207 protein-coding genes and 1 tRNA gene (2 of these 208 only partly in view) are annotated in these 230686 nt (G+C 62.1%); 127 read left to right on the forward strand and 81 right to left on the reverse strand.

What is annotated here, in order from left to right:
* A protein-coding gene (locus Q8L25_RS06175) for a glutathione S-transferase family protein (protein ID WP_308924031.1) crosses the window boundary here: on the forward strand, nt 1-150 show its end. The gene continues 501 nt to the left of window position 1, outside the view; only the last 150 of its 651 coding nucleotides appear in the window; its start codon lies off the left edge, out of view; it ends in the stop codon at nt 148-150.
* 189 nt (nt 151-339) lie between these two features.
* Nucleotides 340-504, forward strand: coding sequence for a hypothetical protein (locus Q8L25_RS06180; RefSeq protein ID WP_308924032.1), 165 nt, complete (start codon nt 340-342; stop codon nt 502-504).
* Here the strand turns inward: Q8L25_RS06180 and Q8L25_RS06185 are convergent.
* From Q8L25_RS06185 to Q8L25_RS06195, 3 genes are all read right to left on the reverse strand, one after another.
* Nucleotides 498-1346: an HDOD domain-containing protein gene (locus tag Q8L25_RS06185; RefSeq protein ID WP_308924033.1), complete on the reverse strand. Its 849-nt coding sequence runs from the start codon at nt 1344-1346 to the stop codon at nt 498-500. The genes Q8L25_RS06180 and Q8L25_RS06185 overlap by 7 nt on opposite strands.
* Before the next feature lie 152 nt (nt 1347-1498).
* Nucleotides 1499-1783, reverse strand: coding sequence for a hypothetical protein (locus Q8L25_RS06190; RefSeq protein WP_308924034.1), 285 nt, complete (start codon nt 1781-1783; stop codon nt 1499-1501).
* 43 nt (nt 1784-1826) lie between these two features.
* Nucleotides 1827-2216: a MarR family transcriptional regulator gene (locus Q8L25_RS06195; protein ID WP_308924035.1), complete on the reverse strand. Its 390-nt coding sequence runs from the start codon at nt 2214-2216 to the stop codon at nt 1827-1829.
* Between the two features lie 142 nt (nt 2217-2358).
* Here Q8L25_RS06195 and Q8L25_RS06200 point away from each other — a divergent pair, with 142 nt between their 5' ends.
* From Q8L25_RS06200 to Q8L25_RS06245, 10 genes are all read left to right on the forward strand, one after another.
* On the forward strand, nt 2359-3303 hold the full coding sequence (locus Q8L25_RS06200) for a helix-turn-helix domain-containing protein (RefSeq protein WP_308924036.1): 945 nt from the start codon (nt 2359-2361) through the stop codon (nt 3301-3303).
* 153 nt (nt 3304-3456) lie between these two features.
* Nucleotides 3457-4698, forward strand: a complete 1242-nt coding sequence (gene astC / locus Q8L25_RS06205; RefSeq protein ID WP_308924037.1) for an acetylornithine/succinylornithine family transaminase — start codon at nt 3457-3459, stop codon at nt 4696-4698.
* 87 nt (nt 4699-4785) lie between these two features.
* On the forward strand, nt 4786-5817 hold the full coding sequence (locus Q8L25_RS06210; protein ID WP_308924038.1) for an arginine N-succinyltransferase: 1032 nt from the start codon (nt 4786-4788) through the stop codon (nt 5815-5817).
* Nucleotides 5818-5829: 12 nt separating this feature from the next.
* Nucleotides 5830-6882, forward strand: coding sequence for an arginine N-succinyltransferase (gene astA, locus Q8L25_RS06215; protein ID WP_308924039.1), 1053 nt, complete (start codon nt 5830-5832; stop codon nt 6880-6882).
* Nucleotides 6875-8365: a succinylglutamate-semialdehyde dehydrogenase gene (gene astD / locus Q8L25_RS06220; RefSeq protein WP_308924040.1), complete on the forward strand. Its 1491-nt coding sequence runs from the start codon at nt 6875-6877 to the stop codon at nt 8363-8365. The genes astA and astD overlap by 8 nt, the downstream gene beginning before the upstream one ends.
* 9 nt (nt 8366-8374) lie before the next feature.
* A complete protein-coding gene (gene astB / locus Q8L25_RS06225) occupies nt 8375-9715 on the forward strand; it encodes an N-succinylarginine dihydrolase (RefSeq protein WP_308924041.1) in 1341 nt (446 codons plus the stop codon).
* Between the two features lie 128 nt (nt 9716-9843).
* Complete coding sequence (locus Q8L25_RS06230; protein ID WP_308924042.1) at nt 9844-14541, forward strand: NAD-glutamate dehydrogenase domain-containing protein; 4698 nt, start codon at nt 9844-9846, stop codon at nt 14539-14541.
* Nucleotides 14541-15548, forward strand: a complete 1008-nt coding sequence (locus tag Q8L25_RS06235; RefSeq protein ID WP_308924043.1) for a succinylglutamate desuccinylase — start codon at nt 14541-14543, stop codon at nt 15546-15548. Before Q8L25_RS06230 ends, Q8L25_RS06235 begins: the two co-directional genes overlap by 1 nt.
* 150 nt (nt 15549-15698) lie before the next feature.
* Entirely contained in the window at nt 15699-16655 is a 957-nt protein-coding gene (locus Q8L25_RS06240) for a DUF2167 domain-containing protein (RefSeq protein ID WP_308924044.1), read from the forward strand.
* 70 nt (nt 16656-16725) lie between these two features.
* Nucleotides 16726-17235, forward strand: a complete 510-nt coding sequence (locus Q8L25_RS06245) for a DUF1993 domain-containing protein (RefSeq protein WP_308924045.1) — start codon at nt 16726-16728, stop codon at nt 17233-17235.
* Between the two features lie 6 nt (nt 17236-17241).
* Here the strand turns inward: Q8L25_RS06245 and Q8L25_RS06250 are convergent, their stop codons facing one another.
* Nucleotides 17242-17793: a glycine zipper 2TM domain-containing protein gene (locus Q8L25_RS06250; protein ID WP_308924046.1), complete on the reverse strand. Its 552-nt coding sequence runs from the start codon at nt 17791-17793 to the stop codon at nt 17242-17244.
* A 160-nt stretch (nt 17794-17953) separates the two neighbouring features.
* Between Q8L25_RS06250 and Q8L25_RS06255 the strand changes: the two genes are divergently transcribed.
* From Q8L25_RS06255 to Q8L25_RS06280, 6 genes are all read left to right on the forward strand, one after another.
* Nucleotides 17954-19066: an NADH:flavin oxidoreductase/NADH oxidase gene (locus Q8L25_RS06255; protein ID WP_308924047.1), complete on the forward strand. Its 1113-nt coding sequence runs from the start codon at nt 17954-17956 to the stop codon at nt 19064-19066.
* A gap of 152 nt (nt 19067-19218) precedes the next feature.
* Complete coding sequence (locus tag Q8L25_RS06260) at nt 19219-20817, forward strand: ABC-F family ATP-binding cassette domain-containing protein (protein ID WP_308924048.1); 1599 nt, start codon at nt 19219-19221, stop codon at nt 20815-20817.
* Nucleotides 20818-20971: 154 nt separating this feature from the next.
* Complete coding sequence (locus Q8L25_RS06265; RefSeq protein WP_308924049.1) at nt 20972-21433, forward strand: RidA family protein; 462 nt, start codon at nt 20972-20974, stop codon at nt 21431-21433.
* Between the two features lie 61 nt (nt 21434-21494).
* Nucleotides 21495-22928, forward strand: coding sequence for an amino acid permease (locus Q8L25_RS06270; RefSeq protein WP_308924050.1), 1434 nt, complete (start codon nt 21495-21497; stop codon nt 22926-22928).
* A gap of 235 nt (nt 22929-23163) precedes the next feature.
* Nucleotides 23164-24636, forward strand: coding sequence for an amino acid permease (locus Q8L25_RS06275; protein ID WP_308924051.1), 1473 nt, complete (start codon nt 23164-23166; stop codon nt 24634-24636).
* 70 nt (nt 24637-24706) lie between these two features.
* A complete protein-coding gene (locus Q8L25_RS06280) occupies nt 24707-26665 on the forward strand; it encodes a S9 family peptidase (RefSeq protein WP_308924052.1) in 1959 nt (652 codons plus the stop codon).
* Between the two features lie 57 nt (nt 26666-26722).
* Here Q8L25_RS06280 and Q8L25_RS06285 read toward each other — a convergent pair whose 3' ends face one another.
* From Q8L25_RS06285 to Q8L25_RS06295, 3 genes are all read right to left on the reverse strand, one after another.
* Nucleotides 26723-28672, reverse strand: a complete 1950-nt coding sequence (locus tag Q8L25_RS06285; RefSeq protein ID WP_308924053.1) for a phosphatase PAP2 family protein — start codon at nt 28670-28672, stop codon at nt 26723-26725.
* 87 nt (nt 28673-28759) lie between these two features.
* Entirely contained in the window at nt 28760-30916 is a 2157-nt protein-coding gene (locus Q8L25_RS06290) for an FUSC family membrane protein (protein ID WP_308924054.1), read from the reverse strand.
* 91 nt (nt 30917-31007) lie between these two features.
* The gene (locus tag Q8L25_RS06295; protein ID WP_308924055.1) at nt 31008-32696 is read right to left on the reverse strand and encodes a M14 family zinc carboxypeptidase; all 1689 of its coding nucleotides are present in this window, start codon (nt 32694-32696) and stop codon (nt 31008-31010) included.
* 156 nt (nt 32697-32852) lie between these two features.
* Between Q8L25_RS06295 and Q8L25_RS06300 the strand changes: the two genes are divergently transcribed.
* Nucleotides 32853-33308 carry a hypothetical protein gene (locus Q8L25_RS06300; protein WP_308924056.1) on the forward strand — a complete coding sequence of 152 codons (456 nt, stop codon included), beginning with the start codon at nt 32853-32855 and terminating at the stop codon, nt 33306-33308.
* Nucleotides 33309-33392: 84 nt separating this feature from the next.
* Here Q8L25_RS06300 and Q8L25_RS06305 read toward each other — a convergent pair whose 3' ends face one another.
* Nucleotides 33393-35546: a S46 family peptidase gene (locus tag Q8L25_RS06305; protein ID WP_308924057.1), complete on the reverse strand. Its 2154-nt coding sequence runs from the start codon at nt 35544-35546 to the stop codon at nt 33393-33395.
* Nucleotides 35547-35796: 250 nt separating this feature from the next.
* The gene (locus tag Q8L25_RS06310) at nt 35797-36066 is read right to left on the reverse strand and encodes a GlsB/YeaQ/YmgE family stress response membrane protein (RefSeq protein ID WP_065307147.1); all 270 of its coding nucleotides are present in this window, start codon (nt 36064-36066) and stop codon (nt 35797-35799) included.
* A gap of 542 nt (nt 36067-36608) precedes the next feature.
* Between Q8L25_RS06310 and Q8L25_RS06315 the strand changes: the two genes are divergently transcribed.
* The 21 genes from Q8L25_RS06315 (at nt 36609) to Q8L25_RS06415 (ending at nt 61585) form a co-directional block, all read left to right on the forward strand.
* A complete protein-coding gene (locus Q8L25_RS06315; protein ID WP_308924058.1) occupies nt 36609-38585 on the forward strand; it encodes a nucleoside-diphosphate sugar epimerase/dehydratase in 1977 nt (658 codons plus the stop codon).
* Between the two features lie 286 nt (nt 38586-38871).
* The gene (locus tag Q8L25_RS06320; RefSeq protein ID WP_308924059.1) at nt 38872-41274 is read left to right on the forward strand and encodes an SLBB domain-containing protein; all 2403 of its coding nucleotides are present in this window, start codon (nt 38872-38874) and stop codon (nt 41272-41274) included.
* Between the two features lie 6 nt (nt 41275-41280).
* Nucleotides 41281-42507 carry a Wzz/FepE/Etk N-terminal domain-containing protein gene (locus tag Q8L25_RS06325; protein ID WP_308924060.1) on the forward strand — a complete coding sequence of 409 codons (1227 nt, stop codon included), beginning with the start codon at nt 41281-41283 and terminating at the stop codon, nt 42505-42507.
* A 168-nt stretch (nt 42508-42675) separates the two neighbouring features.
* Nucleotides 42676-43971, forward strand: a complete 1296-nt coding sequence (gene tviB, locus Q8L25_RS06330; protein WP_065307076.1) for a Vi polysaccharide biosynthesis UDP-N-acetylglucosamine C-6 dehydrogenase TviB — start codon at nt 42676-42678, stop codon at nt 43969-43971.
* Nucleotides 43972-43984: 13 nt separating this feature from the next.
* Entirely contained in the window at nt 43985-45043 is a 1059-nt protein-coding gene (locus Q8L25_RS06335; RefSeq protein ID WP_308924061.1) for a Gfo/Idh/MocA family oxidoreductase, read from the forward strand.
* Between the two features lie 13 nt (nt 45044-45056).
* Nucleotides 45057-45641: an acyltransferase gene (locus tag Q8L25_RS06340; RefSeq protein ID WP_065307074.1), complete on the forward strand. Its 585-nt coding sequence runs from the start codon at nt 45057-45059 to the stop codon at nt 45639-45641.
* Complete coding sequence (locus tag Q8L25_RS06345) at nt 45641-46738, forward strand: DegT/DnrJ/EryC1/StrS family aminotransferase (protein WP_308925664.1); 1098 nt, start codon at nt 45641-45643, stop codon at nt 46736-46738. Before Q8L25_RS06340 ends, Q8L25_RS06345 begins: the two co-directional genes overlap by 1 nt.
* Nucleotides 46731-47819 (forward strand): non-hydrolyzing UDP-N-acetylglucosamine 2-epimerase, encoded by a 1089-nt coding sequence (wecB, locus tag Q8L25_RS06350; protein WP_281218425.1) that lies wholly within the window; start codon nt 46731-46733, stop codon nt 47817-47819. The genes Q8L25_RS06345 and wecB (Q8L25_RS06350) overlap by 8 nt, the downstream gene beginning before the upstream one ends.
* 54 nt (nt 47820-47873) lie before the next feature.
* The gene (locus Q8L25_RS06355; RefSeq protein ID WP_308924062.1) at nt 47874-49136 is read left to right on the forward strand and encodes an oligosaccharide flippase family protein; all 1263 of its coding nucleotides are present in this window, start codon (nt 47874-47876) and stop codon (nt 49134-49136) included.
* Nucleotides 49129-50460 (forward strand): hypothetical protein, encoded by a 1332-nt coding sequence (locus Q8L25_RS06360; RefSeq protein ID WP_150127708.1) that lies wholly within the window; start codon nt 49129-49131, stop codon nt 50458-50460. Before Q8L25_RS06355 ends, Q8L25_RS06360 begins: the two co-directional genes overlap by 8 nt.
* Nucleotides 50461-50472: 12 nt before the next feature.
* Nucleotides 50473-51684 carry a glycosyltransferase family 4 protein gene (locus Q8L25_RS06365; protein ID WP_308924063.1) on the forward strand — a complete coding sequence of 404 codons (1212 nt, stop codon included), beginning with the start codon at nt 50473-50475 and terminating at the stop codon, nt 51682-51684.
* Nucleotides 51685-51696: 12 nt separating this feature from the next.
* Complete coding sequence (locus Q8L25_RS06370; protein ID WP_217270541.1) at nt 51697-52872, forward strand: glycosyltransferase; 1176 nt, start codon at nt 51697-51699, stop codon at nt 52870-52872.
* A gap of 106 nt (nt 52873-52978) precedes the next feature.
* Entirely contained in the window at nt 52979-54124 is a 1146-nt protein-coding gene (locus Q8L25_RS06375) for an N-acetyl sugar amidotransferase (RefSeq protein WP_065307068.1), read from the forward strand.
* Nucleotides 54121-54735, forward strand: a complete 615-nt coding sequence (gene hisH, locus Q8L25_RS06380) for an imidazole glycerol phosphate synthase subunit HisH (RefSeq protein ID WP_308924064.1) — start codon at nt 54121-54123, stop codon at nt 54733-54735. Before Q8L25_RS06375 ends, hisH begins: the two co-directional genes overlap by 4 nt.
* A 34-nt stretch (nt 54736-54769) precedes the next feature.
* Nucleotides 54770-55540, forward strand: coding sequence for an AglZ/HisF2 family acetamidino modification protein (locus Q8L25_RS06385; protein WP_245714288.1), 771 nt, complete (start codon nt 54770-54772; stop codon nt 55538-55540).
* An 8-nt stretch (nt 55541-55548) separates the two neighbouring features.
* Nucleotides 55549-56583: a polysaccharide biosynthesis protein gene (locus tag Q8L25_RS06390; RefSeq protein WP_065307065.1), complete on the forward strand. Its 1035-nt coding sequence runs from the start codon at nt 55549-55551 to the stop codon at nt 56581-56583.
* A 51-nt stretch (nt 56584-56634) separates the two neighbouring features.
* The gene (locus Q8L25_RS06395; protein WP_374694237.1) at nt 56635-57696 is read left to right on the forward strand and encodes an NAD-dependent epimerase/dehydratase family protein; all 1062 of its coding nucleotides are present in this window, start codon (nt 56635-56637) and stop codon (nt 57694-57696) included.
* Nucleotides 57693-58823: a non-hydrolyzing UDP-N-acetylglucosamine 2-epimerase gene (gene wecB / locus Q8L25_RS06400; RefSeq protein ID WP_065307063.1), complete on the forward strand. Its 1131-nt coding sequence runs from the start codon at nt 57693-57695 to the stop codon at nt 58821-58823. Before Q8L25_RS06395 ends, wecB (Q8L25_RS06400) begins: the two co-directional genes overlap by 4 nt.
* A gap of 10 nt (nt 58824-58833) precedes the next feature.
* Entirely contained in the window at nt 58834-60084 is a 1251-nt protein-coding gene (locus Q8L25_RS06405) for a glycosyltransferase family 4 protein (protein WP_308924066.1), read from the forward strand.
* Entirely contained in the window at nt 60081-61028 is a 948-nt protein-coding gene (locus Q8L25_RS06410; RefSeq protein WP_308924067.1) for an SDR family oxidoreductase, read from the forward strand. Before Q8L25_RS06405 ends, Q8L25_RS06410 begins: the two co-directional genes overlap by 4 nt.
* Complete coding sequence (locus Q8L25_RS06415; protein WP_065307060.1) at nt 61025-61585, forward strand: sugar transferase; 561 nt, start codon at nt 61025-61027, stop codon at nt 61583-61585. Before Q8L25_RS06410 ends, Q8L25_RS06415 begins: the two co-directional genes overlap by 4 nt.
* 75 nt (nt 61586-61660) lie before the next feature.
* Here the strand turns inward: Q8L25_RS06415 and Q8L25_RS06420 are convergent, their stop codons facing one another.
* The 4 genes from Q8L25_RS06420 to purB form a co-directional block, all read right to left on the reverse strand.
* Nucleotides 61661-62236, reverse strand: a complete 576-nt coding sequence (locus Q8L25_RS06420) for a YceI family protein (protein ID WP_065307059.1) — start codon at nt 62234-62236, stop codon at nt 61661-61663.
* Between the two features lie 133 nt (nt 62237-62369).
* Nucleotides 62370-62924: a YceI family protein gene (locus Q8L25_RS06425; protein ID WP_308924068.1), complete on the reverse strand. Its 555-nt coding sequence runs from the start codon at nt 62922-62924 to the stop codon at nt 62370-62372.
* A gap of 47 nt (nt 62925-62971) precedes the next feature.
* Nucleotides 62972-63496, reverse strand: coding sequence for a cytochrome b (locus tag Q8L25_RS06430; RefSeq protein WP_308924069.1), 525 nt, complete (start codon nt 63494-63496; stop codon nt 62972-62974).
* A 192-nt stretch (nt 63497-63688) separates the two neighbouring features.
* Nucleotides 63689-65068, reverse strand: coding sequence for an adenylosuccinate lyase (purB, locus tag Q8L25_RS06435; RefSeq protein WP_308924070.1), 1380 nt, complete (start codon nt 65066-65068; stop codon nt 63689-63691).
* Between the two features lie 264 nt (nt 65069-65332).
* On the opposite strand from purB, the gene Q8L25_RS06440 reads away from it, so the two are divergent.
* A complete protein-coding gene (locus tag Q8L25_RS06440) occupies nt 65333-65950 on the forward strand; it encodes a glutathione S-transferase N-terminal domain-containing protein (RefSeq protein ID WP_308924071.1) in 618 nt (205 codons plus the stop codon).
* A 166-nt stretch (nt 65951-66116) separates the two neighbouring features.
* Here Q8L25_RS06440 and bfr read toward each other — a convergent pair whose 3' ends face one another.
* The gene (gene bfr / locus Q8L25_RS06445) at nt 66117-66593 is read right to left on the reverse strand and encodes a bacterioferritin (RefSeq protein WP_065307050.1); all 477 of its coding nucleotides are present in this window, start codon (nt 66591-66593) and stop codon (nt 66117-66119) included.
* 388 nt (nt 66594-66981) lie between these two features.
* On the opposite strand from bfr, the gene Q8L25_RS06450 reads away from it, so the two are divergent.
* On the forward strand, nt 66982-67662 hold the full coding sequence (locus Q8L25_RS06450; RefSeq protein WP_308924072.1) for a Fe2+-dependent dioxygenase: 681 nt from the start codon (nt 66982-66984) through the stop codon (nt 67660-67662).
* Nucleotides 67663-68159: 497 nt separating this feature from the next.
* Here the strand turns inward: Q8L25_RS06450 and Q8L25_RS06455 are convergent, their stop codons facing one another.
* Both Q8L25_RS06455 and Q8L25_RS06460 read right to left on the reverse strand, forming a co-directional pair.
* The gene (locus Q8L25_RS06455; RefSeq protein WP_308924073.1) at nt 68160-68861 is read right to left on the reverse strand and encodes an energy transducer TonB; all 702 of its coding nucleotides are present in this window, start codon (nt 68859-68861) and stop codon (nt 68160-68162) included.
* A 21-nt stretch (nt 68862-68882) separates the two neighbouring features.
* Nucleotides 68883-69119 (reverse strand): (2Fe-2S)-binding protein, encoded by a 237-nt coding sequence (locus Q8L25_RS06460; RefSeq protein ID WP_308924074.1) that lies wholly within the window; start codon nt 69117-69119, stop codon nt 68883-68885.
* A gap of 373 nt (nt 69120-69492) precedes the next feature.
* On the opposite strand from Q8L25_RS06460, the gene Q8L25_RS06465 reads away from it, so the two are divergent.
* From Q8L25_RS06465 to Q8L25_RS06480, 4 genes are read left to right on the forward strand one after another with little or no spacing between them, the layout of a single operon-like run.
* Nucleotides 69493-69768 (forward strand): FeoA family protein, encoded by a 276-nt coding sequence (locus Q8L25_RS06465; protein ID WP_308924075.1) that lies wholly within the window; start codon nt 69493-69495, stop codon nt 69766-69768.
* 11 nt (nt 69769-69779) lie between these two features.
* On the forward strand, nt 69780-71681 hold the full coding sequence (locus Q8L25_RS06470) for a ferrous iron transporter B (protein ID WP_308924076.1): 1902 nt from the start codon (nt 69780-69782) through the stop codon (nt 71679-71681).
* A 10-nt stretch (nt 71682-71691) separates the two neighbouring features.
* The gene (locus Q8L25_RS06475; RefSeq protein ID WP_308924077.1) at nt 71692-71964 is read left to right on the forward strand and encodes a hypothetical protein; all 273 of its coding nucleotides are present in this window, start codon (nt 71692-71694) and stop codon (nt 71962-71964) included.
* 51 nt (nt 71965-72015) lie between these two features.
* Nucleotides 72016-72177 carry a hypothetical protein gene (locus tag Q8L25_RS06480; protein ID WP_308924078.1) on the forward strand — a complete coding sequence of 54 codons (162 nt, stop codon included), beginning with the start codon at nt 72016-72018 and terminating at the stop codon, nt 72175-72177.
* A 27-nt stretch (nt 72178-72204) separates the two neighbouring features.
* On the opposite strand, the gene Q8L25_RS06485 is transcribed toward Q8L25_RS06480, so the two are convergent.
* Nucleotides 72205-73125, reverse strand: a complete 921-nt coding sequence (locus Q8L25_RS06485) for an AraC family transcriptional regulator (RefSeq protein ID WP_308924079.1) — start codon at nt 73123-73125, stop codon at nt 72205-72207.
* A gap of 114 nt (nt 73126-73239) precedes the next feature.
* Here Q8L25_RS06485 and Q8L25_RS06490 point away from each other — a divergent pair, with 114 nt between their 5' ends.
* Complete coding sequence (locus Q8L25_RS06490; RefSeq protein ID WP_374694292.1) at nt 73240-74220, forward strand: oxidoreductase; 981 nt, start codon at nt 73240-73242, stop codon at nt 74218-74220.
* Here Q8L25_RS06490 and nagZ read toward each other — a convergent pair whose 3' ends face one another.
* From nagZ to Q8L25_RS06510, 4 genes are all read right to left on the reverse strand, one after another.
* On the reverse strand, nt 74221-75750 hold the full coding sequence (nagZ, locus tag Q8L25_RS06495; protein ID WP_308924081.1) for a beta-N-acetylhexosaminidase: 1530 nt from the start codon (nt 75748-75750) through the stop codon (nt 74221-74223).
* A gap of 109 nt (nt 75751-75859) precedes the next feature.
* Nucleotides 75860-77470, reverse strand: a complete 1611-nt coding sequence (locus tag Q8L25_RS06500) for an FMN-binding glutamate synthase family protein (protein WP_308924082.1) — start codon at nt 77468-77470, stop codon at nt 75860-75862.
* 87 nt (nt 77471-77557) lie between these two features.
* Nucleotides 77558-78544 (reverse strand): M48 family metallopeptidase, encoded by a 987-nt coding sequence (locus tag Q8L25_RS06505; RefSeq protein ID WP_308924083.1) that lies wholly within the window; start codon nt 78542-78544, stop codon nt 77558-77560.
* 4 nt (nt 78545-78548) lie between these two features.
* Nucleotides 78549-79601 carry a YjgN family protein gene (locus tag Q8L25_RS06510; protein WP_308924084.1) on the reverse strand — a complete coding sequence of 351 codons (1053 nt, stop codon included), beginning with the start codon at nt 79599-79601 and terminating at the stop codon, nt 78549-78551.
* Between the two features lie 164 nt (nt 79602-79765).
* On the opposite strand from Q8L25_RS06510, the gene Q8L25_RS06515 reads away from it, so the two are divergent.
* Genes Q8L25_RS06515 through Q8L25_RS06525 form a run of 3 tightly spaced genes read left to right on the forward strand, consistent with a single transcriptional unit; the run spans nt 79766 to nt 81716 of the window.
* Nucleotides 79766-80437: a glutathione S-transferase gene (locus tag Q8L25_RS06515; protein ID WP_308924085.1), complete on the forward strand. Its 672-nt coding sequence runs from the start codon at nt 79766-79768 to the stop codon at nt 80435-80437.
* Between the two features lie 60 nt (nt 80438-80497).
* Complete coding sequence (locus tag Q8L25_RS06520; protein ID WP_308924086.1) at nt 80498-81271, forward strand: 5'-3' exonuclease; 774 nt, start codon at nt 80498-80500, stop codon at nt 81269-81271.
* Between the two features lie 40 nt (nt 81272-81311).
* Nucleotides 81312-81716, forward strand: a complete 405-nt coding sequence (locus Q8L25_RS06525; RefSeq protein WP_308925665.1) for a response regulator — start codon at nt 81312-81314, stop codon at nt 81714-81716.
* 138 nt (nt 81717-81854) lie between these two features.
* Here the strand turns inward: Q8L25_RS06525 and mnmA are convergent, their stop codons facing one another.
* Nucleotides 81855-82970, reverse strand: coding sequence for a tRNA 2-thiouridine(34) synthase MnmA (gene mnmA, locus Q8L25_RS06530; protein ID WP_308924087.1), 1116 nt, complete (start codon nt 82968-82970; stop codon nt 81855-81857).
* 27 nt (nt 82971-82997) lie between these two features.
* Nucleotides 82998-83477 carry an NUDIX hydrolase gene (locus Q8L25_RS06535; protein WP_094442262.1) on the reverse strand — a complete coding sequence of 160 codons (480 nt, stop codon included), beginning with the start codon at nt 83475-83477 and terminating at the stop codon, nt 82998-83000.
* 398 nt (nt 83478-83875) lie between these two features.
* Here Q8L25_RS06535 and Q8L25_RS06540 point away from each other — a divergent pair, with 398 nt between their 5' ends.
* The 3 genes from Q8L25_RS06540 to Q8L25_RS06550 are packed head-to-tail and all read left to right on the forward strand — an operon-like array spanning nt 83876 to nt 86803.
* Nucleotides 83876-84988 (forward strand): Re/Si-specific NAD(P)(+) transhydrogenase subunit alpha, encoded by a 1113-nt coding sequence (locus Q8L25_RS06540; RefSeq protein ID WP_308924088.1) that lies wholly within the window; start codon nt 83876-83878, stop codon nt 84986-84988.
* Nucleotides 84989-85025: 37 nt separating this feature from the next.
* Entirely contained in the window at nt 85026-85340 is a 315-nt protein-coding gene (locus Q8L25_RS06545; RefSeq protein ID WP_308924089.1) for an NAD(P) transhydrogenase subunit alpha, read from the forward strand.
* Between the two features lie 8 nt (nt 85341-85348).
* A complete protein-coding gene (locus Q8L25_RS06550; RefSeq protein ID WP_308925666.1) occupies nt 85349-86803 on the forward strand; it encodes an NAD(P)(+) transhydrogenase (Re/Si-specific) subunit beta in 1455 nt (484 codons plus the stop codon).
* A 5-nt stretch (nt 86804-86808) separates the two neighbouring features.
* Here Q8L25_RS06550 and Q8L25_RS06555 read toward each other — a convergent pair whose 3' ends face one another.
* The 5 genes from Q8L25_RS06555 to Q8L25_RS06575 all read right to left on the reverse strand — a co-directional run bounded on the left by Q8L25_RS06555 (nt 86809) and on the right by Q8L25_RS06575 (nt 92141).
* Entirely contained in the window at nt 86809-87753 is a 945-nt protein-coding gene (locus tag Q8L25_RS06555) for a sensor domain-containing diguanylate cyclase (protein ID WP_308924090.1), read from the reverse strand.
* A gap of 95 nt (nt 87754-87848) precedes the next feature.
* The gene (locus Q8L25_RS06560) at nt 87849-88991 is read right to left on the reverse strand and encodes an FAD-dependent monooxygenase (protein ID WP_308924091.1); all 1143 of its coding nucleotides are present in this window, start codon (nt 88989-88991) and stop codon (nt 87849-87851) included.
* Between the two features lie 9 nt (nt 88992-89000).
* Nucleotides 89001-90323: an aminopeptidase P N-terminal domain-containing protein gene (locus Q8L25_RS06565; RefSeq protein ID WP_308925667.1), complete on the reverse strand. Its 1323-nt coding sequence runs from the start codon at nt 90321-90323 to the stop codon at nt 89001-89003.
* Nucleotides 90323-91042, reverse strand: a complete 720-nt coding sequence (murU, locus tag Q8L25_RS06570; RefSeq protein ID WP_308924092.1) for an N-acetylmuramate alpha-1-phosphate uridylyltransferase MurU — start codon at nt 91040-91042, stop codon at nt 90323-90325. Before murU ends, Q8L25_RS06565 begins: the two co-directional genes overlap by 1 nt.
* A 31-nt stretch (nt 91043-91073) precedes the next feature.
* Nucleotides 91074-92141, reverse strand: a complete 1068-nt coding sequence (locus Q8L25_RS06575; protein WP_308924093.1) for a phosphotransferase — start codon at nt 92139-92141, stop codon at nt 91074-91076.
* A 1142-nt stretch (nt 92142-93283) separates the two neighbouring features.
* Here Q8L25_RS06575 and ltrA point away from each other — a divergent pair.
* From ltrA to rsmA, 5 genes are all read left to right on the forward strand, one after another.
* A complete protein-coding gene (gene ltrA / locus Q8L25_RS06580; protein ID WP_070220576.1) occupies nt 93284-94984 on the forward strand; it encodes a group II intron reverse transcriptase/maturase in 1701 nt (566 codons plus the stop codon).
* A 136-nt stretch (nt 94985-95120) separates the two neighbouring features.
* Nucleotides 95121-97403, forward strand: coding sequence for an LPS-assembly protein LptD (locus Q8L25_RS06585; protein WP_308924094.1), 2283 nt, complete (start codon nt 95121-95123; stop codon nt 97401-97403).
* A 103-nt stretch (nt 97404-97506) separates the two neighbouring features.
* On the forward strand, nt 97507-98901 hold the full coding sequence (locus Q8L25_RS06590; RefSeq protein WP_308924095.1) for a peptidylprolyl isomerase: 1395 nt from the start codon (nt 97507-97509) through the stop codon (nt 98899-98901).
* Nucleotides 98901-99947 carry a 4-hydroxythreonine-4-phosphate dehydrogenase PdxA gene (gene pdxA, locus Q8L25_RS06595; RefSeq protein WP_308924096.1) on the forward strand — a complete coding sequence of 349 codons (1047 nt, stop codon included), beginning with the start codon at nt 98901-98903 and terminating at the stop codon, nt 99945-99947. Before Q8L25_RS06590 ends, pdxA begins: the two co-directional genes overlap by 1 nt.
* Nucleotides 99948-100054: 107 nt before the next feature.
* Nucleotides 100055-100834 (forward strand): 16S rRNA (adenine(1518)-N(6)/adenine(1519)-N(6))-dimethyltransferase RsmA, encoded by a 780-nt coding sequence (rsmA, locus tag Q8L25_RS06600; RefSeq protein ID WP_308924097.1) that lies wholly within the window; start codon nt 100055-100057, stop codon nt 100832-100834.
* A 256-nt stretch (nt 100835-101090) separates the two neighbouring features.
* Here rsmA and Q8L25_RS06605 read toward each other — a convergent pair whose 3' ends face one another.
* Nucleotides 101091-102008: a LysR family transcriptional regulator gene (locus Q8L25_RS06605; RefSeq protein ID WP_308924098.1), complete on the reverse strand. Its 918-nt coding sequence runs from the start codon at nt 102006-102008 to the stop codon at nt 101091-101093.
* A gap of 231 nt (nt 102009-102239) precedes the next feature.
* On the opposite strand from Q8L25_RS06605, the gene Q8L25_RS06610 reads away from it, so the two are divergent.
* From Q8L25_RS06610 to Q8L25_RS06640, 7 genes are read left to right on the forward strand one after another with little or no spacing between them, the layout of a single operon-like run.
* Complete coding sequence (locus tag Q8L25_RS06610) at nt 102240-103355, forward strand: porin (protein WP_308924099.1); 1116 nt, start codon at nt 102240-102242, stop codon at nt 103353-103355.
* Between the two features lie 58 nt (nt 103356-103413).
* On the forward strand, nt 103414-104436 hold the full coding sequence (locus Q8L25_RS06615; RefSeq protein WP_308924100.1) for an ABC transporter substrate-binding protein: 1023 nt from the start codon (nt 103414-103416) through the stop codon (nt 104434-104436).
* 36 nt (nt 104437-104472) lie between these two features.
* Nucleotides 104473-105312 carry an ABC transporter permease gene (locus Q8L25_RS06620; protein ID WP_308924101.1) on the forward strand — a complete coding sequence of 280 codons (840 nt, stop codon included), beginning with the start codon at nt 104473-104475 and terminating at the stop codon, nt 105310-105312.
* Nucleotides 105309-106088 carry an ABC transporter permease gene (locus tag Q8L25_RS06625; RefSeq protein WP_308924102.1) on the forward strand — a complete coding sequence of 260 codons (780 nt, stop codon included), beginning with the start codon at nt 105309-105311 and terminating at the stop codon, nt 106086-106088. The genes Q8L25_RS06620 and Q8L25_RS06625 overlap by 4 nt, the downstream gene beginning before the upstream one ends.
* Nucleotides 106089-106099: 11 nt before the next feature.
* Nucleotides 106100-107131 carry an ABC transporter ATP-binding protein gene (locus Q8L25_RS06630; protein WP_308924103.1) on the forward strand — a complete coding sequence of 344 codons (1032 nt, stop codon included), beginning with the start codon at nt 106100-106102 and terminating at the stop codon, nt 107129-107131.
* Between the two features lie 11 nt (nt 107132-107142).
* Entirely contained in the window at nt 107143-108087 is a 945-nt protein-coding gene (locus Q8L25_RS06635) for a nucleoside hydrolase (protein ID WP_308924104.1), read from the forward strand.
* Between the two features lie 40 nt (nt 108088-108127).
* On the forward strand, nt 108128-109183 hold the full coding sequence (locus Q8L25_RS06640) for an adenosine deaminase (RefSeq protein WP_308924105.1): 1056 nt from the start codon (nt 108128-108130) through the stop codon (nt 109181-109183).
* On the opposite strand, the gene Q8L25_RS06645 is transcribed toward Q8L25_RS06640, so the two are convergent.
* Nucleotides 109184-110575: a short-chain fatty acyl-CoA regulator family protein gene (locus tag Q8L25_RS06645; protein WP_308924106.1), complete on the reverse strand. Its 1392-nt coding sequence runs from the start codon at nt 110573-110575 to the stop codon at nt 109184-109186. It lies immediately after the preceding gene.
* Nucleotides 110576-110721: 146 nt separating this feature from the next.
* Here Q8L25_RS06645 and Q8L25_RS06650 point away from each other — a divergent pair, with 146 nt between their 5' ends.
* Genes Q8L25_RS06650 through mmsB form a run of 5 tightly spaced genes read left to right on the forward strand, consistent with a single transcriptional unit; the run spans nt 110722 to nt 116216 of the window.
* A complete protein-coding gene (locus tag Q8L25_RS06650) occupies nt 110722-112230 on the forward strand; it encodes a CoA-acylating methylmalonate-semialdehyde dehydrogenase (RefSeq protein WP_308924107.1) in 1509 nt (502 codons plus the stop codon).
* A gap of 9 nt (nt 112231-112239) precedes the next feature.
* Entirely contained in the window at nt 112240-113400 is a 1161-nt protein-coding gene (locus tag Q8L25_RS06655) for an acyl-CoA dehydrogenase family protein (protein WP_308924108.1), read from the forward strand.
* Complete coding sequence (locus Q8L25_RS06660; protein WP_308924109.1) at nt 113397-114182, forward strand: enoyl-CoA hydratase; 786 nt, start codon at nt 113397-113399, stop codon at nt 114180-114182. The genes Q8L25_RS06655 and Q8L25_RS06660 overlap by 4 nt, the downstream gene beginning before the upstream one ends.
* Nucleotides 114175-115290, forward strand: coding sequence for an enoyl-CoA hydratase/isomerase family protein (locus Q8L25_RS06665; protein WP_308924110.1), 1116 nt, complete (start codon nt 114175-114177; stop codon nt 115288-115290). Before Q8L25_RS06660 ends, Q8L25_RS06665 begins: the two co-directional genes overlap by 8 nt.
* 20 nt (nt 115291-115310) lie before the next feature.
* Nucleotides 115311-116216: a 3-hydroxyisobutyrate dehydrogenase gene (gene mmsB / locus Q8L25_RS06670; RefSeq protein WP_308924111.1), complete on the forward strand. Its 906-nt coding sequence runs from the start codon at nt 115311-115313 to the stop codon at nt 116214-116216.
* Between the two features lie 162 nt (nt 116217-116378).
* On the opposite strand, the gene Q8L25_RS06675 is transcribed toward mmsB, so the two are convergent.
* Both Q8L25_RS06675 and Q8L25_RS06680 read right to left on the reverse strand, forming a co-directional pair.
* A complete protein-coding gene (locus tag Q8L25_RS06675) occupies nt 116379-116984 on the reverse strand; it encodes a hypothetical protein (protein ID WP_308924112.1) in 606 nt (201 codons plus the stop codon).
* Between the two features lie 36 nt (nt 116985-117020).
* Nucleotides 117021-117623, reverse strand: a complete 603-nt coding sequence (locus Q8L25_RS06680) for a hypothetical protein (protein ID WP_308924113.1) — start codon at nt 117621-117623, stop codon at nt 117021-117023.
* 234 nt (nt 117624-117857) lie between these two features.
* Here Q8L25_RS06680 and Q8L25_RS06685 point away from each other — a divergent pair, with 234 nt between their 5' ends.
* Both Q8L25_RS06685 and hrcA read left to right on the forward strand, forming a co-directional pair.
* Nucleotides 117858-118583, forward strand: coding sequence for an HAD family hydrolase (locus Q8L25_RS06685; RefSeq protein ID WP_308924114.1), 726 nt, complete (start codon nt 117858-117860; stop codon nt 118581-118583).
* A gap of 97 nt (nt 118584-118680) precedes the next feature.
* Nucleotides 118681-119697 carry a heat-inducible transcriptional repressor HrcA gene (gene hrcA, locus Q8L25_RS06690; protein WP_308924115.1) on the forward strand — a complete coding sequence of 339 codons (1017 nt, stop codon included), beginning with the start codon at nt 118681-118683 and terminating at the stop codon, nt 119695-119697.
* Nucleotides 119698-119715: 18 nt separating this feature from the next.
* On the opposite strand, the gene fur is transcribed toward hrcA, so the two are convergent.
* Nucleotides 119716-120147 (reverse strand): ferric iron uptake transcriptional regulator, encoded by a 432-nt coding sequence (fur, locus tag Q8L25_RS06695; RefSeq protein WP_308924116.1) that lies wholly within the window; start codon nt 120145-120147, stop codon nt 119716-119718.
* Nucleotides 120148-120270: 123 nt separating this feature from the next.
* On the opposite strand from fur, the gene bamE reads away from it, so the two are divergent.
* The 3 genes from bamE to Q8L25_RS06710 are packed head-to-tail and all read left to right on the forward strand — an operon-like array spanning nt 120271 to nt 122129.
* A complete protein-coding gene (gene bamE / locus Q8L25_RS06700) occupies nt 120271-120966 on the forward strand; it encodes an outer membrane protein assembly factor BamE (protein ID WP_308924117.1) in 696 nt (231 codons plus the stop codon).
* An 18-nt stretch (nt 120967-120984) separates the two neighbouring features.
* A complete protein-coding gene (gene dapB / locus Q8L25_RS06705) occupies nt 120985-121794 on the forward strand; it encodes a 4-hydroxy-tetrahydrodipicolinate reductase (protein ID WP_308924118.1) in 810 nt (269 codons plus the stop codon).
* A gap of 8 nt (nt 121795-121802) precedes the next feature.
* Nucleotides 121803-122129 carry a barstar family protein gene (locus Q8L25_RS06710; RefSeq protein ID WP_308924119.1) on the forward strand — a complete coding sequence of 109 codons (327 nt, stop codon included), beginning with the start codon at nt 121803-121805 and terminating at the stop codon, nt 122127-122129.
* Between the two features lie 37 nt (nt 122130-122166).
* Here Q8L25_RS06710 and Q8L25_RS06715 read toward each other — a convergent pair whose 3' ends face one another.
* Together Q8L25_RS06715 and Q8L25_RS06720 are read right to left on the reverse strand one after the other, a co-directional pair.
* Nucleotides 122167-123414, reverse strand: coding sequence for a CaiB/BaiF CoA-transferase family protein (locus Q8L25_RS06715; protein WP_308924120.1), 1248 nt, complete (start codon nt 123412-123414; stop codon nt 122167-122169).
* Nucleotides 123414-124595, reverse strand: a complete 1182-nt coding sequence (locus Q8L25_RS06720; protein ID WP_308924121.1) for an acyl-CoA dehydrogenase — start codon at nt 124593-124595, stop codon at nt 123414-123416. Before Q8L25_RS06720 ends, Q8L25_RS06715 begins: the two co-directional genes overlap by 1 nt.
* Before the next feature lie 158 nt (nt 124596-124753).
* Between Q8L25_RS06720 and Q8L25_RS06725 the strand changes: the two genes are divergently transcribed.
* The gene (locus tag Q8L25_RS06725) at nt 124754-125644 is read left to right on the forward strand and encodes a LysR substrate-binding domain-containing protein (RefSeq protein ID WP_308924122.1); all 891 of its coding nucleotides are present in this window, start codon (nt 124754-124756) and stop codon (nt 125642-125644) included.
* On the opposite strand, the gene Q8L25_RS06730 is transcribed toward Q8L25_RS06725, so the two are convergent.
* Both Q8L25_RS06730 and Q8L25_RS06735 read right to left on the reverse strand, forming a co-directional pair.
* Entirely contained in the window at nt 125641-126006 is a 366-nt protein-coding gene (locus tag Q8L25_RS06730; protein ID WP_308924123.1) for a VOC family protein, read from the reverse strand. The genes Q8L25_RS06725 and Q8L25_RS06730 overlap by 4 nt on opposite strands.
* A gap of 76 nt (nt 126007-126082) precedes the next feature.
* Nucleotides 126083-126856, reverse strand: coding sequence for a DUF6597 domain-containing transcriptional factor (locus Q8L25_RS06735; RefSeq protein WP_308924124.1), 774 nt, complete (start codon nt 126854-126856; stop codon nt 126083-126085).
* Between the two features lie 144 nt (nt 126857-127000).
* Here Q8L25_RS06735 and leuS point away from each other — a divergent pair, with 144 nt between their 5' ends.
* The 10 genes from leuS (at nt 127001) to Q8L25_RS06785 (ending at nt 140543) form a co-directional block, all read left to right on the forward strand.
* Entirely contained in the window at nt 127001-129640 is a 2640-nt protein-coding gene (leuS, locus tag Q8L25_RS06740) for a leucine--tRNA ligase (RefSeq protein WP_308924125.1), read from the forward strand.
* 4 nt (nt 129641-129644) lie between these two features.
* Entirely contained in the window at nt 129645-130256 is a 612-nt protein-coding gene (gene lptE / locus Q8L25_RS06745; RefSeq protein WP_308924126.1) for an LPS assembly lipoprotein LptE, read from the forward strand.
* A 9-nt stretch (nt 130257-130265) separates the two neighbouring features.
* On the forward strand, nt 130266-131282 hold the full coding sequence (gene holA, locus Q8L25_RS06750) for a DNA polymerase III subunit delta (protein WP_308924127.1): 1017 nt from the start codon (nt 130266-130268) through the stop codon (nt 131280-131282).
* A 27-nt stretch (nt 131283-131309) separates the two neighbouring features.
* A complete protein-coding gene (locus Q8L25_RS06755; protein WP_308924128.1) occupies nt 131310-132575 on the forward strand; it encodes a glutamate-5-semialdehyde dehydrogenase in 1266 nt (421 codons plus the stop codon).
* A gap of 89 nt (nt 132576-132664) precedes the next feature.
* Entirely contained in the window at nt 132665-133111 is a 447-nt protein-coding gene (locus Q8L25_RS06760; RefSeq protein ID WP_308924129.1) for a CopD family protein, read from the forward strand.
* Between the two features lie 11 nt (nt 133112-133122).
* A complete protein-coding gene (locus Q8L25_RS06765) occupies nt 133123-133737 on the forward strand; it encodes a 2-hydroxychromene-2-carboxylate isomerase (RefSeq protein WP_308925668.1) in 615 nt (204 codons plus the stop codon).
* Nucleotides 133738-133870: 133 nt separating this feature from the next.
* On the forward strand, nt 133871-135040 hold the full coding sequence (locus Q8L25_RS06770) for a class I SAM-dependent RNA methyltransferase (RefSeq protein WP_308925669.1): 1170 nt from the start codon (nt 133871-133873) through the stop codon (nt 135038-135040).
* A 55-nt stretch (nt 135041-135095) separates the two neighbouring features.
* Complete coding sequence (locus tag Q8L25_RS06775) at nt 135096-136391, forward strand: multidrug effflux MFS transporter (protein WP_308924130.1); 1296 nt, start codon at nt 135096-135098, stop codon at nt 136389-136391.
* Between the two features lie 155 nt (nt 136392-136546).
* Nucleotides 136547-137251 carry a DUF4197 domain-containing protein gene (locus Q8L25_RS06780; protein ID WP_308924131.1) on the forward strand — a complete coding sequence of 235 codons (705 nt, stop codon included), beginning with the start codon at nt 136547-136549 and terminating at the stop codon, nt 137249-137251.
* A 400-nt stretch (nt 137252-137651) separates the two neighbouring features.
* Nucleotides 137652-140543: a YjbH domain-containing protein gene (locus Q8L25_RS06785; RefSeq protein WP_374694239.1), complete on the forward strand. Its 2892-nt coding sequence runs from the start codon at nt 137652-137654 to the stop codon at nt 140541-140543.
* Nucleotides 140544-140643: 100 nt separating this feature from the next.
* On the opposite strand, the gene Q8L25_RS06790 is transcribed toward Q8L25_RS06785, so the two are convergent.
* Entirely contained in the window at nt 140644-141000 is a 357-nt protein-coding gene (locus tag Q8L25_RS06790) for a diacylglycerol kinase (protein ID WP_308924133.1), read from the reverse strand.
* Between the two features lie 275 nt (nt 141001-141275).
* A complete protein-coding gene (locus Q8L25_RS06795) occupies nt 141276-141539 on the reverse strand; it encodes a hypothetical protein (RefSeq protein ID WP_308924134.1) in 264 nt (87 codons plus the stop codon).
* A gap of 306 nt (nt 141540-141845) precedes the next feature.
* On the opposite strand from Q8L25_RS06795, the gene Q8L25_RS06800 reads away from it, so the two are divergent.
* From Q8L25_RS06800 to galE, 3 genes are all read left to right on the forward strand, one after another.
* Nucleotides 141846-141919, forward strand: a tRNA-Gly gene (locus tag Q8L25_RS06800).
* Nucleotides 141920-142010: 91 nt separating this feature from the next.
* Nucleotides 142011-142691, forward strand: a complete 681-nt coding sequence (trmB, locus tag Q8L25_RS06805; protein ID WP_308925670.1) for a tRNA (guanosine(46)-N7)-methyltransferase TrmB — start codon at nt 142011-142013, stop codon at nt 142689-142691.
* A gap of 78 nt (nt 142692-142769) precedes the next feature.
* Nucleotides 142770-143789, forward strand: a complete 1020-nt coding sequence (gene galE, locus Q8L25_RS06810) for a UDP-glucose 4-epimerase GalE (RefSeq protein ID WP_308924135.1) — start codon at nt 142770-142772, stop codon at nt 143787-143789.
* Nucleotides 143790-143816: 27 nt separating this feature from the next.
* Here galE and rfbC read toward each other — a convergent pair whose 3' ends face one another.
* The 5 genes from rfbC to Q8L25_RS06835 all read right to left on the reverse strand — a co-directional run bounded on the left by rfbC (nt 143817) and on the right by Q8L25_RS06835 (nt 149166).
* Nucleotides 143817-144362 carry a dTDP-4-dehydrorhamnose 3,5-epimerase gene (gene rfbC, locus Q8L25_RS06815; protein ID WP_308924136.1) on the reverse strand — a complete coding sequence of 182 codons (546 nt, stop codon included), beginning with the start codon at nt 144360-144362 and terminating at the stop codon, nt 143817-143819.
* Nucleotides 144363-144403: 41 nt separating this feature from the next.
* Nucleotides 144404-145297, reverse strand: a complete 894-nt coding sequence (rfbA, locus tag Q8L25_RS06820) for a glucose-1-phosphate thymidylyltransferase RfbA (RefSeq protein WP_308924137.1) — start codon at nt 145295-145297, stop codon at nt 144404-144406.
* Complete coding sequence (gene rfbB / locus Q8L25_RS06825; protein WP_308924138.1) at nt 145297-146376, reverse strand: dTDP-glucose 4,6-dehydratase; 1080 nt, start codon at nt 146374-146376, stop codon at nt 145297-145299. The genes rfbA and rfbB overlap by 1 nt, the downstream gene beginning before the upstream one ends.
* 383 nt (nt 146377-146759) lie before the next feature.
* Nucleotides 146760-148046 (reverse strand): Glu/Leu/Phe/Val dehydrogenase, encoded by a 1287-nt coding sequence (locus tag Q8L25_RS06830; RefSeq protein ID WP_308924139.1) that lies wholly within the window; start codon nt 148044-148046, stop codon nt 146760-146762.
* Nucleotides 148047-148194: 148 nt separating this feature from the next.
* A complete protein-coding gene (locus tag Q8L25_RS06835; protein WP_308924140.1) occupies nt 148195-149166 on the reverse strand; it encodes a LysR family transcriptional regulator in 972 nt (323 codons plus the stop codon).
* Nucleotides 149167-149337: 171 nt separating this feature from the next.
* Here Q8L25_RS06835 and Q8L25_RS06840 point away from each other — a divergent pair, with 171 nt between their 5' ends.
* A complete protein-coding gene (locus tag Q8L25_RS06840; RefSeq protein ID WP_308924141.1) occupies nt 149338-152097 on the forward strand; it encodes a pitrilysin family protein in 2760 nt (919 codons plus the stop codon).
* A 43-nt stretch (nt 152098-152140) separates the two neighbouring features.
* Here the strand turns inward: Q8L25_RS06840 and recQ are convergent, their stop codons facing one another.
* The 4 genes from recQ to Q8L25_RS06860 form a co-directional block, all read right to left on the reverse strand.
* On the reverse strand, nt 152141-153964 hold the full coding sequence (recQ, locus tag Q8L25_RS06845; protein ID WP_308924142.1) for a DNA helicase RecQ: 1824 nt from the start codon (nt 153962-153964) through the stop codon (nt 152141-152143).
* Between the two features lie 6 nt (nt 153965-153970).
* On the reverse strand, nt 153971-154816 hold the full coding sequence (locus Q8L25_RS06850) for an undecaprenyl-diphosphate phosphatase (RefSeq protein WP_308924143.1): 846 nt from the start codon (nt 154814-154816) through the stop codon (nt 153971-153973).
* Nucleotides 154817-154978: 162 nt separating this feature from the next.
* Nucleotides 154979-156139: an MFS transporter gene (locus Q8L25_RS06855; protein ID WP_308924144.1), complete on the reverse strand. Its 1161-nt coding sequence runs from the start codon at nt 156137-156139 to the stop codon at nt 154979-154981.
* Between the two features lie 34 nt (nt 156140-156173).
* The gene (locus Q8L25_RS06860; RefSeq protein ID WP_308924145.1) at nt 156174-156947 is read right to left on the reverse strand and encodes a DeoR/GlpR family DNA-binding transcription regulator; all 774 of its coding nucleotides are present in this window, start codon (nt 156945-156947) and stop codon (nt 156174-156176) included.
* A 167-nt stretch (nt 156948-157114) separates the two neighbouring features.
* On the opposite strand from Q8L25_RS06860, the gene Q8L25_RS06865 reads away from it, so the two are divergent.
* The gene (locus tag Q8L25_RS06865; RefSeq protein ID WP_308924146.1) at nt 157115-157330 is read left to right on the forward strand and encodes a hypothetical protein; all 216 of its coding nucleotides are present in this window, start codon (nt 157115-157117) and stop codon (nt 157328-157330) included.
* A gap of 22 nt (nt 157331-157352) precedes the next feature.
* On the opposite strand, the gene Q8L25_RS06870 is transcribed toward Q8L25_RS06865, so the two are convergent.
* From Q8L25_RS06870 to Q8L25_RS06900, 7 genes are all read right to left on the reverse strand, one after another.
* Nucleotides 157353-157562 (reverse strand): Fe-S-cluster oxidoreductase, encoded by a 210-nt coding sequence (locus tag Q8L25_RS06870; protein WP_308925671.1) that lies wholly within the window; start codon nt 157560-157562, stop codon nt 157353-157355.
* 146 nt (nt 157563-157708) lie between these two features.
* A complete protein-coding gene (locus Q8L25_RS06875; RefSeq protein WP_308924147.1) occupies nt 157709-158581 on the reverse strand; it encodes a head GIN domain-containing protein in 873 nt (290 codons plus the stop codon).
* A 145-nt stretch (nt 158582-158726) separates the two neighbouring features.
* Nucleotides 158727-160232 (reverse strand): DASS family sodium-coupled anion symporter, encoded by a 1506-nt coding sequence (locus tag Q8L25_RS06880; RefSeq protein ID WP_308924148.1) that lies wholly within the window; start codon nt 160230-160232, stop codon nt 158727-158729.
* Nucleotides 160233-160383: 151 nt separating this feature from the next.
* Entirely contained in the window at nt 160384-161463 is a 1080-nt protein-coding gene (locus tag Q8L25_RS06885; protein ID WP_308924149.1) for a porin, read from the reverse strand.
* Nucleotides 161464-161535: 72 nt separating this feature from the next.
* On the reverse strand, nt 161536-163095 hold the full coding sequence (locus Q8L25_RS06890) for an aldehyde dehydrogenase (NADP(+)) (RefSeq protein ID WP_308925672.1): 1560 nt from the start codon (nt 163093-163095) through the stop codon (nt 161536-161538).
* Nucleotides 163096-163219: 124 nt separating this feature from the next.
* On the reverse strand, nt 163220-164134 hold the full coding sequence (gene kdgD / locus Q8L25_RS06895; RefSeq protein WP_308924150.1) for a 5-dehydro-4-deoxyglucarate dehydratase: 915 nt from the start codon (nt 164132-164134) through the stop codon (nt 163220-163222).
* A 168-nt stretch (nt 164135-164302) separates the two neighbouring features.
* Complete coding sequence (locus Q8L25_RS06900) at nt 164303-165049, reverse strand: FadR/GntR family transcriptional regulator (RefSeq protein ID WP_308924151.1); 747 nt, start codon at nt 165047-165049, stop codon at nt 164303-164305.
* A gap of 200 nt (nt 165050-165249) precedes the next feature.
* On the opposite strand from Q8L25_RS06900, the gene Q8L25_RS06905 reads away from it, so the two are divergent.
* On the forward strand, nt 165250-166659 hold the full coding sequence (locus Q8L25_RS06905; protein ID WP_308924152.1) for an MFS transporter: 1410 nt from the start codon (nt 165250-165252) through the stop codon (nt 166657-166659).
* The gene (gene garD, locus Q8L25_RS06910) at nt 166656-168218 is read left to right on the forward strand and encodes a galactarate dehydratase (protein WP_374694240.1); all 1563 of its coding nucleotides are present in this window, start codon (nt 166656-166658) and stop codon (nt 168216-168218) included. Before Q8L25_RS06905 ends, garD begins: the two co-directional genes overlap by 4 nt.
* A 9-nt stretch (nt 168219-168227) precedes the next feature.
* On the opposite strand, the gene Q8L25_RS06915 is transcribed toward garD, so the two are convergent.
* The gene (locus Q8L25_RS06915) at nt 168228-168686 is read right to left on the reverse strand and encodes a nuclear transport factor 2 family protein (protein ID WP_308924153.1); all 459 of its coding nucleotides are present in this window, start codon (nt 168684-168686) and stop codon (nt 168228-168230) included.
* A gap of 172 nt (nt 168687-168858) precedes the next feature.
* On the opposite strand from Q8L25_RS06915, the gene Q8L25_RS06920 reads away from it, so the two are divergent.
* The 4 genes from Q8L25_RS06920 (at nt 168859) to Q8L25_RS06935 (ending at nt 172149) form a co-directional block, all read left to right on the forward strand.
* On the forward strand, nt 168859-169509 hold the full coding sequence (locus Q8L25_RS06920) for a TetR/AcrR family transcriptional regulator (RefSeq protein ID WP_308924154.1): 651 nt from the start codon (nt 168859-168861) through the stop codon (nt 169507-169509).
* 165 nt (nt 169510-169674) lie between these two features.
* Nucleotides 169675-170325: a protein-L-isoaspartate O-methyltransferase gene (locus tag Q8L25_RS06925; protein WP_308924155.1), complete on the forward strand. Its 651-nt coding sequence runs from the start codon at nt 169675-169677 to the stop codon at nt 170323-170325.
* Nucleotides 170326-170340: 15 nt separating this feature from the next.
* On the forward strand, nt 170341-170664 hold the full coding sequence (locus Q8L25_RS06930) for a rhodanese-like domain-containing protein (protein WP_308924156.1): 324 nt from the start codon (nt 170341-170343) through the stop codon (nt 170662-170664).
* 144 nt (nt 170665-170808) lie between these two features.
* Nucleotides 170809-172149, forward strand: a complete 1341-nt coding sequence (locus Q8L25_RS06935; protein ID WP_308924157.1) for a TolC family outer membrane protein — start codon at nt 170809-170811, stop codon at nt 172147-172149.
* A gap of 50 nt (nt 172150-172199) precedes the next feature.
* On the opposite strand, the gene Q8L25_RS06940 is transcribed toward Q8L25_RS06935, so the two are convergent.
* Nucleotides 172200-172667 (reverse strand): DMT family transporter, encoded by a 468-nt coding sequence (locus Q8L25_RS06940; protein ID WP_308924158.1) that lies wholly within the window; start codon nt 172665-172667, stop codon nt 172200-172202.
* Nucleotides 172668-172750: 83 nt separating this feature from the next.
* Between Q8L25_RS06940 and Q8L25_RS06945 the strand changes: the two genes are divergently transcribed.
* Complete coding sequence (locus Q8L25_RS06945) at nt 172751-173665, forward strand: LysR substrate-binding domain-containing protein (RefSeq protein ID WP_308924159.1); 915 nt, start codon at nt 172751-172753, stop codon at nt 173663-173665.
* A 14-nt stretch (nt 173666-173679) separates the two neighbouring features.
* On the opposite strand, the gene gloA is transcribed toward Q8L25_RS06945, so the two are convergent.
* The 4 genes from gloA to Q8L25_RS06965 form a co-directional block, all read right to left on the reverse strand.
* Nucleotides 173680-174087 carry a lactoylglutathione lyase gene (gloA, locus tag Q8L25_RS06950; RefSeq protein WP_308924160.1) on the reverse strand — a complete coding sequence of 136 codons (408 nt, stop codon included), beginning with the start codon at nt 174085-174087 and terminating at the stop codon, nt 173680-173682.
* 125 nt (nt 174088-174212) lie between these two features.
* A complete protein-coding gene (locus tag Q8L25_RS06955) occupies nt 174213-174635 on the reverse strand; it encodes an OsmC family protein (RefSeq protein WP_308924161.1) in 423 nt (140 codons plus the stop codon).
* 103 nt (nt 174636-174738) lie between these two features.
* A complete protein-coding gene (locus tag Q8L25_RS06960) occupies nt 174739-176067 on the reverse strand; it encodes a sorbosone dehydrogenase family protein (protein ID WP_308924162.1) in 1329 nt (442 codons plus the stop codon).
* A 14-nt stretch (nt 176068-176081) separates the two neighbouring features.
* On the reverse strand, nt 176082-176354 hold the full coding sequence (locus Q8L25_RS06965) for a hypothetical protein (RefSeq protein ID WP_308924163.1): 273 nt from the start codon (nt 176352-176354) through the stop codon (nt 176082-176084).
* A gap of 353 nt (nt 176355-176707) precedes the next feature.
* Between Q8L25_RS06965 and Q8L25_RS06970 the strand changes: the two genes are divergently transcribed.
* The 7 genes from Q8L25_RS06970 (at nt 176708) to can (ending at nt 185596) form a co-directional block, all read left to right on the forward strand.
* Complete coding sequence (locus Q8L25_RS06970) at nt 176708-177595, forward strand: NAD kinase (protein WP_308925674.1); 888 nt, start codon at nt 176708-176710, stop codon at nt 177593-177595.
* A 61-nt stretch (nt 177596-177656) separates the two neighbouring features.
* The gene (recN, locus tag Q8L25_RS06975; protein WP_308924164.1) at nt 177657-179324 is read left to right on the forward strand and encodes a DNA repair protein RecN; all 1668 of its coding nucleotides are present in this window, start codon (nt 177657-177659) and stop codon (nt 179322-179324) included.
* 240 nt (nt 179325-179564) lie between these two features.
* Complete coding sequence (gene hemH, locus Q8L25_RS06980) at nt 179565-180674, forward strand: ferrochelatase (RefSeq protein ID WP_308924165.1); 1110 nt, start codon at nt 179565-179567, stop codon at nt 180672-180674.
* Nucleotides 180675-180994: 320 nt separating this feature from the next.
* A complete protein-coding gene (gene grpE, locus Q8L25_RS06985; protein ID WP_308924166.1) occupies nt 180995-181531 on the forward strand; it encodes a nucleotide exchange factor GrpE in 537 nt (178 codons plus the stop codon).
* Nucleotides 181532-181622: 91 nt separating this feature from the next.
* Nucleotides 181623-183569, forward strand: coding sequence for a molecular chaperone DnaK (gene dnaK / locus Q8L25_RS06990; RefSeq protein WP_308924167.1), 1947 nt, complete (start codon nt 181623-181625; stop codon nt 183567-183569).
* A gap of 161 nt (nt 183570-183730) precedes the next feature.
* Nucleotides 183731-184864 carry a molecular chaperone DnaJ gene (gene dnaJ / locus Q8L25_RS06995; RefSeq protein WP_308924168.1) on the forward strand — a complete coding sequence of 378 codons (1134 nt, stop codon included), beginning with the start codon at nt 183731-183733 and terminating at the stop codon, nt 184862-184864.
* A gap of 60 nt (nt 184865-184924) precedes the next feature.
* Nucleotides 184925-185596: a carbonate dehydratase gene (gene can, locus Q8L25_RS07000; RefSeq protein ID WP_308924169.1), complete on the forward strand. Its 672-nt coding sequence runs from the start codon at nt 184925-184927 to the stop codon at nt 185594-185596.
* Between the two features lie 69 nt (nt 185597-185665).
* Here the strand turns inward: can and Q8L25_RS07005 are convergent, their stop codons facing one another.
* From Q8L25_RS07005 to argP, 3 genes are all read right to left on the reverse strand, one after another.
* Complete coding sequence (locus Q8L25_RS07005) at nt 185666-185959, reverse strand: type II toxin-antitoxin system RelE/ParE family toxin (protein WP_308924170.1); 294 nt, start codon at nt 185957-185959, stop codon at nt 185666-185668.
* On the reverse strand, nt 185959-186228 hold the full coding sequence (locus Q8L25_RS07010) for a type II toxin-antitoxin system ParD family antitoxin (RefSeq protein WP_308924171.1): 270 nt from the start codon (nt 186226-186228) through the stop codon (nt 185959-185961). The genes Q8L25_RS07005 and Q8L25_RS07010 overlap by 1 nt, the downstream gene beginning before the upstream one ends.
* An 82-nt stretch (nt 186229-186310) precedes the next feature.
* Complete coding sequence (gene argP / locus Q8L25_RS07015; protein WP_308924172.1) at nt 186311-187198, reverse strand: HTH-type transcriptional regulator ArgP; 888 nt, start codon at nt 187196-187198, stop codon at nt 186311-186313.
* A gap of 121 nt (nt 187199-187319) precedes the next feature.
* On the opposite strand from argP, the gene Q8L25_RS07020 reads away from it, so the two are divergent.
* Nucleotides 187320-187943, forward strand: a complete 624-nt coding sequence (locus tag Q8L25_RS07020; protein ID WP_308924173.1) for a trimeric intracellular cation channel family protein — start codon at nt 187320-187322, stop codon at nt 187941-187943.
* 67 nt (nt 187944-188010) lie between these two features.
* On the opposite strand, the gene gabD is transcribed toward Q8L25_RS07020, so the two are convergent.
* Entirely contained in the window at nt 188011-189477 is a 1467-nt protein-coding gene (gene gabD / locus Q8L25_RS07025; RefSeq protein ID WP_308924174.1) for an NADP-dependent succinate-semialdehyde dehydrogenase, read from the reverse strand.
* Between the two features lie 185 nt (nt 189478-189662).
* Here gabD and Q8L25_RS07030 point away from each other — a divergent pair, with 185 nt between their 5' ends.
* From Q8L25_RS07030 to Q8L25_RS07040, 3 genes are read left to right on the forward strand one after another with little or no spacing between them, the layout of a single operon-like run.
* Nucleotides 189663-191552, forward strand: a complete 1890-nt coding sequence (locus tag Q8L25_RS07030; RefSeq protein WP_308924175.1) for a beta-propeller domain-containing protein — start codon at nt 189663-189665, stop codon at nt 191550-191552.
* Between the two features lie 46 nt (nt 191553-191598).
* The gene (locus Q8L25_RS07035) at nt 191599-192171 is read left to right on the forward strand and encodes a sigma-70 family RNA polymerase sigma factor (protein ID WP_308924176.1); all 573 of its coding nucleotides are present in this window, start codon (nt 191599-191601) and stop codon (nt 192169-192171) included.
* Nucleotides 192168-192797, forward strand: a complete 630-nt coding sequence (locus tag Q8L25_RS07040) for a hypothetical protein (RefSeq protein WP_308924177.1) — start codon at nt 192168-192170, stop codon at nt 192795-192797. Before Q8L25_RS07035 ends, Q8L25_RS07040 begins: the two co-directional genes overlap by 4 nt.
* 3 nt (nt 192798-192800) lie before the next feature.
* Here the strand turns inward: Q8L25_RS07040 and Q8L25_RS07045 are convergent, their stop codons facing one another.
* On the reverse strand, nt 192801-193952 hold the full coding sequence (locus Q8L25_RS07045) for an MFS transporter (RefSeq protein WP_308924178.1): 1152 nt from the start codon (nt 193950-193952) through the stop codon (nt 192801-192803).
* Nucleotides 193953-194169: 217 nt separating this feature from the next.
* Here Q8L25_RS07045 and Q8L25_RS07050 point away from each other — a divergent pair, with 217 nt between their 5' ends.
* From Q8L25_RS07050 to Q8L25_RS07090, 9 genes are all read left to right on the forward strand, one after another.
* Nucleotides 194170-194937, forward strand: a complete 768-nt coding sequence (locus tag Q8L25_RS07050) for a gamma-glutamyl-gamma-aminobutyrate hydrolase family protein (protein ID WP_308924179.1) — start codon at nt 194170-194172, stop codon at nt 194935-194937.
* A gap of 63 nt (nt 194938-195000) precedes the next feature.
* Complete coding sequence (locus Q8L25_RS07055) at nt 195001-196371, forward strand: glutamine synthetase family protein (protein ID WP_308924180.1); 1371 nt, start codon at nt 195001-195003, stop codon at nt 196369-196371.
* A gap of 12 nt (nt 196372-196383) precedes the next feature.
* Entirely contained in the window at nt 196384-197844 is a 1461-nt protein-coding gene (locus Q8L25_RS07060) for an aspartate aminotransferase family protein (protein ID WP_308924181.1), read from the forward strand.
* A gap of 132 nt (nt 197845-197976) precedes the next feature.
* Nucleotides 197977-199125, forward strand: a complete 1149-nt coding sequence (locus Q8L25_RS07065) for a polyamine ABC transporter ATP-binding protein (RefSeq protein ID WP_308924182.1) — start codon at nt 197977-197979, stop codon at nt 199123-199125.
* A gap of 7 nt (nt 199126-199132) precedes the next feature.
* Nucleotides 199133-200062 (forward strand): ABC transporter permease subunit, encoded by a 930-nt coding sequence (locus Q8L25_RS07070; RefSeq protein ID WP_308924183.1) that lies wholly within the window; start codon nt 199133-199135, stop codon nt 200060-200062.
* Nucleotides 200059-200910, forward strand: a complete 852-nt coding sequence (locus tag Q8L25_RS07075; protein WP_308924184.1) for an ABC transporter permease subunit — start codon at nt 200059-200061, stop codon at nt 200908-200910. The genes Q8L25_RS07070 and Q8L25_RS07075 overlap by 4 nt, the downstream gene beginning before the upstream one ends.
* 154 nt (nt 200911-201064) lie before the next feature.
* Nucleotides 201065-202543, forward strand: a complete 1479-nt coding sequence (locus Q8L25_RS07080) for an aldehyde dehydrogenase (RefSeq protein ID WP_308924185.1) — start codon at nt 201065-201067, stop codon at nt 202541-202543.
* A 176-nt stretch (nt 202544-202719) separates the two neighbouring features.
* Nucleotides 202720-204012, forward strand: coding sequence for a HipA domain-containing protein (locus Q8L25_RS07085; RefSeq protein WP_308924186.1), 1293 nt, complete (start codon nt 202720-202722; stop codon nt 204010-204012).
* A gap of 1 nt (nt 204013) precedes the next feature.
* Nucleotides 204014-204346, forward strand: coding sequence for a helix-turn-helix domain-containing protein (locus Q8L25_RS07090; RefSeq protein ID WP_308924187.1), 333 nt, complete (start codon nt 204014-204016; stop codon nt 204344-204346).
* A gap of 6 nt (nt 204347-204352) precedes the next feature.
* Here Q8L25_RS07090 and panB read toward each other — a convergent pair whose 3' ends face one another.
* The 6 genes from panB to Q8L25_RS07120 all read right to left on the reverse strand — a co-directional run bounded on the left by panB (nt 204353) and on the right by Q8L25_RS07120 (nt 209808).
* The gene (panB, locus tag Q8L25_RS07095) at nt 204353-205234 is read right to left on the reverse strand and encodes a 3-methyl-2-oxobutanoate hydroxymethyltransferase (protein ID WP_308924188.1); all 882 of its coding nucleotides are present in this window, start codon (nt 205232-205234) and stop codon (nt 204353-204355) included.
* A gap of 98 nt (nt 205235-205332) precedes the next feature.
* Complete coding sequence (gene folK / locus Q8L25_RS07100; protein WP_308924189.1) at nt 205333-205812, reverse strand: 2-amino-4-hydroxy-6-hydroxymethyldihydropteridine diphosphokinase; 480 nt, start codon at nt 205810-205812, stop codon at nt 205333-205335.
* Nucleotides 205813-205816: 4 nt separating this feature from the next.
* A complete protein-coding gene (pcnB, locus tag Q8L25_RS07105; RefSeq protein ID WP_308924190.1) occupies nt 205817-207184 on the reverse strand; it encodes a polynucleotide adenylyltransferase PcnB in 1368 nt (455 codons plus the stop codon).
* A complete protein-coding gene (locus Q8L25_RS07110) occupies nt 207177-207848 on the reverse strand; it encodes an HAD family hydrolase (RefSeq protein ID WP_308925675.1) in 672 nt (223 codons plus the stop codon). Before Q8L25_RS07110 ends, pcnB begins: the two co-directional genes overlap by 8 nt.
* Entirely contained in the window at nt 207848-208516 is a 669-nt protein-coding gene (gene hda / locus Q8L25_RS07115; RefSeq protein ID WP_071075314.1) for a DnaA regulatory inactivator Hda, read from the reverse strand. Before hda ends, Q8L25_RS07110 begins: the two co-directional genes overlap by 1 nt.
* Nucleotides 208517-208725: 209 nt before the next feature.
* Nucleotides 208726-209808: an AI-2E family transporter gene (locus Q8L25_RS07120; RefSeq protein ID WP_308924191.1), complete on the reverse strand. Its 1083-nt coding sequence runs from the start codon at nt 209806-209808 to the stop codon at nt 208726-208728.
* A 201-nt stretch (nt 209809-210009) separates the two neighbouring features.
* Here Q8L25_RS07120 and purM point away from each other — a divergent pair, with 201 nt between their 5' ends.
* Nucleotides 210010-211053: a phosphoribosylformylglycinamidine cyclo-ligase gene (gene purM / locus Q8L25_RS07125; protein WP_308924192.1), complete on the forward strand. Its 1044-nt coding sequence runs from the start codon at nt 210010-210012 to the stop codon at nt 211051-211053.
* A gap of 130 nt (nt 211054-211183) precedes the next feature.
* Nucleotides 211184-212398 carry an ectonucleotide pyrophosphatase/phosphodiesterase gene (locus tag Q8L25_RS07130; RefSeq protein ID WP_308924193.1) on the forward strand — a complete coding sequence of 405 codons (1215 nt, stop codon included), beginning with the start codon at nt 211184-211186 and terminating at the stop codon, nt 212396-212398.
* A gap of 11 nt (nt 212399-212409) precedes the next feature.
* Here Q8L25_RS07130 and Q8L25_RS07135 read toward each other — a convergent pair whose 3' ends face one another.
* From Q8L25_RS07135 to Q8L25_RS07170, 8 genes are all read right to left on the reverse strand, one after another.
* Nucleotides 212410-213636 carry a 6-phosphofructokinase gene (locus Q8L25_RS07135; protein ID WP_308924194.1) on the reverse strand — a complete coding sequence of 409 codons (1227 nt, stop codon included), beginning with the start codon at nt 213634-213636 and terminating at the stop codon, nt 212410-212412.
* Nucleotides 213637-213669: 33 nt separating this feature from the next.
* Nucleotides 213670-215646 (reverse strand): alpha/beta fold hydrolase, encoded by a 1977-nt coding sequence (locus Q8L25_RS07140; protein ID WP_308924195.1) that lies wholly within the window; start codon nt 215644-215646, stop codon nt 213670-213672.
* A 41-nt stretch (nt 215647-215687) separates the two neighbouring features.
* Nucleotides 215688-217775: a prolyl oligopeptidase family serine peptidase gene (locus Q8L25_RS07145; protein ID WP_308924196.1), complete on the reverse strand. Its 2088-nt coding sequence runs from the start codon at nt 217773-217775 to the stop codon at nt 215688-215690.
* Between the two features lie 8 nt (nt 217776-217783).
* Nucleotides 217784-218428 carry a hypothetical protein gene (locus Q8L25_RS07150; protein ID WP_308924197.1) on the reverse strand — a complete coding sequence of 215 codons (645 nt, stop codon included), beginning with the start codon at nt 218426-218428 and terminating at the stop codon, nt 217784-217786.
* A gap of 99 nt (nt 218429-218527) precedes the next feature.
* Nucleotides 218528-220576: a sodium:solute symporter family protein gene (locus tag Q8L25_RS07155; RefSeq protein ID WP_308924198.1), complete on the reverse strand. Its 2049-nt coding sequence runs from the start codon at nt 220574-220576 to the stop codon at nt 218528-218530.
* Entirely contained in the window at nt 220573-220860 is a 288-nt protein-coding gene (locus Q8L25_RS07160; RefSeq protein WP_308924199.1) for a DUF4212 domain-containing protein, read from the reverse strand. The genes Q8L25_RS07155 and Q8L25_RS07160 overlap by 4 nt, the downstream gene beginning before the upstream one ends.
* Nucleotides 220853-222388: a sensor histidine kinase N-terminal domain-containing protein gene (locus Q8L25_RS07165; protein ID WP_374694241.1), complete on the reverse strand. Its 1536-nt coding sequence runs from the start codon at nt 222386-222388 to the stop codon at nt 220853-220855. The genes Q8L25_RS07160 and Q8L25_RS07165 overlap by 8 nt, the downstream gene beginning before the upstream one ends.
* Nucleotides 222385-223092 (reverse strand): response regulator transcription factor, encoded by a 708-nt coding sequence (locus Q8L25_RS07170; protein ID WP_308924200.1) that lies wholly within the window; start codon nt 223090-223092, stop codon nt 222385-222387. Before Q8L25_RS07170 ends, Q8L25_RS07165 begins: the two co-directional genes overlap by 4 nt.
* A 206-nt stretch (nt 223093-223298) precedes the next feature.
* On the opposite strand from Q8L25_RS07170, the gene recA reads away from it, so the two are divergent.
* From recA to Q8L25_RS07205, 7 genes are all read left to right on the forward strand, one after another.
* Nucleotides 223299-224405 (forward strand): recombinase RecA, encoded by a 1107-nt coding sequence (gene recA, locus Q8L25_RS07175; protein WP_308924201.1) that lies wholly within the window; start codon nt 223299-223301, stop codon nt 224403-224405.
* A gap of 120 nt (nt 224406-224525) precedes the next feature.
* Entirely contained in the window at nt 224526-224984 is a 459-nt protein-coding gene (recX, locus tag Q8L25_RS07180) for a recombination regulator RecX (RefSeq protein ID WP_308924202.1), read from the forward strand.
* 94 nt (nt 224985-225078) lie between these two features.
* Complete coding sequence (locus tag Q8L25_RS07185; RefSeq protein ID WP_308924203.1) at nt 225079-226617, forward strand: class I SAM-dependent methyltransferase; 1539 nt, start codon at nt 225079-225081, stop codon at nt 226615-226617.
* Between the two features lie 287 nt (nt 226618-226904).
* The gene (locus Q8L25_RS07190; protein ID WP_308924204.1) at nt 226905-227465 is read left to right on the forward strand and encodes a DUF2889 domain-containing protein; all 561 of its coding nucleotides are present in this window, start codon (nt 226905-226907) and stop codon (nt 227463-227465) included.
* A 76-nt stretch (nt 227466-227541) separates the two neighbouring features.
* On the forward strand, nt 227542-228711 hold the full coding sequence (gene sucC / locus Q8L25_RS07195; RefSeq protein WP_308924205.1) for an ADP-forming succinate--CoA ligase subunit beta: 1170 nt from the start codon (nt 227542-227544) through the stop codon (nt 228709-228711).
* A gap of 13 nt (nt 228712-228724) precedes the next feature.
* Nucleotides 228725-229606, forward strand: a complete 882-nt coding sequence (sucD, locus tag Q8L25_RS07200) for a succinate--CoA ligase subunit alpha (RefSeq protein ID WP_308924206.1) — start codon at nt 228725-228727, stop codon at nt 229604-229606.
* A 214-nt stretch (nt 229607-229820) separates the two neighbouring features.
* Nucleotides 229821-230285 (forward strand): pilin, encoded by a 465-nt coding sequence (locus Q8L25_RS07205; protein ID WP_308924207.1) that lies wholly within the window; start codon nt 229821-229823, stop codon nt 230283-230285.
* An 11-nt stretch (nt 230286-230296) separates the two neighbouring features.
* Here Q8L25_RS07205 and Q8L25_RS07210 read toward each other — a convergent pair whose 3' ends face one another.
* On the reverse strand, nt 230297-230686 hold the 3' portion of the coding sequence (locus Q8L25_RS07210) for a flagellar brake protein (protein ID WP_308924208.1). The gene runs 333 nt beyond the window's last position; only the last 390 of its 723 coding nucleotides appear in the window; the start codon falls outside the window, past its right edge; the stop codon is at nt 230297-230299.

Consider the following 230686-nt stretch of genomic DNA (forward strand, 5'->3'; position numbering starts at 1 on the left):
AGCCTGAGCCTGGCCGATTTCGCCCTGGCCGCACCGATGATGTACAGCGAAAAGGTCGCGTTGCCGCTGGCGCAGTATGAACATCTGCAAGCCTGGTTTGCCCGCGTGCAACAGCTGCGGGCCTGGCAGGAGACCAATCCCCTGTGGTAACACGATAGTGTGGCCTTACGTTAGCCAGCGCACGGAGCGCGCCTGCAGGCGGACATAAGATGGAACTGTCTCTTTCAGGACATCCCTAGCTTTGGACTTTACCCGCTTTCGAGCGGGTTTTTTTTGGTCACTTGAAAAGTTGCCAAGTGCCTGCATCTGGGCAACATACGCTGATCGACAAGGACCGCCATGTTCATGCCACGCCACCCCAAGCCGCTGCTCAGTACCCGCGCGATTGCCACCATGGTGGTGCAGCAGCGGCAGCGCACGCCCGCGGTGGACAAGCATGTACTGATTGTCGAAACCGCCCGGCCGGTACCGGCGCCCGTGGCGCCGGTCAAGAAAGATCAGTGAACCAGCACGTGCAGCAGCGACTGCACTTCCTCGTCGGCGTCGGCCAGGATGCTCGACAAGGTCGCGTCGTCGCCGATCAGGCAGTCGATGCTGCGCGCGGCGCGGGCGTTGCGCACGGCAATCGCCGCCGGGCTTTCGTTCAACGGTGACGAGACGGGGGACAGGTCGTTGGCCAGCAGCAGGGTGTCGCCCAGCGATTCAGGGGGAATCGCGCGCATGCCTTCCCACAGCGACGCGATGGCGTTCATCACCGCCTCCGGTACCTTCAGCTTGGACAGCACGCCGTGGCCGATCGCCTGCTCGCCATGTTCGACCCATTCCTGCGGTTCGCCATCGAGCAGGCCAGGGAACTCGGCCGCGCGCGACAGCAGATAAAAGCCGCCCACTTCATGCATGATGCCGGAAAACAGCGCCGTATCGGCATCGACCTTGGTCACGCGGCGCGCGATCACCTGCGACAGCGCCGCCACATGGGCCGTATGCTCCCATAGCTGCGCGGCCTTGGCCTGCAGCACCGGGTCGGTGATCGTGCTGCCCAGCTGGCGCACGATCAGCGCGGCCACCACCGATTGCAAGGTGCGCACGCCCAGGCGCTGCACCGCATTGCGCACGCTTGTGATTTCGATGCCGGAACGGTTGAAGGCGGCCGAATTGGCGATCGCCACCGTGCGCGCGGCCAGCAGCGGGTCGGCCTGCACCAGCTTGGCGGCCGCTTCGATATGGCAATCGGGATCGGCCAGCGCCTGCTGCAGCTTGAGCGAAGCGTCCACATTGGCGGGGAAAGTCAGCTCGCCACGGCCAGCAAGTGCGGCGATACTTTTAAAGGCGTCGAGTCTGTTCATCGAAAAAATTATACTCGCAATATTTCTTTGCGGAACTTTTTCAACTTGATTTTTTCGCAAATAAAGCAAGTTGGTGCAAGCAACTGCCTGGTAAACGAAAAATGGGCATGCCGCAATCCATGCGCCATGCCCATCGGTGCAAATTTTACGGTTTACAACACTTCACTGAAGATCGCGTCGCAACCTTCCACCAGCTCATCGCTGTCTTCCAGTTCATCCGTCAGCCCCAGGTCGAACAACTCCTCGACCGCGTTCATGAAGCTGTTGTGCTTGGTGGCGCCGATCAGGCGGTAGATTTCGCCGTCTTCGTTGCGCACGCCGATGATCAGTTTTTCCTGGCGCACCAGTTCCGGCGTGCTGGCGTTGAGCAGCAGGTTACCGATGATGTGTTTGTCGAAATGGGCAGGTTTTTTGCCGTCGAGCAGGGAGGTTTTCAACTTGGTTTCCTTTGATATTGTTAGATGCTTGCTTGATGAGTTTTCAGCTGTGGCCGTTTGCAATGGCCTGTTTCAGTCCCGCCAGGGTCGTTTCCAGGCGGCTGAAATCGTCTTCGGTATAGCCTTCAAACAAGTGTTGCCCTTGCCGGGTGAGCTTGGGAAACACCTCATGAAACACTTGCTCGCCTTCTGTGCTCAGGCGCACGAAATAGGAGCGCTTGTCGCGCGTGCAGCGTTCGCGCTTGACCAGTCCTTTTTGCTCCAGCCGTTCGATCACGCCCGTCAGCGTACCCTTGGTGATCAGGGTTTTCTGGCCCAGTTCCTTGTAGGACATGCCGCAGGTATTGCCCAGCGTGGCGATGATGTCGAACTGCGCATGCGTCAGGCCGTACTGGCGCACGAAGTCGCTCGAAAAGCGTTCGAAGCCTTGCATGCATTCGGCCAGCAGCCGGATACTTTTTAAATATCGTTCACCCATAGGGCGTGATTATATCCTTCTGTCCGGCTTTTTTCCGGCACCCCCGAACTCCGGTATCATGTGCGCACTCCAGCCCTCGACCCGACTCCGCCTGCCGATGTCCTTTGCCAATCTCTCCCGTATCGGCCTCGATAAACCGCTGCGCTTGCTGCTGATCCATGCGGGCGACGCCGAATCGATTACCTGGGCCGGCCTGGTACAGCCGCTGCGCCTGTGCGCGCGTGCGTTGGGGCCTGATTCGCTGCAACTCGAGATCCGCACGCCCGAACAGGTGGCGGCCCAGGGCGGCCACTGGCATGTGGCCCTGCTGGTGGCCGACGAGACCGAAGAGCCGCTGGCCCCTGAATTGTGCCGTGCGGTGATCGAGCGCTGCCGCTCGGCGCCGTTCTGGGGCGGGGTGGGCGCGGCCGTGCTGTGGCTGGCCGACGCCGGCGTGATGGACGGCGTGCGCATCGCCCTGCCCTGGGCCTTGTATGCCGATGCGGAGGCCAAGGCCGAGCGCGCCATCCTGACGCCGCATCTGTTCGATATCGACGGTCCCCACATCACCTGCTGCGGCGGTGCCGCCAGCATCGATTTTTCGCTGACCCTGATCGAGACGATTTTCGGCGCCGACGCCCAGGCATTGATAAAAGAAGCGCTGTGCGTGGACAAGGTGCGCGGCAAGGAGGAGCGCCAGCGGGTGGCCCTGCAGGCGCGCTTCGGCGTGCTGCAGCCGAAATTGTCGGAAGCGGTGACCTTGATGGAAACCAATATCGAGGAGCCGCTGTCGACCGACGACATCGCCAGCCTGGTGGGCCTGTCGCGGCGCCAGCTGGAACGGCTGTTCAAGCAATACCTGGGCAGCCTGCCGTCGCGCTACTACCTGGAGCTGCGATTGCAACGATCACGGCAACTATTGCTTGATACACACTATTCCATTGTGCAAGTAGGGCTGATGTGCGGCTTTTCGTCCGGCTCGCACTTTTCCACCGCGTTTGGCACGCTGTTCGGCAACACTCCCCGCGAAGAGCGCCAAAGGAAACTGATGCCGCCAGGCTAGACTCCATCAGGGTTGCCACGGGATTTACATGTGATGAATTGTGAAAAACCTTGTCGCAGATTCAAAAGAGTTTTAGCATCCCGCTTTTTATAATGCAGTACACGCGCAGCTGTCGTAGCTGCGGGAGTACCTAACATATTGATGGGGAATGCTATGAATGCCAAGCTTGATTCGACCGTAACGGCTCGTCCAGTCACCCGCGAAACCTATGATCAGGTTCTCGTTCCCACTTACGCTCCCGCCGCCATGGTGCCCGTGCGCGGCGCCGGCCTCGATCTGTGGGACCAGTCCGGCAAGCATTACCTCGATTTCACCTCCGGCATCGCCGTCAACAGCCTGGGCCACTGCCATCCGGCGCTGGTCGAAGTGCTGACCAAGCAGATCAACACCCTGTGGCACCTGGGCAATGGCTACACCAACGAGCCGGTGCTGCGCCTGGCGCAAGCGCTGACCGAAGCAACGTTTGCCGACCGCGCCTTCTTCTGCAACTCGGGCGCGGAAGCCAATGAAGCGGCGCTGAAACTGGCGCGCAAATACGCGCATACGAAATTCGGCGCGCACAAGTCGCGCATCATCTCGTGCTTCAGCTCCTTCCATGGCCGCACCCTGTTCACCGTCTCGGTCGGTGGCCAGTCCAAGTACACGGAAGGCTTCGAGCCGCTGCCGCCATCGATCGACCATATCGCCTACAACGATATCGAAGCGGCGCGCGCCGCCATCGGTGACGATGTGTGCGCGGTGATCGTCGAGCCGGTGCAAGGCGAAGGCGGCGTGGTGCCGGGCAATCCTGAATTCCTCAAGGAACTGCGCGCCCTGTGCGACAAGACCGGCGCCCTGCTGATTTTCGACGAAGTGCAGTGCGGCATGGGCCGTACCGGTGCCCTGTTCGCCTACATGGGCTATGGCGTGACGCCTGACATCCTGACGGCCGCCAAGGCGCTGGGCAATGGCTATCCGATCGGCGCCATGCTGACCACCGAAGAGCTGGCGCAAACCCTGGCTGTCGGCACCCACGGCACCACCTACGGCGGCAACCCGCTGGCCACCACCGTCGCGTTGAAAGTGCTGGAAACCATCAACACGCCGGCCTTCCTGGCGCGCGTGAAGGAAGCCAGCGTCAACACCATCGCCATGCTCGAAGGCCTGATCAACGACTACCCGCAAGTGTTCTCGGTGGTGCGCGGCAGCGGCTTGTTGCTGGGCCTGGTCGTCAGCGATGCCTGGAAAGGCCGCGCGAAAGACATCCAGAAGGCGGCCGAGGCGCAAGGCCTGATGGTACTGATCGCCGGCATGGACGTGGTGCGCCTGGCGCCGGCGCTGATCGTATCGGATGAGCAGATTGCCGAGGCGGGTCGCTTGTTGCGCGCCGGCATCGACGGCCTGCTCAAGGCATAAGCCGGCAAGACACCGCAGCATCACTTCACCGGCCCGCCGCCTTTGCCGCGGGCCGGCCTGGTTTTACCCTGTGTTCAAGGAGTCTCCATGTATGTTGTCCGTCCGGTAGCCATCGCGGATATCGCGGCCCTCGAAGCACTGGCCGCGGTCACCATGCCGGGTGTCCATACCCTGCCGAAGACACGCGAGAAAATCGCCGCTTCCGTCGAGCGCTCCATCGCCTCATTTGCCGCCCACGTCGACATCCCCAGCGAAGAATCGTATCTGTTCGTGCTCGAATCGCTGCTTGATAACAGCATCTTCGGCACGGCCGCCATCTTCGCTTCGGCCGGCTCGAACGGCACCTATTTTTCCTTTCGCAACGACGTCATCCAGCAAGTCTCGCGTGACCTGAACATCAGCCACAGCGTGCATGCGCTGACCCTGTGTTCCGAGCTGACGGCGTACTCGCAGTTATCCGGCTTCTATGTGCGCAACATGGAGCAGGCGGGCCTGGAAGCGGCGCTGCTGTCGCGCGCGCGGCTGCTGTTTGCCGTCCTGGCGCCGCACCGTTTCGGCGACCGTTTCTTCGTGCCGCTGGCCGGCATCACCGATGGCAACGGCCAGTCGCCGTTCTGGGATGCGCTGGGCCGCAAGTTCTTCCAGATGGATTTTCTCGATGCCGAAAAGGTCATCGGCGGCGCCCGCAACCGCACCCTGATCGTCGAACTGATGCCGCACTACCCGGTCTATGTGCCGCTGCTGCCCGGCGACGCGCAGGCGGCCATGGGCCAGATCCATCCGAGCGGCGAACTGGCTTTCAATTTGCTGACGGAAGAGGGTTTTGAAGCCGACGACTATATCGATATTTTCGATGGCGGTCCGATCCTGCAGGCGCACAAGAATTCGCTGCGCTCGTTTACCGGGTCGCTGACCCGCCGCGTGACGGCCGGCATCACGCCCAGCCGCACCGGCCTGAAAGTCAATTATGCGATCGCCTCCGGCGCCGAGCGCAATTTCCGCGCCGTCACGTTTGCCTGCGATGCGCTGGAAGCGCAGGACACGGTGGGCCTGCCTGCCGACCTGCTCGACGCGCTGGCGGTGTCCGCCGGCGACAGCGTCATCTGCGTGCGCATCTAACCGAGGAATCCTATGCTAGTAGTTCGCGCCATCAACGCTTCCGACCTGGACGCCCTGTACGGCCTGGCCAGCCAGGTCGGCACCGGCATGACCACTTTAAAACCCGACATGACCATGCTGGGCGACCGGCTGGCGATTGCCTGCGCCTCGTTTGCCGAAACCATCCCGCCCGAGAAGCGCGACTACATGTTCGTCATGGAGGATACCGATTCGGGCCGCCTGGCCGGCGTGTGCGCCATCAAGGGCGCGGTCGGCCTGGAAGAGCCGTTTTACAATTACCGCATCGGCACCCTGGTCCATTCCAGCCGCGAACTCGATGTGTTTACGCGCATGGAAACGCTGTATCTGTCGAACGACCTGACGGGCAGCACCGAACTGTGTTCGCTGTTCCTGCACCCCGATTACCGCAGCGGCAACAACGGCAAGCTGCTGTCGAAAAGCCGTTTTCTGTTCATCGCCCAATTCCCCCACCTGTTCACGGAAAAGCTGATCGCCGAGATGCGCGGCTACCAGGCCCAGGACGGCAGTTCGCCGTTCTACGAAGGCCTGGGCCGCCACTTCTTCAAGATGGATTTCCACCATGTCGATGACCTGACCAGCCTCGGCAAAAAATCATTCATCGCCGAGCTGATGCCGCGCCAGCCGATGTACGTGGCCTACCTGCCCGACGAAGCGCAGGAAGTGATCGGCAAGGTCCACCTGAGCACGGCGCCGGCGCGCCGGCTGCTGGAACAGGAAGGCCTGCACTTCGAGGGCTATGTCGATATTTTCGACGCCGGTCCGGTGCTGCAGGCGCGCGTGTCGGAACTGCGCGCCATGCGCGACAGCCTGCCGGCCGTGCTCGACGCGCAGGCCAGTGCGGACAACTGCGCATTGCCGGCCGATGCCGAGCCTTACCTGGTGTCGAACACCGACCTGAAGGATTTCCGCATGATCGTCACCGACGCCATGCCGCAAGGCGGCAAGCTGGCATTGCACGACGATGAATTGCATCTGCTGCGCTGCCGGCACGGCGACACCGTGCGCACGCTGTCACTCAACCCGAGGAAGCATACCCATGTCTGAACAATTCAATCCAGCATCCGCCCCATCGAACTTCATCAACGGCGCCTGGCTGCCCGGCAGCGGCGCCGAACTGGTGACCATCGACCCGTCCAACGGCCGCCAGACCTGGGCCAGCCTGGCCGCGACCGAGGCGGATGTGGAACAGGCCTGCCTGGCCGCCCGCGCCGCCTTCGATGCCTGGGCCGACACGCCCGTCGACGAGCGCATCGCCGCCTGCGTGCGCTTTCGCGACCTGCTGAAAACCAATGCCGAAGAACTGGCCCTGCTGATCTCGGAGGAAGTGGGCAAACCCTTGTGGGAGTCGCGCACGGAAGTGGCCACCATGGCCAACAAGATCGATATCTCGGTGCAGTCGTACAACGCACGTACCGGCATCACGCAAAGCACCATTGCCGACGGCGACGCCGTGCTGCGCCACCGTCCGCACGGCGTGTTCGGCGTGTTCGGTCCGTACAATTTTCCGGGCCACCTGCCGAACGGCCATATCGTGCCGGCCCTGATCGCCGGGAACACGATCGTCTTCAAGCCCAGCGAATATGCGCCGCGCACGGCCGTGAAAACCGTGCAGCTGTGGCAGCAGGCCGGCTTGCCCGATGGCGTGCTCAATCTGGTCAACGGCGCGCGCGATACCGGTGTGGCGCTGGGCGCCAACGCCCTGCTCGACGGCGTGCTGTTTACGGGGTCGTGCCAGACCGGCGTCTCGCTGCACCGCCAGTTCGGCGGCCAGCCCGGCAAGATGCTGGCGCTGGAAATGGGCGGCAACAATGCGCTGGTGGTATGGGATGTGCAGGACGTGGACGCCGCCGTGCACCACGCGATCTTTTCCGCATTTGTCTCGGCCGGCCAGCGCTGCACCTGCGCGCGCCGGCTGGTGGTGCAGGACAACGCTGCCGGTGCCGCTTTCGTGGCGCGCCTGGTGGAAGTGGCGGGCAAGCTGGGCCTGGGCGCCTCGAACGCCCAGCCCGAGCCGTTCATGGGCCCTGTCGTCTCCGCCGCCGTGGCAAAACGCCTGGTGCAGGCGCAGGCCGACATGGTGGCCAAGGGTGGCGTGACCTTGCTGCAGATGCGCCAGCTGAACCCGGAGGCAGGCTTTGTCACGGCCGGCATCGTCGACGTCACCGACGCCGTTGGCATCCCGGACGAAGAGTGGTTCGGCCCCTTGCTGCAGGTGATCCGCGTCAGCGATTTCGACGCGGCCCTGAAGGTGGCCAACGCCACCGAGTTTGGTCTCGCGGCGGCGCTGCTGTCCGACGACGACAATCTGTGGAAGAAATTCCAGACGCGCGCGCGCGCCGGCATCATCAACTGGAACCGCCCGACCACGGGCGCGGCCAGCACGGCGCCGTTCGGCGGCATCGGCAAGTCGGGCAATCATCGGCCGAGCGCCTATTACGCGGCCGATTACTGCGCCTATCCGGTCGCCTCGATCGAAAACGCGACCTTGTCCCTGCCGGCCAAGCTGTCGCCCGGTTTGCATTTCTAAGGAGTGACCATGCACGGCACGCGCGAATACAATTTTGACGGCCTGGTGGGCCCCTCGCACAACTATGCGGGGCTCTCGTTCGGCAATGTCGCCTCGTTCAGCAACGTCAAAAGCGCCTCGAACCCGAAGCAGGCCGCCTTGCAGGGCCTGGCCAAGATGCGCGCGCTGGCCGCGCGCGGTTTTGCGCAAGCGCTGTTGCCGCCGCAGGACCGGCCCAACTTCCGCTTGCTGCGCTCGATAGGGTTCACCGGCAGCGACGCCGAGGTGCTGGCGCGCGCGTACAAGGAGTCGCCGGTGATCCTGGCCTGCGCCTATTCCGCCTCGCCCATGTGGACGGCGAATGCCGCCACCGTCAGTCCGTCGGCCGATACCGCTGACGGGCGCGTGCACTTTACGGCCGCCAACCTGAACAACAAGCTGCACCGCGCCTTCGAGCATGGTCAGTCGGCGCGCAGCCTGCGCGCCATCTTCGGCGATGAAAAACACTTTGCCGTGCATGATGCGCTGCCGTCGACGCCGGCGTTTGGCGACGAGGGCGCGGCCAACCACACGCGCCTGGGCGCCTCGCACGGCGCGCCGTCGGTGGAGCTGTTCGTATATGGCCGGGTGGAGTTCGATCCTTCCGCCCCATCGCCGAAGCGCTACCCCGCGCGCCAGACGCTGGAAGCGTCGCAAGCCGTGGCGCGACTGCATGGCCTGGACGCGAAACGCACGGTCTACGTGCAGCAGAATCCGGACGTGATCGACCAGGGCGTGTTCCACAACGACGTGATCGCGGTCGGCAACGGCAATGTGCTGTTCTACCACGAGCAGGCATTTGCCGATGAAGAAGGCAGCCTGTCGCAGCTGCGCCGCGCATTGGCGGACGCCGGCGCGCAACTGGCGGCGGTGCGCGTCGACACGGGCCAGGTGCCGATCGCCGACGCGGTGACCAGCTACCTGTTCAACAGCCAGCTGCTGACCAAGGAAGACGGCAGGATGGCGCTGGTGATCCCGCAGGAATGCCAGGAAAACAAGGCCGTCTCGCGCTACCTGGAAGGCCTGGTGGCCAGTGAGGCGCCGATCGACGAGCTGATACATTTCGACCTGCGCCAGAGCATGCGCAATGGCGGCGGGCCGGCCTGCCTGCGCTTGCGCGTGGCCTTGACTGCATCGGAGGCGCGCGCCATGCACCAGGGTGTGATCATGACGGAAGCGCTGTACCATAGGCTGGTGGCCTGGGTGGAAAAGCACTACCGCGACCATCTTGAGCCGTCCGACCTGGCCGACCCGCAGCTGGCGCTGGAAGTGCATGCCGCGCTTGAAGAACTGACGGTCATCCTCAACTTACCGGGATTGTACGATTTGTAGGAACCGCACTATTGGCAATACCCAATGACAGAATTGGACGGGCCAACCCCGCCCTTTGACAGCACGGCCGGCCAGCCACAAGCCCGCATGGCCGCGCTGCACACACACTACCGACATGGAGATGCAAGATGAACCACACGCCACAAGATTTGCGCACGCAAACGCTGCAACTGGTGCAGGCCAGCGCGGCCAGCAAGCCCGTCACCGAACTGGTACAAGCCTGGCTCGATTCGCTCGACGCGGAAGACCTGGCCGATATCGCGCCCGATAGCCTGGCGCCGGTCCTCGTCGACGGCTTCACGCAGGCGGCCACCCGCAGCGGCGACGGCTGCCAGATCGCCACCCTGCGCTACGCCGATGGCCGTGGCGGCATGGCGAGCGCCTTGCTGATCCTGAACCAGGACATGCCCTACCTGGTCGACTCCATCGTGATGGCCATGCGCCGCCAGCACCTGGCCGTGCGCGGCGTGATGAATACCGTGCTGCCGGTGCGCCGCGCCGGTGACGGCAGCGTGGAAGCGGTGCGCCAGCCGGGCGACCCGCTCGAGTCCTATGTGCTGGTGCTGCTGGACGAAGAACTGTCGCCGGACGCGCAAGCCGCGCTGGTGGCCGCGATCGAACTGGTGGCGCGCGACGCTGCCGTGGTGCGCCGCGACAGCGCCGCCATGGACGAACGCCTGTCGGCGGTGGCCGCCACCACCCAGGGCGAAGAAGGCCCGGAAGTGGCCGCCTTCCTGGAATGGGCGCGCAGCGGTGGTTTTGAAGTCTTCGGTTATGGCTACTATCGCGTCAAGCCCGGCGTGCGCGAACTGGAACGCGACCTGCCGAGCCGCATCGGCGTGCTGCAGGACACCACGCATCCCATTTACGACACCAGCCTGGCGAATATTCCCGGCGACTTCGACACCCTGGCCAAGCGTGAATCGGCCCTGTCCATCGTCAAGGCCGACGTGGCGGGCACCTTGCACCGCGACCAGCAGTTAGATTTCATCGGCGTGCGCGACACCGACGCGCAAGGCGCCATCCTCGGCGAACATTGTTTTGTCGGCCTGTTTACACGCGCCGGCAATTCCACCCCGCTGGCGGCGCTGCCGTTTGCGCGCGGCCGCGTGGCCAAGGTCCTGAGCCTGGCCGGCGTGCGCCAGCAAGGCTTCCGCGCCGAGAAATTCCGTGAAATCCTCGAGTCCTTGCCGCGCACCGAAGCGCTGGAAGCGGACCTGGACTGGCTGGTGCAAGTGTGCGGCGCCGTCGTCTCGCTGTACAAGCAGCCGCGCACCAAGGTCTTCGCGCGCCGCGACGTGTATGCGCGCCATCTGAACGTGCTGGTCTACCTGCCGCGCGAGCGCTACAGCGCCAGCGTGGCCAGCGCCCTGGCCAAAGCCCTGAAGACCAGTTCCGGCGCCACCCATGTCAGCATGCAGACGCTGGTGGCCGACGGCCCGCTGGCGCGCGTCTACCTGATCGCCCATGCGGCGCGTTATCCGCTCGACCTGGAAACCGATATCGAGCAGCCGCTCCTGGGCGTGCTCGATGGCTGGCACAACGGCTTTGCGGCCGTCGCCGACGCCGTGCCCGATGTCGCCTTGCGGGCCAGCCTGCGCAAGCTGTGCGCCACCCTGCCGCTCGACTACGTGGCCGCCACCGCGCCGGCCGTCGCCTACCGCGACCTCGACACCATCCTGCGCAATACCGATGCGGCCAATGTGGCCGTGCGCATCGAGTCCGGCCCTGTCACCACCATCCGCCTGTATTCGGCCAACCGCGTGCCGTCGCTGTCGACCATCCTGCCGGCGCTGCATAACGCCGGCGTGGCGATCGACCGCGAGCAGGCCTATTCGATCTTCTCGCCGGAAGGCACGCGCTATTTCGTCACCAGCCTGACGGTCGACGCCGACAGCGCCGCCAAACTGGCGCAGCCGGACGTGGCGCAGGTGGCCGAAGAACTGTTCGCGGCCCTGTTCAACGACACGGCCGAAGACGGCCGCCTCAATGGCCTGGTGATCGAAGGCGGGCTGTCGACGCGCGAAGTGCAACTGGTGCGCGCCTATACCAGCTACTGGCGCCAGACCGGCAGCCGCTTCTCGGTGCGCTATATCGCCGAAAGCCTGCGCCGCCAGCCGGCCCTGGTCAAAGCCCTGGTCGACGCCTTCCTGCAGCGCTTCGACCCATCGCTGTCCGATGAACAGCACGCCGCCGCATTGGAAACCATCGTCGGCATCAAGGCGGGACTGGCGTCGGTCAACCATGCCGATACCGAGGAAATTCTGGCCGCGCTGGCCGACCTGATGGCGGCCACCCTGCGCACCAGCTACTTCCAGAACAATCAACAGGGCGACAAGATCATCTTCAAGTTCGACACCAGCAGCCTGGCGCTGGTGCCGGAACCGCGCCCGTACCGCGAAATCTTTGTCTTCTCGCGCCGCTTCGAAGGCGTGCACCTGCGCGGCGGCCCGGTCGCCCGTGGCGGCCTGCGCTGGTCCGACCGCATGGAAGACTACCGCACCGAAGTACTGGGCCTGGTGAAAGCGCAGATGGTGAAGAATGCCGTCATCGTGCCGGCCGGCGCCAAGGGCGGGTTTGTCTGCAAGCAGATGCCGAAAGACGCCGTGCGCGAAACCATCGCGGCCGAAGGCGAAGCCGTCTACCGCCTGTTCATCGCCAGCCTGCTGGAAGTGACGGACAACCGCTCGCTGGGCAATATCGTGCCGCCGGTCGATACCGTCTGCTTCGACGAAGCCGATCCTTACCTGGTGGTGGCCGCCGACAAGGGCACGGCCACGTTCTCGGACATCGCCAACGGCATCGCCGTGCAGCGCGGTTTCTGGCTCGGCGACGCGTTTGCCTCGGGCGGTTCGAACGGCTACGACCACAAGAAACTGGGCATCACCGCCAAGGGCGCGTTCGAAGCCGTGAAGCGCCATTTCTATGAAATGGACCACGACCTGAACACCACCCCGATCACCATGGTCGGCGTGGGCGACATGTCGGGCGACGTGTTCGGCAACGGCGTGCTGCTGTCGCGCCAGCTGAAACTGGTGGCGGCCTTTGATCACCGCCATATCTTCCTCGACCCGACGCCGGACGTCGCCGTCTCGTTTGAAGAGCGCGCCCGCATGTTCGCGCTGCCACGCTCGTCGTGGGAAGACTACAGCAAGGAGCTGATCTCCGAGGGCGGCGGCGTGTACCCGCGCAGCGCCCGCAGCATCGAGCTGTCGCCGCAGATCCGTGCCGCGCTCGATATCGCGGAAACGTCCTTGCCGCCGGAAGAACTGATGCACCGCATCCTGAAGTCGCCCGTCGACCTGTTCTATAACGGCGGCATCGGCACCTATATCAAGGCCTCGACCGAAACCCATGCGCAGGTCAAAGACCGCGCCAATGACAATATCCGCGTCAACGGCAATGAGCTGCGCGTGAAAGTGGTGGCCGAGGGCGGCAACCTTGGCGCCACCCAGGCCGGCCGTATCGAATTCGCGCTGGCCGGTGGCCGCATCTTTACCGATGCGATTGACAATTCCGCCGGCGTCGACTGCTCGGACCATGAAGTGAATGTGAAGATCTGGCTGGACGTGGAAGTCAATGCCGGCAAGCTGACGGAAGCGGAGCGCAACCGCGAGCTGTATGCGATGACGGACGATGTCGAACGCCTGGTCCTGCGCGACAACACGCAGCAGACGCATTTGCTGGTGCGCGAATTGCAGGCGCAAAGCGAGGGTGCGGTGCAGGATGGTTACGCCGCCCTGATCGCCAGCCTGGAAGAAGAGGGCGCCCTGTCGCGCGACCTGGAGCAGCTGCCGACGGTGGCCGAACTGGCGCGCCGCAAGCAGGACGGCCGTGGCCTCACCACGCCGGAGCTGGCGGTGGTGATCGCGAATGTAAAAAACCGCTACAAGCGCATCCTGGCCGCCCTGCCATTGACGGACGAGAGCTGGGCCGAGCCGGTCCTGAAACCGTATTTCCCGTCGCTGCTGGTGGAAACCCGTTCCGCGCTCGACCATCCGCTGGCCAACGCCATCCTGGCCACCGTGCTGGCCAATGAAGTGGTCAACCGCTGCGGCCCGCTGATGCTGCGCGAACTGGCAAGCGAACATGGCGTGGATGAAGCGGCCGTGATCCTGGCCTGGGGCCAGGCCCTGGTGGCCCTGAACCTGGCGCCGGTGTTCGACGCGCTCGATGCGGACGCCTTGACGATTCCGCGCGAAGTGTCGATCAAGGTCGATGCACAAACGCGCGCGCTGCAAAAAACCATGATCGCTGGCGTGCTGTCGGTGCCGGGCGAGCAATTGCGCGGCGCCGGCCTGGCCGAGCTGACCGGTTTGTTCGGCGCGCAATCGAAGCGCGAGCTGCTGCAAGCGGTCGGCATCAAGTCGGAAGCGGCGCTGGTGCCCGGCTTGACGCCGGCCTTTGTGCAGGCCTGGGATGCGGTCGATGCGCTGGACGTGGTGGCGGGCTTCCTGTTCCCGGCCCTGTCGGTGCCGCGCCCTGCGGCGATGGACCTGGCGGCGTTCCTGCAAGTGGGCCTGGCCCTGCGCAGCCAGGCCGGCATCGATACGCTCGAGCGCGGCCTGAAGCTGGCGGCGCAAGGCAAGTCGCAGGAACAGTTGCGCAGCTATGCGCAGCAAGCCCTGCGCCGTACGCAACAGCGCTTGCTGACGCAGGTGCTGGCGCGCGCCGAGCAAGGTGAAGGCAATGCCGTCGATGCGGTGACGAGCGCGCTGGGCCTGTCGGCCTATGTGGCGGCGACGGAACTGGAACAAGCCATGCTGGACGTCTGGACTTTGTCCGAGACGGTCAACAAGGGCGTGCCGGCGGAAGCGGCGGCCTGATGACGGCGGACGCGACACAATCTGGCGGCTTGCCGCCAGCCGTGCAGGCGCTGGCGCAGGCGGACTTCGGCGCTGTTGCGCAGCTGTTCGCCGATGCCGGCTTTGCCGTGGCGCTGCCGGCGCCCGGCATGCTGCAGGTGAAGTCCCATTCTGCGGACCTCAATCGCCCCAGCGTGGTGCTGTCGGTCGGCGTGCATGGCGACGAGACGGGGCCGATCGAAGTGCTGGCCCATCTGCTCGACGCGCTGTCGCGCGATGCGCACTCCTTGGCGGTCGACCTGCTGGTGTGTGTCGGCAATGTCGACGCCATCCGCGCCGGCAAGCGCTTTATCGATGCGGACCTGAACCGCATGTTCCGTCCCGTGCGCGGCAGTCTGGCGCAAGCGGCGGAAAGCGCGCGCGCCGATGACATGATCGCGGCAACCAGCGCGTTCTTCGGCGATGCGGGGCCAGTGCGCTGGCATCTGGACCTGCATACCGCGATCCGCCCGTCCGTCTACCCGACGTTCGCCATCGTGCCGGACCTGGTGGAAGAGGGCGCCAAGGCGGCGCTGATAGCCTGGCTGGGCCAGGCGGCGATCGGCGCCATCATCATGAATCCGCAATCGGCCGGCACCTACAGCTATTACTCGGCCGAGCATTGCGGCGCGGCCGCCAGCACGGTGGAACTGGGTCGCGTGGGCACCCTGGGCCAGAATGATTTATCGCTGTTCGACGACGTGGCGCAGGCGCTCGATGGCCTGTTGCGCGGCTTGCCGCAGCAAGCCGTCAAGGCGGCGCCGCATGTGTTCAAGGTGGCGCAGGAAATCATCAAGCACAGCGATGAATTCCGCATGGCGTTTGACCGCGGCACGCACAATTTCACGTCGCTGCCGCAGCATGCCGTGATCGCCAGCGATGGCGACACGGTCTACACGGTACAACATGCGGAAGAGCTGGTGGTGTTTCCGAATCCCGATGTGCGCGTGGGACTGCGGGCCGGGCTGATGGTGGTGCGCGTGGCCTGATTGTTTACTGATGCACAAGTCTATGGCGCCAGCGCGGGGTTACCTGCCTGGCGCCATTTTTGTTATTTCATTCCGCACGGCAATAATTATCCATCGAGCAATTATTTCATTTAGAATAACTGCTTCTCCCTCATCATCCCTGGATATCGTATGTTGAAACAGCTGCTGGCCGTTGTGTGCCTGTCTTTTGCCGGCCTGATGGCCAGCGCCCATGCCGCCGACAAGCCGGCCGCGCCGGAGATGACGGCGGAACAGTTCCTGGCGCAGTTGAAATTCCAGCGCGGCAAGATCACCTTGCCTGGTGGTATCGCCACCCTCGATTTGCCCGCCAATTTCCGCTATCTGTCGCCGGCCGACGCCGAGCGCGTGCTGGTTGACGCCTGGGGCAATCCACCGGGTTTCGAGTCGCTGGGCATGATCGTGCCGGCCGCCACCAGCGTGCTCGAGCGCGATAGCTGGGGCGTGATCGTCACCTATGAAAAGGACGGCCATATCAAGGACGACGATGCGGACAGCATCAAGTACGACGAACTGCTGAAAGACATGCAGGCATCCGTCCTGGAAGGCAACAAGCAGCGCAAGGAACAGGGTTATCCCGCCATCCATTTGATGGGCTGGGCGGAAAAACCCAGCTACGCCAAGGACAGCCATAAACTGTACTGGGCCAAGGACCTGATGGCCGATGGCGGCGCACATTCGCTCAACTACAACGTGCGCGTGCTGGGCCGAGAAGGCGTGCTGAACCTGAACGCCATCGCCGGCATGGACCAGATCGACACGATTAAACAGGAGATGCGGCAAGTGACGGCGTTTACCGAATTTACGCCCGGTAACCGCTATGCCGACTTCGACAGCAAGACCGACAAGGTGGCCGAATATGGCCTGGCGGCGCTGGTGGCCGGTGGCGTGGCGAGCAAGCTGGGCCTGTTCGGCAAGCTGATCGCGCTGCTGCTGGCTTTCAAGAAAGTGCTGCTGGTGGTGCTGTTCGGCGGTGCCACGGCGATCTGGAAATTTTTCACGGGCCGGCGCAAGCAGCCTCAACCGATACCGGTGGCCGACAGCCAGCCGCTGCATGCGGCCGACGGCAAGGTTAACCTGGACAAGTAGCGTGCCGCGTGCGCACGGCTTCGGCCGGCCTCGGCTACACTGGCTGATCGCCAACACTCAGGAGTGAAGAATGTCCGTATCCATGTACCAGGCCACCGTCCCCGTCTTCGTGCGCGGCTTGCGCGTCGTTTCAAACCTGCTGGAAAAAGCGCAGGCCCATGTCGAGCAGGGCGGCATCGTGCCGGAAATTCTACTGGGTGCGCGGCTGGCGCCCGACATGCTGGACCTGACGGCGCAGGTGCAGCGGGTCAGCGATACGGCCAAGCTGTCGGTCCAGCGCCTGAGCGCGATTCCCGCGCCCAAATTCGAGGACAATGAAACGTCGTTCGAGCAGCTGCAGCAGCGCATCGCCGACACCATCGCCTATGTCGAAGGCGTGAATGCCGGCCAGATGGCGGGCAGCGCCCAGCGCGAAGTGGTGCTGAACTGGACCGACGAGGGCACGAAGTTTGCCGGTGACGATTATCTGCTCAGCTTTGCGCTGCCGAACTTCTATTTTCACGTTTCGATGGTGCACGCCATCCTGCGCAACAACGGCGTCACCATCGGCAAGCTCGACTATCTCGGTCCTTACGACTGATTTTTATTAACGCTGCGGCTGCTGCACCTGGTTCTGCACCGCATTGCCCAGGAAGCCGCCGCCGATCACGCCGGCCACCGTCGCCAGCGCCTTGCCGCGGCCACCGCCCACCTGGTTGCCGATCAGGCCGCCAATTACGGCGCCGGTGCCGATGCCCACATAGTTGGGCTGGGCGGGCGCCTGTGCCTGTACTGGCTGCTGGCGTACCGGTTCGCGGTAGGCGTAATCGTCGTCGCGGCTGGCTGGGCGCGCTTGCGCCACGCGGTGGACCACGCGTTTGTGCACGACCGGTGCTGGCGCTGCTTGGGCTACCACGGGTGCGGCCACTGGCGCTGCAACCGGGGCCAGCGCTTGCGGCGCCACTGGCGTGGCCAGCGGGGCTGCCAGGTTAGTGGCCGCCAGCTCTGCCGGCACGGCCGGCGCATTGTTGGCGCGCGAGTTCGGCAAGATGCCGGCAATCGATGCCGCGCCGACCAGGCACAGTACCGTGGCGGAAATGGCGGCGCCGGCCATCAAGGGGTGGATGCGGGCGGTGGTGCTGGTGGCGGTGCTGTTCATGCTGGTCTCCTGAAAAACAATGTCTGGGTTGACGATGTGTCCAGAGTACCGGTGCTCCTCGCGGCAGGATAGACGTTGCGCTGTATCAAACGTAAGCAGGTGTAATCCACCGTTTTTCTGATCGCGGTACCATCTGTGCTTCATCAAGCCGGAGTCATCCATGAGCCAGTTATTCACGCCTTACCAGTTGGGCCCCCTGTCCCTGGTCAACCGCATCGCCATCGCCCCCATGTGCCAGTACTCGGCCGAGAACGGCAACGCCACCGACTGGCACATGATCCACCTGGGCCATCTGGCGCTGTCGGGCGCGGGCGTGCTGATGACGGAGGCGACCGCTGTCTCGCCGGAGGGGCGCATTTCGGCCGAGGACCTGGGCCTGTGGTCGGATGCCAACCAGCAAGCGCTGGGCAAGGTGGTGCAGGCGATACGCCGCCATGCATCGATGCCGCTAATCGTGCAGCTGGGCCACGCGGGGCGCAAGGCGTCGAGCCGCGCGCCGTGGCAGGGCGGCAACTGCGTGCACTTGTCGGAAGGCGGCTGGCAGACGGTGGCGCCGTCGGCGCTGGCCCATGCACCCGGTGAAACGGTGCCGATCGCGCTCGATGAGGTCGGTTTGCTGCAAGTAAAAGCCGCGTTTGTCGCCGCCGCCAAGCGGGTCCATGCGCTCGGCATCGAAGGCATCGAACTGCATGGCGCGCATGGCTATCTGCTGCATCAGTTTTTGTCGCCGCTGGCCAACCAGCGCACGGACGCGTATGGCGGCAGCCTGGAAAACCGCATGCGCTTTCCGCTGGAAGTGTACGAGGCCGTGCGCGCTGCCGTGCCCGCCAGCGTGGCGGTCGGCATGCGCATCTCCGCCACCGACTGGGTCGAGGGCGGCTGGGAGATCGAGCAAAGCGTGCGGTTTGCCCATGCACTCAAGCGCCTCGGTGCCGACTTTATCCACGTGTCCAGCGGTGGCGTGTCGCCGCAGCAGCAGATTCCCCTCAGCCCCGGCTACCAGGTGGGCTTTGCCGAACGCATCAAGGCAGAAACCGGCATGCCGACCATCAGTGTCGGCCTGATCACCGAGGCGCAGCAGGCCGAAGACATTATCGCCGGCGGCCAGTCCGACATGGTGGCGCTGGCGCGCGCCATGCTGTTCGATCCGCGCTGGCCCTGGCATGCGGCGGCCAAACTGGGCGCCCAGGTGCAGGCCCCGCCGCAGTACTGGCGCTCGCAGCCGCGCGAGTATAAAAACCTGTTTGGCGACACGACGCAAGGCCAGCGTTAGAGGAGCAATCCCGCATCCTCTGCTACACTGGCCGCTCTTTACCTCATTCTCCAGGACATTCGACATGCGCCATTGATACTGCCGTGCTTGTGCACGGCCCAGCCCATCCCGCCACCGCGCGGGTTCGCCAGCCTTGTACAAGGAGTATCCGCATGCCTGCATTACTGCAACTCGACCATCTTTCCCATGTGCTGCCCGATGGCACGCCCTTGTTTCACCACTTGCAGTTTTCCTTCACGCCGCAGCGCGTCGGCCTGGTCGGCGCCAATGGCGTGGGCAAGAGCGTGCTGGCGCGCTTGCTGGCCGGCCAGCTGATGCCCGGCAGCGGCGCCGTGCGCTGCGACGGCCTGGTCCATTATGTGGCGCAGGAACTGGCTCCCGAGCACTTTCCCACGGTTGCCGCGCTGGCCGGCGTCGATGGCGTGCTGGCCGCGCTCGATCGCATTGCCTTTGGTGCCATCGATGAAGCGGACTACGCGCTGGTGGGCGAGCGCTGGGATGCCGGTGCGCGCCTGCGGCAAGCCCTGGACGAGATCGGCCTGGGCCAGTTGCGGCCCGATACGTCCACGGCCAGCCTGAGCGGTGGCGAACGCCAGCGGATCGCGCTGGCCGGCGCCTGGCTGTCGCAGGCCGACTGGCTGATTCTTGATGAGCCGAGCAATCATCTCGATGCCACCCAGCGCGCCAGGCTGGTGCAGCAAATTGCGCGCTGGCCGCGCGGCTTGCTGCTGCTCAGCCATGACCGCGGTCTGCTGGCGCATGTGGACGAGATCGTCGAGCTGTCGTCCCGGGGCTTGCGCAGCTACGGTGGCAATTACGCGTTTTATGCACAGCAGCGCGCGGCCGAGCAGGCCGGTTTTGCCAGTGCCCTGCAGGCGGAAAAAGCCGCTGAAAAACGCGGGCAGCGCGAGGCGCACAAACTGGCAGAACGCCAGCAGCGCCATGTGGCGCGCGGCGAACGCGACGGCCGTCACGCCAATCAAAGCAAGCTGCTGCTCGATGCGCGAAAAGAAGGCAGCCAGGACAGCCAGGGCAAGCTGCGCCTGCGCGCGCAGGCGGCCCGGGCCGAGCGCCAGCAGCGGGTACGCGAGGCCAGCGAACGCTGTGCGCCCGATGCCGAGCGCCTGCTGCTGGCGCCCGACACTCGCGTGCCGAATGGCAAGCTGATGCTGGAATTGCGTGGTCTGGTCTTGCCGCACGGCAGTGCGCAGCCGTTTGAACTGCTGCTGTCCGGTCCGCGCCGGCTGGCCGTCACGGGCGACAATGGCAGCGGCAAGTCGACCCTGCTGCGCGTGATCGCCGGCCTGCTGGCCCCAAGCAGCGGCGAGGCGATCTGCCATGGCAGGCTGGCCTGGCTGGACCAGCATGCGGGCAGCCTTGACGGCGAGCTGAGCGCCGTGCAGCGCTTGCAGGCGCGCCATCCCACCATGGCGGAAGGCGAGTTGCGCACGCGGCTGGCGCTGCTGGGCATTGCCGGCGCGCGCGCCACCATGGCCAGCCGTTTGCTCAGCGGCGGCGAACGGATGAAGGTGGCGCTGGCGGCCGAGCTGTATGCCGAGGCACCGCCACAAATGCTGCTGCTCGACGAGCCCGACAATCACCTGGACCTGGCCAGCTTGCAAGCCCTGGAGCGGATGCTGGCGCAGTACCAGGGCGCCTTGCTGGTGGTCTCGCACGATCACGCCTTCCTGCAACAATTGCGCCTCGACCAGCCCGGCCTGCACCTGGCCGCCAAGGCGGAAAACAGGTGATTGTCGGTATAATCCACTGAATAACCACGCCTATTTGTGAACTTAAACTGGGCATTCCCCCCTATGATGGGGTTTAATCTGGAATTGTTGTCACAGTTATATTTCATGTGCGCCGCTCTGGTCATCGTTCACTTTGTTTTATTGGAGAAATAGCATGTCGTTTTACGAAAAATTGAAAGCCCTCAATATCGAATTGCCGACCGTTGCCGCGCCGGCCGCCGCCTATGTGATGCATGCGCGCACCGGCAATACCGTGTTCCTGTCCGGCCACCTGGCCAAGAAGGACGGCAAGGTCTGGGTCGGCCAGCTGGGCAAGGACACGACCACGGAAGAAGGCAAACTGGCCGCGCGCGGCATCGCCATCGAACTGATCGCCACCCTGCAGGATGCCTGTGGCGGCGACCTGAACAAGGTCAAGCGCATCGTCAAGGTGATGAGCCTGGTCAATTCCACGCCCGACTTCACCGAGCAGCACCTGGTCACTAATGGCGCCTCGGAACTGTTCGTCGAGGTGTTCGGCGACAGCGGCAAGCACGCACGTTCCGCGTTTGGCGTGGCGCAGATTCCACTGGGTGCGTGCGTCGAGATCGAATTGATTGCAGAGCTGGCAGAATAAATGCATTAACTGCACCGGCACGCAAGCGGCCGGTGCATCATAAAAAGACGGAGACGAAGTAATGAAATCGAATGAGCAAGGTTTGCACCGTGGCCTGGGTGAGCGACAGATACGCCTGATGGCGCTGGGCGCGGCGATCGGCGTGGGGCTGTTCCTGGGCTCGGGCAATGCGATCCGGATGGCCGGTCCCGGCATCATGCTGTCGTATATCATCGGCGGCGCGGTGATCTTCATGATCATGCGCGCGCTCGGTGAAATGGCCGTGCACAATCCCGTCGCCGGCTCCTTCAGCCGCTATGCCCAAGATTACCTGGGCCCGCTGCAAGGCTACCTGACGGGCTGGAATTACTGGTTTTTATGGCTGGTCACCTGCGTGGCGGAAATTACCGCCGTCGCCATCTACATGGGCATCTGGTTTCCCGACGTGCCGCGCTGGATCTGGGCGCTGGCCGCCCTGGGTTCCATGGGCGCCGTCAACCTGCTGGCCGTGAAAGCCTATGGCGAATTCGAATTCTGGTTTGCCCTGATCAAGGTGGTCACCATCATCCTGATGATCGTCGGCGGCGCCGGCATGATCATCTTTGGCCTGGGCAACGATGGCGTGGCGATCGGCATTTCCAACCTGTGGACGCATGGCGGCTTCTTTCCCAATGGCGCGCAAGGCGTGCTGATGTCGCTGCAGATGGTGATGTTTGCCTACCTGGGCGTGGAAATGATTGGTCTGACGGCCGGCGAAGCGGCGAACCCGAAAAAATCGATCCCCGACGCCATCAATTCCGTATTCTGGCGCATCCTGATTTTCTATGTCGGCGCGCTGTTCGTGATCCTGTCGATCTACCCATGGAATGAAATCGGCACCACCGGCAGCCCCTTCGTGATGACCTTCGAGCGCCTGGGCATCAAGACGGCCGCCGGCATCATCAACTTCGTGGTGCTGACGGCCGCCTTGTCGTCGTGCAATGGCGGCATCTTCAGCACCGGCCGCATGCTGTACAACCTGGCGCTGCAGGGCCAGGCGCCGAAGGCGTTTGCGGAGACCACGGCCAGCGGCGTGCCGCGCCGCGCCATCATGGTGTCGGTGCTGGCGCTGCTGATCGGCGTGCTGCTGAACTACCTGGTGCCGGAAAAAGTGTTTATCTGGGTCACCTCGATTTCCACCTTTGGCGCCGTCTGGACCTGGGGCATCATCCTCGTCACGCAGATGCGCTTCCGCCAGACCCTGAGCCCGCTGGAGATCAAGAACCTGGCGTTCCGCATGCCGTTCGCACCGTATGGCACGTGGATCTCGCTGGCCTTTCTGGCACTGGTGATCGGCCTGATGGCGTATTTCCCCGATACCCGCATCGCGCTGATGATCGGCCCGGCCTGGCTGATCCTGCTGACCGTGCTGTATTACGTGCTGGGCCTGGCGCCGAAAGAGCGCGGTGAGGAAGTGCCGCAAGGCTATGAGGCGGGCTGGCCGCCGGCGGACATTCATCTGCCGAACAAGAAATAAGTTCTAGGCCCCGGCCGGTATCCTGGCGCGCCCCTGCGATTGCAGCGGCGCGCTTTTTATTGCCGCAGCCGTTGTTTCCTTGCATCAAAGATCTGTTCGGCTGGGCCGGTGAAAGCCCTATAATCGCTTAGTTTTGAAAATGGACTGTACTGTTTCCCGTTTTTTTTCGGGTAACGCCACGCACCATTTTCATGCGTTTTCAGTCGTCATGACCCGCCTCCTAAAAGGATTGCTAGTGAGCCAAACCCTGGTCCAGAAACTTTGCCGCACCAAACCGATCGATACCACGAGCGGCACTGGTGAAGGCCTCAGCAGCAGCGGCTTGAGCCGTTCCATCGGCCTGTTTTCCCTGACCATGATCGGCGTCGGCGCCACCATCGGCACGGGCATCTTCTTTACCATGGTCGAAGCCGTGCCCAAGGCCGGCCCGTCCGTCATCCTGTCTTTCCTGATCGCCGCCGTCACGGCGGGCCTGACGGCACTGTGCTATGCCGAACTGTCGTTCCGCATTCCCGCCTCGGGTTCCTCGTATTCGTTTGCCTACGCCACCGTCGGCGAATTCCTGGCCTTTATCATGGCCGCCTGCCTGCTGCTCGAGTATGGACTGGCGGGCAGCGCGGTGGCCATCGGCTGGTCGTCCTACCTGAACAACTTCCTGGAAAACGCGTTTGGCTGGCATATCCCGGAAATGCTGCGCACGCCGATGATCGTCTCCGGGCCGAACGGCATGGAATTTCATGCCGGCCATATCAACCTGCCGCCCATCTTCCTGATCTGCATGTGCTGCTTCATGCTGCTGCGCGGCGCCAAGGAATCGGCGCTGATGAACGCCGTCATGGTGCTGATCAAGCTGGCCATCCTGGTGTTCTTTATCGTCGTGGCGTTTTCCGGCTTTAACGCCGACAACTTTTTCCCCTTCTTTAATACCGACAACAGCAAGGGCTTTGCCGGCATGACGGGCGTCACGGCGGCGGCCGGCACCGTGTTCTTCTCGTTTATCGGCCTCGATACGGTAGCCACGGCTGGCGACGAAGTGAAAAATCCCACGCGCAACGTGCCGCGCGGCATCCTCGGCGCGCTGCTGATCGTCACCGTGTTTTATCTGCTGGTGGCCGTGGCCGCGCTCGGCGCCCAGCAGGCGAAACTGTTCGAAGGCCAGGAAGCGGGCCTGGCGGTGATCCTGCAAAATGTCACCGGCCACGCCTGGCCGGCGCTGGTGCTGTCGGCCGGCGCCGTCATTTCCGTGTTCAGCGTGACCCTGGTCACCATCTACGGCCAGACGCGCATCCTGTTCGCCATCAGCCGCGACGGCCTGATCCCGAAATCGTTCCAGAAGATCCATCCACGGACCTTGGTGCCGGTCAGCAATACCCTGATCGTCTGCCTGGTGGTGGCGCTGGTGGCCGGCTCGGTCGATGCTACCTACTTGTGGGATATGGTCAGCATCGGCACGCTGACGGCCTTCATGGTGGTGTCGATCGCGGTGCCGGTGCTGCGCCACAAGCAGGGCGCCAACCGCATCGAAGGCTTCAGCGTGCCGTTCGGCCCGTATGTGATACCGGGCCTGAGCGTGTTTGCCTGCCTGTACATCATGCGCGACTTGCCGCACACCACCTTTGTGGTGTTCAGCGTCTGGATGGCGGTCACGGTGGCCATCTATTTCCTTTACAGCATACGTCATTCTCACCTGGGCAAGCAGGGACGCTGACCCTGGCATGACCACTCGAAACCGCCGCGCTTGCCGGCGGTTTTTTTCATTTCTAACCGGGAATTACATCATGAAAATAACCGAAATCGCCAGCCTGGGCCTGTTGGCCAGCGCCTTGCTCGCTGCCAGCGCACAAGCGGGTGCCACGCCATCGCTGCGCGACTACCGCGCCGTGGCCCTGTCCGGCAATGGCCAGCGCATCGTGGCCATCGAGTCCAGCGACACCGGGGGCCAGGTCCAACGGCCGCATGCGGCCATCGTGGTGCGCGACGCCGGCAGCGGCGCCGTGGTGCGGCAGTTCGACCCCTGCGCCGTGTGTTCCTACGACAAGCCCAGCTGGTCGCCCGACGGCAAACAGCTGGCCTTTGTCGCCTACGACGCCAAGGCCGGCAAGGCCAGCCTGTTCCTGGCCACCGTGGACCTGGGCAAGCGCGAGGCCAAAGAGCTGCTGAGCATCAAGGGCGTGGCCAGCACGGCGCGCTGGTCGCCGGACGGCAGGCAGCTCGCCTTGCTGGCCACGGTCGGCGCGCGCAAGCTGGCCGGCGCGGTGGAAGCGGGCGCGCGCCAAGTGGGCGAAGTGGGCGGCGAGGATGACGCCCAGCGCATCGCCGTGGTGCCGGCCGCAGGGGGCGAACTGCGCCTGGTCTCGCCCGCCGACACCTATGTGTACGAATACAACTGGACCCCGGACGGCCGTGGTTTTGTCGCCACCAGCGCCCAGGGCAATGGCGACAGCAACTGGTGGGTGGCCAAACTGAGCCATGTCGATGCGGCCAGCGGCGCGCTGCGCGAGATCGCCGCGCCGGCCATGCAGCTGAACCTGCCATCGGTCTCGCCGGACGGCAAGACCGTGGTGTTTGTCGGCGGCCTGATGAGCGACTTCGGTTCCATCGGCGGCGACATCTATACCGTGCCGCTGGCCGGCGGCACGCCGCAGAACCTCACGCCCGACTATCGCGGCACCTTCAATGGCGTTGTCTGGCGCGGCAATGGCCTGCTGGCCACGGCCCTGATCGACTCGCAACTGGCGCTGGTGAAACTCGATCCGCAAACGGGGCCGGCCGCGCCGCAACTGCTCGGCGAAGTCAGCAGCGGTGGTTCGGATGGCCGCCTGTCGTTCAGCGCCGATGGCCAACATGCCGCCGCCGCGCAGGAGGACTTTACGCGGGCGTCACACCTGGTGGCGGGACCCTTGACCGGCTTAAAGAAAATCACGCGCGACAACGATGCCCTGGCGCCGCAACTGAGCGTGCAGAACGTCGGCTGGAGCAATGAGGGCTATCAGGTGCAGGGCTGGTTGCTGGGTCCCTTGAAGGTCGAGGCGGAGAAGAAGCATCCGATGATCGTCGTCGTCCATGGCGGCCCCGGCGCGGCCGCCTCGCCGCGCTATGTCGGGCCTGGTGAGCTGGCCAGCGCGCAGGTGCGCGAGATGACGGAAAAGGGCTATTTTGTCTTCTTGCCGAATCCGCGCGGCAGCTTTGGCCAGGGACAGGCATTTACGCGCGCCAATATGCGCGACTTCGGCGGCGGCGATTGGCGCGACATTTTGGCCGGCATCGACGCGGTGGAAAAAATCGCGCCCGTCGATGGCCAGCGGCTCGGCCTGACGGGCCACTCGTATGGCGGCTTCATGACCATGTGGGGGGTGACCCACACCACGCGCTTCAAGGCGGCCGTGGCCGGCGCCGGCGTGTCGAACTGGATCAGCTATTACGGCCAGAATGGCATCAACCAGTGGATGATCCCCTTCTTCGGCGCCTCGGCCTATGACGATCCCGAGGTCTACCGCAATGCGTCGCCGCTCTCGACCATCAAGGTGGCGACCACCCCGACCCTGATCTATGTGGGCGAGCGCGACGTGGAAACGCCGGCCGCCCAGTCGCTGGAATTCTGGCACGGCCTGCGCGCCATGGGCGTGCCGTCGTCCCTGTTCATCTATGACGGCGAGGGCCACTCGTTCCGCAAGCCCGAGCACCAGCGCGACCTGCGCCAGCGTACCCTGGCCTGGTTTGAGCGTTATTTGAAATAAACCGAAGTAAACGAAAAAAGCCGCTCGATGAGCGGCTTTTCAGTTTCTGATACGAACTTACACGTCCAGCTTCAGCTGCAAGCCCGTCGCCGTGTAGGTCGGCGTGACCTTGAAGCCGTCGACGGTAATGCTGTCGAACTTGCCCTTCAGGCTGGCCGCGCCGATGACATTGAGGGTGTCGCCCGCGGCCGGCTTGTAGCCGTTCTGGAACGTCACCTTCAGGCTGCCGCCGGCCACCGTCATCGCGCCGGCCACCGTCAAACGGCCGCCCTGGCCGCTGCCCAGTTTCAACTCCAGGTTGCCGGTCGCCAGCTGCGTGTATTTGGCGGCCAGCGCCAGGCTGACAGCAGCATTGCTGACCAGGGTGCCGCCGCTGACATACACGTCGCCCTTGCCGAAGGCCGTGGCCGACAGCGCTTCCAGGCGGCCGGCTTCGACCTGCGTGCCGCCGCTCCAGCTGTTGTTGCCGCCCAGTTTCAGGGTGCCCGTGCCTTGCTTGTTCAGCTTGCCTGCGCCGCTGATGTCGTTGCGCCAGCGGTCGACGGCGTTGAAGCCGCCCTTGGCCGCATCCATCGCCACCACCACGTTGCCGGTAAATACGCCATAGCCATCGGCGGCGGCAAACAGGTTCAAGCGGCCCCAGCCCTCAGCATCGTCCATCACCGGGTAGCCCGATGGCATGGCCGTGGTTTTCAGCACCACGCGGCGCTGCGCCTCGGACAGATACGGCAAGCGCGTTTCCAGCAGCACTTCCGCGCCTTTCGGCACCACGGCAGGCAGCGTGGTCGAGCCGATCGGCGCAAAGCCGAAGGTCATGCGGCGGATATAGGCGGCCTTGGTGGTGGCATAGTCGGCAAAGCGGTCGTTGGTGCCAGAGTGGGCGTAGTCATACAGGGTGTCGGCGGTGGTATTGGTTTTCGCCATCAGGGTCGTGTGCGCCTGGGTGACGGCGGCGGCCTTGATCTTGGCTGTTTCGGCGTCGAGCAGATTGGCCGCGACGATGGCTTGCGCCTGTATCCGGCCGCTGACCACGTCCAGCGGCGAGTGCATGCCGGCGATGATGCGGTTTTCGCCCAGTTCCAGTGCGCGCGCCATCATCTCCTGGTAACGCTCCGGCAGGGCATACGCCATGCCCAGCGCGCCACGAACGGCCTCGGCCGTATGGCCGCTGGTAAAGCCGCCATCGGTGGCCGGCGTGCTGCTCTTGGCTGGCACCAGGGCCGGCACCAGCACGACTTCGCTGCTCCAGCGGTAAGGACGCGCATATTTGTAGAAGCGTTTGGCCGGTTCGGTCGAGCCGTTATTGCCCATCGCATTGACCAGGCTGACCACTGTGCCGAACTCGGCATTGTCGCTGCCGGCCACGCCCGTATTGTTGCCGCTGTCGTTGTACACCTTGCTGGTGGCATCGGCCGCGATCTCGTTGATGCTGGTGGTCTGGCGCGCGGCGCTGCGCCAGGCGTCGGTCAACGGGCCCATGCCGTCGGTGATGCTGTAGCCCTTGCCGCGGCGGTCATCGAGGTAGGCGGCCAGTTCCTGGGCCGGCGTGCGACTCGTCGTGACCTTGATGGCGTAATCGATATTGGCCTTGTGCACGGCCGCGTTGACGATGGTGCCGGTTGGCGTGCCGTCATTCGGCACGCCGGTCCAGGCCGATTGCGTCACGGCCGGGAAGGCGCCCACGGCCGGCGCGGTCACGCCGGCGTCGACGATTTCCGTCAATGGTTTCCAGATATCGAGCATGCCGATCAGCACACGCACGCCGGCGTTGGTGGCGGCGGTGGCGTAGCGGGCATCGCCGCGCTGGTTGCTGGCCACATTGTCGACAAACGGGATCGCCGTGGCGGACGGTGGTGCCGTATCGGCGGCGCCCTGGTCGGCCGGTGCGGCCGGGATCACCAGCGCTGCCTCTTCATTATGGTCGGAACCGCCGCAGGCGGCGAGGGCGAGGGCGGCGCTGATGGCCAGTGCCAGTGGCAGGCGGCGGGTCATGGGAAATGCGTGCATGTGGAAACCTTGACGTAGTGGGAGGCTGGAAAAAACCTCCGCAGCATAACGGCCCCTTGTTACGTCTTCATGACATGGTTTCCTTGGCTATGATTTCCTTAGTGCAACGATATGCACGATCGCCGCGCTATGCACCACGATCTTGTCGGCATCGGCCTGCAACAGCCGGATGCGCCGCTGCACCAGCGGCCAGCCCGACCAGCTGACATCGTCCACCGATGGCGCAGGCAGCGCTGGCTGCGGCGCGCTGATGGACGCCTTGTTGTCGAGCTGGTCCAGCGCGCGCGACAGGGTCTTGCACACTTGCGTATGGCTGTGCGTGAGCAGGGCATTCACGGGCGCCACCGGCAGCTGGCTGGCATGGCGGCCCAGGATCGAGCGCAGCGCCGCCACATGGGCCACCAGTAGATAGTTCTGCACGATGAACAGATTGATGTCTTCCACCGCGCGCTGCTTGCTGGCCGGTTCGTCGAGCATGCGCACCAAAGCCGAGCTGAGCGCGGCCAGGCTGTCCATCAGGCGCTTGCGCTCGATGCGGTAGGCGAAATCGTCGAAACATTTGCCCTGCAGCAGCTCGAAGCTGGCCTGCATGTATGACAGGTTGACATTGAGCACCTGGCGTATCAGTCGTGGCAGGCTCTGGTATTCCCAGTTGGCCAGCACAAAGCTGAACACGGTCGCCACCGCCGCGCCGATCAGGGTGTCGATCAGGCGTTCGCTGACCAGGTTGGGGTTGCTGGGCGCTACCAGGTGCATCTGCAATAAAATCATCAGGCTGACCGCGATCGCCGTATAGCGATAGCGCAGGTAGATGAAGGTGGGCGTGGCAACGATGGACAGGAACAGAATTGCCATCAGCGCGATATTGCTGTGCACATAGCGGATCACGATGGCGGTCGCCACGCAGCCGATAATGGTGCCGATAATCCGGTCGGCGCGGCGCTGGCGCGTCATGCTGAAGGTGGGCCGCAGGATAATGACGATGGTCAGCACGATCCAGTAGCTGTGCGCCGCATATGGCAGCCAGTGGCCGATCAGCAGGCCCACCGAAATGGCCATCGCCACACGCAGTGCAAAGCGGAAGATCGGCGACTCCAGCCGCAAGTTGGACAGCAGGGTGGCCAGCTCGTACTTTTGCTGCGACAAAAACGGCGCCATGTCGGCCCCGCTCCAGAACGGCACGTCCGCATACACGGTCTGGCTGGCCAGGTGCAGCTCGGCAATCATTTTCAATATGGCGCGGATCTTGTTGCGCTGCGCACGCAAGGTCGCCAGCGCTTCCTGGGCGCTGTCGCCCCTGGCCTGCAGGCGGGCAATTTCCGCCTCGATGTCGGCCCATTCCTTGTCGTAATTGATTTGCGCATACGAGGCGCGCTTGCGCGTGACGGCGTAGGCGACGGATTCGATATCGCGCGCCGCCTTGTAGGCCAGGTCGTGCAGCGAGGTCAGCACGTCGGAGTCGGCCAGGTGCTGGCGCAGCAGCGCGTAATCGGTGTGCGTGGACAGGATCAGCTCGTACAGGTCCAGCATGCACACATGGACTTGCACCACGATCGCATCCTTGCTGTTCTTGTGGCTGCGCAAGATTAAATCGCGCGAGGCCTGCTGGCGGTCGGCCAGGATGCTCTGATGGCGCACCAGCTTGTTGAACTGCTCGGTCAGATTGAAGCGCGCATCGTAAAAGTCGGCCTTGATGTCGATATACGCGGCCAGTTCGAACAGCGCTTCGGCCAGTACCTGCTGCTTGATGCGGTGGCGCAGCACCCAGGCCACGGCCATCGCGTAGCTCAGGTAGGCCAGGCCACCGAGCATGAACAGGCCCGCATGGTGGAACGACTGCTGCCAGGTCATCTGGTGTTCCATCGACATGGTCATGATAAACAGCGCGGCCAGTTGCAAGGGCATCGACTTTTTGCCGTAGACCACCATCATGCTGGCCAGGAAACTGACCAGCACCAGCACCGTCATCAGCAGCCACTGCACGGGGCCGCACAGGCTGATCAGCAAGGTGATGGCACTGCACAGCAGCACCGAGGCCAGCATTTCATTGAATTTGTGGCGCAGCGGGCTGGGCATGTCCATCAGGGTGGTGCACAGGGCGCCGATGCAGACCGTCATGGCGGTGTTGCTGTCGCTGATTTCCAGGGTCAGCAGGGTCAGGCCGACCAGGCCGATGGCCACGCGCAAGCCCAGGTAAAAGTAATGGCTGTAGATAAAGGTGCGCAGGTTCAGTGCGTAGTGCATGGTTGTACCTTGTGGGTAGAGCACAGAAAGAGGCGCTGCACCGGGGTCTCCGATGCAGCGCCAGGATAAGACGACTACTTGCGGCCCGGACTTACATCAGGGCCAGCACCGGATAGCGGCGCCATTCAGGTTCGGCAAAGCGTTCACAATGTTCAAAGATAAAGTCGAGCACGGCTTCCTGATTGCTCAGCAACGCCGGGTTGGCCGTCTTCCATTCGGCAAACTTGGCCGCGAGCAGAGGTTCGTCGCGCAGCAGTTCGGAGGCCATGTCCTCGAACACATAATCGGAAAACGCTTCCTTCTTTTCCAGCACGCTATTGAAAAAGCCCCAGCGGAAAAAGCTGTCGTGCGCCTGCGGTTCCAGCGTTTCCACCGCGTAGCGGGCATTGTCCTGGTCCAGGCTCACCATATAGTCGCCCGCTTGCAGGATGAACTGCGCCGTATGTGTTTCGAGCTCCAGCGTGTCATGGAACATATGGCCTTCGTAGGCGGTGGCCCGCGTGCCCACTTCCTTGATGTGATAGTAGCGCGCCGTTACCGTCTGTTCGCTGGTGATGCGCGTCATTTCGACGCCGTTCCAGCGCAGGCGCTCGATCACCTCGCGCCAGGCCTGCGGCACCACATAGGCTTTCGGCGCCGGCACCACCACCTCGGCGTCGAAGCGGTTGTAATAGGGGATATCGTGTTCCCACGGCTGCGTACGGTCGTACGACAGGCGCTGATAGTCGCCGATCACGCTCGGCGTGTATTGCGCTTTATAACCCTTGAAGCGGAAGGTCGATGGCTGTTCTTCGTTCATGCGCCAGGCGACCGGCCATGCGCTTTGCGTGCGGCCGGCCGCTTTCGCGGCGGCGCGCAGCTGCTGGATCTGTTCGCCGTGCTCGACCGTGAACGCCATCGTGATGTCGAGCAGCACGCGCATCGAGGCATAGCGGTCGGCAAACGGTTTCAGCATATGCGTTTCGGGCATGAAGCCGATCACATGGTGCAGGGCCGCGAAGCCGGTCGAAAAGCGCGGCACTTCCAAAAATTCCGCGATGCCGTGGTCCGGGCTGTCCTGCACCGGATTCACATACGGGCAGGTGGGCCAGCCAGCGTTTTCCATTTCTGCAAAAATATGCGGCAGCATGGTGTCCTGCAGGAACGGCCCCAGGCCATTGCCCAGTTTGTCTGTCTGGGTGTGGATCAGGGTCATGGTGTACGGGTAGTCGGCGCCGTTCGACGTGTGCGTATCGACCATCACGTCCGGGTCCCAGCTGGCCAGCAGGCGGTTGAATACTTGCGCGTTCAGGCTGTCGCACTTGATAAAGTCGCGGTTCAGGTCCAGGTGGCGGCTGTTGCCGCGAAAGCCGAACTGCTCCGGGCCATCCTGGTTGACGCGCGAGGTATTGGCGCGGTTCAGGCTGCCATCGACGTTGTAGATCGGAATGAACAGCAGCACGGTCGTGCCCAGCGCGGCCAGGCGCTCCGGCTGGGTGCACAGGTCGCGCACGATGGCCATGCAGGCGTCGATGCCTTCCGGTTCGCCCGGGTGGATGCCGTTATTGTTGAAAAACACGGTGCGGCCCGCCTGCTTGATCTGCTCGCGGTCGAATACGCCGTCGGCGCTGACCACGCCAGCATGGATGGGCACGCCCGAGTCGGACAGGCCGATCTGTTCGAAATGCAGCACCTGCGGGTAGCGGGCGGCGAGATCTTTGTAGAAAGTGATGCATTCCAGCCAGGTCGTGGTCTGGTTGTGGTTACCGAGTTCGTAGGTCGTGCGCAAGTCTTGTGGCATGGCGGTGTGAGTCTGGGAAGGTGGGAACGGCGCGCTGGGTAAGTACGCCGACTAGGCGGCAATTGTAGCACCGGCGCTTGCGGCTTGATGCGGTGCAGGAAGTGGTTTCGTCAGCCGTGTTATCAATCAGCCTCACTCCCGGGAGGCGCCATGCGCATGATCACCATCGTTCTGCTCTGGACTTGCGGCTGGGCCTGGGCCGCGCCCCATGACGGTTCCGTTACCCTGACCGGCGCCGGCGTGCTGATCCGCTATCGCGGCATGCTGCTGGCGCTCGATGGCGCACCGTCAGCGCAAGCCGTCGATCTGCGCCTGACGTCGGGCAGCTTGCCGTTGTGGCAGTCCATTACCCGGCTCAAGGGCAAGGTGCGTGTGCGCATCACGGCGTTGCCGGGGCCGGATGAAAAGCCCGCGCTGCTGCTGGACTTTGGCGACAATGCCTACCGCATCGTGATCCCGGCGGCGGGCATGGACGCGGTGGATTATCCGCTGCTGGCGCAGCGCTATCCGGGCGCCGACCTGGCCCTGCCGCTGGAGCATGGCCGGCGCGTGATACTGCGTGGCGAGCAGCCACAAGCTTCGCCGTACCGGTTCTCCAATATCAAACGCTAGACGAAAAAAAGCCACTTCCGAAGAAGTGGCTCAGGCTACCACTGCCCGTTGCCGGGCTTATTGGTTGTTGTTATCGGTGTGCGATTACTCCGCGCCCATTTCTTTCAGCAGGTTGTCGGCGTGATCGACATGCTTCATATTCCACAGCATGTAGCGCAGGTCGACCTGGATCGAACGGGTGTTGGCCTTGTTGTAGTCCCAATCGGAAATGATCGAGTCCAAGGTGCCATCGAAGGCCAGGCCGATGAATTCACCTTTCGAGTTCAGCGCTGCCGAACCCGAGTTGCCGCCGGTGATGTCCAGCGTGGCCAGGTAGTCGACCGGCACGGTTTTCAGTTTCGGATCGACATATTTACCGAAGTCCTTGGCCTTGATCGCCGCCAGCTGGTTGGCAGGGGCATTGAACTCGCCTTCGCCGGTGGCCTTCGCTACCACGCCATTGACGGTGGTGAACGCGGTCCAGGTGGTGCCGTCGGCGCCATGGTCACGGGCGGCCACTTTGCCGAACGTTACGCGCAGGGTGCTGTTGGCGTCAGGATAGACGGCTTGGCCCTTGCTCTTCATGAAGGCGATTTTTGCTTTCATGTAGTTGGCGTACGACTGCTGGATCTTGCCCGACAGTTCTTCGTCTTCCGCTTCGTTTTTCAGCGAATCCGGGTACATGGCGACCGCTGCCTGGATAAAGGTATCCTTGCTGGCCTGGAATTCGGCTGGCGTGCGTTTCAGCCATGCCTTGCGTTCTTCCTTGTCGGCCAGCTTGCTGCCGGCATACAGTTTGTCCAGGGCGGCGGCCAGGTCGGCTTGCGACATGCCGTCCTTGATGCCGATGGCGGCGTCAAAGCTGGCGCGGCGCTGGGCGGCTGGCTGGGCGGCGTACTTGGCCAGGCTGTTCAGTACCAGCGCCTTGTCGACTTTTTCGTCGTAGGTGCGCTCGACCGAGGTGATGCCCGACTCCAGGCGCGGCAGGTCGCGCGTCTGGTAGCCCGATTTGCGTTCCGTATCGGCCTTGGTGCTTTCGTTGGCCAGGCGGTACAGGCTGCGCGCCGTGTTCAGCAGGCGCGGCTGTGCGTAACCGAGGAAGAAATCGCGCTTGGTGTCGGCATCGCGCTCGGCGATCAGCTTTTCCACCTGCTCGATGTCGCCGGCGAACTCCGCCTTGCGGGCGGCGTTGGCGTTGACCCAGGTTTTCAGCGCTGCATGTTCGGCCGTCTTGCGTGCCAGGAAGTCGCTGCCCGCGTAGGAGTCCAGCATGCCCTGGCGGTTCTTGTAGTAATTGTTCACGCCGGCAACCTGGCCTGCGTATTTCAGCGCGACATCCTTGTTGTCCTTGGTTTCGCGCGCGATGATGGCCAGCGTTTCGCCCGAGGCTTTCACGAAGGCAGGGTAGTTCCAGTCAAACGTGAACGCCACTTCCGACGGCAGGCGGTGACGGTTGGTGCGGCCAGGGTAGCCCAGCGCCATCACGAAGTCGCCTTCTTTCAGGCCATCCTTGGCCAGTTTCAGCACGTGTTTCGGCTGGTATGGCACGTTGTCCTTGCTGAAGTCGGCAGCCTTGCCGTCTTTGCTGACATAGGCGCGGTAGAAACCGTAGTCGCCCGTGTGGCGCGGCCACATCCAGTTGTCGGTGTCGCCGCCGAATTTGCCCACGCCGGCCGGAGGCGCATGCACCAGGCGCACGTCGCGGATTTCCAGTTGCTTGATCAGGTAAAACTCCAGGCCGCCATAGTAGGCCGACACCGTGCAGCGGAAGCCCGCTTCTTTTTCGCATTCGGCGACCAGTTTCTTCTGGTTTTTCTCGATCGCGTCGATGCGTGCCTTGCCTTGCAGCTTGGCGACGTCGGCGGTAATGATCTTGTCGCTGACATTGGTCACGGCCGAGGTAACGAAGATGCGGCTGCCCGGCGCGGCCGGCAGTTCTTCAGCAAAAGTCTTGGCCAGGAAACCGTTGGCCAGCAGATCGCGCTCTTTGGTGGAATTGACCGCCACGCTGTTGTAGACGCAGTGGTGGTTGGTGGCAACCAGGCCTTGCGGCGAGACGAACGAGGCCGAGCAACCGCCCAGGCTGACGATGGCGCCCATCGGGAATTCGGTCAGCTTGGTCAGGGTGGCCGGGTCCAGTTTCAGGCCGGCGGCTTTCAATTCCTTGGCTACTTGTGGCAGCTGTTGTGGCATCCACATGCCTTCGTCGGCGTGTGCAAAATTGCTCAGGATAGCGAGCGCAATCAGGGATTTTTTCATTCGAGTTCTGGTCTTTTACATGAAGGGAAGTCGGAATCAGCGTGTATACCCGGTGATTTTTTCAGCGGGCGACATGGAGTATCCGTATCGAAGTGTGACTAGTCAATGACATTTTCCGTATCACAAGGCCAACTGTCGCGCCTGCGCCAGAGCGCGAATGAAAATGGCCGGGCGCTTGCGCGGCCCGGCCATGGTAAAAATTATCGTTTTTCGGCTATCGGTTTGACAGCCGCGGTATCGTGACGCTGGCTTAACGCATCTTACCTCGGCGCAACAAATTGACGATGCCCAACAGGATAACGGCCCCCAGGAACGACACCAGCAGGGAGGCGAGACTGAAATTGTCACTATTGATGGTGCTGGTGCCGAACAGCGGCGACAGCAGCCAGCCCCCCAGGAACGCACCGACGATGCCGACCACGATATTGAGGAAAATGCCTTGTTGTGCGTTGGTTTTCATGACCATGCTGGCCAGCCAGCCGATGATGCCGCCAATAACAATCCAGATAATGAAATTCATGTGATTCTCCGCGCGGTGGATGAATGAAATGCCAGTGCGTGGGGCATGCACCGGGATGGCAATTTGATATTGATGCCGCACGATTGAAAAGTCCAGTGGATTAACTTGCAACGTGTGTTTGCCTATGGCGACAAGCAACAATTTAAATTTACCTTGCGGCACGTTTAACACGGATGAATATGGTTGCTTATTCTGCTTCCACTGCACGATGCACTACTTGTATTTTTGGAAAAAATTGCACATTATTAATGCAAAGCACTGTCGTTAGTTGCTTGGCAGTAAATCATTGAGATGGGCGCATCAAAAGGGGATTATGATGCCGCCAAGGGGCAAGCAAGCAGTGAAAAATAGTCGTATTTCTTTCATTTTTGGCAATAATTTGGCCAAAATAAGCTTGCCTATCAATTTTTGATTGTTGCATATACGGTAAAACCTCACAAGCTCAAAATAATTTCAGGTAACATTCCACAATTGTTAAAAATCCCTTTCGGGATCCTGCACTTCGGGCGGGCAATTGTGCCCCCCTTTTGAGTCATCAAACCATGAAAAACATTTTCCTGAGCCTTCCTCGTAACCAGAAGCGGCTCATCGCTGCGACTGCGGATGTGCTTTGTCTTCCGGTCATCTTCTATTTTTCGGCACTGCTCCAGACCCAAGGACATAGCCTGCAGCTGCCTGTGCAGTACTTGTGGATTGCCCTTGCAGCAGGCATGATCTCCATGCCGGTGTTCGTGCATTTTGGGCTGTATCGCGCGGTGATCCGTTATATCGATCAGAAGATCATCTTTACTGCATTGCGCGCCGTTACCATCTCGACACTGATTCTGGCCGTGCTGGGCCTGGCCCTGCCTGGCACCCTGTTTTCAGTCAAGACATTCATTATTTATTGGCTGGCCGCCATCCTTTATGTTTTATCAAGCCGCTTTCTGGCGCGTGGCTTCCTGAGCCAGAATAGTCACCTCAACAAAACACGCGTCGCGATTTATGGCGCAGGGCAAGCGGGAAGCTTGCTGGCGAATGCGATCAATCCAGGCAATGAATACCTGCCGATTGCTTTTATCGATGATGATCCCCAGCGCGTCAATACGATCGTACGTGGCATCAAAGTCTATCCTTCGAGCGAGCTTGAACGCCTGGTCAAAAAGTACAACATCACCACCGTCTTGCTGGCGATGCCGCAACTGAGCCGCAGGGAGCAGCGCGTGATTCTTGACCAGCTTGCCATGCTGACAGTGCGCATCAAGGTCACTCCGCCGATCAGCAACCTGGTCAAGGGAAATGCGCGCGTAGAAGACGTGCGCCAGATCGAAATCGAGGATTTGCTGAGCCGGGACGTGGTGGCGCCGAATACCGAATTGCTGTCGATTTGCATTACCGGCAAGTCGGTGATGGTCAGCGGCGCGGGCGGTTCGATCGGTTCCGAACTGTGCCGCCAGATCATCGCGCTCGAACCCAGCAAACTGATTTTGCTGGATATTTCCGAGTTCGCGCTCTACACCATCGAACAGGAGCTGCGCGAGATCCGTACCACAGGTGAACTGAGCGTGGAGCTGGTTGCTTTCGTCGGTTCGGCCCTGGAAACGGAAAAATGCACGCGCATCATGAGCTCGTTCGCGGTCGACACGGTGTATCACGCCGCTGCCTACAAGCATGTGCCGCTGGTGGAGCACAATCCGATCGAAGGTATCCGTAATAATGCCTATGGCACCCTCAGCATGGCCAAGGCGGCGGTCGCGGCAAAGGTGGCATGCTTTGTGTTGATCTCCACCGACAAGGCGGTGCGCCCGACCAATGTGATGGGTGCGACCAAGCGCCTGGCCGAACTGGTGCTCCAGGCGTTTGCGCGCAAGGAAACCGGTACCTGCTTCTCTATGGTGCGATTTGGCAACGTGCTCGGTTCGTCAGGTTCGGTGGTGCCGCTTTTCCGCAAGCAGATCGCCGGCGGGGGCCCGATTACCCTGACCCATCCCGACATTACCCGCTACTTCATGACCATTCCGGAAGCGGCGCAGCTGGTGATCCAGGCTGGCGCCATGGGCAAGGGCGGCGACGTCTTCGTGCTCGACATGGGTGAGCCGGTGCGTATCGCGGATCTCGCCGTGCGGATGGTGCACTTGAGTGGCCAGGAAGTGAAAACCCCGGACACGCCAGCTGGCACGATCGAGCTCAATTATGTCGGCTTGCGCCCTGGCGAGAAGTTGTATGAGGAACTGCTCATCGGCAGCAATGTCAGCGGCACCGATCACCCGCTGATCATGCGCGCCCAGGAAGCCGAATTCGAGTGGCCGGTGCTCCAGCAAATGCTGCAGCAACTGGAGGACGCTTGCGTACGATTCGATCACAATGCGATCCGCTTGCATCTGCAAAAGATCGTGCAGGAATATGCGCCATCGTCTGATATCTCCGACAATATTTGGTTGCAGGCTGGACAAGACGCTGCCGCCAATCGCGCCTTGATCGATGCAGCCGACATGACGCCTGGCGTACGCGATCACTTGATGATGCCGGCCATCCGTTAAGCTTGGCAATATCCCGACCAGCATGTTTCAGCACTGACAATGGCGAGATCAATTCGAACTGATCTTCGCCAAATCGGTGAACCGGTGCGCATTGCCTGGACGATGTGCGACTCAAGCTGTCCCATGGAGACGCGCAAGGGGAGCGCCGATGTTGTGCCTGGATTTACAACGCCTTCGACATAAAGTATTGATTTTTTTAAAATAATTTTTCATGCTTTCATGATTTAAGTTAAAATATGATGCGGAATTATCGCCATCAAGCCCCCTCCCACAACTGAATTCATCAATGACCAAAATCACTCGTCGCCTCTTAGCCGTAGTTCTGGCCGTTACTTCTATCTATGCTTCTGCCCAGAATGTTGCCACCAAGGAAGAAACGTTTGGTCAGACAATGACATCTACTGGTACTGGTACTGGTACTGGTACTGGTACTGGTACTGGTACCAGTACTGGCGCTTCCACACCTGAGACGTCACGGCGTGTCAGCATTGCCAATAGCAACGTCAATGCAGGCGCTGCAGACGGTAGCGAAGAGGCTAATCCTGTAAATCGTACAAATCGTGCCGCTGGCCGCGCAGCGCCGAACCTGCGTTCACAATCATCGTCAGCCGCTCGCGTCTCTGAAGCTGACACCAGTGAGTTTCAAAAATTCATCGCCGACAGCACCGGCAAGATTCTGCCAGTGTATGGTGCTCAGTTTTTCAGTAACACCCCTGACACGTTTACACCGATATCCGGCGCACCGGTGCCTGCCGACTATCCCTTGGGCGTCGGTGATGAGCTGATGATACGCGGTACTGGAAGCATCGATATCGACTACCGCGCCAAGATTGACCGCAATGGCCAGATATCGATTCCGACGATCGGTCCGGTATCCCTGGCCGGTGTCAAGGCGGGAGATGCGGAGTCAGTCATCCGCAATGCGGTCGCCACGATGTACAAAGGTGTAACAATTAGTGTTAATTTTGGCAAGCTTCGCGCCATCACTGTTTACGTTGTGGGTCAGGCAAACCGGCCAGGTACGTATACGGTGTCCAGCCTGTCGACCTTGGTCACCACGCTGTTCGCCAGCGGCGGACCGAACGTCAACGGCAGCATGCGTCACTTGCAAGTCAAACGTGGCGGCAAGACCGTTGCTGATCTCGATCTGTATGCCTTCATCGCCAAGGGTGACAAGTCGGCCGATATCAAGCTGCAAGACGGAGACTCGATTTACATTCCGGCTGCCACTGGCCATGTCGCACTGGTCGGTAAAGTCAATACCCCTGCTATTTATGAGCTGCGCAGTGCTACCGACACGATCGAGTCGATTCTCGATATCGCCGGTGGGATGCCTATTGTGGCCGATCCGCGGCGCGCATATCTCGAGCGTATTGATGCGAGCAAGAATCAGCCGCGTAGCGTGGAGCAGTTTGCCTTGAACGAAGCGGGGTTGAAGCGCACGCTGAAAAATGGCGATGTGCTCAATGTTACTTCGATTACCCCCGATTTTTCAAATGCGGTGATTCTGCGCGGTAATGTGGATCAAGCCATTCGCGCACCGTTCCTGCCAGGAATGCATGTCAGTGATCTGATTCCTAATCGCGAATATTTGATTACCCGCAATTCAATTAAACGCCAAAATGGCGCGGTGAGTACTGGCGAGAACGACAAGGCGACCAATGAAGCGGCTGGCAATATCGCATCGCGTATCGGTGGGTTGATTGACGAAATCAACTGGGACTACGCTGTCGTGGAGCGTATCAATCGCTCCGATCTGACGGTGAGCCTGATTCCATTTAACCTTGGAAAAGTGTTTTCCGATCCGTCGAGCCCTGATAACGTACAACTGCAGCCCGGCGATACGGTCACTATTTTTTCCCAGCAGGACGTCGCAGTACCAATGGACAAGCGCCGCATATTTGTGCGGGTTGAAGGTGAGGTAAAAGTGCCGGGTGTGTACCAGATGACTGCAGGTGAAACGCTGCAATCTTTATTGGCACGGGCTGGCGGCACGACGCAGGATGCTTATTTTTTCGGCACGGCATTCTATCGCGAGCAGGTTCGCATGGAGCAAGAGATCAACTTGGAAAAAGCCGCTACCAAACTGGAGAATCAGTTGCGCCTTGAACAATCGAAAGGCGCGGCAAATGCCCGGGCGCTTAGCCCCACCGATGCGCAGGCTGCGGAAGCGCAACGTCTGGCGGATATGCAACTTGCTAAAGAAAATATTGTTCGCTTTAGGCAGATGAAACCAACTGGCCGTATAGCGTTTGGACTCGACCCGGCGGAGCGATCGTTTGCGCGCTTGCCTCAACTCAAGCTGGAAAATGGCGATCGCCTCGTGATTGCGGCAAAACCGGAGTTTGTCCATATATTTGGCTCTGTCAACGCCGAGGCGTCACCAATGTGGCGCTCGAATACCCGGGTGGCGGACTATTTGAACATGGCTGGACTGACAGTCGACGCAGATGTGGAAAACGTTTTTATCATGCGCACCGATGGAAGCGTGGTAGCACGCAACACGAGTGCTTGGGCATTTGGTGGTATTGGTGGCGTAATAGTCATGCCTGGTGATTCCATCGTTGTGCCGGAGAAATTCGATAAGGAAACATCTTGGACCAAGTTCACCAAGGGTACGCGCGAATGGGCACAAATCTTTGCTAATTTCGGCTTGGGCGCAGCTGCTGTCAAAACCCTGAGAAATTAAAACATAATGGAAAACTACAACGAGCAGCCAAACGGCATGAAAAAAGAACAGATATCAGTGCCTGGATCAAGTGTATCGTACGGCGACGCAGGTACTAACTTGATCGATCTCATGATCATTTTGGCCAAGCGCAAAAAGTTAATCATTGGATTGCCATTGGCAGTGGCGATTATTGCAGTGGCGATTAGTTTGACACTACCTAACCGTTATCAGGCGACAGTCAAGGTACTTCCTCCACAGCAATCGCAATCAGGGGCGTCCGCGCTGCTGTCGCAACTTGGTGGTGCCGCGAGTCTTGCGGTTGGTGCGGCTGGCATAAAAAACTCTACCGATTTGTACATAGGTATTCTGAAGAGCCGAACAGTCGCTGACAAGCTGATCACTAGGTTTGATTTGAAAAAAAAATATGACACTGAGTCCCAAGATGTCACGCGGGAGCGTCTGCAGGCGGTGACGGTGATCGCCGCTGGCAAGGATGGAATGATCACCGTTAACGTCGAGGACGAAGGCCAGAAATTTGTTGCTGAATTGGCTAACGGCTATATTGATGAATTACAGGGGCTGACCAGAACTCTTGCCATTACGGAAGCATCACAACGACGCGTTTTCTTCGAGCGTCAGCTTGAAACGGCCAAAGATAACCTTGCAAAGGTTGAAATGGAGCTTAAGGGAGCAATGGACAGTCGCGGCGTGATCAGTGTCGATAGTGAGAGTCGGGCGATTCTGGAAACTGCCGCGCGCCTCAAGGCACAGGTTTCAGCCAAAGAAATTCAACTTGGTTCAATGCGTGCATTCGTTACAGCGCAGAATCCGGAATTCCGGCGTGCCACCGAAGAGCTGGGCAGTTTGCGAAGCGAACTGGCAAAGCTGGAAGGTGGTCGCACCGGCACCTCACCATCAAGTGAAATAAACCAGGCAGGACTGGATAATATTCAGCTGATGCGCGACCTTAAGTACTACCAAATGCTGTACGAACTGCTGGCAAAGCAATATGAAGCTGCGCGCCTCGAAGAGGCCAAAGAGCCTTCGCTTATCCAAGTACTTGACCCAGCGCTTGAGCCGGAGCGCAAGTCCAAACCAAAACGGGCTCTGATCGTGCTGGTCGCTACGATAATGGCTGGTTTTGCAGCAGTAGCTTGGGCGTTCTTTTTGGAGTCTAAACAACGCGCTATGGCGATGCCAGGAGGAGCAGCCCGCTGGGATGAGTTGAAATCATATCTTCGGTTCAAGTGAGCTTGCCTTGTAATCCATTTTTATGAGATCGGACAGATACGCATGCCGAGCTTCCGATGCACGCAACGAGTTGACCATGTTGCTAGCGTTCAAATGAACGTGGGTGACGCCCATTGCGTTGAGTGTCTTTAAATTGTGCGTAACTAAATATGTAACGTAGAGAAAAATATGAACTTGAACGAAATTAAAGTAGCAATTGTTGGTTTGGGCTATGTTGGACTTCCACTTGCTGTCGAATTCGGACGCAGGCGTTCGGTCGTAGGATTTGATATTAATCAGAAGCGTATCGCAGAACTGCAGATTGGTAAGGATTTTACGCTCGAGACTACGGCTGATGAATTGCGAGCCGCAGAATATTTGAGTTTTACCATCGAGGTTGAGGATTTGCGTTCATGTAATTGTTTTATAGTTACGGTTCCAACCCCGGTCGATAAATATAAACGACCGGATCTGACACCTTTACTCAAGGCTAGCGAGACCGTAGGTAAGGTTCTGAAAAAGGGAGATATCGTCATTTATGAGTCTACTGTCTACCCTGGTGCTACCGAAGAAGACTGCGTTCCTGTACTGGAGAAGTTTTCCGGCCTTAAGTTCAACCAGGATTTTTTCTGTGGCTATAGCCCGGAGCGCATTAATCCGGGTGACAAGATTAATACTCTTACCAAGATTAAGAAAATCACCAGCGGATCGACCCCGGAGATCGCCAAACTGGTTGACGATCTGTACGCAAGCATTATCACTGCCGGGACTTTTCCTGCTGCTAGCATCAAAGTTGCCGAAGCGGCAAAGGTCATCGAAAACACGCAGCGCGACTTGAACATCGCCCTCGTAAATGAGTTGTCAGTGATTTTCGCTCGCCTCAACATCGACACTCAGGATGTACTTGACGCTGCTGGCAGTAAATGGAATTTCCTGCCGTTCCGGCCTGGCATGGTGGGTGGCCACTGCATCGGGGTCGACCCGTATTACCTTACTCATAAGGCCGAAGCAGTGGGCTACCATCCACAGGTTATTCTGGCTGGCCGTCGCATCAATGACAACATGGCACGTTACGCAGCACGTAATGTCATTAGGTTAATGTTGCAGAAGGGTATTGATGTTGCACGTAGTAAAATTGGCATCATGGGCGTGACGTTCAAGGAGAACTGCCCGGATATACGCAATAGTAAGATTGCGGATCTTGTAAAAGAGTTGCAGGCATGGGGCGTCGAGACCGTGGTCAGCGATCCGTGGGCGAATGCCGAGGAAGTCGAGCACGAGTATGGTATCCAGCTGGGTAAGATCGACAGCGATAATCAAGTCGATGCAATAGTGGTCGCGGTTGGCCACGACCAATTCCGTTCACTTGATGCTGCAGCGCTGAAGAGCATGTGCCGCGGTACCGCACCGGTGCTCGCTGATCTCAAATCTCTCTTTGATCGTAATGCGATGAATGCCGCTGGATTTACTATTTTCCGATTATAAACACTGGACACTTATGCAGAACTATCAAACCATCACAGGCCGAAAAATCCGCATCGCACTAGTTGGCTGTGGCCGTATTGCGAATAATCATTTGGATGCGATGGAAAAACACGCCGCTGATTTTGAAATAGTCGATGTGTGCGACATCGATGCGCAAGCGTTGGAGCGTGCCGTCGCGCGCACCGGCGCTAGTGGACATATCCACCTCTCCGACATGCTGACGAAAACGACTGCCGATGTTGTCGTGCTGACGACCCCGAGCGGTTTGCATGCCAACCAGGCAATCGAAGTGGCGAGAACCGGGCGTCATGTCGTGACCGAAAAGCCAATGGCTACTCGCTGGCAGGACGGCTTGCGCATGGTGCGGGCCTGCGACGAGGCTAACGTGCGGTTGTTCGTGGTAAAGCAAAACCGTCGTAACGCCACGCTCCAGTTGCTTAAGCGTGCTGCCGAACAAGGTCGTTTCGGCCGAATCTACAATGTGGCCATTAACGTTTTCTGGACCCGTCCGCAAGAATACTACGATAGCGCTAAATGGCGCGGCACTTGGGAGTTCGATGGCGGCGCTTTCATGAACCAGGCAAGTCATTACATTGATCTGTTTGATTGGATAGTTGGCCCTGTGGAAAGCGTCATGGCCTACACCGCTACGCTCGGTCGCGACATCGAAGTCGAGGACAGTGGCGTAGCTGCGTTGCGCTGGCGTAGTGGCGCGATGGGTACGCTCAATGTCACTATGCTCACCTATCCGAAAAACATGGAAGGCTCGATTACGATCCTGGGTGAGAAAGGCACCGTACGCATCGGCGGCGTGGCCGTGAACGAGATCCAGAAGTGGGAGTTTTCCGAGCCACATGAAGATGATAAATGCGTCAAAGATGTCAGCTATGAGACGACATCGGTGTACGGTTTTGGCCATCCGCTGTACTACCAGAATGTGATCCAGACGCTGCGCGGTACTGCCAGCGCGGAGACCGATGGCCGTGAAGGTCTCAAATCTCTGGAACTGCTGATCGCGATGTACATGTCGTCGCGTGACGGCAAGCGCATTGCGCTGCCGCTCGAATATTAATATGGGGAAAGCAATGAGCTCCAATATTCATGCGACCGCCATCGTCGATGACGGTGCACAGATCGGTGAAGGTACGCGGGTCTGGCACTGGGTGCACATCAGTGGCGGAGCGCGTATCGGCAAGGCGTGTTCGTTCGGGCAGAACGTCTATGTCGGTAATGACGTCCAGATTGGCGACAACGTCAAGGTACAAAACAACGTCAGTGTCTACGATGCGGTGACGCTGGAGGACGACGTGTTCTGTGGTCCGAGCATGGTGTTTACCAACGTGTATAACCCCCGTTCGGCCGTGACGCGCAAGAACGAATACCGCAGGACAGTAGTGCGCAAGGGCGCCACGCTGGGCGCCAACTGCACCATCGTGTGCGGCGTCACGGTCGGCGCTTACGCCTTCGTGGCCGCTGGCGCGGTTGTCAATCGCGACGTGAAAGCGTATGCCCTGATGGCTGGCGTGCCGGCACGCCAGATCGGATGGATGAGCGAGCAAGGGAACCGCCTGGAGCTGCCGCTAACTGGCAACGCCACCTGCATCTGCGCCGACACGGCGGCAAGTTACCATCTCAATGACGGCGAAGTTACTAAGGAAGAACAAGCATGATTCCCTTTATCGATCTAAAACAGCAGTATCAGGCGCTCAAGCCGCAAATCCAGGAGCGCATCAGTCGTGTGCTTGAACATGGTCAATACATCATGGGCCCGGAAGTGCGCGAAATGGAAGCGCGCCTCGAACAATTCACTGAAGCCAAGCACTGTATTTCGGTCTCGAGCGGCACCGAAGCGTTGCTGATTAGCCTGATGGCGTTAGGGATCAAGCCGGGAGACGAGGTCATCACGACCCCATTCACGTTCGTTGCCAGCGCGGAAGTCATCGTGCTGTTGGGCGCTGTGCCGGTGTACGTCGATATCGAGGCGGATACATGCAACATCGCGGTGAGCAAGATCGAAGCGGCGATTACATCGCGCACCAAGGCCATCATGCCGGTCAGTCTTTATGGCCAACCGGGCGACATGGACGAAATCAACGCGATTGCCGCGCGCCACGGTAATATCGCCGTCATCGAGGACGCGGCACAGAGTTTCGGTGCCATCTATAAGGACCGTAAGAGCTGTAACTTGTCTACCATTGGCTGCACCAGCTTCTTCCCTAGCAAGCCGCTCGGCTGTTACGGCGACGGCGGTGCAATCTTTACGAACGACGATGCGATCGCTCAAGCCTGCCGGGAAATTCGCATCCACGGTCAGAGTAAGCGTTACGTGCATACCCGTGTGGGTGTGGGTGGCCGCATGGACACAATACAGTGCGCGATTGTGCTGGCCAAGCTTGATCGATTCGAACAAGAAATCACGTCGCGTCTGGAATTGGGGGCGCGCTACAACGAACTGTTGAGCGGAGTGGTGAAAACGGTCGCCCAACGTGCCGATCGCACGAGCATGTATGCGCAGTACACCGTTTTGGTGCATGATCGCGACGCGGTCCAAGTCAAGCTCACAGAGGCTGGCATCCCGACCGCTGTACATTACCCGATCCCGCTGCACCAGCAGCCAGCTTATGTAGGGTATTGCCGCGTCGAGGGCGACCTGAGCGTATCGGAAGCCATGGCCACCCAGGTGATGAGTCTGCCGATTTCGCCGGATCTTGATTCCGCCACGCAGCAGATGATCGTTGATGCATTGGTGGAGGCTACCCGTGCTTAAAATAGTTACCGTGGTCGGTGCCCGACCCCAGTTCATTAAGGCCGCAGCTGTTTCGCGTGCAATCCGTTTACACTTCCCGGATCGTGTGAATGAGGTATTGATCCATACTGGTCAGCATTTTGACGAAAACATGTCGCAGGTATTTTTCGACGAGCTCGGAATGCCTGCCCCAAACTATCATTTGGCCGTTTCTGGTGGCCTGCATGGGGCCATGACCGGGCGCATGATGGAAGCAATCGAACAAATTTTGATTCAGGAGGCGCCGGACTGGGTACTCGTGTACGGCGACACGAATTCGACGCTGGCTGGCGCGCTGGCCTCGGCCAAATTGCACATCCCGATTGCCCACGTGGAAGCAGGTTTGCGCTCTTTCAATATGCGTATGCCCGAGGAAGTCAACCGAATTTTGACTGATCGCGTCTCGTCGCTGTTGCTGTGCCCGACCAATGAGGCTGTGGGCAATCTCAAGACAGAAGGTGTGGCCAAGGGCGTGCACTTGGTCGGTGACGTTATGTACGACGTGGCCAAATACGTCGGTGAAATTGCCGAGACCCAGTCGAACGTGTTGGACGAGCTTGGCCTAAAACCAAAAGAATTCGTTCTGGCCACCTGCCACCGTGCGGAAAACACGGACGACGCTGCACGCCTGACTGCAATCGTCGGTGCACTTGCGGAAATCGCACGTGACGTGCCCGTGGTATTCCCGCTTCACCCGCGCACCCGCGCCAAACTCGATAGCTACGGCCAGCTTGCGCTGCTCGATAACCTCATCGTGACGGCGCCGGTGTCGTATATGGCGATGGTCGCTCTCGAGAAAAACGCGACGGTAATCGTGACAGACTCGGGCGGTGTGCAAAAGGAAGCGTTCTTCTATCGTGTGCCATGCGTGACTACTCGTGATGAGACGGAATGGATCGAGACGGTCGAATCCGGCTGGAACACGCTGGTGGGTGCCGACTGCGGTGCAATCGTGCGCGCGGTGAAGTGCACATCGCCACGTGAGCGCAAGGATATTTCACCATATGGTAGTGGTGACTCGGCCAAACAGGTTATCGAACTCATCCTCGGATATGATAAATAAGGGCAAACGGCCCTGTTTCTTCGCGGCAAGCAGGAATGGACAGACGTTAAACAGATGTTGAAGAAATCGAAGTTCACGCGAAATATCGTACAGATCGCGACGGGATCGGCATTGAGCCAATTGATACTGATTGGCTCAATGCCTGTTTTGACTCGACTGTACGACCCATCTGAGTTCGGGGCGCTCGCCCTTTTCAGCTCTGCCTATGCGCTTATTGTCGGCCTGTTCACTCTCAAATACGACTACGCTATCATCCTCCCGGAGGACGACAACGTGGCGCGGGAATTGACAACGCTATGCCTTTACCTGTCCATTGCGATGTGTTTTGCTGGAGTTGCGGGACTTGCTGCTGCCAAATACAGTTTCGCTCAAGAGCTGGCATGGTATTTCTTTCTTGTTCCGGTCGCATCGGTGGTGGGAACCGCCTATACTTGCGCGCAACAATGGGCGGCACGAGCCCGTGACTATCATCGATCGTCGCAAAGCCAGGTCGTAAACGCAGTGGCCAATGTCGGTGTGGTGCTGACGCTTGCAGCTAGTGGCTGGAGCTTCACTGGTCGGTTAGTGGTTGGCTATACGGTCGGGCTTAGCGTGGCGACCCTTTTTTTGGCCGGGTACGGTTGGCGCCATGGACCGTTTGCGTCAATGTCGGCGCTGGGTGCGCGTGCGCGCGAATTCAAGCGTTTTCCTCTGTTTGTATTCCCGTCGTTTCTGCTCGCAACTGGCAGTATCAATACTGCCCCCTTCGTCCTGCGTGCCTTGTTTCGGATCGAAGATGTCGGTTTTTACGCTGTGGCGAACCGTTTTTTGCTCGCGCCCAGTTCGCTGATTGGGGGGGCGATATCCGAAGCTTTCCGTGCCGAGTTCGTGTCAATGCAGAAAGCTGGCGGGGATACGGCTCGTCTGTTCCAGAATACGCTGCGTTCTCTCCTGCTAGTGGCCACGCCGGTGTTCGGCGCTTTAATGGTTTTTGCGCCGACATTGTTCGAGTTTTTGCTTGGCCCCTCGTTTGGACCCAGCGGGCTTGTGGTCAGGTACATCAGCCTGGGCGTTTTTGCTCAGTTTGTCGCCCAGCCGTTCCACTATGTATTCGTGGCTACTGGGCGGGTACGCACAGGCTTGGTGGTGCAAGGGGCTTGCGCATTTGTTCCCCTGCTCGGGCTGATCGCTGGTGGTCTAAAAGGGGTGGGAATACTCCACGCCCTGTTATTTGGGGCAATTCTTTCGGCAGCCACCTCCGCAGTATTGATCTGGATGGCGTACCGCTGCTGCGAGAACCCGACCAGTGTGTCCGACGAGGTGAATAACCATGCTTAAATTGATCTTGGTTGGATTGGCGTACTGTGGCCTTTTCCATTATGCATACGTTACCACAATCACCCCGATTTTTGCGTACGCGCATTACGTGTACAACGATCCAGCCATAGATGGGTTGTTCGTTGCCTACGTGTGTGCAGTATTTCCCTTGGCATTATTCAAGGAAAGTCCCCTTCCGTCCAACTTTGGGGCTGCGCTCCTGTACGTCCTCTGTTACGCACCAGCACAGCTCATGCTCCTGTTCATGTGGGAGCGGGAAGCGCTTGAATTGGTTGTTCTACAAACGGTACTGGCAGCTAGTATGGGAGCGCTGTTCGTCATGGCGCGCAGCGGTGGTGGCCAACAGATCGAAGCGAGTGTCGAGCCTGCAAAGTTGTCGATGACCATCAATGTTCTCACGGGCGTGTCAATGCTGGCGTTATTCGCTACCTTTTCTGGCCAAATGGAACTGGTGTCATTCAATGATGTGTACGACTTGCGTTCCACGGCAGCTTCCACTCAACGCGCATTCGGCGTCGACTACCTACTTAGCTGGATGTCGTATTCATTCTTACCCTACTATTTCGCCAAGGGTTTCCTGTCGCGTAACTGGCGCGATCTGGCGATAGGTGTTGTGGGGAGCATGCTGCTGTATATCGCGATGGGCTCCAAAGCCGGCCTCCTTCTCGGACCGATAATTTTCCTCGTTGGAGTGATTTATGGCTCCGGGGGCAATGCTCTTAAGCGATTGCTAATTGGGGTCGGGGTCGGTGTAGCTGTGACGGTTCTGGTGATCCCAGGTGAAGGGATCTGGATTTGGGCGAGATCCATTCTGCTGATTCGAATTCTAGGCACGGGGGGGTGGACCATGTCGACTTATTACGAGTACTTCACATCGCACCAGTTCACTTACTACACGCACATTGGCCCGATCAATGCGATATTTGGCGGCTATCCTTACGGCGAGTATTCTCTGGGTCAAATGATTGGCCTGGAGTATAGCGGCTCATACGAGGCGAACTTTAATGCGAACTTCTGGGCCAGCGACGGATTTGCAGCCTTAGGTTTGGCAGGAATTCCGTTCGCAACGGCGGCACTAGGTTTGGTCTTTTATCTGATTAACGTCCTTACGCGACATTGTGCCCCGCGCCTAGTCGTCATGTGGCTTACCGGTTTCTGGTTGGCATTGCTCAACCTACCGCTATCTGTCGCGATACTGTCAGGTGGTGGTCTCGTCACCGTATTGCTGATCCAAGCGAGTATCTCGCGGCGAGTACCTGATCCTGATTTTGCCCAAGCCGACGCGTTAAAAATTAGCTCATTCGATACATCCTTTAAAAAGTAAAAAATAAGAATTATGAAGATTGTTCACGTTGAAGATTTCATTCACCCTGACGCTGGATACCAGGTCAACCTGCTCTCACGCCTACAACAGATCGACGGCCAGGAAGTATCAATCGTCACAGGTGAATTGGATAAAATGCCGGACTGGTTGACAGGATTTTTCGGTATTGATCGTATTGAGGAGCGCGACGCACGTTTCAAGAGGGAAACTGGAGTACCGATTCACCGCGTGCCCCTGCATGGATTCTACAGCGGCCGGGCGATTATGCATTTTTGGCGACTGTTCCGTACTGTCGCTAAGGAAAAGCCGGATGTGGTGTTTGTACATGGTGAGGATACACTCACCGGAATGCTGTTCATCATCTTGTCGCGCTGGCTGCCATACCCAATTATTCTCGATTGCCATATGTTGGAGATGGCATCGTTGAATCGTTTCCGCAAGTACTTCCGCTGGCTTTACAAGCGTATCATCACGCCAATTATTTTATCGCGTAATATCCCGTTGATCCGCGTGGTCGATAGCGATTTTGTAGAGAAGTGCCTTGGTATACCATTGTCGCATACTGATTTGTTGTCGTTCGGGACCGACACTTTGCATTTTAGTCCGAACCCTGAAAACAGACGCGCTAAGCGCGCTGAGCTTGGGCTGTCGCAGGACGCGTTCGTCGTACTCTATGCCGGCAAACTGGATGAACAGAAAGGAGGCGCATTCCTTTCGAGTGCATTGTGTGAAAAGTTAACAGCGCCAAATGAGCGCGAACTGCAATTCTTGATTGTGGGCAATAGCGTAGGTACGTATGGCGAACAAGTCGAGAAAAATTTTGCCGCCTCCGATAACGTAATTAAACGGTTGCCGACCCAACGTTATTTCGACCTTGCAGGGTTTTACCAAGCGGCGGATTTGGTCGTTTTCCCGAAACAATGCAGTATGAGTTTCTTCGAAGCGCAGTCATGTGGCTGCCCAATCCTGTTCGAGGCCAATGAAATCAACACCCAACGTGCGCAGTTTGGCAACGCTATCACATTCACAGGTGGCGACATTTCTGATTTTCGCCAAAAACTCATGGGGTTAGTCGCCTTGGAACAGGAAGCCCTCGATGCGTACGGGATTAATGCGCGCAAGTTTATCATTGATAACTATGACTTTGTTCCTATCGCACGGCAATTTACGGCTGTGCTAGAGCGGGCGCTAGTGGCAAGCACCGCAAAGTCGCAACGGACCTGAAAGATGTCGGAAATGAATAAAGATTCAGGCGCTATGCGGCCGCTTGTCGTTGGGATTGACGCATCGCGCAACCGTTCCGGTGGTGCGCGCGCGCATATAATTGGTATTATTGAAAATTTATGCCCTGAGCAGCACGATATCAAGGGAGTCCATGTCTGGGCCTACCGTACTCTGCTCGATGCTTTGCCTGACCTGCCGTGGCTGCACAAGCATTGCCCTCCCGCGCTGGAGCGTGGTCTGCTTTCCCAACTTTGGTGGCAGATGCAGGATTTGGCTGAGGAGGCCAGGCAGGCCGGCTGTGACATCCTTTTCGCGACCGACGCCAGCACGCTTTGCAACTTCCAGCCGTTGGTCGTGTTGAGTCAGGACATGCTGTCATACGAAAAAGGTGTGATGTCCTACTTCGGCTACGGTACAGCGCGCCTGCGACTATTGCTGATCTTGTTTCTGCAAAACGCCGCGTTTCGTCGGGCGCGCGGTGTCATTTTTTTGACCAAGTACGCTGGCAAGGTTATTCAATCGAGCTGCGGTGCGCTGAAGCGCGTGACCTATGTCGCGCATGGGGTGGGAGAGAATTTCCGTGCCATTGGCTTGACGCGCCCGTGGCCAGTGAATCCAGTTGAGCCATTAGTCTGCACCTATGTGTCGAACACCGAGATGTACAAGCACCAATGGCAAGTCGTTGAGGCGATGGCGTTACTGCGTGTGCGGGGCCACAATGTCAATCTGGTGCTGGTCGGCGGAGGCCAGGGACAGGCTCAGGCGCTGCTTGATGCGGCAATACGGAAGTATGATCCGCAACAGGAGTTCGTGACTCAGGTTGCATTCGTTTCTCAAGCAGAGCTGACCGACTACCTTGCACAATCGAATATTTTCATATTCGCATCTAGTTGCGAGAATCAACCAGTGACGCTGCTCGAGGGAATGGCGGCCGGCTTGCCAATTGCTTGTTCGGATCGAGGCCCAATGTTGGAGGTCCTCGAAGATGCCGGGACTTTCTTCGATCCAGAAAAACCGGAAACGATAGCGGATGCGGTCGAGGACCTTATCCTTAATGAAGAGAAACGCAAGTTATTAGCTGCTCGTGCGCAGCAGATCGCGGCTCGCTATTCATGGTCGCGCTGCGCCAGCAAAACGTTTAATTTTATATCCAGTACTTATTGGAATGGGAAAGTTTACGCCGAGTAGTGACTGCAAATCTGCGACCATTGCATAATGGACACTAGCGCCTCAAATATTACCTTCCTAGATGACACCTTTCAAGCTGAAAAATTAACTTAAGACAAAATAAAACATGAACCTGGATCCTAATTACCAGATGTGCCGCCGTTGTATCATGGATACATCCGACGCAGGCATACAATTTGATAGCAGCGGCACATGCAACTACTGCAATAATTTTGACACGAACATTGTTCCAAACTGGCATACCGACGAAAAGGGCGCGAGCGAACTGGCCGTGCTCGCCGATAAGATCCGTGCCGATGGCAAGGGCAAGGACTTCGATTGCATCATCGGCCTTAGTGGTGGGCTGGACAGTTCCTATGCGGTTTACGTGGCGAAAGAGAAAATGGGCCTGCGCCCGCTGCTGTATCACGTCGATGCTGGCTGGAATACCGACCAGGCAGTCGGCAACATCGAAAAACTCGTCGATGGCCTTGGCCTGGACTTGTACACGGAAGTGGTGAACTGGCAGGAAATGAAGGACTTGCAGGTGGCTTTCCTGAAGTCGCAGATTCCCGATCAGGATTTGCCGCAGGATGCCTCGTTCTTCTCGTCGCTGTACAAATTCGCGCGCAAGAACAAGATCAAGTATGTGGTTACCGGATCGAACTATTCGACCGAATGCTGCCGTGAGCCGGAAGCGTGGGGTGGTTATCTGGGTATCGACAAGACCTTGTTTGGCGACATCCACGGCAAATTCGGCAAGCGTCCGCTGAAGACGTTCCCCTTGCTCGACATCCTTGTCTACAAAGGCTATTACCAGCATGTGCTGGGCATGCAGGTGGCCAAGCCGCTGAACATGGTGCCATTCCTGAAAAAAGACGCCGAGGATGAACTCGAACGCCGCTTTGGCTGGAAGCGTTTTCAGCACAAGCACCACGAGTCGCGTTTTACCCGCTTCTACGAGGATTACTGGCTGCCGCGCAAGTTCGGCTTCCAGAAACGTCGAGCGCACTTCTCCAGCTTGATCATGACGGGACAAATGACGCGCGAAGCCGCGCTGGACCGTATATCACGCCCTGAGATGGATGAACATTTTCTCAAGCAGGAATTCGAATACGTGGCCAGCAAGCTCGATCTTTCCGTAGAGGAACTGCAGGCCATTTTTGACGGGGAAAACAAGACGTATCGTGACTACCGCAACAAGCGCTGGCTGATTGGCGCGGGCGCCAGTGCGATGCGCCTGCTGGGTACGGAAAAGAGGTTTTTCCGATGATCCATATCGTTGATTATGGCCTGGGCAATGTCCAGGCATTCGCCAATATGTACAAGCGCCTCGGTTTCGAGGCGACGCGCGCCAAGACAGCGGCCGAACTGAGCGGCGCTACCAAGATCATCCTGCCGGGTGTCGGTGCGTTCGACAAGGCAATGGAATTGCTCGATGCGTCGGGCATGCGGCCGGTACTCGAAGACCTGGTCGTCGAGAAGAAGGTACCGGTGCTGGGAATCTGCGTCGGCATGCAGATACTGGCAAGCGCCAGCGACGAGGGAACGTCGGCGGGCCTGGGCTGGATTCCAGGCCGGGTGCGTTCGTTCGGCTCGTCAGAGGAATCGTCCAAACTGCCGCTTCCCCACATGGGGTGGAATGATGTTGCGCCAGCGCCGGGTTCTGCGTTGTTTGCCGGCCTGGAGTCGGACGCGCGCTTTTACTTTCTCCACTCATTTTTCTTCGACAGCAGCGACCCGGCCCATGTGTCGGCCCGCGCCACCTACGGCCTTAACTTTGGCTGCGCCGTCAGTTCGGGCAATGTCCATGGCGTCCAGTTTCACCCAGAGAAAAGCCACCATTATGGTGCCTTGCTGTTGAAAAATTTCGCGGAGTTATAAGATGCTCAGACCAAGGATTATCCCTTGCCTGTTGGTGCACGAAAAAGGTCTGGTCAAGACAGTGTCGTTCAAGTCGCCAAAATATGTGGGTGACCCGATCAATGCGGTCAAGATTTTCAATGAAAAGGAATCGGACGAGCTTATCGTGCTGGACATCGATGCCTCGGTCAATGGCGTCGAACCTGACTACAAACTGATTTCCGACCTGGCAGCGGAGTGCCGCATGCCCTTGTGCTACGGCGGCGGAATTCGCACTGCGGCACAGGCAAAACACATCATCAGCCTGGGTGTGGAGAAAATCGCGATCAGCTCGGCGGCAGTGGAAAATCCGGAGCTCGTTTCCCAGATTTCCGACGAAGTGGGCCGCCAGAGCGTGGTAGTGGTCATCGACGTCAAGAAGCGCATGCTGAGCAAAGAGTACGACGTTTATATCCACAACGGTCGCAAGAACACCAAACGTAATCCGATCGAACTGGCCAAGCAGATGGAATTGCTGGGGGCGGGCGAAATCGTGCTCAATTCGATCGACCAGGATGGTCAGATGAAGGGCTACGACGTGGCACTGGCACAGAAATTACGCGAAGCGGTGCGTATTCCGATCACCATCCTCGGTGGCGCCGGTTCGTTGCAGGACATCGAAAAGCTGGTTGGCGCCTGTGGCGTGGTTGGCGCCTCGGCTGGCAGCCTGTTTGTCTTCAAGGGTGTGTATAAAGCCGTCCTGATCAATTATCCGAGTGTGCTCCAGCGCGACGAACTGGTGGCGCGTGCGCTAGGTTTGAACTTGGCAACAGTTAACGAAAAATAAGGAATTGTATGTTTGAAGGCAAAGTACTGCTCATTACCGGTGGCACGGGTTCGTTTGGAAACGCCGTTCTGCGTCGTTTTCTGGATACCGAGATCAAAGAGATCCGCATTTTCAGCCGCGATGAAAAAAAGCAGGATGACATGCGCAAGAAGTACAACAATCCGAAGCTGAAGTTTTATATCGGTGATGTGCGTGATTTTTCCAGTGTCCTGAATGCCACCCGCGGCGTTGATTTCATTTTCCATGCGGCGGCGCTGAAGCAGGTGCCGTCGTGCGAGTTCCACCCGATGGAAGCGGTCAAGACCAATATCATCGGTACCGACAATCTGCTGGAGGCGGCGATTCAGAACAGCGTACGCCGCGTGGTCTGCCTGAGTACCGACAAGGCCGCCTACCCGATCAATGCCATGGGCATTTCGAAGGCGATGATGGAAAAAGTCATGGTCGCCAAGTCGCGTGGCCTCGATGATGCCAAAACCGTCATTTGCGGCACGCGCTATGGCAACGTGATGGCCTCGCGCGGTTCGGTGATTCCCCTGTTCGTGGATCAGGTACTGGCTGGCAAGTCGATCACCATCACCGACCCTGCCATGACGCGCTTCATGATGACGCTCGAAGATGCGGTCGACCTGGTGCTGTATGCATTCGAACATGGCACCAATGGCGATATGTTTGTTCAGAAAGCGCCGGCCGCCACGGTTGAAACGCTGGTCGCCGCGCTGTTGTCGATCATGGAAAAACCGGCGCACAAGGTGGACGTGATCGGCACGCGCCATGGCGAAAAATTGTATGAGACCTTGCTCAGCCGTGAAGAAATGGCCGCGGCCGAAGACCTGGGCGGCTACTACCGTATTCCGCCAGATCTGCGTGACCTGAACTACGGTAAATTCGTTGAAGAGGGCGAGGCGAAGATCTCGACTTACGACGACTACAATTCGCACAATACCGACCGTCTCGATACCGATGGCATGAAGCAACTGTTGATGAAGCTCGATTTCGTCCAGGCAATCGCGCGCGGTGAATCACCGGTCGAGGAAGGCTGAGCGATGAAGGTACTTGTCACCGGCGCCAACGGCTTTATCGGCAAGAATCTGTTGATCCACCTTCGCGAGCGTGGCGCCGATAGCCTCACGTTCGTGCGCGGCGATTCGCTCGCTGAGCTGGACGCGAAAGTTGCGCAAGCCGAATTCATTTTTCATCTGGCTGGCGTGAATCGTCCGAAGACGGAGTCGGAATTCGAGGAAGGCAACACCAACCTGACGCAGGCGCTGTGCGATGCGGTAAAACGCAGCGGCCGCCAGGTGCCGATCATTTATGCGTCGTCGGTGCAAGCCGAGTTGCCAAACGCCTATGGCGCGAGCAAGCGGGCGGCAGAAGATGCCTTGCATGCCCTGGCATCCAAGATGGGCCTGCCGGTGTATATCTACCGCTTGCCGAACGTGTTTGGCAAGTGGTGCCGGCCGAACTACAACTCGGCGGTGGCGACCTTCTGCCACAATATCTCCCATGGCTTGCCCATCCAGATCAATAATCCGGCATCCGAGCTGCGGCTGGTCTATGTCGATGACGTGGTTGCCGACTTCCTGAAAGTCATGGATGCGGTGCCAGCGGCCGGCACGCCAGTGGAAGTGCAGCCGGTCTACGCGACCACCGTCGGCGAGATGGCCGACCTCCTGCAGGCCTTCAAGGACAGCCGTACGACCCACGTCACCGAGCGTGTGGGCACCGGCTTTACGCGCGCCCTTTACTCGACCTACATCACGTATTTTGAGCCGGAGACGTTTTCCTATCCGCTCGTCAAGCACGAAGATCCGCGCGGCATGTTTGTTGAAATGCTCAAGACGCGCGATTCAGGACAGTTTTCATTCTTCACGGCGCACCCCGGCATCACGCGTGGCGGCCATTATCATCACACGAAGACTGAAAAGTTCCTGGTGATCAAAGGCAAGGCGCGCTTCTGTTTCCTGCACATCGAGAGTGGCCGCACGCATGAGTTGTGCACCAGTGCCGATGCGCCGGAAGTGGTGGAAACGATCCCCGGCTGGTCGCACGATATCACCAACATTGGTGATGAAGAAATGATTGTGATGTTGTGGGCGAATGAAATTTTTGACCGTCAACATCCCGATACCGTCGCATACAAGGTAACAGCATGAAAAAATTAAAAGTCATTACCGTGGTCGGAACCCGGCCTGAAATCATCCGCTTGTCGCGCGTAATGGCCAAGCTCGACGAGTACTGCGAGCAGATCATTGTCCACACGGGGCAGAACTACGACTACGAACTCAATGAAATTTTCTTCCAGGATCTGGAAGTACGCAAGCCTGATCATTTCCTCAATGCCGCTGGCGGCAACGCTGCCGAGACGATCGGCAAGATCATCATTGCCGTCGATGCGGTGCTGGAGCAGGAACAACCCGACGCCATCCTGATCCTGGGCGATACCAACAGCTGCCTGTCGGCGATTCCTGCGAAGCGCCGCAAGATTCCCATCTTCCACATGGAAGCGGGCAATCGCTGTTTCGACCAGCGTGTACCAGAGGAAACGAATCGCAAGATCGTCGACCATACGGCGGACATCAACCTGACCTACAGCGATATCGCCCGGGAATACCTGTTGCGTGAAGGATTGTTGCCAGATCGTATCATCAAGACAGGCAGCCCGATGTACGAAGTCTTGCACCATTACAAGGCGCGGATCGACGCATCGGATGCGGTCGAACGTCTGGGCCTGACCGAGGGCGAGTATTTTGTCGTCAGTGCCCACCGCGAAGAAAATATCGATTCGCCGGCGAATTTTGCCAAGCTGGTCGACGCATTGAACCAGGTCGCCGAGACCTACAACTTGCCGGTGATCGTTTCGACCCATCCGCGCACGCAGAAAAAGGTCGATGCGCTGGGCGCCAAGTTCCACCCACTGGTGCGTTTGCTCAAGCCGCTTGGTTTCAGGGATTACGTAAAACTGCAGGCGAGCGCGCGCGCAGTGCTGTCCGACAGCGGCACCATCAACGAAGAGTCGTCGATCCTGAACTTCCCGGCCCTGAACCTGCGTGAAGCGCATGAGCGGCCTGAAGGCATGGAAGAGGCGGCCGTGATGATGACCGGCCTGGAAGTCGATCGCATCCTGCAAGGCCTGGCCATCCTGGCGGACCAGCCGCGTGGCGAGCAGCGCAGCCTGCGCCTGGTGGCCGACTACAGCATGCCGAATGTTTCGGACAAGGTTGTCAGGATCGTCCACAGCTATACCGACTACGTCAATCGCGTAGTTTGGAAGAAACAATAAAGGTATTGACGTGCGTTTACTTGTTGTTACGCAGTATTTTTGGCCGGAAAATTTCCGTATCAATGACCTGGTTGCCGAGCTGGTCGGGCGTGGCCACCAGGTCACGGTCCTGACCGGCCATCCGAATTATCCTGCAGGCGAGTTTTTCAGTGACTTTTTGGCTGCACCGGAAAATTTTAACGAGTATGCGGGTGCGGAAGTGGTGCGTGTACGCCACACGGCGCGTGGCAAAGGTGGCGTGCGGCTGATGCTCAATTATTTGACATTCGCGCTCAATGCGAGCTGTAGCGGGCTATGGAAATTACGGGGACGCGATTTCGACGCCATCTTTTGCTACGAGCCTTCGCCGATTACCGTCGGTCTTCCTGCCGCGGCATTGCGGGCGGTGAAGAAAGCGCCGTTGGCATTCTGGGTGCTTGACCTGTGGCCGGAGACACTGCATGCCATCGGCGTGATCAAGTCGCCAGCGGTGCTGCGCGCGGTAGGCAAGCTGGTTTCGTTCGTCTACAAACGCTGTGACGTGATCCTCGCGCAGTCGCGGGCATTCGTACCGAATATCGTGAAATATGCCGGTCCGTCGGCGCGGGTGGAATATTTTCCCAGCTGGGCGGAGTCGGTGTTCGACATGACGGAGGTCGTGCCCGCGGCCGAGATGGAACGCGATTCATCGGTATTTACCGTCATGTTTGCCGGTAACGTCGGTGATGCACAGGACTTTCCGGCAATACTCGCTGCGGCCGAAAGGCTCAAGCACAATCGCGCCATTCGCTGGGTAATCGTCGGCGATGGCCGGCTCAGCGGCTGGCTGGCCGAGCAGGTTGTTGCGCGCGGCCTGTCTGACTGCTTCATTTTGCTTGGCCGCTATCCGGTCGAGCGCATGGCCAGCTTTTTCAGGCATGCCGACGCGCTGCTTGTTTCGCTCAAGGATCAACCCATTTTCTCGATGACGATTCCGGGCAAGCTGCAATCGTACTTGGCGGCGGGTATTCCATTGCTGGCGATGCTCAATGGTGAAGGCGCCGATGTGGTGCGGCAGGCGAATGCGGGTCTGACCTGCAATGCCGGCGATGCCGAAGGCCTGGCCAATGCGGTGCTGGCGATGGCCGACATGACGCCGGCCGAGCGTGCCAGCATGGGCAATAATGGTTTGCAAACCAGCGCGTCACAATTCAATCGCGCCGGTTTGATCACGCAACTGGAAGAATGGCTTATCAATATGCAGTTGAATCAAGTTAAATCCCCGCGGAGACTGCCGCAATGATGCTTGTTACCGGAAGTAATGGTTTTGTGGGCAAGGCGCTGTGCAGCACCTTGCGCGCAGGCGGCGCCAGCGTGTGCGCGGCAGTCAGAAAGGGCGCCAGCGATGGCCAGGTCAATGTGGGCGATCTCAATGGCGGTACCGACTGGCGCGCCGCGTTGGCAGGCTGCGAGGTGGTGTTTCACCTGGCCGCGCGCGTGCATGTCATGGCCGATAAGGACGAGGATCCGCTGCGCGCCTACCGCGAGGTCAATCTCGACGGTACGCTGAACCTGGCAAGACAGGCCATCGCCGCTGGCGTGCGCCGCTTCGTGTTTGTCAGCAGCGTGAAGGTCAACGGCGAGGGCACCACGACGCAGCCGTTCAGGGCCTCCGATGTGCCGCAGCCCTGCGACCCTTATGGGGTATCGAAAATGGAGGCGGAACAGGCCTTGCAGCAATTGGGCCGCGATACCGGACTGGAGGTGGTGATCGTTCGGCCGCCACTGGTCTATGGCCCTGGCGTGAAGGCCAATTTCCTGAACCTGATCAAGCTGGTGCAAAAGGGCGTGCCGCTGCCATTTGGCAGCATCCGCAACTTCCGCAGCATGGTGGCACTCGATAACCTGGTCGATCTGCTGATCGTGTGCGGCAAGCATCCAGCGGCGCCTGGCCACGTGTTCATGGTGTCCGATGGGGATGACATGGGCGTGAAGGAATTGGTCACGAAAATCGCCAGGGCGATGCACAAACGCGTGTTGCTGGTGCCGGTGCCGGTGGCCCTGATGGCTGGCGCCGCCAAATTGCTGGGCAAACAGGGTGTGGTTGACCGCCTGGCCGGTTCACTGCAGGTCGATATTGCCAGTACACAAGCGACGTTGGGCTGGCGACCGGTGGTGACACCGCAAGCGGCGATCGACAACACGGTCGAGCAGTTTTTTTTGAAGAATGGTCAAAGCAAACAATGAAGAGAGTATTTGATTTACTGATGAGCCTGATTGCAGCCGTGATCTTTTTCATCCCGCTGTGCCTGCTTGCCATCGTGGTCAAGGCGACTTCGAAGGGGCCGGTGCTGTACTGGTCCGATCGCGTCGGCCGTGGCAACCGGATTTTTTCCATGCCCAAGCTGCGCACCATGCGCGTCGATACGCCGGTGGTGGCGACGCACTTGCTGGCCGATCCGAAAACCTTCTTGACGCCGGTGGGCGGCTTTCTGCGCAAATCCAGCCTCGATGAAATCCCGCAATTGTGGTGCATCATCTGCGGTGACATGAGCGTGGTGGGGCCGCGCCCTGCGCTGTTCAATCAGCAAAACCTGATCGATCTGCGCACGGCGCAAAATGTCCATCTGATCCGCCCTGGCCTGACCGGCTGGGCGCAGATCAACGGCCGCGACGAACTGCCGATCCCCGAGAAGGTCAAACTCGATGCGGAATATTTGCGTCTGCAGTCGTTTACGTTTGATATCAAGGTGATCATGCTGACGGCACTTAAAGTAGTACGGCGCGACGGCATCGTGCACTGATACTGTCTCGGCTTGCAGTATGAAAAAAGGGAAGCGCCACGGCGCTTCCCTTTTTTTCGTCCTGGCCGTGACTGATCAGTCTGCCTTGATGGCCTCGACCTGGATCGCCAGTTTGACTTCCGGCGAGAACGCCGGCAGGCCGAACGTCAGGCCGAAGTCGTCGCGCTTGAACTGGGCCGTGGCGTCGGCGCCGCACACTTCACGCTTGTAGCGTGGATGCATGATGCACTTGAACTTGTCGACCTTCAGCGTGACCGGCTTGGTTACGCCCAGCAGGGTCAGTTCGCCGTCGACTTGCGTCAGCTGGTCGCCGGTGAACTTGAGCTTGTTGCTCTTGTAGGTGATCTGCGGGAATTTTTCCACGTTGAACATGTCCGCTTTTTTGGCGTGGGTGTTCATCGCATCCAGGCCGAAGTCGATCGAATCGGCTTCGATCACCAGGTCCAGCGTGCCGGACTTGGCGGCGCGGTCCAGGGTGACGGTGCCCTTGGTCTTGTTGAACTTGCCGCGCCAGACGGACATGCCCATGTGATCGGCTTCAAAGCTGGGGAAGGTGTGGGTCGGGTCGAGATTGTAGGTATCGGCGGCGGCCATGGCCGAGCCAGCGCCGGCTACAGCCAGCATGGCGATCATCAGGTGCGAAAGTTTCATTAATATCCTAGGGGTTGGGGTTAATCTGAGTGAGTAACGCCTGAAAAACGTTCAGGACAAGGCGCCTTGCCGAAGGCAGTGCGAATAGCACGACGAGGCAAGAGCAACGCAGTCATGGACGTTTTCTCAGGTGTTACTGCGCAGCGACATGAAACTTGATGGTGACCTCGTCCGCGACCATGCTGGTATCTTTCCACTCGCCTTCGCCGATGTTGTAGGTCAGGCGCTTGATCGGCAGGGCGCCGTCAAACGTGTATTTGCCGCCTTCCGATTTCACGGTCAGGGGGAAGGTCACGTCGGTGGCCTTGCCCTTGATATTGAGCTTGCCGGTAACGGTCAGCTTGCCGGCGCCGGCCGCCTTGATGCCGCTGGACACAAACGTCGCTTTCGGGAACTGGGCCGCGTTGAACCATTCTTTCTTCGCCACTTCCTTGTTGTATTCCGGATCGCCGATGTCGATGCTGGCGGTGTCGATCTCGACTGTCGCCTTGGAGGCGTCCGGCGTGGCCGGGTTGTAATCGATGGCGATATTGAATTTCTTGAACTTGGCTTCGACCGGCACATTCATCTGCTTGAAGACGGCCGACACGCTGGATTTGGCGGGGTCGGTTTTCAGCAGGGTGGCGGCGGTGGCGGCCACGGACAGGCCCAGCAGGGAGGCGAGGACGATGCGTTGGGTGGTTTTCATCTTGTTTTTCCTGGTATTTTTAGTGGGCAAGGCAGGGTAGGGCAGACTCAGGGCAGCATGCGTTTCAATACGCCGTCCTTGTCGATGAACTGGTGCTTGAGCGCCGCCAGGACGTGGGCGGCAACAGCCGCAGCCATTGTCATGTTCAGAACATAGTGAATGTCTTTTAAGAGCGGCTTAAGCTCGGGATTCGGCGCCATGATGACCGGCAGCTGGAACAGGCCCAGGTAGACCACCGGCACGCCGGCCGCCAGGGTATACAGGTAGCCGGAAATGGGCACGGCGAAGATCAGGATATACAGCAGCACATGCATGGCGTCGGCCGCCTTTTTTTGCCAGGCGACCATGCTGGCCGGATGCGGCGGCGGCACGTTCGCCTTGCGCCACAGCAGGCGGATGGCGGCGATCGCCAGCACCGTCACGCCCAGCCATTTATGCCAGGAAAAGTATTTCAGCTTGGTGGGGGTCAGGCCCGGGATATCGACCATGACCAGGCCCATGACAAAGGCGCTGATGATCAGCAGGGCGGTCAGCCAGTGCAGGATGATGGCGGTGGTGGTGTAGCGGTGCATCGATGGCTTTCTTGAAAGTAGTACGTGTTAGGACTAGTCCGGCCTAATATACCAAAGAAAAACAAAGTGCGCAGGGGCGCTGCAGATTCTACAAGAAAGACGGGGATAAAAACCGCGGGGCGGGCGGCATTTGTTTGCCGGCCGCCCCGCGGGTCTACAACGCACCCGGAGCCGGGTGCGGATCTGCAGTGCTTAGATGGCCTTGGCCAGCTGCGCCGCGATACCGATATAGTTGGCAGGCGTCATGGTCAGCAGCACGTCTTTCGCGTCTTGCGGAATCGCCAGGCCGTTGACGAAGGTTTGCAGCGCTTCTTTCGAAATGCCCTTGCCGCGCGTCAATTCCTTCAGTTGCTCGTACGGGTTTTCGATGCCGTAGCGGCGCATCACGGTTTGCACCGGCTCGGCCAGCACTTCCCAGGTCGCGTCCAGGTCTTGCGCCAGGCGCGCATGGTTCACTTCCAGCTTGTTCAGGCCGCGCAGGCAGCTGTCATAGGCCAGCAGGGTGTAGCCCAGGCCGACGCCGATATTGCGCAGCACGGTCGAGTCGGTCAGGTCGCGCTGCATGCGCGAGACGGGCAGTTTTTCCGACAGGTGTTTCAGCACGGCGTTGGCCAGGCCCAGGTTGCCTTCGGAATTCTCGAAGTCGATCGGGTTGACCTTGTGCGGCATGGTCGAGGAACCGATTTCGCCGGCCTTCAGTTTCTGCTTGAAGTAGCCCAGCGACACATACGTCCAGATATCGCGGTTCAGGTCCAGCAAAATCGTGTTGACGCGCGCAAAGGCGTCGAACAGTTCGGCCATGTAGTCATGCGGCTCGATCTGGATGGTGTACGGGTTGAACACCAGGCCCAGGCGCTGTTCGATCACGGCTTGCGAGAACGCCGGCCAGTCGAACGACGGGTAAGCCGACAGGTGGGCGTTATAGTTGCCGACCGCGCCATTCATCTTGCCGAGGATCTCGACTTGCGCGATGCGTTTCACGGCGCGCTGCAAGCGGGCCACGACGTTGGCAAATTCCTTGCCCAGGGTGGTCGGGCTGGCCGTCTGGCCGTGCGTGCGCGACAACATGGGTACATCGGCATTGGCGTGCGCGATCTGCGTCAGCTTGTCGACCAGGCCGGTCAATGCCGGCAGCATCACGCCATCGCGCGCGGCTTTCAGCATCATGCCGTGCGAGGTGTTGTTGATGTCTTCCGAGGTGCAGGCGAAATGGATGAATTCCGAGGCGGCCACCAGTTCCGGCACGTCCGCGACCTGTTCCTTGAGCCAGTATTCGACGGCCTTGACGTCGTGGTTGGTGACCGCTTCGATGGCCTTGATGCGGGCCGCGTCGGCTTCCGAGAAGTCGCTCGCCATTTTGTCGAGCAGGGCGTTCGCTTCCGCCGAGAACGGCTTGATTTCGGCAAAGCCGGCTTGCGACAGCGCTTGCAACCAGGAAATCTCCACTTTCACGCGGTGGTGCATGAAACCGGCTTCGGACAGGATCGGGCGCAGCAGGTCGGTCTTGCTGGCGTAGCGGCCATCGAGCGGAGACAGGGCCGACAGCGTGGAATACGGAGTTGTAGAGGTCATGAGAGCGGACGCAAGTTAATGAAACGGTGGGCGCGTGGCGCGCAGCAGAGCGTGGGCCAGCGCGCTGCAAATGCGCTGGCAGGAGGGAGGCGCCACGGGAAAACAGCGATTTTACCACTGCTGGCGGTGGTTTTGCCGCTGGCGGGCGCCCGATGGCGCGAATGCGGCATGTCCACCACACTGGTCAACAGGCATGCCGCGCGCTGCCAAATGCGCTCTGCGCCGATGCTATACTGATAGCACCTCGTCTACTGTAAAGTGTCCATGAAACTGATCGGTTCCCTCGCCAGCCCGTATGTCCGCAAAGTCCGCATCGTGCTGGCCGAGAAAAAGCTCGACTATGCCTTCGAGCTGGAAAACGTGTGGGTGCCCGAGACGCGCATCGCCGAAGCCAATCCATTAGGCAAAGTGCCCTGCCTGGTGATGGAAGACGGCAGCGCGCTGGTCGATTCGCGCGTGATCGTCGAATATCTCGACACGCTCACGCCCGTATGCAAGCTGCTGCCGGCCGGCGGCAACGGCCGCGAGCGGGCCGATATCAAGAACTGGGAAGCGCTGGCCGACGGCATCCTCGACGCCGGTGTACTGATGCGCCTGGAGCGCGCCCAGCGCCCGCCGGAACAACAAAGCGAGGCGTGGATCGCGCGCCAGCACGACAAGGTCACGCGCGGCCTGGCGGCGCTCGACGCGCGCCTGGGCGAAAGCGTGTATTGCGCCGGCAAGAACTACACCCTGGCCGACGTGGCGGTCGGCTGCGCGCTGGGCTGGCTCAGCTTCCGCTTTCCCGAGATCGACTGGCGCGGCGAGCACCCGGCGCTGGCGCGCCTGTTCGACAAACTGTCCGAGCGGCAGTCGTTTAAAGATACCGTCCCCCAAGCATAGAAATTTGCGTAGGTCGGATTAGGTGCGAAGCACCGTAATCCGACAAACATTGTTGGCGCCAACGGTGTTGTCGGATTACGCGGCGTTGCCGCTAATCCGACCTGCGCGGTTCGTTCGAACACAAAAAAACCGGCATATTTGCCGGTTTTTTATTGGGCGCTGAAGATTACTCTTCCACTGCCATCTGGCTTTGCAGGTAGTTTTGCAGGCCGATCTTGGCGATCAGGTCGATCTGCGTTTCCAGCCAGTCGATATGCTCTTCGGTGTCTTCCAGGATCATCAGGAACAGGTCGCGCGACACGTAGTCGCCGGCTTTTTCGCTGATGGCGATGCCTTCCTTGACGGTGGCGTGCGCGGCGCGTTCCAGTTTCAAATCGCATTCCAGCATTTCCGGCGTGTTCTCGCCGATCAGCAGCTTGTGCAGCGCTTGCAGGTTAGGCAGGCCGTCGAGCATCAGGATGCGGTCGATCAGCTTGTCGGCGTGTTTCATTTCGCCGATCGATTCTTCGTATTCTTTCTTGCCCAGCTTTTCCAGGCCCCAGTGCTTGTACATGCGTGCATGCAGGAAGTACTGGTTGATGGCCGACAGTTCGTTGGTGAGCTGTGCGTTGAGCATGCGGATGACTTCTTTATCGCCCTTCATGGGATTTCCTTTGTTCTGTGCTGCGGTCAATGATGAAACCGGATGTCGGGGTGGTCACTACCGGGTGGCGCCAAGGCTGCCTGGTGACGCATGCGATTGCTTGTTTGCCGGTCTCGCTATGCCCGCATGATAGCGCAAAATGTTATCCATTTTTGACCTGAAACATGGTTTTTCCGTATTTTTAACGTAAATATCGCGCGAATAAAACCCATTCTCAACTGGATTGCCACAGGCAGCCAATTTTTATTCGTCAAGGCAAATGAAGGCCATACTCATTCGCATTTCAGCTGCCCGTTGCGACCTGTGCGGTTCTTGCTTTCAAGCCTGTTTTGGCATGGTGGCCGGTGCGATAATCGGGTAATGATTTTTATTTACAAAGGAAAGCAAGATGATGCTGCATATACCTGGCGTGCTGACGCCGGAACAGGTGTCGTATTTCCGCCAGCGCCTGGCGCAGACCGACTGGGTCGATGGCCGCGCCAGCGTGGGCGAGCAGGGCGCCAAGGTCAAGCGCAACCGCCAGCTGGCCGAAGGCTCGCCGCTGGCGCTGGAGCTGGGCGAGATCGTCAGCCGCGCCCTGATGGCCAATCCGCTGTTCTTTGCCGCCGCGCTGCCGCTACGCATCCTGCCGCCCTTCTTCAACAGCTACGCCGGCGGCGAGCACTATGGCCTGCATGTCGACGGCGCCATCCGCACGCCCAAGGGCGGCATGCAGTCGATGCGGGCCGACGTCTCGTCGACCGTGTTCCTGAGCGAACCGGAAGAATACGAGGGCGGTGAACTGGTGGTGGTCGATTCCTACGGCACGCATGAAGTCAAGCTGCCGGCCGGCGACGTCATCGTCTATCCGTCGACCAGCGTGCATCGCGTGCTGCCGGTCACCAGTGGCGAGCGCATCTGCTCGTTCCTGTGGACCCAGAGCATGGTGCGCGACGACTGGAAACGCAGCATGCTGTTCGAGCTGGACCAGAATATCCAGCAGGTGCGCGCCGCGCATGGCGATTCGGAGGCGACCGTGGGGTTGACGGGGCATTATCATAATCTGCTGAGGATGTGGGCGGAGATTTAGCGCTCGCGATAAGGTATCCAATGCCGTTCATTTAAGCTGTCCGACGCAAAAAATGGCGGGCCGGAGACGCGAGCCCGAGAAAATTCCGATGGCGGCGTTGCAGCTCCTCGCCGTACATGCGTACTGTGTTCGTCGCTGCGCCTTGCCCTCGTCATTTTTCAGGTTCGCTTGGTCCGTAGAATGGCGGGCCGGAGACGCGAGCCCGAGAAAATGCCGATGGCGGCGTTGCAGCTCCTCGCCGTACATGCGTACTGTCTTCGTCGCTGCGCCTTGCCCTCGACATTTTTCAGGCTCGCTTGGCCCGTAGTGCCTGTGCTGAGGACTGGAGTTTTAATACGCTTTACTGGTGTTCTGGTCCAAAAAAAAGTCTGCCGGGCCCGGGGATGTAGGCTGGCAGACTCAACAAGCAAATCGCTTGACTAAAAAAGGGCGCGAAAAAGCAAGCAGGGCACACGGTGCGATGCTTGCGGCTGGCGGCGGCGCGAGGCCGCGGGAGGCTAGCTCAGTTGGAACGTCAGGGGTACGAGCACATACACCGGCACCGGCTTGCCGTTTTCGATCATCGGCTTGAACAGCGCGCGCATGGCGGCCTGGCGGCCCGCTTCGTCGAGGTTGCTGTAGCCGGTCGATTTATGTACGAGGATTTGCTCGGGCAAGCCTTTTTCATTGATCAGGATACGCAGCACCACGGTGCCGCTTTCGCCCAGGCGGCGCGACAAATTCGGGTAGACCAGTTGCGGCGCCTTGATGTATTCGACGCTGCTGACGGTACGCGGCGTGGATGGGGCCGGCGGCGATGGCGCCGGCGTCGATGGCGCGGCCGGCGCGCTGGTGGCCGGCGGCGCCGCTTCGGCGCGGCTTGGCTGCGGCGGCGTGATGGTCGGCTCGGTCGGTGCCACGGCGATCATCGGCAGCGGTGGAATCACGGCGCGCGGCATGGGCGCGCTCAGTTCCACCGTCTTCGGTACGGATGGCGTTGGCGGCTTCGGCGGCGCCGGTGGCGCGATGATGCTGACGGTGGTGATGGTCGGCATGGCCGCGCTGACCACACGGCTCAGCAAGCCGCTCTGGATGGCGTAGAAAGCGGCCACGTGCAGCACGAGGATGAGCGTCAGCGGCACGAACTTGCTTCGCTTCTTCTCGAAGACGGCAAATTGTTCCACAGCCTGCACCGTAATGGGCGGGGGCATCATCGTCATGGCGTTCATCGCTTTCTTTTTTTAATTGGTAAAGACAGGAACCTCGGTGCGCGAGATGACCGTTTCACGCAGGGCTGCGGTGGCGCCCATGGTGGCATCGAGGTGGGTGGCAAGCACTTCCCGCGCGCAGGTATGGCATTTGCCGCAGCAGGTGGCAACGCCCAGGTCACGGCGCAGCTCGGCCATGGTGGATAGGCCCAGGTCGACGGCTTGACGAATTTCACGATCAGATATGTTGTTGCAGACACATACAATCATTGATGCACCTTCTGGATAAAGTCACAGGAAACACAAGAAGAAAAACTGGTCTCACCCGACACTGTTGCTATCGTTTTAATGAGAATCATTATCATTACGTTTCAATTGTCTCGCAAAGACGCTGACTTTGCAAGCGATTTGATGCGCCGGCTTGATCGTGGCGGTGGGGCGGGCTGCGGGCCGCAGCCCGCCGGCCGGGCATTACGGCCTTGATCAGAGGCCATCCGTGGGGCTAAATAAAAACAATTCGCATTCGTGCTTATAATGCTGGTATTGTCTCGGACGGTCGGCGCCTGCCCCTCTTTTTCAGGCCCGGTTGTCGGCATTTCACAACATAGTCGTGGAATGTCTTACTACTTGAACGGAATTGCTCATGACTCTAGTTCCAAATTTGATGACGCTCGACGCGCTGGCGGTTGGCCAGAGCGGTACGGTGTTGCATATCACGCCCTTGCCGGCGGACCAGATGGAAGACGGCGTCGACCTTGCGCGCAGGTTGATGGAGCTGGGATTCGTACCCGGCGAACGGATCCGCATGCTCAAGCGCGGCCTGCCCGGCGGCGACCCGCTCGCCATCCGCGTGGGCAACGCCACGTTCGCACTGCGCCGCTTTGAAGCGGCGCTGATCACGATTCAACCGCTGATTTAACCGGAACAATTATGGGTGCCGTAGAAAACATCACCGGTGCCGGCTTGCACAAGCCGACGCACCAGCCACAAATCGCCCTGCTGGGCAATCCGAACTGCGGCAAGACCGCGCTGTTCAACCGCCTGACCGGTTCGCGCCAGAAAGTGGCGAACTACGCCGGTGTCACCATCGAGCGCAAGGAAGGCCATTTCACCTCGCCGGCCGGCAAGCCGGTGCGCATACTCGACTTGCCGGGCGCCTACAGCCTGTCGCCGACCACCCCCGATGAAGCCATCACGCGCGACGTGGTCGGCGGCCTGCGCCCCGGCGATCCGCGGCCGGACGCCATCATCTGCGTGGTCGACGCCACCAATTTGCGCCTCAATCTGCGCCTGGTGCTGGAAGTCAAGCGCCTGGGCCTGCCGATGCTGCTGTCGCTGAACATGACCGACGTGGCGAAAAAGCGCGGCATGCTGATCGACACGGCCAAACTGTCGCAGGAACTGGGCATGCCGGTGGTCGAGACCATCGCCGTGCAGCACGACGGCGAAAAAGCGCTGCTGGCCGCCATCGACGCCATGCTGCCGCTGCCGCCGGCCGATCCGCAGCCGCTGTCAAACATCGACAGCGTGTCGGTGGAAGAGACCCAGCGCGAAGTGCGCCGCATCCTGGCCGCCGTCAGCAACGACGCCGCCGACAGCGGCAACCTGACGGAAAAAATCGACAATGTGGTGCTGCACCCCGTGTTCGGCCCGATCATCCTGGCCGTGCTGATGTTCCTGATCTTCCAGGCCGTATTTACCTGGGCCGCCACGCCGATGGAAATGATCACCGGCGGCGTCGAGCAGCTGGGCGCCATCCTGACGGCGAACATGCCCGACGGTCATTTGAAGAGCCTGCTGGTCGAAGGCGTGATCGGCGGCGTCGGCAGCGTGCTGGTGTTCCTGCCGCAAATTCTGATCCTGTTCTTCTTCATCCTGAGCCTGGAAGACTGCGGCTACCTGCCGCGTGCGGCCTTTCTGCTCGACCGCATGATGGGCGGTGTGGGCTTGTCCGGCCGCGCCTTCATTCCGCTGCTGTCGAGCTTTGCCTGCGCGATTCCCGGCGTGATGGCGGCGCGCACCATCCAGAATCCGCGCGACCGCCTGGTCACCATCATGATCGCGCCGCTGATGACCTGCTCGGCGCGCCTGCCCGTGTATGCCCTGATCATCGCCGCCTTCATTCCCGAGCAGCAGGTGTGGGGCATCCTCAGCCTGCAGGGCCTGGTGCTGTTTACGCTGTACTTTGCCGGCATCATCTCGGCCATGGCCGTGGCCTGGGTCATGAAGCGCAGCATGGGCAGCAAGACCAAGCAGGCCTTGCTGCTGGAGCTGCCCAGCTATCACTGGCCGCACCTGCGCAACCTGGCCGTCAGCCTGTGGGAACGCGCCAAGATCTTCCTGACGCGCGTCGGTACCATCATCCTGACCCTGATGATCATCCTGTGGTTCCTCAGCACCTTCCCCGGCCCGCCGGACAACGCGATCCATCCGCCGATCTACTACAGCCTGGCCGGCATCCTGGGCCGCGGCCTGGAAGTGATCTTCGCGCCGATCGGCTTCAACTGGCAGATCTGCATCGCGCTGGTGCCGGGCATGGCCGCGCGCGAAGTGGCCGTCGGCGCCCTGGGTACCGTGTACGCGCTGTCGCAAAGCGGCGACGCGCTGGCCTCGACCCTGGAGCCGCTGATCGCCCATTCGTGGTCGATGGCCACCGCCCTGTCGCTGCTGGCCTGGTACGTGTTCGCGCCGCAGTGTCTGTCGACCCTGTCGGTCGTGAAACGCGAAACGGGCGGCTGGCGCTATCCGCTGCTGATGGCCGGCTACATGTTCGCGCTGGCCTATGGCGCCTCGTTCATTACTTACCGCGTCGCCCTGCTGCTGGGCGCCTGAGGAGACCTGTATGTGGCAAACCCTGATCGTCACCCTGATCGTCGCAGCCGCGCTGCTGCACTTTTGCACCAAGTACCTGCCGGCCGGCGCCCGCCGCGCCATCGTGCGCGGCCTGGTGCGCTGCGGCCTGAACGAGGCAAAGATGTCGGTGCTGTTCAAGGTCGGGCCGGGCTGCGGCAGCGGCTGCGGTTCCTGCGGCTCCTGCGATACGCCGGCGCCGCCGTCGGCCGATGACGGCGGCGCCGGCAAAAAACGCGTGATCCTGATGCAGGTGCAGCGTTAAGCGTGCTACTGCGCTACTATTGCCTTATAGATACAGCGTAAAGGAGTAGCCATGGCAATCCTGTTGATGTTCATGTTCCTGTTTGCGCTGGCCACCTGCTTCCTGGCCAGCCGGCGCGGGCGCCACGGCGGCCTGTGGTTCGGCATCGGCCTGTTGCTGGGGCCGTTTGCCTTGCTGGCGGTGGCGGCCTTGCCCACATCGCCTCCGCGCTGAAAACAAACCCGCCGTGTGCGGGTTTTTTTACGCCTGCGCGCCGGCGTGCTGTTGACGGTACTGCCGCGGCGAACACGCCATCACGCGCTTGAAGGCGTGGCTGAAGGCGCTGTCCGATTCGTAGCCGAGCGCCTGCGCAATCGAGGTGATGGTGGCATTGCCGTCCTTCAGGCGGCGGGTGGCCAGGCGCATGCGCCAGCGCAGCAGATATTCCAGCGGCGCGACGCCCACCCGGGTCTTGAAATGCAGGGCGAACGCCGAGCGTGACTGCGTGGCGACGGCGGCCAGTTGCGCCAGCGTCCAGCGCCGCGCCGGCTGCGCATGCATCGCCTCGATGGCGGCGCGCAGCCTGGGGTCGGCCAGCGCAAACAGCCAGCCTGCCGGCTGCGTGGTCTGCGCCGCCAGGTACTGGCGCAAGACCTGCAGCAGCATCATGTGGCCCAGGTGGCGCGTCATCAGCGCGGCGCCGGGCGCGGTGGCCTGCAGTTCCTGCGCCAGGCGCTGCAAGCTCCAGTGCAGCACGCCGGCCTGGTCGGTGTCGGCGCGCACATGGATCAGCGGCGGCAGGCAGTCGAGCAGGATGGCCGCTTCGTCGCCAAACGCAAAGCGTCCACCGACCAGGAAAAAATCCTTCTCGCCGGCGCCATGACTGGCCACGCCATGCTCGGCATGGCGGTACACCTGCAGCGCATCGGCCGCTGGCCAGCCCGGCGTGCTGGCCAGCGTAAACGCGCGCCCCGGCGCCAGCAAAAAGCAGTCGCCCGTATGCAGCTGCACGGCGGTCTCGACGCCTTCCACGCCGAGCCAGCAACTGCCCTCGCGCACGGCATTGAACTTGATGCCGTCGGGTGGCGGAAAGGCGATCGCCCAGTCGCCGCCGGCGCGCAGGCCGGCAAAGTGCGAGCTGCGCGTGTCGAACAGCGACAGCACGTCGGACAGCAAATCCATGGTGTTCTTTTTGGACGATGGCGATAGAACTACGGATTTTACTGCATTCACAGTCCAGGCCTTGACGCGCACAATGATGGTCACACCATTCACCACAAGGCAGACATGAGCACCATTGCTACTCCTCAAATCGCATTGCACTCAGGCTTGGGCGCGCAGACCACCGCCATCGAGGCACTGGCCGGGCGTGATTTATCTGGCCGGCACGCCATCGTCACGGGCGGCTATTCCGGCCTGGGCCTGGAAACCGTGCGTGTGCTGGCCGGCGCCGGCGCCCGCGTCACCGTGCCTGGCCGCGACCTGGCGCAGGCGCAGCTGGCGCTGCAGGGCATTGCCGGCGTCGACATCGCCGCGCTGGACCTGCTCGATCCGTCCTCGATCGACGCCTTCGCCAGCGCTTTTCTGGCCACCGGCGCGCCGTTGCACATGCTGGTCAACAGCGCGGGCATCATGGCTTGCCCCTTGCGGCGCGATGCGCGCGGCTACGAGGCGCAATTCGCCACCAATCACCTGGGCCATTTTCAATTGACGGCGCGTTTGTGGCCGGCCCTGCGGCGGGCGAATGGCGCGCGCGTGGTGTCGGTCTCGTCGCGCGGCCATGTGATCGCGCCCATCGATTTGACCGATCCGCATTTCCAGCATCGGCCGTACGACAAATGGCAGGCCTACGCGCAGTCGAAAAACGCCAACGCGCTGTTTGCGGTGGAACTCGATCGTCTTGGGGCCGCGCACGGCGTGCGGGCGTTTTCGCTGCATCCGGGCTCCATCCTGACGCCGCTGGCGCGCCATCTGGACCTGGAAGACTTGCGCAGGGTGGGCGCGCTCGATGAACACGACCGCGTCAATCCGCCGCCCGAGTCCAACTTCAAGACCGTGCAGCAGGGCGCGGCGACGGCTGTCTGGTGCGCCACCAGCGCCCAGCTCGACGGCATGGGCGGCGTGTATTGCGAGGACTGCGATATCGCTTGCGTGATGGCCGACGACGGCATGGGAGCGGGCGTGCGCCGCAGCGCCGTCGATCCGCAACTGTCGCGCCGGCTATGGGCGCTCAGCGAGCGGATGACGGGCGTGGCCTTCGACCCCGCCGCGGCTTGATCAAGCCTGGCCGGCCAGCTTGTCCACCACCGGCGCCAAGGCGGCCGGGCGGCAGCCGAAGGCGGCCAGGCGGCCCTGCGCTTCCGGCGCCAGGTCCAGGTCGTAGGGCAGGCGGCCCGCCACCAGCCACAGCCTGTCGTGCGGCAGGGCGTCCACCAGGCGGCGCTGGCCATCGATGAACAGGGCGTTATAGGTCTGCAGCACGATCTGCCGCGCGCCTTGCGCAAAGGCGATGGCGGCGTCCACTTCCTCCGGTTCGGCCTGGGCCGACAGCGCAAACTCGCGCACGTCCAGGCCGGCCGCCAGCAGCGCCGGCAGCATCGAGCTGCGCGCTTCCTTGTTGCGGCCCAGCGCCACTTCATCGATCTCGCTGCGCGAACGCACTTCCACCGTGATCAGGGTCACCGGCAAGTCCGCGTCCAGCGGGCGATAAGCTCCCTCTACCCGCAGCGCCGCCTGCTGCACCTGTTTTGCCAGCGCCATCGCCTCGGGGCGCATCAGCGCCGGCGGCGTGACGGCGCGCTGCCGCCAGTCGCGCACCGCGTGCACGCGCTTGAGCTTTGCCACGCGCGCCAGCGCTTCGTCGATGCGCGCGAGGGGGATCGCGCCGCTTTCCACCGCCGCCACCACCGCCTCGATCGCCGCCTGCTGCTGCGCTTCGCGGTGCGAGATCAGCACGATATCGGCGCCGGCCTGCAAGGTGGCGATGGCGCCGCCGCTGATGCCCACGCCGTCGGCGATCGCCGCCATTTCCAGGCAGTCGGAAATCACCACGCCGTCGTATTGCATCTCGCCGCGCAGCAAATCGGTCAGCACCCCTTTCGACAGGGTGGCCGGCACGCTGGTGTCGGCTTCGAAGGCGGGGAACACCACGTGCGCCGTCATGATGGCGTCGACACCCGCGGCGATCGCCGCGCGGAACGGCGCCAGTTCCACCGCGTGCAATCGCGCTTTGTCATGCGGCACCAGCGCCATCGCGTAATGCGTATCGGTGGCGGTGTCGCCGTGGCCGGGGAAGTGCTTGGCGGTGACGGCCACGCCGGTCGACTGCTGGCCGCGCATGGCGGCCATGCCGTAGTCGATCACGGTGGCGGCGTCTTCGCCATAGGCGCGCACGCCGATCACCGGGTTGCTGCGGTTGTTGTTCACGTCGAGCACGGGCGCGAGCAGCATGTTGATGCCGACCTGGCGCATCTCGTCGCCGCTGACTTGGTTCAGGCGTTCGCAGTCCGCGATCGAGCCGGCCGCCTGGAAGGCCATCGCGGCCGGGATGGGCGTGACGCCCTGTTCGATGCGCATCACCATGCCGCCTTCCTGGTCGATCGAGATCAGGAGGGGAATATCGGAGACTTCCGCATTGATTTCCTGCAGTTCGCGGCACAGGGCGGATACCTGCTGTGGCGTGTGCACATTGCGGCGAAACAGGATCACGCCGCCGACCCTGTGTTGCCGGATCAGCGTCTTGATATGGTCATTCGCTTCCAGGGCGTCGAAGCCCACCATGAACAGCTGTCCTATTTTTTCGCGCAAGCCCTGCTCCATTGCCACTCTCCGGTCGTTATGATGGTACGTCGTCTGCCTGGTATTGTATTGGATTCGAAAAAAAGGGCAAGTGGTTTGTAATTGGTATTATGGCTTGTCAGTCCAGTGATTTGAACGACTCCGCCTGCGCCTTCGGCCAGTACAGGCCGAACACGGGCGGCAGCTTGGGCAACTGGTCCGGGTCCAGCAGCTGGCCCGGCTCCAGGAAGGGCAGCAGGGCCGACGCCAGCCGCACCTGGTTGGGCGAGATGCGCCGCACCAGGTGGTGCGGGCGCAGTTCCTGCGGATGGGCCAGGCCGGCGGCGGCGATCAACTCGGCCAGCGCCTTCAGGGTATTCTGGTGGAAGTGGGCCACCCGTTCGATCTTGTCGGGCACCACCAGCGCGCGCTGGCGCTGCGGGTCCTGCGTGGCCACGCCGGTCGGGCAGCGGTCGGTATGGCAGCTTTGCGACTGGATGCAGCCCAGCGCGAACATGAAGCCGCGCGCCGAATTGCACCAGTCGGCGCCCAGCGCCAGCAGGCGCGCGATGTCGAAGGCGGTGATGATCTTGCCCGAGCAGCCGATCTTGATCTTTTCGCGCAGGTTGGCGCCGACCAGGGTGTTATGCACCAGCACCAGCGCTTCCTGCAAGGGCGTGCCGACATGGTCGGTAAATTCCAGCGGCGCCGCGCCGGTGCCGCCTTCGCTGCCGTCGACGACGATGAAGTCGGGCGTGATGCCGGTCGCCAGCATGGCTTTCACGATGCCGAAAAATTCCCACGGGTGGCCGATGGCCAGCTTGAAGCCGGTCGGCTTGCCGCCCGACAGATTGCGCAGGCGCTCGATAAAGTGCAGCATCTCGACCGGCGTGGAAAAGGCGCTGTGGGCGGCCGGCGAGATGCAGTCGACGCCTGCTTCCACGCCGCGCGTGACGGCGATCTCGATCGTCACCTTCGGCCCCGGCAGCACGCCGCCGTGGCCCGGCTTGGCGCCCTGCGACATTTTCAGCTCGATCATTTTTACCTGTTCCGCGCTGGCGTTGGCGACAAAGCGCTCTTCCGAAAAGCTGCCGTCCGGGTTGCGGCAGCCGAAGTAGCCGGAGCCGATTTCCCAGACCAGGTCGCCGCCATTGGCGCGGTGGTGGGGACTGATGCTGCCTTCGCCCGTATCGTGCATGAAGCCGCCGCGCTTCGCGCCGCCGTTCAGCGCCAGGATGGCATTGGCCGACAGCGCGCCAAAGCTCATCGCCGAGATATTGAACACGCTGGCCGAATACGGCCGGGCGCGCGGGCAATCGGGATGGTTGCCGATCTCGATGCGGAAGTCATGGCCGGTGACGACGGCCGGTGCGATCGAATGGTTGATCCATTCATAGCCGGCCTGGTACACATCGAGCTGGGTGCCGAACGGGCGCTTGTCGGTTTCCTGCTTGGCCCGCTGGTAGACGATGCTGCGCTGGTTGCGCGAAAACGGCGTGGCCTCGCTGTCGCTCTCCAGGAAATACTGGCGGATCTCGGGGCGCACGCTTTCAAAGGTATAGCGGAAATGCGCGAGGATGGGATAGTTGCGGCGCAGCGCGTGTTTGGTTTGCAGCAGGTCGCTGACGCCCAGCAAAGTCAGCGCGCCGGCCAGCAGCGGCAGCCAGTAATGATCGTAGAAGAACAGGGAGAGAACAAAGATGGCTGCCGTCGCAATCAGGGTCAGGTAGCGGATGGAAACTAGGGGCATGGACACTCCGGTAAGGTCGCTCTAGCCGCAGAGTGTACCGGTGATTTGCAAAGGCCGTGGCGGCGGCTGCCGCCACGGTGGTTCAGGCTATTGTGCGGCGCGGATACGCGCGACTCTTTCCGCGCTGGCCGGGTGGCTCGACAGGTAGGGCGTGTCATGGTCAAACTTGCCCAGCGCCACGAACACCTGCGCCAGGTGTTCCAGCGCGATGCCGTTATGGCGCAGCATGGCGATCGCATAGTCGTCGGCCTCGCGTTCGACGTCGCGCGAGTATTTCAGGTCCAGCAGCAGTGGCGGCAGGGTCGCCACCACCGTCGAGACGTCGCCGAACAGCAGCGCCGCGCCGGCGCCGACGGCCGAGGTCTGGATGATGCGCCGCGTCAGGTGGCGCCGCTGCAGGTGCCCCAGTTCATGCGCCAGCACGCCCATGATGGCCTGGTCGTCGGGCATCAGTTCCACCATTTCGTCGGTCAGCACGATATCGCCCGAGGGCAGGGCGAAGGCGTTCGGACCGATCTTGCTTTTGCGGAAAACGATGCGATGTTCCAGCCGGCTGCCGTCCGGCGTGGCCAGGCGGGCGAACTGCGCGCGCAAGCCGTCCTGGCGCGCCTGCGCCAGCTCGCTGGGCGCGAACACGTGGCGGTCGAGCATGTCCAGCACGCCCTGGCCCAGCTGGCGCTCGACCGCCGGCGGCAGCGCGTAGGCCAGGCCCTTGGCCGCCAGCGGCAGCACATACTGGTAGCACAGGAACAGCGCCAGCACGGTGGCCAGCAGGGCCAGCACGGTAGCGCGCCAGCTTTGCTGCAGCCGCACCACCAGGCTGTCGCGGTGGCCACTGGTGTGCAGCAGGCTGTTGAAGGCCGCCTGGTCGGTGATCTCCAGGTAGGCGCCGTCGGGAAAGCTGACCTTGCGCACGGCGTGGCTGGTGCGCTCGGAGACATGCAGCTGCGCCAGCGGACAGCGCCGCTCGATGTCGCCGGCCAGCACGGCCTGGTCCGCGTCCACGGCAAGCGTGACGTGGTACAGGCGCGAGGTCTGGCCGTCGAAGTAGCGCGCGGAGACTGGCTCGGTCATCGCGTCAGATCGACAGGTCGAAGTCCAGCAGGTCGACCACGCCTTCGCCGGTGGCCGATACCTGCTGGCCGGTGGCGGCGACGAATTCATCGAGGCTGCCGTGCGCCAGCAGCGCGGTCGCTTCCAGGCGGTATTTCAGCCAGCGCACATGGGCGAATGGCGTAAACAGGCCCAGCGTGATGACGATGTCCAGCAGGTTGGTCAGCATGATGAAGGTGGTGCGGCCCCAGGTCAGCTGCGAGGCGAACTGGTGCTGCTGCAGGCGCGTATGGTTCCAGATCAGGTTCTGGATCATGGTCAGGAACAGCGGCAGCACGGTAAACGCCCACAGGTACAGCGCGCCGATAGCCACCAGCAGGCTGCCGACCTTGGCCGGGTTGTTGGCATTCGCGGCAAAGGCGGCAAATACGCCGCCAAACACCACGAAGATCAGCGCCAGCAGGCCGGCCACCAGGATCACGAAGAACAGCAGATAGGTCTTGTAGAAGCTGCCGACGGTGGCGTCAAAGCTGAAGTGGGCGGTGCCGAAACGGCTTTCCGTGTGCTGGAAGCGCTTCATGCGCTGGTGCAGGAACGGCGTCAGCAGGCCCAGGGTGAAGGCGTTCAGGATCGGCAGCAGCAGGAAGTACAGATACGCCTGTTTGGCGCTGCCGCCAAAGCCGAAGCGGATGCCGCGGTAGCTGGTGTTGTACAGCTTGAACTGCAGACTTTTCCATACCAGCCAGGGCAGGATGGCGGCCATCAGCACGAACATGATGAAGCCGATGAAAGGCGAGACCTGGAAGGCGATGTTGTAGCCGGCGATCAGCACCACGGCGGCGATGCGGCCCTTCAAAATGGCAATCGCGTTGCCATGGTATTCGAAGCTGCTGCCGGCCAGGTGGGTGCTGGAGTAGAAATAGCGGTTGCGGCGCACCTTGGCCCAGGCCGAATAAATGCCCAGGGTGACGATGCTCAGCAGCAGGTTGACGATCCAGATGCGAAAGTATTCGCTGCCGGTGGCGCTGAAGGTGATCGCTTCACGCTTGATGATTGCTGGTTGGTTGTCGATATCCACGCGGATGATCCTTGCAATTAAAGAATAAGCAAGATGATGGATCGGCAAGATGTTGTTAATTGAAATATTGATCGTGCGCAATATTTTTTGGTTCTGCCGCGTGCGCGGCCCTCCCGAAGCGCGGCGGCTATACTGGCAGTCACTTTATCGCTGACGGGAGAACCATGATCGTTGTCCACCATCTTAACAATTCGCGCTCGCAGCGCGTGCTGTGGCTGCTCGAGGAACTGGGGCTGGAATATGAAGTCAAGCGCTACCAGCGCGATCCGAAAACCATGCTGGCGCCGGCCGCCCTGAAGGCCGTGCACCCGCTGGGCAAGTCGCCCGTGATTACCGATGGCGCCAATACGGTGGCCGAATCGGGCGCCATCATCGAGTACCTGGTCGAGCGCTACGGCAATGGCCGCCTGGTCCCGGCCGCCGGTACGCCGGAAAAGCTGCGCTATACCTACTGGCTGCATTTCGCCGAAGGCTCGGCCATGTCGCCGCTGCTGATGAAGCTGGTGTTCGACAAGGTCGAAGCCAATCCCATGCCGTTTTTTGCCAAACCGATCGCGCGCGGGATTGCGCAAAAAGTCAAAAGCACCTTCGTGCAGCCGAACATCGACAACCAGCTGGCGTATATGGAAGCGGAACTGGACAAGAACAAATGGTTTGCCGGCAATGAGTTCTCGGCCGCCGATATCCAGATGAGCTTTCCGCTGGAAGCGGCCGCCTCGCGCGCTGGGCTCGATGCGCGCCTGCCGAAACTGACGGCGTTCTTGCAGCGCATCCATGCGCGGCCGGCGTATCAACGGGCGCTGGAGCGCGGCGGACCGTACGACTACGCCAAGTAATCGCTGTCGCCGGGCCACGCTACGGTAAAATGAGCGATTCAACCAGCATCAACCTACCGCATGGCCCGACTCCTCGCTATCGACGGCTTGAATATCGTACGCCGCGTCTACGAAGCCAGTCCTGAACCCGATTCCGACCTGAAGGCGGAGATCGCGCTGCGCCATGCGCTGTCGTCCTTCCGCACCCTGATCAACGACCACGAGCCGACGCATATCCTGCCGGCTTTCGACTATGGCGGCCCGACCTGGCGCCACGCCCTGTATGCGGGCTACCGCGAAGGGCGCCAGCCGATGCCGCAGGTGCTGCGCGACGCCTTGCCCGGCTTTTACGCCACCCTGGCCGGCTTCGGCCTGCACGTGGTCAGCATCCCCGAAGTGGAAGCGGACGACGTGATCGGCACGGCCGTCATGCGCTGGCTGCAGGAAGGCCGCGGCGCGGCGGTGATTGCCACCACCGACAAGGACTTGCATGGCCTGATCGCGCACGGCGCGCTGGTGTGGGACCACTTCAAGTGCGCCTGGCACGACCATGCCTGGGTCGAGAAGAAATTCGGCGTGCCGCCCGAGCTGCTGCCCGACCTGCTGGCGCTGATGGGCGACGTCACCGACTCGATTCCCGGGGTGGCGAAAATCGGCCTGAAAACCGGCGCCAAACTGTTGCGTGCCTACGGCAATATCGACGCCGTGATGGCCGGCGCCGGCATTTTGCCCGGGGCGCTCGGTGAAAGCCTGCGGAAAGAGCGCGAAATACTGTATCTTTCAAGAAAGCTCGTCGAACTGAAAACCGACGTCAAGCTGGGTGTCACATGGAATATGCTGGCGTGGGAAAAGTAATCGCGGGCCAGGCAACAATCAAGCAAGGGAAGTCATCATGATGTTAAAGGCAGTCCTGATCGATAGCAGTGCCGTGGCGCGCGGCCTGCTCAACACGGTCCTGACCGATGGCGGCTACGATGTGTGTGGCCAGGGCCATACCAGCGCGCTGGGCCTGGCGCTGCTGGTCAAGCACCGCCCGCATTTCGTGTGCATCGCGCGCGAGCAGGTGGAAGACGGCAGCGACGTGGTGCAGACCATCCGCGAGCAGTATCCGAAAACGCTGATCTTCATGGTCTCGGGCGGCATCGACGCCGCCTCGCTGCAGCAGGCGCACGCGATGGGCGTGTCCGGCTTTATCGTCAAACCGTTCATGGCCGACACGGTCCTGAAAACCGTGCGCAATACCGTCATCGCCATGGTGCGCAAGCAGCAGGCCTTGGCCGCCGCTCAGAAGGACGCCTGATTAAATCTACTGCGCGTCGCGATTTGCGGCCGGCGATGCTCGCTGTACTAAAGTACAGCTGCGCTTCTCGGCCACAACTCACTGCCGCTCGCTACGATTTTCTCAGGCGTCGATACTGAACTTGATGCATACAATTGATTACAGCAACCCGGTGGCGCTGGCGATAATGCCGCCGCCCAGACACACGTCGCCGTCATACAGCACCGCCGACTGGCCGGGCGTGACCGCCCACTGGGCCTGGTCGAAGGCGAGGCCGAACAAGTCATCGCCGTTCGGCAGCAGCTGGCAGGCCACGTCGGCCTGGCGGTAGCGGGTTTTGGCCGACAGGGCGCCCGCCTGCGGCGCCACGCCCGCGATCCAGCTGGCCTGGTCGGCCGACAGCGCCGGCGACAGCAGCCACGGATGGTCATGGCCCTGCACCACGTACAGGGTGTTGTTGACGATATCCTTGCGCGCCACATACCAGGCGTCGCTGCTGCCGTCGGCGTTCTGGTACGACTTCACGCCGCCGATGCCGATGCCCTTGCGCTGCCCCAGGGTATAAAAGCTCAGGCCCACGTGTTCGCCCACGGTCTTGCCGTCGGCCGTCTTCATCGGGCCCGGCTTGTATGACAGGTAGCGGTTCAAAAATTCGCGGAACGGGCGCTCGCCGATAAAGCAGATGCCGGTCGAATCCTTCTTCTGCGCGTTCGGCAGCGCCAGTTTTTCGGCGATCTTGCGCACTTCCGTCTTCGGGATTTCACCGAGCGGGAACAGGGTCTTCGACAACTGCGCCTGGTTCAGGCGGTGCAGGAAATAACTTTGATCCTTGCTGGCGTCGACGGCTTTCATCAGCTCGTAGCGGGCGGTGTCGCCTGGCGCCTGGCGCACGCGCGCATAGTGGCCGGTGGCGATCAGGTCGGCGCCCAGGGTCATGGCGTGGTCGAGGAAGGCCTTGAACTTGATCTCGGCGTTGCACAGCACGTCCGGGTTCGGCGTGCGGCCGGCCTGGTATTCGCGCAGGAAGTCGGCGAAGACGCGGTCCTTGTATTCGGCGGCGAAATTGACGGCCTCGATATCGACGCCGATCACGTCGGCCACGCTGGCCGCGTCGATCCAGTCCTGGCGCGTCGAGCAGTATTCCGAATCGTCGTCGTCTTCCCAGTTTTTCATGAACAGGCCGATCACTTCATAGCCCTGTTCCTTCAGCATCCACGCGGCGACCGAGGAATCGACCCCGCCGGACATGCCGATCACGACTTTCTTCTTGCTCATCTTGCTTTCCAATAACTTGAATAATCGCTATGCGCTGTTGAATACAGACGCATGCGTGTGCAGCAGCGCCAGCGGCGCGCGCCGGCCTTCCAGGTATTCGTCGACGCATTGCAGCACCAGCGGGCTGCGGTGGCGGTCCTGGCAGGCCGCCAGTTCATCGCGCGTCATCCACATGGTGCGGAGGATGCCTTCGTCGAGCGGACGGTCATGCTCGGCGCCGGCGGTGCCGCAAAAGGTGAAGCGCAAATACGTGACGTCTTCGCCCGTGCGCACCGACTGGTAGCGCGACATGTACATGCCGACCAGGCCGGTGGGGATGAAATCGTAGGCCGCTTCTTCCAGCGTTTCGCGGATCACCGCCTGCTCCAGCGACTCGAACGGGTCGAGGTGGCCGGCCGGTTGATTGATCTTGACGCCCTCGCTGGTCTCTTCTTCAATCAGTAAAAACAGGCCGTCGCGCTCGACGATGGCGGCAACGGTGACAGAGGGTTTCCAGATTCTCGGCATGATCCATCCTTGAAAGAGCCGACATTTTATCTTGTTCTGCGCGCACGGTCTGAACCCGGCTCGCTTTGCACCGACATATTGATAAAAGACAACATTTTTGCAAATAAAAGGGAGAGGCACTTACATCGTGCCGGCGGCGCGCACTAGCATGGGCGAGGTTGACGGCCAGGCGCCCGGTGCGCCCGTCAATATAGGCGCTCTGCGTGGTCAAAACAAGCGCGCACGCATGCTTTGATGTGGCGAAATTGTCACAAGTTATCGCGGCAGCCGTGCTGGCACGGCAGGCGGCGGCTCTTCGAAAATTAGTGCCAGGCGCCTATAAGTTGCTGCTTCACAAATGTTTACGGCCGCAGTTTACGTGTTAGATTCTAGTCAGTTTAATAATTTCTGGAGGCATCATGAGGATAGGCATACCGGCCGAAACGCGGCCCGGCGAAACCCGGGTCGCGGCCACGCCCGAGACCGTCAAGAAGCTGGCGGCCAAGCACCAGATCGTCGTGCAGGCGGGGGCGGGCCTGCAGGCCTCGATTCCCGACGAGGCCTACGCCGCCGCCGGCGCACAGATCGGCAGCGCCCAGGAAGCCTACGGCTGCGCCATCGTGCTCAAGGTGCGCGCCCCCGACGCCGATGAACGCGCGCTGATGGCCTTTGGTACGGTGCTGATCGGCATGCTCAATCCGTTTGACGCCGACAATATCGCCGCCATGGCGGCGGCCGGCCTGTCCGCCTTCGCGCTGGAAGCCGTGCCGCGCATCACGCGCGCGCAGTCGATGGACGTGCTGTCCTCGCAAGCCAATATCGCCGGCTACAAGGCGGTGCTGGTGGCGGCCAATACCTACCAGCGCTTCATGCCGATGCTGATGACGGCGGCCGGCACCGTCAAGGCGGCGCGCGTGCTGATCATGGGCGTGGGCGTGGCCGGCCTGCAGGCGATCGCCACGGCCAAGCGCCTGGGCGCCGTGATCGAAGCGTCCGACGTGCGCCCTCCGGTCAAGGAACAAGTCGAGTCGCTGGGTGCCAAATTCCTCGACGTGCCCTTCCTTACCGACGAGGAAAAGGAAATCGCCAAGGGTTCGGGCGGCTACGCGCGCGCGATGCCGGCCGACTGGATGCGGCGCCAGGCCGAACTGGTGCATGAACGGGCGAAACTGGCCGACATCATCATCACCACCGCCTTGATTCCCGGCCGCGCGGCGCCGGTGCTGATCTCCGAAGAGACGGTGAAAGCGATGAAACCCGGTTCCGTGATCGTCGATCTGGCCGTGGAGCAGGGCGGCAACTGCCCGCTGTCCGAGCTGGGCAAGACGGTGGTGAAACACGGCGTATACATCGTCGGCGAGCCGAACCTGGCAACCCTGGTGGCGGCCGACGCCTCGGCCCTGTATGCGCGCAACGTGCTCGACTTCCTGAAGCTGATCTTCGACAAGGACGATGCGCTCCTGATCGACCGCGAGGATGAAATCATCAAGGCCAGCCTGGTGTGCACGGGCGGCGAAGTGTTACGCAAATAAGTTAGAAAATAACAATCGACATCGGGAGAGCGGCACCATGGATATCAGTCACACCATCACCAACCTTATCATCTTCGTGCTGGCCATTTATGTGGGCTACCACGTGGTCTGGACCGTCACGCCGGCGCTGCATACGCCGCTGATGGCCGTCACCAACGCCATTTCCGCCATCATCATCGTCGGCGCCATGCTGGCCGCCGGCCTGACGCAAGGCCCGCTGGCGCAGGCGGCCGGCACCCTGGCCGTGGCGCTGGCGGCGGTCAATGTGTTCGGCGGCTTCATGGTCACCCAGCGCATGCTCGAGATGTTCCGCAAAAAGGAACCGAAGGCCAAGCAGGGGGATAAACAATGAGCCACGCCATGAGCTTCGTCACCATGAACCTGGTGACGATGATGTACCTGATCGCCTCGGTGTGCTTTATCCAGGCCCTGAAAGGGCTGTCATCACCGGCCACGGCGCGCCGCGGCAATGCCTTCGGGATTTCCGGCATGGCCATCGCCGCCGTCACCACCGTCGCTTTGATCCTGAAACTGAAGGAGCAGCAGACGGGCGGCATGGGCCTGACCCTGGTCATCATCGGCATCGTGACGGGCGGCGCGATCGGCGCCTACCTGGCGAAAACCGTGGAAATGACCAAGATGCCGGAACTGGTGGCGGCCATGCATTCGCTGATCGGCCTGGCGGCCGTCTGCATCGCGGTGGCGGCCGTGTCGGAACCGTGGGCCTTCAATATCGCCGAACAGGGCCAGGCGCTGCCGATCGGTAACCGCTTCGAACTGTTCATCGGCACCTTTGTCGGCGCCATCACGTTTTCCGGTTCGGTGATCGCATTCGGCAAGCTGTCGGGCAAATACAAGTTCCGCCTGTTCCAGGGCGCGCCCGTCAGCTTCAAGGGCCAGCACATGCTCAACCTGGTGCTGGCGCTGGTGATGGTGGGCCTGGGCCTGGCGTTCTGCTTCGCCGACGGCGTGCAGCCTGCCTGGACGCCGTTCGTGATCATGGCCATCATCGCCTTTGCGCTGGGCGTGCTGATCATCATTCCGATCGGCGGCGCCGACATGCCGGTGGTGGTCTCGATGTTGAACAGTTATTCCGGCTGGGCGGCGGCCGGCATCGGCTTTTCGCTGAATAACTCGATGCTGATCATCGCGGGTTCCCTGGTCGGTTCGTCGGGTGCCATCCTGTCGTACATCATGTGCAAGGCGATGAACCGCTCCTTCTTCAACGTGATCCTGGGCGGCTTCGGTGGCGACGCGCCGGCGGCCGGTGCGGCCGGTGCGCAGGAACAGCGGCCCGTGAAATCGGGGTCGGCCGACGACGCCGCCTTTATCATGGGCAATGCGGAAACCGTGATCATCGTGCCCGGCTACGGCCTGGCCGTGGCGCGCGCCCAGCATTCGTTGAAAGAACTGGTGGAAAAGCTGACCCACAAGGGCGTCACCGTCAAGTATGCGATCCACCCGGTGGCCGGGCGCATGCCGGGTCACATGAACGTGCTGCTGGCCGAAGCCGAAGTGCCGTACGACCAGGTGTTCGAGATGGAGGACATCAACGGTGAATTCGGCCAGACCGACGTGGTGCTGGTGCTGGGCGCGAACGATGTCGTCAACCCGGCGGCGAAGGATCCCAAGTCGCCGATCGCCGGCATGCCGATCCTGGAAGCGTACAAAGCCAAGAGCATCATCGTCAACAAGCGTTCGATGGCCTCCGGCTATGCGGGCCTGGACAATGATTTGTTCTACCAGGCCAATACGATGATGGTGTTCGGCGACGCGAAAAAGGTGATCGAGGACATGCTCAAGGCGGTGGAGTAACGCCTTTACCCGGCTGCGGCCACCTGGTCGCGGCCCTGGTGCTTGGCCTGGTACAGGGCGCGGTCGGCATCCGACATGGCCGCGTCGAGCGTCATTCCGGGGCCCAGCATGGCCACGCCGATGCTCATCGTCACATGCAGCGCCGTGCCGTCGGGCAGCGGCGTGGGGGCGGCCGCCACCGCCGCGCGGATGCGCTCGGCCACCTTGCAGGCCTGTTCCAGGCTGGCGTCGGGGAACAGCAGGCCGAATTCCTCGCCACCCAGGCGCGCGCATACATCGGTCACGCGGCCCGCCTCGCGCAACACCCGCGCCACCGTGCGCAGCACAGCGTCGCCGACGGCATGACCATGGCGGTCGTTGATTTTCTTGAAGTGATCAAGATCGGCCACGCCGACCGCCAGCAGGCCGCCGCCACGCGCGGCCCGCGCCATCGCCTGCTCGGCCTGCGCTTCATAGGCGCGCCGGTTCGGCAGCGACGTCAGCGCATCGCACAGCGCCTGCTGTTCCAGCTGCGCCAGCAGGCTGGCGTTCTTGGCCGCCAGCTCGCGCCGTACGCGCACATCGAGCAGAAAGGCGCCGAAGTAGCGCATGCCGTCGACCATGCCCAGGTCCAGCGCTTTCATTTCGATCGGGATCATCTGTGCATTGCGGTGACGGATGGCGAACTCGCGGATTTTGCCCAGCACGCTGGAGGTGCGCGAACTGCGGATATAGGCCATCACCATATCATCGTGCTGCGCGGCCACCGCATCGGGCAGCAGGCCGTTCAGGGTCTGGCCCAGCAGTTCGCCGCTGGCATAGCCCGACAGCGCCTGCATGGCGCCATTGATATAGCAGATGCGGCATTGCTCGTCGATGATGATGACGGCGTCGAGCGCGTCTTCCAGCAGGCGGGAATACAGTACTTCGGGAAGCGCGGCAGGGGAAGCCGCAGGCAAGGCATCTGTCATGGGGACGAGGATCCGGTTGAACCCCATTGTCGCATCGACCGGACGTTTACTCCATGCCGGTCTTGCCAGCTGTGACTTTTTCGCCCGCTTTGTCTTCAGCGGCGGCCGTACATCATCAGTTCCGCTAAAGTTTTGCGCGCCGGGCCGACGATATCCAATAGCCCCAGCGACAGACCCAGCACGCTCTGCGCCGGCGTTGACCCCGTAAAGATGCGCGCCATGGTGTCGGTCACGCGCACGGTGGCGCCACGGTCGGCCTGGCGCATGCCGGCATAGCGCGCCAGCCCGGCCGGACCATGGTCCTGCGCCAGCACGCGGGCCAGCACGGCGGCGTCGCGCAGGCCCAGGTTCAGGCCCTGGCCGGCCACCGGATGCAGGGTTTGCGCCGCATTGCCGATGGCGACCGTGCGCGCTGTCCCTGGCGCTTGCGCGTTCAGTCCCAGCGGATAGGCCAGGCGCGCCGTCGCATGCGTAAAACGCCCCAGGCGGCCGCCAAAGGCGTCGCCCAGGCGCGCGAGAAACGCCGCATCGTCGAGCGCCAGCAGTTGCTCGGCGCGTGTCGGCGGCACGCACCATACCAGCGCATAGCCGTCGTCCTGCGGCAGCAGCGCCAGCGGGCCGTCGTCGGTGAAGCGCTCATAGGCGCGGTGCGCGATCGGCGCATCGACCTTGACCCAGGCGATGATGGCGCTCTGGCCATAGTCGCGGCTGACGGCGCGCTCAAGCTGCTGGCCAAACAGGCCGCCTTCGGCCTGCGCCAGCAATCGTGCATGGAGATCGGACACCACGCCGTCCTGTTCCAGCGCCACGCTGACGCCCTCGGCGTCTTCCGTGCTGCCGGTGACCAGCGCCGGACGCAAGGTGGTGATGCCCAGCCGCGCGCATTCTTCCGACAACACGGTGACGACATCGCCATAGCGGGCCACATAGCCGAGCGCATCGACGCCATGTTCGGCGCGGTCCATCAGGCTGCGCCCGAAACGGCCGCGGCGCGACACATGGATTTCATGGATGGCGGTGGCGGCCACCGGCCAGGCGCCCGCTTCCTCCAGGATCTGGCGGCTGCCGTACGACAGGGCGATGGTGCGCGGGTCGCGCCTGGCCTGCTCGACCGACTTGGCGTCGATCAGGGCGATGCCCGGCGCGCTGGCGCCGCGCCGTACCAGCAGGGCGGCCAGCGCCATGCCGACCGGGCCGGCGCCGCAGATGGCAAGGTCAAACGAAGGCGATATAGGCATGCGGTGGCTTCAATCCTGTGACATCAGTTGTTCGATTTCAGCCACGCTTTTCGGCGCCGTGCTGAAGATTTCATGGCCTTGCGGCGTCACCAGCACATCATCCTCGATGCGGATGCCGATGTTCCAGAAGTGCTCCGGCACGCCGGGCGCCGGGCGCACATAGATGCCCGGTTCGACCGTCAGCACCATGCCCGCTTCCAGCGGCCGCCATGGCTTGCCTTCGGCCCCGGTGTCGCGGTAGGCGCCCACGTCGTGCACGTCCATCCCCAGCCAGTGGCTGGTGCCGTGCATGTAGAATGGCATGTAGGCCTTGTCGGCGATGACGTCCTGCACCCCGCCGCTTTTCTGGCGGTCCAGCAAACCCAGGTCCAGCATGCCTTGCGCCAGCACCAGCAGCGCCGCTTCGTGGATCAGGCTTTGCCGCAGGCCCGGGCGCACCATGTCGAGCGACGCCTGCTGCGCCGCCAGCACCAGTTCATACAAGTGGCGCTGCGGCGCGCTGAAACGGCCGCTGACGGGCCAGGTGCGCGTAATGTCGGAGGCATAGCCATCGAATTCGCAGCCGGCGTCGACCAGCAGCAGTTCGCCATCGTTCAATACCGCGTCGTTGGCGCTGTAATGCAGGATGCAGGCATTGGCGCCGCCGGCCACGATGGACGAGTAGGCGGGGAACTGCGCGCCGCTGCGGCGAAACTCGTACAGCAGTTCGGCTTCGATCGCGTATTCATGCAGGCCGGGGCGGGTGGCGCGCATGGCGCGCACGTGGGCCGCGCTGGCAATCGCGGCGGCGCGCCGCATCACGGTTTGTTCTTCCGGGTCTTTCAGCAGGCGCATGGCATCGAGCATGCCGGTGATGTCATGTGCGGTTGCCGGTGGCGTGACGCCGCTGCGGGCCTTTTGCCGCACCGTATGGCGCCACAGCTTGACCTGCACATCGAGGCTGCCGCCCATCGGGTAGTAAATCGCCGGCGCGTCGGTCAGCAGGCGCGCCATCTCCACGTCCAGTTCCTCGATCGCAAACGCGGCATCGAAGCCGAAGACGGCGCGCGCCGCTTCCGGGCCATGGCGAAAACCGTCCCAGATTTCACGCTCGGTATTCTTGGCGCGGCAAAACAGGATGGCGCGCGCCGGCGCGGTGCTGCTCCCGGCCACCAGCGCCAGCGCGCTGTCCGGCTCCGTAAAACCGCTCAGGTAATAAAACGCGCTGTCGTGGCGGTAGGGGTAGTCGCAATCGCTGTTGCGGGCCACCTCGGGCGCGGTGGCCAGGATGGCCACGCTGCCCGGCGCCATCTGCGCCATCACGGCCGCGCGGCGCGCCGCGTGATTGGCCATCATGCGGCGGGCGTGCCCGGCTTGACGCCATTGAGCACGTCCAGCTGGGCCGGCGTGCCGACATTGGTCCACTCGCCCGGATAGATTTCGCCGCCAATGCGGCCCAGCTCGGCGTACTTGCGCAGCAAATCGCCCAGGCCCGCATGGCTGCCGGGGGCGATGCCGTCGAACATTTCAGGGCGGTACACGCCGATATTGGCGAATGTCCATTTCGGCTCGCCCGTATTGTTGATCGCATACAGGGTCAGGCCGAAGTCGCCTTGCGGGTGGAAGTCGGGATTCGGCACCAGGTAGGTCCAGGCGATATCGCGTTCGTCTTGCGGATAGGGCGTGCCCAGCACGTCCTTGTCGGCCAGCACGTCAAGCACCTGCTTGAAGTCGAAATACGGGCAATAGATATCGCCGGAAATCGCCAGGAACGGTTCCTCGCCCAGCAGATGGCGGGCCTGGGCGATGCCGCCGGCCGTTTCCAGCGGGGTGGTCTCGGGCGAATACGCGATGCGCGCGCCATAGGCGCTGCCGTCGCCCAGGGTTTCCTCGATCAAATGGCCCAGGTGGGAATGGTTGATGACGATCTCGGTGATGCCGGCGCGCACCAGGTTCAGCACATGCCAGACGATCAGCGGACGGCCGCGTACTTTCAGCAGCGGTTTGGGGCAGGTATCGGTAAGCGGACGCATCCGTTCACCGCGGCCTGCGGCGAAAATCATGGCTTTCATGGGGATTCTTTTTCTGTATCGGTCAGTCGGCTCAGAAGGTGTAGCCAACCTGGGGTGTCTTGTTTTCCAGGGCGTCGAGCAAACGCACCAGCGGTTTGAGTTCCGTATAGCGGTTGGCCGTCTTGCGCACGTAGTCGAGCACGGTCGGCAGGTCGCCCATGTACAGCGACTTGCCGTCGCGGTAGTTCAGGCGCGCGAACAGGCCGAGGATTTTCAGGTGGCGCTGCAGGGCCGTGAATTCGAAATCGCGGTAAAAGGCGTCGATATCGGGATTGACGGGCAGGCCCAGCTGCTTGGCGCGCTGCCAGTAGCGGATCACCCAGTCGAGCACCAGTTCCTCGTCCCACTGTATATAGGCGTCGCGCAGCAGCGAGGCGATATCGTAGGTGATGGGGCCGAACACGGCGTCCTGGAAGTCGAGGATGCCGGGATTGGGCAGGGAACCGTCGTTGACATGCATCAGGTTGCGCGAATGGTAATCGCGGTGCATGAAGACTTGTTGCTGCGACAAGATATTGGCCGTGATCGCCTCGAATACCTTGTTCAGCTGGGTTTCCTGCACATCGGTCAGGGTGGCGCCCAGATGCTTGCCGATAAACCATTCCGGGAACAGATTCATTTCGCGCAGAATGAAGGCGCGGTCGAATTCGGGCAGCACGCCCGGCTCGCTGGCCTGCTGGATTTTCATCAGGGACTCCAGCGCTTCGGCGTACAGCACCGCCGCGTTGTCGTGGTTCAGCGCGTCGAGATAGGTGGTGGTGCCCAGGTCGGACAGCAGCAAAAAGCCGTTGTCCAGGTCTTGCGCGACGATCTCGGGCACCGACACGCCGGCGCTTTTCAGCAGGCCTGCCACCTTGACGAAGGCGGGCACGTTTTCGCGCTCGGGCGGCGCATCCATGGCGATCAGGGTGGCGCCCGGCACGTTGGCGGCGCCCGGCAGCACGTCGAGCCGGTAGTAGCGGCGGAAGCTCGCGTCGCTGGAGGCGGGGCGGGCCGAATCGGGGGCGACGAGGTTCAGCGTGGTCAACCAGGCTTTCAACAGGGTCAGGCGAGCGTCGGCCTGCGCCGGCGCGGTGGTGGAATTGGAAGAGAATGACATTAAGCGGCCTGTGGAATCGGGTTGATCGTGCGGATTCCCATATAATAAGGGATTCAGTGCGACACGTAGTCGCTAATTGGTCGCTATGCGGCATTGATTTACAAGCAACAAAACCTGCAAACATGCGCTAAGTCCTTGATTTTTACAGGATGTTAGCGTCGGCTGTATAACTCCGCCCAGCGGAAACGATACAGTTCAGATCAAATCCACACTCAAACAATCTTCACGTATCCGACGTTCATGCACAGGTTTTCCTGTCCCATGCGCTTCCTTGCGTCGAAAATTCGCCCACAAGGCGGAATTGTGTTGCCTCCAAACAACGAACGGTATATACCCGTGAAACTGGAACGTACGCCTTCCGCGCAGACGTTCATGGCAAGCCAGCAATGGCATTTGAGACATTAAGCAGGCAGCAGTTGCTATGTATAGAGCGCAAGCTCTGAGATACCTTGTCGTACCCGAATTATCAGGTGCTACGACCGGATGCACGACCATCTGTCACCTATTCGAACATGCGTCACTGGCAACGGTGGGGTGTGAAGCTTCGAAGACAATGTACCCCCATGTTCGTATGCGGCGTTTTGTTCATGCGAGTGAGCAAGGCGGAGACTGCCAGCAGAAAGGCGGTTGAGGGGCTAGGTGAGTGCTGCAAGGGTAATGTAATGTGAATCGTCGTTTGAACCCTCGTAAATATTGATGGGCCTAAGCTGCTGACAGGCCCTAACCAAAACGGTACCGTGGATGGTTGTCCTTGTTGAATCTGGGGACACGTCGTCATTAACACCACCGGGGGATAGGCGGACTCTAAACAGTCAATCGCAATGTATTCAGTTGCGTTGGTATCTCAGGGAACGTGGTAAGCCTGATTTCCTGCCGTAGCTTGGCAGCTACAAGTCATACGGCAGGCGACCCGCAAGGGAAGCTGACGGGAAAGCAGGTATGGGAGGATGGAAAAAGCGAATGCTGCGCAGTAATAGCGTGGATAGGGATTCCAAATTTGTCCCACCGTGAAAGCGGGCAGACTTCCATCTGGTGCAATAGTCGTCAAACGACTGTATAGACAATAACGCCTCGAAGGGACGCAGTTCATCCCTTCGGGGTGACTTGCGTCCTCGATAGGTGTCAACCAACGAGGTACAGCAATGAGAGTAACTGAAGAAAATTTCGGTTCTGCGTCCTCGCACATTCCTGCTGAGTGGAGCGCCATCGACTGGCGCAAAGTTCAGAAGAATGTGAGAGTCATGCAGCATCGTCTAGCGAAGGCTACGTCGGACAGTGACTGGCGCCGAGTGAAAGCTCTGCAACGGTGGCTGACCCATTCGTTTTGTGCCAAAGCAGCGGCAATCAAACGCGTGACCGAAAACCAAGGCAAGCGAACATCGGGTGTCGACCGGCAGCTATGGGAGACCCCGCAACTGAAACATGCGGCAATTGCCAACCTCGGAAAATCCCGGTATCGACCCCTGCCCCTCCGGAGGGTTAATATTCCCAAGACCAATGGAACGTTACGCCCTTTGGGCATTCCAACTATGAAGGACCGGGCCATGCAGGCGCTACACCTGCTGGCGCTCGATCCGGTCCTGGAAACAGTGAGCGATCAGAACTCGTATGGGTTCAGGAAAAATCGTGCAACTGCCGATGCGATGTCCCAGATATTCGTCAGACTCTCCCGCAAGGGTTCAGCTGAATGGGTATTGGATGCGGACATCGAAGGGTTCTTCGATAACATCAGCCACCAATGGATGATCGACAACGTCCGCATGGACAAGTCGATACTGACTAAATGGCTGAAGTCCGGTGTAGTGGACGGTAAGCAATTGCTGGCGACAACTGCCGGAACTCCGCAGGGTGGCATCATCAGCCCCGCACTTGCAAATTGGACACTGAATGGGTTGGAAGCGGAACTTGTTGCGCATCTCGATGCAAAATGGGGAGTAGCCAAGGCCAAGAAACTCAAGGTCGGCGTCATACGGTACGCGGATGATTTTGTCATTACAGGGGCTTCACGAGAGCTGCTGGAAGACGAAATCAAACCGTGGGTGGAGAATTTTCTCGCCATCAGAGGTCTGAGGCTTGCAAAGGCGAAGACCAAGATCGTGCATGTCGATGAAGGGTTTGATTTCCTGGGATGGAACTTCCGCAAATACACAGGAAAGTTGCTCATCAAGCCAAGTAAGAAAAACGTCAAGGCGTTTTATAAAAAGCTGGGAACGGCAATCAGTGACAATTTGGGCGCAACGCAGGAGAATTTGATACGCCTGCTGAACCCCATGCTACGCGGGTGGGCGCAGTACCACTCGCCTGTTGTAGCAAAGCAAACGTTCTCTCGTCTGGAGTCGCTGCTGTTCTGGCGACTCATGCGATGGGCAAAACGCAGGCACCCGACCAAGAGCGCAGATTGGATACGCAAAAAGTATTGGCGTACCGTCGGCAATCGGCATTGGGTATTTGCATGTCAAATTGATACTGAGTTCGGCAATAAGGCAACAATGGAACTGTACTCGCTTGCGGGAACGGCCATTGAGCGTCACATCAAGATCAAGGGAGCATTCAACCCTTATGATCCGTCATGGGAGATGTACGGTGAGACGCTTCGGATGGAGCGCATGGTGAAAAACATGCGCTACCGAAAGGAGTGGATACGGCTGTACGTGGATCAGGACGGAAAGTGCGCGCTGTGCGGGTATGCGATGGACTTTGACACCGGCTGGCACGACCACCATATGCAGTATAGGGTAGCGGGCGGGTCCGATGCGCTGGGAAATCGGGTATTATTGCACCCAAATTGCCATTCTCAGGTTCATAGCCTTGGATTGAAAGTAACAAAGCCGGTTCCTGTATAGGAACTTTTTATTAAGCCCGAGCCGTGTGCGGCGAAAGTCGCAAGCCCGGTTCCTAGGGGGGAGGACTCCAGTAATGGAGTCTTCCTACCCTACAATCAAAAAATCGCCTGTCAATGGTGCTTGCCCCTTCGAATTCATGAGCTGGTTTTCGGCCTCCCCCTCTTCACAGCGCTGGGCTTTTGCCATCAGCGCGCTCGTCACCGCCACCGCGGTGCCTGCCCACGCCCAGAAAGCGCCCCGCCCGCATGTGGAGAAAGCGCCTCGCCCGGCGCATGTGGAAGAGCCGGAGGCGCCCACCGTCATGACGGCGGACAGCATGAGCGGCCGGCCGGAACGCGAGCTCAATCTCAATAATAATGTGGTGATCGAGCGGGGCACGACCACCAAAATGACGGCCGATACAGCTTGTTACAAACAAGTTGAAGACGAGTTCGACGCCGAGGGCAAGATCAAGATGTGGCGTTTCGGCGACTATTACACGGGCGACGTGATGAAGCTGAACATGGAGACCGGCAAGGGTTTCCTGCTCAACCCCACGTATCGCTTCGAAGTCGGCGGCGGGCGCGGCAAGGCCGAGCGGATCGACTTCATCAACCAGGACGAAGCGACCGTCATCGACGGTACTTACAGTACCTGCGAAGGCCCGAACCCCGACTGGTACCTGAAGTCGAGCACCCTGAACCTCGATTCCGGGCGCGACGTGGGGACCGGCAGCAAGACCATCATCTATTTCAAGGACGTGCCGATCCTGGGCACGCCCGGCATCTCGTTCTCGCTGTCGGGCGCGCGCCGCTCGGGCTGGCTGGCGCCGACGCCGGGCTTCAACTCGAAAAACGGCTTCGAACTGCTGGTGCCGTACTACCTCAATATCGCGCCGAACCGCGACCTGACCCTGTATCCGAAATACATACAGCGGCGCGGCATCCAGCTGGGCGCCGTCGGGCGCTACCTGGGCGAGACGGACGCCGGCCTGTACAGCGGCGAGACCGCGATCGAGTACTTGCCGAACGACAAGCAGACCAAGACCGACCGCTACATGATCAGGTCCAAGCATGAGCAGGCGCTGGCCGTGGGCTGGACCTATGGCTGGGATGTGCGCGAAGCGTCGGACAATAATTATCCGAGCGACTTTTCGAAGAACGTGGCCGGCGCCACCGAGCGCCAGCTGCTGCGCGAGTTGCGCACCGACTACCGTACCGAAGACTGGAGCCTGACGGCGCGCGTACAGAATTACCAGGTGCTGCAGGACCCGGCCGCCGCGACCGACCCCAGCCTGACCGTCACGCGGCCGTATGACCGTTTGCCGTCGATTAACTTCCATGCCGGCAAATATGATGTCTGGGGCGGTTTCGACTGGACGCTCGACAGCGAAGTGACGCGTTTCGCGCACCCGACCCTGGTGCAGGGGACACGCATGGTGGTGGTGCCGCAGATCAGTTTCCCGATCGTGCGCCCCGGCTACTTCATTACGCCCAAGCTGATGCTGAACGCCAGCGCCTACCAGCTCGACAACAACGCCACCACCAAGGCGTCGTTCCCGAATACCTCGTTTTCGCGCGCGATTCCCACCATTTCGGTCGACAGCGGCCTGGTGTTCGAACGCGACAGCAACCTGTTCGGCGGCAAGGATGCCAAGGGTGGCACGCAGACCTTCGAGCCGCGGCTGTTCTATGTCTACACGCCTTACCGCGACCAGTCGCAGTTCCCGAATTTCGATACGGCCGACGCGACGTTCAACCTGACGCAGATCTTCACGGAAAACCGTTTTGTCGGCAGCGACCGCATCGGCGACGCCAACCAGGTGACGGCGGCCGTCGTCTCGCGCTTCCTGCAGGCCGATGGCGCCGAGCGCCTGCGCCTGACCTTCGGCCAGCGTTTCTACTTTGCCGACCAGCGCGTGCAGCTGGCGTCGACCACGCCGGTCAACCAGGCGCGCTCGGACATTCTGCTGGCCGCCACCGGCCGCGTGTCGGAAACCTGGACCGTCGACAGCCTGGTACAGTACAACCCGAGCGACAGCCAGCTGGTCAGTTCGACCTATTCGGTACAATACCAGCCGGGTCCGAAAAAAGTGCTGAACGTCGGCAGCCGTTTCCAGCGCGGCAGCTTCCGCAATGCCGAAGTGTCGGGGCAGTGGCCGCTGAGCGAGCGCCTGTATGGCGTGGGCCGGGTCAGCTACTCGCTGCTCGACCGCCGCCTGCTCGAAGGCCTGATCGGCCTGGAATACAAGGGCGACTGCTGGGTATTCCGCATGGGTGCGCAGCGTTTCGTGACGTCGGCACAGAAATCGTCGACCCCGATCTTTTTCCAGCTGGAACTGACTGGCCTGTCGAATGGCCTGGGCCTGGGCGCGAATGGCCTGGAAACATTTACAAAAACGATCCCTGGCTATCAGGCATTGAGCACGCCTATCCGTTAAGATGGGCGCTGCTGCCGCCGCCGGTGTTCCCGGCGCTGGCGCAAACCGGTTTTTTTATTCACCTGAACTCATGAGCGCTCTACACATTATGCGTAATGCCAGTATGCACCAACTCAAAATTGCCGCGGTTCTGTTGTGCGCCATGTCCGGCGCCACGACCAGTAGTGTCTGGGCGCAACAGGCCGCTCCTGCCGCCGCTGCCAAGCCTGCCGCCGCCAAGCCCGCGCCGGTCCAGGGTTTTACCCCGCCAGCGTCCAGCAGCGGCAAGACCATCGATTCGATCGCCGTCGTCGTCAATGACGATGTGATCACCCGCAATGAAGTCGCGGCGCGCATCAAGAGTGTGGAACAGCGCATGAAGGCGCAGAATGTACCCTTGCCCGACCCTGCCGACCTGCGCCGCCAGTTGTTGGAGCGCATGATCGTCGAGCGCGCACAGATGCAACTGGCCAAGGAAATGGGCGTGCGCGTCGATGACCAGACGCTGGACCGCGCCATCGGCCGCATCGCCGAACAGCAGAAGATGACCATCCAGGACTTGCGCAACCAGATGGAAAAGGAAGGCACGCCGTTTGCCACTTTCCGCGAGGAAATCCGTGACGAAATCATCATGCAGCGCCTGCGCGAACATGAAGTCGACGCCAAGATCCAGATTTCGGACTCCGAAGTGGACAACTTCCTGGCAGCCGAAAAAGCCGCCGCCAGCGAGCAGGTCGAGATGAACCTGGCGCAGATCCTGGTACGCATCCCGGAAAATTCCAGCCCGGAACAGATCGCCGCCCGCCGCGCGCGCGCCGACGAAGTCAGCCGCCAGCTGCGCACCGGCGCCGATTTCGCCAAGATGGCCGCCACCTATTCCGACGCCAGCGATGCGCTGAGCGGTGGTGATATCGGCTGGCGCGACAGCAACCGCCTGCCGCCGCTGTTCACCGAGCAGCTGCTGAAGCTGAAGCCGGGCCAGATCACGCCTATTATCAAAAGCAACACCGGTTTCCATATCCTGAAGCTGGTGGACCGCCGCAGCGCGGCCGAAGCGCAGGCGGTGGCCGCCGTGCAGCAGACCCATGCGCGCCATATCTTGCTGAAAGTCACGCCGACCCTGTCGGCCGCCGAAGCCAAGCGCAAGCTGGTGGACCTGAAGGAACGCCTCGATAACAAGGCCGCCAAGTTCGAAGACCTGGCCCGCTTGTTCTCGAACGACAGTTCGGCGGCCAAGGGCGGCGACCTGGGCTGGCTGGCGCCGGGCGACACCATGCCGGAATTCGAGACCGCCATGAACGCGCTGAAACCGGGCCAGGTCAGCGAGCCGATCGAGACCAGCTTCGGTTTCCATTTGATCGAAGTGCTGGAACGCAAGAGCGACGACGTGTCGAAAGAAAAAGAACGCAACGCCGCCCGCAACGCCCTGCGCGAGCGCAAGCTGGAAGAAGCGACGGAGAGCTGGGCGCGCGAAGTGCGTGACCGTGCTTACGTCGAATTCCGCGCCGACGACCAGTAATGCCGACAGCAACTACACGGCGTCCGGCCATCGCCATCACCTGTGGCGAACCGGCCGGCGTCGGTCCGGAAATTTCGATCCGCGCGGCCTGGGCCATGCGCCATGAAGCGAACTGCATCCTGCTCGGCGACGCGGCCTATCTGGCGCTGACCGCCAGCCTGATCGACCCCGAGATCCGCCTGGCGGCGCTGTCGCTGCAGGCGGTGCGCAACAGCGGCCTGCCGAACTTCGGTCCCGGCCGCCTGGCGGTGATCGACATCCCCACCGTCAACAATGTGATTCCCGGCGTGCTCGACAAGGACAATGGCCGCGCCGTGCTCGACACGCTCGATGCGGCCGTCGAAGGCATACAAGCCGGCTGGTTCGGCGCCATGGTGACGGCGCCCTTGCAAAAAAGCACGATCAATGACGCCGGCATCGCCTTTACGGGCCACACCGAATACCTGGCCGACAAAACGGCTACCCGACAGGTGGTGATGATGCTGGCAGGCGAGCCCGGCCAGGGCCAGCCGGTGCTGCGCGTGGCGCTGGCCACCACCCATCTGCCGTTGAAAGACGTGCCGGCCGCCATCACGCCGGACGGCCTGGCCACCACGCTCGACATTATCCACGCCGACCTGCGCAGCAAATTCGGCATCGCCGCGCCGCGCATCCTGGTCACTGGCCTGAACCCGCATGCGGGCGAGGGTGGCTACCTGGGGCGCGAGGAGATCGACGTGATCGCGCCGGCGATTGCCGCCGCCCAGGCGCGCGGCATCGATGCGCGCGGCCCGTATCCGGCCGATACCCTGTTCCAGCAGAAATACCTGGCCGATGCCGATTGCGTGCTGGCCATGTACCACGACCAGGGCTTGCCGGTATTGAAATACGCCACCTTTGGCCGCGGCATCAATGTCACCCTGGGCCTGCCCCTGATCCGCACCTCGGTCGACCACGGCACGGCGCTGGACGTGGCCGCGCAGGGCCTGGGCCTGGCCGATGTTGGCAGCATGCAGCAGGCCTTGCGCACCGCGTGCGACATGCTGCTGGCCAGTACCCGGACCTGAACATGGAGCGTAGGTCGGGTTAGCCGGTACGGCGTAACCCGACACTGCCTGCTCAACCAAATCCCGCCGGCCCGTGCCGGCTTTACCGCATTGATAGAAAACAGACTATGAAACACGTTGCCCGCAAACGCTTTGGCCAGAACTTCCTGCATGACCGCTTCGTCCTCGACGACATCACGGCCGCCATCGCGCCGCAGCCGGATGACGCCATGGTCGAGATCGGCCCCGGCCTGGGCGCCATGACGGAGCAACTGCTGCGCCACCTGAAGCAGATGCATGTGGTGGAACTGGACCGCGACCTGATCGTGCGTCTGGAAAAGACGTTCAACCCTGCCAAGCTGACGATCCACTCGGGCGATGCGCTGAAATTCGATTTCGCGCAGATCCCGGTGCCGGAAGGACAAAAACTGCGCATCGTCGGCAACCTGCCGTACAACATCTCCAGCCCGCTGCTGTTCCACCTGGCGGACTTCGCGCCACTGGTGCTGGACCAGCATTTCATGCTGCAAAAGGAAGTGGTCGAGCGCATGGTGGCCGAACCGGGCAGCAAGGCCTATGGCCGGCTGTCGGTGATGTTGCAATGGCGCTACACCATGTCGCTGCTGTTCATCGTGCCGCCGACGGCCTTCGATCCGCCGCCGAAGGTCGAGTCCGCCATCGTGCGCATGATTCCTGTTGAACAACGTTTGCCGTGCGACCAGGAAACCCTGGAAGCGGTGGTCATGAAGGCGTTCTCGCAGCGCCGCAAGGTGATCCGCAACTGCCTGGCCGGCATGTTTACGGAAGAGCAGATCATCGCCGCCGGCATCGACCCGACCAAGCGTCCAGAAACCGTCGGCCTGGAACAGTATGTGGCGCTGGCCAATTTGCTCAAGGCACAGCAGTAAAAAGAGCTGGGTTCTTCTTATGCGTTAGCGCAGTGGTGTCAGAAGTCGACCCGGCAGTTTTAAGCAGCAAGGCGTAAAAGGCGGGCCGGAGACGCGAGCCTGAGAAAACGCCGATGGCAGCGTTGCAGCTCCTCGCCGTACATGCGTACTGTCTTCGTCGCTGCGCCTTGCCCTCGACGTTTTTCAGGCCCGCTTGGCCCGGAATGCCTATGCCGAGTGATGTGGCTTTAATACGCTTTGCTGGTGTGCTGGCAATTCAAAACCACTGATCCACCTGCTTCAAATCCTGCTTCAAGGCCAGAAAGCAGTGGTCGACATGGTGGTTGCGGCTGATTTCATTGCGCCGCATCAGCGCGATCTTGCGCTTGCAGGTGGGCTGGCGCAGCGGCGCCACGTGCAGGTCGTCGTCGTTGAGAAACGTCGTGTACAGGCTGGGCATGACGCCCACCGCGATGCCGGCGCGCACCACGCCGTACAGCGACTCGCTGTGCACCATCTGGTACAGGGACGACGGGTGCAGGCCATGCTGGCGCAGCGCGCTCGAGGCGAATTCCCAGATGCTGCCCTTGGTAAATACCACGATCTCCTGGCCCGACAACTGATCCCAACGCACTTCCTGCAGCGCCGACAGCGCATGGCTGCGCGCCGTCACCAGCACCAGCTCGTCTTCGAACAGGCCCACCGTTTCCAGCGAGACGGCGCCCGGCACTTCGATGCCGACGCAAAAGTCGAGCTGGCCTGAATGCAGCGCCTGCAGCAGGCCGTCGTTGGGCATGTCCGACAACATGATTTCCACTTCATCGCCATGCTCTTCGTTATAGCGCGCCACCACCACCGCCGTCATCGCCATCGCCGACGGGATCGCGCCGATGCGGATGCGGTGCCGTCCGCTGCCGATGGCGCGCTGGATATCGGCAAAGGTATTGCTGGCCGTATTCAATAAATGGATGGTGTAATCGAGCGCCAGCCTGCCTTCGCGCGTCAGTTCCAGTTGGTGGGTTGTGCGGTTAAACAACTTATTGCCCAGCTGATTTTCCAACAGCTTGATCGAGGCGCTCAGCGCCGGCTGGGTTACGCACAATTCCTGTGCAGCCTTGCTGAAGCTGTTTACACGGGCTAGCGTGGCAAAAGCTTGTAAATGACGTAAGGAAATTTTCTTGTTCAGCTCATGCATGGATCTGTTTATCAAAAAAAGTAATGGATTTATAAAAATAAACAAATTTTCTTATCCTGCAATTTACCATATTCTGGACTGGTCTTGACTTGTTATGAAAGCAACATTTTCCCGCAAGTCACAGAACCGCAGTGCCGACACCATCGGCGGCCAGCGTTCCGGGCAGACAGGGTGGTACCTAAAAAAATACATAAGAAATATTCAGCGGATAACTTCAAGAGGGCGGCGGCAATGAAAAAATGGATGACGGGAACGATGGTGGTGGGTGGCTTGCTGGCGGCGCAGGGCGCGGCGCAAGCGCAAAGCAGCGTGCAGGTGTATGGCCTGATTTCGGCCGGCATCGGCTACACCTCGGATGAAAATGGCCGCAACCTGACACATGCCCTGAGCGGCACCAACCAGAATCCGCGCATCGGCTTTCGCGGCCAGGAAGACCTGGGCAATGGCAACAAGGCGCTGTTCGTGCTGGAAAACGGTTTCAATGTGATGACCGGCACGGCCGCGCAAAGCGGCCGCCTGTTCGGCCGCCAGTCCTTCGTCGGCTTGTCCAGCAACGACAAGGGCACCTTGACCCTGGGCCGCCAGTACGAGGCCGTCAAGGACCTGCTGGGCCCGGTGGTGATCGCCAGTAACGGCGTGCATATCGGCGACAACGACAATGGCTACAACAACCTGCGCGTACAGAATGCCATCAAGTATGTCAGCCCGACCATCAGCAACTTTGCCTTCACCGGCCTGTACGGCTTCAGCGAAAACCCGGAAAGCTCCAGCCGCAACCGCGTCTACAGCGCCGGTGCGCAGTACAAGGCCGACGCGTTCAGCTGGGCGCTGGCGTATTCCAAGCTCGACCATCCGAACGCGGCCGAATCGCCGAACGGCGCCATCGGCAACGACTATGGCAGCTCCTTGCTGATCTTTAACAAGAGCGCGGTCAAAGGCGTGGGCGTGGACAGCCAGGCCATCGTCGGCACGGGCGGCTTCTATAATGTGGGCAAGACCAAGTTCGGCGCGCTGTACACCAATGTGCGCTACCACTATATGGACCAGAGCAATCTGACCCTGCAGAACGTGGACGTGAACCTGAACCACAAGCTGACGGAAGCGTTGAACCTGGGCGCCTCGTATTTCTATACCACCGGCAAATACGACGTGATCAACAAGACGCCGAAATGGCATCAGGTCAACTTCCAGGCCGATTACTTCCTGTCCAAGCGCACCGACGTGGCCATCACCTGGAGCTACCAGAAGGCGGCCGGCGACGCGACGTTTGCGCGCGTGTTCGGCTTTGGCGCCTCGTCCGGCAAGACGCAAAGCGTGCTGATCCTTGGTATGCGCCATTATTTCTGACATCTGTCCCATCTTTACCGGCGCTGCCCGCCAGCGCCGTTCCCTGAAAGGAAGCATCTTGAAAACATCCCTCCTGCTGGCCCTGAGCCTCGGCCTTGCCGCGAACGCCGCCCACGCGGAAAAACGCGAGCTGGTCATTTCGGCTTATCCGATAGCCCAGCCCTTGTTCATGAAGTATGTGTACGAGCCGTTCAAGGCCAAATGCGGTTGCGACATCAAGGTGGAAACGGGGAACAATGCCGACCGCATCGCCAAGCTGGTGGTTCACCGCAACAACCCGGTGATCGACCTGGTGCTGTTGTCGGACTCCGGCATGCTGGAAGCGGCGCAGAAGGGGGTGATCCAGAAAATGGATTATGCGAAGCTGACGAACTACAGCCAGCTGTACGACGCGGCGAAAGACCCGATCGGCGGCAATTTCGCCGTCGGCTACACGCTGTACTCGGTGGGCCTGGTGTACCGCACCGACAAGATCGCCCCGCTGACGTCCTGGAAGGACCTGTGGCGCCCCGAACTGAAGGGCCGTGTGGCCCTGCCCGACGTCAGCACCACGCAAGGCCCGCTGATGCTGCGCATGGCCGATGCGGCCTGGGGCGGCAAGACCGACGACTACGCGACCGGCTTTGCGAAAATCGTCGGCCTGAAGGGCAATGTGGTGACGTTCTCGAAAAACAGCGCGCAGCTGGCCGCGCTGTTCGCCCAGGATGAAATCTGGGCCGCCCCGGTGGCGCGCTTTACCTGGTCGCAAATGCTCAAGACGGGCCTGCCGCTGAAATGGAGCATCCCGGCTGAAGGCCAGGCGGCCGGCATGAACGTGATGGGCATCGTCGCCGGCTCGAAGAACGCGGACCTGGCTTACCAGCTGATGGACTTCTGGCTGTCCAAGGAAGTGCAGACCCAGCTGGCCACCAACCTGGTCGATTCCCCGGTGAACAAGGACGTGCGCCTGTCGGTGGCGGCCGCGCAATTCAATACCTACGGCCAGGACCAGATCAATTCGCTCAAATTCGTCAAGCCGTCGGTCATCCTCAAGCAGCGTTCCGGGTGGATGGAGCAGTGGAACAAGGCCATGAGCAAATGATGTTGATTTTCCTGGCAACGCTGACAAAAGGTTCTCATGTTTGCTGATCCGAAAAAACGCACCGGCTTGCTGCTGGTGCTGCCGGCGCTGATCTTCATCGTCGTCTGCTTCCTGCTGCCGGTGCTGGCGCTGCTGGTCGACGCCTTCCGCGTCGGCGACGGCATGCAATGGGGCGTGGACCGCTTCGTCGAGTTCTTCTCGCAGGAATTCAACCGCACCATCTTCTGGCGCACGCTGCGCATCGCCGCCATGGTGACGCTGGCCTCCATCATCCTCGGCTACCCGGCCGCCCAGGCCGTGGCGCGCGTGTCGCCGAAGTGGCGCGGGCTGGTGGTCGGCATGATGATTTTGCCGCTGATGGTCTCGCCGATCGCCCGCACCTACGCCTGGATCGTGCTGCTGGGCCGCAATGGCGCCGTCAACGCGGCGCTGGTCAACATGGGTTTTACGGACGAGCCGCTGCGCTTGCTGTTCAGCGAATTTGCCGTCTTCGTCGGCCTGCTGCAGCTGCTGCTGCCCTTGATGCTGATGTCGCTGGCCGGCGCGCTGGAAAACCTGCCGCGCGACGTGGAACCGGCCGCGGCGACCCTGGGCGCCAACCCCTGGCAGGTGTTCTGCAAGGTCACCCTGCCGCTGACGCAGGAAGGCCTGGTGGTCGGCGGCACCCTGGTATTTACGGGCTGCGTGACGGCCTATGTGACGCCGGCCCTGCTGGGCGGCACCAAGGTCTTGATGCTGGAAACCCTGCTGTATCAGAAGGTCAGCGTGGAGAGCGATTTCGGCGCGGCCAATGTGATCGCCGTGATCCTGGTCGCCATGACCCTGGTTGTCAACGCCGGCCTTAAACGTATTTCCTCGAGTCGGAGTTCGGTATGAAAGAAAGCTATTTTTCCCGCGTGGTGCTGTGGCTGGTGTTCCTGTTTTTGCTGGGACCGTTCGCCATCGTGCTGCTGGCGGGCTTCTCCGGCGGCGAAACGCTGGCCTTCCCGCCCGAGTCCTACTCGCTGCGCTGGATCCTGGAAGTGTGGGCCGCGCCAGAATTTCGCCGCGCCTTCCAGACCAGCCTGGAGATCGGCCTGATCGCCACCGTGATCGCGCTGGCCCTGGGCATTCCGGTCGCGTATGCGTTTTCGCGCATGCCGCCGCCCGGCATCGGCGCGATCCGCCAGGTGCTGACGTCCCCCTTGATCATTCCGGCCATCCTGGTCGGCCTGGGCCTGCTGCACCACCTGGTATTGACGATCAATGCGCCGGTCTATGCGGGCCTCTTGATCGGCCATATCGCGCTGCTGATCCCGTATTCGGTGCGGGTGGTGTACGCCAGCCTGGTCAACCTGCGGGTCGATATCGAGGACGCCGCCATCACCCTGGGCGCGTCGCGTTTGCGCGCGTTTTTCATGATCGTGCTGCCGAATTTCCGCAACGCCGTGATCGCCGCCTTCTTCCTCGCCTTTGTCACCTCGTTCAACCAGGTGCCCGTGTCGCTGTTCCTCACGGGACCTGGCATCAGCACCTTGCCGATCGAGATGCTGGGCCATATGGAAAACAGTTTCGATCCCTCGATCGCCGCCCTGTCGACCCTGCTGGTCCTGTTCACCATGGCCTTCGTGATGGTGACCGAGAAGGTCCTGGGCATTTCAAAATACATGTAAGGCACACCACCATGAGTTATCTGGAACTGCACAAGCTGAACCTCGGCTACGCGAAGAACACGACGTCCGTGAAGGACCTGGACCTGCAGGTGGAGCAGGGCGAACTGATTTCCCTGCTGGGCCCCAGCGGTTGCGGCAAGACCACCACCATGCGCGCGATCGCCGGCCTGATGCCGCTGCAGTCGGGCCGCATCGTGCTGGATGGCCGCGAGATCGGCAAGCTGGCGCCCAACAAACGCAATATCGGCATGGTGTTCCAGTCGTATGCGCTGTTCCCGCACCTGAACGTGTACGACAATATCGCCTTCGGCCTGCGCCTGCGCAAGGTGGCACCGGCGCAGCTGAAAACGAAAGTCGAGGCGGTGATCGCCGCCGTCGGGCTGACCGGTTTTGAAGCCCGTTTGCCGGCGCAGATGTCGGGCGGCCAGCAGCAGCGCGTGGCGCTGGCGCGCGCCATCGTGGTCGAGCCGGCCCTGCTGCTGCTCGACGAACCGCTGTCGAACCTGGACGCCAAGCTGCGCGTGCAGATGCGCGCCGAGCTGCGCCGCATCCAGCGCGAACTGGGCATCACGATGCTGTACGTCACCCACGACCAGGAGGAAGCGCTTGCCCTGTCCGACCGCATCGTCGTCATGAACGGCGGGCGCATCGAGCAGATGGCCGCACCGGAAGCCGTGTTCAACACGCCGTCGACGCGCTTTGTGGCCAACTTCATGGGCTTTGAAAACCTGTTCGACTACCGCGACGGCGCGCTGCACCACGCCGGCGCCAGCCTGCCGTACCCGGCGCCCGTCAACGCCGGCACCAGCGTGCTGGGCTGGCGCCCGGACCGGGTGCGCGTCTGCGCAGCCGACGACGCATCAGGTCAATACCCCGGCACCGTGCTGGCGCGGGGCTTTTTGGGCGACACCGTCGAATACCTGCTGCAAACCCCGCTGGGGCCCGTCAAGGGCATCTGCGCGGCCAACGGCGCGGCCTGGCGCGAAGGCACGGCCGTCTCGTTCGTGCTGCCGCCCGACAGCGCGCTGTGCCTGGCCGAGTGAGGAAGACCGTCATGGACAAACCCCTGAAAAAAATCTGGCTCGACACCGACCCCGGCTTCGACGACTGGCTGACCATGCTGCTGCTGGGCAGCAACCCGCAGATCGACTGGCTGGGCGTGAGCATCGTCACCGGCAATGCGCCGGTCGATATCACTTACGACAACGCCTTGCGCATCAAGGCGCATGACGGTTTGAGCGTGCCGATCTACCGCGGCTGCGAACAGCCGCTGGCCGGCGCCATCGAAACGGCGCAGCGCATCCTCGGCGACAGCGGCATGCCGACCACCGGAGCCATCCTGCCGCCGGGCGCCGCCGTGGACGCGCCCGGCCATGCGGTCGACGCCCTGATCGCCGCCGTGCGCGCCCACCCGGGCGAGATCACCGTGATCGCCATCGCACCGATGACCAATATCGCCACCGCGCTCGCAAAAGCGCCCGATATCGCCGGCAAGATCGCCGAGATCATCCTGATGGGCGGCTCGACCGACCAGGGCAACCATACGGCGGCGGCCGAATTCAATATCTATGCCGATCCGGAAGCGGCCGATGTGGTGTTCAGGGCCGGCATCCCGCTGCGCATGTTCGGCCTCAATCTGTGCCGCCAGCTGCTGGTCACCAACGTGGAAGTCGAACGCCTGCGGGCGCTGGGCACCGCGCGCGCCACCATGCTGGCCGGCTATCTGGAAGCGTATGTGCGCATCCGCAGCAGCGACGGTTCCGTGCCGATGCCGATGTACGACCCGGTGGTGGCCCTGTACCTGGAAGCGCCAGAACTGTTCCAGTTCCTGCCGGCCCATGTGGCGATCGAACTGAAAGGGGAACTCACGCGCGGCATGACGGTGTGCGAGTTCCGCGTGCCGCGCCGCGCCCCGATCACCACCCAGGTGGCGCACCTGGCCGACGGCCCGGCCGCGATTGAACTCCTGATGCAACGGCTGTCGGCCATCCTCGCCTGACGCCGTTACGCCTACCCTTAGCCTTTACACGAAACGACTCATGTCCCATTCCGCTTTGAGCATCGAACAGTTTATCCGCGCCATCCCGAAGGTGGAGCTGCATTGCCATTTGTTCGGCACGGTGCGCCAGGCCACTTTCCGCAACCTGGCCGCCAAGACGAACAACGTCGTCACGCCTGAAGAGATCGACGCGTTCTATACGCGTGGCGAGAAACCGGTGGGCGTGCTGCGCGTGCTGCGCGCGCTCGATGCGCACCTGATCGTGGCGCCGGCTGACCTGTATTGTTTGACGTATGAATACCTGGAAGACGCGCACGGCCACGGCGTGGTGTATGCCGAGTTTTTCTGGAACCCGACCGGCACCGTGCGCGTGTCGGGCATCCGCTACGAGGCGGCGCAGGACGCCATCGTGGCGGCGATCCGCGACGCCGAGCGCGATTTTGGCGTGATCGGCCGCCTGATCCCCAGCATCGACCGCGAAGCATCGCCAGAGGAAGCCGTGCAGATGGTGGAATGGATGAAGGCGCACCGCGCGCCGGAGGTGATCGGCATCGGCATCGACTACCGCGAAAACGATAGACCGCCCGAACTGTTTTTGCAAGCCTACCGCGCCGCGCGCGAGGCCGGCTTCAAGTGCACCGCGCACGCGGGCGAATTCGGCATGCCGTGGATGAACGTGGCCACCGCCGTCGACGAACTGCACGTCGATCGCATCGACCATGGCTACACCATCGTCGACAATCCCGAACTGGCGCGCCGCTACGCCGAGCGGGGCCTGGTATTTACCGTGGTGCCGACCAATTCCTACTACCTGCGCACTCTGGGCCGGGAGCGCTGGGCGTTTGACCATCCGATCCGCGCGATGGCGCAACTGGGCTTGAGACTGCATCCGAATACGGACGACCCGACCCTGCACCATGTGACGCCGACCGGCGCCTGGCTGATGATGCGCGAGTTCGGCTTCGGCATCGACGACATGCGCGGTTTCATGTTGAATGGCCTGGACGCGGCATGGATAGACGACAGCACCCGCGAGGCCTGGCGCAGCGATTTCTGCGCGCAGTTCGACGCGCTGCGCGCGCGCGTCGTGGAATAATCAGGCCGACGGCGCCGGCCTGGGCGCCAGCAGCGACGGAAACGCCCGCTGCGGGCAGGCCTGGCGTTCGCACACCTTGCAGCCGGTGCCGATCGGCGTGGCGCCCAGCGGGTCGTGCAGGTCGAGTCCCTTGGAATAGATCAGCCGGTGCGCCTGCGAGATATCGCAGCCCAGCGCCACCGCGAAGGTCTTGCCGGGGGCGCGAAAGCCCGGCGCGCCGGTGCTGACCTGGCGCGCGATCCATAAATAGGTACAGCCATCGGGCATGCTGGCCACCTGCGTCAGCACCTGGCCCGGATGGCTGAAGGCGTCGTAGACGATCCACAGCGGGCAGGTGCCGCCGACCCTTGAAAAATGAAAATCGGTGGCCGACTGGCGCTTCGAGACATTGCCGGCGCGGTCGACGCGCACAAAGAAAAACGGCAGGCCGGCCGCCTCCGGGCGCTGCAGGGTGCTGAGGCGATGGCAGACGGCTTCGAAGCCCACGCCGAACTGCTGCGCCAGGCGTTCGATATCGTAGGCGCGGCTTTCGGCCGCCTGCAAAAAACGCTGGTACGGCATCAAGAGGGCGCCGGCAAAATAATTCGACAACGCCAGCCGTGCGCTGCTCTGCGCGCCGGCGCCGGAAAACTGCGCGGCCAGCACCAGCGCATCGATCAGCGCGCTGTGTTCGAGCAGGCTGATTTGCGCCGCCATCTGGAACGCGCGCTGGCCGCCCGTCAGCGTGTCGGGCAGCCACAGGATTTTCTGCTGCGCGTCGTAGCGGTGCTTGCGCACCATGCCGGCGTCGCCGTCGGACAGTTCAACACGGATGCCATGCCGCTCCCATAACCTCGCCTGCAGCGCGTCGCGCGTGCGCAGTTGCACGTCGAGTTCACCGGCGACCAGCTCGGCGGCCCGGTCCAGCTCGTCGATATAGTTCTGGCGCCGGTTCAGGTATTCGCGCACTTCTTCATCGGTCGATGGCGCCAGGGCAAGGGAGCTGTCACCGCGGCTGCCGTCATCCAGGCGCGCGGCCAGCGTATCGGCCCGTTCCGCCATCACGCGGTAGCGCCGCTGCAGCAGCAGGATCGAGCGCGCCAGGTCGGGCATGTTCTCCACCAGCATTTTCAATTCCGCCATCGAGGTCGGCGGCGCGTCCGGCAATTCGCCGAACACATCGCGCACGTCGGCCACCAGGCTGGCGCTGTCGTGTTCGGAAAAGATCTGCGGATCGACTCCCAGCACGGTGCCGATGCGCAGCAAAATCGGCACCGTCAGCGGGCGCTGGTTGCGTTCCATCTGGTTCAGATAGCTGGGCGAGATGCCCAGCGACTTGGCCAGCGCCGCCTGCGTCATGCGCCGCTCCTCGCGCAGGCGCTGCAGGCGCACGCCCATGAATACCTTGGCCATTGTGGTCTCCTGTGGAGTCTGCAAATTTGCAATCTTCGCAGATTAACAGAACTGGCTTGGCAGATGCTCGCATTTTCACGCCTTGTACGGCGCCGCCATTGTGCGAATAATGCAAACACCCTATTCCATAAAACCCAGGAGACCGCGTGACCCATCAAGCTGCCATTCCAACCGTCCCCCTGCTGATCAACGGCGAGTGGGTCGAATCGACCACCACCGTCTGGCGCGATGTCGTCAACCCGGCCACCCAGGAAGTGCTGGCCCGCGTGCCGTTTGCCACGCCGGACGAAGTCAACGCGGCCATCGCCTCGGCCCAGCGCGCCTTTAAAACCTGGCGCAAGACGCCGATCGGCGCGCGCGCCCGCATCTTTCTTAAACTGCAGCAGCTGATCCGCGAGAACATGGCCGACCTGGCCGCCACCCTCACCATGGAACAGGGCAAGACCCTGCTCGACGCGGAAGGCGATGTGTTCCGCGGCCTGGAAGTGGTGGAACACGCGGCCAATATCGGCACCCTGCAGATGGGCGAGTATGCGCAGAATGTGGCTGGCGGCGTCGATACCTATAGCGTGCTGCAGCCGCTGGGCGTGTGCGCCGGCATCACGCCGTTCAACTTCCCCGCCATGATCCCGCTGTGGATGTTCCCGATGGCGATCGCCTGCGGCAATACGTTTGTCTTGAAGCCGTCCGAGCAGGACCCGCTGGTGACGGAAAAACTGGTGCGCCTGGCCTTGCAGGCCGGCATTCCGGCGGGCGTCTTGAACGTGATCCATGGCGGCGAGGACGTGGTCAACGCCCTGTGCGACCATCCGCATATCAAGGCGATCTCGTTTGTCGGTTCGAGCAAGGTCGGCACCCATGTGTATCAGCGCGCCAGCCTGAATGGAAAACGCGCGCAGTGCATGATGGGCGCCAAGAACCACGCCGTGGTGCTGCCGGACGCCAACAAGGAGCAGACCCTGAACCAGCTGCTGGGCGCCGGCTTTGGCGCGGCCGGCCAGCGTTGCATGGCGGCCTCCGTCGCCGTGCTGGTGGGCGAAGCGCGCGACTGGCTGCCGGAGTTGTCCGCCAAGGCGCAGACCCTGACGGTGGGCGCCGGCAAGGATAACCCGGACCTCGGTCCCGTGATCTCGTGCGCGGCAAAAGAACGCGTATTCGGCCTGATCGCCAAAGGCGTGGAAGAGGGCGCCACCCTGACCCTGGATGGCCGCGAAGTAAAAGTCGATGGTTATCCGAACGGTAATTTTGTCGGCCCGACGATACTCTCTGGCGCGAAGCCCGGCATGATCGTGTACGACCAGGAAATCTTTGGCCCGGTGCTGATCGTGGTCGAAGTCGATACGCTCGATGAAGCGATCGCGCTGGTGAACGCGAATCCGAACGGCAACGGCACGGCGCTGTTCACCCAGAGCGGCGCGGCCGCGCGCTACTTCCAGGAAGAAATCGATGTGGGCCAGGTCGGCATCAATGTGCCGATTCCCGTACCCGTCCCCCTGTTCAGCTTTACCGGTTCGCGCGGCTCCAAGCTGGGCGACCTGGGTCCGTTCGGCAAGCAGGTGGTGCTGTTCTACACGCAGACGCAGACGATTACCCAGCGCTGGTTCACGGACTCGGCCTCGGTGGGCAAGGTCAATACCACCATCAGCCTCAAGTAAGGAGCGGCCATGGACTTTGAACTGAGCGACGAGCAGCGCGAGTTCCAGGACGCCGCGCGCGCGTTTGCCGCCGGCGAACTGGCGCCGCATGCGGCGCACTGGGACGCGGAGTCGATCTTTCCCGTCGAGACGATTGCGAAAGCGGGCGAGATGGGCTTTTGCGGCCTGTACACGCCGCAGCGCTGGGGTGGCCTGGGCCTCTCGCGCCAGGATGCGGCCATCGTCTTCGAGGAGCTGGCCGGCGGCTGCACCTCGACCACGGCCTACATCACCATCCACAATATGGCCACCTGGATGCTGTCGCGCTGGGGGCAGGAAGCCTTGTGCGATGCGTGGGTGCCCGAGTTGGCCGCCGGCCGGAAACTGGCCAGCTATTGCCTGACGGAACCGCAGTCGGGGTCCGATGCGGCGTCCCTGCGCACCAAAGCCGTCAAGGATGGCGACCATTATGTGCTCGACGGCACGAAAGCGTTTATTTCCGGCGCCGGCCAGACGCACATGCTGATCGTCATGGCGAGAACAGGCGGCGACGGTGCGGGCGGCATCTCCGCGTTTGCCGTGCCGGCCGACCTGCCTGGCATCGTGTATGGCAAGAAGGAAGAAAAAATGGGCTGGAACAGCCAGCCCACGCGCATTATCAGTTTTGACCAGGTGCGCGTGCCGGCAGCCAACCTGCTCGGTGTGGAAGGCGAAGGGTTCAGCATTGCCATGAAGGGCATCGACGGCGGGCGCATCAATATCGCCGTGTGCTCGGTGGGCACGGCGCAGGCCGCTTTGACGCGCGCCCAGGGTTATATGCAGGAGCGCAAGCAATTCGGCCGCGAGCTGGCCCAGTTCCAGGCCCTGCAATTCAAGCTGGCCGACATGCTGACCGAACTGGTGGCGGCGCGCCAGATGGTGCGCCTGGCCGCCTGGAAACTCGATCAGCAAAGTCCGGACGCGTCCGCCTATTGCGCCATGGCCAAGCGCTTCGCCACCGATATCGGCTTCAATGTCTGCAACGAAGCGCTGCAGCTGCATGGCGGCTATGGTTATATACGCGAGTATCCGCTTGAGCGCCATGTGCGCGACACGCGGGTACATCAGATCCTGGAAGGGACCAATGAAATCATGCGCCTGATTATCGCGCGAGCGATCCTCAAGGATGGCGCCACGGAGACTTTACGATGACCAAGATTTATAGCAATTTAGTAGTGGAACGCCACGACCATGTGGTGCAGATCACCCTGGACAATCCACCGGCCCATACCTGGACCCTGGCCAGCCTGGGCGCGCTCAGGGAACTGGTGGCCGACCTGAACGCCGACGATGAGGTCTATGCGCTGGTGATCACGGGCGGCGGCGCCAAGTTCTTCTCGGCCGGCGCCGATCTGAAACTGTTTGCCGACGGCGACAAGGACATGGCCTTCAATATGGCGGCCGCGTTTGGCGAGGCGTTCGAGGCGCTGTCGGCGTTTCGCGGCGTCAGCATCGCCGCCATCAATGGCTACGCCATGGGCGGCGGACTCGAATGCGCGCTGGCCTGCGATATCCGCATCGCCGAAGAGCATGCGCAGATGGCCTTGCCGGAAGCGTCGGTGGGCCTGCTGCCCTGCGCGGGCGGCACGCAGATACTGCCGTGGCTGGTTGGCGAAGGCTGGGCCAAGCGCATGATTTTATGTGGCGAGCGGGTTGACGCGGCGAAAGCCTTGTCGATTGGCCTGGTCGAGGAAGTCGTGCCGACCGGCAAAGCGCTGTCCACCGCGCTGGCGCTGGCGGCCAAGGTGGCGCGCCAGAGTCCGGGCAGCGTGGCGGCGTCAAAGAGCTTGATCCAGGGCGCGCGCAGCAAACCGTTGGCGCAGTCGCTGCCGGACGAACGCACCCTGTTCCTGGGCCTGTTCGAAACGCAGGACCAGAAGGAGGGCGTGCAGGCCTTTTTGGAAAAACGCACGGCGGAGTGGAAGAATGGTTGAGACTGTAAACATTGAAGAGCGCGCCTGCCCCGGCGGCATGAAGCTGGGCGTCATCACGCTCGACGCACCGAAGTCCCTGCATGCCCTGACCCTGGAGATGATACGCGCCATCGACGGCGCGCTGCTGCGCTGGGCGGATGACGCGCAGATTGCTTGCGTGGTGCTGCAGTCGTCGACCGACAAGGCCTTTTGTGCCGGCGGCGACGTGCGCAGCCTGCGCACGGCCGTGGCGGAGCAGCCGGGCGTGGTGCCGAATCCGCAGGCACTGGCCTTCTTTGCCGAAGAGTACCGGCTCGACCACCGCATCCATACTTATGCGAAACCGCTGCTGGTATGGGGTGGCGGCATCGTCATGGGTGGCGGCCTGGGCCTGATGGCGGGCGCCAGCCACCGGGTGGTAACGGAAAGCACGCGCATCGCCATGCCGGAAATCACCATCGGCCTGTTCCCCGACGTGGGCGGCAGCTGGTTCCTGGGACGCATGCCGGGGCGCAGCGGCCTGTTCCTGGGGTTGACGGGCGCGCCGATGAATGCGGCCGATGCGCTGTTCGTCGGCCTGGGCGATTATTTCCTGCAGCAGGAGGCGCGCGCCCTGGTGCTCGATGCGCTGGCGCTGGCGCAATGGCAGCCTGAAGCGCAAGCGAATCACCAGCAGCTGGACCGCTTGCTGCGCGCCCTAGCGGCGCCCGCTTCGCTGCTGCCCGAGTCGCCGGTGCGCGCCAATTTCGATGCCATCGCCGCGCTGACGCAAGCACCGACCTTGCAAGAGGTGGTGGCGGCGATTGCCGCCTACGAGGGCGAGTCCGCCTGGCTGCAAAAGGCGGCCCACTCGCTGGCCAGGGGCGCGCCGAGTTCGGCCGCCCTGGTGTGGACCATGCGCGAGCGCACTCTTCACCTGAGCCTGGCGCAAGTATTTCAACTGGAACTGATCGTGGCGGTGCAGTGCTGCGCCCATCCCGACTTTGCCGAAGGCGTGCGCGCCTTGCTGATCGACAAGGACGGTGCGCCGCAATGGCAGCCGGCCAGCCTGGAGCAGCTCGGCGAAGCTTACCTGAATGAATATTTCCAGGCGCCGTGGACAGCGCATCCGCTGGCCGACCTGGCATAAGACAAACAAGAGGAGACACCATGCAACATATCGCCTTTATCGGCCTGGGCAACATGGGGGCGCCGATGGCGCGCAACCTGGTCGCGGCCGGCTTTCATGTATCGGTATTCGACCTGGCGCCGGAGGCCGTGGCCTCGCTGGTCGACGCCGGCGCCACGGCGGCAGTGTCCGCCAGCGCGGCGGTACAGGCGGCCGACGCCGTCATTACCATGCTGCCGGCTAACAAACACGTGCAGGAGCTGTACCTTCTTGATGGTGGCGTGCTCGACTCGGCCAAGCCGGGCGCCCTGCTGATCGACTGCAGCACGATTGCCGCCGAGGTGGCGCGCCAGGTGGCGCAGGCGGCCAGCGCGCGCGGCTTTGCCATGCTGGACGCCCCCGTGTCCGGCGGCACGGCGGGGGCGCAAGCGGGCACCTTGACCTTTATCGTCGGCGGCGAAGCGGACGCCTTGCTGCGCGCCCGTCCGCTGCTGGAAAAGATGGGCAAGAATATTTTTCATGCGGGCGAGGCGGGCGCCGGCCAGGTGGCGAAGATTTGCAACAACATGCTGCTGGGAATCTTGATGGCGGGCACGGCCGAAGCCCTGAACCTGGGCGTGGCGCACGGACTCGATCCGTCCGTGCTGTCCGACATCATGGCCAAGAGTTCGGGCCGCAACTGGACCCTGGAAGTCTACAACCCGTGGCCGGGCGTGATGGAGACGGCGCCCGCGTCACGCAACTACAGCGGCGGCTTCGGCACGGCCCTGATGCTGAAAGACCTGGGCCTTGCCCAGCAAGCTAGCCTGTCTGCCGGTGCCGCCACGCCCCTGGGTGGCCTGGTGCGCCAGTTGTACCAGCTGCATGCGCAGGCCGGCCATGGCGCCCAGGATTTTTCCAGCATCGTGCAGCTGTTCCAGCCAGAGACGGGCAAAAACGCCGCCTGAATTTTGGACAAAAAAAAGCCCGCTGGTAAAAGCGGGCTAAATCCAATTCTTGGAAGAGTTGGAGGAGACAGATGCAGTATGCTGCATCGCCACATATAACTCCAATTTATCTTTCAAATACCGAGTATACGAATTGGTGATATCTGATTGCGGGCCGGCCGATCAGGGCGTGGTGCAGACGATACGGACGCTCTCGACTTTTGCCTCGCCCATGATGCCGACACCGGTCGACAGGCCGGTGGTGGGATTGGTCGCCACCGTGCAAGTCTGTCCGACCGGGTTGGTGATGACGCTGATGCCGTAGGAATTGCCATCGGCTACCGAATCGGGCATGACAAAGGTTGCCGTTGCCTTGGCCACCGTCAACTGGGTCGCGGTGCTGCCATTGCCCAGTACCAGGCCGTCCACCGTCTGGCCGGTGATGGTGCCGCCGACCGTATAGGCGTTTTGCTGGCAGCTGACAAAGGCTTCAATGCTGACATACAGGCCTGCCGAGCCGGTGCCGCCCGATACGCTGCAATTCATGTGCGCCGGCGGCGTTTTGACCGTAATGGTGTAGTTGGTGCCGTAGTCGATGCGCTTCGGGAACGTAAACGTGGTGGCGCCGACGGCCGGCGAAACGGTATCGCTGCCGTTGGCCAGCACCAGGCCGGCATTGCTCAGGCCCGAAATGGTGCCCGATACATCGTACGAGGCCTTGCCGCCGCAGGCCGCCAGGCCGACGGTCAGCAACAGCGCGGCGAGAGGGCGCAGGCAGGATGACTTCATGTATTTCTCCAAAAGGGTATTCACGGATCGCACGGCTTACTTCGGTGCGCAGTTGAGTGCCAACGAGCTGACGGGGCCGGAGCCCATGACGCCGACGATATCGTGGCCGTCGGGGCTGGTCGAGCCCTGGAATTTGCAGGTCAGGCCGGCCGGCTGGCTGGAAATGGACAGGTTATAGGTGGAACCGTCGGCGACCGCCGGGAAGGTAAAGCTCGTCGCTTCTTGCAGCGGGCTGATGCTGCCGCTGATGCCATTGACCAGGGTCAGGCCGCTGGCGCTCAGGCCGGTGATCGAACCGCTCAGGGCATATGTGTCGGTAATGCAGGAGACATAGGCGGTCGAGACGGAATAACTGTTCGCCTTGCCGCTGCCATTGGTCATCGTGCAAGTCGCGCCCTTCGGTTGCTGCTTGATCTTGATATCGTAGCGGTCCTCGGACTTGATCAGGTTGACGAACACAAAGCTGGAGGAACCGGCGGTGACGGGCAGTTCTTCGCCGCCATTTTGCAGTATCAGGCCGGTCTTGGCCAGGCCGATCACCGAACCGCTCAAATACATATTGCCGCCGCTGCCGCCGCAGGCTGCCAGAGTGGCAGCGCAAGCCGCCGCCAGCATCGAGCGCAGGTATACATTTTTCATACATTCTCCAAAACGAATTAGGTAGGGTAGCGCAACACGGACGCTGGCGCCGCATTGGAATGGCGCCTATTTTAGTCTATCTGGCAAGGCGATTGATCTTGCCTTGTATCACCCTGTAACAATTTTTCCCGCGCCAGCCCTGATTCGTCCGCATATGCGGGGCCGGCCGGCATGCCGCGCCCTGCGATCGGTGCGACAATAGGGCTTGCCTGTGCCCTGATAATGATTGCCGCCATGACCACTACCGCTGTCCACACCGTTGTTCCGCCGAAGGCCATCCTGTTCGATCTGGACGATACCTTGTGGCCGATCGCGCCCGTGATCGCCGCCGCCGAAACCCTGCTGCACGATTGGCTGGCCAGCCACGCGCCCCGGGTGGCGCAGCAGTTTTCCATCGAGGCGCTGCGCCGGCACCGGCTCGACCTGCTCAATGCACAGCCGCACTATCATGGCAACCTGATCGAACTGCGCCGCGCCGGCCTGCTGACGGCCTTCGATGCGGCCGGCGAAGACCCGGCCCTGGTCGATCAGGCCGTCGCGCAGTTCCTGGCCGCCCGCCATCGCGTCACGCTGTATGACGATGTCCTGCCCGGCCTGGCCTGGATGCAACAGCGGCTGCTGGTCGGTTCGATCTCGAATGGCAATGCCGACCTTGAAATTATCGGCCTGGCACAGCACTTTACAGTATCGATCGCCGCCAGCGAGTTTGGCGTGGCCAAGCCCGACGCCTCGATTTTCCTGGCCGGCTGCGAAGCGCTGGGTGTGGCGCCGCACGAGGCCGTGTATGTGGGCGACGATCTGTATTTCGATGTGACGGGGGCGCAGGATGCGGGCATGCGGGCCGTCTGGATGAACCGGCGCGGCAGCGACGCCCACCTGGCGGCCGGCGTGCGGCCCGACGCCATCTGCGCCAACTTTGATGAATTGCTGCTCTGGCTGCAGGCGCAACTGGAAGATTGATCGCCGTTGCGCGGGCGAACGTGCATAATGGCTGCTGTTGCTGCAGCGCCGGCGTTCGCCTGTTGCATGCCAGCCTACTTGTATAACTGAAAACACCATGCAACTCGAACTTCGTGCCCAAACCCTGCTGAAAGCCCTGGTCGAGCGCTATATCGCCGACGGCCTGCCGGTCGGTTCGCGCGCCTTGTCGAAGATTTCCGGCCTCGACCTGTCGCCGGCCACCATCCGCAACATCATGGCCGACCTGGAAGAGCAGGGTTATGTGTCCAGCCCGCACACCTCGGCCGGCCGCATTCCCACGCCGCGCGGCTACCGCATCTTTGTCGACACCCTGCTGACGGTCCGGCATCTGGACGAGCACATGGTCGATTCGCGCCTGCGCCTGCAGACCCAGCAGCCGCAAAAGACCATCGCCAACGCGGCGCAGATGTTGTCCTCGCTGTCGCAGTTCGCCGGCGTGGTCCTGAGTCCGCGCCGCGAATCGGTGTTCCAGCAGATCGAATTTTTGCGCCTGTCCGAAAAACGCATCCTGCTGGTGATCGTAGGGCCCGGCGGCGACGTGCAGAACCGGCTGCTGCTGACGGAAGCGGACTATACGCCGTCGCAGCTGATCCAGTCGGCCAACTATATCAACCAGAATTATGGCGGCCTGTCGTTCGACGCCGTGCGCGTGCGCCTGCAGGGCGAGCTGCGCCAGTTGCGCGACGATATGGGCAGCCTGATGCAGGTGGCGGTCGAGGCGGGCAGCGAAGTGATGGCCGACCATAGCGACGACATGGTGATTTCGGGCGAGCGCAACCTGCTCAGCGTGAGCGATCTGTCATCGAACATGAGTTCGCTGCGCCAGCTCTTCGACATGTTCGAGCAGAAGACGGGCCTGATGCAATTGCTCGATGTGTCGAGCAAGGCCACCGGCGTGCAGATTTTTATCGGTGGCGAATCGAACCTGGTGCCGATGGATGAAATGAGCGTGGTGACGGCGCCGTATGAAGTCAACGGCAAGATCGTGGGCACGTTGGGAGTCATCGGACCGACCCGTATGGCCTACGAGCGGGTCATTCCGATTGTCGATATTACGGCCAAATTGCTCTCAAATGCATTGAGCCATCACTAAGGCCGTAGCAGTGCTGCGTCAGGCTGGCCGGTGCGGGCAGGCTGGCTTGATGCAGTTGCCGTAGATGGCCAGCGCGTGTTCGGCGATCTTGAAGCCGCGCTCTTCAGCCACTTTCTGCTGGCGTATTTCGATCGACTCGTCGAAGAATTCTTCGACCCTGCCGCAATCGAGGCACACCAGGTGATCGTGGTGGGAGCCTTCATTGAGCTCGAAAATGGCCTTGCCCGTTTCAAAATGGTTGCGGTTAAGCAATCCAGCTTGTTCGAACTGGGTCAGGACACGGTAGACAGTTGCCAGGCCAACGTCCATATTGTCGGCCAGAAGAATTTTATAGACGTCTTCCGCCGTCAGGTGGCGTACCGGGCTACTCTGGAAGATATCGAGTATCTTCAGCCGTGGCAGGGTGGCTTTCAGGCCGCTTGCCTTGAGATCACTAGGATTGTTACTCATGTTTGTTGCTCGTATGTGGGTCAGGTGCTTTATCATATAGCGTTTTGTCGGCGAGTGCCAAAATAAGCATTTTTGGGTGGACCAGTCACTCCTGGCGTTTTGTTCATCAAATTGAGGTCATTTATGCGCGTCACACCGGCTGTATTGCCATCCTTGCGTCACCGTATTTCATTCCGAGCACCGGTCGTTGCAGGCCTGGTTTGCGTTGCGCTGATGGCGACCGGCTGTGCCAGCCGTGGCATCCTTGGTGAAAAACCGGCGATCACCCAGAAAGAAGGCAAGGAAGTCGTGCCCGACCAGGGCGCCCAGACCACGACAGTTACACCGCTGCAGAAATTCATGTGGTTTTTCTCGCCGTACCGCCCGGACATTCAGCAAGGCAACTTTGTCTCCGAAGAGATGCTGGCCCAGCTGAAAGAAGGCATGACGCGCGACCAAGTCCGTTTTATCCTCGGCACGCCCTTGCTGGCCGACCTGTTCCACGCCGACCGCTGGGATTACCCGTTCCGCCTGGCCCGCGGTAGTGGCGAAACCACCAGCAGCCGCGTGGTCGTCCACTTTGACAAGGAAGGCAAGGTCGCGCGCTTCGAAGGCGGCAACCTGCCGACCGAAAAAGAATATATCGACCGCATCGCCGGCCCGTCGCCATTCGCCAAGCTGGCCAAGGCCGGTGCGCCGGCCGCCGTGGTGCCGTCGCCGGTAGCGCCGTCCGCCGTGCCGGCTAACCCGGACAATACGCCGGCGATGATTCCGGTGACCAAACCCGTCGTGACGCCAGCCTCCACGCCGGCCGAGCCTGCACCTGCCCCCACCAAATAAGTTGCTGTAAACATTAAAATGACTGAACTGAAAATTGCAATCGCCGGCGCCAGTGGCCGCATGGGCCATATCCTGATCGAAGCCGTCGGCAACGCGCCCGACGCCGTGCTGGCTGGCGCGCTCGACCGTGCCGGTGCGCCATCGATCGGCCAGGATGCCGCCGCTTTCCTCGGCAAGCCGGCCGGCGTGGCGATCGAGTCCGAGCTGGCCAAAGGCCTGGCCCATGCCGACTACCTGATCGACTTCACCCGTCCCGAAGGCACCTTGCAGCACCTGGCGTACTGCGCCGAGCACGGCATCAAGATGATCATCGGCACCACCGGTTTCGACGAGGCCGGCAAGGCGGCGATTGCCGCCGCCGCCGAAAAGACCGCCATCATGTTCGCGCCGAACATGAGCGTGGGCGTGAACGTCACCATGAAGCTGCTGGAACTGGCCGCGAAAAGCTTGTCCGAAGGCTACGATATCGAAATCATCGAAGCCCATCACCGCCACAAGGTCGACGCGCCGTCGGGCACCGCCCTGCAAATGGGCGAAGTGGTGGCGGGGGCTTTGGGCCGCGACCTGAAGGAATGCGCCGTGTACGGCCGCGAAGGCGTGACGGGCGAACGCGACCCGTCGACCATCGGCTTTGCCACCATCCGCGGCGGCGATATCGTGGGCGACCATACGGTGCTGTTTGCCGGCATCGGCGAGCGCATCGAGATCAGCCACAAGTCCAGCAGCCGCGTCACCTACGCCCATGGCGCCCTGCGCGCCGCGCGTTTCCTGGCCCACAAGCCAACCGGCCTGTACGACATGCAGGACGTGCTGTCGCTGAAGAACTGAGGACCGACATGGCCACTGCGATACTGAACGGCAAAGAGATCACCGACGAAGCGAGCTTTCACGCGCAATGCGTGCAAGCTTTCGGTTTCCCTGAATTTTACGGCAACAGCATGGACGCCTGGGTCGATTGCCTCAGCTATCTGCGCGACGAAGACGGCATGAGCAAATTCCGCCTGAAGCCGAACGAAGTGCTGGAGATCGTGCTGCAGGATGCCGACGCGCTCAAGGCGCAGGCGCCGGATCTGCTGGAAGAAGTGACGTTCTGTATCGCCGGCATCAACGAACGCTATGAGGATTATGGCGAGAAGCCGGCGTTGAAGCTGACGTTGAAATAAACAACGCCGGATCGTGTACACGATCCGGCGTTTTGTTTTACACGATCTTGCGCTCGCGCAGCCCGTCAATTTCCGCTGTGCCCAACCCCAGCCACTGCCCCAGCACCTCGTCCGTATGCTGCCCCAGCAACGGCGGCGGCAAGCGGTACTGCACCGGCGAGCCTGATAATCGCACCGGGTTGGCCACCAGCGCCACCGTGCCTGCCGTCGGGTGCGCCATCTCCACTTTCAGGCCACGCGCCACCACTTGCGGGTCGGCAAATACCTGGTCGATGCGGTTGACGGGGCCGCACGGCACGGCCGCCAGCTCGAACGCCGTGATCCATTCGTCGGTGGTGCGCATCACCGTCGCCTGGCGCAACAGCGGGATCAATATCGCCCGGTGCGCCACGCGCTGCGGATTGGTGGCGAAACGTTCGTCCTGCGCCCATTCCGGGTGGCCGGCGATGGCGCAAAAGCGCGCGAACTGGCCGTCGTTGCCGATCGCCAGGATCATGTCGCCATCGGCGGTCGGGAAATCCTGGTAGGGCACGATATTCGGATGCGCATTGCCCATGCGCTGCGGCACTTTTCCTCCGCACAGATAGTTGGCCGCCTGGTTGCCCAGCGCCGCCACCTGCACGTCGAGCAGGGCCAGGTCGATATGCTGGCCCAGCCCCGAGCGAGTCCGTTCGGCCAGCGCCGCCTGCACCGCAATGGTGGCGTACAGCCCCGTCATGATATCGGTCTGCGCCACGCCCACTTTTTGCGGCCCGCCGCCCGGCTCGCCATCGGGCACGCCGGTAATGCTCATCAGCCCGCCCATGCCCTGGATCAAAAAGTCATAGCCGGCGCGCGCCGCGTATGGCCCGTCCTGGCCAAAGCCCGTAATCGAGCAGTACACCAGGCGCGGATTGAGCGCCAGCAGGCTGGCCGCATCGAGCCCGTACTGCTTCAGGCCGCCCAGCTTGAAGTTTTCCAGCAGCACATCGGCTTCTTGTGCCAGCCGGCGCACCAGTGCCTGGCCTTCGGGCGCGGCCAGGTCGATGCACAGCGAACGCTTGTTGCGGTTGGCGCACTGGAAGTAGGCGGCTTCCGCAGTGTCGCGCCCGTCTTCGTCCTTCAGATAGGGCGGACCCCAGGAACGGGTGTCGTCGCCACGGCCCGGCTGCTCGACTTTCACCACGTCGGCGCCCAGGTCGGCCAGCAATTGCCCGGCCCACGGGCCGGCCAGCACGCGCGACAGGTCCAGCACGCGCAAGCCCGTCAACGGCGCCGGGCGCAGGGTTGAAGCGAGGGCGTCCATCAGTTGCTGAAGGCGGCGATGCCGGTGATGGCGCGGCCGATGATCAGCGCGTGCACATCGTGCGTGCCTTCATAGGTGTTGACCACTTCCAGGTTGACCAGGTGGCGGATCACGCCGAACTCGTCGGAAATACCGTTGCCGCCCATCATGTCGCGCGCCATGCGGGCGATGTCCAGCGCCTTGCCGCAGCTGTTGCGTTTCATGATCGAGGTGATTTCCACCGCGGCCGAGCCTTCGTCCTTCATGCGGCCCAGGCGCAAGCAGCCTTGCAGGCCCATGGTGATTTCGGTCAGCATGTCGGCCAGTTTCTTTTGCACCAGCTGGTTGGCGGCCAATGGGCGGCCGAATTGCTGGCGGTCCATGGTGTACTGGCGCGCTTTCAGGTAGCAGTCTTCTGCCGCGCCCAGCGCGCCCCAGGCGATGCCGTAGCGGGCGCTGTTCAGGCAGGTAAACGGACCTTTCAGGCCGCGCACGTCGGGGAAGGCGTTTTCTTCGGGGCAGAACACCTCGTCCATGACGATTTCGCCGGTGATGCTGGTGCGCAAGCCCACCTTGCCGTGGATCTCGGGCGCCGACAGGCCTTTCCAGCCTTTTTCCAGCACGAAGCCGCGGATCGCGCCTTCGTCGTCCTTGGCCCACACCACGAACACATCGGCGATCGGGCTGTTGGTGATCCACATCTTGGCGCCCGACAGGCTGTAGCCGCCCGGCACTTTACGGGCGCGTGTGACCATGCTGCCCGGGTCGGAGCCGTGATTCGGCTCGGTCAGGCCGAAGCAGCCGATGAATTCGCCGGTGGCCAGCTTGGGCAGGTATTTCTGTTTCGTTTCTTCATTGCCGAAAGCGTTGATCGGCACCATCACCAGGGACGATTGCACGCTCATCATCGAACGGTAGCCCGAATCGATGCGCTCGACTTCGCGCGCGGCCAGGCCATAGCACACGTAGTTCAGGCCGGCGCCGCCGTATTCTTCCGGAATGGTCGAGCCCAGCAGGCCCAGTTCGCCCATTTCGCGGAAGATGGCGGCGTCGGTGCGGCCATGGCGGAACGATTCGAGCACGCGCGGCGCCAGGCTGCCCTCGCAATAGTCGCGCGCCGCGTCCAGCACGGCGCGTTCGTCGCTTGTCAGCTGTTCATCCAGCAGCAGGGGGGAATTCCAGTTGAATACGGTTTTGCTCATCACGGGCCTCGCAAGGTGAGCGCCAGTGACGGCGCAAGATTGAATGGGACTCATGGTAGGGTGTGGGCCTGCCTTGCGCAAACGATTTTTATGCACCCAGATATGCGCCATAAGCATATCTTGCGGCATACTGTGGCTTTTAACGTCCAGGCAGCTCCATGTCCCGCAAGATCCCCATGCTGCAGGCGCTCAATTGTTTTGAAGCGGCCGCGCGCCACCAAAGCTATACCCATGCGTCGCGCGAACTGTCGCTGACGCAAAGCGCCGTGTCGCGCCAGATTGCGTCCCTTGAAAGTTTTCTCGGCGTGCAACTGTTTCAGCGCACCCGCCATGGCGTGGTGCTCACAAGCGCCGGCGCCTCGTATGCGCGCCAGATCGCCGCCCGCCTCGATGGGCTGGAGCGCGATACCCTGGACGCCATGGCGCGCCAGGGTGGCGGCGCCTTGCAGCTGGCGTCCGTGCCCACCTTTGCCACGCGCTGGCTGATGCCGCGCCTGGCCGGTCTGGCCGCGCGGCAGCCCGAGATCGTGGTGCATATCGATGCGTATACAAAACCGTTCATGTTTGCCGATACGGAATACGATGGCGCCCTGTATGCGGGCACGCCCGAGCAGCTGGGGCGCTGGCCCGGCACGCGCGCCACCTTGCTGATGCACGAAGAGATCGTGCCCGTCGCCAGTGGACGCCTGTTGCAAGCGCGTGACAACTGGCAGCCGCAGGATCTGCTGGAACTGACCCTGTTACAACCAAGCACGCGCCCGGGCGCCTGGCGCCAGTGGTTTGACGCCATGCAGGTAGAGGGCGAAGCAAAGTATGGCGCGCGCTATGAACTGTTTTCCATGCTGGCCATGGCGGCCGTGCAGGGCCAGGGCGTGGCGCTGCTGCCACGCATGCTGGTCGAGGCCGAGCTGGCGCGCGGCGAATTGCAGATCGTGTGCGAGCGCCCACTACGCGGCCAGCGTGCGTATTATCTGATCACGCCCGAAGCGGCGCATGAAAAGCCGGCGCTGCAGCAGTTTCGCGCCTGGCTGCAGGCCGAAGCGGCTTAAACGACCTTGGCGGTGTCGAAATGCGGGTTGTCGATCAGCCCGATCTGGTTGCCGAACGGGTCGAGCAGCTCCACCGTGCGGATGCCCTCGCCCACATCCGTCAGGGGGTGGTGCAGGGTGGCGCCCAGCGCAATAAACCGTTCGATTTCCTGGGCTATGCCGTCCACGCCCCAGTAGGTGACGCTGCCCTGGGTACCGGGCTGGCCGTCCGGCAGCAGGCCCAGCTCAAAACCGCCGATATTGAAACCCACATAAAACGGCTGGTCGAAATAGGGCTGGGTGTCGAACGCCTGGCTGTACCAGGCCTTGCCTTTTTCCAGGTCGGGAACGGGATAGGTGACGGTGCGCAAACCCTTGATCATGTTTTTTCTCCTGTTTGGTCAATGTATGGTGCCAGCATGCCATGTCTCACGATGCTGCGATTGTAAAAATGGAAGCTCAAACCCGGCGCCGCGCCAGCCAGGCCTGTGGCGTGCTGCGCGCAAAGTCCTGGAAGTCGTGGATCAGGTGCGACTGGTCGAAATAACCATATTGCAGGGCCACCTGGGCCCAGTCGGCCTGCGCCGGCAGGGTCTTGAGCGCGCTGTTGACGGCGCGAAAGCGGCTGATGCGGGCAAACAGCTTGGGGCTGATGCCGACATGCTGGCGAAATTGCAGCGCCAGGTGCTGGCGCGAGACATTCAACTGCGCCGCCAGCTGCTCGACGCGCAAGTCTCCACGGGCGTTGTCAATCAGTGCGACCGCGTGCAGGGCCAGGCCGGAGGCGGCCGACAGCGGCGTTTTACGCAGGCGCAGCAGCAAAAAATCTTGCAGGATCTGCATGCGTTGTGTATCCGGCAAGGGCTGCGTCCACAGCGCATCGCCCAGGCGCGCCGCCAGATCGCGGCCCCACAGTTGCCGCAAATCGGTACGCCCATCGTTCAGCTCACAAAGCGGCAGCTGGAAAAAGCGCGCCGCCGCGCCGGGCTTGAAGCGGGCCGCCACCGTCTGCACCAGGCCGCAGCTGAGCACCTGGATCGGCGCCGTCATCATGCCGATGGCAAAGCAGGCGTCCTGCTGGTCCTGGCACAGGAGGTCGATGCAATTGTCGGGCAGCACCTGGTGCGCCATGGGCCGGTCGCGCGCGTGCACGCGGCAGGTCCAGACGCAGTCCAGCCATGGCCGCAGGGCAGGGACGGGGGCGGTTTCCTGGTAGACGAACATGGCCTGCATCAAGGAGCATGAGATTGCCGCATCTTACACAGCATATTTGTACGCCGGCAAAAATATGCGCGCCCGGGGCGGCGGCCCGCCGCGCTACAGGGCGGCGACAACCAGTATAATGCTCGGTTCATATCCACTAATTGGTCGCACATCATGCAAGATAAATATAGTCCCGCCGACGTCGAACAAGCCGCCCAATCGCACTGGAAGGCAATCGAGGCCTACAAGGCCGTCGAACACGACCCGCGTTTCCCGAAAGGCAAGTACTACGCTTGCTCGATGCTGCCTTACCCTTCGGGCAAGCTGCACATGGGTCACGTGCGCAACTATACGATCAATGACGTGATGTACCGCTACCTGCGCATGAACGGCTACAACGTGCTGATGCCGATGGGCTGGGATGCGTTCGGCATGCCGGCGGAAAACGCGGCCATGGCCAACAACGTGCCGCCGGCGCAATGGACCTACTCGAACATCGCGCACATGAAGCAGCAGATGGAATCGATGGGCCTGGCGATCGACTGGTCGCGCGAAATGACCGCCTGCAAGCCGGAATACTACAAGTGGAACCAGTGGATGTTCCTCAAGATGCTGGAAAAAGGCATCATCTACCAGAAGACCGGCACCGTGAACTGGGACCCGATCGACCAGACCGTGCTGGCCAACGAACAGGTGGTCGACGGCCGCGGCTGGCGCTCGGGCGCGCCGATCGAAAAGCGCGAAATCCCCATGTACTACGCGCGCATTACCGACTACGCCGATGAATTGCTGGCCTATGCCGACGACAAGCTGCCGGGCTGGCCCGAGCGCGTGCGCACCATGCAGACCAACTGGATCGGCAAGTCGACCGGCGTGCGCTTCGCCTTCCCGCATGAGATCAAGGACGCCGCGGGCAGCCTGATCGGCGACGGCAAGCTGTATGTGTTTACCACCCGCCCGGACACCATCATGGGCGTGACCTTCTGCGCCGTGGCCGCCGAGCACCCGCTGGCGCTGCACGCCGCGCAAGGCAATCCCGAGCTGGCCGCCTTCAACGCCGAATGCAAACTCGGTTCCGTGATCGAAGCGGACATGGCGACGATGGAGAAGAAGGGCATGCCGACCGGCCTGTTCGTCACCCATCCATTGACCGGCGCGCAAGTCGAAGTGTGGGTCGGCAATTACGTCTTGATCACCTACGGCGACGGCGCCGTGATGGGCGTGCCGGCGCATGACGAACGCGATTTCGGCTTTGCGAAAAAATACGACCTGCCGATCAGGCAGGTCATCGAAGTCAAGGGCGAAGAATTTTCGACGGACGCGTGGCAGGAATCGTACGGCAGCAAGGAAGGCGTGTGCATCGCCTCGGGCAAGTACGACGGCCTGCATTTCGCGTCCGCCGTCGATGCGGTGGCCGCCGACCTGGCGGAACTGGGCCTGGGCGAAAAGAAAACCACCTTCCGCCTGCGCGACTGGGGCATTTCGCGCCAGCGCTACTGGGGCACGCCGATCCCGATGATCCATTGCGCCGACTGCGGCGTGGTGCCGGTGCCGGAAAAAGACCTGCCGGTGGTGCTGCCGGAAGACTGCGTGCCGGATGGCACCGGCAATCCGCTGAACAAATACGAAGCGTTCCTGCAGTGCGACTGCCCGCAGTGCGGCAAGCCGGCGCGCCGCGAAACCGACACCATGGATACCTTTGTCGATTCGTCCTGGTACTACATGCGCTATACCTCGCCAGGCAGCAATGACGCCATGGTCGACGAGCGCAATGACTACTGGATGCCGATGGACCAGTATATCGGCGGCATCGAGCACGCCGTGATGCACTTGCTGTATGCGCGCTTCTGGACCAAGATCATGCGCGATTTCGGCCTGGTCAAGTTCGACGAGCCGTTCGTCAACCTGCTGACGCAGGGCATGGTGCTGAACGAAACCTATTACCGCGAAGACGCCGCCGGCAAGAAGACCTGGTTCAACCCGGCCGATATCAATCTGACGATGGACGACAAGGGCCGTCCGCAAGCGGCCACCCTGGTGGCCGACGGCGCGCCGGTGGAAATCGGCGGCACGGAAAAAATGTCGAAGTCGAAGAACAACGGCATCGACCCGCAAGCGCAGATCGAGCAGTACGGCGCCGATACGGCCCGTTTGTTCACCATGTTCGCCTCGCCGCCGGAACAGACGCTGGAATGGTCGGGCAGCGGTGTCGAAGGCGCGAACCGCTTCCTGCGCCGCGTGTGGAATTTCGGTTACGCGCAGTCGGCGACGATCCAGGCCGCGCTGGCTGGCGGCGCCGCGCCGGCCACCGGCGACGCGCAGAAAAACCTGCGCCGCGAATTGCACAAGATTTTGCAGCAGGCCGACTACGACCTGAAACGCATCCAGTACAACACCGTGGTGTCGGCCTGCATGAAAATGCTCAATACCCTGGAATCGGCCAAGCTCGATGACAGCGCCCAGTCGAAAGCCCTGATCGCCGAAGGCTATTCGATCTTCCTGCGTTTGTTGAATCCGGTGGCGCCGCATATCACCCACGTGCTGTGGCAGGAGCTGGGCTACGCCGGCGTGCATGGCGATCTGCTCAACGCCGAATGGCCGCAAGTCGACCCGCAAGCTTTGGTGCAATCCGAGATCGAAATGATGATCCAGGTGAACGGCAAGCTGCGCGGTTCGATCACGGTGGCCAAGGATGCCGACAAGGCCAGCATCGAGGCACAAGCGCTGGCCTGCGAGAGCGTGCAGAAGTACATTGAAACCACGCCGAAGAAAGTCATCGTCGTGCCGGGCAAGTTAATCAGCATCGTGGTGTAACCCTATGACGACTTCTTCTTCCGGTTTGCTTTCACGCGTCCGCGTTCGCGTCCTGCTCGCCGTGTGCCTGGTATTGACCCTGTCGGCTTGCGGCCTTCACTTGCGCGGCTCGAACGGCAGTTTCATGCTGCCGTTCGCGACGATGAATATCGGTTTGCCCGATACCTCGCCGCTGGCGATCGACCTGAAGCGCTATATCCGCGCCGTCGGCAGCACGGAAATCGTCGACACCAGGGAAGCGGCCGACGCCACCCTGGAAGTGCTGGCCGACCCGGAGAAGACGCGCACCAAGTCCATCCTGTCGCTGAACAGTAACGGCCGCGTGCGCGAATACCAGCTCGGTTATTCGATCCAGTTCCGCGTGGTGGACAAGGCCGGCAACGTGTTGCTGGGCCTGACCACCATCGCGCTGAACCGTCCGATCACCTTCAATGAATCGCAGGTGCTGGCCAAGGAAACCGAAGAAGCGCAGCTGTACCGCGACATGCGCAACGACCTGGTGCAGCAGATCATGCGCCGCCTGGCCGCCATCAAGCCGGTGCTGCCGGCCATGTCGGTGGCGCCTGTCGCGCCGGTGACCCCGGTCCCGGTCCCGGTGCCGGCCGTGCGGCAGTAAGGCTACGCCATGCAATTGCGGATAGACGCGCTCGACGCGCATGTGGCCAAGCCGCTGGCGCAGCTGTATGTGATCACCAGCGACGAACACCTGCTGGCGCTGGAGGCGGCCGACAAGATCCGCCGCGCCGCGCGCAAGCAGGGCTACACCGAGCGCGATGTGCTCAGCGTCGAGCGCAGTTTCAAGTGGGGCGAGCTGCTGGCGGCCAACCAGGAGCTGTCGCTGTTCGGCGATAAAAAGCTGATCGAGCTGCGCATCCCCACCGGCAAACCGGGCAAGGATGGCGGCGCGGCGCTGCAAAGCTACGCCAAAAACCTCAGTCCCGACAACCTCACCCTGATCACGCTGCCCAAGCTGGACTGGGCCACGCAGAAGGCGGCCTGGGTCGCCAGCCTGCAGCAGGCGGCCGTCTACATCGACATCCCGAATGTGGAGCGCTCGCAGCTGCCGGCCTGGATCGGCCAGCGCCTGGCCGTGCAAGGCCAAAGCGCCGAGCGCGCCAGCATCGACTTCATCGCCGAACGCGTGGAGGGCAATCTGCTGGCCGCGCACCAGGAAATCCAGAAACTGGGGCTGCTGCACGAGCCGGGCAAGCTGACCTATGAACAGGTGCAGGACGCGGTGCTGAACGTGGCCCGCTACGATGTGTTCAAGCTGTCCGAGGCCATGCTGGGCGGCGACCCGGCGCGCCTGGTGCGCATGCTGGAAGGCCTGAAAGGCGAGGGCGAGGCGCTGCCGCTGGTGCTGTGGGCGGTGTCCGAGGAAATTCGCACCTTATTGAAACTGAAAGCCGGCATGGCGCAGGGCAGGCCGCTGGGCGCGCTGATGAAGGAAATGCGCATCTGGGGGCCGCGCGAGCGCATGATGGAACCGGCCTTGCGGCGTGTGTCGCTGCCGGTGCTGGAAAAGGCGCTGCAGGAAGCGGCGCAGGTCGACAAGATGATCAAGGGCCTGCGTGCCAAGGCACATGCGGGCGATGCCTGGGACGCGCTGCTGCAGCTGGCCCTGACGATCTGCCGAGGCTAAGCTTACGTAACCATTATGGATAAAAGCATGGATATCAAACAGTATATGCAAGACGTGGGCACGCGTGCCCGCGCCGCCTCGCGCGCCATGGCCCGCGCCGACAGCGCCACGCGCAACCGCGCCTTGAGCCTGATCGCCGCCGCCATCGTGCGCGACGCCGACCTGCTGCGCGCGGCCAACCAGCGCGACCTCGACGCTGCCGCCGCCGCCGGCCTGGCGCCGGCCATGCTCGACCGCCTGACCCTGTCCGATGCGGCGATCGCCACCATGGTCGAAGGCCTGACGCAGATCGTCGCACTGGCCGATCCGATCGGTGAAATCTCGAACATGAAGTTCCGCCCGTCCGGCATCCAGGTGGGCCAGATGCGCGTGCCGCTGGGCGTGATCGGCATCATCTATGAAGCGCGCCCGAACGTGACGGTGGACGCGGCGGGCCTGTGCATCAAGAGCGGCAACGCGACCATTCTGCGCGGCGGCTCGGAAGCGATTCACTGCAACCGCGCACTGGCGAAACTGGTGGCCGAAGGCCTGGCCGGCGTCGGCTTGCCGGAAGACGCGGTGCAGGTGGTCGACACCACCGACCGCGCCGCAGTCGGCGCGCTGATCACCATGCCGGAATATGTCGACGTGATCGTGCCGCGCGGCGGCAAGGGCCTGATCGCGCGCCTGATGAACGAGGCCACCGTGCCGATGATCAAGCACCTCGACGGCATCTGCCACGTGTATATCGACGCCAAGGCGGATATCACCAAGGCGCTGGACATCGGCTTCAATGCCAAGTGCCACCGCTACGGCACCTGCAACACCATGGAAACCCTGCTGGTGGCGCGCGCGATTGCACCGACCGTACTGCCGCAGCTGGCCGAGCGTTACTTGACCAAGCAGGTGGAACTGCGCGCCGATCCGGAAGCGCTGGCGATCCTGGCCGGTTATCCGCACCTGGTGGCGGCGACCGAGGAAGACTGGCGCACCGAATACCTGGCGGCCATCCTGTCGGTCAAGGTGGTCGACGGCATCGACGAGGCGATGGACCATATCAACCGGTATTCATCGAAACATACCGAGTCCATCATCACCGAAGACTACAGCGACGCGCTGCGCTTTTTGCGCGAAGTCGATTCGGCCTCGGTGATGGTCAACGCCTCGACCCGCTTTGCCGACGGCTTTGAATATGGCCTGGGCGCCGAGATCGGCATTTCGAACGACAAGCTGCACGCGCGCGGCCCGGTGGGCCTGGAAGGCCTGACCTCGCTCAAATACGTGGTCTTCGGCCACGGCGAAGTGCGCAAATAAAGTCGCAAACAAAGTACGAAAACAAGCCGGCGCGGGCCGCTTGCAAGGCGGCCCGCGTTTCACCTCCACCCCTGACAGCGGACACCCACATGGCATTTCTCTGGATCAAAGCCTTCCACATCATTTTCGTCATCTCCTGGTTCGCCGGCCTGTTCTACCTGCCGCGCATTTTCGTCAACCTGGCGATGGAAACGGAAACCGTGGCCACCGAGCGCCTGCTGCTGATGGCGCGCAAGCTGTACCGCTTCATGTCGCTGCTGGCGCTGCCGGCCATGGTGCTGGGCCTGGCGCTGCTGTGGATGATGTTTGGAGGCAATGCGGGCGGCGCGGGCGGCATGAAGATGCCGGGCTGGATGCATGCCAAGCTGACCTTCGTGGTGCTGCTGCTCGGTTACCACCACGCCTGCGGCGCGATCCTGCGCAAGTTCGAAAAAGGGATTAACCAGCGCAGCCACAAGTGGTTCCGCTGGTTTAACGAGGTGCCGGTGGTGATGCTGCTGGCGGTGGTGGTGCTGGTGGTGGTCAAGCCTTTCTAAGGGAGTCGATGATGAGTGCAAGCCAGAACAAGGTAATCCAGTATTTCTTTGCGCCCCATTCGCCATGGACCTACCTGGGCCACGCGCGCGTGATGGCGATCGCCAAGAAGCAGGGCGCGCAGATCGACGTGCGCCCGTTTGACCTGGGCAAGGTCTTCAGCGTCTCCGGTGGCCTGCCGCTGGCCAAGCGCGCGCCGCAGCGCCAGGCTTATCGCCTGGCCGAACTGGCGCGCTGGTCGGCCTATTTGGAGGTACCGTTGACCCTGCAGCCGAAGTTCTTTCCCGTCTCGCCGGAAGCGTCGGCCAAACTGATCATCGCCACGCGCCTGGCGCACGGCGTCGACGCCTCCTTGAGCCTGGCGCACGCCATCATGCGCGGCGTGTGGGCCGAGGAGCGCAATATCGGCGACGAAGACACCCTGGCGCAGATCGCGCTGGACGCCGGTTTCGACGGCCGCCAGTTGCTCAAAACGTCCGAGACGGCCAGCGTGCAGGCCGAATACGATGCCAACACGGAAGCCGCCACGGCAGCTTCCGTGTTCGGCTCACCCTGGTATATCGTCGATGGCGAAGGGTACTGGGGCCAGGACCGCCTCGATTTTGTCGAGCGGGCGCTGGCGAAGTAGTGTTAGCAGCAGACGTAGGTCGGATCAGCGCTTCGCGCGTAATCCGACAAGCTTTTGGATTTTTTAGTTAATTTGTTTTTCAACGGATAAAAGGTACACCATGGCTTCATATTTTTGCCCATGCCCGCGCGGCATGGAAGCGGCGCTGGCCGAGGAACTGGGCGAGATCGCCCAGGACAGTGCGACCATGAAGGTCCACAACCAGGTGCCGGGCGGCGTCCACTGCTCGGGCGACCTGGTCGATTCCTACCGCATCAACCTGCATTCGCGCATCGCCTCGCGCGTGCTGATGCGCATGGCCCATTCCGGCTACAAGACGGAAAACGACATTTATGACCTGACCCTGGCGCAGCCATGGGAAGACTGGTTCGGCGTACATCACACCATCCGCGTCGACGTCACGGCCGTCAAGTCGCCGCTGCGCAGCCTGGAGTTCACCACCCTGAAAATCAAGGATGCGATCTGCGACCGCTTCCGCGACCAGTTCAACGAGCGCCCGTCCGTCAACACCAAGACGCCGGACATGCGCATTGTCGGTTTCCTCGACGCGCATACCTTCACCGTCTATCTCGATACCTCGGGCGAAGCGCTGTTCAAGCGCGGCTGGCGCGAGGAAACGGGCGACGCGCCGCTGCGCGAAAACCTGGCCGCCGGCCTGTTGCGCGTGTCGGGCTGGAAGCCGGGCATGGTGCTGTTCGACCCGATGTGCGGCTCCGGCACCATCCTGGCCGAAGCGGCGCAGATGGTGCAGGGCATTCCGCCGGGCGCTTCGCGCAGCTTCGCGTTCGAGAACTTCCACGACTTCGATCCGGCGCCATGGAACGCCTTGCGCAACGCCATCACCGCCAATCCGTTGCCGGCGGAGCCGACCATTTTCGGCAGCGATATTTCCGGTGACATGGTCGCCATGACGCGCCACAACCTGCGCTGCGCCGGCGTGCGTTTCGACGTGCCGCTGAAACAGATCGAGGCGCAGGAAGTCAAGCCGCCGAGCGACGTGGCCGGCATCATGCTGACCAACCCGCCGTACGGCGAGCGGATCGGCGTGCGCGGCGACAGCAGCCTGCCGGAAGATGAATTGTCGACCTCGTTCTACACGGCCATGGGCACCACCCTGAAGCAGCGCTTTGCTGGCTGGACCGTGTTCCTGTTTACGGCCGACCTGGGCCTGCCGAAACTGCTGCGCCTGAAAGAAGCGCGCAAGACGCCGTTCTTCAATGGCGCGCTGGAATGCCGTCTGTTCCGTTTCGATATGGTAGCGGGATACAACCGCAGAGAAGAAGCGAAACCGAAGAACCTGTAAGCCCGCAGTCTCCCGCGCGGACCGATGCCGGTCCGCGCCGTCACCTTGGACAACCATGTTTCCCACCCCGCCGGCGGACTTGCCGCCCGACCCCGTCACGCCCGTGCCGCCCCCCGTTCCCAGCCATATGGCGCCGCTCAGCCGTGGCGCGCTGGCGCTGATGCTGGCCGGCCTGTCGATGCTGGGCCCTTTGTCGATCGATACCTATTTGCCGGCCTTCGGCGCCATCCAGGGTTCCTTGCATGCGTCGCCGCTGGAAGTGCAGCAGTCGCTGACGTTCTACATGCTGGCCTTTGCCGGCATGGTGCTGTGGCATGGCGCGCTGTCCGACACCTTCGGCCGGCGCAATGTGATCCTGGTGTCGCTGCTGATGTTCGCCATCGGCTCGCTGGGCTGCGCTTCGGCCCATACCGTGCACTATCTGTGGTTCTTCCGGATATTGCAGGGCGTGTCGGCCGGCGCCGGCGTGGTTATCAGCCGCGCCATCATCCGCGACCTGTACGCCGATGCGGCCGCCGCCAGGCTGCTGTCGCTGGTGACGATGATCTTTTCGATCGCCCCGGCCGTTGCCCCCATCCTGGGCGGCTGGATCGTGATCTGGTTCGACTGGCGCTCGATCTTCCTGTTCCTGGCGTTTTATACGGTCGTGCTGCTGGCGTTCTGCTATTGGCGCCTGCCCGAGACCTTGCCGTTGTCCAGGCGTCAGCCGTTCAATCCGCGTTTCCTGGCCCAGAGCTATGGCGAGATCCTGCGTTCACCGCTGTTTCACATCAAGGCCGGCATCGTCGCCCTCAATTTCGCCGGCCTGTTCCTGTTCATCACGGCCGCGCCGGAAATGCTGCCCAAACAACTGGGATTGAGACCATCGCAGTTCGCCTGGCTGTTCATTCCCTGCGTCAGCGGGATTTTCATGGGCGCCCTGGCGGCCAACCGCCTGGCCGGCAAAATCAGCTTTGCGCGCCAGATCGGCATCGGTTTTGCCTTCCTGCTGGGCGCGGCCAGCATCAACGTGGTGTTCCACCTGGTCTTGCCGCCGATGTTGCCGTGGAGCGTGCTGCCGCTGTTCTTCTACACCTTCGGCATGTCGCTGGTGGGACCCGGCGCCACCTTGCTGGCGCTCGACCTGTTCCCGCATATCCGCGGCACGGTCGCCTCATGCCAGTCGTTCGCCAGCACCCTGCTCGGCGCGATCGTGGCCGGCGTGGTCTCGCCGATGCTGTCGGGCTCGGTGCTGTGGCTGGCCTCGGGCCAACTGGCCTTTACGGCCCTGGCGCTGGGTTTGTGGCTGATTTCACGGCGTTTCCGTCATCGTCTGCTGGGGCCGTTGAAACTGAGGACAGGCGTGCGCTAACGTGCGCGAATACAACAGCATGTGCGCTATAGTCACCGCCCGCCGCCTCTGGCGCGGCGCGGCTGTCTAAAATACTGGCGTCCTGGGTGTTTTGTTGTGCTAAGGTTTTGATGCCTGCATTGATAGTTATCTAAAGTTTCTTATAAAGGAAAAAAATGCGCCAGAGTGCCTTTCCTGTCCGCCGCGTCATCATCCTGTGTGCGTTGACCCTGTTATCGTCGACCGCCGGCGCCGCCTTGTCGCTGGCCTCGCTGAGCAACCAGGATGCCAGCAGCGGCCTGAAAGCGGCACTTGAGGCCGGTTCGGCCGCCGCCGTCGCCAAGCTGGGCGTCGAAAATGGTTTTCTGAACAATGACAAGGTCAAGATCAAGTTGCCCGGCATCGTCGAGCAGGCCAGGCCGCTGCTGAAGATGACGGGCCGCGGCCAGCAGCTCGACGAGCTGGTGGTGGCGATGAATCGGGCGGCCGAATCGGCGGTGCCGCTGGCCAAGCCCATGCTGCTCGACGCCGTCAAATCGATGAGCGTGACCGACGCCAAGAATATCCTGTCCGGCGGTGATACTTCAGTGACCGACTTTTTCCGCCAGAAGACCGCCACGCCATTGGCCGCCAAATTCCTGCCCATCGTCAAATCGGTCACCGATCGTTCCGGCCTGGCCACCACCTATAACGGCACCATGAGCCAGATCGGCAAGACCGGCCTGGTGCCGCAGCAGCAGGCGACGGTGGAAAGCTATGTCACCGATCGCGCACTGGCCGGTTTGTACCTGATGATCGGCGAAGAGGAAAAGGCCATCCGCCGCGATCCGCTGGCTTATGGCAGTAAAATCATCGGCAAGGTATTCGGCAGCCTGAAGTAGGCCAGGCCCTTGCAATGCGGCGGCTACTGTGTCGAACACGAAACAAGTCACGCATTTAATACAAGAAAACAATGTTAAAATCTTGCGGCATGGATTCTTGACGGCCTGATGACGCTGTTTTCACCGCAGGGTCTCAAGCATACTTTAGCGGCGAACTGATGTTCGGCAGTCATGCCCCACAGTTGGCCTTTTTTTGTTTCTTCCAAGTTGCTTCAGCCGATTTTACCTCTGAGTATCTTGTCAGAAATTTCAGATGCAGGATATAGAGATAAGGTAGTCGGATTTGTTAAGCGTACTCAGAAAATCAGTCAAATATACATGGTGTGGATGCTTGGTCCTCGGCGCGCATGGCGCGATCGCGGCGACCCCCAATCATGGCGGCCAATCCGGCTATATCAACATGCCCAGCGCCGTGGTGGAACCCGATGGTACCTTCAGCGTCGGTTACAGCTATGACAGTCCATATGGCCAGTTGTGGGTGACGTCAAACATTTTGCCTTTCTTGCAAATGACCGGTCGTTATGTATCGATTACCGGCATTCCTGGTTTTACCAATACACCAGGAGAATATGGCAGCGGTTATGGCCGTTACAAGGACAAGGTCGTCGACGCAAAACTGCGCTTGTGGCAGGAAACGACATGGCTGCCGTCGGTTGCCGTCGGCGCCACCGACTTGTTTGGTACCGAGTTGTTCAAGGGCCAATATGTTGTGGCCACCAAGACGTTTGGTGCCACCAGGAACATCGAAGCCAGCCTCGGTTACGCCCACAGCCGTCCGGACGGGCCGTTCGCCGGCGTGCGCTGGACGCCCGCGGCCTTGCCGCGCTGGTCGGTCGTGGCCGAGTACGATACCACCAATTATGTGCGTGATTTCCGCGCTGCCGAGACCAGTGCCGGCGGCCGTCGCAAAGGGCCGTCCATGGGCCTGGAATACCGTTGGGGCTGGCTGGCGTTGCAGGCGGCCCGTAGTCGCGACCAATTCAGCGTCAATGCCTCTGTCAGCATTCCATTTGGCGAGCGCGAGTTTATCCCCAAAGTGTTCGAACCGGCCTATTTTGTCGATGACAAGAACCCACCACCACTGCCGACCAGGGAGCAATGGCGTAATGACGCCGGCTATGGCGCCGACCTGGTCAATGCCCTGGTCAAACAGGATTATAAAAACATCCGCGTGGTGCAAGAGGGTAATACGCTGGCCCTGAGCCTGACCAACAGCCGCATTTCCAACCTGGGCCGCGCCGTCGGCCGCGCCGTGCGCACGACCTTGGCATTCACGCCCAAGGGCGTGAGTAATATCCGCATCACGTATACCAAGCTCGACCAGCCGATCGCCACCTATGAATTTCTCGATCTGCCCAAGCTGAATGATTATTTTGCCGGCAAGATCGATCGTCAGGCGTTTCTCGACGTCGTGCTGGTGCGCTATCCGGAACGCGGCGATGTCATTCGCGATGACCAGCAAGCGTGGTTGAACGAATTCCTCGACCGTCCGGCCCAGGCCAAGCCGGCTGCTGTTGCCATAGCGCCGGTGTTCGTGGCCGCGCCCGCTGCTGTGGCATCAGCCGCAGGTCCTGCCGATGTGGCTGTCGCGATGCCCATACCGGCAGTCGTCAAGGCGGCCAATGCGGTCCAGAACGATGGCAAGCTGGCGGTCGGCCTGGGCGTCGATGGTGACGTGGTGCAGGTCAAATCGCTGGACCGCGAAGCGAACCGCTTCAAGATCGCCCCCAAGGTTGGCTTCTTCTTCAACGATCCCAGTGGCGCTTTCCGTTATTCGATCTCGGCGCTGGCCAATTACGACCAGCGCCTTGGCGATGGCCTGTATCTGAATGGCGCGGCCAACCTGCAGTTGCTGGAAACCGTCTCGGGCGTCACGCAGCCATCGAACAGCGAATTGCCGCATGTGCGCAGCGATGTGGCGAAATACATGCGCGAAGGGCGTTTCAAGCTGAGCCGCATCCTGCTGAACAAATATGACAATCCAGCCGAGCGCGTGTATACCCGCCTGTCGGCCGGTCTGTATGAAGACATGTTCCGCGGTGTCGGTGGGCAGGTGCTGTATTTGCCGAAAGACAGCCGCTGGGCCGCTGACCTGGCCGTCGATGCGCTGCAGCAGCGCGGTTACAAGGGCCTGTTCGATTCACTCGACTATAAAACCGTCACGGCGATCGGTTCCCTGCATTACCGCCTGCCGCACGATATTACCGTGACGGCGCGCGCCGGCCGTTTCCTGGCCAGGGACGCGGGCGTGCGCGTGGAAGTCAAGCGCCGCTTCCAGTCCGGCATCGAAGTCGGTGCCTGGTATACGCATACCAATGCCAACGATATCACCACACCGGGCAAGCCTGACAATCCTTACCAGGACCGCGGCATTTTCCTGTCGGTGCCGCTGAACAGTATGTTGCCGATGGATACGCAGTCGACCGCCGGTTTTTCGATTTCGCCATGGACGCGTGATGGCGGCCAGATGGTGGCGTCGCCGGGCGACCTGTATGACATGGTGGAGCGTCCGCGTGCGGACATGCACAGCTATGACGGCCTCGGCAATTTTGCAGAACGTGCCGACGAGCAGAATCTGCCAGCGGTCAATCCTCCGGTCCGGCCATTTGTCAGCCCTTGGCCAGCCATGCGCGCGCGCCTCGAGCAGTCCTCGTCAGCCATGCCTGAAGCGGCTGACTGGGTCAAGGCCACGGCCCTGGTCGGTGGCGTAGTGGTGGCGTCGGCACTGAGCGACAAACCGATCGACCGCTTTGTCAAGAAACACCAGGATTCGAGTGTATTGCGCAACTGGGACCGGGTGGGCAAAGTCATGCCGTTCGCCCTGGTGGGTGCCGCCGGTGCCGCTTTTGCCCTTGGCGACGAGCGCATGCAAAATATCGGCCTGATCTCGATGCAGTCGGTTGCTGCCGCGACAGGCCTGGCACTGGTGGGGAAATATGCGATTGGCCGCGCCCGCCCCGATGAGGATCGCGGTCCGTGGACCAGCGTGGGCGAGGGCAAGAAGCGTTCGGACGCTTCCTTCCCATCGGGACATTCGACGATCGCGTTTGCCGCCGTGACGCCGTTTGCCCAGGAATACGACGCACCGTGGCTGTATGGCGTGGCGGCGCTCGGTTCTGCGGGCCGTGTCGCCGGCCGCAAGCACTGGGTGTCCGATACCGTTGCCGGCGGCATACTGGGCTACGCCGTGGGTACCTGGTTGTGGCAGGCGCAGCGTGACCAGAGCAAGTCCGGCCTGTCGATCAATCCGGGACCGAAGGAAATCAGCGTTACCTGGCAGAGCAAGTATTAAAGGCTGCCCGGAAAGGCCGGCGATGCGGGGGAATCCATGCATCGCCGGGCTTTCACGGCAATTGCCGTCATTTGCCCTGTAAAGATCGACGCCTGATCTTTCACATCTGAAAATATTCAATCAAAAAAGCAATAAATACCGCCACGGCGCTCACGCTGAGGAGCAGCACTGCGCCTGCTGCGCAATCCTTGGCGATTTTAATGCTGGGATGCAGGGCCGGATGCAGATGGTCAATCAGGTGTTCAAGCGCCGTGTTGAACAACTCCGCCGCCAGCACCATGCCGCAGTTGAGCAGCAGTAGCGCCCACCAGATCATGGATGGTCTGGCGCAGGCCAGTACGATCACCACAACCAGGGCGGCAAGGCATTGCAGGCGGAAGCTCGATTCCATGCGCAGCGCCGCAGCGATGCCATGCAAGGCAAAAACCACGCGTTTGTGAAAAGGCTGGTTTTTCATCGGAAGGAGAATGCTAAGTGAATGACTGGCATGAAACAAATTTGGTTTAAAAGTGGAACACATGGCAAAGGCAGGTCAGCTTGCTTCGCGCATGGCGACAGTTCATGTCGAATTCTTTGCGGAAAAATAAAGAGCCCGTTTCAAATGAAAGGGGCTCTTTATTTTTGAGGTGAGCATCATTGACGATTTCACCTCACACCACATCAGACTGCCACCGCCAGCTGGAGATCAGCCGGTCGGCTTGGCCTGTCTTGAGCTGCCTGGGCAGCCAAGGATTAGTGGTGGCTGGTGCTGGCGTGGTGGCTGGTGGTGGTCGAATCCGAGCTTGCTGCACCGGCGACAACAGCAACGGCTGCGCCGATGGCGATCAGGGCGCTGGTGCTCAGGCCGGCAACGGTGCCGCCGGCAGCTGCGCCGGTAGCGCCAGCTGCAGGAGCTGCTGCTGGTGGCACTGGAGCGCCGCCAACTGGAGCGGTGGTTTGCGCCATTGCTTGTGCCGAAGCGAACAGGATTGCCGAAGCGATCAGAACTTTTTTCATGGGATATCCTTTAGAGTTAAACAGGGAGGTAAAACGCAAACTTATGAATCTAGTACACGATTGTAGCAACATTCCACACATAAGTCTGCGATGCACACTCGTGATGGCAATAATTAAAGGCAATCAACTCCTATCTTAAAGCATTTTTTTGCGTTTCCCGCAGGTTGTTGCTCGAAATTCACAAAAAACCCCTGGAAAGCGCATGCTTCAAGGAAATTATCTGCGCCATCCCGATTTGCCACAGTAGCATGGCCGGCACCTGAGCGTTTGCCAAGTGCTTGCCATCGCGCGTAAAATGCAGGCTTCGCGGGTGTAGCTCAATGGCAGAGCAGAAGCTTCCCAAGCTTACGACGAGGGTTCGATTCCCTTCACCCGCTCCATTTTTGCCGGCATCCGGCACGCGCGTGGCGCGGCTACTTTTTTCTCATTCCCATGTCTTCTGATATTCCAGCAAACGGCCCGGCGCGGCCGATGATGTACGATCCGACCGAACACCGCATCCGCAGTTTCGTTACCCGCGCAGGCCGCCTGTCGGTGGCGCAGGCGCGCGCGCTCGAGACGCTGGGGCCGCAGTTCCTGCTGCCGTTCGCCAAGCAGGCGCTGGACTTTGAACAGGTCTTCGGGCGCCAGGCGCCGGTGATCCTGGAAATCGGTTTCGGCATGGGCGCTACCACCGCGCATATCGCCAAGGCGATGCCGGACAAGGACTTTATCGGCGTCGAAGTGCATACGCCTGGCGTGGGCAGCTTGCTTAAGCTGATCGGTGAAGAGTCCCTGACCAATCTGCGCCTGCTGCAGCACGACGCCGTGGAGGTGCTGACGCACATGATACCGGCCAATTCGCTGGCCGGCATCCACGTGTTTTTCCCCGATCCGTGGCACAAGGCGCGCCACAACAAGCGCCGCCTGATCCAGTCGCCGTTCGTGCAGCAGTTGACCGAGCGCCTGGCGCCGGGCGGCTACCTGCATTGCGCCACCGACTGGGAAGACTATGCGGTCCAAATGCTCGATGTGCTCGGCGCCGAGCCGCAATTGCAGAATAGCGCAGAAGATTATGCGCGGCAGCCGGCCTACCGTCCGCTGACCAAGTTTGAAAACCGCGGCCTGAAGCTGGGCCATGGCGTGTGGGACTTGGTCTTCATCAAAAAATAAACGCGGCGCACGGCAGCAGGCTTGCTGTTCAAGCCCGCGCAATTGCGCTAAGCTTGATTTTTTATATTGATTAAGATTATGGCCAAGAAAATTCTCGTGACCGGCGCATCCGGTTTTATCGGTTCGCATACCTGCGTCGAATTGCTGGCGGCAGGTTTTGATGTGGTCGCCGTGGATAATTTGTGCAATAGCGCGCGGGAAGCGATGCGCCGCGTCGAACAGATTTCTGGCAAGAGCGTGCCCTTTTATGAAGCCGATGTGCGTGATCGCGCCGCCATGGCCACCGTGCTGCAAGAACACATGATCGATGCGGTGATCCATTTCGCCGGCCTCAAGGCGGTGGGCGAATCGGTGGCGAAGCCGTTGATGTACATGGATAACAATGTCAGCGGTACCGTGGCGCTGCTGGAAGTACTGGCTGCCGCCAACGTCAAGCGCTTTGTGTTCAGCTCATCGGCTACCGTGTATGGCGATCCGGAAGCGCTGCCGATCCTGGAAACGTCGCGCCTGTCGGTGACCAATCCGTATGGCCGCTCGAAGCTGATGGTGGAAGAAATCCTCGGCGACCTGGTGCGTGCCGATGCGCAGTGGCAGGTCGGAGTATTGCGTTACTTCAATCCGGTGGGCGCGCATGCCAGCGGCCTGATCGGTGAAGACCCGGCCGGCATTCCGAACAACCTGATGCCCTTTATCGCGCAAGTAGCCGTCGGCCGCCGCGACAAGCTGTCGGTATTTGGCGACGACTATCCGACGCCGGACGGCACCGGCGTGCGCGACTATATCCACGTGGTCGATCTGGCGCTGGGCCATGTGGCGGCCCTGAACCGCCTGTTTTCGCTTGAGGGCGGCTTTACGGTCAACCTCGGTACCGGTCACGGCTACAGCGTGCTCGACACCGTGCGTGCTTTTGAAGCGGCCAGTGGCCGCCCGGTGCCGTACCGGATCGTGCCGCGCCGCCCCGGCGACATCGCCAGTTGCTATGCCTCGGCCGAGCAGGCGCGTGAACTGCTGGGCTGGACGGCGCAGAAGACTATCGACGACATGTGCCGGGATCACTGGCGCTGGCAGCATCAGAATCCGCAGGGTTATGCCGTGTAAGCCAGCGGCACTGCCCCGCTGTCCGGCTCAATCGTAGACTTCGGCGTTGGCCAGCAAGGTTCCTGTTTTATCCTTGCCGGACAGCAGAGGCTCGCCGTCAAGTGGCCAGTCGATGCCGATGGCCGGGTCATTCCAAAACAGGCTGCGTTCGAACTCGGGTGCCCAATAATCGGTTGTTTTATACAGAAACTCGGCGTGCTCGCTGAGCACCAGGAAGCCGTGGGCGAACCCTTCCGGTATCCACAACTGGCGGTTGTTCGCGGCCGATAGCACCGTACCGGCCCATTTGCCGAAGGTGGCCGAGCTTTTGCGCAAGTCGACCGCCACGTCGAAGACTTCACCGCTGGTAACGCGCACCAGTTTTCCTTGCGGCTGTTTGATCTGATAGTGCAAGCCACGCAGCACGCCCTTGGCGGACTTGGAATGATTGTCCTGCACAAATTCGCACGTGACGCCGGTCATGTCGGCAAAGCGCTGCCGGTTGTAGCTTTCATAGAAAAAGCCCCGGTCGTCACCGAATACTGTCGGTTCAATCAGCAGAAGATCAGGTATCGCTGTGGTTTTTATTTGCATGGTATTGGTAGCTTGTCATGGAATGAGGAACCTGCGGTGCCTCAAAAAACTTTGTTGGTCAGCAGGCGCAGAAGATATTGACCGTAGGCATTTTTTTTCAATGGCTGTGCCAATTGTTCCAGCCTTTCAGCATTGATATAACCTTTGCGATAGGCAATTTCTTCAGGGCAAGCCACTTTCAGGCCCTGGCGGTTTTCGATCGTGGCAATGAACTGGCCGGCCTCGAGCAGGGAGTCATGGGTGCCGGTATCGAGCCAGGCCATGCCGCGTCCCATCAGCTCGACGGTCAGCTGGCCCTGTTGCAGGTAGGTACGATTGACGTCCGTGATTTCCAGCTCGCCACGCGATGACGGGCGAATGCCGGCGGCGATATCACAGACCTGATTGTCGTAGAAATACAGGCCGGTGACGGCATAGTTCGACTTTGGCTTGAGCGGTTTTTCCTCGATGCTGATGGCCATTTGCTGTTCATCGAAGTCGACCACGCCATAGCGTTCCGGGTCGTGCACATGATAGGCAAACACGGTCGAGCCGGTGGTGCGTGCCGATGCGTCGCGCAACTGCGTTTCAAAATCGTGTCCGTAATAAATATTGTCGCCAAGGATCAATGCGGATGGCGCGTCGCCGACAAACTCCTTGCCGATAATAAACGCTTGCGCCAGGCCATCCGGGCTGGGCTGCACGGCGTAGCTCAGGCTGATGCCCCACTGGCTGCCATCTCCCAGCAGTTCCTGGAAGCGCGGCGTATCCTGCGGGGTCGAAATGATCAGGATGTCGCGTATGCCGGCCAGCATCAGGGTGGTCAGCGGATAATAGATCATCGGCTTGTCGTACACCGGCAGCAGCTGTTTCGACACGGCCATGGTGACCGGATACAGGCGCGTGCCGGAGCCGCCGGCCAGGATGATGCCCTTGCGTGCGATAGCGGTGCTCATCAGATGGTTTCCTTTGCGGCCTCGCGCGCCGCGTAGTTTTTTTCCACCCACTTCAGGTACTCGCCCGATTGGACTTCGTGCACCCAGGCCTGGTTGTCGAGGTACCACTGCACCGTCTTGCGGATGCCGGTCTGGAAGGTTTCCGCCGGTTTCCAGCCCAGTTCGCGTTCGATCTTGCGCGCATCGATGGCATAGCGGCGGTCGTGGCCGGGGCGGTCCTGCACATAGGTGATCTGTGCGCGGTAGCTGCCCGAGGCTTTCGGCGCCAGCGTGTCGAGGATGTCGCACAAGGTGTGCACCACGTCCAGATTGGCCATTTCGTTCCAGCCGCCCACGTTATACACCTCGCCCGGGCGGCCCGCCTCCAGCACGCGGCGGATGGCCGCGCAGTGGTCGCCGACATACAGCCAGTCGCGTACCTGCATGCCATCGCCGTAGATCGGCAGGGGCTTGCCGGCGCGGGCATTGCTGATAATGAGAGGAATCAGTTTTTCCGGGAAATGGAAAGAGCCATAGTTGTTCGAGCAGTTGGTGGTGAGCGCCGGCATGCCATAGGTATGGAAATAGGCGCGCACCAGGTGGTCGGAGGCCGCCTTCGATGCCGAATAGGGGCTGTTCGGCGCATATGGCGTGGTTTCGGTAAACGGCGGATCCTGCGGTCCCAGGGTGCCATACACTTCATCGGTCGACACGTGCAGGAAGCGGAAGCCATCCCTGGCGTCGCCGGTCAGGCCGGACCAGTAGGCGCGCGCCGCTTCGAGCAGGCTGAAGGTGCCGTTGACGTTGGTGGTGATGAATTCACCTGGGCTGTGGATCGAGCGGTCGACATGGCTTTCGGCGGCAAAATGCACGATGGCGCGCGGCTGATGCTCGGCCAGCAGGCGGGACACCAAGGCGGTGTCGCCGATATCGCCACGCACGAAAAGATGCCGGGCATCGTGTTCCAGGCTGGCCAGATTGCCGAGGTTGCCAGCGTAGGTCAGCTTGTCCAGGTTGATGACGGGCTCATCATTGTGTGCCAGCCAGTCGCGGACAAAATTGGAACCGATGAAGCCGGCGCCGCCGGTCACTAAAATCATGTTGTTTCCTTTGTTATCGACGCCAGTCGCTTGCCATGCCTTGCCTGTCATGCGATGGATTGTTTTGATCAGGAACGGGCTGCCATCTCTGTCGTTATAAGCTGAACTGCCTGAAATGCAAGCACTTACTGGCGGGATGGTGATCTCGGTCGCGTCGCATGGCCGCGTGAAGTGGCGTTAGTATAAAACGACAGGTGGCGGCGCAAGTTTCCAGAAATATCTGGTTACATTATGGCTGTCACAGCTGTGTCCGGCGGAAGGGTAAAGCGGGGAAACTGAGCGGAATTGACGGCGCGCGAAGGGAGCAGGCGCAAAAAAGCCCGGAACTGGCGCGGCATGGCCGCACTGTCCCGGGCTTGGTTCAGGCCACGTTGTTCAGGCCATTAAGGATACAGACCGCGTACCTCGCGCGCCTGCAGCACGCGCGTGCAGGCCAGGATAAAGGTCGCGGTACGCATCGAGACTTTTTTCTCTTGCGACACTTGCCACACCGCGTCGAACGCTTCGCGCATGATGCGCGTCAAGCGGCTGTTGATCTCTTCTTCGGTCCAGAAGAAGCTCGAGAAGTTCTGCGACCATTCGAAGTAGCTGACGGTCACGCCGCCGGCGTTGGCCAGCACGTCCGGCACGATCAGCACGCCCTTGTCGTTCAGGATGTCATCGGCGGCCGGCATGGTCGGGCCGTTGGCGCCTTCCAGGATGATTTTTGCCTTGATGATGTGGGCGCGCTCGGCGGTGATCTGCTGTTCCAGCGCGGCCGGGATCAGGATGTCGCAATCGATGCCCCAGAAATCGTCGCGCGGCACGAACGCTTCGGCGCCCGGGAAACCTTCGACGCTGCCCGCTTCGGCCACGTGCGCCAGCAGTTGCGGAATGTCCAGGCCGCCCGTGTGCACCACGGTGGTCTTGTGATCCTGCACCGCGACGATTTTCGCGCCCGCTTCGGCAAACATGCGCGCGGCCACGCCGCCCACGTTACCGAAACCTTGCACGATGATCTTCGCGCCTTCGATCTGCATGCCGACCTTGGCGGCCGCGTCGCAGCCGACCACGTACACGCCGCGGCCGGTCGCATCGCGGCGGCCCAGGCTGCCGCCGAGCGAGATCGGCTTGCCGGTCACCACGCCGGTCGACATATTGCCGTTGAGCATGGAGTAGCTGTCCATCATCCAGGCCATCACCTGTTCATTGGTGTTGACGTCCGGCGCCGGGATATCCTTGTTCGGGCCGATGATCATGCTGATTTCGCTGGTGTAGCGGCGCGTCAGGCGCTGCAGCTCGTTGCGCGACAGCGTCTTCGGATCGACACGGATGCCGCCCTTGGCGCCACCGTAGGGCACGTTGACGGCTGCGTTCTTGACCGTCATCCAGGCCGACAGCGCCATCACTTCCGACAAGGTCACGTCCTGGTGGAAGCGCACGCCGCCCTTGCCCGGGCCGCGCGACATATTGTGCTGCACGCGGTAGCCTTCGTAGTGGGCGATGCTGCCGTCATCGCGCTCGATCGGCACGTCGACCGTCAGGATGCGCTTCGGACGTTTCAATGTTTCGACCCAGCGCGACAGGCTGCCCAGGTAAGGCGTGACGCGCTCGATCTGCTCGAGGTAGACGCCCCATGGGCCGAGATCTTCAGGGTTGAGGTAGGAAGGCAGTGCGTGCTTGCTGGTCATGCTTGATAAGCTCCTGGACAATACGAATACGTGAGAGGCGCAGCCGAATGCAGCTGTGCGCAGCGGAACCGCATCGTAGGCGATGGCCTCATGCCCCGGCCAATGCTTTGTGCGCATCCGCTCATGCATTTATTGCATAGTTATTGCCTCAGGATTTCGGGGTGCCGCGCTTGCGCCGGCGGCTGCCGCGCGCGGCATTTTCCTGCGCTTGCACCAGGTACTGCCACAGGCTTTCGACGATGGCCTTGCCGGGCCGCTGGCCGTTCGGGCGTTCGCGGTACAAACGGATTTCCAGCTCGATTTCCCAGCCCGGCGCGCCGCCGTCGGCCAGTGCCAGGTGCTTGTACTTGACGTCGCGCAGCACCGCCGATTCAGGCAGGAAGGCGATGCCGCGGCCTTCCAGCGCCATCATCTTGAGGCCCTCGGCCATGTCGGTTTCGTAGCAGGTGTCGAGGAACAAGGGCGTCTTCGCGTCGGCCATCAGCAGTTCGACCATGCGTCCCAGGTAGGCGTTGCTGGTGTACGAGAGAAAAGGCACGGGGTCCTGGGCGCTGCCCGGCAGGACGAAATCGGGCACCTTGTCGGCGCCGCAGCGGGCATAGGCGCGCACGGTTTCGCGGCCCATCACCAGCATGTCGTAGCGGCCCGGATCGAGCTGCACCGGCTGGCGCGGATGGTGGTAGCACAGCAGCAGGTCGCAGCCACCGTCGACCAGCTGCAGTACCGCGTCGTGCACGTTCAAGGCCATCAGGCGGCTGTTGATCGGCGCAAAGCCTTCTTCGAGCGCGGTCAGCCATTTCGGCATGAAGGTCAGCGACAGGGTATGCGGTACGGCGAAGTCGACGCTGGTCTGGGTGGCGGCGCGTTTGCCGCGCAGCAGGGCGCGCACGCCGTTGATCTGGCCCAGCATTTCCAGCGCCTGTTCATAAAACACGGCGCCGGCCGGCGTCAGCCGCGTGGGGTAGGAGGTGCGGTCGACCAGGTCGATGCCGAGCCAGTTTTCCAGCGACTGGATGCGCCGCGAAAAGGCCGGCTGGGTGACGTGGCGCAGGGCCGCGGAACGGCTGAAATTATGCGTTTCAGCGAGCGAAATGAAGTCTTCCAGCCATTTGGTTTCCATCGCAGGATCGTACCGTTTTTGGGCGCCCATGCATAGGCCGGCGGCGCGCTTGCGGCAAATTGCCGAAATGAAATAAATAATTCTTTGCCATCTACAACATCTGGCAAAATATCCGCACTCCCGCCGCCGGCGTGCGGCGGTTTGACCGTGATGTGTTTTTCGAGGTGACGAATGAAACAGAAACTGTGGTTGTCCGTGGCGCTGCCGTTGGTATTGGCCACACATATGGCGCCGCCGCTGCACGCCGCCACGCCGGTGGCGCAGGCGCCGTTCCAGCGCAGTACCTACGCCTTGAAGCAGCAGAAATTCGTGCTCAAGAACGGCCTGACCCTGGTCGTGCATGAGGATCACAGCGTGCCCGTGGTGGCGGTGAACCTGTGGTACCACGTCGGTTCGCGCAACGAGCAGCGCGGCAAGACCGGCTTTGCGCATCTGTTCGAACACTTTTTCTTCAACGGCTCGGAAAACTATCCGCACGGTTTTCGCGAAGCGATGGATGACCTGGGCGCGAACAACCGCAACGGCACCACCAATGGCGACCGCACCAATTTCTATGAAGACGTGCCCGTATCGGCGCTCGAGCGCACGCTGTACCTGGAATCGGACCGCATGGGCTACCTGGGCAACTACATTTCGAAGGAGATGCTCGAGCGCGAACGCGGCGTGGTGCAGAATGAAAAGCGCCAGGGCGAGAACCAGCCCTATGGACGCGTGTGGCAGGAAATCAGCGCCCAGATGTATCCGTATTCGCACCCGTATTCGTGGTCGACCATCGGCAGCATGGACGACCTGAACGCCGCCTCGCTGGACGACATCAAACAGTGGTACCGCAGCTATTACGGACCGAACAACGCCGTCATTTCGCTGGCCGGCGACATCACGCCCGAGCGCGCGCTGGCGCTGGTGACGCAGTATTTCGGCGCGATTCCGCCAGGCCCGCCGCTGCCGCGCACGCAGCGCTGGATCCCGCGCCTGGACAGCGATATCCGCAGCGAGATGGAAGACCGCGTGCCGCAGGCGCGCATCTACCGCAGCTACCATGCGCCGGCCGTCGGTGATCCGGAGCTGGGGCGCCTGTCGCTGCTGGCCGAAGTGCTGGCCGGCTCGAAAAGCGCGCGCCTGGAACGCCGGCTGGTGTACGAAAAAGGCCTGGCCACGGCCGTCAATGCCGGCGTCAATGACGCCGAACTGGGCAGCACGTTCAATATCATCGTCACGGTCAAGCCGGGCGTGGCGCCGGCGGACGCCGAGCGCGAGATGGACAATGTATTGCGCGAACTGCTGGCGCAAGGGCCGACGGCGGCCGAACTGGCGCGCGTCAAGACCAGCAGCCTGGCCGCCTTTGCGCGCGCCAACGAGCGCCTGGGCCGGCGCGCCGACCTGCTGGCCGAAAACGCCACCTTCGGCGCCACGCCGGAAGCCTATCTGGATCAGCTGGAAGCGGCAGCCAGGGCCACGCCGGAGCAGGTCAAACGCAGCGGCGCGGCCTGGCTCAATGCTCACAGCCATACGATGACCGTCAAGCCGTTTGCCCAGCTGGCGGTGGAAAAATCCACGCTGGACCGCAAGCTGCTGCCGGCGCTGGGCACGCCGCCCGAGGTGGCGTTTCCCGCCATCGAACGCGCGCAGCTGAAAAACGGCGTGAAAGTGGTGCTGCTGCAGCGGCACACGGCGCCCATCGTCAACGTGACCCTGGCGCTCGACGCCGGCAGCGCGTCCGACAGCGGCGCCAAGGCCGGCGCCGCCTCGCTGGCGATGGACTTGCTCGACAAGGGCACGCGCACGCGCAATGCCTTCCAGTTGTCCGATGGCCTCGAATCGCTGGGCGCGCAGATGTCGGCCGCGACCCTGGCCGACCTGTCGCTATTGCGCCTGCAGTCGACCGCCGGCAACCTGGCGCCGTCGCTGGCGCTGATGGCCGACGCGGCCCTGCGCCCGGCGTTTGCGGACGCGCTGTTCACGCAGCAACAGCAGCGCCGCCTGGCGCAGATCGCGCAGGAAAAGGCCCAGCCCACCAGCCTGGCCATGCGCATCGTGCCGGGCATCCTGTATGGCGCCGACCGAACCTATGGCCGTCCCGCCTCCGGTGACGCCGACAGCGTGAGCCGCCTCACGCGGGACGATGTGGCGCAGTGGCACGCCAGCTGGTTCAAGCCGGGCAGCGCCACCATTGTCGTCAGCGGCGACACCACCCTGGCGCAGCTGATGCCGGCGCTGGAAGCGTCGTTCGGCGCCTGGCAGGGCGGCAGCGCACCGGCCAAGCCGGCGGCCGCGCCCGCGCGCACGGCCGGCAAGCGCGTGTTCCTGATCGACAAACCCGATGCGCCGCAATCGACCATCGTTGCCGCGCAGCTGACGCAATTGCAGGGGCAGCCGGAAGACCTGGCGATGGAACCGGTGATGCAGAACTTCGGCGGCATGGCCACCTCGCGCCTGAACCGCAACCTGCGGCTCGACAAGCACTGGAGCTACGGCACCAGCGGCCAGCTGACCAATCCGCGTGGCCAGCGCGCCCTGCTGGTGGTGGCGCCCGTGCAGACCGATAAAACCCGCGAAGCGATGGTCGAAGTGGCCAAGGAAATCCGCGGCGTGGCCGGCGAGCGCCCGCTGCAGGGCGAAGAGTTCAACAGCATCATGCGCAACATGGGCGCGCGCCTGGCGGGCCGTTTTGAAACCCTGGCCGCGCTCGACTCGGCCGCGTTGACCAGCCTGAACCTGGGCCTGCCCGACGATTACTGGTCCGGCTACTCGGCCAGTCTGCGCCAGCTGGAACCGGCGCAACTGGCCGGCGCCGCCGCCAAATTCGTGCAGCCCGATGACCTGGTCTGGGTGGTGATCGGCGACCTGCGCAAGATCGAAGCGGGCGTGCGGGAGCTGGGCTGGGGCGAGGTGACGGTGCTCGATACGGACGGCAAGCCTGTCGCACGATAGAGGTGAAAACGGCGCCCGCGGGCGCCGTTTTTTTATCCTGCCGTCAGATCATTTCCAGGATCATGGCGACGATTTCATCGCCGTAGGACGCCAGCTTTTTCTCGCCGACGCCGCTGACGCTGCGCAGCTGTTCCAATGAGGTGGGCTTGGCCTTGGCGATTTCGCGCAAAGTCGCATCGACGAAAATGACATACGCCGGCACATTGTGGGTGCGCGCCGTTTCCACCCGCCACCAGCGCAGCTTGTCGAAGATCGCTTGCTCGCTGGTGGACAGATCCATCTCGACATAACCCTTGGCCACGCTGGTGCTGCGCTTGCTGGTTTTCACCGGTTTCTGGTACTGGCGCAGCTGCACTTTCTGGCCGCCCTTGAGCACCGGGCGCGAGGCGTCGGTCAGTTTCAATGAGCTGTATTGTTCATGGTCGACGGCCACCAGGCCCAGCGCGATGGCCTGGCGCAAAATCGACTTCCATTCCGCTTCGCCCAGGTCGGCGCCGATACCAAACACCGATAAACTATCGTGGTGCCAGGTCTTGATGCGCTCGGACTCCATGCCGCGCAGGACGTCGATCACGTGGCCGCCGGCAAAGCGCTGGTCGACGCGGTAGATCGCCGACAGCAGTTTTTGCACCGGCACCGTGCCATCGAAGGACACCGGCGGCACCAGACAGGTGTCGCAGTTGCCGCATGGGGAAGCTGGCTCGCCGAAGTATTCGAGCAGGCGCATGCGCCGGCAGCTGAGGGTTTCGCACAGGCCCAGCATGGCGTCGAGTTTCACGCCCAGCACGCGCTTGAAGGTTTCGTCGGCTTCCGACTCGTCGATCATGCGCCGCTGCAGCACCACGTCCTGCAGGCCATACGCCATCCAGGCATTGGCGGCCATGCCGTCGCGGCCCGCGCGCCCCGTTTCCTGGTAATAGCCCTCGATGCTTTTCGGCAGGTCCAGGTGGGCCACGAAGCGCACGTCGGGCTTGTCGATACCCATGCCGAAGGCGATGGTGGCCACCATCACGATATTTTCCTCGCGCAGGAAGCGCGCCTGGTTGGCGCTGCGTTTCGCGTACTCCATGCCGGCGTGATAGGGCAGGGCGCGGATGCCGCTCTGGTTCAGAAATTCCGCCGTCTCTTCGACTTTTTTACGCGACAGGCAATAGACGATGCCGCAGTCGCCCGCGTGTTCGGTGTTGATGAAGTCGAGCAGCTGCTTGCGGCCATTGGCCTTTTCGACGATCTGGTAGCGGATGTTCGGCCGGTCGAACGACGACACGAACTGGCGCGCGTCGTCCAGCTGCAAGCGCAGCGCGATTTCGGCGCGCGTCTGCGGGTCGGCGGTGGCCGTGAGGGCAATGCGCGGCACGTCCGGGAACTGCTCGTGCAGCACCGACAGCTTGATGTATTCGGGACGGAAGTCGTGACCCCACTGGGCCACGCAGTGCGCCTCGTCAATGGCGAACAGGGCGATTTTCGAGGCCTGGAACAGGTCCAGGCAGCGCTGCGTCATCAATCGCTCGGGCGCCACGTAGACCAGGTCGATCTGGCCGGTGCGCACCAGGCGCTCGATGCGGCCCGCTTCTTCGTAGGTCTGGGTGGAGTTCAGGAACGCGGCGCGCACGCCCACTTCGGCCAGCGCGTCGACCTGGTCCTGCATCAGCGCGATCAGCGGAGAGATCACCACGCCGACGCCGTCGCGCAGCAGGGCCGGGATCTGGTAGCACAGCGACTTGCCGCCGCCGGTGGGCATCAGTACCAGCGCGTCGCCGCCGTGGCTGACATGGTCGACGATATCGGCTTGCTGGCCGCGGAAGGCCGGATAGCCGAAGACGGTTTGCAGCGTCTGCAGGGCTTGCGCGTTGAGATCTTGATTCATGGTGCCTTATTCTGCCCAGACAACCCAGCCGTAATGGGCGCTGGCGATCACCAGCACGCCAAACACGATACGGTACCAGGCAAAGAATGTGAAGTCATGCGAACTGATGTAGCGCAGCAGCCAGCGCACGCACAAAAACGCGGAGACGAACGCGGCCAGGGTACCCAGGGTAAACAGCGGCAAATCGGTGGCCGACAAAATGTCGCGCGCCTTGTACAGCGAATAAAAGGTGGCGGCCAGCAAGGTGGGAATGGCCAGGAAGAACGAGAACTCGGTGGCCGTCTTGCGCGACAGGCCCAGCAGCATGCCGCCGATAATCGTCGAACCCGAGCGGCTGGTGCCGGGTATCAGCGCGAAGGCCTGGGCGCAGCCCACTTTCAAGGCGTCGAGCGGCGTCATCTCATCGACCGAATTGACGCGCACGGTGACCGGGTTCAGGCGCGCGCGGCGCTCGACCAGCAAAATGATCACGCCGCCGATAATAAAGGCCAGCGCCACCGGCACCGGCTTGAACAGCGCGTGCTTGATCATCTTGCCGATGGCCAGGCCGATAATGGCCAGCGGCAAGAAGGCGATCGCCACGTTGAGCACAAACTTGCGCGATTTGATTTCCGTGCCGAAGGTCGACAGCACCGAGCCGATGCGCGCGCGGTATTCCCAGCACACGGCCAGGATGGCGCCGGCCTGGATCGCGATCTCGAACACATCCATCACGTCTTTCGACACATCGTTGGTAAAGTCGAGCAGGCTGCCGGCAAGAATCAGGTGGCCGGTGGAGGAAATCGGCAGGAATTCGGTAAAACCTTCGACCAGCCCCATGATGATGGCTTTAAATGCAAGAATCAGATCCATGAATCGGTATGTTTAAGTGGGTAAGCAGCAAGAGGAGGGGGAGGCCGCGCGGCATTGGCATGGTGCGCGGGGTCGAAGCTTACCACGAGAGCGGCTTGCCGACGCGATTGGGGCGCTGCCCGGCGGCGCTTTTTCAGCGCCGCCGGGCAGGCAAGAGGAGGATCAGGCTGCCGCTTTGGCCGCCGATGCTGGCGCTGCGGCCAGGCGTGCGCTGGCCGCCACCAGCAGCAGCGAGCCGCCGAGGATGGCAAACGCGATATTGAGGCTGGTGGCGTGGGCGACAAAACCGATCACGGCCGGCCCTGCCAGGATGCCGGCATAGCCGATGGTGGTAATCGCCGCCACCGCCAGGCTGGCCGGCATGGCCGTCTGGTTGCCGGCCGCGGTAAACAAAATGGGCACGATATTGGCTGCGCCCAGGCCGACCAGCACGAAGCCCAGCAGCGCCAGCACCGCACCGGGCGCGGCCACCGCCAGGAAGAAGCCGCCGGCCGCGCACAGGCCGCCCACAGCGAGTACCCGCTTGCCGCCGAAGCGGCCAACCACCTTGTCGCCCGTAAAGCGGCCGACCGTCATGGCGATGGCAAACGCGGCGTAGCCCAGGCCGCCCTGGCTGGCGTCCACGCCGCGCGTGGTGGTCAGGAACAGGGCGCTCCAGTCGAGGATGGCGCCTTCGGCCAGGAACACGATAAAGCACAGCAGGCCGATAAAGATCACGGCGCCGTGCGGCATCACGAACAGCGGCGTCTTTTCGCCGCTGGACGATACCGTGCGCAGCAAATGGCCTTGCGAGGCGCCGATCACCGCGCCCAGCAGGACCATCAGCACCGCGCACGACCAGGCGGGCGTGAGGCCCAGCCACAGCAGCAGGGCCATGCAGCCGGCGCCGGCAAAGCCGCCCACGCTGAACAGGGCATGAAAGCCGGACATCATCGCACCGCCATTGGCTTTCTCAATGATCACGGCCTGGATATTCATGGCCACGTCCATGGTGCCCATGGCCGCGCCGAAGGCCAGCAGCACCAGGCCAAGCTGCAGCGGCGTGGCGGCCAGCGCCAGTCCCGGCAAGATGGCGATCAGCAGCGCGCCGGCCCACAGGATCACGCTGCGGCAGCCGAAGCGGCCCGCCAGCACGCCTGTAAACGGCATGGCGCACAGGGAACCCGCGCCCAGGCACAGCAATAAAAAGCCCAGGGTGGCTTCATCGAGGCCCAGGCGGGCCTTGGCGTATGGCACCAGCGGCGCCCAGGCCGCCATGCCGAGGCCGGCGGCGAAAAAGACCAGGCGCGTGGCGCGTTGTTGCAGGGTACCGGTAAGGTGCATGGCGAGACTTTTCAAAAAAGTGGTGAAAGAAAATTCAACGGGCGCGGGCGCGCAGCACCTGCACGCCTTGCCGTTCAAACGCGGCGACATGGACGGCATCGGCGCCCGCTTCCAGCACTAGGTGCTGCAGCAGGCCGGTGGCCAGCACGCCGAACGGCGCGGCCGTGCCCAGCTTGTCGCTGGTCACGGCCACCACCACCGCCCGGCTGGCGCCGGCGATGCTGCGCTTGAATTCGGCTTCGTCATAGTTGTAGGCGGTGACGCCCGCCTCGGCGTCGGCGCCGCAGGCGCCGAGGAAGCATAGATCGGGGTGCATGCGCTCGACCGTGCGCAGCGCCTGCGGCCCCAGGCTGGCGCCGGCACGCCGGTCGATCCGCCCGCCGGCCATGATCAGTTCGATCTCGGGCCGTTCCATCAGCGCCATGGCGATCGCCGGCGCATTCGTGATCACGGTCAATGCCAGCGGCGGCAGCGCGGTGGCGATCGCCAGGTTGGTCGAGCCGGCGTCGAGAAACAGCACCTGGCCCGCGCGCACCAGCGACACGGCCGCCTGCGCCAGGCGCGCCTTGCTTTCGGGCGATTCGTGCTGGCGCTGGGTCAGGCTGCCGCCATCGGGCGCCAGCGGCAGGGCGCCGCCATATACGCGCTGGCACAGCCCGGCGGCGGCCATCTCGCGCAGGTCGCGCCGTATCGTGTCTTCCGACACATCGAGCTGGCGCGCCAGGTCCAGCGCCAGCACCCGGCCATCGGCTTGCAATTGTTGCTGGATCAGCGCGTGGCGCTGTTTGAGAAGCAGGTTGGCGGTCATGAGATTCTTAATCGTGCAGGAATGTGCATGAATATACGCAATCGTGCAAACAGAGTCAAGCCATTCCTGCTGGGCGAACATCAAAATATTGTTATTAGGATATAAAAAATGTTACATTCCTGCTATTGCATGTCAGCGGGGGAGTGATGAAGACAAACAAGTTTTCCATGGCAGCCTTGCTGCGCATGACCGTGCGTCGTCACGGCCTGGGTTGCCTGGCAATGGTGGGAGTGGTCCTGCTCACGCATTATTGGCGGCACGGGACACTCGAGCTGGCCGACATGGGCCACGCTTTGCTCGCGCTGCTGACGTTTGCCGTCATCTCGCTATTGATTGAATACAACCGCACGGTCAACGGCACGCAGGATTCCGCCCAGCGCTGAGGATGGCGTCCTAGCCGGGATATCAGGGCGCCGTCAGCCGCTCCAGTTCACCGAGCCAGTGCACCGCATAGTCGCGGCTGTCGCCACACATTTCTTCAGATGGCTGCAGCCCGCCGCAAAATGCCGGCCGTTCGGGCTGGCCAAAGATGCGGCACCGGTTGTCATCGGCCAGCTGCACGCAGCGCACGCCGGCCGGTTTGCCATTCGGCATGCCGGGTATCGGGCTGGTGATCGAGGGGGCGGTGCAGCAGGCGCCGCAGGAAGGGCGGCATGCCAGGGAGGCGGAAGTCGGCATGGCGGTGGCGTGAAAAGCGAAAAGGGGCCGACAGTATAGCAAGCCCCCGCCGCTACAACTTGCGCAGACTTATTGCACCACGCTTATTGCACCACGCGCACGCGCGAGCCCGACAGGGTGCGTTTGGCCGGCTCGCCATGCACGGTGATGCGGCCCGAGCCGCTGGAGCGGGCGTTGACTTCATTGGTGGCGGTGGCATCGATATCGCCCGAGCCGTTGCTCGACAAATACGCAATCTCGCTGCGCAAGGGCGCCAGGTTGAGGTTGCCCGAACCATTCACGTTGGCGTCCAGGCGCTGGACAAAACCGCTGGCGCTGATGCTGCCCGAACCATTCACGGCCACATTGACGCGCTCGCCGCGCAGCTGGCCCAGGTGGATGCGGCCCGAGCCGTTCTGCACGGCATCGCTGTTGGCGCTGACCAGCCCGGCCGCATTGATGCTGCCGGAACCGTAGTTGGCCAGGTCCAGGCGGCCCACCTTGCCCGACAACTCACTCTTCATCGAACCGTGCTGCACCAGGGTCAGGTCGTCGCCGTTGAAACCGCTGGCCACCAGGCGCCCGCCGCTGAGCATGCTGATCTTGTTCAGGCGCGGGGTGGTGTAGATGATGTGGATGTCGTTGCTGTGGCGCAGATTGGCGTCGCTCCAGATGCGCAAGGTGTTGCCGCTCACTTCGCTTTGTACCAGCGGCAGCACGTTGCTGTCCGCCTCGATCACCAGCGAGGCGACGGGGCCGACGCGCACGTCGATCCTGGCGTCGGCGCCATTCAGGCTGCCGATATCGAGCACCGTCGCGTTGCTGATCGTACGCGCGTCACGGCTGAGCTGCTGGTTGCCTTCGACGGCCTTGCCGCCGGAATCCGTGCTGTAGCGCACGTCGCCATCGTTGGGGTTGATGACGATGGCGCAGCCGCCAACGGCGACGGCGCAGCACAGGGCCAGCAAAGCACGCATGATATTTCCTTTGATTGGTATCGTTGAATGAAAAAAGCCGGCGGCCGCGCTGCGGCTGCCGTGCTGTCGATAGCAAGATAACAAAGTCCCCCTGTTGCCTGTAGCGCAATGCGATGAACTGCGCAAAACGGGGGCTGAACTGCGCTTACCAGTAGCCCAGCACCTTCCACCATATGGTGCCCACCACCGCAAAGATCGCCAGTTCCACCAGGCACATGATCAATCCTGTGCGCCACCAGTTGCCCATCGTTACATAGCCGCTGCCAAAGATGATGGGCGAGGTGCCGGTGGCGTAATGGGTCAGGGTCATCATGATGGCCGAACCTGCCGTCATCATCAGCATGAAGGGGATCAGGTACTGGGGCGGGATCAGCTGCGCGCCCACCGTCAGGAAGGCCAGCAGCATGGCGCTGATATGGGCCGTGGTGCTGGCAAAGAAATAGTGCGAAAACACGAATACCAGCACCAGCACGCTGGCCACCGGCAGCCAGTCCATGCCGCTGGCGACGATGGCGGCTTTCATGCCGCTTGAGAACCAGGCGATCACGCCGGTCTTGTTCAATTGCTCGGCCATCATCACCAGCGCGCCGAACCACACCAGCGTGTCCCACGCGCTTTTCTCGGACAGCACGTCGTCCCAGGTGATGGTGCCAGTAATGATCAGCACGAACAGGCCGACAAAGGCGACCACCGTGGGGTCGAGTGTAAAAGCCGGGCCGAACAGCATGGCCGGCACGTTGGCCCACAGCACCAGCAGCAGGCCGAAGGTGCCCAGCATGACTTTTTCGGCGGCCGACAGCGGGCCCATGGTGTTCAGTTCCGCCCTGGCATAATCGACCGCGTCCGGCGTGGCCTTCAGTTCCGGCGGCGACAGCAGATAGATCACCAGCGGCATCACCAGCAGGCAAACCAGGCCCGGCAGCAGCATGCACAGCGCCCAGGTGGTCCAGCTCAGGTGAAAGCTCTGGTTGCTGACCCTGGCCACGTAATCGACCACTAGCGGATTCGGCGCGGTGGCCGTTAGGAACATGGCCGAGGTGATCGGGTTGGCGTGGTAGTTGACCAGCGCCAGGTAAGTGCCCACCTTGCGCTCGGTGCCCTTGGCCGGATCGGAGTCAAACGCGTTGGCGATCGACTTCATGATCGGGTGCACGATGCCGCCGCCGCGCGCGGTGTTGCTGGGCGTAAAAGGCGCCAGCACCAGTTCGCAGATCGCCAGGCCGTAGCCGATGCCGATGGTGCGCTTGCCCAGCAGCGAGATGAACAGCAGGCCGATGCGGCTGCCCAGGCCCGTTTTTTTCAGGCCGCGCGAAATCAAAATGGCGACCACGATCAGCCAGATCAGCGGATTGGCAAAGCTGCTCAGCGCATCGGTGATGGCGCCCTTGGACGACGTGGAGGTGACTTGCGACAGCGAAACGATGACGATCGCCATCATGGCCATCACGCCGATCGGCATCACCTTCAAAATGATGGCGACGATGGTGGTGAGGAAAATCGCCACCAGCGCCCAGGCCTTGGCCGTGAGGCCATCGGGCGCGGGCAGCAGCAGCAGGGTCACCAGCACGATGGTGGAAATGATGGCCGGCCCCAGGCGAAACGGCACGGCTTCCTTGAAATGGCGCAGCAGTTCGCCGACAGTCTTGAACATCTTGATCCTTTCCGATCCCCGCCTGCCGGTAAAGGCATGCTTTAAGACAATATTGCAGACATCATAAGGCAATGCCGGCAAGGAAAAGAAAGCGATCTGAAGAGGAGGGCCGCGAAGTCAATTTTTCATGAAATTGTGGCCTCGCGCCTGCTCAGAAACTGTGGCGCAGGCCCAGGTTCATGCCGCGGTTGCCGCTGCCCGATTCGCTGTTGTTGGCCACCGTGTAGCCGGCGCCATTGCGGTTGCTGATGGCAGCATAGGCGCCGTACAGGCTGCTGCGTTTCGAGAGGGGGTAGATATAGCCCACGCCCCAGGAGCGCGCATCCTGGTTGAAGCGGGTTTTATCATCCTTGCGCATGATGGAGGCGATCAGCGAGCCGCCGCCGACGGGCGCCGTGAAGCCGAGCAGGAGTTCATTGCCGTCGGTGGACGCGGTCGGGCGCACGCCGCCGTATGGGTTGTTGGCATTGCCCAAGGGGGCGCTGTTGAAACCCTGGTCGACGCCATAGGCGGCAAACAGCTTGACCACCTTGAAGTCGTAATTGGCCGCCAGCAAGGTGTTGCGGCCATTGCCGTTGCGCACCGCCACCACGCCCGGCGCCGTTTCCACGTCGCTGTTCTTGTTGTTGTAGGCCACGCGCACCGTCAGCGGACCGCTGGCGTAGCCGAGCGAGGCGCCGACCTGGCGGCCGGTGGCGCTGCTGGATTTCTCGCCGGCGCTGTAGGCCAGCTCGCCCGAAAAACCATTGCTCACCGGACTCGTGTACAGCACGGTATTGCTGCTGCGCACATTGGCGCCCGAATCGGGAAACAGGTTTTTCGAGGTGCCCGCCAGGCCCGTGCCGAATGGGTCGGCCACGCTGGCCAGCGCCGTATGGTAGGGCGTATACTGGCGCCCCAAGGTGACGCTGCCGGCCCTGCCTTTCAGGCCGACATAGGCCTGGCGGTTGAAGATGGTGCCGGCCGCGTCGACCTCGCCGGTGTCGATCTTGTAGCCGGTTTCCAGCAGGAAGATGGCCGACAGGCCGCCGCCCAGGTCTTCGCTGCCCTTGAAACCGAGGCGTGACGCCGAGGCGGCGCCGCTGTTGACCTTGTTGACGGTGCCGGCCGCGCCGCCGCTCTCGCGCGTGATGCCGGCGTCGGCAATGCCGTAGATCACGACATTGCTCTGGGCCGCTGCCTGGGTGCCGCAGGCGGCCGCGATGGCCGCCACGATGATGCTGCTCTTCATTTTATTTTCCTTGTATTGGATAAGGCGGGTGTCTCAAGCCCATGGAGTGAAGATGGTGAAACCGGCAGGTCCTCAGGCCTGCGTCAGGGCGCCGTCGCGCACGCGCCACAGCTGCAGCGGATTGTCGTCCTGCAGCGCGCTTGGCAGCAGCCAGGCCGGCAAGTCCTGGTAGCTGACGGGGCGCAGGAAACGGTCGATGGCGCTGGCGCCGACCGAAGTGCCGCGGCTGTCCGAGGTGGCCGGGAAGGGGCCGCCATGCACCATCGCATGCGACACTTCCACGCCGGTCGGATAGCCGTTCACCAGGATGCGGCCGGCCTTGCGTTCAAGCACCGGCAGCAGGGCGCGCGCCTGTTCCTGGTCGTCCTGCTCCAGGAACAGGGTCGCCGTCAGCTGGCCGTCGAGGTATTCGGCGATCTGCCGGAACTGCGCCGCATCCTGGCATTTGACCAGCAGCGAACTGGCGCCGAACACCTCGTCTTCGAGGTCCGGATTGGCAAGGAAGGTGGCCGCGTCGGTGGCGAACAGGGCGGCCTGGCCGGCGCAGCTGGCGCTGCCTTGCTGGCCGCGCGCCAGCAGGGTCACGCCGGCATGCCGGCCCAGGCGCGCCACGCCATCATTGAAGGCGGCGTGGATGCCGGGCGTCAGCATGGTGCCGGCGCCTTTGCCCTCCAGGGCGGCGACGGCGGCGCTGCAAAAGGTGTCCAGGTCCGGGCCGTCGATGGCGATCACCAGGCCCGGATTGGTGCAGAACTGGCCGGCGCCCAGGGTCAATGAATCGACAAAGCCGGCGCCGATGCGCGCCGCGTGCCGCGCCAGCGCGTGCGGCAGCAGGAACACCGGATTGATGCTGCTCATTTCCGCATACACGGGGATCGGTTCGGCGCGCGCGGCGGCGCTGCGCACCAGCGCCAGGCCACCCTGGCGCGAGCCGGTGAAGCCGACCGCCTTGATGGCCGGATGCGTGACCAGCGCCTGGCCGATGGTGCGCCCATCGCCATGCAGCATGGAAAACACGCCTTCGGGCAAACCGCAGGCGGCCACGGCGGCTTGCACCGCGCGCGCCACCAGTTCGGAGGTGCCGGGGTGGGCGCCGTGCGCCTTGACCACCACCGGGCAGCCGGCCGCCAGCGCCGAGGCGGTGTCGCCGCCGGCCACCGAAAACGCCAGTGGAAAATTGCTGGCGCCAAACACGGCCACCGGACCCAGGGCGATCTTGCGCAGGCGCAGATCGGGACGCGGCGGGGTGCGCTGCGGCAAGGCCGAGTCCAGCGCCGTGGCCAGCCAGGCGCCATCGCGCACCACCTTGGCGAACAGGCGCAACTGGCCCACGGTGCGGCCGCGCTCGCCTTCCAGGCGCGCCTGCGGCAAGCCCGATTCCTGCTTCGCGCGCTCGATCAGGGCCGGGCCAAGATCGAGCAGTTGGTCGGCGATGCTTTCCAGGAAGGCGGCGCGTGCTTCCAGGGTGGTGTCGCGGAAGGTGTCGAAGGCCTGTTCGGCCAGGGCGCAGGCGCGCTCGACATCGTCGATGGTGGCGCCGCCAAAGGCCGGTGCCAGTGGTTCGCCGCTGGCCGGATCGATGGCGAAAAAAGACGTGGCGCTGCCGTGCACGGCGTGCCGGCCGATCAGCATGTCGCCGCGCACGGCGTCAGTTGAGGTATTGGTCAAGCGTATCTCCTTGCGTTGCATGCAAGCCGGCGCGCGGTGATGTGGATCAGCGCGCGCCGGCAAAGTGGGCGGTAAGGCTGGCGCTGCTTTATTGCGGGCCGAGCTTGGCGATCAGCGCGCCCAGTTCCTCGCATTCCTGCGGGTTCAGGTCGATCAGCGGCGTGCGTACCGGACCGGCCGTGTGGCCGACCAGGGTGGCGCCGGCCTTGACGATGCTGACGGCATAGCCGGCCTTTTTATTGCGGATGTCCAGGTAGGGCAGGAAGAACTGGTCGATCAGGCGTTCGGTGGTGGCAAAGTCGTCGGTGCGCACCGCTTCGTAGAATTCGATCGCCGTCTTCGGGATGAAGTTGAACACGGCCGAGGAATACACGGGCACGCCCAGTGCCTTGTAGGCCGAGGCATACACTTCGGCCGTCGGCAGGCCGCCCAGGTAAGTAAAGCGGTCGCCCAGTTTGCGGCGGATGGTGACCATGTTTTCGATCTCGCCGACGCCGTCCTTGAAGCCGATCAGGTTCGGGCAGCGCTCGGCCAGCAGCAGCAGCGATTGCGCGTTGAGCTTGCAGACATTGCGGTTGTACACCACCACGCCGAATTTCACCGATTTGCACACCGCCTCCACGTGCGCCACCAGGCCATCCTGGCTCGCTTCGGTCAGGTAGTGCGGCATCAGCAAGATGCCGTGCGCGCCCAGGCGCTCGGCTTCCTGGGCATAGGCGATCGCGGTGCGGGTCGGGCCGCCGGCGCCGGCCAGTACCGGCACCTTGCCGCGGCAGGTTTCCACCGCGATCTTGACGACCTGGGTGTAGTCCTCGGGCGTCAGCGAAAAGAATTCGCCGGTGCCGCCAGCGACGAACAGGGCGGTGGCGCCGTAGGGGTCCAGCCAGTCCAGGCGGTCGGCATAGGCGCCGGGCACGAAGTCGCCTTGCGCGTCGAAGTCGGTGATCGGGAACGACAGCAGGCCGGACGAGAGTATCTGTTTCAGGTCTTGCGGAGTAAACATGGTGAAGGCGCCTATAAAAAGAGGAAGGGAAGCGATGACGTTGCACACCGAACGCCTCACTGTTGTAAGACATCGTACAACATGAATTTGCGAAGCGCAAGCATGAAGGCGATAAAAAAACAGCGCCGGCAACTGCGGGCGCTGTTTTTGGCGAAGAGCGAAAGGGGATTACTGGGTCGCTTCGATCGCTTCCTGGGCGCGGCGCAGGCGCTCGCGGCTGTTGCTCAAATGGGTGCGCATGGCGGCGCGCGCCGATTCCGGGTCCTGGCGCGCGATGGCGTTGAAGATGTCTTCGTGTTCGCGCTGCACCCGTTCCATGTAGATGGCCGGATCGTCCTGCGCCAGCTTGGCCGAATTGAGGCGCGCGCGCGGGATGATATTGGTGCCCAGGTGGCTGAGGATATCGTGGAAATAACGGTTGCCCGAGGCCAGCGCGATGGCCAGGTGGAACTGCACGTCGGCCGCCACCGTCTCGTCGCCGCCCTGCGGCAGCGACTGGAAATGGTCGAGCGCCGCGCGCAGCTGCTGCAGCTGCGCCTCGCTGCGCCGGCTGGCGGCCAGGCCGGCCGATTCGGTTTCCAGGCTGATGCGCAATTCCAGGATCGCCAGCACGTCGCGCATGGTGACCACGGTGCCCGGATCGATGCCCAGGCTGGGTGCCGGCGCGGGTGCCAGCACGAAGGTGCCGATGCCGTGCCGCGTCTGCACCATGCCGGCCGCCTGCATGTGCGAGATGGCTTCGCGCACCACCGTGCGGCTGACGCCGTGCAGGCGCATGATTTCCGATTCGGTCGGCAGTTTTTCGCCGGGGTTCAGGCTGCCCTGGCGGATGCTGTCGGCAATATGGGCCACGACGCCCTGTGCCAGGTTGCGGTGTTTCCTGGGCGGTGGCGCGGCGATGGTGGGAGAATTCATGGACCTGGCCTGCTAAAAAAAAGGGTAAAAAACGCGATTGCTATTTCCGTATGCCGTGATTATACTACGACGTCAGTTGTCTGACGACTGATGACAAAGCGGCCGACACCCTACATGACTGCAAAACAAGAAACCGATACGGCGCTTCCCCGCCGGTCCAGGTTCGTGCAGCGCCCTTAGCGATCCATCTGGAGACAATAGTGAAAACACAGCCATCCATACAGCCTGGCGCCGCCAGTGCCAAGGCCACCCGCGTGCGGTGGGGCATCCTGGCCATCCTGTTCATCGTGACCACCATCAATTACGCCGACCGCGCCACCATCTCGATCGCCGGGCCGGAGCTGAAAAAGCTGCTCGGCCTGTCGCCGGTGGAAATGGGCTTCATCTTTTCCGCCTTTGCCTGGTCCTACGTGCTGGCGCAGCTGCCGGGCGGCTGGCTGCTCGACCGCTTCGGCTCCAAGATCACCTACTTTTTCAGCATCTTCCTGTGGTCGGTATTTACCCTGATGATGGGCTGGGTGGGCTTCTTCACGGGCGGCACGGCAGTGGCCATGCTGATCGGGCTGCGATTGCTGGTCGGCGCGGCCGAAGCGCCTTCGTTTCCCGGCAACAGCCGCATCACCTCGGCCTGGTTTCCCACCGCCGAACGCGGCAAGGCCGCCGCCATTTTCAACTCGGCGCAGTATTTCGCCACCGTGCTGTTCGCCCCCATCATGGGCTGGCTGGTGCATAGCTATGGCTGGCAAAGCGTGTTCTATGTGATGGGCCTGCTCGGCATCGCGATGGCCTTTATCTGGCGCAAGACCATCTACAGCCCGAAAGACCATCCGCGCATCAACGCCGCCGAACTGGCCTATATCGAAGCGGGCGGCGGCCTGGTCGACCTCGACAGCGGCGTGAAAAGTGCCGCGCCGAAAATCAACACCCTGGCCTGCATCAAGGAACTCTTGAGCAGCCGCATGTTGCTGGGCATTTATATCGGCCAGTACTGTATCAACACGCTCACGTATTTCTTCCTGACCTGGTTCCCGGTCTACCTGGTGACCGAACGCCACATGACGATCTTGAAGGCGGGCTTTATCGCCGCCTTGCCGGCCGTCGCCGGTTTCCTCGGCGGCGTGCTGGGCGGCGTAATTTCCGACCGCATGATCAAGGCCGGCTATTCGCTGTCGGTGGCGCGCAAGACGCCGATCGTCGGCGGCATGCTGCTGGCGATGAGCATGATCTTCTGTAATTATGTGTCGGCCGACTGGCTGGTGGTGGCGATCATGGCGGTGGCCTTCTTCGGCAAGGGCATCGGCGCGCTGGGCTGGGCCGTGGTGTCCGATACCTCGCCCAAGGAAGCGGGCGGCCTCAGCGGTGGCTTGTTCAATACCTTCGGCAATACGGCCGGCATTACCACGCCGATCGTGATTGGCTTTATCCTGCAGGCAACCGGCTCGTTTGCCGGCGCGCTGGTCTTCGTCGGCGCCAATGCGGCGGTGGCCATCCTGTGCTACCTGTTCATGGTGGGCGATATCAAGCGTTTTGAATTCAAGAAATCCGTGCCGCAATCGAACGCCGTGCCGGCGCCTGGCGGTGCGGCGGCCAGCAGCAAGGCGGGCGCATGATGAACGACATTACTTTGCAGGAGTTGGCGGTGAAACCTTTATATATCCGCATGCATGACAACGACAACGTGGCGATCGTCGTCAATGACGGCGGCTTGCCCGCCGGCACCGAGTTTCCGGGCGAGTTCATCTTGCAGGACCGCGTGCCGCAAGGCCACAAGATCGCCCTGTGCGACCTGCGGGAAGGCGACGCCATCGTGCGCTACGACGTCGTGATCGGCTACGCCGTGCGCGACATCGCCCAGGGCAGCTGGATCGAAGAATCCTTGGTGCGCATGGCGCCGGCGCGCGAGCTGCACGGCCTGCCGATCGCCACCCGCAAGGCGCCGGAGCAGGCGCCGCTGGAGGGCTATACCTTCCAGGGCTACCGCAATGCCGACGGCAGCGTGGCCACGCGCAATATCCTGGCCATTACCACCACCGTGCAGTGCGTCTCGGGCGTGGTCGAACACGCCGTCAAGCGCATCAAGGAAGAATTGCTGCCGCTGTACCCGAACGTCGACGACGTGGTGGGACTGGAACATATCTATGGCTGCGGCGTGGCCATCGATGCGCCGAATGCCGATATTCCGATCCGCACCCTGCGCAATATCAGTCTCAATCCCAATTTTGGCGGCCAGTCGATGGTGGTCAGTCTGGGCTGTGAAAAACTGCAGCCGCAGCGCCTGATGCCGGAAAGCGCGATCCAGGTGCGCAACGGCGCCTATATCGTCACCTTGCAGGATGAAGCCCACGTCGGTTTCGAGTCCATGGTGCAGTCCATCATGGACATGGCCACCCTGCGCCTGATCGCGCTGAACCTGCGCACCCGCGTCACCTGCAGCGCGGCCGACCTGGTGGTCGGCGTGCAGTGCGGCGGCAGCGATGCGTTTTCGGGCGTGACGGCCAACCCGGCGGTCGGCTACGCCACCGACCTGCTGGTGCGCGCCGGCGCCACCGTGATGTTCTCGGAAACCACCGAAGTGCGCGACGGCATCGATCAATTGACCGCGCGCGCCATCAATGAAGAGGTGGCAAATGGCATGATCCGCGAGATGGCCTGGTATGACGACTACCTGCAAAAAGGTGGCGTCGACCGCAGCGCCAATACCACGCCCGGCAACAAGAAGGGCGGCCTGGCCAATATCACGGAAAAAGCCATGGGCTCGATCGTCAAGTCGGGCAGCAGCGCCATCTCCGGCGTGCTGTCGCCGGGCGACAAGCTGACGCAAAAAGGCATGATCTATGCGGCCACGCCGGCCAGCGATTTTATCTGCGGCACCCTGCAACTGGCGGCCGGCATGAACCTGCACATCTTCACCACCGGCCGCGGCACGCCATATGGCCTGGCCGCCGTGCCGGTGATCAAGGTCGCCACGCGCGACGACCTGGCGCGCCGCTGGCACGACCTGATGGATGTCAACGCGGGCCGCATCGCCACCGGCGAAGCCACCATCGCCGACATCGGCTGGGAACTGTTCCATCTGATGCTGGAAGTGGCCAGCGGCAAGAAAACCTGGGCCGAACACTGGAAGCTGCACAATGCGCTGGCGCTGTTCAACCCGGCGCCGGTGACCTGATCCACCTGTTCAGAACATGGGATTGCCGCTGGCGGTCTTTTCCGGGATCGCCTGCGTCACATCCCAGTGTTCGACAATCTTGCCGTTTTCCAGTTTGAAAATATCGACGATGGCGTTGCCGCGCGTGCCAGGCTCGCGCACTGCATGCACATGCAGGATCACATGGTCGCCATCGACAAAGCTGCGCACGATCTCGCTGTGCGACTGCGGATACTTGTCGCGCAAAAAGGCGATGAACTGCTTGAAACCTTCCGGCCCATCGGCCGCATTCGGGTTGTGCTGCACATAGCGATTGCCGACATACTTCAAGGCGGCATCGGCATCCTTGCGGTTCAGCCCGGCTTCGTAAAACCGCAGCACCACCTGGCGATTGGCTTCCTGTTGCGCGGGCAACGGGCTGGCCGTGCTGGCGCAGGCGCTCAGCAATATCGCCGGGAGCACGGCGGCGAGCAGGAAAAATGGGCGCATGATGTATTCCTCTTTCAATGAGTGGTTCGCTTGCAGAGCATATCCCAGCTTGCCTGTCAGAAAAACTGCCCAATGGCATGGGAGCCGGGGCGCGATGCCGACATTCCGTCTTGACCTTGCTTGTATACAAGTCTAAGATTAATGACTCAAAAGTAAGTTACCGGAATCGCATATGGAAGTCCCGATGGATAGCAAGCCGCGCTGGGAGCGGCGCAAGGATGCGCGGCCGCAGGAATTGCTGGCCGCCGCGCTCGACCTGTTTGTCGAGCGGGGCTTTGCCTCGACGCGGCTGGAAGATGTGGCCAAGCGGGCTGGCGTGTCGAAAGGCACCTTGTACCTGTACTTTGAAAACAAGCAGGAGCTGTTCAAGGCGGTGGTGCGCGACAATATCGTGCACTCGATCGGCGAGGCGGAAGAGAGCATGGCCGCGTCGGACGCCAGCAGCGGCGAGCTATTGCGCAGCCTGATGATGCAATGGTGGGAAGAGTTCGGCGCCACCAAGCTGGCCGGGCTGACCAAGCTGATGATGGCGGAAACCAACAATTTCCCCGAACTGGCACAGTTTTACAACGAAGAAGTGGTGCAGCGCGGCAATGCCCTGATTGCCAGCCTGGTCGAGCGCGGCATGCGGCGCGGCGAGTTCCGCCAGGTCGATCCGGTGCTGGTCAGCGCCATCCTGTGCGCGCCGATGACCATGCTGATGATGTGGACCCATTCCTTCCTGCCGTGCGACGTGAATGACATCGATCCCATCGCTTATCTCAATACGTTTATTGACATGAGCTTGCGCGGCTTGCAGGTCAGCACGCCCGTGGGCGCTTGAGCCACGGGCAATGTTACCGTTCAGTTAGGCCTTTGCCAGCTTCACCCCCTCAAATCTGCAGATCGTCGCAAATTTCCTCCAACGCCCCTCTTTATGGTTAACATGTGCTTTCAGCCAGTTCAACGATAAAATGGCGGATTATTACTTCACTTACCGAGTCCAAAGATGAATATCGAACAAGCCCGCTTCAATATGATCGAACAGCAAATCCGTCCCTGGGACGTATTGGATATCGACGTGCTGGAGCTGTTGAACGTGGTCAAGCGTGAAGATTTTGTTCCGGCTGCCTACAAGAACCTGGCCTTTATCGATACCGAAATTCCATTGGGCGGTGGCGAAAGCATGTTCACGCCCAAGCTCGAAGCGCGCATCTTGCAGGAAGTTGCCGTCAAAAAGCACGAAAATGTCCTGGAAATCGGTACCGGCAGTGGCTATATGGCGGCCTTGCTGGCGCACAAGGCGCGTCATGTGCTGAGCGTGGAAATCCAGCCGCAAGTCAAGGCGCAGGCCGAAAAGACCCTGGCCGCGAATGGCGTGACCAATGTCACCGTGACCTTGGGCGATGGCGCGCAGGGCTGGAGCACGGGCGCGCCGTACGATGTGATCGTCATTTCCGGCGCCCTGGCGGTGCTGCCTGAGGCGATTTTGCAACAGGTCAAGGTGGGCGGCCGCATCCTGGCCATCATCGGTGAAGCCCCGATCATGTCGGCGCACCTGATCACGCGCACTTCGGACAAGGCCTACGACACGCGCAAGGTATTTGAAACCAGCGTGGCGCCGCTGCAAGCCGTGCCGCCGTCGCACTTCCAGTTCTGACGCGGCGAGGATGCAATGGAGATCTTGAGCGCACCGCAGCTGGCCGCCTGGCTGGCTGACCCTGCCCGTCCGCGGCCCTTCCTGCTCGACGTGCGCGAGCCGTGGGAATTTGACCTGTGCCGGCTGGACGACGCCACCCTGATGCCGATGAACTCGATCCCGGCGCGCATCGACGACCTCGATGAAGAAGCCGAGATCGTCTGCATCTGCCATCACGGCGCGCGCAGCATGCAGGTGGCGGCCTTTTTGGAACGTAATGGGTTTGGCAAGGTCAGTAATCTGACGGGCGGCATGCACGCCTGGGCGTTGCAGGTCGACGCCAGCATGGCAAAATATTAAGTAATTCCTTGTAGACGCAATCCCGGGCCTGTGCCGTGCGCAGGCCCGAGGAGACCTGCACCCGTCTTATCCGGAGGGGCAGCAGGCAGGCAGCACCCGATTCTTGTATCCATCAACTTTTGACGACTCCCACGGAGAAATGCAATGCGGAAACCCCTTATCGCCGTACTGATGACCAGCGCCTTTGTCTCGATGACATGCTCGCTGCAAGCACAGGCGGCCGATCTCATCCAGGTCTACCAGCAGGCGCTGGCCAATGACGCGCAGTATGCCAGCGCGCGCGCGGCCCTGTCGGCCGGGATGGAAAGGGTGCCGCAGGGCCTGGCCGGCTTGCTGCCGCAGGTGTCCGCCTCGGGCAGCAATACGCGTGGCGACAACGAGCTGATCACGCAAAACCAGGGCGGCAACAAGATCACCTCGCCATCGGTGAATGTACGCACCAACAGCTACAACCTGACGCTGGCCCAGCCGCTGTTCCGTTGGGACCGCTGGGAAACCTATCAGCAAAGCAAGCTGGCGCAGGCGATTGCCGAAGCCCAGTTCGCGCAGGTGCAGCAAGACCTGATCACGCGCGTGGCGCAGGCGTATTTCGATGTGCTGAGCGCGCAGGACAACCTGGGTGCGACGCAGTCGCAAAAAGCGGCGACCACCGAGCAGCTGGCGTCGGCCAAGCGCAATTTCGAGGTCGGCACGCAGACCATTACCGACACGCATGAAGCGCAGGCGGCGTATGACCTGGTGGTGGCGCAGGAGTTTGCCGCCATCAATGACCTGGCCAACAAGCGCAGCGCCTTGCAAACGATTATCGGTGAAGCGCCGGCGAATTTGTCGACCATGCGCACCGGCGTGGTCCTCAGCGCGCCGCAGCCGGCCACCATCGAACCGTGGGTCAGCTCGGCCGAAGAGCAGAACTTCGGCGTCGTCACGGCCCAGTTCAACGTGGAGTCGGCCAAGCGCGACATCGGCCGCAACCGCGCCGGCCACTACCCGACCCTGGACCTGATCGCCAATGCCGGCCATACCTATTCCTCGGGTGGCGGTACGGGCAGCGGCAACAACAACAACGCCATCGGCGTGCAGTGGAGCATCCCGATTTTCAGCGGCTTTGCCGTCACCAGCAAGGTGCGCGAATCGATCGCGCTGGAAAACAAGGCCCGCAACGACCTGGAAACGGCGCGCCGTTCGGCCTCGCAAAATGCGCGCCAGGCTTTCCTGGGTGTCAACAGCGGCATGGCGCAAGTGAAGGCGCTGGAGGCGGCGGAAGTGTCGAGCAAGTCGGCGCTGGAATCGAACCAGCTCGGTTACCAGGTGGGCGTGCGCATCAATATCGACGTCTTGAATGCGCAGAAACAACTGTTTTCGACACAGAAAGACCTGTCGAAAGCGCGCTACGACACCATCATGAACGGCCTGCGCTTGAAGGCGGCCGCCGGCACCCTGAAGGAAACCGACCTGTTGCCTGTCAACGCCTTGCTCGACCGTTAAGCGGTTCTTGCGATCACAAAAAAACCAGCGCCTGCGCTGGTTTTTTTTCGTCAGCCGGCGCGTCCGTTGGCCAATTGCGTGACGATCACGCCGGCCACCACCAGCGCCGCCCCCAGCCAGTGCAGCGGCGTAATGTGTTTTACGGCAAAGCCCAGCAAGCCGTAGCGGTCGATGGCCAGCGCGGCCAGCACCTGGCCGCCGATCACGGCCGCCATGAAGGGGCCGGAGCCCATGCGCGGTGCCAGCATCAGCGCGGCCGTGATGTAAAACACGCCGGCCGCGCCGCCGAGCCAGGTCCAACCCGGCGCGCGCAGCGACAGCGCCACCTCGGGCGCCGGCACGCGCATCGCCAGCATGACGAGTGATGCGAGCACGGCGCTGACGCCCAGCGAGGCCACGGTGGCCCACAGCGGGTGGCCCAGGTTGCGGCCCAGCGCCGCATTGGCGCCGGCCTGGAACGGCACGACGGCGCCGGCCAGCATGGCCAGCGGGGCAAACAAGGTAATCCATCCTTGCATGTGAGACTCCATCTGTTGAGTTGATGGATGGCATCGTATTATTATGCTGGGATAAAATCCAATTCACAATTTGTCATCAAAACATGCATCAAACGAATAGTCTGCGCGCGATCGACCTGAACCTGCTGGTGATCCTGGAAGCCTTGCTGAGCGAGCGCCATCTGTCGCGCGCGGCCCAGCGCTTGCACATGAGCCAGCCGGCGGTCAGCCATGCGCTGGCACGGCTGCGCCATCTGCTCGGCGACCCGCTGCTGCTGCGTGGCAAGGGTGGCTTCCAGCCGACGGCGCGCGCGCTGGCGCTGGCGCGGCCGCTGGCCGAGGCCTTGCAAAACGTGCGCTCGGTACTGGGCGGCGCGGTGTTCAACGCCGCCAGCACGCAGCGCGTGTTTCGCCTGGCCATGTCCGACTACGGCGCGGCGCAGGTCTTGCCGGCCCTGCTGCGCCGCTTGCGCACGGACGCGCCCGGCATTGATCTTTCCATCAGCTACGCCAGCCGGCCGGCCATGCTGGCTGCCTTGCAGGATGGCGAGATCGACCTGGCGCTGGGCGTGTTCGCGCAACTGCCGCAGCAGTTGCACAGCGATATCTTGTTCGAGGAAACGTTTATTTGCGCGATGGACCCGGCCAGCCTTGCACCGGGCCAGGTGTTGACGCTGGAAGCCTATCTGGCGCGGCCCCATGTGCTGGTGGCGTCCACCGATGGCGGCATGGCGGGGGAAGTCGATGCGGCGCTGGCCAAGCTGGGCAAGACGCGCCGCGTCGCCGTGCGCTTGCCACACTGGACGGTGGCGCCGGAGTTACTGAAGGGAACAGATTTGATCCTGACGGTGGCGCGCCGCGCCGTGCCGGGACATGAAGGGCAGGCTTTGATGCTGCAGGCGCCGCCGTTTGCGATTGCGCCGTTTGGATTCGAGCTGGTGCGGCATCACCGTACCGATGGCGATGCCGGCATTGCCTGGCTGCGCGCGGCGATTGCCGCCGCAGTGCAGCCCGCTTGATGACAGTGCGCTGATTACAAGCCGCCACCCTGGCCGTCGAACTTGCGTTCGATCAGTTCGATCTTGTAGCCGTCCGGATCGGTAATAAAGGCGATCACGGTGGTGCCGCCCTTGACCGGGCCCGGCTCGCGCGTGACGTTGCCGCCATTGCTGCGCGCCGCATCGCAGGCGGCGACGATATCGTCGGCCGAGATGGCGATATGGCCATACGCCGTGCCCAGGTCATAGCTGGTGCTGCCGTAGTTGTAGGTCAATTCCAGTTCCGCGTGGTCCGGGTTCGAGCCGTAGCCGACAAAGGCCAGCGTGTACTGGTATTCCGGGTTGTCGCTGGTGCGCAGCAGCTTCATGCCCAATACTTTGGTGTAGAAATCGATGGAGCGCTGCAGGTCGCCGACCCGCAACATGGTGTGCAAAATACGCATGCTAAATCCTTGCTAGTGATAAGGGAATAGCAGGATTCTAGGCGTTTTATGGGGTTCCTGCAGAAACCGCTCCCGCCACCCGTTGCCAGGCGGCATGGAACGGCGAGCGACCTGGTCAAGCCGGCTTATTCCAGCGTGGCGTCCAGCGTGATATTGGCGACCAGCAATTTCGATACGGGGCAGCCCAGCTTGGCGCGCAGCGCCACATCCTGGAATACCTCATCGGTGGCGCCGGGAATCGTGGCCACCAGGGTCAGGTGCACGGCGGTGATTGCGTATTCGCCATCGACCTTGTCCAGGCTGACCTGCGCCGTGGTTTTCAGGGCCGTCGCTTTCAGGCCAGCTTCACCCAGCTTGCCCGACAGTGCCATGGTGAAGCAGGCCGCATGGGCGGCGCCGATCAATTCTTCCGGATTGCTGCCCGGACCATCTTCGAAGCGGGTGTTAAAGCCATAGGCAATATTGTCGAGCGCACCGCTTTCGGTGGAAATAAAACCCTTGCCATCCTTGAGGCCGCCACTCCAGACGGCTGATCCTGATTTCTTCATGATGTGCTCCTTTGCGTGGTTCGAACAACCATCATGCGCGCCGGATCAGCCTGCCACTGTTCGGTGCGTCACACAGGGGGATGATCGCCCCCCTGTGCCGGCCTCAAGGCGCCGTCGTCACGCGCCAGATCACATTGCCCACATCGTCGGCCACCAGCAGCGCGCCTTCCTTGTCGAGCACCACGCCGACCGGACGGCCTTGGGCATTGCCCTTGCGGTCGAGAAAGCCGCTGACAAAATCCTGCGGCGGCCCCGATGGCTTGCCATCGGCAAACGGCACGAAGATCACCTTGTAGCCGCTGAAGGGCTTGCGGTTCCACGAACCGTGCTGGCCGATAAAGGCGCCGCCTTGGTAGCTTTCCGGAAACTGCTTGCCGTCATAGAACGCCAGGCCCAGCGAAGCCGTATGGGCGCCCAGCGCATAGTCGGGCGAGATGGCCTTGGCCACCAGTTCCGGGCGCGGCGGCTTCACGCGCTGGTCCACATGTTGGCCGTAATAACTGTAGGGCCAGCCGTAGAATCCGCCATCCTTGACCGAGGTCATGTAATCGGGCACCAGCTCGTCACCGATCTCGTCGCGCTCGTTGACGGCTGTCCACAGCGCCTTGCTGGTGGGCTGCCAGGCCATGCCGTTCGGGTTGCGCAGGCCGCTGGCAAAGATGCGCGGCTTGCCGGTCGCAATTTCGTATTGCCAGATGGCCGCACGGCCTTCCTCGGCGCCCATGCCGTTCTCGGCCACATTGCTGTTCGATCCGACCGATACATATAAAAACTTGCCATCCGGGCTGGCCACCACGTTCTTGGTCCAGTGATGATTGATCGGGCCGCCCGGCAAATCCATTACCTTGACGGGCTTGGCCGTGATCTCGGTCTGGCCCTCTTCGTAGGGCACGCGCACCAGCGCGTCGGCATTGGCGATATACAGGTCCTTGCCGACCAGCGCCATGCCGAACGGCGAATTGAGGCCTTGCATGAACACCGTGCGCGTCTGCGCCACGCCGTCCGCACCGACGCCGCGCAGCAGCGTGATGCGGTTGGCGGTCGGCGTGCCCGCGCCGGCCTTTTTCATGGTCATCTTCATGATCTTGCCCTTGATGCCCTTGCCGTCTTCCGGTTTTGGCGGGGCATTGGTTTCGGCCACCAGCACGTCGCCATTCGGCAGGACATGAATCCAGCGCGGATGGTCGAGGTCGCGCGCCAGCGCGTGGATGGCAAAACCGGCCGGTACCGTCGGCTTGGCATCGCCGGCCCAGCGTTCCACCGGCGCCACCTGCACCGTCGGGATCAATTGCTTCGATGGCTTGGGCAGGTCCGGATTCGGGCCGAAGCCGGGCGGCATGGCTTGCGCCAGGGCACTACCGGCACCGGCGAGGGCCGTCACGGCAGCCAGGGCAAGCAGGGAAACGCGCAAGCGCGGGGCGAGGAAGGGCATGGCAGGCTCCGGGATCAGGTTTGGCGGGTTTTTTTGGACGTCAGGTCCGGATCGGGCTTGGCCTGGCCAGGGGGGGCCGGCTTGACCTTTTCCACGCCCGGCTGGGCGCGCAGGTCGGTATCGACCAGGCCTTGTTCAAGGTCGCTGGCGGCCTGCTTCATGATGTCGCGCGGCTTGACGTTCTGCGCGTCGGGCGACTCGTCGCGCTCGTGCGGCAGGCGGTCCACGCCATCGTTTTGTACTTTCTCATCGGTATTGATCTTGCGCTCGCTGCGTTCGGTAGCCATATGACCTCCTGAGTGTAAGAATGATATGGACCAGTGTCCCCGCGCGGGCCGCGCCGCGCAAGCGGATTTCACGGCCGAGGGCGCGCTGGCGCACGCAGGGGCGCATCTTTTCTTCGCCCCCGTACCGTCCATCCCGATTACACTGCATGCACGACTTACCGAACGCCCCTTGCAGCCGGCCCGCTACCGCACTATACTGTGCATATATACAGTATTTCGCGGTAGTGGCGTGCTGATCGCGACAGCCTTGGGGCGACTTGCCACCGAATTCATTTGCCGAGATTTTTATGCCCGTCGATAACCACGCCGATCTTCCGCCAGCACCGCCGCCAGCCCCGGGTTCCAGCTTCAACATGGGGCCCAAGACCATCGCGCTGGTCGTTCGCCAGAATACCGATGGCATCGCCGAGCCCGTCAACAGCATCATCGACTTCCTGCGCGGCCTGGGCCACACGGTGGTGTTCGAGGCGGAAACCGCCGCCCACCTGGACGTGGCCGGCGTGCCCGCCCTGTCGGCCGCCGACATCGGCGCCTGCGCCGACTGCGCCATCGTCATGGGCGGCGACGGCACCATGCTGGGCATTGCGCGCCAGCTGGCGCCGTATGACGTGCCCTTGATCGGCATCAATCAGGGCCGGCTGGGTTTCATGACCGATATTCCGTTGGAGCGCATGCTGCCGGTGCTGGCGGACATTCTGGGCGGCAATTTCGAAGCCGAGCGCCGCACCTTGCTCGAAGGCAGCGTGCTGCGCGACGGCAAGGCGATTCATGTCGGCATGGCCGTCAACGACGTGGTGGTCTCGCGCGGCGCCGGCGCCGGCATGGCTGAATTACGGGTCGAAGTCGACGGCCATTTCATGTACAACCAGCGTTCGGACGGACTGATCATTTCCACCCCGACGGGATCGACCGCCTATGCGCTGTCGGCCGGCGGCCCGCTGCTGCACCCCACCCTGGGCGGCATCGTGCTGGTGCCGATCGCGCCGCACGCGCTGTCGAACCGTCCCATCGTGTTGCCCGATTCGAGCCAGATCGTGGTGGAAATCGTGCGCGGACGCGATATCAGCGTGAACTTCGACATGCAGACCTTCGCCAGCCTGCTGCAGCAAGACCGCATTTTGATTCGCCGTTCGCCGCACACGATCACTTTCCTCCATCCGGAAGGCTGGAGCTATTACAACACCCTGCGCGAGAAGCTGCACTGGAACGAGTATCCGTCCGGCGAGGGCAAGCTCGTTTAAGCGCGGTTTTTTACGCCAACCCCGCGGCGCCCAGCCTGATTGCCGCCCAACCATTGAAGCCATGCTCCATACACTGTCCATCCGCGATTTTGTCATTGTCGATACCATTGAGCTGGAATTTTCCGCCGGCTTCAGCGTGCTCACGGGCGAAACGGGCGCCGGCAAGTCCATCCTGATCGATGCGCTGACCCTGGCGCTGGGCGGGCGCGGCGACGCCAGCGTGGTGCGCGAAGGCGCGGCCAAGGCCGACATCACGGCCGACTTTTCCGTCAGCGAGGTGGCGCAGGCCTGGCTGGTGGCCAATGAATTTGCCAACGAAGACGGTGGCGCCCTGATGCGCCGCGTGATCGACAATGCGGGCCGCTCGAAAGCCTATATCAACGGCATCGCCGCCACCGCCGCGCAGCTGCGCGAGCTGGGCGACCTGCTGGTCGACATCCACGGCCAGCACGCGCACCAGTCCCTGCTGAAAAGCGAGTCCCAGCGCGCCCTGCTCGACGGCCAGGCGACGGCGCGCGAGGCGGGCGCGGAACAGGACGCGCGCCAGGTGGGGTTTCTCCACAAGCGCTGGCGCGCCCTGGTGCGCCAGCGCGAAGAATTCGAAACCAATGCCGCCAACGTGCTGTACGAGCGCGAACGCCTGGAATGGCAGGTGGGCGAACTGGAAAAGCTGGCCGCCAAGCCCGGCGAATGGACCGAGATCACCAACGAGCACAGCCGACTGTCGCACGCGGCCAGCCTGCTCGAAGGGGCGCAGGAAGCGCTGTCCATCATTTCCGAAGCGGAAGAACACCCGGTGATTTCCCAGCTGGCCACCCTGAACCAGAAGCTGGGCAAGCTGGTCTCGGTCGATGCCGAACTGCAACCCATCGTCGACCTGATCGAATCGTCGCGCATCCAGTTGCAGGAATCCGTGTATGCGCTGAACAATTACCTGGACCGGGTCGAGCTGGACCCGGACCGCCTGCACCAGCTCGACGCGCGCATGGAGGCGATGCACAGCACGGCGCGCAAGTTCCGCGTCACGCCCGAAGAACTGCCGGAAGAACACGCGAAGCTGTCCGAAAAACTGCAGCACCTGGCCGACGCCAGCGATATCGAGGGGCTGCGCCGCCAGGAAGAAAAGATCGAAACCGAATACCGCGAGGTCGCCGGGCGTTTGTCCGGCACCCGCAAGGCGGCCGCACTGGAACTGGGCCAGGCCGTGACGCGCGCGATGCAGGAACTGAGCATGACGGGCGGCAGCTTTGAAATCGCCCTGAACCCCTGCGAACCGGCCGCGCATGGCCTGGAACAAGTGGAATTTCTGGTGGCCGGCCATGCGGGTACGGCGCCCAAGTCGCTGGCGAAGGTGGCCTCCGGTGGCGAGCTGGCGCGGATCGCGCTGGCCATTTCCGTCATCACCTCGCACGCCACCACCACGCCAACCTTGATCTTCGACGAAGTCGACAGCGGCATCGGCGGCGCCGTGGCCGAAGTGGTGGGCCGGCTGTTGAAACGCCTGGGACAGGGCCGGCAAGTGCTGTGCGTGACCCACTTGCCGCAGGTGGCGAGCCAGGCCAATCAGCATTTCCAAGTAGCAAAAGGCACCTTGGACAACGGCAAGACCGCCTCGCGCATCGACATGCTCGACGCCAAAGGGCGCGTGGAGGAAGTGGCGCGCATGCTGGGCGGCCTGGAAATCACGGCCACCACGCGCAAGCATGCGCGGGAATTACTCGCAACGTAATCGAAGCCGGGGTCAGACCCCCGCGCCCGCTAGCGCAAGCCTCTCAGTTGGCGGCCTTGAGGGTCTGACCCCAGCATTTTCAGGGTTTGCGGGTTTTGCATGCGTACCCCCAACGGTAAAAGCTGGGGTCCGACCCTCAATACCACTAACACAAAGTTCATTGCCAACAGTGACGGGGGGCTGACCCCGTCCAATGCCACTATAATAACTGGCTACCCGTCCAACGTTATCAAAGAGCCCATGCCCTTCCAACCCGAACCGCCGTACACCCATGGCACCGTCGCGCGCAGCGCCGTGGTGCTGGTCAACCTGGGCACGCCCGATGCACCGACCGCCTCGGCCGTGCGGCGCTATCTGAAACAGTTCCTGTCCGACCCGCGCGTGGTGGAAATTCCGCGCCTGGTGTGGTGGTTCATCCTGAACTTGATCATCCTGCCGTTTCGCTCCGGCCAGTCGGCCAAGAAATACGCGTCGATCTGGACCAAAGAGGGTTCGCCTTTGAAAATCCATACGCAGCGGCAGGCCACCCTGCTGGCCGGCGCGCTGGCCGGGCGAGGCCACGGTGGCCTGACGGTGGCCATGGCCATGCGCTATGGTTCGCCGTCCTTGCCCGAAGTACTGGCGCGGCTGAAAAGCGAAGGCTGCGAGCGCATCGCGATCCTGCCCGCCTATCCGCAGTATTCGGGCACCACCACCGGTTCCATCTATGACGCCGTGTTCAGCCATTACGCCACGGTGCGCAATGTGCCGGAACTGCGTTTCATCAAGCAATACCACGAGCACGACACCTATATCGCCGCCTTGCGCGACTCGGTACTGGCGCACTGGGAAACCAATGGCCGTCCGGAAAAACTGGTGATGAGTTTTCACGGCGTGCCCAAGCGCACCCTGCTGCTGGGCGACCCGTACCACTGCCAGTGCCTGAAAACGGCGCGCTTGCTGGCGGAACAGTTAAAACTGAGTAAAGATCAGTATATCGTCACCTTCCAGTCGCGCTTCGGCAAGGCCGAGTGGCTGCAGCCCTACACGGCGCCGACCCTGATTGCGCTGGCGCAGCAGGGCGTCAAGCGGGTGGATCTGCTGTGCCCGGGCTTTACCAGCGATTGCCTGGAAACCCTGGAAGAGATCGCCATGGAAGCGAAGCATGATTTCGAAACGGCGGGCGGCCAGCAGTTTCATTATATTCCTTGCCTGAACGAAACACCGGCCTGGATCACGGGCATGGCGGAAATCGCCGAGCAGCATATGATCGGCTGGCCCACCATGCGCACGGCGCTGGAACGCACGGCCGAGCGGCAGGACGGCGAACAGGCGCGTGCGGCGGCGCTGGCGCTGGGCGCGGCCAACTAGCGATAGCTGATGCTTCCAGCAGACGAGGGCCGCGCTTGCGCGGCTTTGTCTTGTGTGGCATGAGCGGATTTGCTAAATGACAACATCGAAATGGCGGGCCATCGCGCCGGACTGGTAGAATGCCGGGCTTCACCGATGGCGCGCGCATCGCTTGCAGGAAACAGGAAGCGATATGCGATTCGCTGTAACATTGAACGGGGTTTTCTGGTGATGTTGTTAATACCCCTTGAAAGAGAGGGATATAGCCCCATCTGCCGCTCAGTGTTGTAGAGCGATGTAGCCTAACTAATATTAAGTCATTGATTGTAGGAGCTTTTCAGATGCAAGATCAGGAAAACCAAGCTGTACCTAATCAGCCAGCGGACGCTGCGGCGGCTGCACCATCGACTCCCGCAGAGCCTACTTTGGAAGAGCAGCTGGCCAGTACCGAAGCGCGTCTTGCAGAGATGCACGATGCCTTCATGCGCGCCAAGGCCGACGGTGAAAACATCCGTCGCCGCGCCCAGGAAGATGTTGCTAAAGCACATAAATTTGCAGTTGAAAGCTTTGCCGAAGCCCTGGTGCCCGTGAAAGACAGCCTGGAAATGGCATTGACGGTGGAAGCACCGACCATCGAATCGCTGAAGGAAGGCGTGGAAATGACCTTGAAGCAGTTGAGCTCGGCTTTTGAGCGCAACCGCCTGGTCGAGATCCTGCCGGTGCAAGGCGAGAAGCTGGACCCGATGAAGCATCAGGCCGTGGCCGTGGTGCCGGCCGAGCAGGAAGCCAATACGGTCGTGTCGGTATTGCAAAAGGGCTATATGATTGCGGACCGTCTGTTGCGTCCGGCCATCGTGACCACCGCGCAAGCAAAATAATCAGAGTGCGGCATCAAGCAAGCCTTGAAACCATGCCGCTTTGCCACATATAAGAACCATCTGAAATCTAGCGAATAAAAGGAAATAAATCATGGGTAGAATTATCGGTATCGATCTGGGAACCACAAATTCCTGCGTTTCCATCATGGAAAATGGTCAACCAAAGGTAATCGAAAACGCTGAAGGCGCACGCACGACGCCGTCGATTATCGCTTACCAGGAAGATGGCGAGATTCTCGTCGGCGCGCCGGCAAAACGCCAGGCCGTGACCAATCCGAAAAACACGCTGTACGCAGTCAAGCGTCTGATCGGTCGCAAGTTCGACGAGAAAGAAGTACAGAAAGACATCGCGCTGATGCCTTACCAGATCACCAAAGCCGACAACGGCGATGCGTGGATCGGCGTGCGCGACAAAAAACTGGCGCCACAGCAAATTTCGGCTGAAGTGCTGCGCAAGATGAAGAAAACCGCCGAAGACTACCTCGGCGAAGAAGTGACCGAAGCCGTCATCACGGTACCGGCCTACTTCAACGACTCGCAGCGCCAGGCAACCAAGGATGCCGGCCGTATCGCTGGCCTGGACGTCAAGCGCATCATCAACGAGCCGACCGCGGCAGCGCTGGCCTTCGGCCTGGACAAGAACGAAAAGGGCGACCGCAAGATCGCCGTGTATGACCTGGGCGGCGGCACGTTCGACGTCTCGATCATCGAAATCGCTGACGTCGATGGCGAAAAACAATTTGAAGTGCTGGCCACCAACGGCGACACCTTCCTGGGCGGCGAAGACTTCGACCAGCGCGTCATCGATTACATCATTGACGAGTTCAAGAAGATCAACGGCATCGACCTGAAAAAAGATCCGATCGCCCTGCAGCGCATCAAGGCTTCGGCCGAGCGCGCGAAGATCGAGCTGTCGTCGTCGCAACAGACCGAAATCAACGAGCCCTACATCGCCATGGCCAATGGCGCGCCGGTCCACCTGAACCTGAAGATGACCCGCGCCAAACTGGAATCGCTGGTGGAAGAGCTGATCGCCGCCACGATCGAGCCTTGCCGCATGGCCATCAAGGATGCCGGCGTCAAGGTATCGGACATCGACGACATCATCCTGGTCGGCGGCATGACCCGTATGCCGAAGGTGCAGGAAAAAGTGAAGGAATTCTTCGGCAAGGATCCACGCAAGGACGTGAACCCGGACGAAGCCGTGGCCGTTGGCGCAGCGATTCAAGGTTCGGTCCTGTCGGGCGAACGCAAGGACTTGCTGCTGCTGGACGTGACGCCATTGTCCCTGGGTATCGAAACCCTGGGTGGCGTGATGACCAAGATGATCCACAAAAACACCACGATTCCGACCAAGTTCTCGCAAGTGTTCTCGACCGCCGACGACAACCAGCCTGCCGTGACCATCAAGGTCTACCAGGGTGAGCGCGAAATCGCGGCCGGCAACAAGGGCCTGGGCGAATTCAATCTGGAAGGCATCCCGCCAGCATCGCGCGGCACGCCACAGATCGAAGTGACCTTCGACATCGACGCCAACGGCATTTTGCATGTCGGCGCGAAAGACAAGGCCACCGGCAAGGAAAACAAGATCACCATCAAGGCGAACTCCGGTTTGACCGAGGCTGAAATCCAGAAGATGGTCAAAGACGCCGAGTTGAACGCGGAAGAAGACAAGAAGGTGAAAGAGTTGGCCGAGTCGCGCAACCAGGCCGATGCTCTGGTACACTCGACCCGCAAATCGCTGACGGAATACGGCGACAAGCTCGACGCCGGCGAGAAAGAAAAGATCGAAGCGGCCATCACCGACCTGGAAGCGAGCATCAAGGCTGGCGACAAGGCCGAGATCGACGCCAAGGTGGAAGCACTGTCGACCGCATCGCAGAAACTGGGCGAAAAAATGTACGCCGACATGCAAGCGCAGCAAGCAGCCGGCGGTGCGGAAGGTGCACAGCAAGCTCCTGGCGGCGCGTCCGATGCCGGCGCCAAGCAAGATGACGTGGTTGACGCTGACTTCAAGGAAGTCAAGGACAGCAAGTAATCTCTTGCGCTCCCGTCGCTTGGGGGCAGCCGGGTTGAACGCTACATCGCGGCATTAGCCACGAAGACCGGCCGAGCCGAGTCGCCGCCCCAGCGCGGCACTCGACTCGGCTTTTTCGTGTAATTTTTACATCAGTAGATAGACTGCAAGGTGCCGACAACATGGCAAAGCGTGATTTTTACGAGACACTCGGTGTCGCAAAAAATGCTTCGGAAGAAGAGATCAAAAAGTCTTACCGTAAACTGGCGATGAAATACCATCCGGACCGCAATCCGGATAGTAAAGAGTCGGAAGAAAAGTTTAAGGAAGTCAAAGAAGCCTACGAAATGCTGACCAATCCGGAAAAGCGCGAAGCGTACGACCGCTATGGTCACGCCGGCGTGGACCCGAACATGGGCGGCGGTGGCGGCTTCGGCGGCGGTGCTGGCGGCTTTGCCGACAGCTTCGGCGATATCTTCGGCGACATCTTTGGCGGTGGCGGCGGACGCAGCCGTAATGCGGGCCCGCAGGTGTACCGTGGCGCCGATTTGCGCTACAACCTGGAAATTACACTTGAGCAAGCTGCGCACGGCTTCGACACGACCATCCGCGTGCCGAGCTGGGACAAGTGCGAAACCTGCCACGGCAGCGGCGCCAAGCCGGGCACGCAGCCCGTCACCTGCGGTACCTGCGCGGGCCACGGCCAGGTGCGCATGCAGCAAGGTTTCTTCAGCATCCAGCAAACCTGCCCGAAATGCCATGGCAGCGGCAAGGTGATCCCCGAGCCGTGCACCACCTGTGCCGGCGCCGGACGCATCAAGCGCAACAAGACGCTGGAAGTCAAAATTCCTGTCGGCATCGACAATGGCATGCGCATCCGCTCGTCCGGCAACGGCGAACCGGGCACGAATGGCGGCCCGGCGGGCGACCTGTATGTGGAAATCCACATCAAGCCGCACGCCGTGTTCCAGCGCGAAGGCGACGACCTGCATTGCGAAATGCCGATTTCGTTCACCAAGGCGGCCCTGGGCGGCGATATCGAAGTGCCGACCCTGAACGGCAAGGTGTCGTTCACGATTCCTGAAGGCACCCAGTCCGGCAAGACCTTCCGCCTGAAAGGCAAGGGCATCAAGGGCGTGCGCTCCGGCTACGCGGGCGATCTGTTCTGCCACGTGGCCATCGAAACGCCGGTCAAGCTGACCGACAAACAAAAAGAACTGCTACGCGACTTTGAAAAATCCACCACCGAGGGCGGTGCCAAGCACAGCCCGCAAAGCAAGACCTGGAAAGACAAGGTCAAGGACTTTTTTGAATAAGCATTAATCAATATCGCCGGGATGCCAACCACATCCCGGCGTTTTTTTAAGGAAATCATCATGACCGAAGTAACAACCGGCCCGGCCCTGTCAGAACTGCTACAGCGCAACAAGCGCTGGGCCGATTCGATGGTGGAAAAGAATCCCGACTACTTCAAGAACCTGGAAGCGCAGACCTCGCCCGAATACCTGTGGATCGGCTGTTCCGACAGCCGCGTCCCGGCCAACGAACTGCTGGGCATGCCGCCAGGCGACGTGTTCGTGCACCGGAATATCGCCAACGTGGTCGTGCATTCCGACCTCAATTGCCTGTCCGTGCTGCAGTTCGCCGTCGACGTGCTGAAGGTCAAGCATGTCATCATCGTCGGCCATTATGGCTGCAAGGGCGTGCATGCGGCCATGACGGGCACGCGCATCGGCCTGGTCGACAACTGGCTGCGCCATGTGCAGGACGTGAGCCAGAAACACGAGCGCTATCTGGGCGACGTGCTGACCAGCCGCCAGCGCAGCGACCGCCTGTGCGAGCTGAACGTGGCCGAGCAGGTGCTCAACGTGTGCCAGACCACCATCGTGCAGGACGCCTGGGAACGCGGCCAGGAAGTCAGCGTGCACGGCTGGGTCTACGGCCTGAAAGACGGCGTGCTGAACGACCTGAACGTGACGATTACGGCCGGCCACGAACTGGCGCCGCGCATGGCGGCCCGTTTGGCCCGTTACGAAGAAGTGCAGTAATGGCTGGCGCGGCTAATCTTTGATGATGAGCCGCGCTTCAGCAGCATCTGGTGAAGTGGCCATTGCCACTCATGCAGTGAAGTGCGCATTGATATCGCGGGCGGCATGCAATACCCGCACGACATCAATTCCTTCCCTGGTGATTTGATAGAAGAGCAGGTAGTGTTCAAATGGAAAACTGCGCAGGTTTTCCAGCAACTCATTGCGCAAGCGTCCGATGGCGGGCTGAAGTGCCAGTCTTGCCAATTGCCTGTCAATCCGGTCGATGAACTTATCGGCCTGTCTTTCGCTATCCCGAGCGATATAAGCCCATATGTCCGCCATGTCGATACGCGCCTTCGGCCGCATGGTGACCGTTGGCATTATGCGTCTCCGGCAACCTTTGTCACATGTCTTGCCCGGCCGGCAGCCTTGATATCTGCAGCGCTCCATGCAACAGATGTCCCGCTATCGAGCCCATCCTGTATATCCTGGCGAAGCTGGCCCAGCCTGGCTTCCCTGAACTGGTCTTTCTCTTCCATCAGGCGCAAAGCCTCGCGCACCACTTCACTGGCTGAGGTATAGCGGCCGGATTCGACTTTCTGGCGCACCAGTTCCTCCAGTTGTGGTGTCAGATTAATATTCATTCCCATGGCGTGAACTCCTGTACCTGAATATGCTGATCATACGCCGATGTCCATCTTTGACAAAGATGGACATTTTCATTGTGCTCGTTTACTTCAACACCGTGCGCGCCGCCGCCACGATCTGCCGCGACAGCTGCTCCATGCGCGGCGACTGCACTTTCCAGGTATGCCAGTACAGTGCCACGTCGGCCGGCTGCTTCGGCGTCAGCATCTCCACCAGCTTGCCATCGGGATTGGCCTGCAGCAGCAGTTCCGGCACCATGCCGTAGCCGAGGCCGTAACGGATGGCGTTGAAGTGCGAGGTGGCGCCCGGCACGTAGTGGCAGGGATAGGCGCCGTCCGGCAGGCCCAGCGCCTGCTGCAGGTAGTTTGACTGCAAGGTGTCCTTGCGCGTGTAGGCCACCACCGGCGCCGCGCGCGCCGCCGCGCGCGTGATGCCCTGGGCGAACCATTGCCGGCGAAACGCCGGCGTGGCCACCAGCCAGTAGCGCATCACGCCCAGCGGTTCGGCCGTGCAGCCGCGCATCGGCTTCGGTTCGGTGCTGATGCAGCCGATCGCCATCCCCGTTTCCAGCAAGGTATAAGTGTGGTCCTGGTCCTCCACCGCCAGGTCCAGCAGCACTCGTTCACGGTTCAGGATGTCGGCCAGGGCCGGGAAAAACCAGGTGCCCATCGAGTCGGCGTTCAGCGCCAGCACCAGGGTCAGCGGCGCGTCCTGCTGCACCGCCAGTTCCGCCTCCAGGTCCGCCTCCAGCAGCCTGGCGCGCTTCAGATATTGCATCAGGCGCTGGCCCGTGCGCGTGGCGCGGGCAGGGCGGCTGCGCACGATCAGGGCATTGCCCAGCTGGCTTTCCAGCGCGCGCACGCGCTGCGAGATGGCGGGCGAAGTCAGGTGCAGTTGCAGGGCCGCCTGCTCGAAACTGCCGGTCTCGACGACGGCGCGAAACGCTTCCGTATGCTTGGGATTGAGTTCCATCAGCGCCGCCCATCATTAGGAAAATTTATCATTCCCAAATAATACTTACTTTTTATAAGGAAAGGCGTGTTGCGGTGCACAATGGCGTTTTGCGTCTTGCCGTACTCTGGAAGAATAAATCATGCTGCTCTATACGATCTACCTGGTGGCGATTACCGCCGAAGCCATGTCCGGCGCCATCATGGGCATGCGCCGCGGCATGGACCTGTTCGGCATCGTGATGATCGGCACCGTCACCGCGCTGGGCGGCGGCACCATCCGCGACGTGTTGCTGGGCCACTATCCGCTGGGCTGGATCGCCCATCCCGAATACCTGCTGTTTACGGGCGGCGCGGCCGTCGTCACGGCCTTCGTGGCGCGCTATCTGCACCATTTGCGCTCGGTATTTTTGATCGTCGACGGACTGGGACTGGTGGCGTTTTGCGTGATCGGCTGCGATATCGCCATGTCGGCCGGCATGCACCCGGCCATCGTGGTGCTGGCAGGCATGATCACCGGCGTGTTCGGCGGCCTGCTGCGCGATATTCTGTGCAACCAGATCCCGCTGGTGCTGCAGCGCGAAGTGTATGCCACCGTGGCGGTGTTTACGGGGGCCTTGTACGTGGCGCTGCTGCATTTCAAGGTCGACAGCGCGGTGGCGCAGCTGGCGTCGATCGGCGCCGGCCTGCTGTTCCGTTTCCTGGCGCTGCGGTTTTCGTGGCGCTTGCCGAATTTTAATGGTGACCAGGTTCGCGGGTTTGAGTGACGTGCGTGGTGGTGTCGGGTTACGCGCGCAGCGCTAACCTGACCTACGCGACTTAGGAAAGTTATCGTCAGATCCCGCCCATGCAGATATATTTGATCACCAGGTAATCATCGATCCCGTACGACGAGCCTTCGCGTCCCAGGCCTGACTGCTTGACGCCGCCGAACGGCGCCACTTCGGTCGAGATCAGGCCCGTATTGACGCCCACCATGCCCGATTCCAGCCCTTCCGCCACCTTCCAGATGCGACCGATATCGCGCGAATAGAAATAGGCGGCCAGGCCGAATTCGGTGTCGTTGGCCAGCGCCACGACTTCGTCGTCGGTGTGGAATCGGAACAGGGGCGCCAGCGGGCCGAAGGTTTCTTCCTTGGCCACCAGCATGTCGGCCGTCACATCGGCGATCACGGTCGGCTGGAAGAAGCTGTGGCCCAGTGCATGGCGCTCGCCCCCTGCCAGCAGGCGGCCGCCCTTGGCCAGCGCGTCGGCCACATGTTGCTCGACTTTTTTCACGGCTTTTTCTTCGATCAGCGGCCCTTGCGTGACGCCGTCGTCGACGCCATTGCCGACTTTCAGCCTGGCCACCGCCGCCACGAGCTTTTCGGCAAACGCGTCATACACGCCGTCCTGCACATACAGGCGGTTGGCGCAGACGCAGGTCTGGCCCGCGTTGCGGTATTTCGAGGCGATCGCGCCTTCCACGGCCGCATCGAGATCGGCATCGTCGAACACGATGAACGGTGCGTTGCCGCCCAGTTCCAGCGACAGTTTTTTAATGGTCGGCGCGCACTGCGCCATCAGCTTGCGGCCCACTTCGGTCGACCCGGTGAAACTGAGTTTCCTCACCAGCGGGTTGGCCGTCAGTTCATCGCCGATCTCCTGCGACGAGCCCGTGATCACATTGAACACGCCGGGAGGAATACCGGCTCGCTCGGCCAGCACGGCCAGCGCCAACGCGGAAAACGGCGTCAGGCCGGCCGGTTTCACGATAATCGGGCAGCCGGCCGCCAGCGCCGGGCCCACCTTGCGCGTGATCATCGCGACCGGGAAATTCCACGGCGTGATGGCGGCGCACACGCCGATCGGCTCTTTCGTCACCACGATGCGGCGGTCCGGCCACGGCGAGGCCAGCGTCTCGCCCGAGACGCGCTTGCCTTCCTCGGCAAACCATTCGATGAACGAGGCGGCATACTTTACCTCGCCCTTGGATTCGGCCAGCGGCTTGCCCTGTTCCGCCGTCATCAGGAGCGCCAGGTCGTCGGCGTGTTCCAGCATCAGGTCATTCCATCGGCGCAGATAGGCGGCCCGTTCGGCCGCGCTTTTCTTGCGCCAGGCGGGCCAGGCCTCATTCGCGGCGGTGATGGCCTGCGCCGTTTCCTGCGTGCCCATGGTGGGGACATTGCCGATCACCTCGCCGGTGGCGGGGTTGCCGACGTCCGTCGTCTTGCCACTCTCGGCATCGCGCCATTGGCCGTTGATATAGCATTGCTGGCGCAGCAGCGCGGGATCGTTCAAGGTCAGCGTGGTGGTCGGCATGGCGCTCTTTCTGCAAGTGGTGACGAGGTCTTTCATGGTAGCCCTTTTTGACGGCGCACGATTGCGCGCGGGGGCGCCGCATGTGAGCTGGCTCACCCTGGAATTATTTTTGCGTGGCTTTAACCCCGTTTTGTTCCGCGCCGCGTTTCATGATCCATACCTTCATGCCTACCGGAGAAACCGCCATGTCCACCGCCTTGAAAACGAGCTTGCTGCTGCCCCTGTTGCTGTCGTGCGCCGCCCATGCCGCCACCGCCGTTGACACCACCCCCAGGAAAACGCTGACGGCGTTTGCCAGCGAACAGGCTTTGAAGGCCTGGCTCGACAAGCTGGCCGCGCAGCAGCTGGCCCTGCAACGGCGCACCGAGCTGCAGATGAAAGCCATGCCGATGCCGGCGCCGATGGCCTCGTCGGCGTCCAAATCGGCCGAGGTGTCGGGGGCGGTCGCGGACTCGGTCGCGGACGCGGTTACCAACACGCAGACGGCCGGCGTCGATGAAGGCGGCATCGTCAAGGTGCATGGCAAGCACCTGGTGATGCTAAGGCGCGGCAAGCTGTTCACGGTCAACGTCGGCCAGCAGGCCTTGCGGCCGGTGGCCTCGCTCGATGCGTTTGCGCCGGGCAGCGATCCGTCCGACAGCTGGTATGACGAGCTGCTGGTGTCGGGCGACACGGTGGTGGTGATCGGCTACAGCTACAGCCGTGGCGGCACCGAGGTGGGCCTGTTCGATATCGATGCTGCCGGCCGCCTGGCCTACCGCGCCACCTATCACCTGCGTTCGAACGACTATTATTCGGCGCGCAATTACGCCAGCCGCCTGGTCGGCACCAAGCTGGTGTTTTACTCGCCGCTGTCGCTCAATCCGCGCCGCGGCGACCCGTTCGGCGGCTTTCCCGCGCTGCGCCGCTGGCGCAGTGACGCCGTGCCACAGGACTTCCAGCGCATCGCGCCGGCCACGCGCATTTTCCGCACCGATGAGGAGCCGGAATCTGGCGCCGGCATCACCCTGCATACCGTGACCAGCTGCGACCTGGCCAGCCGCGAACTGCGCTGCGAGGCGAGTGCCGTGATGGGGCCGGCCGGCCGCGTGTTCTATGTCTCCGGTGAATCCGTGTATGTGTGGACCACGCGTCGTGGCGGCGGTTCAAGCGTGTTCCGCCTGCCGCTGGACGGCACGGCGCCCAGCGCGCTGAAGACGGCCGGCGCGCCGGTCGACCAGTTTTCGTTCCTGGAAAGCGCGGACGGCCATCTGAATGTGCTGCTGCGCTCGCAGGGGCGTGGCGACGCCATGTGGGATAGCGACAAAGGGCAAGGCGAGCTGGCATTGCTGCGGGTGCCGCTGAACAGCTTTTCCGATGGCCGCGACAGCGCGCCGGCCGCCAGCTACCGGGCCTTGCCGGGCAATGGCGACTACGGTTTGCAGAACCGCTATGTGGGGCCGTACCTGCTGTATGGCCAATCCGGTAACTCGGCGCGGCGCCAGGTCGATCCGAACTGGCCTTTGCAGCCGCTGCATGCGCTGCGCTGGGCCGGCAAGGATGCGCCGCAAGCCTTGGCGCTGCCGCATGGCGTCGAGCGCATCGAAGCGCTGGGCAATGACGCGGTGGCGGTCGGCGCCAAGGGCCAGGATCTGCATTTCACCAGCATTCGCCTGGGAGGCCAGGCGGATATCGCTGGCAGCTATGTGCGCGCCAACGCGGCCCAGGGAGAAACGCGCAGCCACGGCTTTTTCTACAAGCCGGACACCGGCAGCGCAGGCGTGATCGGCCTGCCTATCCTGGGCGCCACGGAGCGCGCCGGCCCGCGTACGGAATCGGCCTCGGTGCTCTACCTGCGCAACGACAGGCTGGCCCTGACGGAGCTCGGTGCACTGGCGGCGAAGCCAGGTGCGCCGCCGGACGACGGCTGCCGCGCCTCGTGCGTCGACTGGTATGGCAATGCGCGTCCGCTGTTCCTGCAGGGCCGGGTATTCGCCTTGCTCGGTTATGAGCTGGTGGAAGGGGCGGTGACGGAAGGGAAGATACGCGAAACGCGCCGCATCAGCTATGCGCCGGCCGTGGCGCGTGCACGGTGACGTGCGGCGATTGTGGCGGCCGCCCGCTTCGGCTACACTGGTCCGCATGGCCGACACCTTACCCAACGACACCGATGAAGAGCTGATGCTGCGCTACGGCGGCGGCGACCTGCCGGCATTTCGCGAACTGTACCGGCGCCATCGCGAGGGCCTGTACCGTTTCGTGGCCTGGCGCTCGCCGCGCCGCGCCTGGGTCGACGAGATCGTGCAGGATGCCTGGGCCAGCCTGCACGCGGCGCGTGCCGGCTACCAGCCGCAGGCGGCGTTTCGCACCTGGCTGTACCAGCTGGCGCGCAACCGCCTGATCGACATCCTGCGCCAGAAAGAAGCGCTGTGGCTGGGCGCCGAAGTGGCCGCCGAGGTGCCCAGCGAGGCCGCCTCGCCGCAGCAGTCGTTCGAACAGAAACAGCAGCATGCGCTGCTGCACGCGGCCATCGCGCTGCTGCCGGCGGAACAGAAGGAAGCGCTGGTGCTGCAGCAGTTCAGCGCCATGAGCATTGCCGAGATTGCCGTGGTGACGGGCGCCGAAGCGGAGACCGTGAAAAGCCGGCTGCGCTACGCGATGCAGAAATTGCGCGCGCAGCTCGACGCGGCCAGCGGCAAAGGAGCACGAGCATGAATATTGAGCATCACGATGAAGAATTGAACGCGCTGCTGGCAGCCTTGCCGCAGCCGTCGCCGTCGGCCGAACTCGATGCGGCCATCCTGGCGGACGCCGAACAAGCGCTGGCGACCCCTTTGGCCAAGCCGCTGGCCGCGAACGACAGCGCCAATGGCGTGGTACGGACCCTGCCGGCAAAGAAGTCGACCGACTACCTGGCGCGCTGGCGCATTCCGCTGGGACTGGCCGCCGCCGTGCTGCTGACTTTCAACTTGGTTGGCGGCGATTTCTTTGGCCACAAGACGGCGCAGTTCCCGGTGGTCGGCGAGCCGCTCGATCCGCCGGTCGCCGCCTCCGTTTCGCCCTCGGCCGACCAGATGCAATCACAGGCCGAGCCCTCCGGCACGGTGCGTCCGGCGCCATCGGCACGGCGCGCGATGGCGCCGCCACCGCCCGCACCGTCAGCTGCCGAGCCGATGCCGGCGCCGCCGAAACTCGACGCGGCCGTCTGGCTGGTTAAGATCGACGGCTTGCTCAAGGCGGGCCAGCGCCCGGCGGCGCAGCAGGAGTGGGCCGCGTTCCGGCAGGCGTATCCCGCGTATCCGGTCGAACAGCAGTTGCAGCAGCGGCTTGAGCAAAAATAGGGCTTATAACCCCTTTTTCTTTTCCCACACCGCGCTGCCCACGAAAATGGCGGCGCACACCCACATCACGGCCGGCAGGGCATTGACGCCCGCCGACTGCATCAGCACGCCCGTCAGCAGCGGGCCGCCGCCGCTGGCCGCTCCCCAGGTGGCGTTGACGATGGCGCTGGCGCTGGTCAGCGGCAGGCCCGTAAAGCGCTCGCCGCAGGCCACCAGCGCCAGCATGTAGATGCCGCCGGCGGCGGCGCCCAGCAGCAGCAATACCGTCCACCACAGCCATGGCGTGCCGACCGCGAAGGGTAGCAGCGGCAGCAGCAGGCAGACGGCCACGCCGCAGCCGGTGTGAACTTTTGCACGCCCATAGCGGTCGGCCATCCAGCCCAGCGCGAACTGCAGACCCGTGTCGCCCACCAGCACCACCGTGGCCGAGAGCAGCGCCAGTTCGGTACTCATGCCGTGCCGCATCGCATACAGCGGCAGCAGGCTTAACGCCAGGGTGTCGAACAGCGCAAAAAAGGCGGCGCCCAGCACGATCATCGGCATGCGCGGCAGGATCAAGGTCCATTTCACGCCCGGCTCGTTCGCTTCCTCGGCGTCTTGTTCCGGGCCGCTGTTCGAGATCAGCATCAGTCCCGGCAGCGCCAGCAAAAACAGCAGGCCGCAGGCGGCAAAGCTCCAGCTGATTTTATCGTTGAAGGCGGCCACCAGCGCCGGGCCGATCAGCTGAAAAAAGGTAAAGCTGGTGGTGTACATGGCCACCACCTTGCCGCGTGCATTGGCGGGCGCCAGGCGGTTGACCCAGGCTTCGCCGATGGTAAACAGCACGCCCATGGCGCCGCCGAACACGAAGCGCAGCACGCTCCACGCCAGCAGGCTGTCGGTGCACTGCATGGCGATGGTGGCCAGGGACGCCGCCCATACGGCGCCCACCATGGTGGCGCGCGCGCCAAAGCGGCCCACCCACCGCGACACGAACGGCGAGGCGGCCAGGATGCCCAGCGCGCTGACGGCCGTGATCATGCCGATCACGTCGGTGCCCACGCCGCGCCGGTCCAGCGTCAGGGCGGTCAGCGGCATGGTGGCGCCCAAGCCCAGGCCCACTACGCCGATGCTGACCACCAGGGCAAAGAAGTCACGCCAAGGCATGCTTTTCATGGCGTTTCTCGCGAGACGGGCATATGATTAATTCACTTGTAGCAATAATAAAGGCGGTAGTGTAGCCGCTGCCGCGCCTTTGATCACGCGCTTGATCATGCCCATGCTCCCGGCCATTGGTGTGGCTGTTTGGCAACTCTATCCTGTAGAGTAGGGCTGAAGGCGCTGCATCGTGCAGCCAAGCAACAGGATCGTCACGCTATCGAGAGCAAAACCTATGCCCCGTCCCATCGTCCTCGTTCCCGCCTGCCACCGCCAGCTGGGCAGCCACGCCTACCATACGGCGCAGGATAAATACCTGCACGCCGTGGTCGTGGCGGCCGGCTGCATGCCGCTGCTGTTGCCGGCGCTGGGCCAGGACGCCGACCTGGAGGCGGCGCTGCGCATCGCCGATGGCGTGCTGCTGACCGGCTCGGCCTCGAATGTCGATGCGCGCCTGTATGGCCAGGAGATTGCGTTCCCCGAATTGCCGCAGGATACGGCGCGCGACGCCACCACCTTGCCCCTGATCCGCGCCGCGCTGGCGCGCCAGCTGCCTTTGTTCGCGATCTGCCGCGGCTTCCAGGAAGTCAATGTGGCGCTGGGCGGCAGCTTGCACCAGGCCGTGCATGCGGTGCCCGGCATGCTCGATCACCGTGAAAACATCAGCGACCCGTTGGCGCGCCAGTACGGCCCCGCGCACCGCATCCGGCTGACGCCGGGCACGCTGCTGTCGAGAATACTGGGTGGCGAAAGCGAGATGATGGTCAATTCCCTGCATGGCCAAGGGATAGCCCGCCTGGCCGACGGCCTGCTGGTCGAAGCGCTGGCCGACGACGGCCTGGTTGAAGCCTATGCGGTGGCGGCGGTGCCCGGCTTTGCGCTGGGCGTGCAGTGGCATCCCGAGTGGCAGGTGGAAGACAACCCGCAATCGATGCGGATGTTCGAGGCCTTCGGCCAGGCCTGCCGCGAGTATCAGGTGACAAATAAAGCGACCAATAAATAGCGCGCCGCAGCGGTGATGGGCGGCGTTTACATCAAGACCGGCAAGAGGATAAGAGAGAACGATATGGCGATACGCGAGAACTTCACTTATACCGACATGGACCTGTGGCTCAATGAAAAGCGGGTCACGGAAATCGAATGCCTGGTGCCCGATCTGACGGGCGTTGCGCGCGGCAAGATCCTGCCACGCGGTAAATTCACCCAGGAGCGCGGCATGCGCATCCCGGAAGCGGTGCTGGGCATGACGGTGACGGGCAATTACCCGGTTGACGATGGTGGCTATGACCGCGCCATTTCCAGCACCGACCGCGACATGATTCTAAAGGCCGACCCGACCACCATCACCATGGTGCCATGGGCCACCGACCCCACCGCCCAGGTGATCCACGACTGTTATTTTGCCGATGGCGCGCTGGTCGATTTCGCCCCAAGATCTGTGCTGCGGCGCGTGCTGAAACTGTATGCCGACAAGGGCTGGAAACCGGTGGTGGCGCCCGAACTCGAGTTCTACCTGACGGCGAAAAACACCGATCCCGACCTGCCCTTGAAGCCGCCGATTGGCCGCAGCGGCCGCGCCGAAACCAGCCGCCAGGTCTATAGTATCGACGCCGTCAACGAGTTCGATCCGCTGTTCGAGGACATCTACGATTACTGCGAACTGATGAACCTCGACGTCGATACCCTGATCCACGAGATCGGTGCCGGCCAGATGGAAATCAACTTCCTGCACGGTGATCCGCTGGGCCTGGCCGACAAGGTGTTCTTCTTCAAGCGCACCCTGCGCGAGGCGGCGCTGAAGCACGATATGTACGCCACCTTCATGGCCAAGCCGATGGCCGGCGAGCCGGGGTCCGCCATGCATGTGCACCAGAGCGTGGTCGATGCGAAAACGGGCCTGAACATCTTCAGCAACGAGGACGGCTCGGCCGCGCCCATCTTCAAGCACTATATCGCCGGCCTGCAGCGCTATATGCCGTCGGCGATGGCGATCGTCGCGCCCTACGTGAATTCCTACCGCCGCATCGTGCGCCATACGGCGGCGCCCATCAACATTCAATGGGGCCTCGATAACCGCACCGTGGGTTTTCGCGTGCCCGAGTCGGGCGTGCAGGACAGGCGCGTGGAAAACCGCATTATCGGCGCCGACGCCAACCCGTATCTCGCATTGGCCGTCACCCTGGCCTGCGGCTACCTGGGCATGACGGAGCAGCTGGAAGCGACGCCGATGATGGTCGGCAGCGCCTACGACATGAAGTTCGAGCTGCCGCAGGGCCTGCCCGAAGCGCTGCAGCTGCTGCGCGGGGAAGACAAGCTGCGCACGGTGCTGGGCGACCGTTTCATCGACGTGTATGCGGCCATCAAGGACCTGGAGCACCAGGAGTTCATGACGGTCATCAGTCCGTGGGAGCGCGAACATCTTCTGCTCCACGTTTAAGAAAGGATCACCATGAGTACAAACAACAATCCCCTGGCGCCGAGCGCCGCGCTGGTCGCCTCGGTGGCGCATAAAAACGCCACGCCGCAGGTGTACGACACGGCCGCCATCCAGAAGATGGACTCGGCCCACTACCTGCATCCGTTTACCGACTTCCAGGACCTGGCCAGCAAGGGCGCGCGCGTGATGGTGCGCGGCGAGGGCGTCTATCTGTGGGACAGCCAGGGCAAGAAAATCGTCGACGGCATGTCGGGCCTGTGGTGCGTCAACGTCGGCTATGGCCGCACGTCGATCTCGCAAGCCGTCTACCAGCAGATGGAAACGCTGCCCTTCTATAACAGTTTTTTTGGCACCACCAACCTGCCGGCCGCGCAGCTGGCGGCGAAATTGGCGCAGATCTCGCCGCCGCAGTTCCAGCACGTGTTCTTTACCAGTTCCGGCTCGGAAGCGAACGACACCAACCTGCGCATGGTGCGCCGCTACTGGGACCTGCTGGGCTACAAGGAACGCCATACGATCATCAGCCGCCACAACGCCTACCACGGCAGCACGGTGGCGGGCGCCTCGCTGGGCGGCATGGACGGCATGCACGCGCAGGGCGGCTTGCCGATCCCCGGCATCGTGCATATCGGCCAGCCCAACTACCTGGAAGCGGGCCAGGGCCTCACGCCCGAGGAGTTCGGCCTGAAGGCGGCCGGCTGGCTGGAGGAAAAAATCCTGGAGGTGGGCGCCGACAAGGTGGCGGCCTTTATCGGCGAACCGGTGCAGGGCGCTGGCGGCGTGATCATTCCGCCATCGACCTACTGGCCCGAGATCGGCCGCATCTGCGACAAGTACGGCATCCTCCTGATCGCCGATGAAGTGATCTGCGGCTTCGGCCGCCTGGGCCGCTGGTTCGGCTCCGAACTGTTCGGCATCAGGCCCGACCTGATCACGTTTGCCAAGGGCGTCACGTCCGGTTACGTGCCGCTCGGTGGCGTGCTGGTGGGCGAACGCGTGGCCAAGGTGCTGATCGAGAAGGGCGGCGAATTCACGCACGGCTACACGTATTCGGGCCACCCGGTGGCGTGCGCCGCTGCGCTGGAAAATATCCGCATTATCGAGGAAGAGCAGCTGGTGCAGAAGGTGGCCGAGGATACGGGGCCGTATCTCAAGGAACGCTTCGCCGCGCTTGGCGAACATCCGCTGGTGGGCTATGCCGACAGCTGCGGCCTGGTGGCGGGATTGAACCTGGTGCGCAGGAAGGGCGCCACCGTGCATGACAATGTGCTGTTCGACGAGGACCAGGGCGTGGGCATGATCTGCCGCGGCCATATGTTCGACAACGGCGTGATCATGCGCGCCGTGGGCGAGCGCATGATCGTCGCCCCGCCGCTGGTGATGACGCGCGCGCAGATCGACGAGATGACGGACCTGATACGGGTTTGCCTGGACAAGACCTACGCCGATGTACAGGCCAAGGGTTGGGTGTAGGATTTACACCAAAATCAGGGCGGCCCCTGCAATTTTTGGACCGCTTTGGCGACAGTTCCGCTAAACTTCCATTCTGGCCGCCCTTGTAGCGGCCAGTTTTTCATTGATCACTTCATTCCAAGCTACCCACCCATGACGATAGCAACCCCTGCCGCGTCGGCCAGCGACGCCCGAGCGCCATTCCTGCTGATAGACCAGCTGGTCAAGGAATTCGACGGCGTGCGCGCCGTGAACGATATTTCCGTGACCATCAACCAGGGCGAGATCTTCGCGCTGCTGGGCAGTTCGGGCTGCGGCAAGTCGACCCTGCTGCGCATGCTGGCCGGCTTCGAAACGCCCACCTCGGGCCGCATCGAGCTGGCCGGCAGCAGCATCGTCGAGGTGCCGCCGCACCAGCGGCCGATCAACATGATGTTCCAGTCGTATGCGCTGTTTCCGCATTTGTCGGTCTGGGACAATATCGCCTTCGGCCTGCGTCGCGACGGCCTGCCGAAGGACGAAGTGGCGGCCCGGGTCGAACAGATGCTGGCGCTGGTGCAGCTGGCGCAGTATGCGAAACGCAAGCCGCATCAATTGTCCGGTGGCCAGCAGCAGCGCGTGGCGCTGGCGCGCAGCCTGGCCAAGCGGCCGCAGTTGCTGCTGCTCGACGAGCCGCTGGGCGCGCTCGACAAGAAACTGCGCGAACGCACGCAGATGGAGCTGGTCAATATCATCGAACAGGTGGGCGTCACCTGCGTGATGGTCACCCACGACCAGGACGAGGCGATGAGCATGGCCACGCGCATCGCCGTGATGAGCGAAGGGCGCATCCTGCAGGTGGGCGCGCCCGGCGAAATCTATGAAACGCCGAACTGCCGCTTCGTGGCCGACTTTATCGGCAGCGTGAACCTGTTCGATGGCCGCATCACGCAAGACGAACCCGATCACGTGGTGGTCGATACGCCCGAAGGCCGCCACTACGTCGCCCACGGCATCACGGGCAACCTGGGCATGGAGGTGTCGGTGGCCGTGCGCCCGGAAAAAATCGGGATTCAGCTGGACGCGCCAGCACTCGAAGAGCGCGCCTCGGCGGCCGAACATGGCTACAACTGCGCCCAGGGCGTGATCGTCGCGCTGGCGTATTTCGGCAACGAGACCAGCTACCATGTGCGCCTCGACAGCGGCGCCATCGTGAAAGTGTCGCGCACCAATGCGGCTCGCCACGACGTGTCGCGCCTCGAACGCGAGCAGCGCGTGTGGGTCTGGTGGGATGGCGCCGACATCGTCGTGCTGACCAGCTGAGGCCTGCATGAAGCTTATCTTGCATTCGCTGCGCAATCTGGTCACCCTGCGCTGGCTCACCGGCCGCAACGCCGTGATCGCCGTGCCGGCGCTGTTCCTGACCGCCGCCTTTCTGATCCCCTTCCTGATCGTGCTGCGCATCAGCCTGTCCGACATGGACACGGCCGGCAGCCCGTTCGGCGGCCTGCTGTCGTATGTCGACGGCATCGTGGTGCTGAAGGTGAAAATTGCCAACTACCTGTTTATCGCCGCCGACGAGCTGTACCTGCTGACCTATCTCAGCTCCATCAAGTATGCGGCGATCACCACCGCGATTTGCCTGTTTATCGGCTATCCGTTCGCCTACTTCATGGCGCGCGCCAGGCCGTCCACGCGGCCGATCCTGATGATGCTGGTGATGCTGCCGTTCTGGACTTCTTTCCTGCTGCGCGTGTATGCGTGGAAGGGCATCCTGGCCAATCATGGCCTGCTGAACGACCTCCTGATCGCGCTCGGCGTGGTGACGGAACCCATCCAGATGATGAACACCTCGTTTTCGCTGGTGGTCGGCATGGTCTACGCGTATCTGCCGTTCATGATCCTGCCGCTGTATGCGAATCTGGTCAAAATGGACCTGCGCTTCCTGGAAGCGGCGGCCGACCTGGGCGCTACTCCTTTGCAGGCCTTCTGGCGCATCACCGTGCCGCTGTCGAAGTCGGGCATTATCGCCGGCGCCATGCTGGTCTTTATTCCGTCGGTGGGCGAATACGTGATCCCCGAGCTGCTGGGCGGCCCGGAAACCCTGATGATCGGCCGCGTGCTGTGGGACGAGTATTTCACCAATAACGACTGGGCCATGGCCTCGTCGGTGACGGTGCTGGTGATCCTGCTGATCCTGATGCCGATGGCGATTTTTAACAAATACAAGACGGATCAACACGCGGGAGAGCGCGCATGAACGGTCGTACTTTCCTGCAGCGCTGGTTTGGCCGTGGCTGGCTGTCGCTGGGCTATCTGTTCCTCTACCTGCCCATCATCGTGCTGATCGTCTTTTCGTTCAACAGCTCGCGCCAGGACATGGTGTGGACCGGCTTTTCCCTGCGCTGGTACAGGGAGCTGATGAGCGACGCGGAGATTATCTCGGGCTTCGGCTTGTCCCTGAAAATCGCTTTCATGTCGGCCACGTCGTCCGTGGTGCTCGGCACCTTTGCCGCCTTCGCCCTGGTCAATTACCAGCGCTTCAGGGGCCGCACGCTGTTCTCGTCGATGGTCAGCGCGCCGCTGGTGATGCCCGAGGTGATCATCGGCCTGTCCCTGCTGCTGATGCTGGTGTCCATGCAAAAGGTGTTCGGCTTTCCCGAGCGGGGCGTGGCCACCATCTGGCTGGGCCACACCCTGCTGGGCATGGCGTATGCGGCCGTGGTGGTGCAGTCGCGCCTGCAGGAGATGAGCAAGTCGCTCTCCGAGGCGGCGATGGACCTGGGCTGCCGCGCGCACCAGGTGTTTTTCCTGGTGACCCTGCCGAATATCACGCAAGCGCTGGCGTCCGCCTGGCTGCTGACATTTACCCTGTCGCTGGACGACGTGGTGCTGTCGGCCTTCCTGTCCGGCCCCGGTTCGACCACCATGCCGCTGGTGATTTTTTCACGCGCGCGGTTGGGGCTCGATCCGAGGGTGAACGCGATTGCCGCGCTGACCATCCTGGTGGTGACGATTGCCGTGATCGTGTATGCCGTGATGCTGGCGCGCAGCGACCGGCGCCGGCGCAAGCAACTGTCCGCCGCATATACGCTCGACCAGGAGTAGAACGCCTGTCAAAACCTGCTGCGCGTCGGTATTTGCGGCCTGCGATGCTCACCGTACCTTCGTACGGTTGCGCTTCTTAGCCACAACAACCTTCCGCTCGCTACGGTTTTGTCAGGCGTTGTAAGCTGCTGCCATACTCACACAGGAGATCACCATGAACTGGCACACGCGCGCGGCGGAACTGACGATCGATGGACGGGCTTTTATCAACGGCGAGCGGGTGGCTGCCATCTCGGGCCGGCAGTTTGACAATCTGTCGCCGATCGACGGACGGCTGCTGGGGCAGGTGGCGCGCTGCGACAGTCTGGACGTCGATGCGGCGGTGATCGCCGCGCGCGCGGCCTTCGAAGACCGCCGCTGGGCCGGAAAATCGCCGGCGCAGCGCAAGCGCGTGCTGATCAAGTTCGCCGACCTGGTGCAGCAGAACGGCCCCGAGCTGGCGCTGCTCGAAACGCTGGACATGGGCAAGCCGATCAAATACAGCCAGAGCGTGGACGTGGGCGCCACCGCCAACTGCCTGCGCTGGTATGGCGAGGCGATCGACAAGGTCTACGATGAAATCGCCCCCACGCCATCCAGCAGCCTGGCGCTGATCACGCGCGAACCGGTGGGCGTGGTGGCCGCCATCGTGCCGTGGAATTACCCGATGATCATGGCCGCCTGGAAGATCGCGCCGGCGCTGGCGGCCGGCAACAGCGTGATACTGAAGCCGTCCGAAAAATCGCCGTTGACGGCCTTGCGCCTGGCCGAACTGGGCCTGGAAGCGGGCTTGCCGCCCGGCGTGTTCAATGTGCTGCCCGGCTATGGCCAGGAGGCGGGCGCCGCGCTGGCGCTGCATATGGATATCGACTGCATCGGCTTTACGGGTTCTACCCGCACCGGCAAGCTGATCGTGCAGATGGCGGGCCAGTCGAATTTGAAACGGGCCTGGACCGAGCTGGGCGGAAAATCCGCGAATATCGTCTGCGCCGACTGTCCCGACCTCGACAAGGCGGTGGCGGCCGCCATCGGTTCCATCTTTTTCAACCAGGGCGAAAGCTGCAATGCGCCGTCGCGCCTGTTCGTGGAGCAGTCGATCAAGGCGCAATTCCTGGCCAAGGCCCAGGCCATGCTGCCGCAGTTCCAGCCCGGCGACCCGCTCGACGAGGCCACGGTGATGGGGGCGATTGTCGACGCCACGCAGATGCAGACGGTGATGGGCTATATCGCGGCGGGCAAAAAAGAGGGCGCGGTGCTGCTGGGCGGCGGCGAGGCGGCGCGCCTGGACACGGGTGGCTACTACGTGCAGCCGACCCTGTTCGATGGCGTGGACTCAAGCATGACGATCGCGCGCGAAGAGATCTTCGGGCCGGTGCTGTCGGTGCTGGGATTTACCGATATCCAGGAGGCCATCCGCCAGGCCAACGCCACGCCCTACGGCCTGCAGGCGGCGGTGTGGACGTCCGATATCAGCAAAGCCATCCAGACCTCGCGCGCCCTGCGTGCCGGCACCGTGCATGTGAACCAGTACGACGGCGACGATATCACCGTGCCGTTCGGCGGCTACAAGCAGTCGGGCAACGGGCGCGACAAGTCGCTGCACGCGCTCGATAAATATACGGAGTTGAAGACGACATGGATACAGGTGGGATAATTTTTATAAGGGTACTTAAAAGGGCTAATTAATGGTGTTGATGGGTTAAAATAGTTCTTTTAGGGGCCATTAAATTTTTCATGGCTGTGTACTTGTTAAAATTTTGGATCGTATAAGTGCTAATTCAAGGATAAACTGAACACAATTAGCTACTATAAGATCCAATTGGAGCCGCCATGCAGTGCCATTTTCAAATTTTTCATGATGATGCGTGGCACGATTGCGCATCGCTGACTTTGCTTGAGCCAGCAGGTGGCAATCCACGTACAGCTGCCCTGTTCGAGTATGACCTCGATTATGCCTTCTTCAAGCTTGAGAATGGACCTGTGTCGCTGCGTTTTCCCGTCACGGCAGAGATGCAGAAGCTGGCGCAATGGCCAGCCTTTATCTTTGACCTGATTCCCCAGGGAAGTGGACGGACATATCTGCTTGGGCAGCTTCAACTGGCAGATGGCCCGGCTGCCGATTTTCCGCTGGCGTGTTCCGGCGCATTCAATCCCATCGGGCGCGTGCGCATCGTCGAGGCCGTGCAGTACTACTCACAACATATGAATCGCCACGACAAGGGCAAGCCGCTGTCCGGCTTTTCACTGGACGAAATCATAGGCCGTGGCGATGCCTTCAATGAGCGCATGCTGATGCATAGCATGCTGGCCGCCGGCAGTCTGGGGGTGCAAGGGGCGGCGCCGAAATATCTGCTGACCACCGACCATGCTGGTCTCTGGCATGCCGATGGGGCTCTGGCGGATCAGTACGCAGCTGCCCACTTTATCGTCAAGCGTCCGCGCGGAAAGACCGCCAGCGACGCTAAGGTATTGAAAAATGAAGCCGCGTACATGACTGTGGCGCGCGCTGTGGGCCTGCGCACCGAAGGCCAACTGCGCTACCAGGACGATACTTTGTTCATTCCCCGCTTTGACCGCCGTATCCGGGATGGAAAAGTGCTGCGACTCCATCAGGAAAGCGCCGCTTCGCTGGCAGGTATCGTTGGCTTTGAAGCCACGCCTAGCCAATTCGTGCTATTGCAGGCACTGCGCGCTGTCGTCAGCGACAAGACTGCGGAAACCATCGAATTTCTCAAACGCGATATCTTGAACCTGGCTATGCGCAATACCGATAATCACGCACGCAATACGGCGGTACAGCAAGTTGGTGCCGAGGTGCGCCTCACACCTCTGTTCGATTTTGCGCCGATGTACCTGGACCCGGATGGCATACCACGTGCGGCGCGCTGGTATCACCCGGACACCAAAAAGGAGCTGCATGACTGGACGACGATACTGGCGACGATCGGCATGCTGGACGTGGAGCGCCAGCAGATCCGCCTCGCGTTATACGGATTTGCCCAGCAACTGGCTGCGCTGGAACAGCATATGCAAGAGGCAGGCGTGGATGATGACATCATTGCTTTCCTCCGTCCACATATCGCCGGGCAGATCGAACAGCTCAAGGCATTGGGAGAGCACTGACATGGCGCGTACGAAAAAGACCGTTGACAAAGAAGAGTTGCGGCAGCGCAGGGCAGTGCTTTACGAAGCCATTGAAGCAGGAGCCGTCACACTACAGCACGCGGTCAAGGAAATGCGCGCCATCTCGCGCATGACGCAGGCAGAGTTTGCGACGCACCGGGGTGTGAGCACGAAGGTCATCAAGGAGATCGAGAGTGGCAAGGGCAATCCGACCATCCAGACGCTGAACCGTATCGGACAGTTCTTTGGCTTGGAGGTGGCCTTTGTACGGACAGAAACGCTGCGTGAAAAAAAAATCGCCCCGCAGAGTGCCGGGGCGATATCGCCTCAATAGGCTACATCAGAAACAGTGTTCCATCGCCGGAAAACTGCCATCCTTGACGGCTTTCACATAGCCGGTGACGGCGTCGTCGATGCTGGCCGCGCCTTCCATGAAGTTGCGCACGAAGCGTGCCTTGCGGCCCGGGAACACGCCCAGCATATCGTGCATGACCAGCACCTGGCCCGAGCAGTCGGGGCCGGCGCCGATGCCGATGGTCGGGATCGTCAGCATCTCGGTCACTTCCTTGCCCAGCTGGGCCGGCATCGCTTCCATCAGCACGATGGCCGCGCCCGCGTTTTGCAGCGCCAGCGCGTCGTTCTTCAGCTGGTCGGCGCTTTCGGTGCTCTTGCCCTGCACTTTATAGCCGCCCAGCTGGTGCACCGATTGCGGCGTCAGGCCGATATGGGCGCAGACGGGAATGCCGCGTTCGGTCAGGAATCTTACCGTGTCGGCCAGCCAGGCGCCGCCTTCGATCTTGATCATGTGCGCGCCGGCCTGCATCAGGATCACGGCGTTGGCGTAGGCGGTCTCCGGCGTGCCGTAGGCGCCGAACGGCAGGTCGGCCATCACCATCGCGCTCTTGCTGCCGCGCGCCACCGATGCCGTGTGGTAGGCCAGTTCGGCCACCGTCACCGGCAGCGTCGAGTTGTGGCCGTTGCAGACCATGCCAAGCGAATCGCCGATCAGCAAGATCTCCACGCCGCAGCGGTCCATCAGCGACGCGAAGCTGGCGTCGTAGCAGGTCAGCATGGCGATCTTTTCGCCGGCGGCGCGCAGGGTAGCGAGCGCATGGATGGTCACGGCCTTGTTGGCGACGGGCTTGGATGGCGCAGGGGCAGGCGCGGGTGCACCGGCCTTCTCTTTGGCGGCCAGATCGGTTCCTTGCAAATAAGCGGACATAGGTATTCTCTAGAGTAAAAGGGATGCAGCGCCGCTAGTGTAGACCTTTATGCGGCAGTGCGCAGGAGCGGCATTGTAGTGGAAGGTTGACGAGAGTGTCAGAGCTGGCTGATGGCTTGGTCCGCCACGCTGGCCAGGTAATCGCTGGCCGCGCCCTTGCCCGGCACGGTAATCGCGGGCGCCAGCGCCAGCAGCGGCACCAGCACGAAAGCGCGTTCGGTAATGCGCGGATGCGGCACGCTCAAGGTGGCGCTGGCGATCTGTTCCTCGCCGTACAGCAGCAGGTCCAGGTCCAGCGTGCGCGGCGCATTGCGGTAGGGCCGCTCGCGGCCGTGTTGCGCTTCGATCGCGTGCAGCGCCTGCAGCAGTTCCTCGGCGGCCAAGGTGGTGGCAATGCGCGCCACGGCGTTGATATAGTCGTCGCCGCTGGAATCGATCGGCGCGGTGCGGTAGCTGGGCGAAGCGTCGACCAGCTGTGCGCCGGGCAGGCGCGCCAGGCGCGCGATGGCATCGGCGACGTTGGCGCGCGCGTCGCCCAGGTTGGCGCCGATGCCGATATAAGCGGTGACCTGCGTCATGGTGTTACTGCTCGCCAGTGCTGCCGGTGACCGTGCCACCGCTCTTGCTGCGGGTGCTGCGGCGCGGCGGGCGTTTTTTCTTGACGGCGCCGGGCGCGGCGTTGGCGCTGACCAGCAGCGCTTCGCGCGTCTCTTCGTCGCCTTCGTAGAACGCGGTCCACCACTCGCCGATCTCGGTGTCGATCTCGCCCGAGGCGCAGCGCAGCAGCAGGAAGTCGTAGCCGGCGCGGAAGCGCAGGTGCTCGAGCAGCTTGTGCGGCGCCTTGCCGACCCGGCGCTCGAAACGCGGCTGCATCGACCAGATGTCGCGCATGTCCGAACCGATCTTGCGCTGCAGGGCCAGTTTTTCCGTCTGCGAATCGAGCACGTCGTCGGCCGCCAGGTGCAGCGCGGGGATGGTGGACTCTCCGGCGGCGCGGTAGGCGGTCCATTTTTCCAGCACCTGGTGCCACAGCAGCGAGGCGAACAAGAAGCCCGGCGAGACCGTCTTGCCGGCGGCGATGCGGGCGTCGGTGGCGTCCAGCGCCAGGGTGACGAATTTCGCGCCCAGCGGCTGTTCCAGCACCACGTCGAGCAGCGGCAGCAGGCCATGATGCAGGCCTTCCTTGCGCAGCTGCTGCAGACAGGCCAGCGCGTGGCCGCTCATCAGCAATTTGAGCATTTCGTCGAACACGCGCGGCGCCGGCACATTGTTGATCAGCGGCGCCATGATGGCGATCGGTTCGGCCGTGTGCGGCTCGATGGTGAATTTCAGCTTGGCGGCGAAACGCACCACGCGCAGCATGCGCACCGGGTCTTCGCGGTAGCGCTCTTCCGGTTTGCCGATCATGCGCAGGGTCTGCGCGCGGATATCTTCCACGCCGCCGTGGTAGTCCAGCACTTCCTGCGTGGCCGGGTTGTAGTACATGGCGTTGATGGTGAAGTCGCGGCGCAGCGCGTCTTCGTGCTGCAGGCCGAAGGTGTTGTCGCGCAGTACGCGGCCGTGTTCATCCTTCGGCGCCGAGTCGGCGCCGGCGCCGCGGAAGGTCGTCACTTCCAGCAAGTCCTGGCCGAACATCACGTGCACGATCTGGAAGCGCTTGCCGATGATGAAGGCGCGGCGGAACAAACGCTTGACCTGTTCCGGCGTCGCGTTGGTGGCGATGTCGAAGTCCTTGGGCTTGACGCCCAGCAGCAAGTCGCGCACGGCGCCGCCCACCACGAACGCTTCGAAGCCCGCTTCCTGCAGGCTGCTGGTGACGCGGATGGCGTTCGAGGTCACCAGTTTCGGATCGATTCCGTGTTGCGCGGGACCGAGCACGGTGGCTACCGTGGTGTCGCGCGCTGCCTCTTTTTTAACGCCGAGGATCTTGCGGATGAGTTTTTTAATCATTGAATAAGTGGAGTGATGGCCAGCCGTGGAGGGATGCGTGTGCGGTCAAAGCGGCGTTGGGGTTGGTCGCGACCGGGTGGGTGACGACCGACAACAGGGGGATGTCGTTATGGGAATCGCTGTAGAAATAGCTGCGTTCGAACTGGCCCAGTTCCATGCCCAGCTTTTCCAGCCAGGCATGGGTGTGGGTCAGCTTGCCGGCGCCCAGGGTCGGCGTGCCGATGAGTTTACCCGTGACATTGCCGTCGGCATCGTATTCGGGCATGGCGGCGATCAGGTGCTCGACGCCGAGGGCGGCGGCGATCGGCTTGGTGACGAACTGGTTGGTGGCCGTGACGATGGCGATCAGGTCGCCCGCATCCTGGTGCTGTTTCAGCAGCGCCACGACCTCGGGGCGAATCGCCGGCAGCACCACCTCCAGCATGAATTGCGCGTGCAATTCGTCCAGGCGGGCGCGGGGAAACTGCGCCAGGTTACCGAGCGCGAACTCCAGGTATTCCACCGCGTCCAGGGTGCCGGCCTGGTACTGGGCAAAAAAGCCGTTGTTGCGGCGGGTGAATTCGGTGGCGTCCACTACGCCGCTGCGTACCAGAAATTCGCCCCACTCGTGATCGGAGTCGATGGGCAGCAGGGTATGGTCGAGGTCAAACAGGGCCAGATTCATCATTCTTTCGCTTCCGCCTGCAACAACTCGCGCAACAAGGGCAAGGTGATCGGGCGTTGGGTTTCAAGGGAGTAGAGGTCGAGTGAGTCCAGCATCGTCGACAGCGAACGCATGTCGCGCCGGAAATGGGACAGCAGATAGGGTAACACGCCCGGCGACAAGGTCAAGCCGCGGGTGGTGGCCGCCTGGGTCAGGGCGGCGATTTTTTCATCGTCGGTCAGGCCGTGGATCTGGTAGATCAGACCCCAGCCCATGCGCGTGCGCAAGTCTTCGCGCACCGGCAGCACGGCCGGCGGCACGGCGCCGCTGCACACCATATAAGCCTTGTTGGCGCGGATTTCATTGAACAGGGCAAATGCGTCGATCTGCGCCAGCGGCGACAGTTTCTCGCAGTCGTCGAGCAGATACAGGTCGACCTCGGGCGAATACACGAATTCGGACTCGATCGAAAACGGCGAAATATAGCGCGCGCGCTCGGTGCTGGCCAGGGCCTTGAGCAGATGGCTCTTGCCGGCGGCCAGCTCGCCCCACAGGTAGGCAAAATGTTCGCGCGACGTGCGCGCGGCGAACTGGCGCATCAGCTGCGCCACTTCGGCATTCTGTCCCACCTCGAAGGTATCGAGGCTGTGCGCCTGGTCTGTGCCTAGATCGAGCACCAGTTGTTTCATGGCGTACGCCTTGTCCTGTTTTTCATTACTGCGTATGCGTCATCATCGCTGTTGTTGTGTTATTTTTTTACATTGTAGCTGTATCGAGTGCCTGACAGAAGCGTAGCGAGCGGCAGTGATTTGTGGCCGAGAAGCGCAGCTGTGCTGGAGCACAGTGAGCATCGCCGGCCGCAAAGCGCGCCGCGCAGTAGCTTATGTCAGGCACTTAGTCACGCATTATAGAAGCTGCTGGCCAAGTAATGGCGTCTTACATGCTTGAAAGCGACCATTAACACAGCGGAAGCGGGCAAAGCGAGCAGTACGCCGACGAAACCGAACAGTTGTCCGAAAGCCAGCAAGGCGAAGATCACGGCCAGGGGATTCAAGCCAATGCGCTCGCCCACCAGGCGCGGCGTCAGGAAAAAGCCTTCGATGACCTGGCCGCAGCCATAGATCACGGCCACCGCCACCACGCCGCTCCAGTCGGCAAACTGCAGCAGGGCGGCGATCAGCGCCAGCACCAGGCCCAGGCCGAAACCCAGGTAGGGGATAAACACCAGCAAGCCGGTGATGATGCCCACCGGCAGCGCCACTTCAAAGCCGGCGATCATCAGGGCGATCGAGTAATAGGCGGCCAGCACCAGCATCACCAGCAGCTGGCCGCGCAGGTATTGCGCCAGCAGGGTGTCGACTTCCTGCGCCATGGCCACCGTGCGGCCGACCCAGCGGCGCGGCACGGCGCCGGCGATGCGCGCCAGCATCGGATGCCAGTCCAGCAGCAGGTAGAACAGCACCACCGGAATCAGCACCACCGTGGCCAGCCAGCCCAGCACGGCCGTGCCGCCGATGCGCGCCGAAGCCAGCACCGTGCTCCAGATCTCGTCGCCGCTGGTGGCCATCTGCTGGCTCAGCATGCGTTTGATGCCGGTGCCGTCCAGGCGCACGCGGATGCCCAGGTCGCGCAGCTTGGGCGCGATCAGTTCGTTTGCCTTGGTGAGAAATTGCGGGATCTGCACCTGCAGCAGCGGGATTTCTTTTTGCAGCACCGGCACCACGATCAGCACCAGGGCCGTGAGCGCCAGGAAAAACAGCATGACGACCAGCAGCACGGCCAGCGGACGCGGCAAGTGGAAGCGCCGGTAATGCAAGCGTTGCAAACGGTCCACGCCCGGATTGAGCATATAGGCCAGCACGGCGGCGGCCAGGAAAGGCGTGAGGATGGGGCCCAGGGTGGCCAGCAACAGCAGCAATGCCAGCCAGACCGCGATCCAAAATGCTGTTTGCTTCTGTTCGGCGGTGATGGCAAAGGGCATGAAGTTTTTTGGTTTTGCGTTAAAAAAAGGCAGTTAATTACAAACTCAGGGGTCAGTTTGATAAAATAGCGGCTTGATCGACCGAATTGACCGGCTGGCGCGCCGCCCGCAAAGGGTTGATGCCCTTGATGCGCGTGCGCGCCAGCCGGTATCCGTGTTCTATTCCGCCTTCCATTTTACCGCCTCCGCTGCCACCACACCATGAACCAGACTTCTAATGTTTCCCTTTCCTACCGTGACGCTGGCGTCGATATCGACGCAGGCGACGCTCTAGTCGAAGCAATCAAGCCTTACGCCAAGCGCACCATGCGCGAAGGTGTGATGGGCGGCCTGGGCGGTTTTGGCGCCATGTTTGAAATCAGCAAGAAGTACAAGGAGCCGGTGCTGGTCTCGGGAACCGACGGCGTGGGCACGAAATTGCGCCTGGCGTTCGAACTGAACCGCCACGACACGGTCGGCATCGACCTGGTCGCCATGAGCGTCAACGATATCCTGGTGCAAGGCGCCGAGCCGCTGTTCTTCCTTGACTACTTCGCTTGCGGCAAGCTCGACGTGGCCATCGCCACCGACGTCATCAAGGGCATCGCCCAGGGTTGCGAACAAGCAGGCTGCGCGCTGATCGGCGGCGAAACGGCGGAAATGCCGAGCATGTACCCGGCCGGCGAATACGACCTGGCCGGTTTTGCCGTCGGCGCGGTGGAAAAAGCCAATATCATCGACGGCACCAGGATCGCTCCGGGCGACGTGGTACTGGGCCTGGCTTCGTCGGGCGTGCACTCGAACGGTTATTCGCTGGTGCGCAAGATCATCGAAGTGGCCAAGCCGGACCTGGAAGGCGACTTCCACGGCCGTAAACTCGCCGACGTGCTGATGCAGCCGACGCGCATCTACGTCAAGCCGCTGCTGGCGCTGATGGCCTCGATGGAAGTGAAGGGCATGGTCCACATCACCGGTGGCGGCCTGGTGGAAAACATTCCACGCGTGCTGCAGCCTGGCCTGGTTGCCGAGCTCGATTCGAAAGCGTGGACCATGCCACCGCTGTTCACCTGGCTGCAACAGCATGGCGGCGTGGCCGACGCTGAAATGCACCGCGTGTTCAACTGCGGCATCGGCATGACGGTGATCGTGTCGGCCGACAACGCCGCCGCCGCCATCGCGCAGCTGCAAGCGGCCGGCGAGACCGTCTACACCATCGGCACCATCCGTGCGCAAGTAGGCGACGAGCACCAGACCATCGTTATTTGAGTTCCAGCCTGATACCTGGACTGGCAGCATGAAAAAAAGCGGATCGCGCCCTGGCGTGGTCCGCTTTTTTCATGGCTGCGTCATATTTATTTTCTACAATATCGGCTCACGTATTTTTGCAGGTATCCGCATGTTCATCAAACAACTCGCCAGCGCGCTGCTGCCATTGTGCCTGCTCGCTGCCGCCGGCCATGCCGTGGCCCGCAACCCTGTCATCCTGGTGTCGATCGATGGTTTTCGCGCCGATTACCTCGAGCGCGGCGTCTCGCCCACGCTGAACCAGCTGGCCGCCGGTGGCGTGCGCGCCGAGGCCATGCGCCCGTCTTTCCCCTCGGTCACTTTTCCGAACCACTACACGCTGGTGACAGGTTTGCGTCCCGATCATCACGGCCTGGTGGACAACACGATGCTGGACCCGGCCATACCGGGCGAGCGATTTACCTTGAGCAATAACGCAGCCGTCGCTGACCGCCGCTGGTGGGACCAGGCCGAGCCTGTCTGGGTAACGGCCGAACGCAACGGCCTCCGCAGCGCCACCATGTTCTGGCCCGGCTCGGAAGCGGCCATCCACGGCGTGCGTCCCAGCGTCGCGCCGCGCTTCGATGGCAAGCTGCCGGCCAATGACCGCGTCGACCGGTTGCTGTCCTGGCTCGACGGTCCGCCTGACGCCTTGCCGGGCTTTATGACCTTGTACCTGGACGATGTCGACCATGCCGGGCATACCCATGGCCCGGATGACGAGCACACGACGCAGGCGGTGGCGCACGTGGACCAGGCGCTGGCCCGCCTGATGCAAGGGCTGGCCAGCCGCCACCTGAACCCGAACCTGGTGATCGTGTCCGATCATGGCATGGCGCCCTTGAGCCGCGAGCGCGTGATACGCATGGATGCGCTGGCGCCGGAGAACAGTTATCGCGTTACGGCCAGCGGTCCGTACGCATCGTTCGATGCCGTGCCGGGACAGGAAGCGGCGCTCGATGCGGCCCTGCTGCGGGCGCACGAGCACATGCAGTGCTGGCACAAGGCCGATATTCCGGCGCGTTTCGTGTATGGCAGCAACCCGCGCGTGCCGCAGTATCTGTGCCTGGGCGAGCCGGGCTGGGCGCTGGTATTCAACGAGCGCGGCGCGGCCCGCGTGAAAGGCGGCGGCCATGGCTATGACAATATGGCGCCGGAAATGCGCGCCATGTTCATCGCCAGCGGCCCCGCGTTCAAGCCGGGCGTGGTGCTGCCGGCATTTGACAACGTCGACGTCTATCCATTGCTGATGCGTTTGCTGGAGTTGGCGCCGCTGCCGTCCGATGGCGAGATCACGCCCCTGCTGCCGGCCTTGCAGCAGCAGTGACACCGCGCCGCTCAGGGCTGGAGGATCTTCGCCACCTTTGCGCAGCGCAGCCGGAACGCGTCCGGCATCTTTGAGCCCAGCAGCGGGCGCAGGTACAGGCGAAAAGCGTCCGTCACATCGGTGCCGCTTTCACTGATGAATTCGTCTTCCATGGTGCGCGTCTTGCCCGCCACCTCCGTCAAGGGCAGCAGTTCGTAGTCGACCGAGTAATAGCCGGTGCGCTTGATGGCAACCGACCCGTCGCGGTCGCCCCACATCGCGTATTGCACCGCCTTCTCCCCCACCTCGCGCGCTTCGCGCTGGTCGACGTCCGACACGCAGCCGATGAACGAGCGCTGCAGATAGCCGAAGGTATCGCCGCGCACGCGCTTGATGCCCAGCCTGGCCTTGATCTCGTCGCACAGCAGGTCGGCCAGCGCGCCGGTGCCCGACAATTGCACATTGCCGTGGGCGTCGCGTTCGACTTCGCTGCCTGTCTTTTTGGCCAGCAGGCTGGCGATCGCCTCGCCCGACGCATCGTGGATGCCTTCGGAGACGGCGATCACGCAGCGGCCATGTTTTTCATAAACGGCCTTGACGTCGGCCAGGAACTGTTCCAGCACAAACACCCGTTCCGGTACGTAGATCAGGTGCGGCCCGTCGTCCGGGAACTTCTTGCCCAGGGCCGAGGCGGCCGTCAGGAAGCCGGCATGGCGGCCCATCACCACGCCGACATACACGCCGGGCAGGGCGGCGTTGTCGAGGTTGGCGCCGGCAAACGCCTGCGCCACGAAACGGGCGGCCGACGGAAAGCCCGGCGTATGGTCGCTGCCGACCAGGTCGTTGTCGATGGTCTTCGGGATATGGATGCAGCGCAGCGGATAGCCGGCCTTGTGCGCCTCTTCGCTGACGATGCGCACCGTGTCGGACGAGTCATTGCCGCCGATATAAAAGAAGTGTTCGATCTCGTGCGCGCGCAGCACCTGGAAGATCTGCTGGCAGTAGGCGATGTCGGGCTTGTCGCGCGTGGAGCCGAGCGCCGACGATGGCGTGGCGGCCACCAGTTCCAGGTTGTGGCTGGTTTCCTGCGTCAGGTCGACGAAGTCTTCATTGATGATGCCGCGCACGCCGTGCAGGGCGCCATACACGCGCGTGACGTGCTGGAAGCGCCGCGATTCCAGCACCACGCCCACCAGCGACTGGTTGATGACGGCGGTGGGGCCGCCACCTTGCGCAACAAGAATTTTTCCGGACGGCATAGGATCTCCTGGCAAGTAACACGGTCCTCCAGCCTACTCCTTTTTGGCCGCCGCGCCCTGTTTTCCGATATGCCGGTCGAGGAATCGTTCGGCCCGGGTCCAGAAATCGATGCGGTTCTTCGGCAGCGACCAGCCGTGCCCTTCTTCCTCGTACACCACCCATTCCACCTGCGGGTTATGTTGCTTGACGGCTGCGTGGAACTGCTTGCCGTGGTACAGCGGCACGCGCTTGTCGAGCGCGCCATAGGCCAGCAGCAGCGGCTGGGTGATGCGCGCGGCCTGGGCGATCGGCGAGGTGGCCTTGAACTGGGCCGCGTCCTTGACCGGGTCGCCGATCAGTTCGGGCATGCCGTACTGTTTCCAGTCGTCGCTCATGTCGGAGGCGAAACTCCAGTGACCGGTATACAGCAGGCCGATATCGGTCACGCCCACCAGGTCGATGCCGCAGCGGTACAAATCAGGATCGTTGACCAGGCCCATCAGGGTGGCATAGCCGCCATAGCTGCCGCCGGCGATGCAGATGCGCTGGCCATCGGCCACGCCCTGTTTGATGGCCCAGCGCGCGCCGTCGGCGATATCATCCTGCATTTTCAGGCCCCATTGCTTCCAGCCGGCATGGAAATGCTTGCTGCCAAAGCCGGTGCTGCCGCGGTATTCGGGTTCCAGCACGGCGTAGCCGCGCGAGGCCAGGAACTGCACTTCGCTGTCCCACTGCCAGGACGTGCCGCGCACATACGGGCCGCCGTGCACCAGCACCACCAGCGGCAGGTTCTTGCCATCGCTGTTGACGGGCACCGTCAGCCAGGCCGGGATCATCAAGCCGTCGCGCGCCGGGTAATGCACCAGCTTTTGCTGGCTCATCTGCGCCGCCTTGATGCGTGGCAGGGAGGCGCCGATGGCGGTCAGCTGCCCGGTTTCGCTGTTGAGCAGGGAAAAGCTGACCGGCTGCACGTCGGCATACGAGGCCACCACCATGAAGGGCGTCGCCGCCCTGGGCGCGACCGAGATCAGGTTGACGGTCTGCGGCAGCGCGGCGTCGATGCCGGCCTGGGTGGCGGCCATTGCCGGGTCGAACCAGCGCGTGGCGCGCCGCTCGGCCAGGTAGCGCAGGCCCAGCAGCTTGTCCTTGCCGACCAGCAGGCTGCCGCTGAAATCGTAGCCATCGAGCGCCATCACGGGCGTGGCGTCGATGCGGTTGGCGGCCAGGTTGTAGGGGTACAGATTCAGCGTGTCGCCACCGATGCGGGCGCTCACATACAGGGTGCCGTCGGGACCGAAGGCGAGCGGCGTAAACGCCTCTTTACCCTTCAGGTAGGCATCGAATTGCGCCAGCTGGCGCCAGGCGCCGCTGGCTGGCTCGCGGTACAGGATGGTCTCGATATTGCGCACTTTGGTGACGGCGATGCGCGGCTCGCCAGTCTGGTCCAGCAGCCAGCGGCGTACCTTGCCGGGCGGCGCCACGGCCGTGCTGCGGCCGGTGACGGTGTCGAGCCGCAGCAGGGCCGTGTAGTCGACTTCGCGCGTGGCCGTGTAGACGGTGCTGGTCACATAGATGACGCTGGAATCTTGCGCGCCGCGCTGGCCCGTCAGCCAGGTATGCCAGGGCAGGGGCTTGTAGACCGAGGTCGAGAGGTTGGGCGCGAAGCTGCGCTCGGCCAGTTGGCGAAAATCGCTGCCGTCGCGGTTGACGGCGTACAGGCCGGGGGCGTAGCGCCGCTCGCCGGGCGCCGTCTGGTAGTCGCGCGTGGACAATACCAGGCGCTCGGGATTGACCCATTCCACATCGCCCACGTCGACGTCGTCAAACTGCGCCACCACCTTGATGCTGTTATTGGCCAGGTTGACCACGGCCAGGCGCTCGCGCCCGTTCGGTCCCAGCACCAGCACGGCCAGGTGGCGCGCGTCGGGCGACAGCTGCACGTCGCTGAATTCGGGGTTGGCAAAGAAATCGGCAATCGGCGGCGCGGAGTGCGCGCCGGCGTGCGTGGCGGCGAAAAAAACGGCCGCCATGGCGGAGAATAAAAAACGGGATAGATTCATCGGGGACAAGGTCAGGGGTGGGCGGGGGCATTGTGGCGCGCCAGGAACTGTTCCACGCGCTGCCAGAAGTCGATGCGGTTTTTCGTCAGGCGCCAATCCTGGCCTTCGTCGTCATGGCGCAGCCATTGCGCGTCCGGGTTGCCTTGCCGGATCGCCTGGTACAGCGCGTAGGCGTCGGACAATGGCACCACATGGTCGCGATAGCCATGCGCCAGCAGCAGCGGCTGGGTGATGTGCTGCGCCAGGTAGCGTGGCGAGGTGGCGCGCAGGCGGGCGGCGTCACGGCGCGCGTCGCCAATCTGGCTGGCGGCCGGATAGCGGTCGTAGCCTTCGTAGAGCGTGGCGCCGACGCGCCAGCGGCCATCGGCGATGGCGGCCAGGTCGGTGGCCGCGGACCAGGCCACGCCACAGCGGTACAGGTCGCCATCTTTCGCCAGCCCCATCAGCGCCGCATAGCCGCCGTAGCCGGCGCCGATGATGCACACCCGTTGCGGGTCGGCTATGCCCTCGGCGACAGCCCAGCGCACGCCGTCGGCCAGGTCGTCCTGCATGGCCAGGCCCCATTGTTGCCAGCCGGCCCGGAAGTGCGCGGCGCCCAGGCCCGTGCTGCCGCGGTAATCGGGTTCCAGCACGGCGTAGCCGCGCGAGGCGAGGAACTGGCTGGCGCCCTGCCAGCCTGGCGTGCTGCGCTGCCACGGGCCGTCATGCACGAACAGGATCAATGGCAGCGCACTGCGCGGCCCGGTGCGGGGCAGGGTCAGCCAGGCGGGAATGCGCAGGGCGTCGCGGGCGCGGTAATGGCGCAACTGCCTGCCGGCCATGCGCTCGGCATTGACGGCCGGGCGCGACCTGGCCAATGGCGTCAGCTGGCCGGTGTCGCGGTGAAAGATGCGGTAGATGGCCGGTTGCGTATCGGACCAGCTGGCCACCAGCACGAACGGGGTGCTGCTGCGCGTGCCCACGCTCACGGTATTGGTGGTGGCCGGCAGCAGGGCGTCCACGTGGCGCTGCACGGCTTGCATGTCCGCGTCCAGCCACAGAGTCACCTCGGTGTCGGTGGTGTAGCGTATTCCCAGCAGGGCGGTATCGCTGCGCAGCATGCTGGCGTCGATATCATGGTCGGGTGAGGAGACGAGCGGCTGCGCGTCGCGCTGCCGGGTGTGCAGGTCATAGCGGTACAGCGCCGCCTTGTCGCCGCCGTTCCTGGCGGTGACATACAGGCTGCCGTCCGGCGCCAGAAAGGCCGGCTCGAAGACATCGGGATCGTCGCTGCGCGGATCGAATTGCGCCAGCAATTGCCACTGTTCCGTGCCGGGCATGCGCCAGTACACCAGGTTCTGGCCGCCTTGCTGCGCGGTGGCGATGCGCGCCTGGCCGCCGTGGTCGTACAGCCAGTAGCGCACATGCGCGGGCGCGTCGACCAGCGCGTAGCTGCCACTGACGCTGTCGACCCGCCACAGCGAGGCCGTGTGCACGGCGCCGAATTCGCCGCGCCCGACCTGCAGCGCAAACATGCCGTTGCCGCGCTGGTCGCCGATGCTGTCCATCAGCACGGTGTTGTAGGGTAGCAGTGCACGGCCTGCTTTTGCGTGCGTTTCACCTTGCATGGGCTTGAGGTCGAGGATCTGCGATTCGCCGCCCCTGCCTGCCGCCAGTCGTTGCGGCGCCTGCATGCGGGTGGCCAGCTGGCGCAGGGCGCCGCCATCGCTGTCGACCGCGTACAGGCCGGAGCCATACCGCGTCGGTGCGCCTCCCAGCGCGCGGTCGGTCAGCCGAAACGCCAGGCGCGTGTCATTGACCCACAGGAAGTCGCCAATATCGGCGTCACGGAAGGCCGCCACTGTGGTGCTGCGCATGCTGGCCAGGTCCAGCACCGCCAGGCGTTCATGGCCTTCGGCCGGCGTGACGCGCATGGCCAGCTGGCGCCCGTCGGGAGACAGCGTGGCGCCACTCAGCGAGGCTGGTTCGAAAAACTGTTCGACCGTCATCAGGGCAGTGACGTGCACCGTGGGCGGGGCTGGCGCCTGTGCGGCGGCAGGACGGATGGCGCACAGGGCCAGCGCCGCCAGCAGGGCCGCGCGCATGATGGACCTTGACATCGCATGCGTCATTGCGCGGCTTGTCTACCTATGCAGCGTTGCAAGAGCTTCTCGGCGCGCGTCCAGAAGTCGATATTGTTTTTCGGCAACGCCCAGCCATGTCCCTCTTCCTGGTAGACCACCCACTCGACATCGCGGTTGGTCTTGCTGACGGCGTCGCGCAAGGCGCGGCCGATATGCGAGCCGGTGGCGGTCCGGTTGGTGGACGTATTGCTGGCCAGCTGGCGGTAGTTGCTGCCATCGAGATTGATCGCATACAGGCCGGGACCGTGGCGCACGTCTCCCTCGGCGATATTGTGGTCGGCCACGCTGTAGACGATGCGCTGGTCGTTGACCCAGGCGATCTGGGCGATATCGGCGTCCTCGAACGAGGTCAGGCCGCTCACTTTCATGCCGGCCAGTTCCACCGTGTACAGCTGCACCCGTCCGCCCTTGGCGCTGACCAGCACGGCCAGGTGGCGCCCGTCGGGCGACATCACGGCGCCGCTGAAGGTGCTGTTGTTGAAAAAATCGCCGATCGGAATGGGGGCGTTGCTGGCGGTCCTGGCGGCGGTGCCGGCATGGGCCGGCAGGCTGGCGCAGGAGAGCATGAAAAGGGGACCGAGTGCCAGGGTGCTGAGTGCTGCGGTGAAACGGGCCAGGCTGGACTGCATGAATACTCCTGTCGAGAATGCCAAATATGGTATTTATTTTGATATTATTTCTCTCAGGATAACATTTCGGTGTGCATTTGACCAGCCCGGCCAAGGGGGTTATTCCGGCGCGCGGATATGGTCGACCAGCCCGGTGCTGCGCCGGCCCGGCGCCGGCGTCAGCAGGCTGACCAGCACGGCGGTCAGCATGCCGGCCGGCATGCCGAAAATGCCGGCGGCGATCGGCGCGATATGGAACCACTGGCCGGCCGGCCCGCCGCCCAGCATCGGGCTGGTCTGCAGCATGTAGTACAGGCAGACGCCAAAGCCGGCCAGCATGCCGGCCACGGCGCCGTGGTGGTTGGCGCGTTTCCAGAACACGCCCAATACCAGCGCCGGGAACAGGGTCGAGGCCGCCAGCGAAAAGGCGATGCCGACCAGCGATAAAATATCGGCCGGCTTTTGCGAGGCCGCATAGGCGGCGATAAAGGCGACGGCCAGCAGCAGCAGTTTCGAGATCGTCACGCGCTTCTGGGTCGAGGCGGTCGGGTCGACCACCTTGTAATAGATGTCGTGCGACAGGCCGTTGGAAATGGCCAGCAGCAAGCCGTCCGCCGTCGACAGGGCGGCGGCCAGGCCGCCGGCCGCCACCAGGCCCGAGATCACATACGGCAGGCCGGCGATCTCGGGCGTGGCCAGCACCAGCACGTCGGCATCGATGGCAATTTCCGCCAGTTGCACCACGCCGTCGCGGTTGACGTCGACGATGCTGATCAAGGGGCTGAGCTTGTCGACATTGGCCCAGTACGAGACCCACGTCGGCAAGTGCGCATATTGGGTGCCGACCAGGGCCGAATAGATATCGTATTTGACCAGCACCGCCAGCGCCGGAATGGTGAGATAAATCAGCAGGATGAAGAACAGGGTCCAGAACACCGAGACCCGGGTTTCATGCACGGACGGCGTGGTGTACGAGCGCATCAGGATATGCGGCAGCGCGGCCGTGCCCAGCATCATGCAGAACACCAGGGCCAGGAAATTGTTGCGTTTGATATCGGATTGCGCGCGGTCGGGGGCGGGAAACGGCTGCGCATGCGGCGTGATCGGCTCGGCCCGCTTCAAATTCAGGGCCAGCGCCGACTGCCACACGCCGCGCGCCTCTTCCGGGCTTTTCGGATAGGCGATCAGGGCGCGCTCGGCGCTGCGGATGTCGAACAGCGAGGCATTGCGCTTGCGCAGGATATCGAGCTGGCGCTGGGCCGCCAGCCGGCCCGCCTCCCACGAGGCCGGCAAGCCGTCGAGGTCAGCCTGGTAGTTGCGCGCGCGCTGGGCGTAGATGTCGCGCACCTCCCGCTCTTTCGGGTCCTGGTCCAGCACGTGCTCGCGCGCGCTCAGCTGCGTCAGCACCTTGCCGTAGGCGATCTGCGGCACCGGATTGTCGGCATGTTTTACGGACAGCCACATGGCGGGAATCAGGAAGGCCACGACGATGATGATGTACTGCGCCACCTGGGTCCAGGTAATGGCGCGCATGCCGCCAAGAAAAGAACAGACCAGGATGCTGGCCAGGCCGAGGAAAATGCCGACCGAAAAATCGACGCCCGTAAAGCGCGAGGCGATCAGGCCGACCGCGTAAATCTGCGCCACCACATAGGTGAACGAGACCACGATGGTGGCGGCCACGGCCAGCACGCGCACCGGCGCGCCACGCCCGCCCGGCCCGCCCGCATAGCGCGCCGCCAGGAAATCGGGAATCGTGTACTGGCCGAATTTGCGCAGATACGGGGCGATCAGCAGCGACACCAGGCAATAGCCGCCGGTCCAGCCCATGATGAAAGCCAGGCCGTCGAAACCGTTCAGGTACAGCCCGCCGGCCAGGCTGATGAAGCTGGCCGCCGAGATCCAGTCGGCGGCGGTGGCCATGCCGTTGAACAGGGCCGGCACGCGCCGCCCCGCCACATAGTATTCGGTGACGTTCGAGGTGCGGCTGATGACGCCGATGGTGGCGTACAGGGTGATGGTGGCGAACATGAACAGATAGCCGATCCACACGCGCGACATGCCTTCCTGTTCCAGCACCGTCAGGGCCAGCAGGAAAGCGGCAAAGCCGGCCGAAAACAGCAGGTAATAGCGCGACAGGCGCCTGAAGAAACTGCGTGGCGCGCTCATGGCGACTCTTCCGCCTGGCACCGCTGGTCGAGCCGGCGCATGCGCCAGGCATAGCAGCCGATGATGGCCAGATACACCAGCGAGGCGCCCTGGGCCGCCATGTAAAACGGCAGCGGCCAGCCGAACAGCTGCAAATGCAGCAGTTCGCGCGCGTAAAACACGGTCAAAAATCCCGTCAGCAGCCACACCAGCAGCAGCACCGCCGTCAGGCGCTGCGTGGCTTGCCAGTGCGCGGCGCGGCGCGCCAGCAGAGCGGGGCTGGGCGCTGGCTTGAGCTTATCCATACGTGATGTCGTCCTCGGGCGGGGTTTCCGGCGGCAGCAGGGCGATCGACAGGCGCAGCAGGGTGCCCGGCAACTTTGGCGTGTGCGCGCGCGGATTGTGAAAGATGTCGACCTCGGCACCGTGCTGTTGGGCAATTTCGCGCACGATGGCCAGGCCCAGGCCGCTACCGTCGACATTGCTGCCAAGAATGCGGTAAAAGCGTTCGAACACATGGCTGCGTTCGGCCTGGGGAATGCCGGGGCCGGTGTCCTCCACTTCCAGGATGGCTTGCTCCGGTGTGCTGCGCACGCGCACCGTCACGCTGCCCCCGGCCGGCGTATAGCGCAGCGCGTTGTCGATCAGGTTGCCCAGCAGTTCGCGCAACATCATCGGATTGCCGGAAATCATCACCGGTTCTGCCGCCTGTTCGAAGCCCAGGTCGATCTGCTGGGCAAACGAGGCTTGCACCCAGTCCTGCACGACGGTGCGCGCCAGCTCGCTCAGTTCCAGCGCCTCGAAGGCCGTGCCCGCCTGCGGCTGGTTTTCGGCGCGCGCCAGGGCCAGCAGCTGGTTCACCAGGCGCGTGGCCGCTTCCGAGCTTTTCGCCAGTTGCAGCAAAGAGCGGTGGATCTCGTCGTGGTCGGTCTGGCGCAGGGCCAGTTCGGACTGCATGCGCATGCCGGCCAGCGGCGTCTTCATCTGGTGGGCGGCGTCGGCGATAAAGCGCTTCTGCATCTCGATCGACAGCGACAGCCGCGACAGCATGTCGTTGAGCGAGCCGACCAGCGGCGTGATTTCCTCGGGCACCTGGCCCGAATCGATCGGAGACAGGTCGTCGGGCGGGCGGGCCCGTATGCGTTCCTGCAACTGCGCCAGCGGCGATAGGCCGCGCGACAGCGCAAACCAGACCAGTGCCAGGATGACGGGCAAGATGATGAATTGCGGCAAAATCACGCCCTTGATGATTTCATTGGCCAGCTGGGCCCGTTTTTCCAGGGTCTCGGCCACCTGCACCAGCGCGCGCTCGCCATCGTCGCCGCCGTCGGGCGTGTCGATATACGAAAAGGCCACGCGCACCGGCGTGCCGTGCACGGCGTCATTGCGGAACAGCACCGTGCCGCTACGGTAGCGCTCGGCATCCTGCGGCGGCGGCAGGTCGCGGTCGCCGGCCAGGTAGCGGCCCTGCTGGTCGAGCATCAGGTAATACACGGCGTCGACATCGTCGCCGCGCAGCGCCTCGCGCGCATTGCCGCCGGCGCGGCCGGGCAGCTGGCCTGCCGCTTGGGTGCCGTCGGCCAGCTTGAACTGCTGCACCAGCATGGTGACATTGTCTTCCAGCGCATGGTCGAAGGGCTGGTTGGCGATGCCCTTGGCCACCAGGTAGGTGATGGCGATGCTCATCGGCCACAGCAGCAGCAGCGGCGCCAGCATCCAGTCGAGGATCTCGCCGAACAGCGAATGCTGGATGGTTTCATCCTGCTCGCTGGTGGGCGGCTCGTACCAGTCGTCTTCGTCCAGCTCGTCGGCTGGCGCTCCACCTGGCTTCACTTGCTGGCGTCGCCGCCGTCCAGCGGCACGCGCGCTTCCGTGTATTTTTCCAGGCAGTAACCCAGGCCGCGCACGGTGGCGATGCGCACGCCGCCCACCTCGATCTTCTTGCGCAGCCGGTGCACATACACTTCGATGGCGTTGTTCGACACTTCCTCACCCCATTCGCACAGGTGGTCGACCAGCTGTTCCTTCGAGACCAGGCGGCCGGTGCGGCCCAGCAAAATTTCCAGCAAGCCCAGTTCGCGCGCCGACAGGTCGATCATCTGCTCGTTGATATAGGCGCTGCGCCCGACCTGGTCATAGCTGAGCGGGCCGTGCCTGATCACGGTGGCGCCGCCGCCGGCGCCGCGGCGGGTCAGGGCGCGCACTCTTGCCTCCAGTTCGGACAAGGCGAAGGGCTTGGCCATATAATCATCGGCACCGAGATCGAGGCCGTTGACTCTTTGCTCGATGGAATCGGCGGCCGTCAGGATCAGCACCGGCAGCAGCGAGGCGCGCGCGCGCAGGCGGCGCAGCACTTCCAGGCCGCTCAATTTCGGCAAGCCCAGGTCGAGGATCAGCAGATCGAATTCCTGGGTGGACAGGGCCGTATCGGCTTCCTGGCCATTCTTGACGCAGTCGATGGCATAGCCGGACTGGCGCAGCGAACGGGTCAGCCCGTCGGCCAGCACGCTGTCATCTTCGGCAAGTAAAATACGCATGGCAGATTCCTAAGCTTGCGACATCAGAAGTGTGTATTGTGTTTCATTTTGCGCAAGGTGGCGAATATTTATGAAAAACCCGCCTTGTAATGATCTGTTTCAAATCAAATGCACGTTCCGCTTGCATTAAGCACTGTTTTTTTATACAGTAGTGTCTGTGATGAATTTAACCTACCCCACGCGCCAGTTCGGGCTGAAAGAACAAAATGGACGATAAAAGAGCTGTAGTACCCGCATCGGAAAAAGCCAAGGCGCTGGCCGCCGCGCTGGCACAGATCGAGAAGCAGTTTGGCAAAGGTTCGGTCATGCGCATGGATGCCAGCGCACCGATCGAAGAAGTGCAAGTCGTGTCGACCGGTTCGCTCGGCCTCGATATCGCGCTGGGCGTGGGCGGCTTGCCGCGCGGCCGCGTGGTGGAAATCTACGGTCCCGAGTCGTCGGGTAAAACCACGCTGACCCTGCAAACCATCGCCGAAATGCAAAAACTGGGCGGCACCTGCGCCTTTATCGACGCCGAGCACGCACTGGACGTCGGCTACGCCCAAAAGCTGGGCGTGAACCTGCACGAACTGCTGATCTCGCAACCGGACACGGGCGAGCAGGCGCTGGAAATTTGCGACGCCCTCGTGCGTTCGGGCAGCGTCGACCTGGTGGTGATCGACTCGGTGGCGGCGCTGACGCCACGCGCCGAGATCGAAGGCGACATGGGCGACTCGTTGCCAGGCCTGCAGGCGCGTCTGATGTCGCAGGCGCTGCGCAAGCTGACCGGCTCGATCAACCGCACCAATACCCTGGTCATCTTCATCAACCAGATCCGCATGAAGATCGGCGTGATGTTCGGCAGTCCGGAAACCACCACCGGCGGCAATGCGCTGAAATTCTACGCTTCCGTGCGCCTGGATATCCGCCGCACCGGCTCGATCAAGTCGGGCGACGAAGTGATCGGCAACGAAACCAAGGTCAAGGTCGTCAAGAACAAGATCGCGCCACCGTTCAAGGAAGCGCACTTCGACATCCTGTACGGCGCAGGCACCTCGCGCGAAGGCGAGATCCTCGATCTCGGTTCGGACGCGAAGATCGTCGAGAAATCCGGTTCCTGGTACAGCTACAACGGCGAACGCATCGGCCAGGGCAAGGACAACGCCCGCGCCTTCCTGCAAGAGCGCCCGGCACTGGCGCGTGAAATCGAAAACAAGGTACGCGCCTCGCTGGGCGTGCGCGAACTGCCGCCGCTGGCCGCTGAAAAGCCTGAAAAAGCCGATAAAGCCGCCGACAAGGCCGCCAAGGCTGCGGAAGCCAAAGCTGCCGAATAAAGTGGCTTAGCAAAGCGGCTTGCCGCAAGGTAGGATCATGATCGCCGTCCCGCGCTGTTGCGCCGGGCGGCGATTGTGTTTGGATCGCAGTCACAGTTGAATCAGAAACAAGGTGGGGATATGGCCAGAGTGCAATTAAGCCTGAAGGGCAGGGCCTTGCGCTTTCTGTCGATGCGCGAACACAGCCGCATGGAATTGCGCCGCAAGCTGCAGCGCCATGCCGAGGAAGGCGACGATGTGGAAGCCTTGCTCGACAGCCTGGAGCAGGCCAACTGGCTGTCGCAGGAGCGTTTTTCCGAGTCGCTGATCCACCGCCGCTCGGCGCGCTTCGGCAACAGCCGCATCATGGCCGAACTGCAAAGCCATGGCATCCAGGGCGAAGCGCTGCAGGAGCTCAAGGCCGGCCTGGCCGAAGGCGAAACCGAACGCGCCTGCGAGGTGTGGCGCCGCAAGTTCGGCGAAGTGGCGCAAGACGCCGAGCAGCGCAACAAGCAGATGCGTTTCCTGATGCAGCGCGGCTTTTCGCAGCGCGCCGTGCAGGTGGCAATCAAGGGACTCGATCCCGATGATGATCAATAATTGTTAACTTGCAGGCAAGGATCAGTTATTCTGCCCACAGACGGTGGCGCATGGTGCGCGCCGGCACTTTCTACCATGGGATACAGGACACCTGATGAGCAACTGGCATGCCGGCTACACGGCCGAAACCGCATACACCTACGGCTATTACACGGAATTGAACCCGCTGCGCACGCAGTTGCTGCTGCTGAGCTGGGGCGTACAGCCGCCCAAGGTCAGCACCGCATGTGAACTGGGGTTTGGCCAGGGCATGACCGTCAATATCCATGCCGCGGCGTCTGGCGTGCGCTGGTATGGCACCGATTTCAATCCGGCCCAGACCGCTTTTGCGCAGGAACTGGCCGAGGTCTCGGGCAATGGCGCCGTGCTGTCGGAACAATCGTTTCAGGACTTTTGCACCCGCAGCGACCTGCCCGACTTCGATTTCATCGCCCTGCACGGCATCTGGAGCTGGATCTCGCCGGAAAACCAGGCGCATATCGCCGATTTCCTGGCGCGCAAGCTCAAGCCGGGCGGCGTGCTGTACATCAGCTACAACACGCAGGCGGGCTGGGCGGCAATGGCACCGATCCGCGACCTGATGGAGCAGCACAGCCGCGTCATGAGCGCGCCGGGGCAGGATTCCCTGACGCGCGTGGGCAGCGCCCTGTCCTTCGTCAACCGCATGATGGAGACCAAGCCGCGCTACCTGCAGGCCAACCCCACCATCGCCGTGCGCCTGCAGCAGATCGGCGAGCAGGATCGCAATTACCTGTCGCACGAATATTTCAATCACTACTGGCAGCCGGTGTCGTTTTCGGCCATCAAGCCGGTGCTCGCTGCCGTCAAGCTCGAGTTTGCCGGCTCGGCCGCCTATCCCGATCATGTTGCGCCCCTCAATCTGTCGCCCGAACACCTGGCCTTCCTGGCGCAGATTCCGGATGCCACTTTCCGCGAGAACACCGCCGATTTCCTGGTCAACCGCCAGTTCCGCCAGGATTACTGGATCAAGGGCAGCCGCAGGCTGACCGCCCATGAACAGAGCACCGCACTGCGCGCCGTGCGCATCCTGCTGGTGGCGCCGATCGAGCACATCACCATGAGGGTGGTGGGCGCCCTGGGCGAGGCCGACATGGAGCAGGCCATCTATGGTCCGCTGCTGGAACTGCTGGCCGATTACCAGATCCATACCATCGGTGAACTGCAACAGCGTTTGCCTGCCAGCGTGGCCGAACTGGGCAATTTGCTGCAGATGGTGCTGGTGCTGGCGCATAAAGCCTGCATTTCAACGGTGCAGGATGACGCCGCGATCGCGCTGGCGCGGCCGGCCACGGCCAGGCTGAACCGGCACTTGCTGGAAAAGGCGCTGGGGCGTACCGACCTGGCCGCGCTGGCCAGTCCGGTGACCGGCGGGGGGATCGGTGTGTTGCATTTGCAACAGTTGTTCCTGCTGGCCAGGCTGGAAGGTCATCAGGGCAGCGACGCCTGGGCGGCATTTGCCTGGCAGGCTTTCCGCGCACTGCAGCAAACCGTGGTGCGCAATGGCACGGTGCTGACGACCGACGAGGAAAACCTGGCCGAACTGGCCGTGCATGCGGAAAGCTTCCTCGTCAACGTGCTGCCGATCCTGCAGGCACTGGGCGTGGCTGACTGACACTATCGCGCCAGCCAGGCGCGTCGCGGCGATGACAGTGATTTTTATGATAGCCATCATTCACAAATTGAATGACTTTATGAAAATCGCTGTTTTCCATTTATAATTTGAAATGTTTTTAACTAAGCACTGAAAAATTATGTTGCGGCGCAACCGGCGCGCAATGTGCTACACTTTTAGGGTTTTTGCGGCGCCGCAGGTGCGGTTGCTGTTCGTAGAAGCTGCGAACGGCGTGCTTTATGCACATGGCTGCTTACTAAATTAGGCCGCGCAAGCGGCATCGGTCCATGCCCCTGTCAACTCCCGTATCCCGGCGCGCCTTACGGCACTCCCGCGTTATCGACGTCCAAGCGTATCTGCGCGACGACGGCCTGTGGGATATCGACGCGCGCATCACCGACATCAAATCGTTCGACGCGACCCTGGCCTCCGGCCCCCGTCCCGCCGGCGCCCCCCTGCATGACCTCCATTTGCGCATTACCGTCGATCGCGAACTGACCATCGTCGAGGCCGAAGCCGCCTCCGATTCCGTTCCCTATCCCGGCTTTTGCGATACCATCGGCCCCGCTTACCAGGCGCTGATCGGTCTGAATCTATTGAAGAATTTCCGCCGCGACTTGAAAGAGCGCCTGGCGGGAATCGCCGGCTGTACCCATTTGACCGAACTGGCGCAAGTCTTGCCGACTGCGGCGGTTCAGGCATTTGCCGGTGATGTCTGGTCGACCCGTGACGGTGCGAATGCTGATTTGCCGCATGAAAAGCCGTTTCAACTCGACAAATGCCATGCCCTGCGCACCGATGGCGGGGCGGTTGCACAGTATTACCCGCGCTGGGTAGCCAAAGCGTGATCCCGGCGCTGTTTTTCCTGTTTTTTTTGCACCACTAACCGTATTTTTACAAATCAGTATCAGAAGGGAAGCCAGCATGAAAATCCATGAGTATCAAGCCAAAGAAATCCTCCGGCAATTCGGAGTGACGGTACCACGCGGTATTCCGTGCATGTCCGTCGACGAGGCAGTCAAGGCTGCGGAAACCCTGGGCGGCCCGGTATGGGTCGTCAAGGCACAGATCCACGCAGGTGGCCGCGGCAAGGGCGGCGGCGTGAAAGTGGCGAAATCGATCGAACAGGTCAAGGAATACGCCGACCAGATCATGGGCATGCAGCTGATCACGCACCAGACCAGCGCCGAAGGCCAGAAAGTCAACCGCCTGCTGGTGGAAGAAGGCGCCGACATCAAACAGGAACTGTACGTTTCGCTGGTCACCGACCGCGTGACCCAGAAAATCGTCCTGATGGCATCGTCCGAAGGCGGCATGGACATCGAAGAAGTGGCCGAGAGCCACCCTGAGAAGATCCATCACGTCACCATCGAGCCAAGCGTTGGCCTGACCGATGCCCAGGCAGACGACATCGCCACCAAAATCGGCGTGCCTGCCGGTTCGATCGCCGACGCCCGCGTCAACCTGCAAGGCCTGTACAAAGCCTACTGGGAAACCGACTGCTCGCTGGCCGAGATCAACCCGCTGATCGTCACCGGCAGCGGCAAGGTCATCGCCCTGGACGCCAAGTTCAACTTCGACCCGAACGCCCTGTTCCGTCATCCGGAAATCATCGCCCTGCGCGACCTGGACGAAGAAGATCCAGCTGAAATCGAAGCGTCGAAATTCGACCTGGCCTACATCTCGCTCGACGGCAACATCGGCTGCCTGGTGAACGGCGCCGGCCTGGCCATGGCCACCATGGACACCATCAAACTGTTCGGCGGCGAGCCAGCCAACTTCCTGGACGTCGGCGGCGGCGCCACGGCGGAAAAAGTGACCGAAGCGTTCAAGATCATGCTGAAAAACCCAGGCCTGAAAGCCATCCTGGTGAACATTTTCGGCGGCATCATGCGTTGCGACGTGATCGCCGAAGGCGTCATTGCCGCGGTGAAAGCCGTCTCGCTGAACGTACCGCTGGTGGTGCGCATGAAGGGCACCAACGAAGATCTGGGCAAAAAGATGCTGGCCGATTCCGGTCTGCCTATCATCGCAGCCGACACCATGGAAGATGCAGCCAAGAGCGTCGTTGCCGCTGCTGCCGGTCAAGCTTAATTAAGGAATCAACATGTCCATTCTGATCAATAAAGATACCAAAGTCGTTACCCAAGGGATCACCGGCAAGACCGGCCAGTTCCACACCCGCGGTTGCCGCGACTACGCGAACGGCAAAGCTGCCTTCGTGGCAGGCGTGAACCCGAAGAAAGCCGGCGAAGATTTCGAAGGCATTCCTATTTTCGCCAACGTGACCGAAGCGAAAAAAGAAACCGGCGCCAACGTTTCCGTGATCTACGTGCCGCCAGCAGGCGCGGCCGCCGCGATCTGGGAAGCTGTCGAAGCTGAAATGGATCTGGCCATTTGCATCACCGAAGGCATTCCTGTCCGTGACATGATGGCCTTGAAAGACCGCATGGCCAAGTCGGGCAGCAAAACGCTGCTGCTGGGCCCTAACTGCCCAGGCCTGATCACGCCAGACGAAATCAAGATCGGCATCATGCCAGGTCACATCCATAAAAAGGGCCGTATCGGCGTGGTCTCGCGTTCGGGTACCCTGACCTATGAAGCAGTCGGTCAACTGACCGCACTGGGCCTGGGCCAATCGTCGGCAGTCGGCATCGGCGGCGACCCGATCAACGGCCTGAAGCACATCGACATCATGAAGATGTTCAATGATGATCCGGATACCGACGCGGTCATCATGATCGGCGAAATCGGCGGTCCTGACGAAGCCAATGCCGCTTATTGGATCAAGGACAACATGAAAAAACCGGTGGTCGGCTTTATCGCTGGCGTCACCGCCCCTCCAGGCAAGCGCATGGGCCACGCCGGCGCGCTGATCTCGGGCGGCGCCGACACGGCACAAGCCAAGCTGGAAATCATGGAAGCGTGCGGCATCACCGTCACCAAGAACCCGTCGGAAATGGCGCGTCTGCTGAAAGCCATGCTGTAATACAGCCTGGTTGAAACAGTACAAAAAAGGAGCTTCGGCTCCTTTTTTTATTGTCTGGTGGCCACGGCCATTCTGGTCGCGCGGCGACGGCGGCGGTCGCAAATGGACGCGCCGCGTCGCTTTTCTTGCCTTGATCCCTGGCCTTGCCCGTGCGCGGCGCTGGCATGGCGCTTGCACTTTCTCCCTGATGAACATGTGAACACAGGAGAACACCATGCGCGCGCAGTCCGGATTTACCCTGATAGAACTGATGATCGTGGTGGCGATTGCCGGCATCCTGGCAGCCGTGGCGATTCCGCAATACAGCGACTACACGATGCGGGCCAAGGTCAGCAATGTGCTGGCGGCGGCCGCGCCGCTGAAGACGGCGGTGGCCTTGTGCGTGCAGGAAAATGGTGGCGAGGCCGGTGCCTGCAGCACCTCCAGCGAAGCGGCGCCCAGCGCGATTCCGGCCTTCAGCGCGACGCGCGAAGTGGCCAGCGCCGCCGTTCTCAATGGCGATATCACGCTAACGCTGGCCAATGACCTCGGTACGGGGCTTGGCGGCCAGACGATCACCATGGCATTGCGTACCGGCAGCAGCAGCCTGACCTGGTTCAACTCGACCAGCATCACCAATACGGCGGCCAGGGAAGCAATTTTGCGCAGCAATATACCGCAGGCGGCGGCGTCGCTGTAAGGTGAACGGACTCAGACGATCTTCTGCCGGTCGGTAATGAGCGCTTCGTAAATCAGGTTTTGCAGCAAGGTATAGTGGGCCGATTCCAGGTCGATGAATTGCAGGCCATAGGTGTAGACATCGTCTTGCCCGCCGACGATGGCGGAGGTGGATTTGCCCATGCTGACATTCTGGATGCGGGCCCGCGTTGCGATGCGCAGCGGCTGCTGGTACGGCGGCGCCAGCAGGGTAAATACCAGGGTCACGCCGCTGTCGTCGGGTGTCAGCATGCCGGGCGACTCGATCAGCGCACCGGACACACTGAGATTGACGATACATACGGGCACTTCGGGCTGGTCGCGGCACATCAGTTGCGCCAGCAGTTCCACCTTGACCCGCATCGCCCCGCGCAAGCTGGTGCC

Source organism: Janthinobacterium sp. J1-1, from assembly GCF_030944405.1.
Taxonomy (GTDB): domain Bacteria; phylum Pseudomonadota; class Gammaproteobacteria; order Burkholderiales; family Burkholderiaceae_D; genus Janthinobacterium.

Bases quoted from the DNA above. Each gene is read 5' to 3' on its own strand.
- Q8L25_RS06180 (WP_308924032.1), top strand. From the start codon at position 340: ATGTTCATGCCACGCCACCCCAAGCCGCTGCTCAGTACCCGCGCGATT.
- Q8L25_RS06185 (WP_308924033.1), bottom strand. From the start codon at position 1,346: ATGAACAGACTCGACGCCTTTAAAAGTATCGCCGCACTTGCTGGCCGT.
- Q8L25_RS06195 (WP_308924035.1), bottom strand. From the start codon at position 2,216: ATGCAAGGCTTCGAACGCTTTTCGAGCGACTTCGTGCGCCAGTACGGC.
- Q8L25_RS06200 (WP_308924036.1), top strand. From the start codon at position 2,359: ATGTCCTTTGCCAATCTCTCCCGTATCGGCCTCGATAAACCGCTGCGC.
- astC (WP_308924037.1), top strand. From the start codon at position 3,457: ATGAATGCCAAGCTTGATTCGACCGTAACGGCTCGTCCAGTCACCCGC.
- Q8L25_RS06210 (WP_308924038.1), top strand. From the start codon at position 4,786: ATGTATGTTGTCCGTCCGGTAGCCATCGCGGATATCGCGGCCCTCGAA.
- astA (WP_308924039.1), top strand. From the start codon at position 5,830: ATGCTAGTAGTTCGCGCCATCAACGCTTCCGACCTGGACGCCCTGTAC.
- astD (WP_308924040.1), top strand. From the start codon at position 6,875: ATGTCTGAACAATTCAATCCAGCATCCGCCCCATCGAACTTCATCAAC.
- astB (WP_308924041.1), top strand. From the start codon at position 8,375: ATGCACGGCACGCGCGAATACAATTTTGACGGCCTGGTGGGCCCCTCG.
- Q8L25_RS06230 (WP_308924042.1), top strand. From the start codon at position 9,844: ATGAACCACACGCCACAAGATTTGCGCACGCAAACGCTGCAACTGGTG.
- Q8L25_RS06235 (WP_308924043.1), top strand. From the start codon at position 14,541: ATGACGGCGGACGCGACACAATCTGGCGGCTTGCCGCCAGCCGTGCAG.
- Q8L25_RS06240 (WP_308924044.1), top strand. From the start codon at position 15,699: ATGTTGAAACAGCTGCTGGCCGTTGTGTGCCTGTCTTTTGCCGGCCTG.
- Q8L25_RS06245 (WP_308924045.1), top strand. From the start codon at position 16,726: ATGTCCGTATCCATGTACCAGGCCACCGTCCCCGTCTTCGTGCGCGGC.
- Q8L25_RS06250 (WP_308924046.1), bottom strand. From the start codon at position 17,793: ATGAACAGCACCGCCACCAGCACCACCGCCCGCATCCACCCCTTGATG.
- Q8L25_RS06255 (WP_308924047.1), top strand. From the start codon at position 17,954: ATGAGCCAGTTATTCACGCCTTACCAGTTGGGCCCCCTGTCCCTGGTC.
- Q8L25_RS06260 (WP_308924048.1), top strand. From the start codon at position 19,219: ATGCCTGCATTACTGCAACTCGACCATCTTTCCCATGTGCTGCCCGAT.
- Q8L25_RS06265 (WP_308924049.1), top strand. From the start codon at position 20,972: ATGTCGTTTTACGAAAAATTGAAAGCCCTCAATATCGAATTGCCGACC.
- Q8L25_RS06270 (WP_308924050.1), top strand. From the start codon at position 21,495: ATGAAATCGAATGAGCAAGGTTTGCACCGTGGCCTGGGTGAGCGACAG.
- Q8L25_RS06280 (WP_308924052.1), top strand. From the start codon at position 24,707: ATGAAAATAACCGAAATCGCCAGCCTGGGCCTGTTGGCCAGCGCCTTG.
- Q8L25_RS06285 (WP_308924053.1), bottom strand. From the start codon at position 28,672: ATGCACGCATTTCCCATGACCCGCCGCCTGCCACTGGCACTGGCCATC.
- Q8L25_RS06290 (WP_308924054.1), bottom strand. From the start codon at position 30,916: ATGCACTACGCACTGAACCTGCGCACCTTTATCTACAGCCATTACTTT.
- Q8L25_RS06295 (WP_308924055.1), bottom strand. From the start codon at position 32,696: ATGCCACAAGACTTGCGCACGACCTACGAACTCGGTAACCACAACCAG.
- Q8L25_RS06300 (WP_308924056.1), top strand. From the start codon at position 32,853: ATGATCACCATCGTTCTGCTCTGGACTTGCGGCTGGGCCTGGGCCGCG.
- Q8L25_RS06305 (WP_308924057.1), bottom strand. From the start codon at position 35,546: ATGAAAAAATCCCTGATTGCGCTCGCTATCCTGAGCAATTTTGCACAC.
- Q8L25_RS06310 (WP_065307147.1), bottom strand. From the start codon at position 36,066: ATGAATTTCATTATCTGGATTGTTATTGGCGGCATCATCGGCTGGCTG.
- Q8L25_RS06315 (WP_308924058.1), top strand. From the start codon at position 36,609: ATGAAAAACATTTTCCTGAGCCTTCCTCGTAACCAGAAGCGGCTCATC.
- Q8L25_RS06320 (WP_308924059.1), top strand. From the start codon at position 38,872: ATGACCAAAATCACTCGTCGCCTCTTAGCCGTAGTTCTGGCCGTTACT.
- Q8L25_RS06325 (WP_308924060.1), top strand. From the start codon at position 41,281: ATGGAAAACTACAACGAGCAGCCAAACGGCATGAAAAAAGAACAGATA.
- tviB (WP_065307076.1), top strand. From the start codon at position 42,676: ATGAACTTGAACGAAATTAAAGTAGCAATTGTTGGTTTGGGCTATGTT.
- Q8L25_RS06335 (WP_308924061.1), top strand. From the start codon at position 43,985: ATGCAGAACTATCAAACCATCACAGGCCGAAAAATCCGCATCGCACTA.
- Q8L25_RS06340 (WP_065307074.1), top strand. From the start codon at position 45,057: ATGAGCTCCAATATTCATGCGACCGCCATCGTCGATGACGGTGCACAG.
- Q8L25_RS06355 (WP_308924062.1), top strand. From the start codon at position 47,874: ATGTTGAAGAAATCGAAGTTCACGCGAAATATCGTACAGATCGCGACG.
- Q8L25_RS06360 (WP_150127708.1), top strand. From the start codon at position 49,129: ATGCTTAAATTGATCTTGGTTGGATTGGCGTACTGTGGCCTTTTCCAT.
- Q8L25_RS06365 (WP_308924063.1), top strand. From the start codon at position 50,473: ATGAAGATTGTTCACGTTGAAGATTTCATTCACCCTGACGCTGGATAC.
- Q8L25_RS06370 (WP_217270541.1), top strand. From the start codon at position 51,697: ATGAATAAAGATTCAGGCGCTATGCGGCCGCTTGTCGTTGGGATTGAC.
- Q8L25_RS06375 (WP_065307068.1), top strand. From the start codon at position 52,979: ATGAACCTGGATCCTAATTACCAGATGTGCCGCCGTTGTATCATGGAT.
- hisH (WP_308924064.1), top strand. From the start codon at position 54,121: ATGATCCATATCGTTGATTATGGCCTGGGCAATGTCCAGGCATTCGCC.
- Q8L25_RS06390 (WP_065307065.1), top strand. From the start codon at position 55,549: ATGTTTGAAGGCAAAGTACTGCTCATTACCGGTGGCACGGGTTCGTTT.
- wecB (WP_065307063.1), top strand. From the start codon at position 57,693: ATGAAAAAATTAAAAGTCATTACCGTGGTCGGAACCCGGCCTGAAATC.
- Q8L25_RS06410 (WP_308924067.1), top strand. From the start codon at position 60,081: ATGATGCTTGTTACCGGAAGTAATGGTTTTGTGGGCAAGGCGCTGTGC.
- Q8L25_RS06415 (WP_065307060.1), top strand. From the start codon at position 61,025: ATGAAGAGAGTATTTGATTTACTGATGAGCCTGATTGCAGCCGTGATC.
- Q8L25_RS06420 (WP_065307059.1), bottom strand. From the start codon at position 62,236: ATGAAACTTTCGCACCTGATGATCGCCATGCTGGCTGTAGCCGGCGCT.
- Q8L25_RS06425 (WP_308924068.1), bottom strand. From the start codon at position 62,924: ATGAAAACCACCCAACGCATCGTCCTCGCCTCCCTGCTGGGCCTGTCC.
- Q8L25_RS06430 (WP_308924069.1), bottom strand. From the start codon at position 63,496: ATGCACCGCTACACCACCACCGCCATCATCCTGCACTGGCTGACCGCC.
- purB (WP_308924070.1), bottom strand. From the start codon at position 65,068: ATGACCTCTACAACTCCGTATTCCACGCTGTCGGCCCTGTCTCCGCTC.
- Q8L25_RS06440 (WP_308924071.1), top strand. From the start codon at position 65,333: ATGAAACTGATCGGTTCCCTCGCCAGCCCGTATGTCCGCAAAGTCCGC.
- bfr (WP_065307050.1), bottom strand. From the start codon at position 66,593: ATGAAGGGCGATAAAGAAGTCATCCGCATGCTCAACGCACAGCTCACC.
- Q8L25_RS06450 (WP_308924072.1), top strand. From the start codon at position 66,982: ATGATGCTGCATATACCTGGCGTGCTGACGCCGGAACAGGTGTCGTAT.
- Q8L25_RS06455 (WP_308924073.1), bottom strand. From the start codon at position 68,861: ATGACGATGATGCCCCCGCCCATTACGGTGCAGGCTGTGGAACAATTT.
- Q8L25_RS06460 (WP_308924074.1), bottom strand. From the start codon at position 69,119: ATGATTGTATGTGTCTGCAACAACATATCTGATCGTGAAATTCGTCAA.
- Q8L25_RS06465 (WP_308924075.1), top strand. From the start codon at position 69,493: ATGACTCTAGTTCCAAATTTGATGACGCTCGACGCGCTGGCGGTTGGC.
- Q8L25_RS06470 (WP_308924076.1), top strand. From the start codon at position 69,780: ATGGGTGCCGTAGAAAACATCACCGGTGCCGGCTTGCACAAGCCGACG.
- Q8L25_RS06475 (WP_308924077.1), top strand. From the start codon at position 71,692: ATGTGGCAAACCCTGATCGTCACCCTGATCGTCGCAGCCGCGCTGCTG.
- Q8L25_RS06480 (WP_308924078.1), top strand. From the start codon at position 72,016: ATGGCAATCCTGTTGATGTTCATGTTCCTGTTTGCGCTGGCCACCTGC.
- Q8L25_RS06485 (WP_308924079.1), bottom strand. From the start codon at position 73,125: ATGGATTTGCTGTCCGACGTGCTGTCGCTGTTCGACACGCGCAGCTCG.
- Q8L25_RS06500 (WP_308924082.1), bottom strand. From the start codon at position 77,470: ATGCCCCTAGTTTCCATCCGCTACCTGACCCTGATTGCGACGGCAGCC.
- Q8L25_RS06505 (WP_308924083.1), bottom strand. From the start codon at position 78,544: ATGACCGAGCCAGTCTCCGCGCGCTACTTCGACGGCCAGACCTCGCGC.
- Q8L25_RS06515 (WP_308924085.1), top strand. From the start codon at position 79,766: ATGATCGTTGTCCACCATCTTAACAATTCGCGCTCGCAGCGCGTGCTG.
- Q8L25_RS06520 (WP_308924086.1), top strand. From the start codon at position 80,498: ATGGCCCGACTCCTCGCTATCGACGGCTTGAATATCGTACGCCGCGTC.
- Q8L25_RS06525 (WP_308925665.1), top strand. From the start codon at position 81,312: ATGTTAAAGGCAGTCCTGATCGATAGCAGTGCCGTGGCGCGCGGCCTG.
- mnmA (WP_308924087.1), bottom strand. From the start codon at position 82,970: ATGAGCAAGAAGAAAGTCGTGATCGGCATGTCCGGCGGGGTCGATTCC.
- Q8L25_RS06535 (WP_094442262.1), bottom strand. From the start codon at position 83,477: ATGCCGAGAATCTGGAAACCCTCTGTCACCGTTGCCGCCATCGTCGAG.
- Q8L25_RS06540 (WP_308924088.1), top strand. From the start codon at position 83,876: ATGAGGATAGGCATACCGGCCGAAACGCGGCCCGGCGAAACCCGGGTC.
- Q8L25_RS06545 (WP_308924089.1), top strand. From the start codon at position 85,026: ATGGATATCAGTCACACCATCACCAACCTTATCATCTTCGTGCTGGCC.
- Q8L25_RS06550 (WP_308925666.1), top strand. From the start codon at position 85,349: ATGAGCTTCGTCACCATGAACCTGGTGACGATGATGTACCTGATCGCC.
- Q8L25_RS06555 (WP_308924090.1), bottom strand. From the start codon at position 87,753: ATGACAGATGCCTTGCCTGCGGCTTCCCCTGCCGCGCTTCCCGAAGTA.
- Q8L25_RS06560 (WP_308924091.1), bottom strand. From the start codon at position 88,991: ATGCCTATATCGCCTTCGTTTGACCTTGCCATCTGCGGCGCCGGCCCG.
- Q8L25_RS06565 (WP_308925667.1), bottom strand. From the start codon at position 90,323: ATGGCCAATCACGCGGCGCGCCGCGCGGCCGTGATGGCGCAGATGGCG.
- murU (WP_308924092.1), bottom strand. From the start codon at position 91,042: ATGAAAGCCATGATTTTCGCCGCAGGCCGCGGTGAACGGATGCGTCCG.
- Q8L25_RS06575 (WP_308924093.1), bottom strand. From the start codon at position 92,141: ATGTCATTCTCTTCCAATTCCACCACCGCGCCGGCGCAGGCCGACGCT.
- ltrA (WP_070220576.1), top strand. From the start codon at position 93,284: ATGAGAGTAACTGAAGAAAATTTCGGTTCTGCGTCCTCGCACATTCCT.
- Q8L25_RS06585 (WP_308924094.1), top strand. From the start codon at position 95,121: ATGAGCTGGTTTTCGGCCTCCCCCTCTTCACAGCGCTGGGCTTTTGCC.
- Q8L25_RS06590 (WP_308924095.1), top strand. From the start codon at position 97,507: ATGCACCAACTCAAAATTGCCGCGGTTCTGTTGTGCGCCATGTCCGGC.
- pdxA (WP_308924096.1), top strand. From the start codon at position 98,901: ATGCCGACAGCAACTACACGGCGTCCGGCCATCGCCATCACCTGTGGC.
- rsmA (WP_308924097.1), top strand. From the start codon at position 100,055: ATGAAACACGTTGCCCGCAAACGCTTTGGCCAGAACTTCCTGCATGAC.
- Q8L25_RS06605 (WP_308924098.1), bottom strand. From the start codon at position 102,008: ATGCATGAGCTGAACAAGAAAATTTCCTTACGTCATTTACAAGCTTTT.
- Q8L25_RS06610 (WP_308924099.1), top strand. From the start codon at position 102,240: ATGAAAAAATGGATGACGGGAACGATGGTGGTGGGTGGCTTGCTGGCG.
- Q8L25_RS06620 (WP_308924101.1), top strand. From the start codon at position 104,473: ATGTTTGCTGATCCGAAAAAACGCACCGGCTTGCTGCTGGTGCTGCCG.
- Q8L25_RS06625 (WP_308924102.1), top strand. From the start codon at position 105,309: ATGAAAGAAAGCTATTTTTCCCGCGTGGTGCTGTGGCTGGTGTTCCTG.
- Q8L25_RS06630 (WP_308924103.1), top strand. From the start codon at position 106,100: ATGAGTTATCTGGAACTGCACAAGCTGAACCTCGGCTACGCGAAGAAC.
- Q8L25_RS06635 (WP_308924104.1), top strand. From the start codon at position 107,143: ATGGACAAACCCCTGAAAAAAATCTGGCTCGACACCGACCCCGGCTTC.
- Q8L25_RS06640 (WP_308924105.1), top strand. From the start codon at position 108,128: ATGTCCCATTCCGCTTTGAGCATCGAACAGTTTATCCGCGCCATCCCG.
- Q8L25_RS06645 (WP_308924106.1), bottom strand. From the start codon at position 110,575: ATGGCCAAGGTATTCATGGGCGTGCGCCTGCAGCGCCTGCGCGAGGAG.
- Q8L25_RS06655 (WP_308924108.1), top strand. From the start codon at position 112,240: ATGGACTTTGAACTGAGCGACGAGCAGCGCGAGTTCCAGGACGCCGCG.
- Q8L25_RS06660 (WP_308924109.1), top strand. From the start codon at position 113,397: ATGACCAAGATTTATAGCAATTTAGTAGTGGAACGCCACGACCATGTG.
- Q8L25_RS06665 (WP_308924110.1), top strand. From the start codon at position 114,175: ATGGTTGAGACTGTAAACATTGAAGAGCGCGCCTGCCCCGGCGGCATG.
- mmsB (WP_308924111.1), top strand. From the start codon at position 115,311: ATGCAACATATCGCCTTTATCGGCCTGGGCAACATGGGGGCGCCGATG.
- Q8L25_RS06675 (WP_308924112.1), bottom strand. From the start codon at position 116,984: ATGAAGTCATCCTGCCTGCGCCCTCTCGCCGCGCTGTTGCTGACCGTC.
- Q8L25_RS06680 (WP_308924113.1), bottom strand. From the start codon at position 117,623: ATGAAAAATGTATACCTGCGCTCGATGCTGGCGGCGGCTTGCGCTGCC.
- Q8L25_RS06685 (WP_308924114.1), top strand. From the start codon at position 117,858: ATGACCACTACCGCTGTCCACACCGTTGTTCCGCCGAAGGCCATCCTG.
- hrcA (WP_308924115.1), top strand. From the start codon at position 118,681: ATGCAACTCGAACTTCGTGCCCAAACCCTGCTGAAAGCCCTGGTCGAG.
- fur (WP_308924116.1), bottom strand. From the start codon at position 120,147: ATGAGTAACAATCCTAGTGATCTCAAGGCAAGCGGCCTGAAAGCCACC.
- bamE (WP_308924117.1), top strand. From the start codon at position 120,271: ATGCGCGTCACACCGGCTGTATTGCCATCCTTGCGTCACCGTATTTCA.
- dapB (WP_308924118.1), top strand. From the start codon at position 120,985: ATGACTGAACTGAAAATTGCAATCGCCGGCGCCAGTGGCCGCATGGGC.
- Q8L25_RS06710 (WP_308924119.1), top strand. From the start codon at position 121,803: ATGGCCACTGCGATACTGAACGGCAAAGAGATCACCGACGAAGCGAGC.
- Q8L25_RS06715 (WP_308924120.1), bottom strand. From the start codon at position 123,414: ATGGACGCCCTCGCTTCAACCCTGCGCCCGGCGCCGTTGACGGGCTTG.
- Q8L25_RS06720 (WP_308924121.1), bottom strand. From the start codon at position 124,595: ATGAGCAAAACCGTATTCAACTGGAATTCCCCCCTGCTGCTGGATGAA.
- Q8L25_RS06725 (WP_308924122.1), top strand. From the start codon at position 124,754: ATGTCCCGCAAGATCCCCATGCTGCAGGCGCTCAATTGTTTTGAAGCG.
- Q8L25_RS06730 (WP_308924123.1), bottom strand. From the start codon at position 126,006: ATGATCAAGGGTTTGCGCACCGTCACCTATCCCGTTCCCGACCTGGAA.
- Q8L25_RS06735 (WP_308924124.1), bottom strand. From the start codon at position 126,856: ATGCAGGCCATGTTCGTCTACCAGGAAACCGCCCCCGTCCCTGCCCTG.
- leuS (WP_308924125.1), top strand. From the start codon at position 127,001: ATGCAAGATAAATATAGTCCCGCCGACGTCGAACAAGCCGCCCAATCG.
- lptE (WP_308924126.1), top strand. From the start codon at position 129,645: ATGACGACTTCTTCTTCCGGTTTGCTTTCACGCGTCCGCGTTCGCGTC.
- holA (WP_308924127.1), top strand. From the start codon at position 130,266: ATGCAATTGCGGATAGACGCGCTCGACGCGCATGTGGCCAAGCCGCTG.
- Q8L25_RS06755 (WP_308924128.1), top strand. From the start codon at position 131,310: ATGGATATCAAACAGTATATGCAAGACGTGGGCACGCGTGCCCGCGCC.
- Q8L25_RS06760 (WP_308924129.1), top strand. From the start codon at position 132,665: ATGGCATTTCTCTGGATCAAAGCCTTCCACATCATTTTCGTCATCTCC.
- Q8L25_RS06765 (WP_308925668.1), top strand. From the start codon at position 133,123: ATGAGTGCAAGCCAGAACAAGGTAATCCAGTATTTCTTTGCGCCCCAT.
- Q8L25_RS06770 (WP_308925669.1), top strand. From the start codon at position 133,871: ATGGAAGCGGCGCTGGCCGAGGAACTGGGCGAGATCGCCCAGGACAGT.
- Q8L25_RS06775 (WP_308924130.1), top strand. From the start codon at position 135,096: ATGTTTCCCACCCCGCCGGCGGACTTGCCGCCCGACCCCGTCACGCCC.
- Q8L25_RS06780 (WP_308924131.1), top strand. From the start codon at position 136,547: ATGCGCCAGAGTGCCTTTCCTGTCCGCCGCGTCATCATCCTGTGTGCG.
- Q8L25_RS06785 (WP_374694239.1), top strand. From the start codon at position 137,652: ATGCCCAGCGCCGTGGTGGAACCCGATGGTACCTTCAGCGTCGGTTAC.
- Q8L25_RS06790 (WP_308924133.1), bottom strand. From the start codon at position 141,000: ATGAAAAACCAGCCTTTTCACAAACGCGTGGTTTTTGCCTTGCATGGC.
- Q8L25_RS06795 (WP_308924134.1), bottom strand. From the start codon at position 141,539: ATGAAAAAAGTTCTGATCGCTTCGGCAATCCTGTTCGCTTCGGCACAA.
- trmB (WP_308925670.1), top strand. From the start codon at position 142,011: ATGATGTACGATCCGACCGAACACCGCATCCGCAGTTTCGTTACCCGC.
- galE (WP_308924135.1), top strand. From the start codon at position 142,770: ATGGCCAAGAAAATTCTCGTGACCGGCGCATCCGGTTTTATCGGTTCG.
- rfbC (WP_308924136.1), bottom strand. From the start codon at position 144,362: ATGCAAATAAAAACCACAGCGATACCTGATCTTCTGCTGATTGAACCG.
- rfbA (WP_308924137.1), bottom strand. From the start codon at position 145,297: ATGAGCACCGCTATCGCACGCAAGGGCATCATCCTGGCCGGCGGCTCC.
- rfbB (WP_308924138.1), bottom strand. From the start codon at position 146,376: ATGATTTTAGTGACCGGCGGCGCCGGCTTCATCGGTTCCAATTTTGTC.
- Q8L25_RS06830 (WP_308924139.1), bottom strand. From the start codon at position 148,046: ATGACCAGCAAGCACGCACTGCCTTCCTACCTCAACCCTGAAGATCTC.
- Q8L25_RS06835 (WP_308924140.1), bottom strand. From the start codon at position 149,166: ATGGAAACCAAATGGCTGGAAGACTTCATTTCGCTCGCTGAAACGCAT.
- Q8L25_RS06840 (WP_308924141.1), top strand. From the start codon at position 149,338: ATGAAACAGAAACTGTGGTTGTCCGTGGCGCTGCCGTTGGTATTGGCC.
- recQ (WP_308924142.1), bottom strand. From the start codon at position 153,964: ATGAATCAAGATCTCAACGCGCAAGCCCTGCAGACGCTGCAAACCGTC.
- Q8L25_RS06850 (WP_308924143.1), bottom strand. From the start codon at position 154,816: ATGGATCTGATTCTTGCATTTAAAGCCATCATCATGGGGCTGGTCGAA.
- Q8L25_RS06855 (WP_308924144.1), bottom strand. From the start codon at position 156,139: ATGCACCTTACCGGTACCCTGCAACAACGCGCCACGCGCCTGGTCTTT.
- Q8L25_RS06860 (WP_308924145.1), bottom strand. From the start codon at position 156,947: ATGACCGCCAACCTGCTTCTCAAACAGCGCCACGCGCTGATCCAGCAA.
- Q8L25_RS06865 (WP_308924146.1), top strand. From the start codon at position 157,115: ATGGCAGCCTTGCTGCGCATGACCGTGCGTCGTCACGGCCTGGGTTGC.
- Q8L25_RS06875 (WP_308924147.1), bottom strand. From the start codon at position 158,581: ATGCGTGCTTTGCTGGCCCTGTGCTGCGCCGTCGCCGTTGGCGGCTGC.
- Q8L25_RS06880 (WP_308924148.1), bottom strand. From the start codon at position 160,232: ATGTTCAAGACTGTCGGCGAACTGCTGCGCCATTTCAAGGAAGCCGTG.
- Q8L25_RS06885 (WP_308924149.1), bottom strand. From the start codon at position 161,463: ATGAAGAGCAGCATCATCGTGGCGGCCATCGCGGCCGCCTGCGGCACC.
- Q8L25_RS06890 (WP_308925672.1), bottom strand. From the start codon at position 163,095: ATGCTGATCGGCCGGCACGCCGTGCACGGCAGCGCCACGTCTTTTTTC.
- kdgD (WP_308924150.1), bottom strand. From the start codon at position 164,134: ATGTTTACTCCGCAAGACCTGAAACAGATACTCTCGTCCGGCCTGCTG.
- Q8L25_RS06900 (WP_308924151.1), bottom strand. From the start codon at position 165,049: ATGAATTCTCCCACCATCGCCGCGCCACCGCCCAGGAAACACCGCAAC.
- garD (WP_374694240.1), top strand. From the start codon at position 166,656: ATGATGAACGACATTACTTTGCAGGAGTTGGCGGTGAAACCTTTATAT.
- Q8L25_RS06915 (WP_308924153.1), bottom strand. From the start codon at position 168,686: ATGCGCCCATTTTTCCTGCTCGCCGCCGTGCTCCCGGCGATATTGCTG.
- Q8L25_RS06920 (WP_308924154.1), top strand. From the start codon at position 168,859: ATGGAAGTCCCGATGGATAGCAAGCCGCGCTGGGAGCGGCGCAAGGAT.
- Q8L25_RS06925 (WP_308924155.1), top strand. From the start codon at position 169,675: ATGAATATCGAACAAGCCCGCTTCAATATGATCGAACAGCAAATCCGT.
- Q8L25_RS06930 (WP_308924156.1), top strand. From the start codon at position 170,341: ATGGAGATCTTGAGCGCACCGCAGCTGGCCGCCTGGCTGGCTGACCCT.
- Q8L25_RS06935 (WP_308924157.1), top strand. From the start codon at position 170,809: ATGCGGAAACCCCTTATCGCCGTACTGATGACCAGCGCCTTTGTCTCG.
- Q8L25_RS06940 (WP_308924158.1), bottom strand. From the start codon at position 172,667: ATGCAAGGATGGATTACCTTGTTTGCCCCGCTGGCCATGCTGGCCGGC.
- Q8L25_RS06945 (WP_308924159.1), top strand. From the start codon at position 172,751: ATGCATCAAACGAATAGTCTGCGCGCGATCGACCTGAACCTGCTGGTG.
- gloA (WP_308924160.1), bottom strand. From the start codon at position 174,087: ATGCGTATTTTGCACACCATGTTGCGGGTCGGCGACCTGCAGCGCTCC.
- Q8L25_RS06955 (WP_308924161.1), bottom strand. From the start codon at position 174,635: ATGAAGAAATCAGGATCAGCCGTCTGGAGTGGCGGCCTCAAGGATGGC.
- Q8L25_RS06960 (WP_308924162.1), bottom strand. From the start codon at position 176,067: ATGCCCTTCCTCGCCCCGCGCTTGCGCGTTTCCCTGCTTGCCCTGGCT.
- Q8L25_RS06965 (WP_308924163.1), bottom strand. From the start codon at position 176,354: ATGGCTACCGAACGCAGCGAGCGCAAGATCAATACCGATGAGAAAGTA.
- Q8L25_RS06970 (WP_308925674.1), top strand. From the start codon at position 176,708: ATGGGGCCCAAGACCATCGCGCTGGTCGTTCGCCAGAATACCGATGGC.
- recN (WP_308924164.1), top strand. From the start codon at position 177,657: ATGCTCCATACACTGTCCATCCGCGATTTTGTCATTGTCGATACCATT.
- hemH (WP_308924165.1), top strand. From the start codon at position 179,565: ATGCCCTTCCAACCCGAACCGCCGTACACCCATGGCACCGTCGCGCGC.
- grpE (WP_308924166.1), top strand. From the start codon at position 180,995: ATGCAAGATCAGGAAAACCAAGCTGTACCTAATCAGCCAGCGGACGCT.
- dnaK (WP_308924167.1), top strand. From the start codon at position 181,623: ATGGGTAGAATTATCGGTATCGATCTGGGAACCACAAATTCCTGCGTT.
- dnaJ (WP_308924168.1), top strand. From the start codon at position 183,731: ATGGCAAAGCGTGATTTTTACGAGACACTCGGTGTCGCAAAAAATGCT.
- can (WP_308924169.1), top strand. From the start codon at position 184,925: ATGACCGAAGTAACAACCGGCCCGGCCCTGTCAGAACTGCTACAGCGC.
- Q8L25_RS07005 (WP_308924170.1), bottom strand. From the start codon at position 185,959: ATGCCAACGGTCACCATGCGGCCGAAGGCGCGTATCGACATGGCGGAC.
- Q8L25_RS07010 (WP_308924171.1), bottom strand. From the start codon at position 186,228: ATGGGAATGAATATTAATCTGACACCACAACTGGAGGAACTGGTGCGC.
- argP (WP_308924172.1), bottom strand. From the start codon at position 187,198: ATGGAACTCAATCCCAAGCATACGGAAGCGTTTCGCGCCGTCGTCGAG.
- Q8L25_RS07020 (WP_308924173.1), top strand. From the start codon at position 187,320: ATGCTGCTCTATACGATCTACCTGGTGGCGATTACCGCCGAAGCCATG.
- gabD (WP_308924174.1), bottom strand. From the start codon at position 189,477: ATGCCGACCACCACGCTGACCTTGAACGATCCCGCGCTGCTGCGCCAG.
- Q8L25_RS07030 (WP_308924175.1), top strand. From the start codon at position 189,663: ATGTCCACCGCCTTGAAAACGAGCTTGCTGCTGCCCCTGTTGCTGTCG.
- Q8L25_RS07035 (WP_308924176.1), top strand. From the start codon at position 191,599: ATGGCCGACACCTTACCCAACGACACCGATGAAGAGCTGATGCTGCGC.
- Q8L25_RS07040 (WP_308924177.1), top strand. From the start codon at position 192,168: ATGAATATTGAGCATCACGATGAAGAATTGAACGCGCTGCTGGCAGCC.
- Q8L25_RS07045 (WP_308924178.1), bottom strand. From the start codon at position 193,952: ATGAAAAGCATGCCTTGGCGTGACTTCTTTGCCCTGGTGGTCAGCATC.
- Q8L25_RS07050 (WP_308924179.1), top strand. From the start codon at position 194,170: ATGCCCCGTCCCATCGTCCTCGTTCCCGCCTGCCACCGCCAGCTGGGC.
- Q8L25_RS07055 (WP_308924180.1), top strand. From the start codon at position 195,001: ATGGCGATACGCGAGAACTTCACTTATACCGACATGGACCTGTGGCTC.
- Q8L25_RS07060 (WP_308924181.1), top strand. From the start codon at position 196,384: ATGAGTACAAACAACAATCCCCTGGCGCCGAGCGCCGCGCTGGTCGCC.
- Q8L25_RS07065 (WP_308924182.1), top strand. From the start codon at position 197,977: ATGACGATAGCAACCCCTGCCGCGTCGGCCAGCGACGCCCGAGCGCCA.
- Q8L25_RS07070 (WP_308924183.1), top strand. From the start codon at position 199,133: ATGAAGCTTATCTTGCATTCGCTGCGCAATCTGGTCACCCTGCGCTGG.
- Q8L25_RS07075 (WP_308924184.1), top strand. From the start codon at position 200,059: ATGAACGGTCGTACTTTCCTGCAGCGCTGGTTTGGCCGTGGCTGGCTG.
- Q8L25_RS07080 (WP_308924185.1), top strand. From the start codon at position 201,065: ATGAACTGGCACACGCGCGCGGCGGAACTGACGATCGATGGACGGGCT.
- Q8L25_RS07085 (WP_308924186.1), top strand. From the start codon at position 202,720: ATGCAGTGCCATTTTCAAATTTTTCATGATGATGCGTGGCACGATTGC.
- Q8L25_RS07090 (WP_308924187.1), top strand. From the start codon at position 204,014: ATGGCGCGTACGAAAAAGACCGTTGACAAAGAAGAGTTGCGGCAGCGC.
- panB (WP_308924188.1), bottom strand. From the start codon at position 205,234: ATGTCCGCTTATTTGCAAGGAACCGATCTGGCCGCCAAAGAGAAGGCC.
- folK (WP_308924189.1), bottom strand. From the start codon at position 205,812: ATGACGCAGGTCACCGCTTATATCGGCATCGGCGCCAACCTGGGCGAC.
- pcnB (WP_308924190.1), bottom strand. From the start codon at position 207,184: ATGATTAAAAAACTCATCCGCAAGATCCTCGGCGTTAAAAAAGAGGCA.
- Q8L25_RS07110 (WP_308925675.1), bottom strand. From the start codon at position 207,848: ATGAATCTGGCCCTGTTTGACCTCGACCATACCCTGCTGCCCATCGAC.
- hda (WP_071075314.1), bottom strand. From the start codon at position 208,516: ATGAAACAACTGGTGCTCGATCTAGGCACAGACCAGGCGCACAGCCTC.
- Q8L25_RS07120 (WP_308924191.1), bottom strand. From the start codon at position 209,808: ATGCCCTTTGCCATCACCGCCGAACAGAAGCAAACAGCATTTTGGATC.
- purM (WP_308924192.1), top strand. From the start codon at position 210,010: ATGAACCAGACTTCTAATGTTTCCCTTTCCTACCGTGACGCTGGCGTC.
- Q8L25_RS07130 (WP_308924193.1), top strand. From the start codon at position 211,184: ATGTTCATCAAACAACTCGCCAGCGCGCTGCTGCCATTGTGCCTGCTC.
- Q8L25_RS07135 (WP_308924194.1), bottom strand. From the start codon at position 213,636: ATGCCGTCCGGAAAAATTCTTGTTGCGCAAGGTGGCGGCCCCACCGCC.
- Q8L25_RS07140 (WP_308924195.1), bottom strand. From the start codon at position 215,646: ATGGCGGCCGTTTTTTTCGCCGCCACGCACGCCGGCGCGCACTCCGCG.
- Q8L25_RS07145 (WP_308924196.1), bottom strand. From the start codon at position 217,775: ATGTCAAGGTCCATCATGCGCGCGGCCCTGCTGGCGGCGCTGGCCCTG.
- Q8L25_RS07150 (WP_308924197.1), bottom strand. From the start codon at position 218,428: ATGCAGTCCAGCCTGGCCCGTTTCACCGCAGCACTCAGCACCCTGGCA.
- Q8L25_RS07155 (WP_308924198.1), bottom strand. From the start codon at position 220,576: ATGAGCGCGCCACGCAGTTTCTTCAGGCGCCTGTCGCGCTATTACCTG.
- Q8L25_RS07160 (WP_308924199.1), bottom strand. From the start codon at position 220,860: ATGGATAAGCTCAAGCCAGCGCCCAGCCCCGCTCTGCTGGCGCGCCGC.
- Q8L25_RS07170 (WP_308924200.1), bottom strand. From the start codon at position 223,092: ATGCGTATTTTACTTGCCGAAGATGACAGCGTGCTGGCCGACGGGCTG.
- recA (WP_308924201.1), top strand. From the start codon at position 223,299: ATGGACGATAAAAGAGCTGTAGTACCCGCATCGGAAAAAGCCAAGGCG.
- recX (WP_308924202.1), top strand. From the start codon at position 224,526: ATGGCCAGAGTGCAATTAAGCCTGAAGGGCAGGGCCTTGCGCTTTCTG.
- Q8L25_RS07185 (WP_308924203.1), top strand. From the start codon at position 225,079: ATGAGCAACTGGCATGCCGGCTACACGGCCGAAACCGCATACACCTAC.
- Q8L25_RS07190 (WP_308924204.1), top strand. From the start codon at position 226,905: ATGCCCCTGTCAACTCCCGTATCCCGGCGCGCCTTACGGCACTCCCGC.
- sucC (WP_308924205.1), top strand. From the start codon at position 227,542: ATGAAAATCCATGAGTATCAAGCCAAAGAAATCCTCCGGCAATTCGGA.
- sucD (WP_308924206.1), top strand. From the start codon at position 228,725: ATGTCCATTCTGATCAATAAAGATACCAAAGTCGTTACCCAAGGGATC.
- Q8L25_RS07205 (WP_308924207.1), top strand. From the start codon at position 229,821: ATGCGCGCGCAGTCCGGATTTACCCTGATAGAACTGATGATCGTGGTG.